This window comes from Calothrix sp. PCC 6303, from assembly GCF_000317435.1.
Classification (GTDB): domain Bacteria; phylum Cyanobacteriota; class Cyanobacteriia; order Cyanobacteriales; family Nostocaceae; genus PCC-6303.
The window spans coordinates 1-230,686 of the sequence record NC_019751.1 but is presented as its reverse complement, the minus strand read 5'-3'; the positions used below and the strand labels follow the sequence as shown (position 1 = coordinate 230,686).

Genomic DNA, 230,686 nt, shown 5'->3' with positions numbered 1-230,686 from the left:
TTTTGCTGCATCACTACGGGTGTACTCATCCACATCTTTTGATTGCAACAGTTGCACTAATGCGGCAATAGCTTTTGTACGGTCTGTCTGTTGTAATGCTAATATAGCTTCATTTAGATACTGAAAGTGTGTCCACTTCTGTTTTTTGATATTGAAATAACCAAAGCACCACTTGACAATTTGTGCTACTATTTGGTCTGCTTGAAAAGCATCCCTAAACTCGGCAATTCCTGCTGCGCCTAAAAAATAAGTGCGATATTCATAAAATCCTTTATCTATAGGATTTTTATTCCCATTACTACATCCATCTTTAAAATTAACTAAAGCATCAATAAACTCTTGCTTTTGCTGTTTAAGGTTTTCTTGGTTTTCTTCTTCTCGCCCTAACCAAAGTAATATTGTTTGCTTCCATTGCGGTTCAAAAATGCGATAAGTTCCTTGACTAGGATTTTTGGAAACATGATTAAGAAAGAAATGCCAGTCATCAATTGCTAAAGCAGCAAAGTATTCTTGAAATGAAGCATGAAAGAAAGCGTAAACAGGTTTTCTATTTGTATCCATTCCTACGCAGTTCAACCAGCCGCGATTTAGTGCCAATTTGAACAGCGAATTTTCATCATCAGCATCTCCCAAAAACTGACTGACAAAATCCTGCCGCAAGCGAAAACGGGTTGCTTCTTTATCTATTGCTGTTTTAGCCAATTCCCCTAGTTTGACATTGAGTTGCTGACGCTGCTGAGGTGTTGTAGCAAATTCGTTTGTTTTCCACTTGTAGAAGTCATCAACAAATTGCTGATAGAGTCCCGCTTGGGTATCGGGTAATTTACCATTTCCTGATTGCCAATTTAAGCACAGTAGTGTCAACCGCAAAGGATTTTTGACTAAATCCTGAATCCGTTCTTTACCTGGTTCTTTCAACGCACTGCATAACTGCTTCCCAGTTTCGGGAATTTCAATTTTATTGAACCATTTGTAAATAAATTTCTCTACATCTTTTGGATAAGAAAAATCTAAACTGCGATAAATATCAAAATCATCAAGTGCATTAATACTGCTATCCCACAGATTAACCCGACAAGTCAACACAATTCGCGCTGGAGAAATTAACCCGGCTTCACGAAATTGTCGGGCAATTTCTGTGAGAGGATTAGATGCCGACATTTCATCTAATCCATCTAGCAGCAGCCACACATTATTTTGCTTGAACAGATCAACAAAATCATCCTTGAGTTGCTTAGTGGCTTCAGCTTTACCTGTTTTCTCAGCGACTTGAGTTAACCAAGTCTCGAATAGATAAGATTTTAGTTCCTTCTCTCGCAAATCTGCTAAAGATACCCAAATCACAATCGACTGGTGAATCTCACGGGATACCCAATCAGCAATTTGCTGTAACAGTGTTGTTTTTCCTGCACCAGGTTCGCCAATAATGGCAATTCGTTTACCTTTACTTTTGGGTGTGTTCTGCTGTTTGAGAACTTCTTCAAGAAAAGCATCATGCTCAAACGTTTTGGTGATTTCTGTCTCTTTGTACAGTTGTGAACCCTGTTCTGGAGAAATATCACCTTGACGCTTGGATGTTTTTTTGCGCTCAATTAATCCCAGTGGTACGTAAACATCATCAACTTGTAGGGCAACCCCTTCAGTTGATGTCAGAGGATTTGTAGTCAGCTTTCGCCGTTCTGCCAGCATTTTACAGCAGACTTCACGCCAATCATTGGGAGTTAACTTTGTCCCATCCTCCCCTGGAGACGACTGTAGTCAGTTGTAAGTGTTGTTCTGTGTCCCAATGTCGATTTTTTGGGCAACCATTGCACCTTTTTCAGCTTTTATTTCTTCTGCTAACTTTGCAAAGTTGTTGATAACTGATGGCTGTGATTTGATTTCATCTGCTAATTTTTTAATTTCCTTCCCATTCTCAGATTGGTCATTGTTGACTGCTGCTTCGACTTCTAAAACAGCTTGAGCAATTTCTGAGTCTGCATCTGCTGCTGCTGTCAGTTCCAGCACTGCTTGACCATAATCCAAACGCTGCGGTTCATTTCCCTCAACAGCACTGGTGAGTAATGGTGATTTATTCTTTTGGCGGAGCTTTTCTATTAACTTACCACCTAGCGTCCATGTAGCATCGCCGAGATTTTCGCCGATTTTCTCCTGTGCTTTAGTCCAAAGTGTAGTTGCGATCGCAGTAGCAACAGTCGTCAGTGTTACAGTTACCATAAATTCAAAGTAGATATAGAAATATAGAAATTACCTTATGTATATCTACTTACAAGTATGACAGAAATTTTTATTAAGCAATCAAGTTTTGTAGATTGCGAGCCTGTGCAAGCCGGACGGCTAGTAAGATGGGGTTGCTAGAATGATAATCCTTGTTTGCAAGTTATTTGTCCCTTTTTCTGCGATCGCCTGCACCAAATCAACGGTTAGTTATATGCTTAGGATCTCTGGCTACTCAGCACGGGTTTCGCTCTATGTCGATGTAGCATTGAAATCTTGATTTCTCCTGTATCCTCCTTACCTAACTTTCCATGAACGCATCTCCAGCATCCCCTATGCAGTCTCTCAAGCGGGCTTTAGTTTACCTCAATGCTTACCGTTGGATGAGTTTGGGGGCTATTTTGAGCTTGTTAATGTTCATCGTGGCAAATGCCATCACCCCACAGTTATTTCGCTGGGGGATTGATGAAGGAATTGCCAAAAAGGATCTACAGGTAGTGTTTTTGGTAGGTGGATTGCTAGTTGCGATCGCATTCGGACGCGGATTATTTAGTTTCGGACAAAGTTTTTGGTCGGAAGCGGTTGCACAGGGGGTTGCATATAAGTTGCGAAATCAGTTATTTAGTAAGGTACAGTACCTCAGTTTTAGTTATCACGACCGCGCTCCCACTTCCCAGTTACTAACCCGTGTTACTAGTGATATTGAACAGATTCGCACGTTTGTGGGTGCGACTTTATTACAATTGCTCAGTTCGATAGTTACGCTACTCACTGTTTCCGTAATTCTATTGGTAATGAATTGGCGATTGGCTTTGATTGCTTTGACGGTGGTACCCTTAGCAATGGGTTTGATGTTTTGGTTTTTCTCAAAAACTGGGATGTTGTTTCGGGTAGCACGGCAGGTATTGGGGGAGTTAAATGGAGTTCTTAAAGAGAATTTAGCGGGGGTGCGGACAATTAAGGCTTATGTCCGCGAAGAGAGAGAAGTAAAAAGATATACAGAGAAAAATCAAGAGTTACTAGCCGCAAACTTAAAAACTGTCAAAGCAATTAGTGGGACTTTCCCAAATTTATTTCTACTGAGTAACTTGGTGGTGTTGGTGGTGGTGGGTTATGGGGGGAATGCTGTCATCAATCGGCAATTTTCCATTGGGGAGTTAGTAGCTTTCAATTCCTACTTAGCATTTATCTTACAACCAATACTCCAAATCGGTTTTGCAGCACCAATTATTGCCCAAGCTGCGGCTTCAGCAGCAAGGATGTATGAAGTAATTGATACTGAGGTGGAAATTAAGGATGCTAAAAACGCGGTTCCCTGGAATAATTGTCGGGGAAGAGTTACTTTTGAAAATGTCTCATTTCGGTATCCGGGAACTGAAAATTACGCTCTGAAAAATATCTGTTTTGAAGCCAAACCCAATGAATTGGTGGCAATTTTAGGAACAACAGGTGCAGGTAAAACCACGCTAGTGAATTTAATTCCACGTTTTTATGATGTGACAGATGGAGAAATTCGCATAGATGGCACAAATGTGAAAAACTTCACTTTGGAGAGTATGCGATCGCATATCGGTATCGTGTTCCAAGAATCAAGGCTTTTTAGTGGCACCATCCGCGATAACATTGCTTATGCGGTTCCTGATGCACCAATTGAGGATGTCATTAAGGTGGCAAAATTTGCCCGCATCCACGACTTTATCGCTGGTTTACCACAAGGTTACGAAAGTCTGGTGGGGGAAAGGGGTATCGGTTTATCAGGTGGACAAAAGCAACGGGTAGCAATTGCCAGGACTCTGTTAGCAGATTGCCGCATTTTAATTTTAGATGATAGTACCTCTGCTGTTGATGCTAAAACAGCCAGCGAAATCTATCAATCACTGGACAAATTAATGCATAGTCGCGCTTGTACGACTTTTGTAGTTGCCCAACGTATCAGTACCATCCGCAACGCTGATCGAATTTTACTATTAGATGGAGGAGAAATAGTTGCACAAGGAACCCACGAAGAATTGATGAAGAGTAGTTCACTTTATGGTTCTATTTTAGAATCTCAAATTAAATGAAAAATTAGGCTACTTCGTTAAATGTTAAATAATCGTTGGTCAAATGTTGGGTTACGACGCATTGGAGATTGTTAATTTAGTTTACAGATTGTTGTGCGTCTTCACCAACCTGCGAATCGATACAATTTTACTACAAATGGATGAAATTCCACTCTACTTCCCAATTTTTAAAGAACTCTGGTAAGTCAAACTCGCTTTGAAGCCAGTAATCATAGCCTTCAGAAAGAGGAGAGTTAAAACTCTTGCTTTTACTAATGTAAATGTAGTATCCGCCAGTATTTTTAGGATCATCTTGTACTAAAACATACCATCCCTCGTATTCTCCGCTTAAGACACATCCTAATTTTCCAATTGGAATCATACATTTTGATCAAGCTTGTAGCGACTGTCTGAATTGTCAAGTGCGATCGCACTTCTGTCGTAAGTGACTGGGAAACTCACAAATTTTCAACTACGCTTAGATATTAAGCGCGTAGTTTACCACCGTAGGTATCGCAACATTGAGACAGCTATCTTAAGCCACACCAAAATCTATCAACTGCCGCATTTTTGGAGTGTGAAAGCCAATCACAATATCATACTTTGGTACTCCCATCTCAACTAACTCGGTGGCAATATCAACTTCAGTTGTATTTTGCTGAATCCAAATTTTCTCATCTTTAATATCTAGGTGCATCATACAACCATAAATTCGCTTTTGATTATTCCAACCCACACTCAAAATTTGATAGCGATCGCGTTCGGTATCAAATATTTGCTCTACCTCAACTTCTCCATAACTTGGTTTATATTGAGAATATTTAGTTAATATTTGCTTGACATTTTCTCGATATTTCTCTAGTTTTTCCATGCGATAATCTCCTCCTTCTCGATATCATAAACAATAATTTTTAAGTTATTTTCACTTACAACTATTTGAGTAAAAGGTAGATTAAAAAAGTCATGATAAATTAGTGATGGAACCGCTAAATATAAAATTCTCTCTGGATCTTCTGTACGTAATGCCGTGCGATAATTAATAAACTGCCCTAGTGCCGTATGAAATTCAGAAATTTTGGAGGCACTGACAAAGTTTTTAATCTCAACAGCTATTTTCTCTGTACCTTTTTCTGCTGCCAAAAGTTTTTCAAGACCTAAGTCTATTTGAATATCAACCCCACCACAACGGATGCTTAATGGATCATCTGTAATCATCCACCCATCTTTTTCTAGCGCAGACCTAACTATGTTGTGAAAAAGATCGCGTGCCATATCTTAAACAAATTCTGCACCCATACTGTAATCTCATTGTACCGATAATATCTAGCAAATTGTTAGCGAAACCAATTTCAACACTGATAAGATGAATTATACCTACGATTTGACTGGAATTATCTCAGTCAAACTGAGACTAACGATTGCTTTGGTTAAACTGTATATTTATGGGGAGTTGATTTGAACAACTTGAGAACATCCTTTCTGAATACCTAATAAGGATTAGCTGGATTGAAATGCGGTGACTCCCCAATCGATCAAACCTCACACCCAACTGACTCCTATTCATGACTTTTGCACCACCATCCAAGACATTACAAAGATTCTTCCGCTATTTCTTTGTTTACAAAAAACAGGTTTTAAATGTCCTATTGCTGGTTACTCTCAGCGCTACCTGTTTAGCAACTCCACCTTTTTTAATTGGTTGGTCTATTGATAATCTCATTAAACCTGGTGATTGGCAGGGTTTGGTGAGAATGTTGACGATTTTGCTCGGAATCTACTTTATTGGTAATCAAATAATTAGAGTCCAAATCCGCCGGATTGGCTGGATTATGCAGAGTGTATTAGCGGCACTACGTCAAGATATTTTTACAAAAATTCAAATATTACCCCTTAGTTTCTTCAATCGGAGTCAATCGGGTGATTTGATGAGTCGGTTACTCAACGACGTAAATACAGTTGAACAAACCTTTGGGTTTTCGGTAGCGCAAAATGTGGGCAGTTTGTTTAGTTTAATCGGAATAGCGATCGCTATGTTGTCGATTAACTTGCAATTAGGTTTAGTTAGTAATTTTGTTGTCCCGTTGATGGTGTTTGCTACGGGTTTATTTTCCACTTGGGCAAGAACCAGATTTCGTGTCACCAGACAAACCATCGGTCAACTTTCCGCCCGATTGGAGGAAGATATTAATAGTGTGCGGGAAGCACAGGCTTTTAATCGGATTCAGCGCAACATCGAAAATTTTGATGTTATCAATGCTGCAAACCGCGATGCAAATGTCCAAGCAGTGGCAATTACAGCTGCGTTTATTCCCTCCATCGACTTTTTAAACACCTTGGGAACAGCAGGTGTCATGGCTTATGGGGGATATTTAGCAGTTACAGGTGCAGCAACAGTTGGTACAGTTACAGCATTTTTACTTTACGTCCAACAGTTCTTTCAACCCATCCAAGTTTTGAGTCAATTCTATACTCAAGTGCAATCAGCGATCGCTGGATTGGAAAGAATCTTTCTGCTACTGGATGAACCTGTAATTTTACAAGATGCTGCAAATGCGACAGAAATGCCATACATCAAAGGTGAGGTGAAATTTACTGATGTGGAATTCAGCTATGGTGAGGAACAGATAGCGCTTCAAAGCATCAACTTTACTGCTAAACCAGGACAAACAGTAGCATTAGTTGGGGAAACAGGTTCTGGGAAAAGCACAATAATTAACCTGATTTTACGCTTTTATGATGTTACCGCAGGCACAGTGGCAATTGACGGGATTGATGTTCGCAGCGTTACCCAGGCAAGTTTACGTCGTCAAATCGGTATCGTTCTTCAGGATACAGTGTTACTTAGCGGTACAGTTGCTGAGAATATCGCCTTTGGGAAGCCAGAGGCAACCCAAGCCGAAATTGAAGCCGCAGCCCAAGTTGCCAATGTTCATGAATTTATTATTAGCTTACCCCAAGGTTACGCCACAAAATTGGGAGAAACTGGAATTAGTCTCAGTCAAGGGCAACAGCAATTAATTAGTATTGCCAGAGCGATTTTAATTAATCCCCGCATCCTGATTTTAGATGAAGCTACCAGCAGCATTGATACCCGCACCGAAGCATTAGTTCAAGAGGCAATTTCTCGGTTATTAAAGGAACGTACTAGTTTTGTAATTGCCCATCGTCTTAGTACAATTACGAATGCAGATATACTACTAGTAATTCAAAAGGGAAGAATTATAGAGCGTGGAAGTCATGAAGAATTGATGAGTAAAAATGGTGTATATGCAAATTTACATGCTTTGCAGCTTGGCAAGTAGGTTATTTATTTTCTATTTGAGAATATTCCAACATGGATATTAAAAATAAGTAATGAGTAATAGATATCTCCGGGCAAAGATGTAGAGACGTAGTATTGCTAGGTCTCTACAAAGGTTCTGGATAACCCATAATTAATTTCTGGAGATGTCTAATGAGTAAGTTTTGTAACGGAGAGAAATTGGCGCTTTGATAAAAGGACTAAAAACTTTTTTGCACCGCTACCACAGCGAAATTACAGCAGTAGAAAATAGAGTGGCAAAAGTAGAGGCATAGTTTTAATACCTCTACGATTGAAAGAATTACTTCTGGCAAAGGAGATATAGTCTTAATTAGCTGATTTAAGCTACTAAACCGGATCTTAATGCTCTAACAGCAGCTTGAGTACGATCATCTGCACAAAGCTTATTGAGGATATTTCGGACGTGAGTTTTTACAGTCCCAACGGTGATATACAGCTTTTCAGCTATTTGCCCATTACTGCATCCAGCAACAATCAATTCTAAAATTTCTAATTCACGCTGAGTGAGTGGGTATGTTTCTAAAACTTGTTCATACTCACTATCGAGAGCTTCGATTTTTACTGTTTTGGGTTGGTTTGCAGTTTTTTCTTCAGGAATAGCTTGACGCATTTGCCGTAATACGACGTTTGCGATGGCAGGATCAATCCATGAGTTACCACCATGAGTGGCTTGAATCGCTTCGGCTAACTTATCAATACTTGTATCTTTCATGTAGTAGGAGTCAGCACCAGCCGCAAATGCAGCCAAAACCGTATCCTCACTTTGATTCATCGTCAACATTAAAATCTTTGTGTTGCTGTCACCTTGTTCTGCTTGAAACTGTTTAAATCTGCGTGTCAACTCAATCCCATCCATGTCAGGCAAACCGACATCTACTAGCGCAACGTCAGGTTTGGTAGTTTCTAGTAGCTTTAATCCCTTGATTGCGTTTGCAGCTTCACCAACAACTTTCAGAATATCACTGGACTGTAGAGCAGCTTTTAACCCCATCCGTGTCAAATCGTGATCTTCTATCAGGACAATACTTATTTCACTCATTGCTATACTCACTTTACCTCGATTGCATCTGTCTACAGCCAACTTCCACAGACGTTTTTTCTGTCAATATTAACCATAAGTGATAGTTTAGCAAGAAAACATCCATCAATGGAAGTAGCGGATTATGCCAATAGGAATATTTTTTAACTTTATTTTAACTCTATAAATATTACTTTGGACAGACAGTTACTTTAACGCTAAAAAGAAGACAATGGCGTATGTTAGAAATATAAATTAACTATATAAATTAGTTATGTAATTTCCTCGGAGGGACTGCTTTGTAATAATTGCCATTACTGTAAATGTTTTAGCTATATATATCTTATGACAACTATTCAATCCCAAAAGGGTAAGCTTTTTCTTTTTCTAAAGGACTGAATATTGTTGCTGGTGTGGCTAAAACATTGTGAGAACCGAGTAAAAACTCAAATTATGTGTTTGAGGTAAGAACCTTCATTCGGATTTTATAGTTTTCATGAAGAGGGAACATATTTATTTTAACAAAGTCACGGGCATACCTGAAGTCTTCAACAATTTCAGCCTGATAATCTTAAGAACTATAACTATTGACTGAAGGCTTACAAACACTTATCAATCTAGAATCGTGGTAATAAAAAATAAACATTTATTCTCCAGCTAGTTTTATCAACTTATGATAAGTTTATCTTATTCAGAGAATAACTAAGTTTAAATTCAACTTTAGCAAAATTACACAAAAAATCATGAACATAAAGTTAAAAGCTCTACCCAAAAAGTGAAAAGTAAAAGGGGGAACATTACAGGAGGAGGTATTTATAGTTGTGGAAGAACAATTGCGGATATTAGTCGTAGATGATGATGATGTAGATAGAATAGCAACGCGCCTTGCTTTGATCAAAACTGGCTTACCAATGCAGGTATTTGAAGTCTATGATTATCAAAGTGCATTAGCCGAACTTACCGCAGGTGCCGCAGCTGTTTCAAAGATGCCTTATGACTGTGTTTTTTTAGATTATCGTCTTCCAGATAGAGATGGTTTAGCTCTTGTCAGGCAGTTACGCAAGCTTGGAGTGAAAGTACCACTAATCGTTCTCACGAGTCAAGGGAACGAACGTATCGCGGTAGAATTAATGAAAGCTGGTGCTAGCGACTATCTTTCCAAGTCAAGAATTTCATCAGAAACACTAGCGCTGGTATTACGCAATGCAATTAGAGTTTATCGAGCCGAGATTCAAGCCGAGATGGCAACTCAAAGACTTCGTGAAACTAATGAATTATTAACTTTAAATAACCAAGAATTAGAAGCTCAACGTCAGCAAATTCAACAGCAAAACATTAAGTTGATTGAAGCTTCCCAACTCAAGAATAAGTTTCTCGCTACTATCTCCCATGAATTGAGAACACCGATGAGTTCAATCATCGGTTTTTCACAATTTCTGCTACGTCCGAAATATGGTGATTTAACTCCATCACAGCGGGACATGGTAAAGCGAATTCTAGATAATGGTAAACATTTACTGAATTTATTAAATGAAGTTTTAGATTTTTCTAAGCTGGAGTCTGGAGATTTTTACCTAAAACTACAAATTGTTAATTTGTCCTTGATAGTAAGTTCTGTTGTCGCTGAACTTTCTTCTTTAGCAGAAGCGAAAAAGCTGAAGTTAAAAGTTAGTGATTCCTTGCATAACTCCATGATCTATAATGATCCTTTGCGTACTCGACAAATATTGATGAATTTAATCTCAAATGCGATTAAATTTACCAATCAAGGGATTGTTCAGATTGAGCTAAGGGAAGTAGATACTAGTATGATTGCCATTACTGTCACAGATACGGGTATAGGCATCAAAGCAGAGGATCTTCCAAACATATTCGACGTTTTCCACCAAGTAGATCAAAGTACGACTCGTCCTTATTCCGGGACAGGTTTAGGTTTAGCTATTGTCAATTCCCTAGTTTCGATGATGGGAGGTACAATCACTGTGAATAGTGAGGTTAATAAAGGTTCTAGTTTTAGAGTTGAGTTTCCTAGACAAGCATCATCTACGAAAGAAGCAATTTCCAATTTTATGCTAGAAGAAAATCGTATACGGAATTTTAGAGATGTAAATCATAAGTCGAATTCTGACCCTTTTTTTAATTCGGAATATAAATATGGACGTAAAAGTTACGATAAGTACAAAAGAAAGTTAGATTCGAGTTGAATTGCAATCAACAAAATCTCGGCGGTGAAAAAATAATCGTCAAAAATTTGAAAAAAACTAGATTTTATTCTACTATTTGATAAATATATACACAAGTTCAAATTGTCTGATTGGTTTATTTATTAACTAATCACCGTCTGAGCGATTTAAATGTTTCCCATCATTGAATTGTGAGTCAGTTAGGAAAGTAGACCTTTTGTTATTAAGCGATCAAATATGTTGCCCATAAAAAATAATATTCCCATTGAGCGTATTCTCGCTGTAGACGATACACTAGATAACTTGGTTTTACTTCAGACACTTCTAGAGGTTGAAGGGTACAAGGTTGATATGGTTCCCGATGGTAAGGGAGCGATTGAATATGTAGAGAATTCTCCACCTGATTTGATTTTACTGGATGTAATGATGCCATTCATGGATGGCTATGACGTGACGCGTCACATTCGGAGTCATAAGGAATTTGATGATATTCCCATTTTGTTATTAACAGCTTTCCACGACGTAAGCGTTGTTGAAGGATTAGACGCGGGAGCCAATGATTTCATCCGTAAACCATTTGATCATGATGAGCTTCTAGCGCGAGTGCGATCGCTACTTCGATTAAAGCATAGTTTGGATGCCCAAAGGGAAATGGCAAGGGCAAGGGAAGACTTTGTTTCCCGTCTGACTCACGATTTGCGAACTCCCCTAGTTGCAGCAGATAGAATGTTGGCTCTTTTTAACCAAGAAGTATTTTGCCCAATTTCCGATGATATGAAGCAAGCAATTACTGCGATGAGTCGTAGCAATAATAATCTCTTGGAAATGGTGAATACTTTGCTTGAGGTTTCCCGCTTTGAAGCTGGTAGAAAGTCAATGAATTTTGCTGATTGCAACCTAATCGAGATTATTGATGAAGTTGTGCAAGAACTACAACTGCTAGCTGAAGAAAAAGATTTAATTATAACAGTAGATAATCAAATTAATTCAGATGATGAAAATGCTACTTGTGTATTAGGAGATCGATTAGAATTACGTCGTGTTATCGGTAATTTACTGGGTAATGCAATTAAATTCACCGATTCAGGCAACATTAATATTTGCGTTCAGGAAATACCTGAGACACAAGCAGGTAAGAAGCAAATATCTATCGAAATTGAAGATACAGGATATGGTATTGCTCCTGAAGATTTACCAGAATTATTTAAACGTTTTCGTCAAGGTAAAAATAAGCGCGCTGGTAGCGGTTTAGGATTACATCTATCTCAGCGCATTGTTGAAACCCATGGCGGTAAAATTGAAGCTTCTTCACAATTAGGTAAAGGTAGTAAGTTTAAAGTTATTCTTCCTAAACAATGAGAAAGTAATTAATACCAGTTGATGACAAGAATACGACAGATCGGTTAGTAAGAGGGTGTTTGAAAAGTCTCCTTCTGTGTCATGCTGAGGAAAGAAGCATCTCAGTACGTGGGTTCAAACCCAGATTATTCGTTCCGCAAGGCTCCACTCAGAACGACAATTGATACCTTCCAAAACTTTTCAAACATGCTCTAAGGGTTTAGCAGTGCTAAACCCCTAAATATTGTATATATGTTGCAATGATTTTTTGAGTTGGGACAAAAATGTATCAGCATCCCCAACTTTTTAAAAAGTTGGGGATGCTGTAGTGTTTCGGTTATAAAAAGTGGAATTTAGGGTAATAACAGTTCAGTTAATATTACCGTAGAGACGTAGCACTGCTACGTCTCCACAAGTTTTTTGGTTCTATTTTTATCGTCTTAGTTATTCAATGGGGCTTTTAATACCCCAGCTTGAATCATTAAAAAGGCAGTAGGCATTATCTCAGTGCCTTCTGATGTCATTTCTATTTTTTACCTGTCACTTTGTCCAAAACGTTTTTAACTTCATCTTTGACAGTTACAGCGGTTTTAGAATTTTCGGGACGCTTCATTTTATCTGCATCAGCGTCTCCTTGAACTTCGTTAATACCTTTATTAGCTCGTTCTTGGGTTTCTTCCAAATTTGGGGGTGCAGAACGAGAAACTTCATCAGTTAGTCGTTGTGTTTCTAAAAGTTGGGTGGTAGCTTCATTAGGTTTGCTTTGGTAGCTCTCAATTGCGAAGGCAGGGACGCTATTAGCAAAGATGAATGCAGCACAAATAGCTGTGAGAACTAAAGCGCGGACGGAACGTAATAGTGAAGAAAAATTAACTTTCATTTAGAGGCTCCTCTCAAAGTATGACAATTACAGAAATTTAGATTTCAAGATACAGGCTGAAAAAACTAAATCAAATCAGCTAGTAGATTGTTTGTAACAAAACCAAGCTAGAAATTGATAAATATTTCAGCCTGGTATTTGAATAATCATTGGGCGCAATCATAGTTTAAGAAGTGACTGTCGCGTCTAATAACTAGTTATATGAACTGAGTTATGAGGATAATCCGCTTGTGTCTTTCCCATGCGATGGCGCGAGTACTGAACTTATCAGTTTCCGCTGGTTTTCCAAATCCAATTCGATGCGTTACATATACATTTTTAATGGAAAAATAGCTGTAAGTGAATCAATCGTTAGACTGAATTGAATTAGAATTTGCTTCAGTCTTAGGGAGGATACTGTAAAAATCAAAAGTTAAAGCTTGGAACAATTTGAAATAATAATTGAGACTAAAGGTTTTGAGAATTGTTGGCTATATAACTAACTTGTTTAAGTCTTCTAACACTTGAGCCGCAGTCTGATAGCGATCGCTAAAATGATATAACACCATTTTATCTAAGATCTTTGCTAACTCTTCCCTAACCTCACAAGCATCTTGCCACTGTACAGAGCCTGTTTCCAAGTTGGTTTGAAATTCGTAGGCAGGGATTCCCGTCAGTGATTGAATGGCAATGATTCCCAAAGCATAAATATCACTGCACAACCGGGGATGTCCAGCTAATTGTTCTGGTGGTGCATAACCCCTAGTACCAATAACAATGGTTGCTAACTCTGTTTTTTCCAAGTTAGGTGGTTGCATAGTTTTTACAGCCCCAAAGTCAATTAGCACTAAGCGATTATTTTGAGAATTTCTAATAATATTAGTAGGTTTAATATCACGGTGAATTACACGGTGAGCATGAACAAAACTCAAAACTTCCAAAATATCTTTGAGTAAACTAACAACAAATTTCTGGTCTTTAATTTGATGATTTGGCGGTAGTTCTTCCGAGAGTAATTTACCTTGAATATATTCTTGGACTAAGTAAAACTCCTGTTCTTCTTCAAAATATGCCAATAAATCTGGAATTTGATGATGTTTACCTAAAACTTGTAAAATTTCAGCTTCAGTATCAAATAGTCTGCGGGCAACTTCCAAAAATCGTGGATCACGACGGGCTGGCATTAGCTGTTTAACTACACAATTTGGCTCGTTGGGGCGTTGAGTATCTTTTGCTAAATAAGTGCATCCAAAGCCACCTGAGCCTAAAACCCTGGTGATTTGATAACGTCCAGCCAAAAGGAAATCACCAGTTTGTTTTTCTGGAATATTAGCTGGGGGTAAAGGGTGGGAATGTATATCTTGAATACGGGTTTCTTGAAGCAAAGCACTGAGTTGAGCAATAGCTTCTTGCTGTTTTTCTACTTCGATAATAATTATTTTGGTTTGCTGTTGAGTGCGATAAGCTGTATAAGTGACGACACCAATACTAGACATTACTAAAGCGATGGCAGCGGGAAGAATTGGAATCCATCCCCCTTGAATGAACAAAATGTAGCCAATTCCCACCAACAGAATTACCGTAATACCTTCTAAAACAAGTATTAGGTAAGGATGACGACTACGGAGCGCCAAAACTCCACCAAGCAAAGCCCAAGCAAAAACCCAAAGATTTTCTCCCCAATTTTGCCAGTACCAAATTAAAGGTTTACCATCAAGAACAGTACTCAGAATTTGACTAACTACCTGTGCGTGAATATACAGAGGAGGTGTAACAATAGGTTGGCTTGGAGAATTGCTGTAGGGAGTATATATAGCCTTACTATCAGTTACACTTTCAGCAGTTACACCAATCATGACTAATTTATCTTTAACCCATTCTGGCTTAACCTGATTATTTAGAATTTGGCTGATGTTAACACGTCTTGCTAGTGCATCCGGACGACGGTAGTTAATTAATACCTGATAACCTCTGGCATCAAGTTTTTCATAGTTACCAGAATCAGATTTGAGGGGGGGAATAATGGTGTCACCAATTTTAAGTTGTTGATGTTGATTAAAACTGGAATAGATATTTTGTTGTTCCAAATAATTGAGAGCAGCCATAGCAGCGAAGGAATAGGAAGTATTGCACCTTGTATTGGCTTCCGGTTTAGCTGATAATAGACTGCGGCGGACAATGCGATCGCTATCATCAGAAATCAAGTCACTAAAGCCGATATTATTCTCTCCTAAGTTTTGCGGTGCTGGAATTTCTGGTGTACCCGTATTGCTCTCAGCAAGTCTGCATACACCAATAATTTTAGATTGTTCTTTTTCAGTTAAACCAGAACCCAAATTCTTTTGATTTGAACGATTGATATTTAAAGCAACGATACGGGGTTGATAAGATTGTAACTTTTGTAAAATCTGATTCACAGTTGCATCCGTCAGTGGGTACAGCTGTTTATTTACATCTTCTTGGGTGACTTCAACTAATAATAATCGTGGATCCGGTTCAGCATAACCTTCCCGTGATAAACGCATCATCCCATCGTACATCAGCAATTCCATCGGCTGTAACAATTGCAAACTTCTTACCCCAAGCACTAGTGCTGTTACACCTGCACTACTCAGCAAAACTGTTAATAATAAATTCTTGGGTGCGTTGTTTAGGGTATCACGATAAACGGGGGTGTTTCGAGAATCAGCATCCAGCAGAGGAGAACTTGGGGTCTGATATTTAACCAACGCAGCCCGAAGTTTTTGTATAATTCCAGTCATGACAGCGTTGTGGCATTTGCGCCAAGTGGTAGATGTTACAGAGAAGCTGTATTTTCATTTATTATTTCACGTCTCTGGATATTATGATGAAGTCTAACTGAATATTTACTAAATTTTACCAACTACTTAAAGCAGGACTTACGCAGATGTAGTGGAAACGGTTAGCTATTAGCTACAAGAGCCATAAGTAGACCCTAATAGCATTTTGAGAGGTTTATTTTCTAACCGTTCTCAGGATACTTTCCCTAACATTCAGCACTAATTACTGGTTCTACATCAGCATGTAAGAATAATCCGTATTCCAAGCCTTCCACCACAGCGTGATAGGAAGCATCGAGAATATTCGTAGAAACACTGACTGTTGTCCAACGTTGATGTCCGTTGCGCGACTCAACTAATACGCGAGTTTTAGCGGCTGTACCAGCATTTTCATTGAGAATCCGCACTTTGTAGTCAGATAATTCAAAGTCGCTAATTTGAGGGTAGAAGTTGCCTAGAGCCTTTCTGAGGGCAGCATCCAAGGCGGCGACAGGTCCATTGCCCTCGGCGACTTCGAGAATATCTTTACCATTTACGGCAATTTTCACCGTTGCTAAGGCATTGTTTGTTTCTTTACCCCTTGCCAATTCACAATGCACCTGAAAGCCTTTAATTTCAAAGAATTGCTGACGACTTCCCAAAGCTTCCCGCATCAATAGTTCAAAACTGGCTTCAGCAGCTTCAAATTGATAACCTTGGCTTTCTAATTCCTTGAGACGTTCTAAAATTTCTCTGGTAGCTGGGTTCTCTTTTTCCAGTTCAATGCCAAAAGTCCGGGCTTTTGCCAAAACATTACTGACACCTGCTTGTTCAGAAATCACAATTCGTCTGTGATTACCAATTTGTTGAGGTTGGATATGTTCGTAGGTGAGGGGATTTTTTTCCACTGCGGAAACATGCATTCCTCCCTTGTGGGCAAAAGCGGAACAACCAACAAAGGCTGCATGGTCGTCTGGTGCTAAGTTTACCACTTCACTGACAAAGCGACTAGTTTCTGTTAATTGGGCTAACTGATTTTCAGCGATGCAGTGATAACCCATTTTGATTTGAAAATTGGGGATGAGGGAACACAAATTGGCATTTCCACAACGTTCACCATATCCATTAATTGTACCTTGCACCATTTTCACCCCTGCCATGACTCCAGCGATCGCATTCGCCACCGCAGTATCACTATCATTATGGGTGTGGATGCCAATCTGGGTATTTGGGGGTAATTTTTGGATCACTTCACTGACAACCCGACTAACTTCATGGGGTAAAGTTCCGCCATTAGTGTCACACAAAACCACCCATTCTGCACCAGATGCGATCGCACTTTCCAAAGTTTGTATAGCATACTCAGGATTATGCTTATAACCATCAAACCAATGTTCGGCATCGTAAATAACTTTGCGTCCCTGAGTGCGAAGATACTCAATAGTATCGCGGATCATCTCCAAATTTTCTGTTAGAGTAGTTTTTAAACCCTCTGTAACATGCAAATCCCAAGATTTACCAACAATCGTTACCCAGTGAGTCGCGGCAGCTAAAAGCGATCGCATCATTGGATCAGTTGCCGCAGTTTGGTGAGGACGGCGGGTAAAACAAAATGCTACAATCTCAGCCTGTTTAAGTGGCTCTGCCTGCAATTGCCAAAAAAATTGTACATCCTTTGGATTAGCACCGGGCCAACCACCCTCAATAAATGGAATTCCCATCTGATCGAGTCTACGAGCAATACGTAATTTATCTTCAATAGATACCGATAAACCTTCACGCTGAGTACCATCACGCAAAGTAGTGTCGTATATCCAGAGTTGATTTGGTGAGTTTTCGATCATATAACAGAAGAAGCGTGCGAAAATTTTCTGAATGATGTGTAATTTTACTGGAAAAGTAGGACTAGTAACTTTTTAGATGCCTCAAGTAATAGCTCAAGGTCAAACAATCGAATGTTCCCCTAAAACTAATTTACGTTCCTGTTTGCTACGGAATGGAATTGAACTTTACAATGGCGGTGCTAAGGTAATTAACTGTCGTGGAATCGGGACTTGTGGCACTTGTGCTGTTTATATTGAAGGTGAGGTTAACCAGCCAAACTGGAAAGACAAAGCGCGACGCTCACTTCCTCCCCATTCTCCCACAAGAGAATTACGCCTAGCATGTCAAACACAGGTATTAGGCGATCTCAAAGTTACAAAATATGATGGATTTTGGGGACAAGGTTCTCAAGTCGTTTGGACACCTAAAGGTTAGATTAAGGAGATAATTATATGGGCAGATGGACACCTCTCATCCTCATGGCTGGAGGATTGGCGATATTATTAGGTACCGTTATTGGTACTTTGTTCCCAATGGGAGCACAACAAAATGCTAAAGCACCACAAACTGGGACGGAGAAAGTATCCGGTGTTTTACCAGCAAATATCAATGTCAACAATAGCACCGCCTCTAATTCCACCACAACCACCCAAACCAGTCGCGTTGCTCAAGGTGGCACAACAACCAACGGTGGCAACACTTCTGATACTAGCACTGACTCGAATACTAATATAGATCAGTCTTCGCAAGCTGCACCCGCATCTGGTTCTAACAATAACGGTGGCAATGCTCCAATTCGGGCTTTGTGGTAATCTAACTGGTGGATTAATTAATTTAATAATCTCCCATTCGGGATGGGAACAGGGAAAAGAGGAAATAACTAGCCTTAAAATTAGTTTTTAAAGCCCAATTCGTGACATTGCGCGAATGTGGCTGAACTAGTTTTCCCTGTTTCCTTTTATTTTAAAGGACGTAAAGCATGATTACTTTTTAAATTCAGAGGTTCAGATTCCCGTCTTCTTCCACATTAGGAATATCGAAAAGTTTTCATCTATTTTTTAAATATATCTCATCAAAGTAAAATCAGTATAAATGTTTAGCTAAGATGCGAAATTATTATAGACAGTCTTATTACTATGGAATATTACTGAATTAAGGGAAATAATTTATTTGGCTAACTAAAAATGTCTTAGAAAATTCACTAATAGTTTTTACAGTTCTAAGTAATGGGGAGCATCCCAGTTTCTAAAATACCCGCAGGCTATAAGCCTGGGGCTACACAAGCAAAGCCTGCCTAAGCGCATAGCGTGCGCGAAGCGCTTAGGCAGGCTTTGTTCGTATAGCGATACCCTTCTAGGGTATTGATTCAAAAAAGTGGGATGCTCCCTAAGTAATGTGCCTAAACAAAATTCAATATATGTAAATAAATGTAAAATCTGCGTCAGGTTTGTGTAGCTGTAGGCAACTCCATCTGACTTTTAACGACAATCAATTGGTGCATTACGGCAAATTCTCACTAACTCAAACCCCCCTCCAATTATTTCATAGCCGTAACACACCCTACAATTTAATCTTCTTAACAGAGTTTGGAATATTCCTAGCAACTTGCCCAGATAGTTTTAGGTTCTCTTTATGGATCTTCTACATAATGGCTGCTTGCGCTTTTTTCTGCGCGTATCTTGACAAAAAAGTGATAGTTTTGCTGCGTTTAGTACGTCTTTTAAATAACTATATTTTCAATACTGGAGTTTAACTTTATCAAAATAGGTAATTTTCTAACGAGTATCATAAATTAATTAAAAACACAAATAAATAGCTAATTTAGTGAGGTTTCAATCTATTTCTATTCAGTTATAGACAGTTTTTGCATCTCTTTTTTTACACAACATCTTTCATAAATCTTTCATAAATATTGATTAAAATGAACAATAGTACAAATAATAGTAACAGCCTAGATATTAATAAAGATTTGACATCAATCACAAATCAAAGTGGTTTATCAACATCCCTAAATACTGGAAAAAATATTTCCACAAGCCTATTTAATTTACTAAGTCAATCTAGTTCCCCAGCTATATCTAGCACAGGTGATGGACTTCGCGGTGAATATTATGATAATCAAGACTTTACCAATCTCAAATTAAGTCGCATTGATCAGACAGTAAATTTTGACTTTGGTCGCGGTTCACCAAATGCCTCAATTGGTGTAGATACATTTTCCATCCGATGGACAGGTAAAGTTGAAGCGAAGTATAACGAAACCTATACTTTTTACACAACTACCGATGATGGAGTTAGATTGTGGGTAAATGGACAGCAAGTTATCAATAATTTCCGTGACCAATCCACAACTGAAGTTAGTGGTAATATTACCCTCGAAGCAGGTAAAAAATACGATATTCGTCTAGATTATTACGAAAAAACAGGTAGGGCAGTTTCTAGATTAGCTTGGTCTAGTGCTTCTCAAATTAAGGAAATTATCCCCAAATCTCAACTTTATTCACCAGGTTCACCGACTGCAACTCTTCAAACTAGTGCAAACCCAACTACTGGTACTAATAATTATAATTTTCAAATTAATTACACTGATGATACTGCCGTTGATCTCACAAGCATAGATAGTAATGATATTAGAGTCACAAATAATAAAGGATTTAATCAGTTAGCAACTCTAGTTAGTGTTGAGAACAATCCAAATGGTACTCCCCTCACAGCTACCTATAGTATTAATGCTCCCGGTGGAGTTTGGGATATTAGTGATGCCAGTATTTACACCATTACTTTAGAAGCAAACCAAATTCGAGATGTTGATGGTAACTTTACTAGTGCAATTAATCTTGGTCAATTCAACTACAGCATTACTGGAACTGGTACAGGATTAAAAGGTGAATATTACGACAATAAAGACTTTACTAATTTAAAGTTGACTCGTACTGATGGGACGATTAATTTTGACTTTGGTAATGGTTCTCCAGATGCATCAATTGGTGCAGATACATTTTCAGCTAGATGGACAGGTTTTGTAGAAGCTAAATATAGCGAAAACTATACTTTCTACACGACATCAGACGATGGTGTTAGTTTGTGGATCAATAATCACCAAGTAATCAATCGCTTGGTTGATCAACCAGCAACTGAGTTTAGTAGTACCCCAATTACCTTACAAGCTGGTGAAAAATATGCGATTCGCTTAGATTATTTTGAGAATACAGGCAAAGCAGTTTCTAAACTGTCTTGGTCTAGTGCTTCTCAAGCTAAGGATATTATTTCTCAATCACAACTTTATATCACTAATGTAACAGGTTCAACCGATTCTATTGCTCCAACTGCATCTGTCAATGCTAGTAACTTAACCGTGGGGAATAGTAATAACTATACATTCACTGTCACCTACAGCGATAATACCGCTGTGAATGTGTCTAGCTTAGATAGTAGTGATATTCAAGTGACTAGTTCCAATGGATTTAGTCAACTTGCTACTTTAGTGAGTGTTGACACCAATACAAATGGTACTCCCCGTACTGCAACCTATAGAATCCATGCACCAGGAACAACATGGACTACAGCTAACAATGGTTCCTATAGTATTGCTTTACTAGCGAATCAAGTTGGAGATACTGCGGGGAATTTTGCAAGTGCAGGGACTCTAGGAAATTTTTCCATAAATATTCCCGAAATATCTGTACCTACTATCAGCTTAGGACAAGTTCCTTTACAGGTAAATGAAGCGAATGGTTCAGTTCAAGTCGAAATTATTCGCTACGGAAATGATCTGAGTGGAATATCTACAGTTGATTACATCACCACAGGTGAAACTGCTACTGAAGGTTTGGATTTTACTCAAATGAGTGGAACAGTAACTTTTGCAGCGGGAGAAACTAGTAAGTTTGTAAATATTCCCATACTTCAAGATTCATTAGTAGAACCTGGAGAGACTTTTACATTTGTGGTTGATCATTCAAGTGGTGCAACTTTGGGTTCTTACCGGACTGCTAGGATTACCATTGATGATGATGATCAGACAAACCTGACTTTTAGCGCTCCGACTGTGAATGAGAATACAGGGTTGGCAACGGTGATTGTGAGTAGAGGTTTAGCAACAAGTATAGCTAGTGTAAATTACACCACTGTAGCTGGAACAGCTTTGGTCAACTCAGATTTTCAAGCAACTAGTGGAACCCTAAATTTTGCTACTGGTGAAAGCAGTAAGACAATTACGATTCCAATTGTCAATGATGCGATTGGAGAAGCGAACGAAAGCTTCACAATCCAGTTTACTAATCCGGTGGGAGTAGGCTTAAATCTGCAAAATAGTACCGAAATCACGATTATTGATGATGACCCAGGTAGTTTTGTCCGGGAAACAGTAGTTAGTGGTTTAACAGCACCCACTACCTTTGATTGGATACCAGGTAGTAGTACTAACGGTTTGCTGATTGCTCAGAAAAATGGCGTTGTCCGGATGTTTGAAAATGGTACCTTGTTAACAACACCATTTATAGATATTTCTGACCAAGTTAACAATACACGCGATCGCGGTTTACTAGGAATGGCTATTCATCCTGATTTTTCTAAGTCAGGTGCAGATAAAAAGCCTTATGTTTACCTCTTATTTACCTACGATCCACCAGAAACAAAACTTAATCTTAACCCCAACACAACACTAGACGCTCCAGATCAACCAGGTAATCGTCCCTCACGCTTAATTCGAGTTGAAGCTGACCCCGCTACCAATTACACCACAGCTAAACCGGGAACTGAAGTTGTATTACTAGGTAAAAATAGTAACTGGGCTAATACCAGTCGTCCTGATGGCAACAGCACAAGCATGATTTTGAACAGCGATCGCAGTATCAATTATGCAGCAAACTTTGCACCGTCGGGAATTGTAAATTCTAGTGGTCAACTATTTGCAAATATGCAAGATTACTACAACAATCTTAGTCATCTTACAAATATTGAAGACTATCTCGCTACTGATAGTGAATCCCACTCAGTTGGTGACTTGGAATTTGGTACCGATGGCTCCTTGTTTGTTAGTGTTGGTGATGGTACTTCCTACAACGAAGTAGATCCACGCGCAATTAGGGTGCAAGACCTCAACAACCTTTCAGGGAAAATTCTCCGCATCGACCCGATTACAGGTGCAGGGTTGGCAGATAACCCCTTCTACGATGCTAGCAAGCCTGATAGCAACAAATCAAAAGTATACGACTACGGTTTACGCAACCCTTTCCGCTTTTCCATCAATGAAGCCACAAATATCCCCTACATTGGGGATGTTGGTTGGAAAACATGGGAAGAACTCAATGCAGGTAAAGGCAAAAACTTTGGCTGGCCCTATTTTGAAGGTGGCAATGGTGTAAGTATTCGGCAACCTCTGTATGATGATTTAGCCCCTGCACAGCAATTCTACGCCAGTGGGCAAGCAGTTACAGCACCTATTTATGCCTTTACACATGCTGGTGCTGACGCAATTGTTATGGGTGATTTCTACACAGGTAATACATTTCCTTCTATCTATAAAAATACATTGTTTATTGCTAATTACAGTAAGGGAACCGTAGATAACATCACCTTAGATAGTCAAGGTCAATTTGTCTCCATCAGACGTTTTGATACATTTAGTAATCCCAGAGCAAATACACCTGTACAGATTACCATGGGTGCTGATGGCAACTTATATTATGCAGATATTACAGCAGGTGCGATTTCTCGTTGGCGATCTGTGTAGGTAGGAATATTTGGTCATCGAAGGTAAGAAGATAGCGCTATTTTATAACCTCAGATTCCCGATTTTTTAGAGAAGTCGGGGATTTTCTTGGGTTTTTTTGTGTATGCGATCGCATAAGTCTAATTTTCGGCTCAATTCAGCAAGTGCGTAGTTCACCACCATAGGTATCGCACCACTACATCCATCTTACTAGTCTAAAGCTAGAATGCCGTCTTCAAGTATAATAGAGGGTATCTTAGTGCCTAATTTCGCTTTATGCAGGCAAATATGAGTTTAAAAGAATTAATTATCCAAGAAATTGAGCAGACTCCTGAGTTTCTCTTAGAAAAAGTGCTTAATTTTCTCCAGTTTATTAAAGTAAAACACATACACAGTAAACCACAAACTTTTGAAAACGAACGTAATAATAAGGGTTTCAGACATCGTAAATCAGTCAACAAACAGCATTGGTAATAGAGCGATCGCTTGAAGGTAACTAAGGGTACCATCTGAAATGGTTAATTTAACGTTGTTTTGTGATTTTTGTGATATCTCTGGTTTGAGCTAAAACGTTTATATGGTAAGACTTGTAAAAAACTTTTTGGTTTACTGATACAAGAAAAATCAGAAATAACACTATTGAGTGAGTCTTCCCTAGAAAAAGACTGGTTAAAACCAGATGAGGATGAAGCTTGGCAGGATTTGTAAAAGGAAACAACAATCCAGATATTAAGCCTCTCCTCGTACACGGGGCTACGGTGTACACACATCTCTGTTCAAAATCAAAACCGTCGTAGATCCCCCTAAATCCCCCTTAAAAAGGGGGACTTTGAGAGGTATTCTGCCCCCTTTTTCTTGGCGAAGCCGCTCTGAAAGAGCTAGGGGGTTGGGGGATCGAAAAGCCTGGTAGGCAACTCTAAAAGACTTGTGTGTACACCGTAGCCGCATCGGGGAGAGGTACCCTGTGGGAAGCCGCTTCGCGTCTATGGAGAGGGGTTCTATATTTAATTTTATCATTAACGAGGGCAGACATTAGCCTTATCAGGATGGCTAGCTAAATAATCTTTCAACCACACACATCCCTGCGCTAGTAAATTATCTAAATCCAAATTCCACAATTTGATAGTGTTGTCAGCACTTGCAGAAGCAAGGGTTTTGCCATCTGGGCTGTAAACCACGCTATTGACCACAGATTCATGCCCAGTCAGGGTGGAAATCACTTTTCCTGTGGCGACATTCCACAATTTTATGGTGTTGTCCCAACTTGCAGAAGCAAGGGTTTTGCCATCCGGGCTGTAAACCACGCTGTTGACCTCAGATTCATGCCCAGTCAGGGTGGAAATCACTTTTCCTGTGGCGACATTCCACAATTTTATGGTGTTGTCCCAACTTGCAGAAGCAAGGGTTTTGCCATCTGGGCTGTAAACCACGCTATTGACCACAGATTCATGCCCAGTCAGGGTGGAAATCACTTTTCCTGTGGCGACATTCCACAATTTTATGGTGTTGTCCCAACTTGCAGAAGCAAGGGTTTTGCCATCCGGGCTGTAAACCACGCTCCTGACCTCAGATTCATGCCCAGTCAGGGTAGAAATCACTTTTCCTGTGGCGACATTCCACAATTTTATGGTGTTGTCAGCACTTGCAGAAGCAAGGTTTTTGCCATCCGGGCTGTAAACCACGCTATTGACCTCAGATTTATGCCCAGTCAGGCTGGAAATCACTTTTCCTGTGGCGACATTCCACAATTTTATGGTGTTGTCCCAACTTGCAGAAGCAAGGGTTTTGCCATCCGGGCTGTAAACCACGCTCCTGACCTCAGATTCATGCCCAGTCAGGGTAGAAATCACTTTTCCTGTGGCGACATTCCACAATTTTATGGTGTTGTCAGCACTTGCAGAAGCAAGGTTTTTGCCATCCGGGCTGTAAACCACGCTCCTGACCTCAGATTCATGCCCAGTCAGGGTAGAAATCACTTTTCCTGTGGCGACATTCCACAATTTTATGGTGTTGTCAGCACTTGCAGAAGCAAGGGTTTTGCCATCTGGGCTGTAAACCACGCTCCTGACATCAGATTCATGCCCAGTCAGGGTAGAAATCACTTTTCCTGTGGCGACATTCCACAATTTTATGGTGTTGTCAGCACTTGCAGAAGCAAGGGTTTTGCCATCTGGGCTGTAAACCACGCTCCTGACATCAGATTCATGCCCAGTCAGGGTGGAAATCACTTTTCCTGTGGCGACATTCCACAATTTTATGGTCTTGTCCAAACTTGCAGTGATGTTGTCCCAACTTGCAGAAGCAAGGGTTTTGCCATCCGGGCTGTAAACCACGCTGATGACCGAAGATTTATGCCCAGTCAGGGTGGAAATCACTTTTCCTGTGGCGACATTCCACAATTTTATGGTCTTGTCATGACTTGCAGAAGCAAGGGTTTTGCCATCCCGGCTGAAAACCACGCTGTTGACATAAGATTTATGCCCAGTCAGGGTGGAAATCACTTTTCCTGTGGCGACATTCCACAATTTTATGGTCTTGTCATGACTTGCAGAAGCAAGGGTTTTGCCATCCCGGCTGAAAACCACGCTGTTGACATAAGATTTATGCCCAGTCAGGGTGGAAATCACTTTTCCTGTGGCGACATTCCACAATTTTATGGTGTTGTCACGACTTGCAGAAGCAAGGGTTTTGCCGTCCGGGCTGTAAACCACGCTCCTGACCTCAGATTCATGCCCAGTCAGGGTGGAAATCACTTTTCCTGTGGCGACATTCCACAATTTGATGGTCTTGTCATGACTTGCAGAAGCAAGGTTTTTGCCATCTGGGCTGTAAACCACGCTCCTGACATCAGATTCATGCCCCTCCAAGCTATTTTTCTCGCGAATGTTTAATAAAATCGTCTGTAAACTAAACATAGGACTATAGGCAGGATAATCAGCTAAAGATTTTTTATCTTTAACTAAACTTTTCAACTCCCTTCCAGCTTTCATCGCTAGCAGCAAATCATCAAGATTTCCTTTCTCAGAAACCCGCAATAAATTTATCCCATCTTGCTCTAATCGTGTAGCTGTGAGGGCATTTTGACGGGTACGTATAGATTCAACAGCAAAAACAAAAGCTAAAATTGCCCCCACAAAAGACACAACTAACACCACAGTCCCCAACTTCATTTGTCGCTGAGTTTTTTGTTGTACCTTGGCTAATCGCTGATTTGCGTTCCTCTCTTCTTCTAAAGCTAATTCTGCTTTTTGTTGTGCTTCCATCAAAATTTGATTTGCTTCCGTTTGTGCATCCAAAGCACTTTGTACTTTGCGCTTATCAAATTCCTGACTAGCAGCTAAAAACTGCTCATCCAAATGGCTCAAATTTTTGCCAATTCGCCACACTAGCGCATCCTGCAAAGCTTCTCCCCGCAACAAACGCGATTCATCTGCACCATTTGCCGCTACCCAAGCATTAAAAGCCTGAGAATAAGGACGCATTTTTGCTAGGATTTTGTCGCACCATTCTTGGTTAAATACTTCCGCGTAAATACGGTTATAAATTCTTAATTTTCCATCCCGCTTCACCACCAACCCCGTCAACCGCAGTTCCATTTGCTCGGAACTTTCATCTGCCTCTATTCCCCTCTGCTGGATAATTTGCTGACATAAACCCAATAATCTACCAGTACGCTGTTCTCCACTTTGCAGAATACGATCGCGTATCGTCCTTAAATGTTCTGGTTCATCCTGGCTTTCCCAATTTTTAATCACCCTTTCCCTAACCATATGCTCAATTACTCCCCTCTCCGCTTGCGGAGAGGGGTTGGGGGTGAGGTTCTTTAATTCCTGCAACAGCAACTTACAAACCTTCTGGGTCAAAAATGGCTGTCCCCCTGTCCAATCCAAAACAGCTTGGAGCAAAGCTTGGGGATTACCAATTTCTGCTAATCCTGGAGCGAGTGGTTGTGCTTCCGCAAACTCAAATCCTGCTAATGCGATCGCTCTCCCAATATTAAAGGGTGTACGGTATTTATCTTGAATTAAATCCGCAGGTGTGGAAACCCCTAACAAAGCAAAAGAAATGCGGTTGTATTTCGGGTTATCTGCTCGACGGTTATAAAATTCTCGAATTGCGGCAAAAAAGTCATCGGTGTTGAATTGCGATCGCAAGCTCAAAATACTGTCAATTTCATCGATAAAAATAATTACTTGCGTATTAATTGACTCTAAAACGATTTCGACTAAAAAGTTACTAAAACGCTGTGCATAAGGTAATAAGTGGTTTTCGTTCCACCAATCATCAATATCGAACTGGTATAAATTTAAGCCAGTTGCAATACTATCAATTACCCCCGCATACCATTGTTCAGGAGTCGCATCCACTACACTAATATCGATGGCAGCACAAGCAATTCCTTCTTGCTGCAATCGTTTCATTGTCTGTACTCGCAAACTCGATTTTCCCATCTGTCGGGAATTGAGAACATAGCAAAATTCCCCCGCTTTCAAGCTTGCATACAGTTCCTCGTCAGCTTGTCGCTTCACATAGGTTGGAGCATCGCTAGGTAAAGTACCCCCAACTTGATAGGAATAATTGGGAACAGGAGTTAAACTCATTAGTTAATCCCCAAGCGATCGCAAAAATACTGCCGATACAAATCGCATAATGGTGTGACTGTATTCCCCTTAAATTTCACTAATCCCATACTGCGGAGTTTAAATGCTTCCGTTGTTCCCACATCGACGGGAAGCTTTGCCACAACTACTTTTTTCACCGCAGCTAGTAAATTTGAATCTTGTCCTAGATTCAACAAATGTCTTCGTAGATGCTCGTTGTAGATTCCTTCCTCGGTTGGGGCAATTTGGATTAACTCTTCTAAATTCATCCTGTCACGGGCAATTTCATATAACGCAACCCTCACCAAGTAAGGATGTCCTCCTACCAGTTGCATTAATCTTTCAACTTGCTTATCTGTCCAATTAATTCCATGACGTTGTACCAGTTCTTCTACTTGTACCTGAGTTAATTCTGGTAGTTCGATTGGTAATCCCACATTAAAAGGAGATTGGTTGATATTTAGGGGAATATAAACCTCTTTAGAATGGACAATTACCAACCTCAGTTTTTGCCAAATCGGCTCATTTTTTGCCCGTTCGTGCCACGATCGCAACAAACCAAAAAAATCAGCCGCAAGTTCTGGATGCTTAAACACCTCATCCACTTCATCCAAAGCCAAAACGATACCATGCTGAATTTCTGGCAGTAAATACCGCTCGAAGTATTTAGTGGATTTACTCTTGCTACCTAAAACCCCTTGCCAAAAGTCATCCAATTTATCGGGCAAATTGAGTTCGTAAGAAATATTGCCGCAAAACCAGCGTAAAAATCCATCTATGCTCGTGAGAAACTCCGCATCAGCTTCTTGAAAATTCAAAGATGCTGTTTGAAAACCTTTTTGAGTCGCATGATTGAGAATCCGCGACATTAAAGAAGTTTTTCCCATTTGTCGCGGAGCTTTAACACGAATTAAGGAACCAGGTTTGAGTATTTCTTGATAACAATCAGTTTCTATCGGTAAACGTTCGATATAAAAAGAAGATTCGAGAGGAACTTGTCCTTCGGGATTTTCTAAAGGGTATATTAATGTGGGGATATTACCGTTTTCCAATGCTGGTTTGTCATTCTCGACAGGATTGCTGACAGCATTACCGTTGGAGTTTGAATTATTCGCAATAATCCGACTTTTTAGCCGACTTTTTAATACGGGGGTTGCAGACTCAGAGATACCTTCTAAATCGATCGCACTACAACCAAACTCATAAGCATCATCATAGTTGCGGTCTGCACCCAAAGCATCATAAAATCCTATTGCAAACTCGATTGCTGCCCTATCCCCAATTGCCTGATTCATCCCAATCACGCGATCGACATGTTGGAAAATTGCCTCTGCTTGAGTTTCGCTGTAACAAGCATTTAACAAAACACATTCAGTTTTTTCAAATAACCCAAATAGCCTTGCCAGCGAGTTTGTACTGACTAGCTGCATTTGTCCTGTAGCGTTTTCTAAGACTAAACCATCTTCCCCTGAACCATGTCCAGAAAAATGGACTATTTCCGGTTCGTAGTCTAAAAGGGCACGACGCAAATCATCGGGACGTACTGCCCACTTAGTAATAATTTCAAATTTATCTCGATTTTTAGCACGTTCCAATCCTGCCTGAATCTCCCGTACTTCTTCATCGAGACGCAGCTTTGATGTATTCGTTGGATTCGCTGATAGAATCAAGATTTTTTTCACGTTCCGCTCAACTTCGATACGTAGGATTGTGTGAGGTTGTTACCAGATTTATATGGGGTTTTTACATAGTTAATTATGCAGATGCAATCTTTACTTACACTTTTTGTTCAGTAAATTCCGGTAATAATTTGAAGTTATTTTAACCTGAGCGAGATACTCGCACTACATTCACTATGCAAAGTTTCCTCACAAAATCACACAGAGTCCAAAATCAAGCGCTAAGTATTGCCAGGTTTTAACCAGCTAAATAATTCTTGAATACTAAGATGAAAATCCCCCATAAACTCTGGAACTGGAATTAATTGTTGGGGTTCTTGGCAGAATATTGGTTGTTTTCCAGCAGGATAAACAAGAAGAGATTTCTCATCAGGATCAATTAACCAACCCATCTGACAACCTGCATTGAGACAATGCAAGATATTGTTGGTGACTTTGGTTTGATTTTGATCGGGTGAAAGAATTTCTATTGTCCAATCAGGATAGGATGTAAAGACATTGGCAATATCTCCGTTGTCATCTAGGGGGATGCGATTCCAAGTAAACACAGAAACATCAGGGATGATGGAACGTCCGCTAAATGTACAGCGCAATTCTGGAAGCGCTAAAGCAATAGACTGAGATTCGGCAACATTATTGATGACTGTTACAGACTCTCCTCGAAGTGTACTATGCTTTCCCTGTGGTATGGGTTTTTGAATTATTTCGCCGTTAATATATTCGCTAGGGGGTTTGGTTTCGGGAAGTTGAAGGAATTCATTTAGGGTTAACGATTTTAAAGAAACCTGTACCATAAATAAATACTTTGGGGGCTTAATTTGGGTTTTGAGAATGTGCCAATTGTTGGTGCGTGACAAAGATAGAGGTTCGTTTTTTAAGTTGAGGATTTTTTGTGGTGTCACGCACCCGACGAGATAATTATGCCGGATTTATGCCTTTGGTTTGAGATAGCGATCGCACCAGTTCACCATCTCCCATAATACGTGGTTTACTCCTTCTATTGAGCGATAACTGTGGTCTTCGCAGGGGAGAACACAATAACGAACAGTCGCACCTAAGCCTTTTAAAGCTTCATAGAGACGTTCGGTTTGCAGGGGATATGTACCGGGGTTACTGTCTTTTTCGCCGTGAATTAGTAGTAATGGTGATTGGATTTTTTCTAAGTGGGTAAATGGCGACATATTTATGTACGTGTCCATGGCTTCCCAAAAGTTCCTTTGTTCTCCTTGAAAGCCAAATGGTGTCAGGGTGCGGTTATATGCACCACTGCGAGCAATGCCCATTTTAAAGATGCTACTATGTGCTAATAGATTCACGGTGGTAAATGCTCCGTAGGAATGTCCACCTATTCCTAAACGTTGCGGATCGGCGATTCCCCGGTTAACGACATAATCTACTGCTGCTTGGGTTCCAGCAATTAATTGCTCGACGTAGGTATCATTTGGTTCTGTGTCTCCTTCCCCGACGATGGGGATGCTGGGACCTGATAACACTGCATATCCTTGGGTGAGTAAAAATAATATTGAGCTACCCATGGGACGACTAAAGGTGTTGGTAGCGGTTGTTACTTGTCCCGCAAATTCCCGATCTTTGAATTCTTCTGGATACACCCAAAACATCGTTGCTAAAGCACCATCGCGGTTTTGATCGTAACCTGGGGGCAGGTATAATGTGGCGGAAAGTTTCACCCCATCTGCTCGTTGATATTGGACGAGTTCTTTATGGATTCCGGCTAGTTGGGGGGCAGGATCTTGGTAGTTGGTGAGAAGTTTTTCTGGCTGATTCGGTGTTTTTAGGTAGTAGTTGGGTGGTTCTATTTGTGACTGACGGCGTGTGATTATGGTTTGGGCTTGGTCGTCTAAGAGTCTTACAACTGATTCAAAGTGTGGGTCTTGACATTGCCATAAACGTTGTTTTGACTGGGTTTCTAAATCAAGAGTATCAATGAACGGATAGATTCCTTGTGGTGAAGCACCTCGTCCACTTAAGTAAATACCCTTGCCATCGGCTGTAAAACGCAAAACATCACGCCCATAAATTCCTGGAGTTGAGAGGGGGACACCAGGATCTTGGTACTTATCTTCAAAACTGCGATCGCTTAAAAGCTGCGGGGGTATATTTGGTTGGGATGGGTTAATTTGCCAAATTCTTTGTTTGCGGGTGTCGTACCATTTTTCCCAGACAATTGCGATGTCTTCTGTTCCCCAAATGACATGTTGGAAACGGTATTCACTTTGCCAAATTTGTTCAGGGGGTGAAGTAAAAGGTGCATCCAAACAAAATAAAACATCATGGTGGGGTACTTTTTGAGTCGGATCACCTTCATCCAACGCTTCTAACCAGCATACAGTGGCAGCGCGATCGCTTCGCCAAACTACTCGCCTTCGTCCGGTTCTGACAGCATCAAATTTAATAGATATATTATCTGCAAGGGGTAAATCTGCCACTTGATACAGAGTTTTTCCACTACTATCGAGTATGTGGATTTGTTTTGGAAAAAAGGAAACTGGTAGTTGATAGGAAAACGGACGATGTATGGTAGTAAGTAAAATAAAATTACCATCAGGTGAAGCTTTAGCTTCATGAATCAAAGCAGATTCTAGTAAAGTTGTTCGCTGACCATCAAGAGTTATCTTTTCTAAAGTAGAAGTTAAATAATAGGTAAATAATTCTTCGTCGTGGGGAGTTTCCAACAAATTAGTATAGGTGCGGCTGGGTGTTTTTCGACCCAAATTTTCCTCCACCATGGGTTTAGTTGGAACAATGGGTTTTTTGGGAGCTTCCCCACGTTCAGGAAGAATAAGTTTACAAATTAACGTATCATTATTTAACCAACGCTGGGGACTTCCATAACTAGCATTGAGAATTGCTTCAGTGAGTTTTTTAGTGATACCTGTAGCAAGTTCCACAACCCATAATTCTAAACCTGTAGCTTGAGTCAAGGTGAAGGATAATTTTTCGCTATCAGGAGACCATTTCAAAAAACCAATTTTGGGATTACTTGGTAAACTTACCGGAATAACAGTATCTGAAATAACAGATTTAATTTTCAAATTGCGGTAAGGCTGATGACGTGCAGGAGCATTTGTTTGGGGATTTAGCAATAATCCAGCCAAAGGTACTTGTAATTCTGCCATTTCTCCAATTGGAGTTAGGGAAGGTTGTTCCAATTCCACTAACCATGATTGATTGGGAGAAACGATGACTGTCGGGGGTGGTGATGCATTCAGAATTTGAGCGATTGGTGCTGGTGGCAATTGCCAAGCTGCTTCCGGAGTTGATAAATCCATAAAATCAGTTACCAGTAATCAGTGAACAGTAATCAGTTATCAGCGAACAGTAATCAGTTATCAGCGAACAGTAATCAGTAATCAGCGAACAGTCATCATTCTCCCTACCCCTTGTCTCCCATCCTCCCCAGCTTCCCCAGCTTCCCCTGCCCCTTGCCCTCTGCCTATCTCATTTTTTTAACTGCTCTAGTGGTGACTCCTTTTTCATAATTTAGAGTATACATGCCTTGAGTATGTAGAACTCGATACCACACCCCTTGTTGGGTTCCGGTTGATAGCATTTTACTTACAGTTGCTTTCGCCATTTTAAATTCTTTAGCATCTAACCCGTCTCCATACAAATCACGTATAATTGCGTCAACATGCATGTGAGTCTCTGGGTGGCGGCGCATCAGAATCAATACTGCATTCAAGATAGAGTAGTCTCGATATTCGGGTAGCAACACTAATGCGCCAGGTTTTCGGGTTATGGCAAGTTTAGGAATATCAGAAACATCAACATCCCCAAAGACAGATGCTTTGGTAGTTGTTGATGGTGGTGATATCTCCTGATTTTGAGGAACTTGCCGCGTACTCTCCTGAAGCAGTGCTTGTGTAGAGGATAAATTAGATAATCGTCCTACAGATTGATACATCTGGTCTTCTTGGACATAACCTGATAATAGAGCTTCTAGGGTGTTAACTTGATTCTTAATCAAAGACAAACGACGCTCAATATCAGCGGCTTCTAAGATATAGCGATCGCGTTCTGTAATCAGTAACCTTAGAATCTCAGATGAATCAGTCATAGTAGTTACCAAATCCAAAGGAATAAACAAGTGGAAAGCAAGGAAATTTTTGTTAAGGCTCACGTTCGCGTGATTCGGCAGAAAGTGTATCGTTTTGTTTGCAAAGAATGCAATCTAGTGTCTGAGCGTATTTGTTTCCCATCACAACCACTATATTGTGAACGTTGCCGACCGCCAAAGCCCAAGGTAGAGAAACCATCAAATGAGGCAGTGGTGAAGGCACAAACAACCAAACGAAAACCCCCTACAAAGCAACGCGCTGCTGCTGCTAGAGCAAAAAAATGATTCCTGCCAAATGACATTGTGACTGAAAAACTAGCGTAAATGGTACAAATCTCACGATTTTTAGTTAGATTTAAGAGTTGACGAATCTACACCTGGTAAGTAGATTGGGTGCTAGGCTACATTGTGCCTAGCAATGCTTCTATTATGCTTTTTCACCACGAATTCAGGCTCTTCTTTTGTGAATGCGATAAAGCTAGTTTTGACTGTCCTCAACTAGCTGCGCTTCACTAACACTAAGTGCGATATTCCTAGTTTCAGCAGACTCAACCACCATTGAAAGCCTAATAAGCATATTTCTACTAAGCAAGACTAGACCAAAATTAGCACCTTAATTTGTGCTTATGTGGCAAATTTTACCGTCAGTGAGTTTTTAAAAAGGCTGTTCCACGCAACTTGTAGTTAATCACTGACAAAAGATAAAGATTTTACTTTAGCGTCGGTTATCCACTTTAATTAAGAGTTAGAAGTTTTTAACCTTAATTATGTCAATTAATTTTAGTCGTCGTCAATTTATTTGGTATAGTTCCACAGTTTTTGGTACTACTTTACTACTAAAAGCTTGTAGCAATAACCAAACATCAACACCTACAGATGCGGGTGGTGAAGCAAATTTCAAAATTGCGTTAGTACTGCCGGGAGCAATTACCGATAGAGCGTGGAATCAGTCTGGTTATGAAGGGATACAGTTAGCGAAGCAAGAATTAGGTGCAGAAACTGCTTTTGTCGAAAAAGTTTCTCAAGTTGATCAGACAGAGATATTAACAGATTTTGCCCGTAAGAAATATAATGTTGTATTTTCCCATGGTGGACAATTTGATGCCGCAATTGAACAAGTAGCACCCCAGTTCCCCAATACTTTTTTTATTGCAGTTAACGGTGCAATTCAAGGAAAGAATATTGCAGCTTTACGTATAGATCATTTGCAAGCAAGCTATTTATGTGGAATTATTGCTGCTTCCATGACAAAATCAAATAAATTAGCTTATATTGCCGGACAAGCATTTGCCGCAACACAAGAAGAATTAAAAGGTTTGGAATTGGGGGCAAAGTCAGTTAATCCAAATATCAAAGTTACTTCTACTTTTACAGGAGATTGGAATGACGCGGCTAAAGCAAAAGAAGCAACACTAGCCTTAATTTCTGCTGGAAATGATGTGATTTTTCAATGGTTAGATAATGCGTCACCTGCGGTCTTACAAACAGCTAGTGAAAAAGGTATTTATGCTTTTGGTAATACCAAAGATCAATTAGAGTTAGCTCCAAAAGCAGTATTAACTAGTGCGGTGAAACGGATGGAATTAGCAATAGCTTATATTGCTAAATTGGCTAAAAATAAGCAACTAAAAGGTGATATTTATAAAATTGGTTTAGAACAATCACATATTCTGAGTTTAGGTAAATTTGGAAATATGGTTTCGGCAGACATTCAGAAAAAGGTGCTAAATGTCAAACAAGAAATAGTAGATAAGAAAATCACAATTAATTAAAAACTATATTCATTCCCCAAATTATGATCACATTAAAACATACGCATTGGCTTATGATTCTACACATTTTTACCCACTGATATTGCGCTGTAAGATTCGTTCTCGCAAGGTAGTTTTACTACGAGCATAATTAGATCTAATTTTTAAAAATATGCCTTTCTTAGGGGTTTAGCAATGCTAAATCTCTACAGTTTTTAACATGGATGAGGTTTAATAAAATGACATATTTACGCTTAGAGGGAATCACAAAATCTTTCAAATCTTTCATCGCCAATGATAATATTAGCCTTGAGATCGCATCGGGAAGTATTCACGCCATCTTAGGAGAAAATGGTGCAGGTAAAACCACATTAATGAATATCATTAGCGGTCTTTATCAAGCTGATAGTGGTCAAATTTATTTAGATGATAAATCTGTAAATATCACATCTACTAATTCAGCTATCCAACTTGGCATTGGTACTATTTATCAACATTTTATGTTAGTTCCCCAGCTAAGTGTTACAGAGAATATTATTTTAGGAGTTGAGAGAAATTGGCGGTTAAATCTTAAACACAAACAACGAAAAGTAGCAGATTTGTCACAATATTATGGATTAGGTGTTAATCCAATCACAAAAGTTGGAGATTTACCAGTAGAAACACAACAAAGAGTAGAAATCCTCAAGGTTCTTTATCGCAGAGCAAAGTTATTGATTCTTGATGAACCAACGGCTGTTTTAACACCATTAGAAACAAAGTCTTTAATGCAAATTCTCCGTCAACTTGCAGTCGATGGAAAGACAATCATTTTTATTAGTCATAAGCTAGAAGAGGTAATGAATCTTTGTGATAGGGTGACGGTATTACGACAGGGAAAAGTCGTCGCAAATAGGAATATTCAAGAAACCACTTCCGATGAACTATCAGCATTAATGGTTGGGAGAGAAGTTTGTTTGCAGTTAAATAAATCTCCCGTACAACCAGGAAAAGTAGTTTTATCAGTGGAGAATTTACAAGTAGTTGATGATAGAGGTGTAACAGCGGTACAGAATATATCTTTTGAATTGCAGGAGGGAGAAATATTAGGCATCGCTGGGGTAGATGGAAATGGACAGCGAGAATTAGCAGATGCTTTAGCAGGATTGCAAAAAGTCAAGAAAGGGAAGATTAAATTTAGTCATAATACCTCAAATATAGGTTACATTCCCGAAGATAGACACAAAACAGGTTTGATATTGCAGTATGATATCGCCCAAAATTTGATTTTGAAAGCTTTTAAAAAATTACCGTATTCACATAATTTTTTATTACAAACCAAAGCAATTAAAAATCGCGCAACCTTTGCGATTGAAGAGTTTGATATTCGAGCAACGGGTTGTGATGTCAAGGTAAGTCAGTTATCGGGAGGTAATCAACAAAAAGTAGTTTTAGCTAGGGAATTAACTGACGAACCTGTATTAATTGTTGCTATGCAGCCGACGCGAGGTTTGGATGTGGGAGCAACCGAAACAGTACAGCAGAGATTATTAGCAGCAAGAAAACGGGGAGCGGCAATTATATATATTTCAACGGAATTACAAGAGGTCATGGCAATTAGCGATCGCATTGCAGTAATGTATCAAGGTGAGTTTGTCGGCTTGTTGGATGCGAACACAGCAACAATCGAGGAAGTTGGTTTGTTAATGGGGGGGAGGTTAACAAATAAGTAATGAGTAATGAGTAATGAGTCTGTTTTGGAAAGGTGAATTAGACCCCCCTATGTTGCTAAAAAAGTAAAAAGAATCCGCATGTTTTATTTGGTGGGAAGCGACCAGCATCTTCTCAATTTTTGATGACAGTGCGATGTTGTATCGCTTGTACCCGCAGGCATTGCATATACTTAATTCATGCAAACTAACTGTTATGAAACTGCTTCTGCTGATTGAGTTAAAAAGGATTTTAGAGCATCATGTTGTTGGGTAAAGGCTAGGTACTGGTGTGCCATTTCTGGGGTGAGAAATTCGATCATTAAACTGTTTTCTACCCAAAATTCCATCACATCAAAGATAGAATCGCGGTTACAACGCACAACACGCCATTCTTCACGAGAACCAATTTCTTCAATCTCAGCTTGACTTGTTGGAACGGAAATAGCAGCGTGTGTTGCTGTAAACCGAGAAGTATGGGGATTGTGGACAAAATGGCAAGAATCTAATGCAGTTCCAGGCAAGATTTCAGACCCTGAAGGGTAAACTTCAATCCCAGTGCCATACTCATCGAGTGCGACGACCATATAGCTTCCTGGATGGGGTGGGAAAGGGGCTGCTTGACCTTTGACAACTTCTGCTAGAACACTTGCAACATGTTGAGGGTTTTGGGCAGAAATAGAAATGTGGTGAATCATAATTACAGGACTTACTTCTATTAGGCTATGTTTAGTAATACAGAGCGATCGCTTATGCTTATGCAGTGAGGTAGCGGGTTTAGACTTGACAAATACCTGCACGGCAGTTGTAATGGCTTTTCTCAAGCCAAAATTCCCACATGATGTATGAGAATAACTAAACTTATTCAGCTACTCTCACTTGTTTCCCCCGTAAGGGACTTGCAATTAAATAATATACCGATATACCAATCAGACTTTACCGTTTTATACTCGATTCAGAGTTTTTATCTGGTACTTTATTTTGACGCTAGTCCCTAATTGCGATCGCGTCGTCGCATTGCAGTAATGTATCAAGGTGAGTTTGTCGGTTTGTTGGATGCGAACACAGCAACAGTCGAGGAAGTTGGTTTGTTAATGGGAGGAAGTGGAACAAGCAGGGAATAGGGTGATAAAAACTAATTTTATAACCACGATACACATTTTTATTACACTGTTGTAGTATAAAAGTATTGTATTGTTTAATACTGTTAATTATGCCTTTTGATATTTTCTCTAAACGTCAAAAAATCCTTCGAGGAGAAGTACCTGACATTTACCAATATGATAATATTCCTGACCCACTGAGGGTACAAATTGTTCATATTATGAATGATGCACTGGGAGACAATAAACATCCGAAAACTCAAAAAGATTACCAGTGGATTCATGAAACTTTATGTCGTGAATATGGCAAATTTTATCTTGTAAAATTGCCATTGTTGGAAAATGAAGAGTATTATGCTAAAGATCTAATCCAATTTCTACTATCTACTAGCAATACAGAAGAAGTTCTTGATGTTGTAGAATTAAGTTTTTTGGTGATCTATGTCTGTGATAGGCAAGGAGAAAAAACGTATTATGGTAAAATTACACCTGACGAAGCCCTAGAAGAGTTAAACGCTAGGTTTAAAGAACATGGAGTAGGTTATCAGTTTGAATCTGGAAAAATTATCAGAGTAGATTCCCAGATTATTCATAATAATGCAGTAAAGCCAGTTTTGCACTTACTTAACGATGAGAGGTTTAAGGGTGCAAATGAGGAATTTTTACAAGCACACGAACACTACAGACATAAGCGTTATAAAGAATGCCTCAATGACTGTCTCAAAGCCTTGGAAAGCACAATGAAAACTATTTGTGAACACCAAGGCTGGAAATATGAATCTACAGATACTGCCAAAAAATTGATTAGCATTTGCTTCCAAAATAATCTTATCCCTACTTACTTAGAAACCCAATTTTCGACACTCAGACAAAATCTTGAAAGTGGTATTTCTACTATTAGAAATAAACTGGGAGGGCATGGTCAAGGCTCCCAACAAATTACAGTACCAGAATATTTTGCATCTTACCAGCTTAATATGACCGCAAGTACAATTTTGTTTCTAGTGCAAGCTGAAAATTCACTGATTAATTAAAATTTGGATTCGGCAAATCCAAAATTCCCACATGATACATGACAATAACTAAACGCATTCAGCTACTCCCAATTATTTCCCCCATAATTGCGATCGCATCTGCTTTACTTGTAGGTGCAATTCTGATTTTAATCGCAGGTGCAAACCCGATTACAGCATATACAGCCCTGTTTCAGGAATCGCTTTTTGACTATTATGGTTTTGGTAATACCCTCAACAAAATGACTCCCCTATTATTTAGCAGTTTGGGAGTATTGGTAGCATTGCGAGCGGGACAATTTAATATTGGTGGGGAAGGGCAAATTTATCTGGGTGCTTTGGGAAGCGCTTTAGTTGGGTTATACATCAAAGGTTTACCAGCACTGATTCATATACCTTTAGGATTGTTGGTAGGATGTCTATTTGGTGCGGTTTGGGGTGGGATTCCTGGTTACTTAAAAGCGGTGCGGGGTGTCAATGAAGTAATTACAACCTTGTTGCTCAATTATATTGCGATAAATCTAGTTAGTTATTTGGTGCAGAACCCTTTGAAAGAAGTCAATGCACCTAGCCCCTATTCCCCATTGATTGCTAAATCAGCACAGTTACCGATTTTACCCGGAAGTTTAGCCCATGGAGGTATTTTCTTAGGAATAATCATAGCGGTAATTTTATGGATATTCTTGCAGCGAACTCCTTTCGGTTATCAAATTACTGCGGTGGGATTTAACCCAATTGCTTCTGCTTATGCTGGTATTTCCGTACAGCGAACTATTATCTTGGTAATGACTTTAGCGGGTGGATTAGCTGGATTGGCTGGTAGTTGTGAAGTTATGGGGTTGAAATATCGCTTATTTGAAGAAGTTTCACCCGGTTACGGCTTTGATGCGATCGCTATTGGGTTTCTCAGTCGTGGTAATGTTCTGGGTGTGGTGTTGACTTCTTTATTTTTTGCCGCTTTGCGGAGTGGTGCGAATGTCATCCAGCGTAGCGCAGGTGTTCCGGTAACTGTTGTGTTTGCGATTCAGGGGTTGACGATGTTGTTTATTGCTATTGCTTTGGCTTTGGAATCTAGATATTCCAACCCTCTTAGTTAGTACGTGAAGGCAGAAGTAAGTAGGCAGAAGGTGTTACCCTGAGCTTGTCGAAGGGCAGAAGGAATAAAGCCTATTTTAGAAGCTTTTTGTAACTTTAGAATGGTTGGTTCATTTCCGCCGTACTCTACTAGTGCGTAAGTTCTGATAATTTGTGATAACTTGCAACTCAAAACCGAAAAACATGAAACTTCGTAAACTTAATGTTATTTTGAGCGCTCTAGTATTAACAATACTGGGAAGTTCAATTTTTCTAAATTTTGTTCTTTATAACCAAGCCAAAAAATATTACCTCGAAGTCAACCAAGTACGTTTAGACCCTTTAGGATTGACATATCACCCCATCAATTCTTCAGAAGCAACGAATACCCGTTCTTTGCGTGTAGTTTTCTTCGGTGATTCCAGAGCATTCGGTTGGATATCTCCCAATGTGAAGGAATATGAGTTTATTAATCGGGGGATTTCGTCTCAAACTTCAGTTCAATCTCTTGAAAGATTTTCATCTCATGTTAGTTCCTTAAAACCCAATCTAGTAGTTATTCAAATTGGTATCAACGATTTAAAAAATGTTGCTTTATTTCCCGATCGTCGAGATACTATTATTAGAAACTGTAAAGCAAATATTCGGCGAATTGTAGAAGATTCAAAAAATCTTGGTGCAACTGTAATCGTGACGACTATTTTCCCGGTAGGTGAAGTCCCACTACAGCGTAAACCCTTTTGGTCGGATGATGTAGGTAAGGCAGTGAAAGAAGTAAATACCTACATCGCTACATTAGCTGATAACAAAACCATAGTGTTCGATACCTTTCCTATTCTTGCAGATAACCAGGGCATGGTGTTAGAAAAATATCGCTCTGACGAGTTGCATTTAAATCAACAGGGATATATGGCTATAAATAGTAAATTTGTAGAATTATTAAATGCGATCGCCCTAAAATAGACAAAATAACTTGCTAGGGATTTTTTTTAAGTTTTTTAAAAAGAGGGATGAAAAACTCTTTCAAAAGGCTGTTGACGATAACGTCGATAGATATCAAAGTCGCTATCTAAAGTAGCGATGGCACTAATATCTAACCGCTCGGAAATGGCAATTAGACTTAAATCGGCAAAATCTCCTGGCAAGTCTGCATATTGAGCATTTAGTTCTGCAATCCGAGTGAAATCTTGTGGTAATAGAGGTACACATTCGTAGAGTTCCTTTGCCAAATCCAACAAAAATTCATTTTGAGTCCGCCAATTAGAACTGAGTAACCACATAACTTCCGTAACACAGCTATGAGTAGTAATTAACCGACTGGTACAACTTTCTAAAAAGCGACAAACTTCCAGGTGATAATTGTCAGTAGCACTGTAATAAGCTGTTAAAATTCCACTGTCAATGAGGATAAGGGAATTATAAGTCATGAGTGCCGATGTTTGAGATAGTCAGCGATCGCTTGTTTCCGTGTCCTTCGTTCCGACAAATCAGGGGGTGCATCTTCTAAAAGATGCTGAGGATGTCCACCTCTTCTTTGAACAAACGTCCTATCTAAGTCGAGGGTTAACCATCGTTCCTTAATTAGCCGTTTAATCAAATCACTGCGGTTGATATCTCCTTCGTGACTGAGGATATCAGCCAATTGTTGCTCGGTTTCAGGATCTAATCTTACAGACAGCATTGTAATACTTGTATGACATATACAGTAATTATAGCCAATTGAGATTGCCGATTGCTCGAACATACAACTACTTCAGTTATTTTGATGAATGATAACCTAAGTTTTTTCACAGATTACCTAGCAGCTAGCATTCGTTTAGCGGTTCCCATTGCCTTTGCAGCTTTAGGTGGAATGTATTCCGAGCGCGGAGGAGTGTTAAATATAGCCTTGGAAGGAATGCTATTAACTGGTGCTTTTTCTAGTGCTGCCGCCACTTTTTATACAAATAATCCCTGGCTCGGAGTGATGGCTGCTGTAATTACTGGGGGTATGCTGGGGTTACTCCATGCTTACTTATGCGTGAGTTTGGGGGTTAATCAGTTGGTATCTGGATTGGCAATTAACTTGGTAGCATCTGGATTAACATCATTTTTGGCAAGGCTGGTATTCGCTGGTGGTAGCGCCCAAAAATTAGCGGCAATTGGAGCATTTAAAATTCCGGGACTCGCAAATATACCTGTGATTGGTGAGCTTTTCTTTCAGCAAGATGCTTTAGTATATTTACTGATATTATTAATTACTTTTAGTACATACTTTTTGTTTTATTCCAGCCCCGGCTTAACCTTACGTGCGGTGGGAGAATATCCACAAGCTGTTGAGACTACAGGAATTTCAGTCATGAAGGTACGTTATTTAGCAGTAATCACAAGTGGTTGTCTGGCAAGCTTGGGGGGAGCTTACTTGAGTTTAGTACAGATAAAATACTTTGCTGAAGGAATGACTGCGGGAAAAGGATTTATTGCGATCGCAGCTTTAATCTTTGGTAAATGGCACCCTTTAGGTTGTGGGTTGGCAAGTTTGTTATTTGGTGCTACCGAGGCTTTACAGTTACGAATTCAAGCTTTAGGAGTGAATATACCCTATCAATTTCTAATTATGCTGCCTTATGTAGTCGCATTGCTAGCTTTAGTTGGCTTGGTGAAAAAATCCGCACCCCCCGCAGCTTTGGGAATTGCCTACAATCGGGAAGATTAGAGTTGAGGGACTAGCACTGAAGAATTATCTCACCCTCTCCTAAAAGACTGAATTTGTGAGTATCTCTAGTTATAAACTTGAATCTAATCTGTTAGATTTTTGAAAGTTGGAATGATTTTCATGCCATAGCCCAGAGAGTAGTGGTACTATTAAGAACTGTTTCGCCTTGCCTCCCACATTTCAACCGCCGATATGTCAGAAACTCAGTTTGCTGCATCCTCGAACGGAAACCCCCCGAAGTTGACCCATGACAACTCTAATATGATTCGGATTAGGGGTGCTAGACAGCACAATCTGAAGAATGTTGATTTGGAAATTCCCAGGGACCAGTTAATTGTTTTTACTGGTGTTTCCGGTTCTGGTAAGTCCTCCCTTGCCTTTGATACGATTTTTGCCGAGGGACAACGTAGATACGTTGAATCTCTTAGTGCTTATGCACGACAGTTTTTAGGACAGTTAAATAAACCCGATGTGGAAGCAATCGAGGGTTTAAGTCCAGCGATTTCCATCGATCAAAAGTCTACTTCCCATAACCCGCGTTCAACCGTCGGTACAGTCACCGAAATTTATGATTACATGCGGTTGCTGTTTGGGCGGGCTGGTGAACCCCATTGTCCCATATGCGATCGCAATATCGCTCCGCAAACCATTGATGAAATGGTTGATCGAATTATGGAGTTGCCAGAACGGACTAAGTTTCAAATTCTCGCACCCGTAGTTAGAGGGAAAAAAGGTACCCACAAAAAGCTAGTTTCGGGTTTAGCTTCCCAAGGTTTTGTGCGGGTTCGCATTGATGGGGAAATTCGGGAGCTTTCGGATTCCATTGAACTAGATAAAAATATTACCCATACCATCGAAGTTGTTATCGATCGGTTGGTGAAAAAAGACGGACTTCAAGAGCGTTTGGTGGATTCTCTCTCTACATGCCTGAAGCTTTCGGAAGGTATAGCGGTAATACTTTATACGCCTGAAGCAGACAGGGAAGAGACAGAAGATCAGGAATTAGTATTTTCCGAAAACTTTGCCTGTCCCGAACATGGTGCAGTTATGGAAGAACTATCACCAAGGTTATTTTCCTTCAACTCCCCCTATGGTGCTTGTCCAAATTGTCATGGAATTGGGACATTAAAGCGGTTTTCTCCAGAGTTAGTTGTACCAAATCCAGAGGCTCCTGTCTACGCAGCGATCGCACCCTGGTCAGAAAAGGAAAATTCCTATTACTTAGAACTACTTTATAGTTTAGGACAAACCCACAACTTCGAGTTACAAACCCAGTGGAGTAAACTCACCGACGAACAGCGGGAAACTATTCTCAACGGAGAATCAAAGGAGACAAAACCCCAAGATGACGAGAAAGGGAAAAAAATTCCGATTTTTCGCGGTGTCCTCCCCATCTTACAGCGGCAGTATGAAGGTGGCTCTGAGTTAATTAAACAAAAATTAGAACAATATTTAGTAGATCAAGCTTGTCCAGTTTGTCATGGAAAGCGCCTAAAACCGGAAGCTTTAGCTGTAAAATTGGGCAAATACGGGATTTTGGACTTTACCAGTGTGTCAATTCGTGACGCTCAAGATCGAATTGAAACCCTAAAACTAAATCCCCGTCAAGCTCAAATTGCCGAGTTAGTTTTACGAGAAGTCAAAGCCAGATTAAAATTTCTCCTCGATGTTGGTTTAGATTACCTCAGTCTTGACCGTCCAGCAATGACCCTTTCCGGTGGTGAAGCACAACGCATCCGACTAGCAACACAAATTGGTTCCGGGTTAACAGGGGTATTGTATGTTTTAGATGAACCCAGCATCGGTTTACATCAACGGGATAACGGACGATTACTCAAAACCCTCACCCGACTCCGCGATTTGGGAAATACCCTAATTGTGGTGGAACATGATGAAGAAACCATCCGTGCTGCCGATTATGTGGTGGATATTGGTCCCGGTGCAGGGATGCATGGCGGAAATATTGTTTCCCAAGGCGATTTGGAGTCTTTATTAACAGCAGAGAACTCCCTTACAGGTGCATATTTATCAGGTAGAAGAGTCATCCAAACCCCAACCAAAAGACGGGAAGGAAATGGCTTAAGCTTAATGATTAAAAATGCTAATCGTAACAACCTCCAAAATATCAGTGTTGATATTCCTTTAGGCAGACTTGTAAGTGTGACAGGTGTATCTGGTTCTGGGAAGTCAACATTAATTAACGAATTACTTTATCCAGCACTACAACATCACATTACCAAAAGAGTTCCATTTCCCAAAGATATTGATGGCATTCAAGGACTCAATGCAATTGATAAAGCCATAGTTATCGATCAATCACCAATTGGACGGACACCTCGTTCTAATCCTGCCACATATACAGGTGTTTTTGATATTATTCGTGATGTTTTCTCCCAAACAATCGAAGCAAAAGCACGAGGTTATAAACCTGGACAATTCTCTTTTAATGTTAAGGGTGGACGTTGCGAAGCCTGTAGTGGTCAGGGTGTCAACGTCATCGAGATGAATTTTCTCCCTGATGTATATGTCCAATGCGAAGTTTGTAAAGGTGCCAGATATAATCGGGAAACCCTACAGGTAAAATACAAAGATAAATCAATTGCTGATGTCTTGAATATGACAGTTGAAGAAGCATTGGAATTTTTTACTAATATTCCTAAAGCTGTCGTCAAACTCCAAACATTATTGGATGTTGGTTTAGGATATATTCAACTTGGACAACCTGCAACAACTTTATCTGGTGGTGAAGCACAGCGGATTAAGTTAGCGACAGAATTATCCAGACGCGCAACTGGAAAAACACTCTATTTAATCGATGAACCAACTACAGGTTTATCGTTTTATGATGTCCATAAACTTTTGGATGTATTGCAAAGGTTGGTAGACAAAGGTAATTCTGTACTCCTAATTGAGCATAATTTAGATGTAATTCGTTGTTCCGATTGGATAGTAGATTTGGGACCAGAGGGAGGGGATAAAGGAGGAGAAATTATTGCCGTGGGAACACCCGAAGATGTGGCAAAAAATAAAAAATCCTACACCGGGAGTTATTTGAAGCAGGTGTTGAAACAATATCCAGCGGTTGTAGGGTAATTCAATACATCATATCCCCGACTTTTTGGAAAAGTCGGGGATTTCAACCCCACTAACCAGATGTCAAAAATTAGTCTTCGTCAACATAAGCAGGTTGTCGTCCTGAAACAATCATAAAACCGACAGAATCCAGGCGAATTAAAGGATTTTGAATTCCTTCAATAATGACTTTACTTAATTCTATTTCGTTATTAAGTTCCTGTTCTAGTGCTGCATGAGAACCTTGCCCTTGTTCCTTAAGTCGATTTAAACGTAAACGCAATTGTTCCAATCTTCTAGCTAACTTTTGTTCAGCGTAGGTACTACTTTTCTGACATAATTGACTAAAATCTGGCTGTTGAGTGATCAATTCTAAGGATCTTCGCCGTGCAATGGTGCAAATTTCCTGCCATTTGTTAGGTTCGACAAATTCATCAATAATCTGTAACCTATTTTTGGCTAAGTTGTAATCCTGAATTCTGTTTCCTTTGGATTTATAAGGAAGTTGGAGAATATTTAAAAGTTTTTCATCTTGAACAACTGGCATTGGTTCATACCTGGCATCAATGAATATACTTTTCACAAATGGAGGAAATAAACCATCTACACGTCTTTGCAAAATTTTGCTATTTGTAATCTTTTTTTGCTGATTGGTTATGTTTGTTTCCACAACATAATTAAATCTAAAGCCGTACCATTCTTCACCTTCTCCAGAATCCCAATTTTCATCGAATCGCCACATAGCATATGTTTTACCTCTATCATCCCAATTGATATAGGATAATAGTGAATCTAAAAGTTTTTCACCAATACGATAAAGTTTAAATTCTGGCTGCTGATTAGCGATACTACGATTAAATGTCCCAAAACCTTCTAAGGCATTAGCAAAGTTGTTTTTTAAATCATCAGTTGGAATTAATGTGCGTTCGGTAGCTTGATAACGCTTTGCACCTGATATATTGGGATTACTGATATGTTTAAAGTGCAACACTGAGCAAATCCAATCTTCGGTAACTTGCTGCATTTGTTGGTGGCGAGCGTCATAATCATCTAAACTTTGGAAATATTCGGTAGAACTACGATCTAGAACATCAATTTCATCAATGGCATTTTGTTCGCTAATTTTTATTTGCTCTTCGACAATTTCTTGCTTGATGAGTTCGACGCTTTCTAATAGTCCCGCTGCTCCTTTTCTAAATAGTATTTCAGCTAATTTAGGCAATTTTTCATCTACATAAAATTGCAAACTAGCGATTGATTGCTGGAAGATATTAAACCCTTCTTTCAAAAGGCTAAACCATGCATCATGAATACTATCAGGTAAATCAACACCAGCAAATATTGTAAATTCTACCTTTAATGGGCGACCAATTCTGTCTACTCTACCGATTCTTTGCTCTAGACGATTTGGCGACCAAGGTATGTCAAAATGAATTGTGTAGTCAACAAATTGTAAATTTAAACCTTCTTCTCCAGAAAAATCACATACTAAAACAAAGCAATTGGGGTCTTTTTTAAATCTGTTTAAGTTTTCTTCTACTTGAGAGCGAGTTTGTCCAGATTGATTAGCTGCAATTGCATCTTTCCCTAAGCAATCTGTTAATAAACGGATAATTTCAGTACAAGATTGTCTGAAACTAGTAAAGACAACAATTTTTGGTAAACTATCTCCGGGTATTGGTCTTTTGAGTCGTCTTTGTACCTCTAGTAATAGTTTGGGGATGTTTACTTTCAATGATTGTAGCTTCAAAGGTTCGCAGAGATGATGGAGTATAACTGTTTTGAGTAATTCTAGTCTGTCTCCATCTTCTGAAGGTTGTTGAATAACTTGCAGTAAACTTTGTAAAATCTCGTCTTCGTTGGTAAATTTTGGGGTTTGGGTAATGATGCTATTAGATTCGGCACCAAATTCTTGAACTAATACTGGGGAGGATATACCCGACAAACGTCCTTTAATTACCTGTTCTAAAATACCTAACCAAGTGCCAGAAGCGCGAAATAACAAGAGAAAAATCTGATGGTATTTTGCCTCATCAGGTGCTGCGCTGCGCCATTGTTCAATTATTTCATGGATGTCATAACTGCGCTCATCTAGATCATATTCGGCTTTGAGGGTAATTTTGCGGTCAAAAATTACATCTTCGACGGAAGCACGACGATTGCGAAGCATTCGACGGTGAAGTCTGTAGGTGTCGCTGATGTGGGTACGAATTGCCCTGACGGTTGTGATGAGATCACCAACTTTGGCTTCTATAATACCTTCTAAGCTAGCTGTTAATTCCAATAAATAATTATCTTCGGGAAAGAGATTGCGAAGTGTTTTGAGATTAGTTTTGAGGACGAGAGAATCTGCATCTTCTTTAAACGACAGCAGCACCCTACCAATATCTTGGCGTTTTAGTACCTTATCTCGAAAACTAGCTAAATCGTTGAGTTGATAGGTGCTGGGGTCAAGAAAATGCAGCATTGCCAGAAAATCTTGTTCGTGGTTGAGAACTGGAGTTGCCGAAAGTAGCAGTAAGCGATCGCATTTGTGTGCGAGACTCCTATAAGCCTCAAAAAGCTTCTGTTTTGCTGCATCTTTAGAGGTTCCCATTGCTGCAATATGGTGTGCTTCGTCCAAAATAAGTAAGCCAATTTTGACTTTTGGGTTAATCTTTTGAATATCCTCAACCGCAAGCACTGCTACCCTTTTGGGAAAATGGGAGATGTAAAACTTATTTTCTAGCTCAGTTTTCCATTGTGATAATAGATACTGGGGAACTATAACCACTGCATATCCTGAAGTTTCATCCAAAAGGTATTGACGTAGAATTGCCCCAGCTTCTATGGTTTTTCCTAAGCCAACTTCATCTGCTAGTAAATAACGTTGAATGGGGTCTTCCAATACACGTCGCACAACTTCGGCTTGGTGGGGAAAAAGTTTAACGTTGGCAGAAATTAATCCTGTCATCCCTCGACTTACTGCACGTTGTGAGATCAATGATTTGACTAAAGCGAATCGACGATCATGAAAATAGGGCGTTTCTTGCCCTTTCATTGCTAAAGTTTCAATTGGATCTGCTTGAGGTAGTCTACAACGAATGTAAATTTCCTTCTCGCTGACTAAGATGGTTTTTTTACTGGGTAAATCAATTTGATACCGACAAATATCCTCATCCCACTCATAGACTCTACCAATAATCCAAGTTTTAGAACTTTCTTGATAAAGATAGCATCGAGTCTGACGCTCTAGTTTAAACCGAGACAGCGAGTCTAAGGGTAAACTTCTTTCTATCCGCTGCCCAACTGAGCAAAAATACTCAACTGTTGCTAGGGCATCAGACAGATTAACTACCTTCCCTACACCCAAGTTATTATTTCGGGAAGATACCAATGAACCGAGTAATATCATACTTTAAACGTAACTCCCCAGGTTAGTGTCACCTTGCGATCGCAAGGTTTATTGTATCTATGTGCCATTTGCTTCCTTCAGGACGACTTCTCCAATAGAGAAACATCATTAGCGCGAAGTTCAGCGTAGTTTCAACCAAGGCAGCAGCACAAATCTTTAGTTTACTACTACCTTAGTGAAAATTGACTCGCAGATTAACTTATCGGCATGTATTTTCCAATTTGCTAATTTTTGCAGAAGCGAGTATGGGGAAACCGCTTACAGACTACGGGTGAAATTTTTTTATCGTGACTGCTTTCTGGCTTCATTCACCGGATGAAAAACAGCTTAGATCTACATCTGTGGCTAATAACCCATAAAAACCGGTGTTTCAGCACCTTGGCTTCTCCAATCTAGGACAAATTCCTCACAACTTCCTCACAATTTAGTTCTACTCTAAAGGACATAAGCTAAAAAAGCATTTAAGAGTGAGGATGATTTATGAAAGACAAACTACAAATCACCTTTCATAATGTTGATGCATCGCCAGCAGTGGAAGAAAAAATTAGCGAGAATGTGAATAAGCTAGAGCGGTTTTATGACCACATAATTAGCTGTAGAGTTACCGTTGATAATCCCCATCGCCATCAACGCAAAGGCAACCTTTATCATGTCAGAATCGATATTACTGTTCCTAATGGTGAATTAGTAGTCAATCGCAACCCACTAGATGAGCCAAATCATAGTGATGTTTATGTGGCAATTCGAGATGCATTTGAAGCTGCACGACGACAATTACAAGATTATGTCGGCTTACAACGTGATGAAGCTCGAAAAACTGTTGTAGTAATGCCAAAAATTTAACATCAGTCAGCAGAATATATCTAGGGCTCAAAAAGACGTAGAGACGTAGCATTGCTGCGTCTTTACAATAGTTTCAGATGTACATTAGAACTAGTCATTTTGACGTTATTCAAAGCTTTCCGTGAAGCCGATAATCTCGGTTTCTGAAGGGCTAAATACAAAGATTTTTCATATTCTAATACCAATTCAAATAATGATTGCAACACATCAAACAGTAGAGACGTAGCAGTGCCACGTCTCTACAAATATCTATCTGTCGAATTGTTTTTTCAAATTGGTATAACTGAAGAAAGCGGGTTTTGGTCGTTAGTCGGTACCCAGATGGAAATCAATTCCCAGTCTTGTTTTTTAATAGGTGTGTTACTAAACGTAAACCTAATTTTTGAGAAAAACTAATAAAAGTAAAGTTTGTTTTCTAATCTAATTTATCTTAATTTAACAGTGCTACTTTAATAGTAGAAGCAAATGAATAAAGCTTCCCTGGCAGATAAAACAGTCGATTGCATATAAGTTAGTTCCAATTTAAGGAGAAAGAAACTGTTAAATAATCTGTCTCGTAAACTAGCAGCAACACCCAACTCGAAAGCTTACATTTTCTCATAGTTGTAGTCCAGAGGGGGCTATGCAACTTATTATATTTTCACAGCCGGTGTGGAATTAATTGGTGCAACCCTAAGTGGCAGAATAAATGAGAGAAAATAGTTTAGCAAGTCGCAGCTTGGGTGTTGTTGTTTTTAAACTTATTGCAGCAGATAGAGAATTCAATAGGCAAAAATAAGCCGAAGTTATTGAAAACTAATTGGAAGGCACAGTCAACCGAAATATTCGTGCTTCCCCCTACTGCCTAAAATAGCTGTAAGCACATTTAAGAATTTAACAAAAAAAGCTTGACTACTTATACCCGATTAGTGGTAATCTAATCGTGGATGGAGATTTAAATCATTAGGGTGTTAATACGACCAACCCAGTTTACTTACTAGTAAAAGTTGGTAAAAAGCATTCGTCATTTGCTAGCAGCCTTTCGTCGAAACATTGCTGCTAGTCTTTGATAGATGCACAACAAAGCTCTTAAACAAACTTTTGTACAAATTCATACATCAAATCTACTCTACCTTTCCGCAACATCGCAGGGTCTAAACGTTCGGTGGTATTACAGGTTAACAAAATGACTAAACGTTGCTGTGACTGAATTCCCTTATCATCAATCACACTTTGATATAGGGTACCATCTAACAAACTCAAAATATGTTCAGTCTTATTATTATACTGCGCTACTTCCGAAGCTCGATTTTGCGCGAGGTTGTCAGCTTCATTGATGATGATGCAAATTCTCTCCAAATATGTGGGCGGAACAAAGTTAGCGATCGCGTCATGGTCTAAAATAAAGATCACATAGCCCAAAGGCATCAAAACTTCTTTTGCTACAGCTTGAGTCCACACGGTTTTTCCAGTTCCCGGTTCACCATGTACCAACACAGCTAATTGATGCTGATTCAAAATCGTTTGCTGTACTTCATCAGTAAAGCTTTGAATATCTTTCGGGAAACTGCGAATTTCAAATTGACTATGAACCTTACCCACACGGGTTTGATATCCACTTAGCATCACTGCCAAATCATAGGTAGCCTTATTAATTAATGGTGCCATATTCTTCGCCATTAAAGTATAGCTACGTCTACCGCGTTCATAAGGATCAATTTGCAGCCAAATATCTTCCTTAGACCAATAAGCGTACACCGTATTGATCACATCCAACCGTTCCCAACTCTTAAATTTTTCGGCAGGAAAATAGAAATCTCGCTCCGAATAATACTGAGTGATAATATCAGGACGACCTAAAATTTCTAAAGTCCGCAAAACAGTTATTTCCTGCAACCGATTTAAAACATAATCGATGGGAATATTATTACGGCTGACAAATTGGACAATTGGTGTTTCTGTACTCAAAACATCTTTATAACGATAGTCGGGTGACATCGGATCTGGTGTAATATAAGCCCAAAACTTTTCAAATTCACCTCTCGTATAGTCTGAAGTGACATTAATTAAATTTGCCCACCAAGAGTAATTAGTTCTACCTAAAGCATCAGCATAATAACTTGCTAAATTCATACTTTTTTGACTAAGTTCTCTGGCATCATTTTGCAGAACATGCCAAAAATATCCTATATCAAAATCCCGCTGTACAGGTCGCCAACCATTGGCTAAAAGGTTATTGCGGTTGTTGTTGGGGTTAGAATTATCGCCACTGTTGTAATAAGAGTAATCCATATATTTTAATTCGATTAAATTGCAAATGGTTGAAATTTTAGGGTGATACCTAAATGTTTCAAGTTAATTTATTCATTAATTTGAATTGGGTTAACTGTCGAATCAAATCCAATATATTCATCTCAATTTGTACTAAAGCTTCATTTGCAGCAGTTTTATCAATATCATGTACCAACCAATATTCAATTTTATCTGCCCATTGTGGGAATCTTTCCTGCATTAATGGTAGATGTTCTGATTTATCTAAGGCAATTATCCGAACTGAAGTTTTCAAGTCAATTAGCTGCAATTGCTGCGGTAAACGTTCGTCTTCACCCAAGACAATCCCCTTTCTCCTCAATGCAGCTACTGCGTAATGCGACATTTTCCCCACATTATTCGCACCCCTTTCTAAAGCCAAACCACGGGAATCTGCCAACCAATCCAAACCTTCTTGATTTGCTTGGTGGTTGAACAAATGTTCCGCGAAACGACTACGGTAGTAATTACCTGTACAGAGAAAAAGAATTTTTTCTTCTTGCATCACTTTGGAAAGATATAATTCTGAATGTCGAGTATATGCTGTAAATCTTAGTTATGCAATTCGGCACACAACTCCAAAACTTTCGATATTTGACTGCGATATTTAACTAAGTTTACCCATCTAATGCAATTCTGTGCCACCTTGACGTAGTAAATATCGATCACTAATAGATTTCAGGACAACTCGACCAATTTCCGGGTGTGTTCGCTCAATTGTAGGTTGAATTATCACTCCTTCCATCATACAACTAGGAAATAAAACACTGTCAATATTGTTGAATTTCTCTACTATATCCCAACTAAAAGCTCCTTGGTAAAGAATTGGCACAGTTGGCAGAGAATATTTTTGGCAAAAGTCAATAAAGCTATTGTAATTTAAAAATACCCCTTGGTGACGCACAGCAAACAATGCGAGTCCAATTTTCCCTTGACTCAAACCGTATTTAATATCTTGGACTCCATATATTTCTCCAAAAACTTGGGTTTCGGGTGGTAATTTTTGCAAAGACTCAGTTTCACGATAGGCACGAATGTAAACTAAGTTTTGGTTGATATCATTGTTTTTCCAAAAATAGTTATGACTACCGATTTTTACAGTTCCATCAGCTTCTACAAGAACTGTAAAGTTAGTTCCGTGAAGCTTCTCGCTGACAACAACTTCCTCTCCTGTAATTAATACGTCTCGATATCGCTTGATATTTTCGGGACTAGGAAATCTATATTGTCCGATATGACTTTCCATATCTCCACTCATCCCTTGGGGAATGGGATATTCATATTTCTTAACTCCGAAGTATTCGGTGTAGTCATCCCCAATTTTTCCGGAAAAATCTTCATCAACCGGTATTAGTAAACCCTCAGAAAAGATTCCTCGCAGTTTTGCTGCACGCAGTTTTTTAGAATAGTAGTTTCTAATTCCAAATGCATCAATATATTTTTCGGGAATGACACTATCTATAGGGAAATAAAAGGCAAAATCTCCCAGGTTAAAATTCCCTTTGACGGTGATTACTTGATATGCCATCCCATCAAACCTAATTATATCTAATCGATCAGCATTGGGATGGGGTTGAATATCAATTATTTTCACTACTTCTACTTTAAAAATACTCATAGATTTAATTTCTCATTTTAATTTTAAATTGATATTTTATGTTCTAAATAGCAGCGCAAATTTAGCCTGTTTAAGACTATAGATAAAGTTTTGGAATTGACAATATGGGATAAATAAATTGGATTTCCCCTGTCGAATCAAGATAGACGTGACATATCTCGTCTCTACATGTCTATATGTATGACAAAGGTGAATTAAAGGTAAAGAATTACATGTATCTTATCCTATATACTACATTTATACTACAAGATAATATTTACGTCAATAGATAAAAATAAAGGTGAGCATTGCCCACCTTGGAAGTAGTATTTAGAGCAATAGGGTTCAGTTAAGATTCTAATCACAATATTTTTGTCTGCTGTAGAGACGTAGCACTGGCACGTCTCTACAAAATTATTGTTTCTATCTGAACAGTATTGGTATTTAGAGAACTCAAAAATTAGGGTTTTAACTTAGCAGTTAGATAACCCTGATAACTATCGATTTAAGCCAAAGGACGGTAAACTCGGTAATTAATATTGGGGAAGATATTGTCCATTAATTCCACCTTTTCCAACCAACCGCTATCTATCTTACCTTGCTTGATATCTTCGTATAATTTATTGAAGCGCATGACATGCGATCGCGTTCTGCGTACAGCATAGGGTACCATTGTCCCAGTCCGCATAATAAACGCCCAATCTGAAGACTGCGCTAATAATATTTCCCTAGCAGCTTGATTCAAAGCTTTCCATTCCAACTCATCAGCGGGATCTCTCCGGGAAAGTTCAATCATGCGTTCGGCTGTTTTGTGCAAATGGGTGTAAACCCAAGCATTTGTTTCATTTAACCAATATTCGTGAAAACCCTTATATCCCCAACTTGATTGTGATGGGCGACACACTTGTTGTGTAGGTTCAGCTTTGAGATAATCGGCTAAGTGGGTCATTTCATAGGTTTGCTGATCGTACCAAGACTTGCGGAACAAGTAATCAATAAACCAAGGACCTTCATACCACCAATGTCCAAACAACTCTGCATCGTAGGGAGAAACAATAATTGGTGGACGTTGCATAATTCCACGTAAATGTTCTGTTTGGCGTTCGCGGTTATACATAAAGTTTTCCGCGTGTTCTGCCGTCTTTTCCTTTGCCCAGTAAGGATCATAAAGTTGCTTATCACCTAAGCCTAAACCACGTCCAGTGATTTTGTGATACTTGATTCCGATATTTTTTCGTTGACCATTGGGCATCACATAGGGCTTGATATACTCATATTCAGCTTCCCAACCCAAATCTTTATAAAATTCACGGTATTCAGCAGCACCAGGATAACCGACTTCCGAAGACCACACTTGTTGTGAGGACTCGTGATCGCGTCCAAATGCGGCGACACCAGTTTCTGTATAAATTGGCGCATAGGTACCAAAGCGAGGACGAGGACGTGCATACAAAATACCATGTCCATCCACCAAGAAATAGCGCAAGCCGACATCAGCTAGCATTCTTTCTAAGCCTTCGTAGTAGGCACATTCTGGCAACCAAATCCCTCTTGGTGCCATACCAAAATTTTCTTCGTAGCTTTCACAAGCTACTTTTAATTGCGCCCATACTGCTTCTGGGTACATGTTCATCAGCGGCAAGTAACCGTGTGTAGCCCCACAGGTGATAATTTCCAAGTTACCACTATCTTGGAAAGACTTGAAAGCTGTAACTAAATCACCTTTGTAACGTTCCCAAATTTCCCTGGCTTCTAAAAATTCCTTAGCGTAATGTTCCGCTAGATATTTGATGTGACCATTTTGGGCATTACGTTCGGCTTCTAGTTCTACTAGTTCTTCTAGCTTGGATAAATGTTCCTCATAGCGTTCTTGCAACAAGCGATCGCGTAACATCGACACCAAAGGAGGTGTCATACTCATCGTAATCTTAAAGTCAATTCCGTCCCGCTTTAACCCTTCAAATACTTTAATTAAAGGAATATAAGTTTCTGTAATTGCTTCATAGAGCCATTCTTCCTCCAACACGTAGTCACTTTCTGGGTGACGAACGAAGGGCAGGTGTGCGTGGAGAACGAGCGCAACATAGCCTAATGCCATAGTAGTTCCGGGGTGATAACTGATAATTGAGTTTTGGGGAACCAGTCTCAAAACCTAAACGCAAGGCATTTAGGGTGAAACTGGATTAAATTGGAGCTAAGTACAGTACATTCGCAAAAATCCAACACTCTAGAAGGGTGTCACTATAGGAACATAAACCCATAGCGATGTCCCAAAGGATAGACTGTTACTCAAAGAGAAGCCGCTGTCGCGTCTACCGCAGCCTATAAGGAAGGATTTTAGTCCACGGAAGTAGACTTTGCTTGTGTAGCTGAGGCAGTGCCCTGCGGGGGTTCCCCCAGTTGTAGCGACTGCCGTCCAAGCTTCTAGCCTGTGGGCATTTGAGAAAATTGGCGAAGGTATTGAAATTAAGAATATTTTAATTCTTTATCACAACAGTTAGAAACTTAAATATAAGTCTTTACGGATCTAGACCAGTATCACATAATCTTCTGTCCCTTCAACAAAAACACCGTGAGAAGATGAATCTCAGATTCACGTTCCCACGAGAAGCCCGTATGTTTTTGCTACTTCGGGGATAAGTTCTATTTTGAAGCTTCGGCTAATTGACATTTAGCACATAATCCGAAGAATTCCAATGTGTGGTAAAAAATTTTAAAATTATGTTTTGCTTGTAGTTGAATTTCCAAATCCTGTGCAGGACATTGATTTACAGGAATAGAAGTGCCGCACTGTAGACAGGTAAGGTGGTGTTTATCCTGCTTTGCTAGGCTATATAAAGCTTCACCATTAGCCAATGTCCTCACTTGGACTAAGCCTTCTAGTTTCAAACTTTCTAAAGAACGATATACCGTTGCTAAACCCATGTTTTGCTCACGGTTACGTAGCTCTACGTAAATATCCTGAGCAGATGTACTTTGTTTGAGAGTTTTTAGCAGGTTTAAAATCCTCTCTTGACTGCGAGTGCGTATGACTTTCATAGACTGTTTTGAGAGTGTGGCAATAATTCCAAGATATTATCCCGATTGATCCATAGCTTAACTCTAATAGGATCAGAATATTATTTTCGCCAGTGATCGCCGAAAGATATTAGGATCAGCTTAACAGTATTCAAAGAAAACCCGTGCGAACAAAGTATCGAGCCAAAATTTTTGTCACACTTCGTCCTTCGGTTCTAGACCCGGCAGGAACAGCGGTACAATCAGGATTAAAACAATTGGGCTACAACAACGTCGAACAAGTTCGGATTGGCAAATATATTGAGCTAAGTATTGTTTCTTCTGATGAAAGTACCGCGCGTAAAAATCTAGATGCGATTTGCGAGCAAATTTTGTCAAATCCGGTGATTGAAAATTATCGTTACGATTTAATTGAGGTGGAAACTCAGACAGGCATTTTTTAACAGGGAACAGGGAACAGTTATTAGTCGTGTCTAAGTGCCGCACTTCTTTTGAAGTGGTAAATTTAAGTTATCTTGCCAGATCCCCGCTGGTTATTGAGCAGTTCGGTAAGCATACGGGAACAAGGTGTATTGAAGGTAAGGTGCTTAAACTCTGATAACTGTTCACTGATAACTGATTTATTGAAAATTGAGTATCTAAGAAAAATAAAAATGAAATTTGGGGTTGTAGTTTTTCCTGGTTCTAATTGCGATCGTGATATGGCTTATGTCACACGAGATATATTAGGGCAGCCAACACGCATGGTTTGGCACCAAGATACTGATATTAGTGATTTGGATGTGATCATTCTGCCTGGTGGTTTTAGCTACGGTGACTATTTGCGCTGTGGTGCGATCGCGCGTTTCTCTCCAGTCATGCAGCAGGTGGTTGAACATGCCAATCAGGGTAAGTTTGTTCTCGGTATTTGTAATGGCTTTCAGGTTTTAACAGAGGCTGGTTTGTTACCAGGTGTATTAGTTAAAAATCGGGACTTGCATTTTATATGCGATCGCGTTCCCATCAAAGTTGAAAAAAATACTCTTCCTTGGACTCAAGCATACAATACTGCTGAAACCATCACTCTACCCATCGCCCATGGTGAAGGATGCTTCCACGCAGATGCAGCAGTCTTGGCAGAAATTGAAGCCAATTCCCAAGTCGTTTTCCGTTATACTGGTCAAAATCCGAACGGTTCATTAAATAATATTGCCGGAATTTGTAATCGCCAAGGAAATGTGCTGGGCATGATGCCTCACCCAGAACGTGCATCTGACCCAATTTTGGGTGGTACAGATGGTTTGAAAATGTTTACTGGGCTATTAGAAACAATGGCAGCAGTATAGATTATGACCTAAAAAAATATAGTTATCTGTCACTAGAATTGTGAATGTTTCTTCCAATTCTAGTGATCTACCACGCCAAATTTGAGCGGTTCGGAGATACCCGACTTCTTCAACAAGTTGACTATCTACACTTTCACTAAGCAAATTCACGGATCTCATTAGAACTGCTGCCCAGATATAACATGTATAATTCATCTTTTTGGAGTCAACAAAGATGAATAATTCTATTTAACTATATAGATATAAATGCAAGCTTATGCAATCTGCGCTGACACCACATGATTCTGCTTTACTAAATCAAATTTGCTCAGATGTATGTCAAGCAATTGTAACAATTCAAGAGCAGCAGCCAGAGTTATTACTTGAAAAATATAGATCAATTCCTTGGAATAGTCCTCGTCAACAATCGGGTTTAATTAAAAAATTAGTTGAATTACTAGGTTCTGAGTCAGAATGGAACATATTAGTTAGTAAGTTGCAACAATTTCTCAAAGCTTTATTTATCCACGAAGCACTTGACTCACAAATTTTAATCGAATTAGTAAATCGTATTTATTACCTGAACCCGGCTGAATCAAAAACAAATCGTCATCTCAATTCTAGTTTGGATATTAGTAATAATTATCCAGTTGGGTTCCAAGAATTAAAGAGTGATGAATCTACCCAAGAAATAAGCGAATCACCTCAAAAGCAAATTGAATCAGAACAAGCAGCTAATAATTCTCAAAATGATTCTGAATCTAGTAATTACCAACCTTTAGCCAATTCTAACAATAAATCCCCCATCGCAGTCTTATTGTTAGATGCAGAAAATATTATTTTAAACCCGGAAACGGAACGGTTTTTAGAAACTGTTTGCAATTTTCCTATCCAAGTTAAAGTTGCTTTTGCCAATTGGTATCGCAAGGGAAAACTAGATACTGAATTGCATATGCGTAATTATGATTTAATTCATGTCCCATCAGGCAAAGATAATGCTGATGGGAAAATGATTGCCTTTGGCTCGGCTATTCATGAGCGTTTTTTCCATGCAAGGGAAGTTTTAGTTTGTTCATCAGATAAAGTCATGACAAACCTTTGTAACCATCTTCAGCAAAATGGATTGATGGTTTATCATGTAACTAAAAAAGGAAATGTCATTACTATCAACAATAGTAAAACTAATCAATTAACAACACATTTAATGCTGCCAACACTTGAGCAATTCTTGAGCAACATTAAAGAAATTATTCGGGAAGAAGAAACCCGCGCAAATCATCAATGGGTACAGCTATCTAAAATATCTCAGGTGTTTAACAGCAAATACAATTTGGGTTTGAATAAAGTTTTATCACATCACTTACCAGGAAAAACAGTTAAAGATATTTTTATGAGTAAATCGGAATTTGTAGTTCATCAAATTCCCGAAGATAACGAAACATACGTGACTTTATTTAATGCACCCGGATTGAATAATTATATTCCTAAAAATAAGTGATTTCCTCGAATTTTGCCGATAATTTTACCGCTTGCACTTGATATTTCCGGAAAATATCCAGACGAAGATTTTAATCACACCCAATGAGCTACAGTAAAAAAATAACTCTCAATAGCCAGCAGGAAAATGTGCAAGGATGCTTCCTCTTTTTTGGGCTCGGTATAAAGCTTCATAATTAAGCTAATATACGGGAAGAAGTAAGCGTTATAGCCCTAAATTTACCAGGGTTAATTAGGTACATGTTTTCAGATAAGGAGTATAAATCCTATTAAATTTGTTTTATTTAATACTTGATTATCAAGATAACTTTTGCTACTTAATCTTAATTATTGTTGAAAAATTGTAGATCTTGCTGAGGAATGAGTCAAAAACTGTGCAAAAAAGGCAAAATTGACAGCAGGTTAAGTAGCGAGGCTGGATTTTCATCACTTATGAGAATTGAATATATTCACTTTTATGTGGAAGATGCTGAAGCTTGGTATTCTTGGTTTATTCACATCTTAGGCTTTGCCGAGGCAAATCAGGATGTCAATTGCTGCTATCCCTTAGGGAAGAATACCTTAGAAGCTTATACAAAGGTAGTCAAAAGCGGTTCTATCTGCTTTATATTATCTTCTCCTACTTCCTCTACAAGTCCGGTGGCTGAATTTTTGCGACATCACCCACCTGGTGTTGTAGATGTTGCCTTTGTAGTGGATGAGATTGAAGGGGTTATGAGTCGTACCAAAAATCAGCATACTCAACTTCTCCAACCTATCCAAGAGTGTTTATTTGAGGATGAGGTTATTAGATGGTGTAAAGTAGCTGCTTGGGGTTCTCTTTCCCATACTTTGATTGAAAGACAAATTGATCGAAATGAGGAAGAAATTAGTTCCAAGAATTCTGCTTATTTTTTGGGAATTGATCATGTGGTTCTCAATGTCCCTTTGGGTGGGTTGGAAAATGCTGTAGCTTGGTATAAAAATATCCTTGATTTTCACCCACAACAAGCTTTTAATATCCAAACTGAGCGTTCTGCATTACATAGTCAGGTGATGATTTCTCCTGGTGGTGCTGTGCAATTACCAATTAATGAACCAACAACCCCAAATTCCCAGATTCAAGAGTTTCTTAACTTGAATCGAGGTGCAGGTATTCAACATATTGCTTTAAATACTGCTAATCTTACCAATGCGATCGCACAACTGCGGCAGCGGGGTTTAGCCTTTCTCCCAGTTCCCGCAACCTATTACTCACAACTGAGTCAACGTAGCGGGTTTTCCCTTTCCCCAATTGAAATACAAGCAATTTCCCAACAGGAAATATTGGTAGATTGGAAACCTGAACTATCCGAATCAGTGCTTTTACAGATTTTCACTCAACCAATTTTTAGTCAACCAACATTTTTCTTTGAATTTATCGAACGTCGTCATCAAGCAAAAGGATTTGGTGAAGGTAATTTTCAAGCTTTGTTTGAAGCTATTGAACGTGAACAAGTAAAACGAGGTAGTTTAGGCTAGAAAGTCTGGCAAAATGATTAATTAATTGACTTATCCTCAATGCTAAGAATTATCACAGATTTTGACGGTCCAATTATGGACGTTTCCGAGCGTTACTACCAAGTTTATAAACTTTGCTTGCAAAAAATCAAATTTCCCCAGCAAAATATCCAGGAATTAGGTAAAAATGAGTTCTGGCAGATGAAACGCGATCGCATTTCGGAAACAAAGATTGCAATTGCGTCGGGCTTGGATGAACAACAAGCACAGGAGTTTTCTCTACTACGTAAGCAAACTGTCCACACTCAGCCCTATTTTGAGTATGATATCCCAGCAGTTGGGTCAGTAGAAGTATTGTTAAAAATCAAACAAGCTGACATAGATTTAGCAGTAATGACAATGCGTCGCGTCAGGGAATTAGATTTTGCTTTAGAAAGGTGTGATTTGGGCAAGTTCTTTCCCGAAAACCGCCGTTATTGCTTGGGAAATGACTACGTAAAAACCCGTGATATTGAAGATAAGCCGTTATTAATGCAACGGGCTTTGCAGGAGTTAACCCCAGCAACAGATACTTGGATGGTGGGAGATACAGAAGCTGATATTGCAGCAGCAAAAACCCATGGAATTAAGGTAATTGCTGTAGAATGTGGAATACGCGATCGCACTCAACTTGAAGTCTACTATCCTGACTTCATCGTTCCTAATTTTGAAGCTGCTGTCAACCTGATTTTAGACCAATAAAAGGCTTACTGGGAAGTAAAAAACCAGTTTTTTAGCCTCTCGAAATGATTATTTTCTTCCGAAAACAACTGTAGAGACGCAGCAACGCTACGTCTCTACAAGATACGAAAAACACAGGTAGTTTTTTACCCAGTAATTTTACCGACTTTACCTCAATTTCGCACCAACTAAACTAAAATCAATTTCAACCTTTACGATACGTCCCTTCTAGCGCAGAAAACTACTAATTAACCATAACAACACAAACGTCACCACGGTTGAAAACCGCTGTTCTGGCATTAAAGCAGGCAATGCAACATTTAGCGGGATCAAGCTAGCAATTACAGCACCAGCAACCAAACCCACTATCAAACCAATAAGTGTTAGTAAGACTGAGCGACCGAATTTACCTTCCTTACGATTAAGAAAGTAGATACTTACCACTACTCCCACAACCAAAGTTAGTTGTAAAACTTGATCACCACCGGCTTGGTAAAATACACCAATTGCACCCAAGCCTAGATACCAGAGAAACGGCAGCATTATATCTGCTGGATTGGGTTGATCTAGGAGTCGTTCTAACCATGCTGGAGAGGGATCACGTTTGGCTACATTTTCTTTTTTTTGCGGCTGGACTAAACGCTCTGGAAAACGGATTCGTTCGGGTACCTTGATTTTGCCTTCTTGGCGCATCCGCAAACGCTCCATCAAAATTGCGTCATAGGCAGCTTCGATTACTTCCGAATGCCGAGAATCGCCGCCACATTCCTCTAATAGGCGGTTGCGAATATCTTGAATTTCATCGAAGCTAGCGTCTTCTGACACCCCAAGTTTGTCGTAGGGATTCTGATCGCTCATGGGAATTTATAATTTTTGCCTCAGTTAGCAGCAGTTTATGAAGATTTTATAACAAATTTAGGATTTTATTTAGGATTTTATCTCGGTCGAAACTAATGCCTCGTTCGATTTAGCGCCCTAAGCCCTAATTGGATAGTAGCACGACTCAATTTTATCTAATTAGTGGTTCTAACTATAGTAACTTTAACATATCAACATAACTCCGTGTATCCCCTCATGGCGCTATTGCAGTTAGGGCTTTACTCTAGAATTTAAGTTAAAAGCAGTCGATAAAGTATTCTTTAGGAGAAAATATTACTGAAATTTCCCATTTAGCTACTTAACATATCTTAATTTTGATTTCTCTAAACCATTTCATAAATCCTGATGATCTTGATCCCGATTATTGGCTTTAAATAGAATTTGGCTAATTTACCTAGAAAATAGAAATAAATTAGTATCCTAGTTTACCATTAAGATACAGCTAAGAGAAATACACACATCTACCGGGAACTAAGCTAGCATTCTTCCAGAATATCCTACTATTTAGTGTTTTAGTGATTCATAATCCTGATTACACTAGTATTTGGAAAAATCAGGGAACCCGTGCTTTAGCCTTGTAGATTCTTATGACTCCCCCGGCAGAAACCGCATCTGATTAGATGCACAACTCTGCTTTGTAAATCCTATAAATTTTGTGTAAAGTGATGGTCATGGCTCCTGCCAAGATACTTGTAGTTGATGACGACCCTGCGGTTCGGAATTTAATCCAACGCTTTTTGAGCAAACAGAGCTATCAAGTAGAGGCGGCTGAAGATGGTAAAACTGCTTTAGCGCTATTTGAACAGTTCAACCCGGATTTAGTAATTCTGGATGTGAATTTGCCCGATGTCATCGGTTTTAATCTCTGTCAAGAGATGCAAAGTCGAAATGGGGTGTTTGTCCTGATGTTAACTAGCCGCGCTGACGAAGCCGATAAAATTCGTGGTTTTTCTAAAGGTGCTGACGACTATTTAACCAAACCATTTGGCTTGGGTGAGTTGGAAGTTCGCGTTGGGGCTATTTTGAAGCGTCAACGGGTTGTCACCACTGCCGAACAAAAGCGTTTGGTATTTGAAAAACTGATGATTGATCCAGTGCGGCGGGAGGTTAGCCTCAATAGTCAGCCTGTACTCCTAACAGCTTTAGAGTTTGATTTGCTACACTTTCTTGCAAGTCATCCAGGACGTGTTTGGCGACGAGCCGAACTAATTCAAGAGGTATGGGATTATGAATATGTTGGCGATCAGCGTGTAGTTGACGTTCACATTGGTCAAATCCGTAAAAAGATCGAAATCGATGCTAGTCAACCCGCGCTAATTCAAACTGTGCGAGGAGTTGGATACAAATTTGAGTGTCCTGCTCAAGTTCCACAGGCTGACAAAGCATAGGTTGGGTAGTGCAACTTTTACTCATCTGCATATTAAGTTATTGGGCTAAAAATGCAGACAAGTAAAATAGTATCATCTCAGTAATTCCCAGGGTTAGCCTGTTTTATTTTCATAAGTTTTGAGCTTTATTAATCTCTCTTTGATTGAAAATAGTCACAAGAATAGGGACACAACTACTGTTGTGTCCCTATTCCTGTTCTAAATCAGATTATTCGATTAACCACGTTTGGGGCTTTAATTCTCCTGCTTAACAACCGCAGCGCGGGGCGGTAGCTTTGTACGGGGAAGCTTCCCATACAAAAGTGCCTTGTCTAAATCCACGTCACAAAACAGACTTATTACTCATTACTCATTTTTTAAGGGACTTCCAGAAAATAAAATATCCTGTGGTTTAGGCACCCTTCGATGGTTCCTGAGCCTGTCGGAACGAAGTGTACCGGAGGTAAGGACTGAGCGCTCACGCCGAAGTCTTGCGCGAAAAGATTGGAATGCTCGGAGGTTTGACAGGACGGAAACCAACACAGTCGGCTTCTCTCAGTTGCACAATAATAGAAAATTAGATAATTATCTAATTTCAAGTCCCTAATTCCCAATACCAATATCTACTGTTCCCTATTCCCTAATTATTTTGAAATAGTGTTTCTAAGTAGACGCGAGCTGCACTGCGATCGCTCTCGCCATTTTGAAGCAAAAATAATGATAGTGCAGCCGTCAAAACTCTATTCTCGTCCCAATCTGGATGCTTCTCTAAGTAGTTACGAAGGGACTCGTGGAGGGATTCAGGAATTTCGGTAAAAATATTGACTGTTGCGTTCATGAGACTCTTCTCCATGGAAATCCACCAATGACTAAACCTTACTTCTCTTAACCAAGGATGAAATCGCTGAAATCATCCTTGCTGCAATCCGTCCATCTGCGGTAATAGGCAATGCTATTTTACACAGTCACTCAACGGACAAAATAAGCAAGCCGAATCATTGTGCAGCCAAGGGGGGTGGGTTTGTCAATGCTGCGAAATATTACGAAAATGTTTATAAAGAATAAATATTTACGAAACAATAAGGCTTCAGGGCTATTTTTTGTAACTTAACTTCATATAAACTCAGTCCATCACCTGAGCATTAATCACAAAATTAAATCCCCAAGCAATGCCTCAGCAGTAATAGAATCGTTAACTACCTGTGGAAAACCTGTGGAATCAGTGAGGAAAATTTAACCAAATGATAAGAATTACGAAAATAATTTTTTTTTCGTCAGGATAGTCAATATGTACTATAAGTTTATCATGCCTCTACAATATGGGACTCATATTTGATTTTGGAGGGGTCTTTGGCTGATTCTGATATGTACCCAGTCAACGACCTTAAAGTTTCCTTGGTGGACTCCTGGGGTGCCAGTGAATAACCCAAAACTTGGCTAACTGAGAATAGAAGTCCTCTTACAACAAACTTAACAAATTCAGTTTTGTATAAAAAAACTAAATCAGTCCAGTAAATATATCATTCGGGTTACTCCTGTTAATTTGTTAAGATTTTCACAACAAAGTGCATAACCATAGATAGTAACTATGTTGTGGAAGATTCTATTTTAGTGAAAATCTCAGGGTAAAATTCGGTTTAAATTTATATTTTTGTAGCATTTACTATATTCATCATTTTTTAAATTCTAATCAAGGTTGATCTGAATTAAATATTTTGTATCAGGCATATTTTCTGTCTTCAAAGATAGAATCCAAATTTAAGATGATTATATCTACCTCGAAAGTTGTTTAAAAAGTTTTTGATGCATGACTCAAAACTTTTTAAACATCCTCATAATATTAATTATTTTCTCTTTATTTTGATAAATTACGATGTCAGCAATTCAAATCAGAACTAACTTGCAATCATCTGCAAAAATTCATCCTCAAATTCGCCATTGTTTCGTGTTTTTAGAACTATTTGCGAAAGAAGGTGGAATCCAATCTTATATCAAAGATATTTTTAGAGCTTATCCAGAGGGAAGTACAGCCGATATATTTTTGTTGCGAGATGCGGAAGATTGTGAAAATCCCTATGCATCTGAGGGTTTGAAATTTCATTATTTTAAAACTCAATCTTTGGGATTTTCGCGGCTCAAAATGGCAATAGCCCTATTCAAATATCTATGGGTTCAACGACCAACACATGTATATTGTGGTCATGTAAATTTAGCCCCCTTAATTAGCTTATTATGTCAATCCTTGGGGATCCCCTATACGGTGATGACCTATGGTAAAGAAGTTTGGGAAAAATTATCGATACCGACAAAATTAAGTTTAGGAAAAGCACAGGCAATTTGGACAATTAGTCGTTATACCCGCGATATTGCTTGTGCTGTAAATAATTTGAATCCTGATCAAATTCAAATTTTGCCCTGTGCAGTGGATCATGAATATTTTACCCCTGGTGCAAAATCACCAGAATTATTAAAGCGTTATGGCTTAGATGATGCGAAAGTATTAGTAACTGTTGCTCGTTTATGGTCTGGTGATATATACAAAGGTGTAGATGTAACGATTCGGGCATTGCCACGAATTTTAAAAAATTTTCCTGAAGTTAAGTATTTGGTTGTGGGTCGTGGCGATGATCAGCCTAGATTAGCACGATTAGCTGAGGAGATGGGAGTAAGCGATCGCGTTATCTTTGCAGGCTTTGTCCCAACTGAAGAGTTAATCCAACATTACCGTTTAGCTGATGCCTATATTATGCCTTCACAAGAGGGTTTTGGAATTGTTTATTTAGAAGCAATGGCTTGTGGTATTCCTGTTCTTTCTGGGGATGCTGATGGCTCTGCTGATCCCCTCCAAGATGGTAAACTAGGGTGGCGTGTTCCCCATCGTGACCCGGAAGCTGTAAGTCAAGCTTGTATCGAAATTCTTACGGGCAAAGATCAACGATGTCACGGGGAATGGTTACGGGAACAAGCTATTAACTACTTCGGTTTTCCCGCTTTCCAAAATCGTTTACAACAACAGTTACTAGAGCACCAGTCCAGTAGAAGTAGTTGACAAGATACATAGTTTTTGCAGAGGCTAATTTATAGGAGAATAAGGAGAATAAGGTATGAGGAGTGCAAACTATGCGTCCATTAATATGGGAACCTCCAATCTCCCTGTCAAGCAAAGAAGAAAAAGTTGCGAAACGTATACGCAAAGCAAAGTTATTTGTATTTTTGCGGCAAATACGACACGAATTATTTGACCCAGACTTCCAAACGGAGTTAGCAAGGGTATTCAAGGACAGTAGTGTTGGTTTATCTCCAATACCACCAGCACAACTTGCACTTGCAGTAATTTTACAAGCATATACAGGGGTTTCAGATGACGAGGCAATAGAAGCGATTGAAATGGATAGGCGATGGCAGCTAGTTTTAGATTGTCTCGATTGTGAACAAGCTCCATTTGGCAAAGGGACACTAGTTAGATTTCGTGCGCTTTTGATGTCAAAGTCTCTTGACCAGAGGATTGTGGCGAAAACAGTTGAAATGGCACATTTTCATGAAGGTTACAATCCGAAGTCGTTAAAAGTAGCCTTAGATTCAAGCCCGTTATGGGGAGCGGCACGTGTGGAAGACACGTATAATTTGTTAGGTCATGCACTAAGGAAAGCATTATTCGTAATAGCTCAGAATTATGAACAGGACGATTCTGGTGTTACAGGCGTTACAGCGACTATCGGTGCAGAAATCATCACGGGAACGAGCCTGAAAGCTGCCTTAGATTTAGATTGGGATGACCCGGAAGCTCGTAATGTTGCACTATCTACAATATTGCAAACATTAGACTCAGTTGAGTCTTGGGTCAAACAAAAAACTGATTTGGATGAAAAAACAAGCACTCAAGTCAACAAGAGCATTGAAGATGCGAGGCAAATTGAATCACAAGATGTTGAGGAGAAATCTGATGGCTCCCCAAAGCTCCGTAAAGGTGTTGCTAAAGATAGACGCATTTCAATTGAGGATGAGGATATGCGTCATGGTCGTAAAAGTCGCAGCCAAAAAATTGATGGTTACAAACGTCATATTTTCAAAGACTTAGAATTGCAAATGGTAAGAGCTGTTGGTGTTACCAGAGCAAACGAACCAGAAGCATCTGTAACTATGGCAATTGAGTTCGACTTAAATGCCCAGAACGTAACAACTCTTGACATCAAAGAGCTACATATTGACCGTGCATATTTAGCTAGTCATTGGGTTAAACAACGCACACCTGATATGACTATTATTTGCAAGGCATGGAAAGTCCGCAACGGTAATTTTTTTGATAAAAATGCCTTTGTTCTGGATTGGGAAAATCATTTCATTCGCTGTCCCAATGGAGTTAGTTTACCCTTTAATGAGGGGACTGTTGTCCACTTCCCCAAACACGAATGTCAAACCTGTCCTTTACGCTCTCAATGTACAGAGAGTAAGCAAGGTCGCAGTATCTCTATTCACCCTGACGAGTCTCTACTTGTAGAGCTACGGGAACGTCAAACTACACAGAGTGGACGTGAGAAACTCCGCGAGCGCGTTAGTGTTGAGCATAGTTTAGCTCATATTGGTCAGTGGCAAGGAGATAAAGCTCGCTACATTGGCTTACGCAAAAACCTTTTTGACCTTCGACGTATGGCTGTTGTTCATAATCTCCACGTTCTTGCTCGTATGTTTGAAACTAATAATAAAGAAATTTCTAATTTTAATAATTCATACTCTGCCTGATTTGTCAATATCTTCTACTGGACTGGTGCTCTAGGAAAAGATAGCTAGGAGATGGGAAGCAGAATTCAGCGCGAGAATTCTGTTTCTCCATATCTGATTCAAGATTGATTGACTTTGAACAAAAATAGTTATCCTAAAATAAGCAAAGCAATCAGAATTTTCACGATGAACTTTAACAATCTGCAATTTTACATTTCAAATCTTCGCCCTTGGCTGACTCTGTTTATCATCGTTTGGCTGTTGGGGTCAGTGGGATTAAGTTGGTTGGTGAATTCTTTGTTGATTATAGTTGGGCTGTTATTTTTAGCCCCAGTTTTGGCGTTTGTGGGGTTTCGTTGGTGGTTACAACGAAATCTAATTACTGATAAGTGCCCAGCCTGTACATTTGAAATCACAGGCTTGAATAATACTAGCCTTCAATGTCCCAATTGTGGAGAACAGCTAACGGTGGAAAAAGGTCATTTTCACCGCATCACACCAGAGGGTACCATTGATATTACAGCCATTGAAGTACCAGCGCGATCGCTTGAAGAAAACTAAGCCTTTTTTTCTACTTTTTTTGTTGCGAAATTGAAAGGGTATAGTTATACTGTGCTTGAGATAATTCACCTATATAAAGTGAGTAATTTCCAGCTTGCCAAAAACCGGATATCTCCGGCTTCCCACCAGAGTAGTTATCTGCAAGTACACAAAAACGACCACCAGGTCCATCTATTAATAATGTGGGTTTTCCGGCACTTTCTACCGTCAACCGTAAGTAAGGTAATGCTTCTGTAACTTGCAATACTTGGCTAGGAGTTGTACTGATATTACCGCAATTACTTTTATTAGATCCACCTGATTTACCAGTTAAAGTGGTAGGGTCAGGTTTGAGGTTTTGACCAATTTTTACTTGTTGGGCATTAGCTAGATTAATATGGCTAAGGATTAAACTTATTGATGCCAATGTTATAGGGATGACTTTAAGTATTTGAGCTTTCATAATAATGATGTTTCCGGCTTTTTTAAGACGTATTTATACAGATATATTAAGTTGATTGACGGTGACAAATATCTTTAGTTCCGTTATTACACTAATAACTGTTAGAAAATTAACTTCTGAAAATGCTAAACCTCGTCTATCTTGAAAACTGTAGTTTTCCATCAAGATCTTGAGTAGGCATAGCCAGCCCTACGGGCTGATGCTAGTCTAGCCTACGTGAACGGCAACCCCTTTGGAGAACGACAAACCACTTCGCGTTTACTTTACGTTGCTGTTTGACACATTTAAATTGCTCAAAAAACTCCGGGTTTGATCACGGATGAGGTTTATTAGCATTTATTTATAGGTCTTGTAGCTAAAAGATCCCACTACATAGGTATGAAATCTAACTTATTCAACAGCCAAATATATAGAGTTGAGATTAGAGACTTCCAAATAAAAACATATCCCCAAATTTATTGTGGTGCAGGCATCTTCCCTGCTACTAATGGAAGAACAGGCAAGACTTTGGCGTGAGCGTTCAGTCCTTACCTCCGGTACACTTCGTTCCGACAGGCTCAGGAACCATCGAACGCTGCCTATGCCACAATATTGGATCATCTTTTTTGTGGAGTTCTCTTATTCTTCTATAAACTTCGCTTCTTAATTGCCTCCCCCCTTTCACTTATTCAATCAAAGCGATACATTTTGATGTAGATTTCAGTAGAATCACAGATAAAATCGATGACCTTGAAAATTTGGTTTTATCGATTATCTACTAGGTATAGAGGTACAGTCGCAATGAGTTTCTATTCCGAAGACAAACCACATCAATCAAAAAGCTTTGAGACAGGGGTTGATCCCTCTACTCCTATTTTAGAATCATCATCTGAATATAGGAAACATTTTCCCGGACAAATATCTCCAGAAAGTCTTAAGGAAGTTTCTTCTGACTTCGTAAATTTTAGTTGGTATTGGCGGAAAATTTTAATGTGGTTCGGTAACTTACCTATTAGAACAAAATTTGCTGTTGGGGGGTTAGGACTAATATTTGGTTACGCCATCGCTCAAGCTATGTTAAAACTAGTAGCTTCAATCATTAGTGTGGCATTATTACTCGTATTACTGTACCTTGGATACAAAATTTGGGTATCGGGTAGTGAAGAAAATTAGCAGTAGCTTATTTTAAACAAGCCCATGGGCAAAAATATAAAATTAAAGGATAAAGTCTCAGAATGAAAACCCCAATTGTTAGGAGAAATATTAGCCAATCTAACCATTCTCAGGAGTCAGGAAAACGCAATCCGCCATCTTTGACAACTCGACGCTTTGGTGCCTGGGCAACAGAAATTACACTGGTAGTTGTGAGCGGATTAATACCTTTTGGCATTGGGGTTTTTGTCAATCGCACTGACATGAACCGAGTCCCTCTTAATCCCTTAATGGGAACAGTGGAGAAAGTAGTGGCTCGTCCTTTAGCGTTACCTGTGAGTTACGGAACTCGGAATGTGGCATGGGTGACAAATATTTTATGGACAGTGGGAGCGATCGCACCTCTGACTTTATCCTGTTGGCAACTATATTTATTAGCTAAAACTGGTAGCACTTCCCCTAAAAGATGGTTTGGTGTGCGAGTTGTTTCTGAACAAGGGACACCACCGGGTTTATTGCCAGTTGTAGTTAGGGAAGGAGTTGGTCGTTGGGGTATTCCAGTTTCGGCAGCTTATATATTATGGCGCTACAGTCCTTTGTTTCCCAATTTGGGTGTGTTTTCGCTGGTATTAGGTGCCTTGATGGTGGGTGAAAGCTTGGGTTTCCCCCGCTGGAAAGGAAAACGAGCTTGGCATGATCGCCTCGCAGGAACCTATACAATTGATGCTAACAAGCCTTTTACACCACCCCGTCAACGTCAAGTTGGGGTGGAAGAATGGAATGAGGGGGATGAAGAAGCCGCTATTGAATCAGTGGTAATGTCTCCTGTGGCACCGGAAGAACCTCCGCAAGAGTCACGGTTATTGCTGTGGATGCGGCAAAATCCCAGTTCTACTTTATTTGCGATCGCATTATTAAGTATGGGGGCTGTTTTAGGGACATTAGTGGGAACCCAAGTTTATATCCAAACCCAAGAAAATCGTCGCACATCTGAGCAAGGTAATCAAAAACAGTTCCTCGAACTTGAACAGCGACTAAAATCCAGTTCAGCGACAACTGTCGAAGAACGTCAACGTACAATTATCGCATTAGGTACCCTGAATTATCCCCAAGCCACTCAATACTTAGTGAGTTTGCTAACTCAGGAAAGCAATCCCATTCTACTAAATACTATTCAGCAAGCATTAGTTAATGTGGGTACAAGTGCGATTGACGACTTAAAGCGTCAAAATCAACTCTTAGGTAGCACATTAGATACAGGCAATAGCAATTCCGGTAACAGCACCCAAACTTTACAGCAGCAATTACAACTAAATCAACGAGTAATTAATAAAATTCTCACTGTCAATAGCAATCAGATGAAAAAAGTTGACCTCAGACGTGTTCGTTTAGGTCAAACTATTGATGGGCAAAATACCTTTAGTTTATCCTTAGACCGAGTTGACTTGTGGGGTGTGAATTTTAAAGGGGCAAACCTCGATCAAGCCAGCTTTAAAAATAGCCGTTTCCGGGGACCTGGTGACGATGGATTGTGGGATACTTTCGATGATGCGATCGCTGATTTGAGTCAGGCACAATTAAAGCAAGCCAATTTTAGTGAAGCAAACCTCAGTCGTGTGCTTTTAAATAAAAGTGACTTGAGTCGTTCCACCTTAAATAAAGCTAATTTAGCTGGTTCTCGATTAATCGGAGCAAATCTCAGTAGTGCCCAAATGGTGGGAGCCGATCTCCGTAATGCTGTCCTCGAAAATGCCAGCTTAACAGGAGCCGATTTAGGAGAGGCAAAATTGAACGAAGCCGAGTTATATGGGGCACGATTGAATCGAGCGATCGCTATCGGTGCTCAACTCTCCTACGCCAATCTTACCAAAACCGATTGGCAAGCCGCAGACCTTTCAGGTTCCTATTTAGACCGAGTTAATCTTACCAACGCTAATCTCAGTACAGCCCGTCTGACAGGTGCTATTTTACGTTCAGCTAATCTCGAAGGTGCCAACCTGCGAAACGCCGACCTCACCCTCGCAGACTTCCAAGGTGCCAACGTTGCTAATGTTGATTTTCAAGGAGCAATTTTCTTCCCTGGTGGACAAGATCAAGCTAACCAATTCGTCCAAACACCCCAACTAGGTTCACAATCAGCCGTCGTCAAAGGTGTCGATTTTAGCCAATCCAAAAACTTAGATGCCAAACAGATAGCTTATATTTGTACACAAGGAGCCATTCACCCTCGTTGTCTTTAAAGTTGAGTTGATCTCTGTAAAATCCACCATCTTGTGAGGAGCATACTATGAAACATCTACAGTATTTAGGATCATTTTTACTCGCTAGTTCCATACTTGGTTTTTCCCAATTAAACCAATCAGCCCAAGCCCAAGTTGCCTACGGTAGCTATGTTGGTATCGGTCCCACCGTTGGATTAAGTGATGGTGTCCAAGTTGGTGGGGTTTTAGCTGCTCGATATAAACTGTTGGAAACCCCAATTTCTTTTCGCGCTCAAGCCCTAGTTGGTCAAAGCACAGCAGTTGTTCCCACAGTTTCCTACGATATCCCCATCAATTGGCAAACTGACGCTTATTTAGGGGCTGGAATAGTCTTAGCTGGGGGAGATGACCCTTCACCTGTTGGTAACAAAATTAGCTTCGCCCTACAACCAGGAGTCGATTACATGGTTCCCAATAGTAATACTGTGATTTTTGGTAATGCAATTATCGCTTTTGATGCCTATCGAGATGGTGGTGGCACTGCGCTATCTGTACAGGGTGGAGTTGGTTTAAGATTTTAACCAACTTTGCGGGTTTAAGTCCCCTGCCTCTACAGGCAGCGTGTTTTGTGTCGGAGTAAAATCTCGGTTCCCAGGAAAAGCCTGGGAACCAGTCGATGACACAAAAAGTCGAAATTACATCAAAGTCAACGTTTCAAATCCCGTGACTTTTGCCAATTACCCAACTTCGCCGAAAATACCGCCCTAAAGAGGATTCTTCCAACACCAAATAAATGGGTCTACCATGGGGGCAGGTGCGAGGGTTACGAGTATTTTGCCACTGATCGACTAAAGTTTGCATTTCTTCTAAACTCAAGACTGTGCCGTTGCGAATGGCAGTGCGGCAAGCAACTGCTACCTGTGCAGCTTGTAAGTCTCCCCCCAAACTTAATTCTAACAGCGCTTCTGTGCAATCATCCCGCTGTTGTAACATCGCTGGGATACTGCGAATTGCCCAAAGATTTTCACCAAAAGGTTCAATATCTAAACCAATTCGCTGAAGTTGTAATACTTGCGTTTCGGATAAGCGATACATCATTAATGGTGATTCTACGGTGGTTATTTGCCAATCATCGCAGATTTTTTCATATAAAACTCTCTCGTGGGCGATATGTTGTTCAATCAACCACAGACCTCCAGGATGTTCGGCAACTATATACATGTTATTAACTTGACCAACTACTTTTAAGTAGTTGGCACTGAGTTGTTCTGAGTTTGCAGTTGCTTCGGATTGATTTTCATCAGGTTGAATAGAGCGATTAAATTGGTAAGAACCTTCAGATTCAGCTACTTTGATGAGTTTACTAACGCGACTGGTGTGGATATCGTCGCTGACACTTTCGGGGTTGAGACGTAGGACTCTATCAATTGCTTGGGTAATTTGTTCTTGCCAATATTTGAGTTCGTGGAGATAAACTTCTGTTTTCGATGGGTTACGATTCCAGTTGATTTGTTCGGGGGGGACAAGTAAATGTAGGAGGCAAACCGGGAAGCGATCGCGTGGTAAGGTGCGATGGTATGCTGCCAAGATTGTATGTTCTAACTCCGGCAATTTTACCATTCTCCCATTTACTGCCAACCTCACCCAATCGGGACGATGACGGTGACATCTATCTGGTAATCCAGCAGCTAAATGTAGAGTAGGGAAACAAGTATCATCAGAATTGCTTAACTTAACCTCTAATTCCTGTAAATCGTGGTGACGAACTTGGGAAAGAAACTGAGGTAACAATCTCCCCATTGTTGTTGCTGGACTAATACTAAACCAAAGGCGTTCATTTTGCCAGACTTGCCAAGCCACTTGCGGGTGACACAGGGCAATTTGTTGAATTGTTGCTTGGATAGCTTTAACTTGTTGTGCGGGACTTGGCATCCCTTCTCTTCTGGCGGGAAAATTGGCAAATAAACCAGAGATAGTAACTACTGTACCAGGTGCGATCGCAGTTGCTTGGGAAGCTAATACTTCTCCCCCAACACCATAACTAACACACCATCCGCATATTTCCAAGTCAGCAGTACGACTCATGATTTCCACATCTGCTAACATTGTTAAACTATGTAGCGCTTCACCCCGAAACCCCAAACTGCGAATCCGCCACAAATCATCACAATTGCTAATTTTACTCGTACTGTGGGAAGTTGCCGCCCGCAATAAATTATCATAATTCATCCCACAACCATTATCTGCTACCCGCACCCGCCATTGTTCGGGTGACAAATAAACCACAATTCTAGTAGCACCCGCATCTAGGGAATTTTCCACCAGTTCCCGCACAACAGCAGCTAGCGAATCAATTACCTCCCCAGCGGCAATTAAATGAACAACTTCCTTTGGTAAAGATTGAATCGTCAAACCCATAATAGAACTGGGAGCAGGGGAGGTAGGGGGGCAGGGGAGATAGGGGAGATAGGGGAGGTGGGGAAGTAGGGGAGCAGGGGAGGTGGGGAAGTAGGGGAGATAGGGGCACTAGAACTGATAACTGATTTAAGTGCAGTGTGACAAGAAGTTTGTTATAAACATTGTTGTGCTGATCTACCTGGAAACATAAGTATATTATTTATCATCTCTATAGAGAAAAGAGGTACTTTCTTTTTGCAGAAAGTATAATTGCCCAGTGGCATTATCAATACTAAAACCAGCTTTAAATAAAGTGATGTTGACAACAGTTTTTTTCAAAATGCGCCTATTTAATGCCCTATGCACCACAGGTCTTTATCTCAGTGTTTTTACTGGGATACTTCATCAATCTGTTGTAGCTCAAGCACCCCCAACTCAAGAAAAACTCCCAGATCAAGCGCCATCGTCCACAATTATACCATCACAACAACCTCCATCTTTACCTCCTGATAGTTCTGAATTATCCCCCTCAAACATCAGTGGGGCAGTTTCACCACAATTTGGTCGCTATTTACTAGGACCGGGTGATGTAATTAATTTATCTATCCAACGTCCTCCCGGTGAGTACCGCTTAGGACCTGGTGATAGTGTGAGTGTTTTTGTTCAGCGTTTTCCGGATTTGGGTTTCCAAGCTCAAATTAATCCTGAAGGTAATATTACAGCCCCATTACTGGGAACTATACGTTTGCAGAATTTAACATTAGCTGAAGCACAGCAAAAAATTCGCAATGCTTTAAATCGTTATGTAGTAGAACCAACAGTGGTGGTATCACTATCAACGCTACGTCCAGATACATCCTTTCAAACATTGGTAGATCCAGAAGGGAATATTGCAGTACCGCAAATCGGTACTGTATCAGTTCAGGGCTTAACTCTTCAAGAAGCACAAGAAAAAATTCGCTTACAGTTGAGGAATATATTAGTTCAACCAATTGTCACGGCTTCCCTTGCCAGCCCTCGACAAGTACAAATAACAATTAGCGGAGAAGTGTTTAAACCGGGAATTTATTCTCTTAATCCATCAACTCCTAGGATCAATGATGCGCTTCTCTTGGCAGGTGGTTCTACTGTAATGGCAGATTTGCGACAGATACAGGTACGACGACGCTTACTTGATGGGACTTTAATGACTCAGAATATTGATCTGTATGCTGCTCTGCAAAATGGTGGCTCAGTTCCCAACTTGCGTCTGCAAGATGGTGACGCTGTGGTCTTAACACGACGAGAAGTTGGCAATGATGACAGCTATGATCGCACTTTAGTCGCACGTTCTTCTTTAGCAACCCCTGTAATTAAAGTACGTGTTCTCAACTATGTTGCAGGGGGTATAGTAGTACAATCGTTACCAAATGGTAGTAGTTTTGTAGATGTACTAGCGGGGGTTAGTGTAGCTAATTCTAACCTTCAGGATATAGCTTTGATCCGTTTTGACCCAGAGCGTGGTCGAGCTGTAACTCTGCGGCTAAATGCCAGAAAAGCATTATCAGGAGACATCTCCCAGAATGTGCCACTTCAAGATAATGATGTTATCGTGGTAGGTCGAAACCTACTTGGTAAGATTACTGGTTTGTTAACTACAGTCACCCGACCTTTTTACGACGTACGTACTTTCCTCAATTTCTTTGATACCCTTGGTGGTAGCGACAGTAATCAAAATAGGTAGATGTACAAAGGTAGGGAAAATCCAAATTTCTCTACTAACCAATTCATTCTGAATTCCGATATTTATTTTTACACCCTTATTATTCTGATACATGTGAATTATGGCTCCACCGATTGTTAAGCGTTATCTAATTGCTTTTGCAAAATATAAGTGGATTGGATTAGCTAGCTTCGCTCTAGTAGTAGCGGGGTCAACTATGGTGGCAGTGCAACCGGAACCACCACCAAGCTATTTAGGTGATGCAGCTTTAACTTATAGTGGTCCTCCCATTTCATTTTCAACTTTGGGTAGTGAAATTCAACAAAAAGGTCAGGCAATTAGCGAAGCAGATTTGCTAGCAGAGCCGATTATTGTTGCAGTTGCTAAAAAAATTAGACTCCAACCTCAACAGGTAGTTATACAGTTAAAAATCGATGTTCCTTCGGGTGCTGCTCCCGCACCTGGAGCAGCACCAACTTCATCGGTAATTGAATTAAAATTTGTAGATAGCGATAAAAAACGTGCTGCTGAAGCTTTAGAAACTTTCATGGAAGCGGCAATTCAATTTAGTAGCGATCGCAATACTGGACGACTCAAGTCAATTATCGGCAAAATTGATGAGCGTATACCCGTAGCTAAAAAGGAACTGGAAGCAGCCGAGAAAAAGCTAGAGCAGTACGACAGGGTGGAGCGTCCAGCAATCTTGGCAGCGGAGAATGGTAGCTTATTAAATGCAGTTACTTCCAGTCAAAATCAACAACGGCAAATCCAACAAACGTTGTCGGGAATCGATGCCCAAATTCGCAGTTTACAAAATAAATTAGGGTTGAATGTCGATGAAGCCTATGTTTCCTCTGCCTTAAGTGCTGACCCCATCATGGCTCAGTTGCGGAGTCAAATTTACCAAATTGAAGCGCAAATAGAGCCTCTAAAACGTGATTTGCGCCCAGAACACCCAACTATGATTCAATTCCAGCGGCAAAAAGATGCTGCTGAGAAGTTACTGTATGAAAGAGCAGCAGAGATTGCTAGTGGTGGAGGGAATACAGCCCCTTTACCCAGTTCTGTAAGTGGTGTGCGCGCACGTAGCAACCTCGATCCAGCCAGACAACAATTAGCAAACCAGTTGGTAGCACTACAAACCCAACGGGAAACATTGGCTCAACAATTTAGCAACCAAGTCAGGGAAGAGGCAAAATTAAGACAAGAGTATTCTGTTATCCCCAATAAACAATTAGAGCGATCGCGTTTGGAACAGAACATAGCTTTGAAGAAAGCAGTTTTTGATCAAATGCAACTCAAACTGACTGATGCAAAAACTGCTGAAGCGGAAACTGTCAGCAGTTTGGGCATTGCTAGACCACCCAGAATTACTGCTAGTATTAAGCCACCTAAAAGCGTACCCACAACTATTGGTGCAGGTGTATTCTTTGGTATGGTTGTTGGTGGTGGTGTAGTATTTTTACTGGGATCCCTCGAAGGTACCTTCAAAACCAAAGAGGATATTCAAAACAGCATGAAACAACGCGAAATTGCCATTTTGGGTGAATTTCCCCTCATGCCTGTGGATGATTTGGAAAAAGATATGATCCCGGTGTTACTTTCTCCAGAATCGCCCTATCTGGAATTTTACGAAAAATGCCGCAGTAATCTACGCAGAATTGGCGGTCGTAACTTTAAGGTAGTTTTAATCACTAGTACAGGTGCTGCGGAAGGAAAAACTACCTGTGCTTATAACCTGGGAATCGCTTCTGCCCGTGCTGGTAAACGTACTTTGGTCATCGAAACTGACTTGCGATCGCCTTCGCGCTGTAAGTCTTTAAATGTATCTATTAACCCAGATGCCACAATAGAACCTCTGCGTTACTACGGTAGCTTCAGTGAATGCATTCGCCTAGTCCCTGATATTGAAAATTTATACATCGTTCCTAGCGCCGGACCTGTTCGCCAATCTGCCGCTATCATCGAATCTAGCGAAATGCGACGCTTGTTAGAGGATGCTCGTGAACGCTTTGATTTGGTAATATTAGATGCCAACCCCCTTGGTTTGTCTAATGATGCCTTATTAATCCAACCCTATAGTGATGGGATAATTTTGGTCGCACGACCCAACTATACCCAAGAAAGCGTATTCGGTGAAGCTATTGATCAACTGGTTGAATCAGAACTGGGATTAATCGGAGGCATTATTAATGGTACTGATATTCTTGTTGCACCAACTGCAACCTTAGAATCGAAAATACCAGATGAGGAATTAGATCAAAAAGTTAAGGTGTAAGCACTCTGTATACAAATAACCCTGTTACCCCAAGAGAATTATCTTTGGGGTTTATTGCCTTGCTGTCTATATATCAATAATCTTCCTCAACTAAGTATAATTTAAAGTCATGATTCTCTGACTTTTGTAATTTCATCTCCGGATAAGCAAAGGCAATTTGGAACAAGTTAGAAGAGATCAATATTAAATAAATCACTCGAAATTTTGGCTTATCTATGCATTCTCGGTTATCTGAGTACTCTAATCAGCAAATCTTACAATTCTAAGAGTACTCCAAGTAAAAAAAATGCCCAGTTGTCATTGCGTCCGCGTAGGTCTCACGTAACCAATTGAAGCGTGGCAATCCCAAGATATTGTAGACCATGCGTATAGCCCAAAGGGCATTTAAGAAACGCGGAGCGTGTCCGCTACCCTGCGGGAACGCCAAGAGCGAACGGACTTATGCTACCCTGCGGGATGTAAGCAACGTCGTTCCTCCAACTTTTGGTTCGCAAGCTACGCAATGACAGATTTTGGATTATTTATTTGTTGGAACACTCTAATATCAGATCTTCATCTACTTCTCCGTATGACCGAGAAAAAGTTTACACAAATATTTTTTACTTTTACGTATGTTATTTACAGGAATAATGCTTGATTCACCGGGCTTCAAATACAGATTTGTGTACAGGGAATAACGTAGATCACGCGCTTGTTCGTAAATATCAATTAAAGTATTAGTGAAGTTTTGATAAACCACGATCAGCCTATTGGCAAAGTAAGTAAATATATAAAGTGGGCTAAATATATTCCCCTATTCCTCAAACTTTCCCAGATAAACAATCAAATCTACTTAGAAACATGTTACGCTTGAAGCCTTCGTCAATTAAAAACATACTTAAGAAGCACCAGGAGCTTATTTGGTATTGAAAAGCACTGTATTTCCCTGTATTTAGAACGCGAATGGTTTATGAAGATTTTCCGGTTCTTCAGGCAGTTTTATTGAGGTTGAGGATTTGTTGTAGTACAACCCTCACAGAACAATGTTTACAAAGTAATTATGATGCTTTTTGAAGCTAAATCCTTATATAATAAGTCTTTCAACTATTTTTAACCGGGTTTTCCATAAAAAGAGCCGAAGAGCCGATTTTCCGTTTCCAATTGATGAATAGTACCTCACCACAACATAAGTTTACTATTCATGAAATATTTACTGTCAACACTTTATCGACAGTTTTTTAGATTGTAGATAGATTATATTGAATCGAGATTTATGTACTTATAATTTCATCTCTTTACATCTAAAAAAATAATTTATTATTACTCTTGATGACAGAAAAATATTACTAATTATTTAATGCGTTATTTCATGTATATTATGTAATATAAACTCATATAAAAGAATTAATTATAAATTTTAATGTTAACTTCAAAAAATAGCTTGGAGTAAATATCGCCCTGCAACGGTGAAGTTTTCTTCCAGTTCTTGAATAGCTTTAAGTCGTAATTATTCTATTACTAGTTTTTCAGGACTAACTATTCTGATCCAATGCACTGCTCGTAAATAAAAATATAAATTTAATTCCTAAATATACAAAATTTACAACTTTGTATCTGCAATTACTAAACAATATTGATTCAAGAATTACAATAATTATGTTGCAAATTTTGAAATTAAGTTTCTACCAACAAAGTAGTTAAATCAAGAGTTATCAGCCAAAATTTCATAGATTGTATTTATTAAAAGTGTCAATAACAGCATTATATAGATACTCTCACAGGTAATTAGAGTAGCATCGGTGTCTTTACCAAAATATAATTGTTTATCTACTACAAGAGTGTTAAAATTTTTGAGGAAGTTTGCTTAATTAAACTGATTCCAGAATGCCTAAATGGGGGGTGTTACCCCTCAATTATCAACATCTGGAGGATAAAAACTCAAGCCGAATCACATCTAATGTAGACATGAGAAAAAGCGAATAAGTTAAATTCGTAAATATGCCAATTTGGCAGATGACATTTGTCGTAAAAAATAGTATAAATACTAATATAATGCTATGTATAAGACAAATAAAAGTTTTTATTTTTTGCCAAAGCTTTACTAGTTTTCTTAGCTGTTTTTTGGCGAAATTGGTAAAGGGTGAAACTGCTTCTTAATTTAGAGATGCAAAGCTAGGAGTGATTACATATTCTACAAGAGGACATAACTGCATTTACCAAAAACCAATCAGGCATTCAAGCAAAGCCGAACAAGGTTGATAGCAACAGTTAAATTTCCGAAAGGAGGTCTACTTATGGAAAAGATCATCAAGTCTAGTGCAGTTGAAACCTCACACCAAGATAAATATCCAGAAAATGATTGCCGACAGGATGCAGCGAGAACATGGCAGCAAAAATTTATCGAGTTTGAGATTTTAGTCAATCAAAGAAATAGCTTCATAACAACCGAATATTATCCCATAGCCAATATGCTATTCAAGCACATGAATAATTAAAGACTAAAAAAATTTCTCAAATTTTATCTAATCAGAGATAAATCTCACCTGATAATTAAGACAATAGTTGACTTTTAGTGAATAGTTTTAACAGTTCTATGAATCACGATAATTCTGGTATTAGTAGCAGTTTTGAAAAGAAAGCTAACCGCGAACAATTCGATCAAGTAGTCGAAGCAATTCTGGCAGGGAAGTATTCTTGGGCTTGTGTTTTGATGCTGCGTTTCTCCGGATATAATCCTCTGCATTACATTCCCTACAGAACTTATAATCGCTTACTTAAGGAAAACTCTACTTCCAAAAAATCAAATCAACAGCTACATGATGAAATAAATAAAATTAAAACAACATCAGATAAATCATCTGAAAACAGATTAGCAGCAGCTTGCTTGAACAAGATTAAAGATTTAGCATACATGGAAGTTGGTGGACAGAAAAAAAATAAATCTCGTAATAGCGGAACTTGGGAAGATTGGTTATCGACACAAATAGACGAATCTCAATCGAATGATTCTAATCTATCGGAAAAAACCTCTGGAAATAGCAGTTTGAGGCTTATGGACAAGTAGTAAAGCCTATATTGAGAGTTTATTAATTAAATACATCTAAGATATGTGATAGACAAAGGTTGAAGCTTAGTTCTATCAGTAGTGCCGCTTGCGATTTTTTTACTCAACCATGTCTGCAAGTCAAATTTATACAATTCTTTCTGAGAGAACTTGTAGATGTGATGGGTGTTAATGTGTTCCATCAAGTTGTTAACTAGCAATTTGATGGATTTTTTGTAGGCTATGATAAATATCACCGAATATGAAGACTGTGGGATAATTTCCATGAGTTAGCTTGACTAGACAAAGACTTGAGTAAAGGTAAGGACAGAACTTTCAGATATAGGGCTTAGGTAATCCTCGCTAGATAATAAGACTGTGATATTACTAGTGGGGCACAAGGCGAATTTCTAAGATAGTTAGGTAGTTTTTCTATGGGTCTTGATGGCTTGTCATTTATTTCAGTTAGTCTGTCATTTAATTATGATATCATAGTTAAAGGAAAATAAATCAATTAAATATTTGACTTTTAACTCGTATTCAATCTGTACTGTCGCATTTAGTTCTTTGCGGCAGCAAGTTTCGTGATCTTTTTGTAATTAAAGTGCCAACTTGGCAAACAATATCGCATTATTATTTATACATTAGATATATCAAATGCAAGTGAGTAAAGTGTTGGTTGTTCACGTTATTAATACTTAGGGAGGTAGGGAAATTTAAGCATCTGTTAAGTTCTGTGCTTAAATTGTGAAAAAACTAATGTACCAAAAGTTAGAGCTTGATGGAGTCTAGTACTCCTAAAAAATATACAAGTTAGATTGTTACTATTGATAGTTCTCTACCCCTTAGGATTTAAGCTAAAAGTAATTAGAACGCCTTCCATAAGCAGTATCTAATTTTCTCAAAGCTTTTCATTGCACAAGGTTCGGGCAAAGCTGAGTGCTTGAAATTGTTAGTCCTTCGATAATTATTTAATTAGGGGTATGTTCTAGAAGTATTTAGTTACAGCTTGGCAACTGAACTACTTACTGGTGCTAGAGGGGAAAAGAAAGTAACAATTAATTAGTTATCATATTTGGTGAAATCTACTATAATTTCGTTTATGTTTCAATTTTTATAATCCCACTCCTCCCAGTCGGATTATGTTATCTCTGGTTTGTCAATTGATAATACCGATTCAAATAATGTTTGCAACAGGTAATTATCTGGAGACGCGATATACCTAGTTTCTCCAGATTTATATGTCGCATTCTTTCTTCAAATTGGTGTAACTTAAAAATATAAATAAGACTGGAAACTTCTTCATGTTGAGGTTTCCAGTCTTTGTTTAATTAAGATAATTCGACAAGTTAAGTAAAAATCTTGGAGACTTTCAACCTAAAGGTCTCTATTGTCTCAAAACATCTTTAATTAATCGTCACATCGATGGTTGTAACTTGATTTTTCAATTGGGTTAGTGGCGGATTAATGGCAGTTTGACTACCTACAACTAATGTTACTAAGCTATCAGGTTTGAGGTATTTTTTGGCGACTCGTTGTACATCTTGAATAGTTGTGGCTTCAACTCCTCGACGATAGGTAAATAGGAAGTCTGGGGGATAACCATAATATTCGTACCGCATTAAGCGCGATAGGGTTTGAGCGGGATCTTGGAAGTTAAAGACAAAAGAATTGAGGGTTGATTCTTTGGCAAATGCTAGTTCTTTGGCGGTGATGGGTTCAGTTTGTAGACGTTTGATTTCAGTTTTGATGGATTTAATAAATTGAACAGTTGCATCAGAACGGGTTTGTCCACCAGCGATAAACATACCAGGATAATCATAGCGAGGACTCCAATAGCCGTATACTGAGTATGCCAATCCTTGACGCGATCGCACTTCGTTAAAAAGCCTTCCCCCAAAGCCATTTACTACATTATTTAGGACATCTAGTGCCGCATAATCGGGGTTCTTAAATTCTCCACCAATGTGTCCAATCAGAACATTACTTTGAGTTAGTTGTGGTTGATTGACAAAAAAGACTTTATCTGCATTAGCCTGTTTAACTTGGGGAAGTTGGGGTTTGATGGGTTTAAGGCTAGGTTTCCAATCCCCTAACTTACTTTGAATTAGGGTTTTGATTTTTGCTGAATTAAAGTCGCCAACTATACCGAGAATGATGTTATTCGGATAAAAATACTGTTGGTAAAACTGGACTAAATCGTCACGTTTAATTGGGGTGATAGTTTTGTATTCGGTGGTGCGGGAGTAGGGGTTGTCTTTGCCATAGATGAGTTTAGCAAATTCCCTCTGGGCTATGCTTTCAGGACTATCGTTACGGCGGGAAATATTACCGCGTTCTTGATTTTTGGCTAAATCTAGTTTTTCGGGGGCAAAAGCTGGTTGTCGCAACACCTCAGCAAAGAGATCAAATACCGTATCAATATCTTCGGTTAGGGATTCAAAACTAGCGCTACCCATAGATTCACCGATGTTGGTTTCTACAGATGCGGCACGTTGTTCTAATAAATTATTGAGTTGGTCAGGTGTATGCTTGGTAGTGCCACCACTTCGCATGACTTCACCAGTTAACTTTGCTAATCCTACCTTCGTTTGTGGCTCCAAGCGATCGCCTGTACGCACAATCGCGGTTCCAGTAATCAATGGTAGTTCATGTTCTTCCATCAAGTACACTACCATGCCGTTTTTCAAAGTTAGCCGCTCATATTTCGGCAGTTTGACTTCAGGTAATGGTGGCAGCTTTAATTCTGTGTAATGTTTAGCATTGTTGGTGACATCTGCAAATACTGGATTCAGGGTAGAAATTAATAAACTCAGGGTGAGTATTAATGTAGAGAGTAATTTTTTTAGATTCATATTTTGATTTTAGATTCAGCAAGCTAGTATATGGTAATTAAATATCCTCACGGGGGAAATTTGCCCAGACTTCTTGACGCATTTGGGTAATATCTGATTCCGAAACATTACTACCTCGCCACAATCCTCGCAATGACTTTCGTGGTTGCGATTGAAAATTTGTTAACTCATGTTCAATTTGGGGTGCAATTTGCTGTATCAGGCGTAATTTATCGAGCAATGAAAGCTGTTTGATTAACTCTAATACATCTTCAATAGTTACTGTTTGATCCATTATTCTTTCACTTCGACTCTTCTAGAAATTAGTAAAATAGTACGCAAGCGGTAAAATAAGAATACGTCGAAAAAGGCAGCGTCTATGGTAGCCCAGATCAAAGAAGCTCAAGCATCAACAGAACTGGTAATAACTTGGGAAGCATTGCCCGAAGATTTCAAGTTAGAGAACGAACCAGTGGATAATACAGGTCAACCACTTTTGGCTTCTGCTTTGAGCGAAAGTCTCGAAATTAGCGGTTTCATTCAACCTCAGATGCTAATCGCTGCAAATTTTGGTCTTTGTGCCACCCTAAATGGACAATTTGTGGCTAAAGCTCCCGATTGGCTTTATGTTCCCTCTGTTTTGGAGATTTTACCAGACCGTAAGAGCTATACGCCTAATTTGGAAGGTGATGTTCCAGCGCTAGTTATGGAATTTTTATCTGATCTTGATGGGGCAGAATATTCTTATCGGAGAACTTATCCACCTGGAAAATTGTTTTTCTATGAGCAAATTTTACGGATTCCTAATTACGTTATTTTTGCTCCAGATGGTGGTTTGTTAGAGTTTTATCAGTTGGAAAATGGACGCTATGAACTGACGCAACCTGATGAAAATGGTCGGAATTGGGTTTCCTCAATGGGTTTGTTTTTGGGAACATGGCAAGGGACAAAACAAGGTAGAACGGGGTATTGGTTGCGGTGGTGGGATGAAGCTGGTAATTTGTTGCCTTGGGGTACCGAACGTGTGGAACAGGAACGTCAGCGTGCTGAACAGGAACGTCAACGTGCTGAACAGGAACGTCAACAAAAAGAGCGGTTAATTGCCTATTTAAAATCCCAAGGTATTGATCCGGATAATTTGCCCATTTAGTTTAAATTCCCACTTCTTTGATCCCTGTTGCCAGTTAAGAGTTGCCCTTTCAAGGTGGTTAGCGTTACCACCTTAAAAGGGCTACCAGTTAAGAGTTGCTTCTTTAAACCTTCTTAGATAGTAATTTCCCAACTGTGCGATTTTCGGCAGTGAATGTTGCTTTTGAAACTCGTTGAATATCTTCAGGTGTCACTGCTGCGACTTGTTCGAGTTTGGCAAAGAGGTTTTTCCAGGAACCAGTTTTGACTTCATATTCTAATAACTGTTGTGCCATGCCCATATTAGAATCAAGCGATCGCACTAACTCAGCTTTGGCTTGAACTTTAACTCTTTGTAGTTCTTCTGGGGTGACAGTTTCTATTTGTAATTTATCGATTTCTTGCCGCAGTGCAGTGGCTACTGTATCCACTGATTTGCCAGGTGCAGTGAGTGCGTAAAATAACATCAGGTTCGGGTATTTATCACCGGGAAAACCACTAAAACCCTGTGCAGACAAAGCTAATTGCTTTTGTTCAACCAAAGATTTATACAATCTTGATGTTCTACCATCACTGAGAATTCGAGCAATAATATCGTAAACTGCATCATCAGGATGGGTAATTGCTGGACGATGATAACCTTCCAAATACCATGGTTGGGAAGGTAATTCCACAGTAATTTGACGGGTTTCGGTTTGTTTGGGTTCAACCGGGATTTTTGTTTGGGGTTTGGCTTTAGTTTGGAAGCGTCCAAAGTAGGTTTGCGCGAGTTGTTTCACTTGAACAGGATTCACATCCCCAACTACGGCAATGGTTAAATTATTGGGTGTGTAGTGGGTAGCGAAAAATTCCCTTAAATCTGCTGGTGTGAGGTTGCGAATATCTTGTTCATATCCAATTACCGGACGTTTGTAGGGATGAACCTGGTAAGCAACATCATTAAATTTCTCAATCATCAAACCGATGGGGGAATTATCCACCCTTAGACGACGTTCTTCTAAAATTACATCTTTTTCTTTATAAAACTCTCGAAATACTGGTTCTAAAAACCGTTCAGATTCTAACGACATCCACAGTTCTAATTTATTTGCAGGGAAACTATAGAAATATTTAGTTGCTTCAGTGGAGGTGCTCGCATTTAAACCAACTCCACCCGCTTGTTCGACAATTCTCCCAAGTTCATTCTGGTTAACCAATGCGGTTGCTTTAGCTTCAACTTGCTGAAATTCGGCTGTTAGGGAGGTGACTTTTTCCTGCTGGTTGGCAGCTTTTGCAGTTCTAATCTGATTATCCAACTCTTCTAAACGTTCTAACAGGGGTTTTTCTGCTTGGTAATCTTTGGTGGCAATGCGGGTTGTCCCTTTAAATGCCAAATGTTCGAGAAAGTGCGCTATTCCTGTTTTCCCTGATTCTTCATTTACACCACCCACATCAGCATAGGTGAGAAAAGAAACTACTGGGGCTTGATGACGTTCTAAAACTAGGAATTTCATCCCGTTATCGAGGCGAAATTCTGTGAGATTATTGACTACCTGTTGGAGATAGGGTTGGATTGAGCCTTGATTTTGGGTAGTTTTGGCTAGGGCATTTCCTGCTGGTAAACTCCACCATATCATTGCGAGTGTGAGTAGAGATGCAAATAACCTTTTCAATTGATTCATGTGGGAATTGGGAAAATTAGGGTGTCGGAATTGGAAATTAAAATACAAACTGAAACTCCGTCCATGTTGAAACCTGGAGTTATTTAAAAAATATTGTTTGAGAATTTACTGTGTAGTAGCAGATGAAGTTGGGTGTAACAGGACCCAACATTTTTAATTATTATCTCATTGATGTTGGGTTACGCTTTGCTCCAATCAACTTACAAAACTGCAAAAGTATAGTGGATTCTGAATTCTGTCTTTTGACTCCTTCTCATCTTTTTATTTTGTCATTAAGTGCCTGAAGTTGGGTTCCAGGATAATAGAACTGAAGAATTTTATCAGTTGCCCAACCTAATTTTGCCAAATTTTGAGCGCCAGTTTGACTTAAACCCACTCCATGTCCCATTCCACCCCCCACAAAAGCGTATCCCCAAGTACCGGGTTGACCTTTATTTACTGGTTGTAGGTAAAATAAGGTGCTAATAGGGGCATAAAATGCACTGCGAACTTCATCTTTACGTAAACTAAATTCGCCAATGTCAGTTGTGACATCTAATTTGAGAATCCGTCCACTCTCGCTACGTTCAGCTACCTTGAGTTCACGAACTTCTTTTAATTTAGCGTAGGGACTATTTTTTACTTTGAGAAACTTCTGTAAACCCTTGGCAATATCTTCGAGACTAGTTTCTCGTTTCCAACGGAATAACTGCCATCCTGAACCATTGAAACCATCTTTTTGATTAATAAAAGCTTGAAAATTGCTTTCATCTGCCAAACTTTTGTTAGATAAATTCCAAATGCCTTGAGCAGAATCAATAATTGGTCGTAAATAAGGACGGTCATCACCATACCATACATCCGTAAATGAAGCAGTTACACCACCCGTACTGGCTGAATATAGCGCGTCAACCAATTCATTTTTATATGTTAATACCCTTCCGCGCGTGGATGCGATCGCTTTATCGGTTGCGGGGGATATTCCTTTGAGTCCGTAATAAACTTGGCAGTGGGTGTCTGCACATAGCTCGTAATTATCTATAGCGAATCTCCGTAAATTCCGCAGGACATAGGTACGAGCCAATATTGCCTGTGCTTCTAGTGCGGCTACTGGGGAATTTGCACCGATTTCATAGGGTACGACTCCGCGTAAATAGGTTTCTAAGGGTACTTCATTAACTAAGCTGTACGTCCCATAAGCATTCGGTTGTAGCTCCAATCTACCAGGATAGAGGCGGGCTTTTTCTGAGTTAATTTGAATTTTGCTGTCTTTCTTTATACCTTCACTTACCAAAATCAAATTTTGATCGCTGGTAATTTCCAAATTACTCGGACTATAACGCACACCATTCACAACCCAACTTATCGTTGGTGACTGTTTAAGAATTTGGGTTTCAATTTGGGGTGCTGTCTTTCCCGCGCTTTTAAGCGATCGCATTAACAAACGACGCACTAATGGAGTACTATAGGTATCCCGCTTTGCCCAAACTTGCCACCTTTCAGGTTGGGCAATTTCCACTTCTATTCCCTGTTCTTTCCACTTCTTGGCGTTATCTTCGGCGGTTTCATAGGTACGGAAAGTCCCTAATACTAACCTTTCTTCCACTACAGCAGTTTGCAGTGGTTGCATAGTCACTTCCATTTTCACTGCTTGCTCAGTGACTATAGTTTTATCACCACTAGCTGTCTTAAAATTCAACCGTAGCCGATCGCCTTTTGTCGGTTGTAACTGTAACACTTCTTTCGGATTATCCCCAAACCGCTGGACAATTCCAATTCTTAACTCTACATCATCCTGTTTTTTACCCACTGATGGATCAGATGCACCCGTTAAACCTACTAAGCAAAATGTCGTGATTGTTGCGTAGCAAAATCTGCCAAAGGTAATTTGTTTACCCACATTTCTGATGGATGACGGCAAAACCTTCCCCAATCTCACCTGAGTCAGCGTAAATTTTTGCTCATTTTTCGTAGATTCTTCGTGATTAGTAGATTGCAACATTATAGTATTTATGTATTATATTTTGTACAAATAGACACATTCACTTATAAATAAAAACTCATCTTCAGGCAAAGGTTTATTCTCGTACATTTTTAGGGCAGATGGGAACTTTCTACAAGTTATAAACCTTCTAACCCTGAATAAATTAACAAACAAAATTATAAATATTTTGCTAAAATAAACTCATAACTACTATGACTTTTAGGAAATAAAGATTATGGTAAAAATCCAGGAAGTTCCTCTCAATCAAATTAAACGACCATTACCACGTCAAAATGACCCAAATAAAGTTCAAGCTTTGATGGAGTCGATTGCCACAATTGGACAGCAAGAACCCATTGATGTTTTGGAAGTAGAAGGACAATATTATGGATTTTCCGGCTGTCATCGTTATGAAGCTTGTCAGCGTTTAGGACAACAAACCATCCTGGCAAGAGTTCGCAAAGCTCCCCAAAGCGTGTTAAAAATGCATTTAGCGTGATTTACAACTTCAATTAATTGCTGTTTCAGTTAAAATATGAATAATTTGGGTCATAAACAACTTGCTTGTTGAGCTTTTACCCAATCGTAACTAAATAATATCTAAATATGGATTGGCATCTTTTAGGAATCAGCTTTATTACAGTCTTTTTATCAGAGTTGGGAGACAAAAGCCAGCTAGCAGCGATCGCGCTTTCCGGTCAAGGTAAGTCATCTCGTGCTGTATTTTTTGGTACAGCCGGGGCACTGTTGCTAACAAGCCTTTTAGGTGTATTGGCTGGAGGTGCAGTTTCTGAGTTTTTACCCACTCGGTTGCTCAAAGCGATCGCATGTGCGGGATTTGCGGTTCTGGCAATCCGCTTGTTGTTTTTCAACAACGAAGAAGCAGAATCTGTGGAATAAAAAGCCTCGTAGAGACGCGATACATCGCGTCTCTCTTGGTATTTTTGTATTTTTGTTTTTGTATTCTTAGTATCTGTTAGTTTTTGCTACACCAACCCAAAAGCACACCACCAGTCACCAATTTCATCACATCTAATACCCAGTAAGCACCGTGCAGCAAATTCATTGTTGCCGGAACTTCCACTGTCGCAGCAAACTGATTCAGATGAATTCCAATAGCAGACATTTGTGGAGTCAGCAAATAGGTATCAACCAACGCAATAGTTAACATTAAACCAGCTAAAAATATCGCTCCTCGGTACCAAGCTAATTGTCCATAGCTCATTGTCAAAATACCAGTTAGAACTAAACCAGCGCACAGCAATTCAACCCGATTAAAAACCCAAAAAATCAGATAACCAGCTGAGGCAAAACCATCTTGAGCCATCATCCCCGAAACATATAGACTAGGCATAATTACCCAATCTAAAATCAGACTAGCACTTAACCAAAATCCCAGTGCCAACATGGTGAAGTTCTGCCATGCTGGGCGTTTGATTTCCAAATTAGAAGTAATATTCATAATACATAATTGCCAAGCTTATATTGTTAGTGTGTAACCTAATCCTTGATCTTGACAACTAATATCAATCAACCTTTACATATCATCCGTAATGTTACAAAATTAGGGAAAAATTCTTACTTATTTTATCAATCCTTTAATTAATCTTGAGAAACTTTAAGTAAATCTACTAATAGAAGTTGTACAGTCTAATTATTCAAGACTGAATAAACAATAAAAATAATATCAGCATTCAGCCTCCAGTCTAGGCTCGCTGCCAATAAAAAAATATGGGAATTAGATTGTTGTTTGGTACAGCGCTGGCGACTATTATCGGTATCAGTGCATATGTAACAAAGTCTAGTCAAGCGGTACAACTACAGGATGGTACCGTTCATTTTATCCAACCACCCAGCTTGGTAGAGGCTGGAACCACACATAACAGTGTCAATGTCTGGGGTGCAACATACTACTTTACAATCAAACTTCCAGACAAAGCATCTGAACCTTTGCACAAAGTCGTCATTAATCAGCACGAAGGAGTAGATAATATTCGCTTCAACCTCAAAGAAAGTGTTGCTTTTGCAGGGACGCGTTCCCAAAAAGGTGAAAAATTTGCTTTGCAAAGTGTAATTAGCAACCGTCAAAAACAAACTACAACAATCACCTTTAATCCAGCAATCCCACCCGGAAAAACAGTGACAATTGGCTTAAAACCAGTGAGGAATCCCCACAACGAAGGTGTCTACCTATTTGGGGTAAGTGCATCTCCCCTAGGTGAAAAAACACAGAGTCAGTTTTTGGGTTTTGCTAGGTTGCATTTTTATTCTCCGGGTTTTTATAACTTAATTACGAATTGATAAATTTGAAAAATCCCCAATTTCTTGGTAAAGAAATCGGGGATTTAAAATTAAGTAAAACCTGGAAATTACATCAAACTATTTGACGGTAACTTTACCACCAGCTTCTTCGATGCGCTTCTTAGCGTCTTCAGCTTTTTCTTTACCAACAGCTTCAAATACAGCTTTTGGTGCAGCTTCTACCAAGTCTTTAGCTTCTTTCAAGCCTAAACCTGTCAATTCGCGGACAATCTTGAGGACAGCAATTTTCTTATCAGCAGGTACAGCATCAAGAATTGCGTCAAACTCGGTTTTTTCTTCTACAGCTTCAGCAGCTGCACCAGGTGCTGCCGCCATCATCATCATGCCACCAGCGGGTGCAGCTGCACTAACGCCGAATGCTTCTTCGATTTGTTTAACTAATTCAGATGCTTCAAGTAAAGTCAAACCTTTCAACTGTTCTAAAATGGTATCGGTTGCAGCGGACATTCTTCAAACTCCTTAATTTCTACTTTTAACTTTTGATTTTTGACTTTAGCTAGCACTTTCTTCGCTGCTATTGTCACTGCCATCGCTACTGCTGCTACCGTCTTTGTCAGCAACAGCTTGCAAAGCACGTCCCAAAGATGCGGGAACTTCGTTGATACCCACAGCAATCTTGGTAGTGACTGCATTGAGGGCACCAGCAATTTGTGCCATGAGTTGTTCTTTGGATGGTAAATCTCCCAAGACTTTGACATCTGCTTCTTTCAGCAGCTTGCCATCCATGACTCCACCACGAAGCTTGGTTTTATCTTTGGTAGCTTTTTGAAACTCTTGGTAGGCTTTGATTGCCGAAGAAAAATCTTCTTTAACCAGCAAGAAAGCATTAGAACCTTTGAGTAACTCTGTTAAAGGTTGCCATTGTTCTTGTTCTCGAATGGCAATACCCATAAAGGTATTTTTTGTGACCTTACACGTAGCTCCGCTCGGACGCAGTTTCCGCCGTAAGTCTTTCATTTCGGCAACAGTCAGACCTTGATAGTCAATGACTAGTGCTAAAGTTGTCTCACCCAAGCTTTCTTTGAGTTCGGCAACTATCGCCTTTTTATCCTCAACACTTCTACCCATCTTTGTCTCACCTCCTTAAAAGTTTGTTGATTTTTCAGCCGTTGAAGTTTTAAATAGCTAAAAACAATTAACCCTGGCTGTTTTAGGTTTAGCCAGGGTTTTACAAGTAATTTACACAGGATGCGTTATCGCATCCATAGTCAAAGGCTGTAGAATCAACCAATAATTTTTGTGTAAACCTCGGCAGGAGATTAAGCAATTAATGCACCTGCTGTCTCTGGCTTTTAATTTTTTCTTGTCAGGATGTTCTGAAAATCTCTGAGAATTTGAATCGGGATAGGCTAAACATTATATCTTTAACTTACTATTCAACACAAATTGCCCATAACTTCGGAAAATCATGCCTAATCAACAGTTTTCAAATCGCGCAAGGCATTGATATCCAAGCGAATAGATGGTCCCATCGTAGAGGAAATATACATTGTCCGCCAGTAGCGACCTTTGGCACCAGAAGGGCGGTTACGGTCAATGGTTTCTTGCAACGCCTTCAAGTTTACCAGTAAATCTTCTGGTGAAAATGAGACCTTACCAAACATAACATGGACGATACCTGTACGGTCGGCTCTAAATTCTAACTTACCTGCTTTGAATTCAGCGATCGCGCTTGCAATATCAAAGGTAACTGTACCACCTTTGGGTGAGGGCATCAAACCACGAGGACCAAGCATCTTACCAAGCTTTGCCACCTGTGGCATCACATCCGGTGTGGCAATCAACTTATCAAAGTCCATCATCCCTTTGGCGATATCATCAATTAATTCTTCCGAACCAACGATATCCGCACCAGCACTGGTTGCTTCCGCTACTTTCTCACCCCGTGTAATTACTGCCACTCTGACAATATTCCCAGTCCCTTTAGGCAATGCGACGGTTGTCCGTAATTGTTGATCTGTATATTTTGGGTCAATTCCCAGTCGGATATGAGCTTCGGCAGCTTCGGGGAATTTTGCAGTTGCGGTCTCTTTGAGTAAAGCTAATGCATCTAAAGGCGCATAGTCTCTATCTTCGACTTTTGCAACTAGTGCCTGCATTCGGCGTGATAATTTCTTGGTCATTTTTTACTCCTGGGGTGAATACGAAGCTTTGCTTCTCCCCCAATACAATTATTGGATTTGAGATTTGCACAAAAAAGTCAAAACTAATCAGCGATGGTGACACCCATATTCTTGGCTGTACCTTCGATAATCTTCATTGCTGCATCGATGTCGTTAGCATTGAGATCGGGTAGCTTAGTTTGAGCAATTTGCTGTAATTGTTCCCGGGTAATTTGCCCAACCTTTTTTTTGTTGGGTTCATTTGAACCAGCTTCAATTTTCGCTGCTTTCTTAATTAGAATCGATGCGGGGGGTGTTTTGAGGACGAATGTAAAACTCCGGTCTTCAAACACCGAAATCTCTACAGGAATTACCGTTCCAGCTTGGTCTGCTGTTTTAGCGTTGTATTCCTTACAAAACATCATGATATTCACACCATGCTGACCCAATGCTGGACCAACAGGCGGTGCGGGGTTGGCTTTTCCGGCATTTAAAGCCAACTTGATAACCGCGACAACTTTCTTCGCCATTTGATTTTAGCTCTGTTTCTGAACCTGATTGAATTCCAATTCTACTGGTGTGTCCCGTCCAAAAATTGAAAGTAGGGCTTTAAGTTTACTCCGTTCGGGGCTAACTTCGATCACCTCACCTTCAAAGTCCTTAAATGGACCGGAAAGCACAATGATCTTATCACCAGTTGCCATATCAATTTTGACAACTGCCTCTTGTTCGTCCGTCTGTTTGAAAATGCGTTCAACTTCAGAATGACTTAACGGTAGAGGTTTAACGTGTCCGCGACCTCTGCCTGTACCACGTCTTTGTTCTGCCCCCACAAAGTTGATGACATGGGATGTGTTTCGCACTACCTGCCAGACATCATCATCCATGATCATCCTCACCAGCACATATCCGGGAAATACTTTTTCCTCTGTGCTTTGGCGGCTACCATCTTTACGAATTTTAACCGCCGGAGTGTGGGGAATTTTGACATCAACTATTCTATCAGCCACGTCAAATGTTTGGATACGTTGCTCCAAAGTTGCTTTGACACGTTTTTCACAGCCAGAGGCTACTTGCACTGCATACCAGCGCGATTCTTTCAAAGCATTCAATACGCTTTGTAAATCTTCCTCTGACTGCAACCCTGAATTAAAATCTTCACCTGTTGCAGAATCCATCTGAACACCTATTGTGTTGCCTACCTAAAATAATCTATCCAATAGACCGATCAAAGAGGCAACGGTCTGGGTTTTGTTAAATATAACTGCCGCTGCCCAAATAAAGAATTTATCAACAAAAAAGATCAAAAATGCACTGAGGAACACCATCAACAATACAGCAGCCGATTCGCTGAATAACTGTTGACGACTGGGCCAGACTACTTTCTCGAATTCTTCCTTAGTACCTTGAATAAAGTTCCCCAAGCTGCTTCCAGGGGATGACTCTGGCATTTCGGCTTCATTTTTTTTGGACACGGTTGCTTATCCCCTCAAATTGTAAATACATTTTTGGTGCTAACTAAATGATATTATTTCTAGCTCGCCTTGCAACTGCATCGAAGGAAAATCACCAGATCCACACCTGAATCTTTTTTCTGAGTCTTAAGGGGACTCTGCTAAATAGATACTGTAGCAATAAACTAAACCCGAAACATCCGGGGTTGGCTGAAATGTTTTACAGCTTTGGCACGGAATTCCGGGTTTAATTGCTAGTACTAAGAGAGCGCGCCCTGGAGGACTTGAACCCCCGACATCAGGTTTTGGAGACCTGCGTTCTACCAACTGAACTAAGAGCGCACGAATGTGTTTAATTCAGTTATTGCGCTGAACTTTGACAATTATAGCGCAACTTGGTACTTTTTGGAAATTTTTTTTGTCGAGGATTGAGATTATCGGCAGGTGCGGCTTTTTCGGTAAGCTTTCTGCCATATTTTGGTTTTGGCGCTACAAAGGACGGTCGAAGCGCTGTTTGATTCTGGTTGCTTTGCCGACGCGATCGCGTAAGTAGAAAAGTTTAGCACGGCGAACTTTACCACGACGAATCACCTTAATACTATCGATACGGGGAGAATGGATCAAGAATACCCGTTCTACTCCTACACCTTGGAAAACCTTCCTCACGGTGATTGTTTGGTTAATTCCACCATGTCGTCTGGCGATAACGACACCTTCATAGGGCTGAATCCGAAATTTTTCACCTTCTTTGATTTTGACACCGACACGAATGGTGTCACCAACATAGATGTCGGGTAAATCGGTCTTAATTTGCTCCGCTTCAATTGAGCGGATAATTTCTTGGGCGTTCATATTTGCTTGCAAAACTCACGATCACTAATGATAAATCGACAATAGTTTTTAGTCTAGTTATTTTGCCAATCTTTGAAATTACCCCATTTTTTGGGAATGCTAATCAAAGGGTTCCCAACTTTATTAAATAAAACTAAACCTCGTCCATCATTGAAGGTGGAGTTTTGTCGTTGCGACTTCAGGTAGACGCGCTAGGGGCTTCACTCCCAAAGAGGCGCAAGCTACGAAGAGTGGCATAAGCCCGTAGGGCTGGCTACGCCTACCCACAATCTGAAGTTACAAACTACGGTTCTCAAAATAGACGAGGTTTAACTAAGCGAGTTCAGAATTTTTCTCCCGGCTTTCCTAGTATATTTTTCCCTGGGCACTGGAAAAAAATTAAGTTTATATAAAGTATCAGTTCTATCACTGTATCACTCAAAAGCTATTTGATTACTTCTGGCAAGTTTTAAGTCACTGTATAAGTGAACACACAATTTTGACTCACATCTCGAACTCTGTAAGTATATCTACTATTTTAACTTTCACTTATTGTCAAATTTAAACCTCTCACCTCATGCTCAAAAAAAAATCCAAAGCTAAAAAAACCAAAAAATCAAAATCAAAAAAGCAAGCTAAAGGTTCCGAACTTGACATCAAAGAACGTTTAGCGGAGAAACGCAAGGCTGCCCAAGCACGCAAGGAACTCACTAGCACTCTCTCCACAGCTATTGGAGGAGGGTTATTTTTAGGCATTATTTTGTTTGCAGTTGGCGGAATTAAAGCTGCATTACCAGGTGTCTTAGGCGTACTCATTATCGCCCTTTCCTACAAATACCCCCGTCAAGCTATATTTGCCTTTTTAATCTATGTTCCCTTTGGCGGCACAATTACCTACTACATTGGCAACAGTCCGATTCTCCAACTTGCTAAAGATGCCTTTTATGTCCCAGCCTTAATTGCACTTTGGCAAAGCTTGAAAAAGCAACGCTTACCCTTCCTGATTCCCCAAGGTCTAAAAAACCCACTGTACATCTTACTTGGCTGCTGTACTTTAACCCTTCTATTTGTCAACGGAGGACAGCAGTTTAGCCCTAGTTCTGCTTCAGCTTTCAAAGCAGCCGCCAAAGAACTTCCTCTGGGTATGGGTATCCTCGGACTCAAGGTACTTCTAGGATACGTACCCTTGATTAGTTGCATTTATTATTTGATTCGTTCTAAACGTGATTTTCTAATTATCACGCGAATGCAAGTCATTCTTATTCTCACCTGTTGTTTACTGGGAGTTCTCCAATACTTACTTTTGTTAGTTGGTATATGTAAAGGTACACAGGATGCTGTGGGTGCAGCCTTATTCAAAGCCACTCTAGAAGCTAGATGCTATTTTGGCGGTTCTTTGGTGTACAGTCCTTCCCAAGGCATGATTCGCTTACCAGGGACATTTGTGGCACCTTGGCAATGGGCTTGGTTTTTGATATCCAGTACATTTTTTACTTTTGCCACTGGTTTTGGTGATCCTTCGATACTTTGGCGAGGTGTTAGTTTACTCTCTATGGCATTGGTATTTGTTAACGCTGTTATTTCTGGACAACGAATTGCCCTAGCCCTTGTACCCACTTGCTTTGTTCTTTGCTTGATTCTCACAGGACAGTTGGCTAACCTTAAACGCTTTGTACCTCTACTCGGTGGGTTAGTTGTTATCCTAGGTGGTGCAATTGCCAGTAACCCCACTGTTATCGAAGAACGAACAGCCAGCTTTGTTAGTCGGTGGGAAGCTTCACCACCCTACGAATTTATTACCCAACAATTTGAGGAAGTATGGAAAAACGTGGACGGACCCCTCGGAGATGGTTTAGGAAGGGCTACTAATGCTGCCCGTGCCTTAGGGGAAACAAAATTAATTGAGACCTATTATCCCAAATTGCTACACGAAATTGGAATTTTGGGAATGTTGGCATTTCTGGGATTAGTAACAACACTGACATTTATTTGCTTTCGTACATATAGACGAATAAAAAACCGTAATTTTCGCAGTTACGGAGCTGCCATGTGGGTGTTTATATTGTTTATTAGTTACAACACTTATTACTACCCTCTGGATGTAGATCCAGTGGCTGTTTACTATTGGTTTGCTGCCGGAATTCTCTTGAAATTGCCAGAAATTGATAAATTAGAAAGACTAAAAGAAGAAGCAATTCAAGAAACTGAAGGTAAACAGGAGAAGAAAACATTCAGGGTCAAGACGAATAGTGCATGAAATAATGATTATTGAGCTAAGTAAGTCGGCATAAAAAAGCCTAATTATGTAATGGATTACAAACAAATTTTAACGCCAACTTGCTTGCATTTTTTTGACAGTGATTCTTAATTTATCAGATTAATATTAATTTATGATTTTACCATTTGTTTCAGTAATTGTTCCTACTTACGGTCGTGAAGAAGCATTGCGTGATAGTCTTGAAGATCTACTTCAGCAAGATTATCCTAATTATGAGATTTTAGTTGTAGATCAAACTCTCCAACATGAGCCAGAAACAGAAACGTATCTTCAAGCATTATCACAAACTAATAAAATTAAATTGTATCGTCTGAATTGGGCAAGCTTGCCTGGAGCAAGAAATTATGCAGTTCGCCGTTCCAGTGGTGAAATTATTGTTTTTACAGATGATGATGTTAAAGTTGAACCAGGATTTTTAAAAGCACATATTCAAACCTATATAGATATGCCAGAAGTTGGTGCAGTAGCAGGTAGGGTTTTTGACCGGATGAAAATGGATGATGCTGCACAAGGGAAGACTCAGGGAGATGCTAATTATAAAACTATTGAATATTTACCACCCCAAGCAATGGATCCAGGAATCGCTTGGTATTATATCGATTTAGTTCATACAATTAAACCCCAAGAAGTATTAACTACAAGGGGTTGCAATATGTCTTTCCGTCGTGAAATTTTTACAAAATATGGACTACATTTTGATGAGAGATTTCAAGGTAGTGCAGTGCGGGAAGAATCAGATTTTTGTTTGAGAATACGTCAAACTGGGTACAAAATTTGGTATCAACCTGAAGCACATTTAGTACATTTGGGTGAAGAAACAGGTGGTTGCCACGACATCAGCACACGTTCGACTAAATATCAACTTGCTTTCTATCATAATCACTTTTTAATGGGTTTAAAAAATCTGAATTTGAATCAAGCTTTACGTCTTTATGCACGGTTATTTGATTGTCATGTTTTAGGTCGTCCACCATGTCATAAAAGTGCTTCTCCAATTAAGGTTTTAACTAGAGGTGTTTTCTACACTTTAGGTTTTATTAATGCATTATTTAGTGTAGTTAAATCTCGCTGGAATGATGGTCAAGTTTATAGTCGTCTCGATGAACAAGTAAGTTAATTAATTTGGAGATGAATGACATTTTGGTAGAGACGTGAAGTATCTCGTCTCTCTCTTTATATTCAATCAAAATAACTGAACAGGATTATGAAAATATTAGTTGCAAGTCATACATATATTGTAGATTTAAATTGTGAAAAACTCCGGGCATTATCTAAGCTAGAATCCGATATTCAAGTTACAGTTGTAGTTCCCAAACTATGGAAACCTGGTGGAGTCCAAAACAAAATTATTGAAACAAAGTTCCTGGATGAAGGTAATTTTAGAATTGTTCCAGTTTCTAATTTTAGTCAAAATCACCAGGGACTTTTAACTTTTGGTGCTGATTTAATCCCAGTAATGCGAGATTTTTGTCCTGATATTATTCATGTAGAGCAGGGTGCAAAGGGGTTATCTTATAGCCAATTTATCACTTTGAATAAGTTTTTAGGCATTAAGGCAAAAAATACATTTTTTACTTGGTGGAATCTGCCCTATGAGTTGAAATTTCCAGCCTCTTTACTGGAAAAATATAACTTGAAGAATACTCACGGGGCAATTTCTGGAAACCAGGATGGAGCAGATATTCTGAGACAAAGAGGATATAATAAACCGATTAAAGTGATGCCTCAATTGGGTGTGGATGAGAAATTATTTGCCCCTCGTAAACAGCCGGAGTTGGCTGCAAAATATGGCATTAAAGAGCATGATTTTATTGTGGGTTTTGTCGGTAGATTTGTGAGGGAAAAGGGAATATTAACACTTTTAGATGCATTAACGACTTTAAAAGATAAGTCATGGAAGTGCTTATTGTTAGGACGTGGACAATTACAGTCGGAGTTGATGGATAAGGCTGCCCAAGCGGGAATTAAAGAGCGAATTATTTTGGTAGAAAGTGTACCACACGACCAAGTTTGTAATTATATCAATTTAATGAGTACTTTAGTATTGCCTTCGGAAACAACCTACAATTTTAAAACATTAACTGCGGTGGGTTGGAAAGAGCAATTTGGACATGTTTTGATTGAAGCAATGGCTTCTGGAGTTCCGGTAATTGGTTCAGATTCTGGTGAGATTCCTTATGTAATTCGTGACGCGGGTTTGATATTTCCTGAAGGAAAAGCAGAAGCACTTGCTAAATGTTTATCTGATTTGATGGATAACCCTAATTTGACTCATGATTTAGGACAATCTGGTTATATGAGGGCAATGTCGCAGTATACAAATATTGCGATGGCAAAACAACAATTAGAATTTTTCAGAGAGTTGTTATAGTCAAACGTCAATTAAGTATTAATTCGGGTGAGTTAGTAACTTCCGGGAAAATAAAATACTAATACTTGTTTGTAGGGGGTGTGACGCTACAAATACTAATCATGTCAGAATTACATTGTCATAGCGTCACACATCGATGATAGCTACGATTAGATTGGTACGTTTTTAAAAAGCAAGTCTCTTGAACTATGTCGGGTTAATGGTGCGTTACGCAAGGCTTTAACGCACCCTAGAATATTAATTAAATAAAGTAAATAATTAAATATAATATGAAAGTATTACAGATAGTTCCTTCGATTTCTCTGATTTATGGTGGTCCGAGTCAAATGGTTTTGGGGTTAGCGCCTGCTTTGGGAAAAGCAGGAGTCAAGGTGACTATTTTGACGACTGATAGTAATGGAGATAATGGACAAAAATCATTAGATGTTCCGTTGAATCAGCCAATTGTGAAAGACGGTTATGAAATAATTTATTTTCGTTGTTCACCATTTCGTCGTTACAAGTTTTCTCTGGATTTACTAAATTGGTTAAAAATTCATGCTCATGAATATGATTTAGCGCATATTCATGCTTTATTTTCCCCTGTTAGCAGTCTAGCAGCAAGGATTTGTCGTCAGCAAAAGTTACCTTATATTCTGCGACCTTTAGGAACTTTAGATCCGGCTGATTTGATAAAAAAAAGGCAATTAAAAAAACTATATGCTGCATTATTAGAACGTCCGAATTTAGCTGGTGCTGCTGCAATTCATTTTACTAGTGATCAAGAAGCTAAAATTTCTGAAAGATTTGGAGTATTTACGAAAGATTTGGTATTACCTTTGGGTGTTATCCCTTCAGAATATCTAGGTAATCAAAATTCGATTCGCAGTCAATATAATATTCCGCAAGATATCCCAATAGTGTTATTTATGTCGCGGATTGACCCGAAAAAGGGTTTGGATATTTTGATCCCCGCATTAGAAAATTTGTTGTTAGAGGGGTTAAAATTTCATTTTATCTTGGCTGGGACAAATCCCCAAGATCCAGGTTACGAAGAAAGTATTAGAAAACAAATCCAAAATTCTTCTTTAGGTACACATACAACCATTACTGGTTTTGTTACAGGTGAGTCAAAGTCAGCTTTGCTACAAGCTGCCGATATATTTGTATTACCTTCATACTACGAAAACTTTGGGATTGCGGTAGCTGAGGCGATGGTAGCAGGTAAACCCGTGATAATTTCGGATCAGGTGCATATTTGCCGCGAAGTTGAGGGAAGTGAATCGGGATGGGTGGGTAAAACTGAAGTAGAAACACAAACCCGGATGTTGCGAGAAGCATTGAAAGACCCCCAAGAATGTCAGCGTCGGGGTTTAAACGCTCAAAAATACGCTTTAGGGCATTATAGCTGGGACGCGATCGCACTCCAGCTAATCCAGGCTTATAGTCAACTTATTTCCTCAACTGTAAAGTTTTTCTAACTAAAGGCACTTCTTTTCAAACATAACTAGGTAATATCTACGTTCTCACGGTAAAGTAATATTTGTCTCTCTTTCAGCAGATTAGTTTCCCTGATACATACATGTTTCCTAGCTCACTGCAAATATTGGAAGCTAAATTTTGTATGCATCCGCTTAATTCCTATCGGAATACCGGATTTTATGGGATGATTTATTAGTGTAGACACATACGGCTCTAGAACTACAAGGTATTTCAACATGGCTCTCCGTTTAGGTGATACAGTACCAAACTTTACTCAAGCCTCCACCCATGGCGAGATTGACTTTCACAATTGGGCTGGTGATAGTTGGGTTGTATTGTTTTCGCACCCGGCTGATTTTACACCAGTTTGCACCACCGAATTAGGCACCGTTGCCAAACTCAAACCAGAATTCGATAAGCGCAACGTGAAAGCGATCGCACTCAGCGTTGATGATGTAGAATCCCATAATGGTTGGGTGGGTGACATCGAAGAAACCCAAGGAACTGCTCTCAATTATCCGATTTTGGCAGATCCTGACCGTAAGGTTTCCGAACTTTATGACATGATTCATCCCAATGCAGCGGCAACTGTAACAGTACGTTCAGTATTTGTTATAGACCCTAGCAAAAAATTACGTCTCAGCTTTACCTATCCTCCCAGCACTGGACGCAACTTTGACGAAATTCTCCGAGTCATTGATTCGTTGCAACTCACAGACGATTACAGCGTTGCTACCCCTGCTGACTGGAAAGATGGTGATGATTGTGTGATTGTTCCATCCCTGAAAGATCCTGAAGTTCTTAAGGAAAAATTTCCTAAAGGTTATCAAGAAGTTAAACCTTACTTACGGATGACTCCCCAACCAAATAAGTAGAAGATTCAGTATAAGTTCAATACCAAAGATTTATGCTGAAGTAGAATTTGGGTGGGTATTTTCCCACCCTTTTTATTGAATTCAGCAAAATCTTGAATCTAGCAAAATACAATGGGAAAATATTAGAGTCTTAGCAGATGCTTTTCTCCAAAAAGCGGCAGACTCAACAGTCAAAGGAGATAGTTATGTCATTTCCCCTCGTGTTGCAATTCCCATCTTCAATGCATGTAACTGATGATCAATTTTTTGAATTTTGTTTAGCAAATCCTGAATTGAGAATTGAACAAAATCAATTTGGAGATGTATATATCATGGCACCTACTGGTTCGGAAACCGGAAATCGAAATTTTAATATTGCTTTGCAAGTGGGGATTTGGGCAGAAAAAGATGGTACTGGTATTTGTTTTGATTCTAGTACTGGGTTTACACTTTCCACGGGTGCAAAACGTTCTCCTGATGTTTCTTGGATGCAATTAGAACGTTGGAATAGTTTAACAGCAGAACAGCGGGAAAAATTTGCCCCCATTTGTCCTGATTTTGTCATCGAATTACGATCTGCTTCTGATGATCTTCAAGTATTGAAGCATAAAATGGCTGAATATATGCGAGAACCAGGAATCAAACTTGGTTGGTTGATTGACAGAAAAAATCGCCAAGTTTATGTATATCGTCCAGGAGTGGAAGAGGAATGTTTAGATAATCCTGTGACAATTAATGGTGAATCTATTTTATTTGGGTTTAGCTTGGATTTAAGTAAAATTTGGTAATCAGCGAATTTGTGAAATTCTGAATTAAAGTAGTTGAAGTTATTTATATTAAAATGATTTTGTGATTTAGATAAAACTATAAGGAGAAGAAAAACATGGATATTAAGAATGGATTTATTGGGACAATTGGTAATACTCCCCTAATTAGATTAAACAGCTTTAGTGAACAAACAGGTTGTGAAATTTTAGGGAAAGCAGAATTTCTCAATCCTGGTGGTTCAGTTAAGGATCGTGCTGCACTATATATTATTCAAGATGCAGAAGCAAAAGGTTTGTTGAAGCCAGGGGGAACTGTAGTTGAAGGAACTGCGGGAAATACTGGTATTGGATTGGCACATATTTGTAATGCTAAGGGTTACAAATGCCTGATTATTATTCCTAATACTCAATCCCAGGAAAAAATTGATGCACTAGTAGCGTTGGGTGCGGAAGTTCGTCCAGTTCCCGCAGTCCCTTATAAAGATCCAAATAATTACGTGAAACTGTCGGGAAGAATTGCCTCGGAAATGGAAAACGCCATTTGGGCAAATCAATTTGATAATTTAGCGAATCGTCTTTCCCACTATGAAACCACCGGGAAAGAAATTTGGCAACAAACTGATGGAAAAGTTGATGGTTGGGTTGCATCCACTGGGACTGGTGGAACTTTTGCTGGAGTTTCTATGTTTTTGAAAGAACAAAATCCTCAAATTAAATGTGTTGTTGCTGACCCGATGGGTAGTGGATTATATAGTTATATAAAAACTGGGGAAATTAAATTAGAAGGTAGTTCCATTACTGAGGGAATTGGTAATAGTCGAATCACGGCAAATATGCAAGATGTCCCCACAGATGATGCAATGCAAATTGATGATCACGAAGCATTACAAGTGGTTTCTCAATTGTTAAAGAAGGACGGTTTATTGATGGGTGGTTCTACAGGAATTAATGTTGCTGGCGCTGTAAGATTAGCGAAGCAAATGGGACCAGGACATACTATTGTGACTATTTTATGCGATAGTGGTTCGCGTTATCAATCACGTCTTTATAATCCGGAGTGGTTAGCAAGTAAAGGTTTAAAATTAGGGGATTAGAGAGATATATTTTAGTTGAAAAATAAGTAAACTATTGAGGCTACTTGTTCAGTTTCTATGCAAATTGAAGGTTGACTGCGCTGAAGTTTGCGAAGTCTATCTAAAATTCGACTACAGGTTTAACGGTGAACAGTAATTAGTCAAAGAGTGATACGTTTATCAGTCTGGTTAAAGTTATCCACTATAACAAGTGATAGTTGAGATGAGATTATTTCGCCGACTAATTGTGATTATTTTGACATTTAGCTTTTGTCTTTTTCCTCTGGTTGCGGCTAGTGATGCTACTGAACTTCGGGAAATTCAGCAACGTGGCTATTTAACTGTAGCAGTGAAGGATAACATTTACCCTTTGGGTTTTCGTGATGCTGAGGGTAAACTCCAAGGTTTAGAAATTGATTTAGCTAAAAGGTTGGCTAAGGATCTATTGGGAGATTCCCAAGCTGTAAAATTGCGTGCTGTGAATAACCGCGATCGCATGGCTGAAGTATTGGATAATCGGGTGGATATTGCTATTGCCCGATTTACGGCAACGGCATCTCGCGCTCGGTTGGTTAATTTCAGTATTCCTTACTATTTAGATGGCACAGTATTAGTTACAAAAAATACTAGTGTAGATGATTTTGGAGATTTAAAAAAGCTGAAAGTAGGAGTTTTGAAGGGATCAAGTACAATATCTTATATTGAATATTTTATACCTAGTGCCGAATTAGTGGGCGTGGATTCCTATTTGACTGCACAGCAATCACTTGAGGAGAATAAAATTGATGCTTTCGCTGCTGATGCCACAGTTTTAAGTGGTTGGGTGCGGCAATATCCCCAATATCGGCTCCTAGAAACACGATTATCAACCGAACCATTGTGTGTAATAATTCCCAAAGGTTTGAAACACGACCCACTTCGACGGAAAATTGATCAAGCGATCGCACTTTACCTGGAACAAGGATGGCTGCAAGAAAGAATCAAATTTTGGGGATTGCCACCGTCTTCAATTTTGGAATCATGAATTGAGCTTGTTTTGCTAAACTACGAATACCCCCCCCATTACCCAACTGTAAACTTTCTTAAAAAATTCTCAGCCGAAAACTACCCATAATAAACCAAGAAGTGAAATTTAATTAAACCAATGGATAGCAAATTAGCAGTTATTTATCTTTCTGTAGTGGTAGTGATATTGGCGATTGCCGTTGTCAGTATATTTCAGCAGATATTTAAAACCCGTAAAGTCGAAAGTTCTTTTTCCCGGTTACAGAAGAAACTCAGCAAAGAAGCTGGTACCGCACAGGAGTATTATGAACTAGCTAGCATCTACTCTGAAAAGAAGATCTACACTCAAGCGATCGCGTTATTCCAAAAAGCCCTAAAAGCTGCCCAAGTTGAAGAGGAAGAAAATATTTCCCTGATTTACAATGGGCTTGGTTTTACCTATTTTGCTCAAGAACAGTATGATTTGGCAATCCGTCAATACAAAGAAGCCATCAAAGCCAACCCGAAGTATGTAGTGGGATACAATAATCTTGGTCATGCTTATGAACGTAAAAAGTTAACCACTCAAGCCTTAGAAATGTACGAAGAAGTACTGAAGTTGGAACCTAATAACACCACAGCTAAACGTCGCGCTGAATCCCTCCGTCGCCTAGTATCAGTATAAATAATCTAAATATTTTCCAAAAATTTACTTTAGCCCCCAACAGTTATTGCTGAGGGCTTTTTTTTAACTTTCGATAAGGCAGAAAATCCCTGATCTCATCATTTAGAAATTTTATGCGATCGCATTATTTCAAAAAGCCCTTAAAGCTGCCGAAGTTGAAAATGCGATCGCTTTATAAGTATTTTGATCCGAGTTTAGATAAAGTCTCACAAGCGTCCGAAAAAAGCTAATTCTAAACTGTAGATATAAAACGCCACTCAGCTTTCCAGAAAGTTTTTTGTATGCATACGCAATTATTCCAAAAATAATTAATTTTGGGGGAAATTAGCTCATGACTGACACAATTATCAACTCTGCTCAATATCCTGAAGTTACACAACAATTATCTGAGAATATTATTCTCACAACACTCGACGATCTTTACAACTGGGCAAAAATGTCCAGTTTGTACCCGATGATGTTTGGTACAGCTTGCTGCTTTATGGAATTTATGGCAGCCTATGCATCACGCTTTGATATGGAACGATATGGGATGATTCCCCGCGCAACTCCACGACAAGCAGATTTATTAATTACTGCTGGCACAATTACAATGAAATATGCGCCAAACTTGGTGCGACTTTATGAACAAATGGCAGAACCAAAGTATGTCATTGCTATGGGTGCTTGTACAATTACAGGTGGAATGTTTAGTGTAGATTCCCCCAGTGCTGTTAGAGGAGTCGATAAGTTAATTCCCGTTAATGTTTATATTCCCGGATGTCCTCCCAGACCAGAAGCTGTAATTGATGCAATTATTAAACTGCGAAATAAAATCGCTGATGAAAGCATCCAGGAAAGATATAAAACTCAGCAAACTCACCGTTATTACAGTATTGCCCACAAAATGAATGTGGTATCTCCAATCAATGATGGGAAATATTTGACTAAACCAGCAATGCAATCTCCATCTCAGGAATTAATAGAATTTACGGGATTGCCTTTACCTTTGATCAGACAATCCGAATTGGAACCTTCTACATAAATACACAATTATGCAGAGACGTAGTAGTACTACGTCTCTACAACTATGGTTTTCATCATCACATATGGTTGGTATATAGAAAACATTTGATGTGATGTTTTATTAAGGCTTAATCAAACTTGATTTTGTCATTTTTTCCCCTGATTTAGAAAGTGTAATCCGTTACAATATGCACTTGTATTAGATTGTACAACTATCTATGGGAATTCTAACCAAAAGATCTACCTTGCCTAGCTTGATATTCCATCAATGCACTTTCGCTAATTAGCCTACGTCCGTTAATTCGCTGTGAGTAAGCCTGTTCGCGTTGCATCAACATATACAAGCTGTTCTGGCTCACATTTAGATTTTGAGATGCTTCTGTTGGTGAAATACCTCGTAAAAGGGAACATCTTTTTCTGCGATTAATAATGTTGATACTTAAGGGTAGTCTTAGCATGTATAGAACCTAACTAATAACCATGAAAGTAAAAAATTGCCGAAAGGATTAGTTTTCGAGAATTTGCCTATTCAGGCTCAATACTTAATAATCTGAATATAACAAAATATAAATAAGCTGAAGTTAAATTAAATAATTTTGGTGCTGAAATTTTTATCAACTAATCCTGTGGAAAGTCGTGATAAAAATTACATATAGCTTTTTAGCCGGATTCAATGGTAGGCTTATTTCCGCTGTGTTGTGCTAGCTGGATGATGGGATATTTTTCGCACATTTTACCAGCCATTTAGTATTTAAAATGACTTAAGCTCACGAACTTACTATGGTTTGAAGTCCGGTTGACGAGAATCATAGTACTGGATGAGGAACACTTTTGATAAATTTACGCCAACGAAAATAAACTTGATAAGCTGAGATTCAAGAAGATATGGAGTAATCATGCTGACTTCTTCTGAAAATACCGTATCAGTAAGCCTAATTTCTGCTAAACTATGCAGCGCGGGCACTGGCTAAATCACGGATTAGCAGGACACGCGATCGCAAGTAAGCATTAAACCTATTTATTTGCTCGGAAGTGAATAAACCAGTGAATTCAATTTGCCGTGTCAGCTGTTGAATCAAATCGGCATCGTTGGATCCAAGTAGGATACTGGTTTGAGTGCCTTCCACCACAGACCACAAATGCCGTAGTTCTGAGGAATTTAGTGAGCTTGCTCGCGTTGTTGACATCGATTGCTTTGGACAATGCATAATTAGACCTTCGGTAATCTTAAGAGAATCTTAAGTTATTCAGATTTCCATTAGGGGAAAAAGTTACATATCTTGACTCATTAGATAAAGATCGAAGCAATTGAGGGAAGAATCAGGCAAGATATTAAGTTTTAAGCTGTAATTACTGGTTTTCAGGAAAACTTTGCTAACCAGCTTAGAAGCTTCTGACTACGTGGAGTGAGTAAAGTTCGACGATATGCGTCAGCTGCTTTTTTAATGGCTTCAGCTTGTGTAGGATAAGGATGAATTACAGAACTCAGCTTGCTTAAGCCAATTTTGTGAACAATCGCGGTGGTAATTTCAGAAATCATTTCCCCTGCGTGGCTTGCGACGATGGTAGCACCCAGAATTTGATCTGAGCCTTTGCTGTGAAGAATCTTGATAAAACCCTCTTCTTCTCCATCTGCGATCGCACGATCCACAATATTAAAAGGAATCTTGATGGTACTCACATTTAGACCTTCAGCTTGAGCTTCATATTCGTACATTCCTACATGTGCTACCTCCGGGTCGGTATAAGTCACCCAAGGTACAATCAGGTTACTCAAACGCTGACGTGATAAACCAAAAGGTGAGAATAATATATTTTTGATCGCAATCCTCGCCGCTGCGTCTGCCGTATGGGTGAATTTCCAATCCAGACAAACATCTCCTGCTGCATATATCCTGGGATTTGTGGTCTGCAAAAAGTCATCGACGATTACACCATCACGGGTATTGTATTCTACTCCTGCCACCTCTAAATTCAACCCTTCCACATTTGGTATACGTCCTGCACCAGCTAGGATTTCATCCACCACCACTGAACTATCTCGACCATTGCAAGTATAATAAATTCGCTTTCCTTCAAGCTCTTTTTCCACCCTAATTATCTGACAACTGCGCTGTAAGCGAATTCCTTCCCTCACAAAAACCTTTTGAATAATATCAATTGCATCCCCGTCTTCCCTGTTGAGTAAATGGGAACCACGATGAAAAATCACCACCTCACAACCCAAGCGTCTAAATGTTTGTGCTAACTCACAACCGATGGGACCACCACCAATTACTGCAAGTTTTTTAGGTTGTTGTGTCAACGAAAAGACTGTTTCATTTGTTAAATAACCAGTTTCCTCTAAACCGGGAATTTCTGGTTTAATTGCCCTAGCACCTGTAGCAATTACAGCTTTTTTAAACCGGAGATTTTTACCTCCAACTTCAACTGTATCAGCTTTGGAAAATCTGGCATTTCCCAGAAAAACATCTACTCCCAACTTTTGAAATCTTTCTACTGAATCGTTATGACTAATATTGGCACGTATTCTTCGCATCCGTTCCATCACGTAGGCAAAATCTACTTCGATATGTTGAGGTGTCATCACCCCAAATTCCCTTGCCTTTAAGATTTCTCCCACTACCCGTGCAGAACGGATCATACATTTTGAAGGGACGCAACCATAGTTTAAGCAGTCTCCACCCATGAGGTGTTTTTCTACCAAAGCTACCTTTAAACCGATTCCCAAACCCGCAGCACCCGCAGCAACAACTAAACCTGCTGTACCTGCACCAATTACTACCAAATCATAAGATTCAGCGGGTTTTGGATTTACCCAATTAGCTGGATGTACATAGGAAACAAGTTTCTGATTATGCTCATCCATCGGACGTAAGGAAACTTGATGAGATTCTGAATTAGCCATGTTGCGATTGGGGATGTTAATTTATTAGTTAAAATATAAATCTAAATAACTTATACTTCTTTCAATATATCGGGATTATATTTAAAAATCAGAACTGTTTTTGAAAAGACGTATTATGTAGCGCTCAAGACATTTCGATGGAACATCTCTACAGGGTTTTAGGTTTAACAAGTGTAATGCATTTACCTGAAATCTTCCCTAACTGATAACTGATAGCTGTTCACTGTTCACTGTTTACTGATTCTTCCAATGCTTTTTTAGCGATGCGAGTTACATAAATTGTTACAGTAATGGTAGCGACTAAGCCAATAATCCGAACCATCCATTGTAGAGTTGGATTTGCTGCTGGAGTCTTCGCACCAATCATCGCAATATCACCAGCAAGGGAACCAATATACACATATAAAATTGTCCCCGGTATCATCCCAACTGAACCCAAGATATAGTCTTTGAGAGAAACTTGTGTAACTCCAAAGGCATAATTTAATAAGTTAAATGGAAATATCGGAGACAATCGAGTTAAAAAGACAATTTTTAAACCTTCTTTCGCTACAGCAAAATCAACTGCTTTGAATTTAGGATACTTATTGATTTTTTGAGAAACCCAATCTCTGGAAAAATAACGTCCAATTAAAAATGCAAAAAGTGCTCCAAATGTCGCGGCAATGAAAACATAAATAGACCCCCAAAATACACCAAATAAAACTCCACCACCTAATGTAAGAATTGAACCTGGAATAAATAAGATTGTGGCTAAGTTATAGATCAGCATGAAAGCTGCTGGTCCCCAAAATCCTAGACTTTGCACCCAAATTAATGATTGTTGTAGAAGGGATTGAATATTCAATAATTTAGCGATAATAATTACAAATATTATTGCTAATGATAGCAGTATGAGGTTATTAATAGATGAAAATTTGTTTTTTTTCATATTTTTATACATGCTTACGTCGTCAGTGATAAAAATAAAACTCCACTTTTGATGATGAGTGAGGTTTAGATATCCACTTAATTCTGGATTTTGATGTCAGATTCAGTCACAAACTTGAATAACAAATTAAAATTTCCTGAATTTTTTACCACGATACCAGTGAACAATTTTTGTTGGTGACACACCAAGAAAGTAAGAAACCACTACAATCTGGTTAATTAAAGTTGTTTTGAATATACCTTTTTGTAACCATCGTCGTGGTGACGTAACAACTTTTACGGGTACTGTAGCTATTTTACTTACTTTTTTCAAGTTCCGAATCAACTCAAAGTCTTCCATAATAGGTAATTCAGGAAATCCACCGTTAGCTAGAAAAGCTTGCTTGGTGATAAAAATTGCTTGGTCTCCATAAGGCATTTGGAAAAAGCGCGATCGCATTTTCACTCCCCACTCGATTAAACGTAAACCCCAGCTAGATGCATCAATTCGTAATGTAAAGGCACCTGCAATAATTCCTGGTTTTTCTAGGGTTTCTCGCACCGCAACATCAAAACCACTTGAAAGCTGAGTATCTGCATGGAGAAACAGCAATATTTCCCCAGTTGCGATTTTAGCACCTGCATTCATCTGTACAGCACGACCGGGTGGAGATAAAAGGATCTGATTAATACCCAATTTATTCACAATATCAACAGTGCAATCTTGAGAACCACCATCAACGACTATAATCTCAAAATTTTTACCTAACTGAACACTTTCAATAGTTTTGATGATGTTTTCAGCTTCATTTAAAACTGGAATAATAACAGAAATTTGAGAATTAATAATATCTATAGTTCTACTCCTTCAAAACTACTATATATACAGCAGATATTAACTTTATGATGTACAAAAATACCCTACCCATGTTATCATTTTTCCTACCTTAAGCAAGGAACAGATTGCGAAAGAGTATAACTCATGTAGCAGCATAATTTGCTAGGGTTGCCTACGCCTACTCAAGATCTTTATGGGAAACTACAGTTCTCAAGATAGACGAGTTTTAACCTCAAATTCCAGCAGTAAAATTATTATCAAACTCTACGAATATTGATATGGAATTGAGACAATAAATGTAGTTCCTACTCCTTCGAGGCTAACAAATGTAATTTCTCCACCATGTAGTTCGACAGACTGTTTGACGATTGCTAAACCTAAGCCGTTTCCAGGAATATCACGGACATTTTTACCCCGATAAAATGATGTAAATAACTCTTCTTGATCTTGATCAGGAATTCCAATTCCTTCATCTTGAATCCGAAAAACTACTTCTTTTTCTAAACAAAACAAATCAAAATTAACTACTCCCCTCTCTTTAGAATACTTAATTGCATTGGTCAATAAATTATTCAAAATATGATAAAGTAGCTTTTTATCCCACAAAGGCAAATTTTCAGGAGAAAAATCATCTTTCGATTTAGATGGGCAAGATCCTTGCACTCTAAATTTAATGAAATTTTGATTATTTGTCGAATAGAGAATATTTCTAACTAATTCTTGGCAGAATATTTCAAGTTGAAGAGCCTGAGGCTCAAATTCTAGTTTGTTTAATTCTGACTTACCGATTAATAACACATCGCTTAAAAGCTGACTCATTTGCTGAACCGATTTTTGAATATAATCTATATATTCATTTCTTTTTGACTCTTCAATGTTTTCGTTATGATATTTTAGCAATTCAGCAGAAGCTAATATAGTGGTTAATGGGTTACGAAATTCGTGACTAACCATAGAAACAAAACGTGATTTTATATCATTTTTTTCTTTCTCATAAACAAGTTCTTTCTGCATCATATTTTCTGTTTGATGTAAATTTAAAGCAACTTCAATAGTTGTAATTAATTGTCTTTCATCAAAAGGTTTTAATATATAGCCAAACGGTTGAGTTATTTTCGCTTTTTCAAGAGTTTTTTGATCAGAAAAAGCTGTGAGATAAACAATTGGGATATGATATCTATTTGTGATTTCTTGAGCAGCTTCGATGCCGTTCATATCACCTTTTAACATTATATCCATGAGGATTAAATCTGGCTGTAAAATTCCTGCTTGCTCAATAGCGTCTTCTCCATAAGCTGAAATTCCAGGAATACAATAGCCAGAATTTTCTAAATAATGCTTAATATCACAGGCAATAATTCTTTCGTCTTCAATAATCAGGATTCTTTTTTTCACTTGTTGCTCCTAGTTATGCTCGACGAACATAATTGTAAATATTGTGCCAAACTTCGTATTGAAGGTAATAGAACCTTCTAGTTGTTCTACTAAATTCCAGACTAATTGTAAACCCATTGATTGACTCAAACGTATTTCACTGTCTTCAGAAACCCCGATACCGTTATCACTCACACTGATGGAATATTTATGATCATTAATTTTATTAAATTGAATGTGAATATTTCCTCCTGATTGCTCAACAAAAGCATGTTTAATTGAATTAGATACAAGTTCATTAATAATTAATCCACAAGGAATAGCGGTGTCAATTCGCAATAATATATTTTCAATATCTAATGTAATCTTAATGTCCTTAGACATTCCGTAGCAACGGCTAATATAATTCGTTAAATTAAAAACATAATTATAAAAGTCAATTCGCTCCAAATCATTTGATTGGTAGAGATTCTCATGAATCATTGCCATCGCTCTAATTCGGCTTTGACTATCACGAAATATTCCTAATGATTGTTTGTCTGGAATATGATTAGCTTGTAAACGTAGTAAACTAGAGATAATCTGTAAGTTGTTTTTGACTCGATGATGAATCTCTTTAAGTAACACCTCTTTCTCTCTTAAAGATCTTTTTAGTTTGTTTTCGTATTGTTTTTTTTCAGTGATATCAGTATTAGATCCAACAATCAAATATAATTTTTTGTCGTTATCTTTAAGTATGGTTCCACGAGCTAAAAACCAGAGAATTTCATCATCTTTATTAAATATTCTGTGTTCAATTTCGTATTGGGAAATTAGCCCTTCAATACAGTCATTAAATTTAGTTTTAACTAATTGAACATCATCTGGATGAATTAAATTAAGCCAACTCTTAAGATCATTCATTTTTGTGTCTTCTTGATACCCCAACATAATTTTTAAATGAGGATCAATATATATTTGGTCAGAATTAATATCCCATTCCCACGCTCCGACTTTTCCAGCATGAATTGCGCGTGCATATCGCTTCTCAATTAAACTGCGTTCAGTTATTTCCTGTCGTAAAATATGATTAATTTCATGTAACTCATGAGTTCTAATTTTCACTCTATCTTCTAAATCTTCCTTTGCCTTTTGCAAGGATATTTGTGAACATTTTTGTTCTGTAATTTCCCGAATAATTATTATAACTTGATGATGAATAGATGGAAAAAGCCTAGCTTCAAAATATTTAAATATTTCGGCTACAGTCATTGAATATTCTAGAGTAGTTGAAGAGTTACTCATACATGCATAATGAATCTTCTCTGAAAAAGTTTGAGCAACTTCCAAAGGCAAAACCTCTTCAAGATTTTTATGAAAAATAATCTCAGTTTTGTTCAAAAAAATATTATTTGTATTTCCCTGGTAACTGAGAATTTTCCCTTGAATATCGACTCTAATATAAACATCAGGAAAAGCCTGAAATATCTCTTGTAGCTCTGAATTAGTTTGTAATAAATGGGCTTCAGATGCAATGCGATCGCATATTCCCTGTTGGAGTTTTTTATTGGCGTTGATTAGCTCCCTAATATGGGGTTTTATAGATATTTCTAAATTATCTTTAATATTATTCAAGGATGATTGTAAGGATAAATTATATTGCTTTTCTAGTGAGATATCACCCTTAGCTATTTCTAAATAATAAGTTAGCTGATCAATAATATTTTCCAAAGTCAATATTTTGAACTTTTGATTACAATCCATGCATGGTATACATTTGAGTTGATGCTTCAGAATTAACTTTGATATTGCAAAAATATCTTTTTCCAATTGAATATCTTCACCAATGCCAGTCATTACACCGGAAATCAACAATTGAGATGGAGTCAATTTTATAGATGCTAAATTTATTAAATCTAAAATCTTATACTTTCCTAATAATTTAATCCCATCAATTATTAAAATGTCATCATAATAATTAGGTACGCTTGTATTTATTTTATTTTTTAAAAAAAAGTCAAGTATGTGTTTAATTGATCTATTTGGCTCTACTACAAGTAACAAGCGACCAACACAATCTTCTAAAAAGTGCATATTTTTCAACTCTGACGAAATGCTAGGTTATTAAAGACGTTGCCTTGTATTCAAGTAAAATATAACCTAGTTAATTTTTTCTAGCGAATGTGACCAAGTTCGTATTCACCAATAATTATTGTTTCCAGAATTACTATGCTTATCTCGTAAATATCTAAATTTGTGTGATTTGATTATTTATTTAGTATTAAAACAAATCAAACAAATCACAATTCAATAATTTTCAATTATAGCTACTAATAAAATAGATTAATTTAAGTATATTTGCATCATTATTAATACTTAATATGGATCTACTTACTCTGAATGATGCTAATTTTCAGGGAAGACTGGCAGTATAAGTGAGTCCAGGCAATAGCAAAACTCAGCTTTTGATGATGCTTGAGGTTTAATATTGCCGAGAACAAAATATTTATCAGACCCCTTCCCTTACTGAGTGTTAATCAGTAAATTGGGATATAGGAGATTTAAACAATATGTATTACAAGTAATGTCCAGCGATAATTTATCGGGTATCAATGTTTCAGATTTTGTGTCTATAGTGGGCGAAAATGCGGCTTTTACTTGGGATGATGCGGAAATAAGTAATCAAATTCATATCCAAAGAGGAATTATTACTGATAATTTACCCAATTGTGTAGTTTACCCACAAACCCAAAGGCAATTGGCTAGTACTATTAAACTTGCACATAGTAACCATTGGCGAGTTTTGGTTTGTGGAAGTGGTAGTAAACTGGATTGGGGTGGATTGTCAACAAAAGTAGACCTATTAATTAGCACAGAAAGATTAAATACATTAGTTGAACACGCTGTTGGTGACTTGACGGTTACAGTGGAAGCAGGAATGAAGTTTGCTCAATTGCAAGAATTAATTGCAGTAAGCAATCAATTTTTACCCATAGATCCTACAGTCCCAAATTCTGCAACAATTGGTGGAATTATTGCTACAGGTGATAATGGTTCACTGCGACAACGTTACGGTAGTGTGCGCGATCAGGTTTTAGGTATAACTTTTGTCCGTAGTGATGGGGAAATTACTAAAGCGGGGGGAAGAGTTGTTAAAAATGTTGCTGGATATGACTTGATGAAATTATTCACAGGTTCCTACGGAAGCTTAGGGATTATAACCCAGGCGACACTGCGATTGTATCCTAAGCAGGAAGCATCAGGAACAGTCGTATTAGTGGGAAACATGGATGCGATTGCATCATCAGCTAACGTACTGCGAGGTTCGGCTTTAACTCCTACCCAAGCTGATATAATTTCCACTCAGGTGGTGGCAAATTTGGGTTTAGGGAAAGGATTGGGTTTAATAGTGAGATTTCAAAGTATCCCTGAAAGCGTTACAGAACAGTCAAAACGACTTTTAGAAGTTGGGGAAAAATTGGGTTTGCAAGGTACAACTTACTCCCATGACGAGGGGAAACTATGGGGGAGATTGCAACAACAAATGCAACCAAACCAAAATGATACCCAAATTACCTGTAAAATTGGAGTATCACCCACCGCAGCGGTGGAAATATTGAGCCAGGTGGAGGTAGGTTTAGTACACATAGGTAGTGGATTGGGGATACTGCACCTCGAAAATAGTAGCAGAATAGAGAGTACGCGATCGCTCTGTGAGCAGAATGGTGGTTTTTTAACTATTCTCACCGCACCAATGGAAGTCAAAGAAAAATTTGACGTGTGGGGTTACAAAGGAAACGCATTAGGAATGATGCAGCGCATTAAGCGGCAATTCGATCCTACAAATATCTTAAATCCCGGCAAATTCGTCGGAGGAATCTAAGCATGTAGAAACTTATTAATGAGTAGTTTCAGATTTAGTTTCTACTTTATTCGCTTCGTTTATTTTTTATCTGTTTCTCTTCTCCTAGCATTTACCCCCAAATTCCCCTATGCAAACCTCCGAAAATCCACTTCAAGAAACTGCAAATATTAAAAATCTTCCAGGATTTGATCCCATTAATCCACCTGATCCTAAACTAATCGATAGTTGCGTACATTGTGGATTTTGCCTCTCAACATGTCCTAGTTACCGCGTACTTGGAAAAGAAATGGATTCCCCTAGAGGTAGAATCTATTTAATGGATGCAATTAATGAAGGTGAAATTGCATTAAATACAGCAACAGTTGAACACTTTGATTCCTGCTTAGGTTGCCTTGCTTGTGTCACCACTTGCCCATCAGGTGTACAATACGACAAACTAATTTCAGCTACCCGTCACCAAGTAGAAAGAAACTATTCCCGAAGTTGGATTGATAACTTAGTTCGCAAACTTATATTTTCCCTCTTTCCCTACCCAAATTTATTACGTATCTTCCTCATACCCCTATTTATCTATCAAAAACTCGGCATCCAGAAACTAATTAGAGCTACAGGTTTACTCAAACTTATATCACCTCGCCTAGCAGCGATGGATTCAATTTTACCAGAAGTTACCCTCAAAACCTTTCAAAATAACCTACCTACAATTATCCCCAGTCAAACCGAGAAAAAATATCGAGTTGGTGTGATTTTAGGATGCGTCCAAAGATTATTTTTCTCCCCAGTTAATGAAGCAACCGTGAGAGTTTTGACAGCAAATGGTTGTGAAGTTGTAATTCCCAAAAGCCAAGGTTGTTGTGCTGCACTTCCCGAACACCAAGGGCAAACCGAACAAGCAAAAGCTTTAGCAAGGCAAATGATTGATAGCTTTGCTGATACTGAAGTCGATTATATAATCATCAACGCCGCAGGTTGTGGTCATACCCTCAAAGAGTATCATCACATCTTAGAAAATGATCCTGAATATGCCCAAAAAGCCAAAGATTTTGTTGCCAAAGTTAGAGATGCACAGGAATTTTTGGCAGATGTAGGTTTAACCAGCAAATTATCACCAATTAGCAACAAACTGTTGACAATGGTGTATCAAGATGCATGTCATTTATTGCATGGTCAAAAAATCAGTGTTCAACCTCGGCAGTTATTAAGACAAATACCCGAAGTCACCATTAAAGAACCCCTAGATGCGGCATTATGCTGTGGTAGTGCAGGAGTTTATAACATGTTGCAGCCCGAAGTTGCCGAAGAATTAGGTCAACAAAAAGTCACCAATTTATTAAATACGGGCGCAGAATTAATTGCATCACCAAACCCTGGTTGTGCATTGCAAATTAACAAACATTTGCAACTTCAAGGTAAGAGTATTTCTGTAATGCATCCCATGGAATTGTTAGATTTGGCAATCAGGGGAGAAAAATTGAAACTTTGAGTCTTTTACAAGACATGTAGCCTCCAACCTTGAGGTTTAGTGCTGGCTTGTCATCTGATGTCTTTAGTTTTATATGACTTACGCAATCACTACGCAGTTACGTCATTGCGTAGCTTGCGTCTTCGTAAGGAAGCAATCTCAAAGTCTTGTTTTCTTGTTACTATTGCCTAAGTCCTGTTTTAGAAGATTGGGAAAAATATATAATAGACTTATCGCTTTATCGAAAATCGGTGTCGGGAATCCTTGTATGAATCTGGGTTAAAAAGTCCAAAAATCCGATTAGGCGACAAAATAAACCTCGTCCATCATAGAAAGTGGAGTTTTGTCATTGCGTAGCTTGCGTCTTCGCAAGGAATGAATCTCACAATCTGGAGTTACAAACTACGGTTTTCAAAATAGACAAGGTTTATAATAACTTCCCAACTTTTGTAAAAAACTGATGAATCAAAAGCTTAAACCCGATTGGGCTGGTCAAGACTACCTTTCTAAGTTTGTGAATCTCCTCATCCAAACTAAACCTCTCTACAACCTGATGAAACAGCAGGCTCGGCAAGTTATCATCAAAACAGCTGAGAAAAATGGTGTACCTTGGCGCAAAAACTACGAACATCTGGCTTTATCAGGGGCAAAACAGCAACTAGCAACAATCACTAACCCCAGTATCCAATATCCCGATTACTATCAAGTTCCCTTCCATGCCTACAGTGAGGGCAATTTGTGCTGGAAAGCTGCATTTGAAGCACCCAGTGCAACCTACTCCATGGCTTTAAGGGTTTGGAAAAATGAACCCCTAACTTGGGAGGCAGCACATAACCGTCTACGGGGTAGTTTCCACGATATGTTGGCACTACACGCACCGCAAACAGTCAGGGATATCCTAGATATTGGTTGTTCGGTGGGTATCTCGACTTTAACCCTACACCGCTACTATCAACAAAGCCAAAATCATCCTGTGCGGACAGTTGGTCTGGATTTATCACCCTACATGTTAGCAGTTGCCAAAATCCTGGATACCAATGCAGAGATATCCCAATGGTTACATGCTAAAGCTGAAAATACCGGATTAGCCGATAATTCGTTTGATTTAGTCACCTTACAATTTGTCACCCACGAACTTCCTCACCAAGCATCTGTTGAGATTTTCCAAGAAGCCCTGCGTGTACTGCGTCCTGGTGGTTATCTTGCCTTGGTAGATAATAATCCCAAATCCCCCGTAATCCAGAATTTGCCACCAGTTCTATTTACTTTAATGAAAAGTACTGAACCTTGGAGTGATGAATATTATACGTTTGATATAGAGGAATCACTTGATAAAATTGGTTTTGAAAAGCCTAAGACTTTTGCTAGTGACCCTCGTCACCGTACTATTATTGCTAGGAAAAAATAATGTCTATTTTTCTGTTAGTGAAATAACCCATAGCCTCATTAATGGCTATTTAAACATCCTAACAAAGCTTGTTTAAATCCTGCTGCACTTTTGAAATAAATTTCTGGCTTTTCTACCAAAGCTAAATCAATCACTTTTGCAAGTTGTTGGGGAATATTCGCATCACGTTGATGAATGGGTACGGGGTCATTTTGTAAAACTGCTAAAAACGGATCACCAGAAGTGAAATTACGTGGAAAAGTTCCGGTAAGCATATAGTATAAACACGCCGCAGTAGCCCATACATCAACCTCTGGTTGAACATATTTATAATTAAGCAATTGCTGACGACACATTAAAACTGGAGTACCAGCTTGAGTCCCTGTCAAAGTTTGACCGCTTAATCCAGCTAAATCAAAAGATTTAGCTAAACCATAATCACCCATTTTTGCGGTGATTTTACCATCAATATAACCCAAGAAGATATTACTAGGTTTTAAATCGCGGTGAACTAAACCCTTGCCTTTACCAAATCCACCATTACCGAGTTTAACATTGGGGATTTCGGCATTGTGAGCATATTCTAAACCATCTAAAACTTGGAGAATAATTGGTACAGCAATATCAATAGATAGTCTTCCTCCTTGTTTTTGCATCATATCAGCAACAGTTCCACCTGCACAATATTCCATTGTGAAAAAGAACACATTCTCAGAGTATCCATAATCGATTAATTTCACGACATTTTGATGCCGCAAGATTTTGGTATTTTCTGTTTCTCTCATAAACATTTGTACCGCCCAATCATTAGCAGCAACAGCAGGTAACATGACTTTTAAAGCGACAAAATTACCTGTTTGATGATGTTGGACTAGATAAACCTCACCGAAGCCACCTTTTCCTAATAATTTAATTATCTCATAACCACGAATTGCCAATAAATTCTTGTCGCCACGTTTCGCTAAACCTAACAAGTTTTTGATATATTCTAATAAATTAGGTGCTTGAGTAACCTGCTCTTGATTTTGCTGATGAATATTAATTGTCGATGGGTAAAAATTAGGAATATTAAGTGATTTTAAGTCTAATTTAATGCTGGCGACTTCAATACTAACTACAAATACAGTATTACTGAGTTTAATTTCGTCTCCATCTTTTAAATCGTATTCCGGAAATTGAACTTTTGCAGCTTCTTCTGGTGTTTGATTCTCTTCCCGTTGTCCAATTTTCTTGTCATTAACAAAAGTACCATTTCTACTACCAAAATCTCGTATCCGAATTGCTGGAGGGTTGATATCTAACAGACAGTGATAGCGAGATATTGTACTATGTTCTTCATCATTGGGTAACTGAGGATTGCAATCTTTTGACCTACCAATAATACAAGTTGTGCGAGAGTCAAATGTATATTGTCTTCCGGATAATTTGCCTTCGATAATTGTGAGGGTTACTTTGGTAGGCATTTGCGATCGCATCCTTGGCTTATTTATAACAAATCTCTAAATGAGAACTACAGTTTTTACAATATCAATCAATACAAACTTTTGTTTTCGCACCAGAATTAGATTGTTTAGTCTTCACCACAATTTCAACATCGCAACCTAAAGTATTTAAAAAACGAAAGAGTCTTGCTGTTGAGAAACCCGATAATTTACCTTTCAGGAGAGCAGAAATCTTAGGTTGGTCGATTCCCAAAAGTTGTGCGGCTTCTCCTTGGTTCATATTTTGTTGGGCGATTAATTTACTAATTTTACGTGCTAATTCCGCTTTAATAAGTAATTCATCTGGGTTAGCTAAACCCAAATCAGCAAATACATTTCCACTACTTTTTTGAACATTTATTTCTTCAGTCATAATTATTTTCGTTTTATTTATTATTATAGTTTTGTGAGTAGTGTTCTTTCGCTCGCTTTAATCTTGCTTCGATTAGTTCAATATCTTGTTTTGGTGTAGAAATACCCAGAACTTACGCATTGACAAAATAGACAAAAAGTGTGGTAGGGAAAATCAGGAAAAAATGGGTGATAGGTGACTGGAAAGACGGATAATTTATGTCATCTAGTATTTAGGGTTCGGACTATCAGAGCAACTACCAAGGTATCTACGGCAAAGTGTGATCTCAACACTTACACTCTGTTTTTACTGGCAGAATCAAAGTATCCAGGCTGTACGCGTTTGGCAGATATCATGGAAGATTTATCTCATGATAGTGTCAATAGATTTTTGCTACGTGAGCGATATGAGCCAAGGGATTTATTTGATGAAGTCAAACCATATATAAACTTAGTAGGTGGTACATTAAGTGGAGACGATACGGTAATTGACAAGCCTCATAGTAACGTGAATTTAACAGAACTAATTGGTTATGTCTATTCGGGAAGACATCACCGCACAGTTAAAGGAATTCAGTTAATTACCTTGTATTATACAGATTTATCGTTGAAGTCTGTACCAATCAATTATCGTATTTATAACAAACAAGAAGGTAAGACAAAAAATGATTATTTACGAGATATGATTACTGAGGTTATAGATTGGGGCTTGCAGCCTCAATCTATAACTACTGACGCTTGGTATTCCAGTAACAAGAACCTGAAGTTCTTTAAAAACAAGGAATTAGAGTTTTTGACTGGTATAGCAAAAAACCGTCGATGTTCAGTTGATGGTAAAAATTTTACCCAAGTCCAAAATTTAGAAATCCCCGAAAGTGGTTTAGTAGTGTATCTCAAAAAGTTTGGGCAAGTGAAAGTATTTCGGAGAAGTTTTAAAAACGAAACTTCCAGATATTACATTATGTTTGTACCTGACAAAGATGGACTATTCCTAATTTCTATAGCAGAATTTCAAGAATTACATTCAATTCATTGGGGAATTGAATGTTACCACAGAGCTATCAAGCAAGTGTGTGGAATTGACCTCTTTATGGTGAGGACATCTGAGGCAATTAAAACTCACTTTTTTAGTGCTATCCGAGCCTTTACACAACTAGAATTAATGCGAACCGAAGAGTTAATTGAAAACTGGTATGAAGTACAGAGAAATTTGTCTCTTCAGGTGGCTCGTGATTTCATTCTAGAAAATCTTGAACGCAAAATGGGGTTGAAAGCATATAGCCAGACATCTGTCAATGCGTAAGTCCTGATACCATGTTTTGATTTTTTCTGAAAAACGTGTAAAACGTAAATGACATCTGCTATTTTTACTGTATATACTGCTCTGTAAGTATTAGTATCAAAATCTTCCACAATTTCTAACACTCCAGCACCCTTAAAACCTTTGAGTGGTTTTGCTGAATCATGTTTTTCACCACATTGTGCTAAGTACAAAGCATAGCCCATTACTTGCTGTACTTCTTCGGGAAACTCTTTTAAGTCATCAAGTGAGCTTCCAATCCATTCCACTGGTTTCAATAAATCACCCATACTATCAATATGCTAGTTTTGGCATATTTTGTCAATGATATGTGATTTTGTTGTTTTTGGATAGTCGCTACAATACTAAGGAAAAGTCCTCCCGACCCCACAAACAATACGAAAACCAATAATGAAGTTGAAACTGTCGCACGCATGGCTGTAGCCACGGTACGCAGAACGGCAGAGTTCAGGATTGACGTACCAGGAACCACCGCGCAGACACTTGGAATGATTATTATTACCAATTAACCAAACTCGACCATCTGATGGTGCTGAATTGTAGTTGTCGTGCCAATCATCCTCACACCATTCATATACATTTCCATGCATGTCGTATAAACCGAAAGCATTGGCAGGAAATTGTCCTACTTCTGTTGTTTTCTGTCTATATTCTCCTTCTGGTGCATTGCCGTAAGTATAATTGCCATAGTAATTTGCCAAATCCGTTGCAATTGTCTCACCAAAGTGGAATGGGGTAGTGGTTCCAGCACGACAAGCATATTCCCATTCGGCTTCGCTAGGTAAGCGATAGTTTCGGCTGTAACTTTGACAATGCTGAGATAATCTGGCACAAAACTCGATCGCTTGATTCCAAGATATTTGCTCAACTGATCGATTACCACCTTTGAAGTGTGCAGGATCAGGATCTAAATTAATTTTTACTTGGGGAAAATTAGCCACTGCTGCCCATTGTTTCTGGGTAATGGTATATTTCCCCATGAAAAAGGGCTGTATAGTTACTTTGTGTTGTGGACTTTCACAATCCGATCGTTTTGCTTCATTTTCTGGTGAACCCATGATAAAAGTACCACCAGGGATGTACACCATTTCCAGCTTTACACCCCCACCTAAATCCTCTGTGAAAAATTCTGCTTCTGCGGGATAGCGGGTAATTTTGAGATTTCGATTTATGTTGGCATATTCAAATTGAAATTTTTGTAGAGGAATTGGAGAATTCGCACTACCCAGCATTACCAATTTTAACCATTCTCGAACCGTCTGCGGTCTATCTTGTGCTTCCAATGCCATTCCTTTGATAATCGCATCATTTACGCGATCGCTAATACTGGAATTAAACTGTTTTGGAGGTGGCAGGGGAATACCTTGTTTGCGAAAATTAGCTGGAAAAGGAACTTCTGTAGTCAATAAACTATATAACGTCGCAGCTAAAGCATAAACATCAGTCGCAGCAGTAAAACGTCCTTGCCTTTCATACTGCTCTATTGGTGCATAACCTTGTGTTTTAGAATTGGTCATGCTGAGGGTTTGACCAATGGTAAACTCACGGGCAAGTCCAAAGTCAATCAATACAGCTTCTTTTTCGGCTGCTTGTTTCCCCTGACGCAAAATAATATTATTGGGCTTGACATCCCGGTGTAAAAAGCCTTGTTGATGGACATATTCTAAAGCTTCTCCCACTTGGTTGATATACCGTAGGGCTTCATCTTCTGATAATTGCCCGTGCTTATCAACATAAATCCCTAAATCATCCCCTTGAATATATTCCATCACCATTCCCCACAATCCTGCTTCCTGGATGACTTCATAGACTTTAACTATGTGGGGATGCTGACAACCTCGTAACCGTAATGCTTCGTTGACGAATTGTTCTTGCTTGTTTGCGAAGTCACCTTGACTTTGGTTGATGGGGTTGAGGGTTTTAATGGCGAATAATTTATTTGTTTTCGGTTCTAATACGCTGTAGGTGACACCAAATCCACCACCACCAAGAACTTTTTGCACGATGAATCTGCCGTTTTTGAGGGTTTGTCCGGTTGTCCACAGTTGCATAGATGTGTGTGGTGATGCTTGAGGGTATATCGGGAATTATAGGTGATATTTTGACAATAATGCCTAGATTATTGAAGTCGCAAACTTTGCGATAAATTATACCGATTGAAAAAATCATTGCAACATAGAGAATGAATCTGTAGGGGGGTTTAGCAGTGCTAAACCCCTACCAAGCAATCTGTCGTATTGTTTTTCCAAATTGGGATTAGATTTTTGATCTAGATTTGTATTATGTTTGGGTAGGAATGCGATCGCATTCCAAGATTTATCGGCTTTTTTTCAAATAAGCGATCGCATTCAAGGATTTATGCACATTGCTAAACCCCTATAGGGTATTTAGGGAAAGACGTAATTATAGAGAGACGCGATATATCGCGTCTCTACAATATTTTTCATCGACCATTCAAAAAGCCGGGTATCTATTCTAATATTCTACTTTACTCAGCCCCTTCAATTGGCGCAAAACCTTGACGTTGGATATTTTCTGTGATTGTTTTTGGTTCCAAAAATTGTAGTAGGTAGTCGGGACCTCCAGCTTTAGAGCCAACTCCCGATAGTTTGAAACCACCGAAGGGTTGACGGGATACAATTGCCCCGGTAATTGTGCGGTTAATGTACAGGTTGCCCACTTCAAATTCTGCCTGTGCTTGTTGGATGTGGGAGGGGGTGCGGGAATATAATCCACCTGTTAAAGCGTAGTTTGTGCTGTTGGCAATTTCCAAAGCTTCCTGGAAGTTCTTCGCTTTGATGACGGCAACCACAGGACCGAAAATTTCCTGCTGGGCAATAATTCCATCTGCGGGGACATCCCTAAATATGACGGGTCCAACATAGTAGCCGTTTTCGGGTGCAGGCATTTCCAAAGCGATTTTTGCTTCTGCTTTCCCTTTTTCGATATATTCGCGGATGCGGGATTGGGATTTACCATCAATGACGGGTCCAACTTGGGTACTAGGTGACTCGGCAAAGCCGATATTTAGGGATTTTGTGGCTTCTACAAATCGTTCTACGAAGGTTTCATATACCGATTCCACCACAATGACGCGGGAACATGCAGAACATTTTTGTCCGCTGTAACCAAATGCTGATTGTACTGTACCCAATACTGCTTGGTCTAAATCGGCACTTTCATCGACGATGATGCCGTTTTTCCCACCCATCTCGGCAATAACCCGTTTCATGTGTTTCTGACCAGGTTTCAAGATGGCGGCATCTGCGTAAATCTTACAGCCGACTTCTTGAGAACCAGTAAAAGCAATCACATGAGTTTCGGGATGATTAACTAAGTAAGAACCAACTACCGAACCTCTACCAGGAACATATTGGAATACACCTTGGGGAATCCCCGCTGCTACCAAAATTTCCGTTAGTTTTGCCGCAATTACTGAGGATGTTTCCGCTGGTTTGAGGAGGGTGGAGTTACCAGTCACCAATCCTGCCACTACCATCCCACATGCGATCGCATAAGGGAAATTCCACGGTGAAATCACCACTACTATGCCGCGAGGTTGATAGGTGTAACGGTTGGTTTCTCCGGCAATGTCATAATTGTAACCTTCGTCTAATCGCTCCATTTCATCGGCGTAGTAGCGACAAAAGTCGATAGCTTCAGAAACTTCACCATCAGCCTCCCGCACGGGTTTACCGACCTCCAGGACTATCCAGGCGCAAAGTTCAGCACGGCGTTGTTCCATGATTTCGGCGGCTTTCCGTAACACCCCGGCACGTTCTCTCACGGGTGTTTTTCGCCACTTTAAAAAGGCAGTTTTTGCGGCTTTCATGGCTGTTTCCGCTTGTTCGACGGAAATTTGTCCAATTTTGCCGATCACTTCGCTGAAGTTGGAGGGGTTCACTGAGTCGATAATTTCGGCGGTTTCCACGTATTCCCCATTAATTAGGGGAAGATAGGTTTTACCAAGTTGCTGACGTACCTGTTTAAATGCATCTCCTGACTCTTGACGTTTTGCTGCTTCGGCAAAGTCGGTATCTACCGCACCAGGGAAACCTGTTGTGGAAGGGTGATATGTGGAATCTCCTTGGGGGTTTGGTGCTGCAAGCAGTTCCTCAATTGGACGATTTTCCAAATTTTGCCGTAAAAAGGAACTATTGGCGGTATTTTCCAACAAACGGCGAATCAGATAAGCCATCCCCGGTAATAAATCCCCGTAAGGACAATATACCCGCACCCGATAACCTTTACTTACCAAGGCTTTCGCTAACTTATCCCCCATCCCGTAGAGAACCTGCATCTCAAAACTCCGACGAGGAACAGCCAAAGTTTCCGCGATTGCGATCGCATGTGCTTGGGATCTAACATTATGACTACCGATGGCAGCATATATATATTGATGATTTTCTAATAATAGTTGGGTAATGGTCTCAAAGTTGGCATCAGTGGCAACCTTATCGTTGTAAACAGGTTGACTCCAATGTTTTTGCTGTGCTTTGATGGTTTCTTGATCCCAATATGCACCTTTTACCAAGCGGATAGAAATGGGATTGCCGCGTTTTTTTGCCCAATCGATTAAATCCCGTGCATCTTTTGCACTATCACGCAGATAAGCTTGTACAGTCATCCCAATATCGGTACGCTGAATAAATTCATCCTCCAACAGGATTTTTTTCAGGATACTAAAAGTTAAATCCTTATAGGCATATTGTTCCATATCAAAATGGACAGCAGCACCCAACTCCTTCGCACGGCGTAGTAGAATACGAATGCGATCGCTGACTTTGATTTCGCTCCCAATTGCGTCCAAAGGATCAAACTGGGAATAAAATGCCGTCAGTTTTACGGAAACCTGAACCTTGGGTATCGGCTGTCCATCTGCCTCATCAATTAATGATACTGTAGACCAGTTTTTTGCAGCCTCACTCAACTGCTGCATCAAGTCTATATAACGATCTAAATAAGATTGGGCTTCAGTTTCTGTAATTACAGCCTCACCTAGTAAATCTACGGTGAAAGCCATTTTATCCTTCCGCAACCGTTCAATTGTCTTTAATACCTGCTTAATATTTTCCCCGGAAATATATTTGTGTGCTAGAGTTTCTGTGGCTGTGGATACTGTAGTTGCGGCAACCTGTCCTGGTACCGAATCAGGACTTGCAAAATTTAGCATCCCCTTCAAAGCAGCAGGCAACTCCACCGACTCATCCCCCAGATATTCCTGAAGATGTGCGGCAATTTCCGGTTTACTGCGTAGTGCAGGCAAAGCATCAATAAACCTAAATAGCTGAACACGCAAACCAGGATTACTCATTGCCCAATCTAGCAATTTATCATCCAAGCGCATCTGATCGCGTAAATTCGCCAAAAATGAGCGATTGTCCTGGGTAGCTGCAAGAAGTTGTTTAGCTATCTCCTGGGTTTTGGCTTCGTAAGTGTTGATTTTTGCTTCTAATACCACTGGTAGCGAACTCCTTGTTTGAGCAAAGATTTGACAAATTAAAAAAAATACGGAAGTATAATTTCTGTACTCTTTCTTTATAACTCACATTCTAGTTTTCAACTTGAATTATAAAGAAATTGCAGGTAAGAAAAAATCAAAAATTAGTCTTAAATATTGAATTTTTGAAAAATACGTTATAGCCTTGCAACATCGAAGAAAAGGGATGGCTTAAATTATCGTTTTCAATAACTTGAGGTTTTACTTTCTTTGTCTTTTCTAAAGCTATACTCACAAGGCTATAGGCACTCTCAAACAAACTAGATTTTTAAGCGTAAGTGCAAGCTACAACAATAAAAATAAAACCAGATTCCCATCATCATTATCTATTTACTCCTAAAGCCAATTCTAAATTAACTCACCTGAGCAACAAAACATCAGATTTTAATTAAAAATTACAATATATCAACCGAAAACTAAGATGTTAAACATACTTCCCAAACAAATTCATTCAATGTATACCCGCGACGGGATAAAACTTGATGCGGATGTATATGTTCCCGATGCCAAAGGAAAATTTCCAGTATTACTAATGCGTCAACCTTACGGCAGAGAAATTGCATCAACAGTAGTTTATGCACATCCTACTTGGTATGCAGCCCAAGGCTACATCGTAGTGATTCAAGATGTTCGGGGACGAGGCACTTCACAAGGAGAATTTAAGTTATTTGCTAATGAAATTCAAGACGGAGAAGATACAGTAAATTGGGCTGCAAATTTACCTTATAGTAATGGCAAAGTTGGGATGTATGGCTTTTCCTACCAAGGAATGACACAATTATATGCAGCAGCCGCAAAACCACCAGCTTTAAAAGCAATTTGTCCGGCTATGATTGGTTATGATTTATATAGTGATTGGGCATATGAAGGTGGAGGATTTTGCTTACAAACTAACTTGGCTTGGGCTTTACAGTTAGCAACAGAAACCGCCCAACTAAAGCATGATCAACAAACTTATCAACAACTAGCTACAGCAGCCAGAAATTTACCTTTGTCTGATGCTATTCCTAACTATCCAAAGATATTGAAAGATTGCGCTTTAGAATCTTTTTATCATGATTGGGTGACACTTCCCCAAAGTGATACTTATTGGCAACAATTATCGCCCAAAAATTATCTTCAAGATGTAGACTTACCAATGTTTCATATTGGTGGGTGGTTTGATACCTATCTGCGGGGAACTTTAAATTTATATAAAGCGATCGCGTTCCGCAGCAAACACAGACAACAATTAGTTATTGGACCCTGGGCACATATTCCTTGGGGTAGGAAAGTGGGTGCTATAGACTTCGGACTCAATGCCATCAGCCCAATTGATCAAATGCAAATAGCCTGGTTTGACGAATATCTCAAAGATGGCAAAACCAACTTACCAGATTTCCCCCCTATTTGGTTATTTGAGATGGGGAGTAACCTTTGGCAAGGTTACGAGAAATTAGAAAATAAAACTCACAAAAAGCTATTTTTGTCAAGCACCGGATTAGCAAATATCCAGGAAGACAACGGTGTCATCAGTAGCGTACTCCCAAATAATTATTCCTGTGATGTCATTGTCCATGATCCTTGGCGACCAGTACCAAGTTTAGGAGGACACGCAGGAATCCCCGCTGGAGTATTTGAGCGATCGCATCTTGATTCCCGCTCTGATATTTTGACATATACCACCCCACCACTCACGGAAGACTTACATTTATTAGGTGAAGTTGTAGTGGAAGTTTATTGCGATGCTGATAAACCCAGCTTTGATTTATCAGCAATACTTAGTGAAGTCCATAGCGATGGTAGAGTTTACAATCTGACACAGGGTTATTTAAATTGTGAAAACGGCTTAAATCGAACCCTCAGACGCATTCAGCTACAAACAACATGTGCAAAAATTAGTCAGGGTAACTCCTTAAGATTAAGCCTTAGCGCCGCCTGTTTTCCTGCTTATGCCATGAATTCGGGAACTGGAATAGAAATTAGCAAAGCCAAAGCCATCGACTCGCAAATCATCACCATCACAGTACATTGCGGAGGTGAATATCCCTCTCAAATTCATTTGCCTTCAGAATTTTAGAACAGAAAGACACCTAAAGTCGCCACCAAGTCTTCTGAACATAGGCAAGAATTGCAAACGCGATCGCTAAACTAAATAATAGCCAAATAATTCCCCCCGGTAATGCTGTCAAGATTCCCAGCTTAAAACCACGGAATATCCAAACAGCAATAGCTACACCCAAAAATGTACCAAATGCTTGGGTTAATCTCCGGTTTAATTTAGAAGATTGAGACATCCAAATTCCTTGCTTGATAAAATTGATATTAGCGATCGTGACATACTCCCACACTTGCAGCAAGTTGTAAGTGTGGGCTTCTCAGCGACTCCCGGTATCCCGTCGGACATTGACTGAGCTTTATTTTAAGTCCACGAGAGAGTCATCTCCGCAGACTATGAATTTCTGATCTTGTACCTACAAATTTTACTGCACTGGATGAGTGCTGGCTTGATCGCAATAAATGGAGGCAGAAGGCGGGTTTTTGGAGGAAGGTTGAACACGAAAGCAAAAACTTTTTCCCTTAAAAGGGGAGGCTTGTAGCATGTTGGCTTTGGTCAATAATTATAAAGAAAGCATAAAGTATTATTTTTATCCGGAAAATTATTATTTTTTACGATCATCATCGTCATTTTCATCTAATCATTGATAAATATATCCATGTAAATCCTATTTAAGCAAGTATTCAGGATGCATCAGAGAAAACCACTACTTAGTTAAATAAATGTTCGGAATATGTCATTTTGCCTAGTTAATTGCACTGAAGTGATCATGAAGTAATTAAAAAGACATATTTTGAGTAAAATTTTGGGAATAATGACGCAAGTGAACCAAATTTCCGGACAATTTATATATACTACTGGAACTAGAATCAGTAGGACGAAATCAAGCAAATCAGCTTTCAGTTTTAACCACTATAGTGGATATGTTGAGGAGTAACTGAAAAAATTATGTCAGCATTTTATACATCAAACTCGACAAGTACAAACTTAGGAATGGATTGGAGTCAGGAACAGCAAAATCGGATCATGCAAGGTGAGATTATAGTGGAAGTGCGATCGCACACAGCATGGGGTGGTGCAGTTACAGCTTGGATGTATGTACCGTTGAAGCGATCGCATGTTTGGCAACAACTCACCGACTACCCACGTTGGGTACAATACTTCCCCGATGTCACCAAAAGCGAAGTTTTACAGCGTGGAGAAGTCAAACGTCTATACCAAGCAGCACAAAAAGCCTTCCTACTTTTCAGCGCTCAAGTTGAAATTTATCTCAACGTCGTCGAAGAAATTGGTCAAAAAATCCAATTCCGTCTCGAGAAAGGTCACTTTCACGATTTTACTGCCAATTTAGAACTGCAAGACTGTGAAAATGGCACCATCGTTAAGTATGCCGTTCAAGCAACCCCCATGATCCCCGTCCCATCATTTTTTATTCAGCAAGCAATGAACTTTGAATTGCCAGCCAATATGCGTAAAATGCGACAGGTGCTTTGTAAAGGTCTTTAATCGTCATGTCACAACCAAATAACATCTTAGATTTTTGGTTTGGTAGTCCCACTCAACCGGAATACGGGAAACCTCAAAGATTTTGGTTTAACAAACAACCAGAATTCGACAACGAACTCCGTACCCGGTTCCAGCAAGATTATGAACAAGCAGCAGCAGGCAACCTTGAAGACTGGAAAAATAACTCAGAAGCCTGTTTAGCTCTAATCTTGCTCCTAGATCAATTTCCCCGCAACATGTTTCGCAACACACCACAAGCATTTGCAACCGATCCTAAAGCAGTTGTCACAGCCGAAACAGCTATTTCCAAGGGGTACGATCAACAATTGCTAACTGTGCAACGCTGGTTTATTTATTTACCATTTGAACACAGTGAAAACATTCAACATCAAGAAAAAGCTGTAAAACTATTCCAACAGCTAAGTAATGATACTGAAAGTCAAAGTACGATAGATTATGCTATTCGTCATCTGGAAATTATTCAACGCTTTGGGCGTTTTCCCCATCGCAACGAAATTTTAGGAAGAATTTCGACCAGTGAAGAAAAAGAATTTTTAAAACAACCCGGAACATCTTTGTGAACTACCTACACTGACTTGGAGTACCAAGTACAGTGTCGGCTTCTGTAATCACGGGGGAATGCCCAAACCTAGACTTTCGTCCAAGTTTAGGACTGACTTCCCCTCCTACAGCAGAGACGGCTGAACCTTCCGCCTTTATCATTCTGATGCCTTCGGCTCTAATATTTATGGCTGCATTTCCATCTCTATCATGATGAGTGCCACAATGAGGACAAGTCCACTCCCTCACCTCTAAAGGCATCTCACTTACTTGATAGAAACAATTAGAGCAGAGTTTAGAACTGGGAAACCATCTATCAATTTCAACCAACTTTCCACCCTTGCGTTCTAGCTTATAGGCTAAAAAGTTGGTAAATGTTCCCCACCCTGCATCAGATATTGATTTCGCCAATTTGTGATTACGTACCATGCCTTTGACATGAAGATTCTCTACTATGACAGCTTGGCTATCGCTGACCAACTTATAACTAAGTTTATGTAGAAAATCCTGCCTGGAGTTACTAACCCGTTCGTACACTTTGGCAACAACTTTTCTATATCTATTTCTCGAGTTACTCCCTTTTTGTTTACGGGCTAACTTTTTTTGTTTACGCTTGAGGTTCTTTTCGTACTTGGCAAGGTGTTTAGGGTTATCGTATTTGGATATCTTTTCACCATCGGTTACAACAGCGAAATGTTTCAACCCTAGATCAATCCCATATATTTTACCTTCTGAAATAACTGGATTCCCGCCATCTATTTCAGTCAAGATAGAGGCAAGGTATTTGCCAGAAGGCGTTTTGCTAACAGTTACAGTCTTTATTTTCCCCTCAATTAGCCGATGTATTTTGGCTTTGATTATTCCAATGTTGCCTGGAAGTTTGATATTACCATCGACAATTTTGACGTTCTGAGGATACTGAACAGACTGTTTTCCGTGCCGAGATTTGAACTTAGGGAATCCAGCACGTTTCTCAAAGAAGTTTTTGTATGCGGTGGTTAGATTCAGTGTTGTAGCTTGTAAAACTTGGCTATAACAATCAGCCAACCAAATAGTATCTTCTGCTTTTTTGAGGGTCGGGAGAAATGCGTTGAGTGCTGCACGAGTAAGCCCTTTCCCTGTTTCTTTATAAGTCTCAATTGACTTATTTAGGGCATAATTCCACCACCAACGAGCGCAGCCAAAAGCTTGAGCTAATTGAATTTGCTGTTCTTGTGACGGATATAAACGAACTTGTACTACCTTATGTGACACTCAACATCACCTCCTTGGTATATCTATCTTACCATGATATGTATTTTCTGATAACCGATGGAAATCAAATAATTGTTGATTCGTCATACATCTAATATTTCTCTTTGCTATGCAAAAAATCAATATTAGATGCAATCCTTATCAACCGCCTTATATCCCGCCACTGATTCTGGGTACAGAATTCAGATGGGGGACTTACGGCGTAATAGTTAAATTTTTTCAATCATCAAATCGGATTCACATACCACATATCTCTCCCTATATACTGCTGATTATCAGCATCCTTGAAATTACAGAATCACTTTACTCGCTTCAACAATATCTGTATAACTAATCTCATCCAATGACTTATGGATTTTACACTGTTTAACAGGATTGGTCATAATAGCAATTACTGTTTCTAGTGGAGGACACCCAGCTTCTGTACAATGTAATTGACTAATTGAGATAGGTATATCTGAATTTATCTCCAATATTTGATAAATCCAATTTTTTACTTCTTCAGTCTTCGCTGGATTTGACTTCGTTTTACTACGAGAAAATAAATTCATTTTTTCGTTAGATATGAATGAACTAATTGCAGAAATTAAAAAGAATTCTTACTCTCAATTACTTGTTGCATTTTCTGCTGTAACTCAGCCAGATTGATTGTTCCCAAATCACCAGCCATTCTGCTTCTAACGCTCAGAGTTTGGGTTTCAATTTCTTTCTTGCCAATTACAGCAACAACCGGGATTTTTTCTAATTCGGCTGTACGAATTATTTTTCCTAAACGATCTCCACTTTGGTCAATTTCTGCTCGAAAACCAGCTTGTTTCAAAGTATTGACTACTGACAAAGCATAATCTCGCGCTTCCTCACTCACAGGTAATAATCGCACTTGTACTGGTGCTAACCACAAAGGAAAATCACCTGCATAATTTTCAATTAAAATCCCAAAAAAGCGTTCTAAAGAGCCAAAAATCGCCCGGTGAATCATAATTGGTCGTTTTCTGATGCCATCAGCCGCAACGTACTCCAGATCAAAGCGCTCAGGTAAGTTAAAATCTACCTGAATGGTGGAACATTGCCACAAGCGACCAATTGCATCTTTGATTTTAATATCAATTTTTGGACCATAAAAAGCACCACCACCTTCATCGACAATATAATTCCAGCCTTTAGTATTTAATGCCTCAATTAAAGCATCTGTTGCTAATTCCCAAACTTCATCTTCTCCCACTGATTTTTCTGGACGAGTTGAAAGATTAACCTCATAATCCTTAAATCCAAAATCAGATAAAATCTGCTGTATCAGATTTAAAACCCTCAAAATTTCATCAGATATTTGATCGGGCAAACAAAAAACGTGAGCATCATCTTGGGTAAAGCCTCGCACTCTCATCAACCCATGCAATGCCCCCGAACGTTCATAGCGGTAAACTGTTCCTAATTCTGCCCAACGCAAAGGTAATTCTCGGTAAGAATGAAGTTCATCTTTATAAGTCAAAACATGAAATGGACAGTTCATGGGCTTGATTTGATAAGCCTGATTTTCGACTTCCATAGAGTCAAACATACTCTCTTTATAGAAATCAAAATGTCCAGATGTTTTCCATAAATCTAGATTGGCTACATGAGGAGTGTAAAGTAATTCATAGCCTGATTCTAGATGGGCTTTGCGCCAGTAATCTTCGATAATATAGCGAATTTTAGCCCCCCGTGGATGCCAAAACACTAAACCACCACCAGCAGAATCTTGAATACTAAAAAGTTTTAATTCCTGCCCTAATTTACGATGGTCACGTTTTAAGGCTTCTTCTTTTTGCTTGAGGTATGTTTGTAATTGTTCTGGAGTTTCCCAAGCAGTTCCATAGATGCGTTGCAGCATGGGTTTAGTCTCATCACCACGCCAATAAGCACCAGCAATACTTTCTAATGCAAAAGCATCTGGATTAACTTCACCTGTAAAATTGACATGGGGACCAGCGCACAAATCCCACCAGTAAATTTTGGGAGGAATAATCACAGGTTCTAACAAAGAGGGTTCTATTTGAACATCAGTATTTGTTAATTTGCCAACATCAGGACTGCCAATAAAGTAGCGGGTGATGACTTCTACTTCAGGAATGCTGTCGAGAATTTCTAATTTATAAGGTTCTCCCAACGCGATAATCTCGGCTTTAATTTCTTCTCTATTTACTACTTCCTGAATAATTGGCAAGTTAGCTTTAATAATTCGCCGCATTTCCTTGGTAATTTTGGGCAAATTATCGGGGGTAAAGCTAACAGCACTATCAAAATCGTAGAAAAAACCTGCTTCCGTTACCGGACCTATCGCAACTTTTGTCCCCGGATACAGCTTTTGCACTGCCATCGCCATAATATGGGCGCAGGTGTGGCGAATTCGTTGCAATTTGTCGTTATCCTGTTGGTTCAAGCTTTGGTTGGACTGGTTTAAGAAACTGACCATGTTATTAAAGAATGGGAATCGTTTTCATGATAGCGTCAAAATAGTTATTTAGATCCACTTTGGGTGAAATGCAACGCCACCCGTGCTAAAGCCCACCCTCCCCAAAGCGCCTACGGTGTACACACAAGTATTGAATTCCCTAGATTTTCTATAATCCCACGCCCGCCAACGGTTGAAACCGCCGTCTAATAGCTAAGGGACTTCCAGAAAATAAACTATTCCATTGGAAATAATGATAATCATTTTAAAGGGGGATGAAGGGGCTGCCGACGGCAGCCCCTTCATCCCCCTTTTGTAGTAATTTGAATAATGACTGAGTTTTTGAGTGTAGCAACTGGTGACTATAGTATTAACTGATTCTCTGAAAAAGTTGTTCATTGAAACTGCATCTCAATTAAAAGGTGCAGAAAAGCGTAGATTTATGGCTTCGACAGTTCAAAGCTTAGGTTTAGGAGGGCAAAGACTTGCACAATCAGAATTAGGATGGAATCGAGACACAATTCGCAAAGGAACAAGAGAATTAAAAAGCGGTATTACTTGTGTTGATAACATGAGTGGCAAAGGACGTTACAAAGCAGAAGAACATCTGCCAAATCTTTTAGAAGATATCAAAAAAATAGTTGACTTCTATAGTCAAACCGATCCGAGTTTTAAAAGTCAAAGACTATATACTAGACTCAGTGCAGCCGAAGTTAGAAAGCAATTAATCGAAAAGTCTGGTTATAGTGATGAAAAGTTACATACATCAGAAACAATTCGAGTCAAATTAAATAATTTAGGTTATAAGCTCAGAAGGGTAAAGAAAGTTCAGCCTCAAAAAAAATCCCACAAACTGATGCAATCTTTGAGCAATTAGATGTAGTAAATAAAGATGCAGATGAAGATAAGAGTGTTTTACGTCTAAGCATGGACGGAAAAGCCTGTGTTAAGATCGGCTCATTTGACCGAGGGGGTAAAAGCCGGGATGGGGTGAAAGCATCAGACCATGATTATAATCCGAAAACAACTGTAACTCCTTATGGAATATTTCTTCCAGAGCTTGACGAGTTATTTTTGTACTTTACAGAATCGAAAAGTTACAAGTGATTTTATCGTTGATATTCTAGAAGATTTTTGGTCTTGTGAAAAGCATCGTTTTTCTGAAGTTAAAACACTACTTCTGAATCAAGATAATGGTCCGCAGAATAGTTCGCGGCGTACCCAATTTATGAAACGTATAGTAGAGTTTGCTCACAAACATCAAGTAAATATACGTTTAGCTTATTATCCTCCCTATCATAGTAAATACAATCCAATAGAAAGGACATGGGCAGTACTAGAAAATCATTGGAATGGGAGTATTTTAGATGAACTAGAAACGGCTTTAAATTTTGCTAGCACTATGAAATGGAACGGGAAACATCCAGTCGTTAAGCTAGTACACGAAACTTATGAGAATGGGGTAAAGCTTACAAAAAAAGCTATGGCTCAAATCGAAAAACAGATTGAGCGGCTAACCGATTCTAATCATGAAGTTTTCCCAAATTTAGGTAATTGGTTTATTGATATTTGTTGTAGTAAAACAAACGTGATTTCATTTTAATAGCAACATTTATTTAGCGGCAAAATATCCCTTATTTACACTGTTTAACTTCAAATAACAAGTGTATAGACTCTTATGCATAAATGAGGGGGAGAAAAGGGCTTGCCGACGGCAAACCCTTTTCTCCCCCTCAAAATGATTATCATTCTTTAAATCAACCTGTCTTTTCCTTTTTTTGGAATAATTTATTCTTTGGAAGTCCCTTAAAGTATTGCGCCGGGGAATTAGCCCCTCCAATTTTGTTAAATAATTATCCAATTTTCTGTTGTGGAATAAGTATCCCTACCTTTGATTTCGGGCAAGATATCCAAACCAGAGGATATTTTATTTTCTGGAAGTCCCTAAGGTTCGATTCCTTGATCTATCCAAACGTCAATTGCTGCTTTCACCTCTGATTCTGTTGCAGCAGACCATTCTTTTTCGTTAATAGTTGTTTGAAATACCGCTCTTTTTCCATGACCAACTTTTTCGATTGGATGTCCGCGATATAGGCTATTTTTAGGTTTAACCATTGTTAAATTATAAATCCGATGGGTGTATTAGTTAATTTGGTGGTAATTCTAGGGGGATTTTTCCTAATAATCCTTTGCGGAAATCGGTGAGAATTTGTCTTGCTGCACGTTCAACATCTCCGTTGTAGCGGAATTCTGCTAAAGCGTGTAAATATACGTCTCCTGTGTAGTCGGTGGTTTCAAATTCATAACGTGTTTGTAGAGGGTTTGGAGGTAGTAATTCTGTGGCTACAGCTTCAAAGTAAGTTAGTGTATCAATAAATGCAGAGGCAACTAGTTGATTGTCGTAGGAAGCATCCCCAATATCGTCGCAAATAGCTAGTTTTAAGGCAGCTTCTTGATCTTCTAACTTTAGGGGGATGACTCCGGGAGCATCTAGTAGTTCAATTTGATCAGAGATTCTCACCCAACGAAGCGATCGCGTAACTCCAGGACGGTTTGCACTTTCAACTACTCGTTTTTTTAATAAGCGATTGATTAAGGCTGATTTGCCAACGTTGGGAAAGCCAATTACCACCGCACGCACGGGACGAGATAACATTCCTCGGTTGTGACGACGTTGGTTAAGTTCTACACCAGCAGCTTGGGCAGCTTTACCGAGAGCGTCTATTCCATTCCCTTGTTGAGAATTGGTAAAATATGGTGTTTCTCCTTGACTTTTGAACCAATCTATCCATACATTACGAATTGCTGGTGTCACCATATCTACTTTGTTAATGACTAAAACTCGTTTTTTAGTTCCAATCCACTCGTTGAGTTGGGGGTGTTGTGTAGCTAGGGGAATTCTTGCATCTCGTACTTCCAAAACCACATCTACAAGCTTTAACTGTTCTTTGAGTTTCCTTTCAGCTTTGGCGATATGACCGGGGTACCATTGGATGGTGTTTAATTTATAGTTACGTGTAAAGCCCATGTTTATTTTAATTAATTTTAACTTAGTTATTTGAGATTATCTGTTCGTGTAAGATGATTCGGTTTCCATCAGGATCAAAAGCATAAATTTCCCTACCGTGGGAAGCAATGGTGATTGGTTGGGCTATGGTACAGTCCAATTTTTCCAGGTATGCGATCGCATTCTCTAAATTTTCCACTTCTAAGCACAAACTCATCTTACTGTGATTTGAGTTGGAGAATTCAAGTTCATGGTCAGATTTAGGTTTAAAAATTCCCAACTTCACACCAGGAAGCTGAAACTCTGTGTAAATATTGGGAATATATTTTTTCGGTGCTTGTCCCAAAATCTCTGTGTAGAAGCTGGTTAATTTTGCAATCTTCACAGATGCAAATACAACAAATGCATCACTATAATTTAACGCCACAATATAATACCAATTCAAATATTAATACATCCAACCTACAAAAAAAAACACATATTTGACAAGCACAGGCACAATTTTATCCTTCTTCTATCTATTCATCCATTTCTTTGAGTGTTGCCAAAGCTGAAGGAGACAAACGACTTAGATAACGAAATATCCAATATTTGAAAATAGTATTTAAAATCACTGGAAATGTGGCAATAAAGAAGAAAATCACGCTTTGATTTGCAGGTAAACCCAAATGCTTGGCAAAACTATCTAATAATACTTCCCATCCATGAGGTGAATGGAAACCAACAAAAATATCTGTGAATAGGATAATTAAAAATGCTTTGGCGCTATCACTTAATGTATAGACAATTTCATCCATAAAGTCCTTGACAAATTGTATTGCCCTGCGGTTAGTTGCAATTACCACGGCAAATGCTACTAATGACATTACATCAGCAAAAACGTTACTAATTGCACTATTACTTTGAAGTAAAAAATTTTGATAAATTTCACCAGCTTTTTCTTTAACTTTGGTTTCAATTTCTACTGATGAAAGTTTTGGCGATACTTTAAGTAAGTTTTTAAACTGCAAATCTTTCTCAAAAATACTTAGTTCTTTCAACGCGGTTTCTTCCATTTCCTGGTTGAGAAAAACTCGAATATAGTCTCCACCTCTAGATTCTTTAATAACGAAATTAAGTAATAATTGTTTTGATAATTGCTGTGTTAACAAAGGAACAATTACAACAACTAGTAAGAACTTAATTGCTATTCTAGTCCTATTTTGAGAAACACGATATTTATTAACAAATTTTACCTCTGCATCTTGAGAAAAATCTTCCCTAACTCTATTAATAGTTCTGCCCAATGATTTAGGGATAACTCCTGTTTTGCTAAATGTCGATTCTGATGAATTATTCCCAGATTTTTTTTGGTTTTTATACTCTGATTTTAAGGGGTTTGATATATTATTATTTTCGTCATCAATGTTGTACTTACTAGTGATTTCATCAATAAATTTTAATTTTCCTAAGACTTCGGCATCACCAACCTTAGATAAATAACGACTAGCATTAAACTCTGCAAGTCTAATTCTGATAGTTAGCAGACTACGATTGCGGCAGGTAATCCAATAAGACATAATATTTGGAGAGTACTTTTCTATATTGGCAGATATTTTTTGATTATTGAAATGAGCAATTTCTATCTTTTCAATATTTTTTGCGGCTTCATAAGCATCTGTTAAAGCGCGTTCAGGAGTTTTCAGAAATCGCAGGTAGCTACTACTCCACAAATTGGCTATTTTTTCGGAAAATGGTTGAGGTTTCTGGTTTTTGGCAGAAGATTTAAAAATTGACATAGGAACTATCTTTATTTACTGTTAAGTCTAACAAGTAAATATTGAATTTGTGACTATAAAAAAATAAAATAAATCAGTACAGGAAAAAATCAAATAGTAGCCCTATAGTAGCCCTATAGATATGATGTCTTTCTAAATCTGCGTGTTATTGAAGCTATGAAAAATCCCTCTTAGCAAACCAAAATATTCAAAAAAACTAATTCTTTTCCTGAAAAGTACAAATTTTAGCAACCTGAACAATTCTACATACCAATTCCTATAGCTTTGACAATATTCATATACAAAGGAATTCCCACAATGATATTAAAGGGAAAAGTTAATGCTAAAGCCATTGATACATACAAACTGGGGTTTGCTTCCGGAACTGTAATCCTCATTGCAGCAGGAACTGCTATATAGGAAGCACTAGCGCACAAAACAGCGAATAATAGAGCATTTCCCTGGGGAATACCAATAACTTTAGCGATAATTATCCCGACAATTGCATTAGCAACAGGCATAAGTATGGAGAATATAATTAGAAAGGAACCTGTATTACCCAAATCTTTGATGCGACGTGCTGCAACCATCCCCATATCTAATAAGAAAAAGGATAAGACTCCGTAAAAAATACCTTGAGTAAAGGGTTGTAATTTTTCCCAACCTTTTTCACCGGTTAAAATTCCAATAATCACACTACCAATTAATAAAAAAACTGAACCATTCAAAAATGCTTCCTTTAATACTTCTTGCCAAAATCCAGTTTGATTTTCTGTTTCTTCAGTTTTATTGCGGTTAAATATTTTAATTAATAAAATTCCCATAATAATCGCAGGGGATTCCATCAAGGCTAATGCTGCTACCATATAGCCATTAGTGTTGATATTTAAAACCTTTAAAAATGATTGAGCAGTAATAAAAGTCACGGCACTAGTAGAACCATAGGTTGCAGCAATTGCGGCTGCATTATAGGTATCAAGCTTAATTTTGAGAATAAAGAATGAATAAATAGGGATTCCACAAGCCATAACTACAGCGGCGAATAGTGTTATTAATACCTCCTGACTAATGCCACTCTCACCTAATTCATAACCACCTTTAAATCCAATTGCTAAAAGTAAATAGAGGGAGAATAATTTTGGTAATGGTGCCGGGATTTCTAAGTCTGATTTGACAAATATAGCTAACATCCCCAGAAAGAAAAACAACACTGGTGGATTAAGAATGTTGGATAGGATAAGGCTGGAATTCACTCGGAATACTCCTGAGATATTATGTAGATGAGAAAAGGAAAATTTTACCTGTAAAAATATTGGGTGATGCTATACTTAACTGGGATTAACTGAAAATGACTAATGTATACCACAAATCTTGATAAAATATGATGAAGGTTTGTCGGTCATACGACATCTTTGGAGAATCAAGTTAATCATAATTATGGTAATTATGTTACAGCCGTCTGGTAATAGTTTTATGCAAAAACAGAAAGATTAATAACTATGACAAAACTTAGTTTATGCATGATTGTTAAGGATGAAGAAAGTCGGCTGGCTAAATGTCTTAACAGTGCGAAAAATCTGATTGATGAAATTATCATAGTGGATACGGGTTCTGAAGATAAAACTATCGAAATTGCTCAAAGTTTTGGGGCAAGAGTAGAAAGTTATGGATGGAATCATGATTTTAGTGTGGCAAGGAATGAAGCGCTGAAATATGCGACAGGTGACTGGATTTTAGTTTTGGATGCAGATGAAGTTTTATCACCAAAAATCATCCCACATATTCAAGAAGTGATGAAGATGGATGATTACATATTAATTAATTTACTGCGTCAAGAAATTGGCGCTCATCAATCACCATATTCATTAGTTTCTAGGCTGTTTCGGAGACATCCGGAAATTAGTTTTACACGTCCATATCATGCGATTGTAGATGATAGTATTAGTGAGATTTTACACAAAGAACCTTATTGGCAAATTGGTCATTTAACAGAGGTGGGTATTTTACATGATGGATACCAAAAGGACATAATTAATCAACAAGATAAATTTGCTAAGGCTCAAGTAGCAATGGAGAATTTTATCGCCAATAATCATCATGATCCTTATGTTTGTAGTAAGTTGGGAGCATTATATATTGAGTCGGGTAGAGTGAATGATGGAATTCAATTACTGTTGCGAGGAATTGCATCAAAACAGGCAAATTCTGATTTAATGTATGAGTTACATTATCATTTGGGAATTGGCTATACTCATGCTCAAAATATTAAGCAAGCTTTGATTCATTATCAAGCGGCAACTAAACTAGTTGTTTTCCCGATGCTGAAATTGGGAGCGTATAATAACCTAGGTAGCTTATTTAAAGAAGCTGGTGATCTGAAAAATGCGAAAATGGCGTACAGTATGACAATTCGTATTGATCCTAATTTTGCTGCTGGTCATTATAATTTAGGATTAGTACTCAAAGCCATGGGTTTGTTTGTGGATGCGATCGCATCTTACCAGAAAGCCATACAATTGAACCCTAACTACGCCGATGCATACCAAAATCTCGGTGTAGCTTGGTTAAAAATTGGCAATGTGAAGGCAGCTTTACCAGCATTTAATAAAGCTATCTCTCTTCACGAAACCCATAACCCTAACGAAGCTGTCAGGTTACGTCAGGGTTTGCAGGAAATGGGATTTTTGAAATAGGGAATAGGGAACAGTAGATAGCAAACAGGGAATAGGGAACAGGGAACAGGTAAAGATCAAATTTTGGATTTGACAAACTTCTCTAACCTATCCATGCCTTTTTCAATTGTTTCCATATCAGTAGCATAGGACAAACGAATGTTATCATCGGCACCAAAGGCGATACCGGGAATAACTGCGACTTTTTCCGATTCTAGTAAAGCGTTGGAAAAATCCAGCGATGTTAATCCTGTTTTCGTGATATCTGGAAACAAGTAAAATGCACCATCCGGTTGAAGGCAACTCAAACCGGGAATAGTGTTGATGCGGTTAAACATGACTTCCCGACGCTTGGCAAAAGCTTGTCGCATTTCCTCGACGCAATCTTGGGAACCCGATAACGCTTCTACAGCACCATATTGGGCAAAAGTACAAACATTTGATGTGCTGTGACTTTGAATCGTAATGGTTGCCTTAATTAATTCTAATGGTCCGGCTAAATAGCCAATCCGCCAACCCGTCATTGAGTAACCCTTGGCAAAACCATTACTAATAATGGTGCGGCGGAAAATTTCCTCATTCAACGAACCGATGCTGATATGCTTTGTACCGTCGTAAAGAATCTTTTCGTAAATTTCGTCAGAAACTACTAAAATATCCTTTTCAACGATGATTTTAGCTAGTTCTAGCATCTCATCGGGGGTATATACCATCCCTGTAGGATTGGATGGCGAATTGAGGATAAATAACTTGGTTTTTGGAGTAATTGCTTGTCGCAACTGTTCTGGTGTAATTTTATATCCAGTTGCAGCAGTTGTCTGGACAATTACAGACTTACCACCCGCCAGTGTCACCATCTCTGGATAGCTCAACCAGTAGGGTGCAGGGATAATTACCTCGTCCCCAGCTTCAATCAACGCAAGTATGAGATTAAACAAAGAATGCTTACCGCCATTGGTGACGATAACATTTTCGGCTTTGTAATCTAGATTATTTTCGGTTTTGAGCTTGTGCGCGATCGCATTTCGTAACAAAGGCTCACCAGAAGCGGGACCATATTTAGTCTTGCCTTCTGCCAAAGCCTTCTCTGCCGCAGCTTTAATGTGGTTTGGGGTATCAAAATCCGGTTCCCCCGCGCTAAAGCTACAAACATCAATTCCTTCTGCCTTCATTGCCTTAGCTTTCGCTGCGATGGCTAAGGTAATAGAAGGCGCTACCTGACTAACACGTTCCGCCAGCTTCATCTTCACTTTTATTTGGCATATTTCTCCACTTTCCCAGCATATCGCAAGCGGGAGAACAATTGAGATTTAACTTTCCACTTCTAAATCCGTTACATCTGATGCTGCGATCATTGAACCTATATCTAAACGGCTTAATTTTAGTAAACCCCAGAAACACATACTACAAAAGCAATATAATATAAATTTATATGAATTGGTTATATGAATTGGAGTTCTGCATTACCAACCTTCTTGATTACCCTCAGAGAAGGTGTAGAAGCCGCTTTAGTTGTGGGTATTGTCTTTGCATATCTTCAGCAAGCTGAACAGCAAAAATTGCATCGATGGGTATATCTAGGAATCATGACTGCGACTTTAGCTAGTTTTGCCGTCGGTTTAGTCCTAAATATGGGAATCCAGGGTTTACAAACATCTGATTTGCTGTATGCACCAGTTTTCAAACAACTGTTTGAAGTTGGATTAGGTGTAATTGCCATTAGTATGCTCAGTTGGATGCTGATTTGGATGACACAACAAGCCAAATTCCTGAAATCTGAAATCCAAAGTTCTGTTAAAAATGCTTTGGGGGATGATAATCGAGCAGCTTGGGGAATTTTTAGCCTGATTTTTATTGCTGTGTTTCGGGAAGGTTTGGAAACAGCTATATTTATCATCGCTAAGTTTCAAACAGGTTGGACACCTGTATTTGGGGCAATCGCTGGATTAAGTATGGCTGTTTTAGTGGGGATGCTGCTGTTTAAATGGAGTATCCGCATCAATTTGAGTCAGTTTTTCCAAACGATGGGTATACTGCTGCTGTTAATTGTTTCTGGATTAGTGATTTCGGTTTTCCGTCATTTGGATGCAGCTGCGATCGCATATAGCCACATTAGTCCTAATTTCCTTTGCCCAACACAAACCACTTCCTGTATTCTGGGTACTCAAATTTGGGATTTATCAACCATTTTACCAGATCGTCAGTTTCCCGGTATCTTACTCAAAACTTTATTTGGTTATACCCAAAAACTCTACTTAGTTCAAGCAATCGGGTATATTGTTTTTTGGATAATTGTTGGTGGTTTATATTTCCGTAGTCTTGAACAACCTGCACAATTAAAGTCAACAAATAAAGCAAAGATTAATCCTAGCTAAGTAGGCTTTGAAGAATCAATTCTGCTAATTCGCAAAACCCTTCACCCTCGGTTGCTTTAGTAATATACACAGGTCGATGCTGTAAACTTTCTAAATATTCCGAGATATTTGCCACACCCACCGACAACGGAAAATAACTAGCATCAAATAAACTTTCATCATTAGGGCTATCACCCACAGTCACAACTTGATTTACTGTGTATTGGGGAAAATATTTCTCTAAAACCCGCGCTAAACCTATGGCTTTATCTTGCCCTTGGGGTTTGATGTGACACTGTACAGTACTATAAGTCAAACCCCAACCCATTTCTTCACACATATTTTTGAGAATAACTAAATCATCTCGATGTAACCCAGCAACATCAAAAGTCCAATCAGTTACGCGGAAGCGGTTATCAGTAGACTCACGGATTTGGGGAAATTTGGTTTGGAGTTGGGAAAAAGCTATTTGTAACTGGTGGCGATGTTCGGTAATATTCGCAATTGAAGTTAATGCTAATCCATTCTCAAAAGAACCATGGTAATATAGTCCGCCATTTTCAGCTATAGCCCCCACCACACCGAGATAGTTTACAATGCCGCTGACCCATCCAGCACTCCTACCAGTCACAATTAAGACTTCTATCCCCTGAAGCTTTAAAATATTAAAAGTCTCTAAAAGCCTACTGCTAAACTTCCCTCTAGTGGTAAGCGTTCCATCCATATCAGTTGCAATCAGACGAATTTTACTCAAATTGAGCATAGTAACTAGGTGGGTGTTGAAAATTGTAATTCTTAGTTAGTAAGGAAATAGCGAAATTAGAAAACTCGGTTTTAGCTTTGATTTCCCGTATTTCATGTTGGAATATTACCCACAAGTCTCAATACAACACTAAAATTAGAAAATTAAAGTTAAGACGAAGAGATAAAAGGGAACAATAAATACGGAGGGGTGCATCCAAGTTTATAGATTCTTTAACATAGCTTTGTGCTGATTCAGGTTTGTACTAGCAGTATTCACTAGGACATACATCCAGCAATTCCGCATTCTGGCTTTGTTAGCTATGTTACAGTTATGTTTTTAAAATTCAGACCTTATCTAGAAAAATTCATACATACGTTAAATTATGAAAGCAATTATGGTAGTGGGAACAACATCCCACGCAGGAAAATCACTCTTAACTACAGCTATTTGTCGCATTTTATCACGACGTGGTTGGCGGGTGGCTCCTTTTAAGGGTCAAAATATGGCTTTGAATTCCTACGTCACTCCCACTGGTGGTGAAATTGGTTACGCACAAGCTGTACAAGCATGGGCTGCCGGAGTGGTACCCTGGGTAGAAATGAACCCAATTTTGCTCAAACCCCAAGGTGACATGACATCCCAAGTCATTATGAAGGGTAAACCTATTGGCAGAGTTAACGCCAATGAATATTATGAGCAATATTTTGATTTGGGCTGGCGCTCCATTGAAGAATCTTTACAACACCTGCAAACCGAATTTGACTTACTAGTTTGTGAAGGTGCTGGAAGTCCTGCGGAAATTAACCTTAAACACCGCGACTTAACAAACATGCGGATAGCAAAACATCTCAATGCTGCAACTATTTTGGTAGTTGACATCGAACGAGGTGGTGCTTTTGCTCACGTAGTAGGGACTTTAGAATTATTAGATCCCGATGAACGCGCTCTGATTAAAGGTATTGTCATTAACAAGTTCCGAGGACAAATATCAATTCTGGAACCTGGCTTGAAATGGTTAGAAGAACGTACAGGAATTCCTGTTTTAGGTGTTATTCCTTACATGGAACAGGTTTTTCCTGCGGAAGATTCCCTAGATTTGCTCGAACGTAAACCAGATAAACAAAACAGTGATTTGAATATTGCTGTGGTTCGTTTGCCTCGAATTTCCAACTTTACTGATTTTGATCCCCTAGAATCTGAACCCACTGTATCAGTTAAATATCTCAGCCCTAAACAAGATTTAGGACATCCGGATGCAGTAATTCTTCCCGGTACCAAAACCACCATTCCCGATTTGATGTTACTGCAAAAAAGCGGCATGGCAGAAGCAATTCAACATTATGCAGCATCTGGTGGTACAGTTTTAGGAATCTGTGGTGGCTATCAAATGTTAGGACAAATGATTGCCGATCCTGAAGGTATTGAAGGACAAGCGGGTAGGTATCAAGGATTGAACCTATTACCCATCAAAACTGTGATTACTGGGCAAAAAATCGCCCGTCAACGTCAAGTTACTTCCCATTTTCCCCAAATGGGTTTACCTGTAACTGGCTTTGAAATTCACCAAGGAAGATCCCGAATCGAAATCCAAGGCACAGATAACCAAGCTTTCCAAGCATTGTTTGATGATATTAATTTAGGTTTAGTTGATAATTGTCAATCTGTTTGGGGAACCTATTTACACGGTATATTTGATAATGGTCCTTGGCGTAGAGCTTGGTTAAATCGTTTACGTCAGCAACGTGGTTTAAAATCCTTGCCTACTGGTGTTTCAAACTACCGTGAACAACGGGAAAATCTCTTAGATTCTTTAGCAGTTGAAGTGGAGAAACATCTTGATTTAACCGCATTTTTGGGTTAAGGAAGATGGAGACGTTCGGTGGAACGTCTCCCCGTATTTTTAAGTTGTAATGGGGCAACGAAGCAATCTCAAAGTTTTGTTTTACCCTAACGATTGCCCAAAGCTTGCCATAGTTAATTTCCCAAATTCCCTAATTATTATGTCTGTTAGCATTCGTTTTCTGCCTGATAACATCACAGTTGAAGCCGAAGTTGGAGAATCCCTACTAGATGTTGCTGATAAAGTAGGTGTGTTTATTCCAACAGGTTGTTTGATGGGTTCTTGTCATGCTTGCACTGTAGAAATTGTCGGTGGTGACGTGATTCGCGCTTGTATTAGTCCTGTACCACCTGCAAGTGAAGAACTGGTAATTCAACTATTTAGTGATCCGAGTTGGGATTAGTGTTGACACAAAGACTAGCCTACAGGAATGCGCGCCGTAGGATACCCGCAGGGCTACAGCGCGAACATTGGTTGTGCTATCGAAATTAAGCTAAAGCTGAGGCTTGAGGTTTTGCGAAAATCATTCTTCCAGCGGAAGTTTGCAATGCACTGGTGACAATGACACGAACTTCACCACCAACGTAACCACTACCTTCTTCCACCACCACCATTGTGCCATCGTCGAGATACCCGATGCCTTGGCTGGGTTCTTTGCCTTCTTTCAGCACTTTGATATCGATATTATCGCCTGGAAGATAACTAGGGCGAACAGCGTTGACTAAATCGTTGACATTTAATACTGGGACTTTTTGTACACTTGCCACCTTCGACAAGTTGTAATCGTTGGTGAGGAGAGTACCATTAATTTCTTGGGCAAACCTGACTAACTTCGCATCTACAGTAGAGATGTCGTCATAATCGGCTTGATTAATCACAATGCGATCGCTATATTGTTCTTTCATCCGATTTAGGATTTCTAAACCGCGTCTTCCTCTGACTCGTTTTTGATCCTTTGTGGCATCAGCAACTTGCTGTAATTCTTGTAGTACAAATTGAGGGACAATAATTTGACCTTCCAAAAATCCTGTTTCTAGAAGAGTTTCAATCCGACCATCAATAATACAACTCGTATCCAAAACCTTAGTATTTGCTGGCTTTAGTGTACCTTCCACCAACATCGATTCAACGGTACTAGGGTTAATTAAGCGTAACAATCCACGACCATGGGTATCAGCTAAATTCATCCCTGTGTATGCCAAAACAATACTACCAACAACGGCAACCAGGGGTTTAATAAAGCTAAAATCTACAGGTATGGGCAGTAAAAACAAAGGTGCAAGCATCAAGTTTGCCACCAGCAATCCAATCACCAAGCCGATAGCGCGGGTGAGGATGACTTCAAATGGTAAATCTCGAAACTTTGCTTCAAGACGACGGTAGCCAGTTTGAAGTCTAAAGCCGACTGCACCACCAAGGATAGCAGCGAACACAGCTATTACAAACCGTAAAGCTTCTAAGTTCGATACCCGACTTAAAGTACCTTCTGGTAGTAAATCGGTGCTATAAAAGCCTACCCCCGCTGCTGCCAGGATGAATGAAAAAATAATAATGGCATCAAGCATGGTTTTTATTTTCCTGCAAGTGGATTTCTAGGATGTTGAGTAATTTCTATATCATCTACAAGATAAACTCATGAATATTCGGTCGAGATTTCGACTATTTCTATATGCAAACATTATAACGAAAGAGTTATATGCTTTATCTTCTCATGTCAATTTATCAATACCCAATGAGGAACCTATTTGTTTTCATTATTTGTAATCCTTCGCAATCTAAATCAATATAGCTGTGGACAATTTGGAAAATAATGATTCAAGAGATTTTCATCAATGAGGTTCCGACTTCAGCTTACCTACATATTCCATTTTGTCGGCGACGCTGTTTTTACTGTGATTTTCCGGTTTCGGTGGTTGGGGACAACAAGCGCGGTGAGACATCAGGTGCTATCTCTCGCTATGTTGAGGTACTGTGCCAAGAAATTACCATCACACCGAATTTTGGTAAACCCTTAGAAACTATTTTCTTTGGAGGTGGCACTCCTTCGCTGTTATCTGCAAGCCAGTTACAACAAATTATAGATATATTAAATCAATATTTTGGCATCTCTCCAAGTGCGGAAATCTCTATGGAGATGGATCCAGGTACCTTTGATTTACAACACCTGGAAAGCTACCATCAATCAGGGGTTAATCGAGTTAGTTGTGGCGTACAAGCATTCCAAGAAACCCTACTTCAAGTGAGTGGGCGATCGCATAACCTCACCGATACCTATTCTGCCATTGAATTGATCCGGCAAGTCAATATCCCCAATTTCAGCCTAGATTTAATATCTGGTTTGCCTAACCAAACCTTAGAAATGTGGCAACAATCCCTAGAAGAGGCAATTTCCCTCACACCCAACCACATCTCCATCTACGACCTTACCATCGAACCTGGTACAGCCTTCGGCAGATATTTCCAACCTGGAGATAAACCATTACCCAGCGACGAAACCACCGTGCATATGTATCGCATGGCACAGAAAGTTTTAACCCATGCTGGATATGAACATTATGAAATCTCCAACTATGCTAAACCGGGGTATCAGTGCCGCCATAATCGAGTTTACTGGGAAAACCGCCCTTATTACGCCTTTGGTATGGGTGCAGCTAGCTATATTCAAGGAAAAAGGTTCACCCGTCCCCGCCAAACTCAAACATACTACGATTGGGTGACAGCAGGTGCAGTTATTAACTGTGAAGTAACACCACCAGATGAAGTTTTTTTAGACACATTAATGGTGGGGTTGCGATTAGCTGAAGGTTTAGATTTAACAAATCTTCAGGATAAATTTGGGATCAAAAAAATCGAAGAAACCCTTAAAATTTTACAACCTTACATGCAGAAAGATTGGATAATAATTCAAGACAACAAATTAAAATTAACCGACCCCGAAGGCTTTCTATTTTCTAACGTTATATTGTCTCAACTCTTTGCATATCTTTAAAAAAAACAGGTAGGGTGTGTTAGACGCATGAATAAACGTGAACTTTAAAGAAAAATCTCAATGCGTCGTAACGCACCATTTAATATTTACGCTACTCAAACCCTTATATAAACCTTGTCTATTTTGACGACTGTAGTTTGAAGTCAAGATTATGGGTAGGCGTAGCCAGCCCTACGGGCTTATGCTAGTCTGCGACAAGCCGCTGACGCGTCTACCTTGCGTCGCAATGACAAAACTCCACTTTTAATGATAGATGAGGTTTAGCATTAATATCAAAGTAGCTTCACGAGGAGACGCATAAAGAAACATCAACTTTGAAGAACAATCTAAATACGTCATCACGCACCGATAAACTTATGTATTAACTTGAGTCAAAGCTTGCCTGTAGGTTTACGTTAATGATATATCTATAAAACTGCGTATTTCCCATCTCTACAGTTTAGCTGATGAACAGAATACAATTTATTTTTTCGAGTCTTTTTTTATACATTTTCTTAGTATTTAAAATTACACCAGTTAAAGCACAAATAACTCCCGATACTACCCTTGGAAACGAATCTTCACAAATCAATTACAACGCCGTAATCAACGGTTTGAATGCAGACCAAATTAATGGTGGTGCAACCAGAGGAAGCAATCTTTTTCACAGTTTTAGCGAATTTAATATCAAAGATGGACAAAGGGTTTATTTTGCTAATCCATCGGGAGTATTAAATATTTTAACGCGAGTCACTGGTAAAGATGCGTCAAGTATTTTCGGGACATTAGGTGTAGATGGGAATGCAAATTTATTTTTGATGAATCCCAATGGCATCTTGTTTGGTAAAAATGCTCAATTAGATATTCAAGGTTCATTTCTGGGAACAACGGCAAACAGCATTACTTTCCCTGGTGGGGCAGAATTTAGTGCCAACAATCCCCAAGCAGTGCCGTTATTAACTATCAATTTACCAATTGGTTTGCAGTTTGGTTCCCAACCTGGAAATATTACTAGTCAAGCTGTGATTCGGGATTCACAAGGAAATCTTGCTAGTGGTTTGCTAGTTGGTGGTGGCACCCTAGCATTTATGGGTGGTGAAATTACCTTAGATGATAGTTTGTTGTTTGCCCAAAATGGACAAGTAAAATTGGGGGCAATCAGTGGAGATACAACCGTTGGGCTAAATGTTAACGGTTCATTGCTGGATTTTAAATTTCCAGAAAATTTCGGACGCGCACCCATCAACTTAACGAATGCAAATATCTTTGTTACAGATGAAAATGGTGCAATTGAATTATTTGGTGGAAAAATTGGGCTAAATAATTCTATTCTTTTCAGTGACAGTAACGGTAGCGGCTCAATCATTATTGATGCAACTCTACTTAATTTAGATAACGGTACTAGAATATTCAGCGCTACTTCTGGTACAGCGAAAGGTGGTGATATTCAAATTCAAGCCAGTGGTGCAGTAAATTTTGCTAACAGTAGTAGGATTTTATCTATCAGCGATGCTTCAGCCACAGTTCCAGGCGGTGACGTTACTATCAACGCGGAAAAAATCACAGTTACCGGAGATGGAAATACCCAAAATAGTAGTAGTATTGGTGCGTTTACTTATAGTGAAGGTAATGGGGGAAATATCACCCTCAATGCCAAAGACTCTATTCATATCAACGGTGGCTTGATATCTGCCAGTACTGATAGTACAGGCAAGGGAGGGGACTTGACCGTGAGAGCTACAAATGATGTCAATATTGCCAATAACGCTTCTTTCGGATTACTTACTACTGGTTCTGGTTCAACAGGCAATATTCAAATTGAAACAGGTACTTTACGGCTTCAAAACAATTTGTTAGGGGGAGGAGTGACGGCACTTGCATCTGGTAGTGGAAGTGTTGGTTCTATTTCTATTCAAGCTCGAAATGCAGTTGAAGTGACTCAAAGTAATATATCTACAAGTCTGGTTATACCACTGGGAAGTCCAACTCAAGCAACAGCAGGGGATATAACCATCCAAACCCAACGACTCAATCTCAAAGATGGGGGTTCGGTGAACACGAATACTTTTAGTAGTGCAAATGCAGCTAACATTTCGATCAAAGCTAGCGAGTATATAGAAATTAGCGGTTTCCTTAGCGAGATATCAAGTAGTACAAGGTTCGGTTCTGGAAACGGAGGTAATGTAACGATTGAAACACCTCGATTTACTGCCACTCAAGGAGGAGGTGTGAGTACCACATCCCTTGAAAGCAGGGGTAATGCTGGGAATATTACCATTCGTGCCAAAGATGTAGAATTAGATGGTTCTGTTTTCGTACCCAAAGAACAGTTTTTAGCTAGAATAAATCAAATTGGTGCAGCGGAATTTTTGTTTGATCCTCTTTCACAAGAAATTCTTGCCAGGTTTGGGGGTCTTGATTATGAGAGTAGCTTGTCTTCAGATCTAATTAGAGGGAATGCAGATGTCGGGGGCGGTACAATAACTATTGATACTGAACGCTTGCGCTTGAGTAATGGTGGAAAAATCTCAACCTCAGTATTGGCAGGAGGACAGGGACGAGGCGGTAATTTGGTAGTTCGTGCCACTGATTCTATTGATATTACTGGAGTTGGGACAGAACGCCTAGATGGTTCATTGACACCATCAGGCTTATTTGCAGAATTGCAAACTGGCGGAATTGGTTCTGGGGGCAGCATTGATGTGACAACAAGACGCTTAAACCTCAGTAATGGGGGAGCAATTTCTGCCAGTACATTTGGTGAAGGAAATGCAGGAAATATTAGGATTAATGCCAGAAGTATTGATTTGCGTGGAAATAGCAAAATCGCCACTCAGGTTGACAATAAAGCTAAGGGCAACGCAGGCAACATCAATATCACAACTCAACTATTAAATGTTCAAGAAGAGTCACAGATTTCATCAGCAACCCAAGGAAGTGGAAATGCGGGTAATTTAACTGTACAAGCTGATAACATTATCCTGACTGGTTCAGATAGTAAGTTTGCAACTGGTTTCCTATCCTCAGTTGATGAAGGGGCTAATGGTAATGGTGGTGGTATAGATATTACAAGTAATCGCTTGACTGTACGTAAGAGTGCTGAAATTGTCTCCAGCAGTCTCGGCACGGGTGACGCTGGAAATATTGGGATTAATGCGAATTTTGTGGAAATTCTGGATAAAGGCAGTGCGATCGCTTCTTCAACGAATGCAGGCAATGGTGGTGACATCAAACTCAATATCGCTGATATATTACTATTACGTCGTGGTGCTTTCATTTCCACTACCGCAGGGAGAAACCAAGCTGGTGGTGATGGCGGTAATATCAATCTCATCTCTAAATTTATCGTTGCTGTACCTCAAGAAAATAGCGATATCCTAGCTAATGCTTTTACAGGAAGAGGTGGAAATATCAATATCCAAACCCAAGCCATTTTTGGGATTGAACCCCGTCCTCAAACCACAAATCAAAGCGATATTACCGCAAGTTCAGAACTTGGTGTACAGGGGCAAATTTCTATCCAAAAACCTGATGCTGATCCCAGTCGAGGGTTAATCCAGCTACCTGGAGGATTCAAAGATAAGAGCGATGAAATAGATCAACTGTGCGGTAGAAACAGAATACCTTTAGGCAGCTTTATTGTCACTGGTAAAGACGGTAGCATACCCTCCAATCCGGTTGTAAATCCGATGCAGGGTGAGGTTGATTTAAGCTTACCTGCCACCCTAGATGAAAGTAATTCTACTGAGAGAGTGGATAAACTTCCAGATAGTTTAATGGTGCAACATCCACCACAGAATAGGATCGTCGAAGCTCAAGCCCTAATGAGAGGTGCTGACGGCACATTATACTTGGTGGCACAAGCGCCAAACGCCATACCAAATTCTCGTCCTGCGGTGTCTGCTTGCACTGGTGTTGGCAGGAGGTAGCTAGGAAATTGTCTTTTTCTAATAGATATCTGCTGAAACAGAACTAGAGACATAGCAATGCTACGTCTCTAGAAATACCAATTTAACAATACAGTTTACAAGCTTATTTCTGCACATTTACCATCATTAGAGATTAAACAATGAACAAAACAAAATTATTATTAACAAGTCTATTGTTATGGAATTTCACATTACTTAGGAACATCCCTGTAAATGCACAAATTACACCTGATAGCAGTCTAGGAAATGAATCTTCACAAATTAATTCTAACGCCGTAATCAACGGTTTGAATGCAGAGCAAATCAATGGTGGTGCAAGACGGGGAATTAATCTTTTTCATAGTTTTAGCGAATTTAATATAAAAGATGGGCAGAGGGTTTATTTTGCTAATCCATCTGGAGTATTCAATATCTTAACGCGAGTAACTGGTAAAGATGCGTCGAATATTTTCGGGACATTAGGTATAGATGGGAATGCAAATTTATTTTTGATGAATCCCAATGGTATCTTGTTTGGTAAAAATGCCAGTTTGGATATGCGGGGTTCATTTGTTGGGACAACAGCTAACGACTTACAGTTTAGTGATGGAAAATTTTTTAGTGCTAGTTCTAATCAAGAAACACCATTATTAAGTATTAGCGTACCAATTGGTTTGCAGTTTGGAGGAAACCAAGGAAATATTACCAACCAATCTCAATCTCTTAATTTGCAGCCAAGTCAAAGCTTACTATTAGTTGGGAAAGAGGTAAATCTGGATGCCGCGAAAATCCAGCTTACTGATGGTTTAGTAGAGTTGGTAGGAGTGAAAGGAACAGGAAATATAGGACTTAGCGATACCTACGGTGGTGAACTAGGCATTCGAACTATTTTCCCTTCTAATCTGGAAAAAGGTACTGTCTCCTTGGTAAATGGCTCCGAAATTAACGTTACTGGTCAGGGTATAGGAAGTATATTAATTAACTCTAGCAATTTTGAGATGCTTGGAGGCAGTAAACTAATTGCAGGTATTGGCGAGAATTTGACAGCAACGAGCCAAAAGCCAGGAGATGTTAACATCCAAGCCACAAATAAAGTCAATCTTGTAGAAGGAAGTTTAATCGCTAATCATGCAAACTTTGGCAGTAATGGGAATACAGGTGATATTAACATTAATACCAATTTTCTAGAAGTAGTTGGTGGCAGAGTCAGTACGCGAACTTTAGGAACAGGAAAGGCAGGTAATATTAATATCAAATCTGGAGAAGTATATGTTAACAATCCGGCTTATAAGTTGCCGGGAAATAATAGCCTTCAAGAAGATAAACCAGCATTAGATGCTAGTAATTACAAAAATGATGCTCCAGATAGAAAAGGTCGAGGCTTAGGAGCTAGCGGTAATGTTTCAATTGTTGCTGATAGGAATATAACTTTAATTGGACAAGGTAAAGACGAAGAAAATAAGGTTATCTCAACTTATAGTGGACTCGGAGGAAAAGGAGGGGGAAATATTTCTCTAAATGCAGGCGGTTCTGTATATTTATCTAATGCCTATGTTGGTAGTCCAAGTTTTAATGGAGCAAGAGCAGACATCTCAATATTTGGCAACGAATCAGTATCAATTCTTGACAATAGTCGCCTCAGAAGCGGAACTAATGCTCAAAGAGCAGGAGACATTACAATCAAATCTTCTGGATTAGTTTCATTAAAGAATAGTTTCATTGATTCTAGTGTCGGTGGTAAAAATTCTCAAGCTGGCAATATTAGTATTCAAGGTGGTGATATTTATATTAGCCAACTGTTAAACAAACCAGGGAAAGCAGCACTTAATACTATTAGCAGTTCCGAAGGATATTCTGGAAATGTGTCAGTGGTCGCTCAAGGTGATATTACTTTAATCGGTAATAATCTTGATACCGATAACTTAGTAATTTCGACTTTTGCTAATATTAGAGCACTTCAAGGAGGAGATATATCTTTGAAAGCTAATTCGATTAGTCTGACAAATGCTTATCTCAAATCTGGAAGTGAGAGAGGAAATGGTGGGAATATTTCATTATTAGGTGATAGTTCGGTATCAGTATCAGATAATAGCTCTTTGTTATCGGGTACTAATGCTGGAAAAGCTGGAAATATTAATATTCAATCATCCGGAGATATTCTAATTAAGCAAAGTTTGCTACTTTCAGGTGTCGGTGGTCGAAAAGATACCCCGAATGCTACTGGTGGTGACATTAATCTTAATGGACGCTCTATTTTAATCACAAATGGTTCTGAGATTACAGCTAGAGCTTCTAGGGAAGCTACTAAGGAATTACCTGGTGGAACTTCTGGCAACATTCTAGTTAATGCCACAAAAAAATTTACAATCTCAGGTAAAGCTCAATATCCATTTCCTAGAAATACTCGACCAGTTAAAACTATTTACAGTGCTTTGTTAACAGGTAGTGGTCCGACTGCCAATGGTGCTGGTGGAACTATCACTATCAATGCTCCTCAAGTAGAAATATCGAATGGAGGAATTTTAAGAGCAGAAAGTCAAAGTTCCTTTTCAGGGGGAGATATAACTGTTAACGCTGAGACAATTGATATTAATAGTGGTGGGAAAATTTTGACTAGTGCTTTAGGAAGTGGGAATGCTGGTAATACGATTCTCAATGGCACCAAGCGTATTGCCATTTCAGGTAATAATCCAGAAATTTCTGATATTTTCAAACTGGTTGCATCTGAAGGTGAAGCTGAAGCTAATATTAAATTTGGCATTAATAATTCAATTAGTGGTGTATTTGCTGGCACCTCTAAAACTTCTACAGGTAGAGGAGGAGATTTAGGAATTAGAACACCAAATTTAGCGATCAAAGATGGTGCAATTATCTCAGTCAGTAGCGAAGGTTTTGGGGCTGCTGGTAATATCAACATTAAATCTAGCTCTACATCTCTCGACAATCAAGCTTCCATCACTGCCAACACTCGCCGTAATTCTAATAATAATCGAGAGCAAGCAATAATCAATTTCAATACTGATGCCTTAATCCTCCGTCGTAATAGCAATATAACTACTAACGCCGAAGGTGCAAACGTCATTGGTGGTAACATCAACATCAATGCTGGGGTTATCGCTGCTTTTGAAAATAGTGATATCAGCGCTAATTCCAGTGATTTTAGAGGTGGTAGAGTCGCAATTAATGTTGAAGGAATATTTGGCACCCAAGCCCGTAATTTTTTAACTCCACAAAGCGACATTACTGCTACAGGTGCAAACCCCTCTCTAAATGGAAGTACAGAAATAAATCTTCCTGATGTAGATCCTAGTGGGGGGTTAATTCAACTACCAGAAAGGCTTAAAGATCAAAGCGATCAAATCGATCAACTGTGTGGTAGAGGTAGGAAACCCTTAGGTAACTTTATTGTCACTGGTAAAGACGGTAGCATACCCTCCAATCCGGTTGTAAATCCGATGCAGGGTGAGCTTGATTTAAGCTTACCTGCTACCTTGGATGAAACTAATTTTACTGAAAGTGTGGATCAGCTTCCAGATAGTTTAATGGTACAAAATCCACCAGTAAATAGGATTGTGGAGGCTCAAGCCCTAATGAGAAGTGCTGACGGCACATTATACTTGGTGGCACAAGCGCCAAACGCCATACCAAATTCTCGTCCTGCGGTGTCTGCTTGCGGCAGTGTTGGTAGTAAATAGTAGTCAGATGCCAATAAGCGATCGCATGTCCGTCTGAAGTATTGAAATCCCCGACTTCTTTAAAAAGTCGGGGATTTATAAATCTAGATTACTGCCAAACATAAATTAGCAGAAACAAAACAATCCAAATCACATCTACAAAGTGCCAAAACAGTGAAGTTGAATTCACACCAAAGTGACCTGAATCATAATTGCCAGGAATAAATGAGCGAATTAAGATCATTAATTGCAACAGTAACCCAGTTAAAACATGTAACCCGTGGAAACCAGTTAATAAATAAAATAATCCGCCAAAAACACCTGTAGTAAAACCAAATTCTAAACCACTCCACTCTACCGCTTGACCGTAGAGAAAGTAACTACCCATTGCCATTGTAGTTAGCAAAAAGAGGCGGAAACCCCATAGGTTATGCTTTTGTAGCGCACGTTCAGCAAAATAAATTACAAAGCTACTGGAAACTAAAACCACTGAATTAATCGCAGGTTCTCTAATTTCCAAACCAGAAACACCAGGGGGTAGCCAATTTGCTGATGTTAACTTGCAAACTGCATATGCTGCAAAGAAACTGATGAAAATTACACTTTCAGATAATAAAAAAACGACAAAACCGTACATTTTATTACCTTCTTCATCATGGGTATGCTCACCCGCATGATGTGCTAACTCATGAGAATTAATTGAACTATCCATGATTTTTAATTAGGGAATGGGGAAAATATCAGATAAGGCAGATGAGATCCCCAACTTTTTCAAGAAGTCGGGGATATGAGGTGAAAATCTCAGATTTAATGCTCGTTATTCAATTCGCAATGTAATCCACTAGCTACTAGAGGTTCATTCGTTCCGTAACCGTAGGGTGCTGAAATAACAATGGGAATTTCCTCAAAGTTCTCAACTGGTGGTGGTGAAGAAACTATCCACTCTAAACCAATTGCTCTCCAAGGGTTATCTGGGGCTTTTTCACCGTTTGCCCAAGAACTGATAATATTCAAGATGAAAGGTAGCGTAGACATGCCTAACAAAAAGCCGCCTAAGCTAGCAACCACATTCCAAAAGGTAAAATCTGGGTCGTAGGAAGCAGCACGACGCAACATCCCATGTAATCCTAATGGGTGCATCGGTAAAAAGTTGATATTAGTACCAATGAATGCCAACCAGAAGTGTAATTTACCTAAACCTTCATAGTACATTTTCCCGGTCATTTTCGGGAACCAGTGGTACATAGCGGCAAACATGCCCATTGTCACGGTTCCATAGAGTACATAATGGAAGTGACCAACTACAAAATAAGTATTATTTACATGGATATCAATGGGTACTGAAGAAAGCATGATACCCGTGATACCAGCAAACACAAACATCACCAAACCGCCTGTTGCAAATAGCATTGGCGTGTTGAAGCGGAGTTTACCACCCCAAATTGTGGCTACCCAGGCAAATACTTTGATTCCTGTGGGGACAGACACACACATGGTGGAAATCATAAACACAACCCGCATCCAATTAGCTGTTCCACTGGCGTACATGTGATGAACCCAAACTAGGGCGCTAACCCCGGCAATTAAGAGGGAAGAGATGGCGACGACTTTGTAACCAAATAATGGTTTGCGGGAGTAAACTGGGAATATTTCTGAGAAAATCCCGAAAATTGGCAGAATAATTACATAAACTGCGGGGTGGGAGTAGAACCAGAATAAATGCTGGAACAAAACTGGATTTCCACCATTTTCAGGGTTGAAGAATGCTGTCCCCACCGAAAGATCAAACAGCAGCATCACAGCACCTGCTGTTAATGCGGGTAATCCAAATAGCTGAATAATTTGGGCGCTGAATACAGCCCAAACAAATAGGGGCATCCGGAAAAAAGTCATTCCTGGTGCGCGCATCTTGACGATGGTGGTGACAAAGTTCACGGCACCCATAATAGAGGAGACACCGGAAACTGCCACTGCTAGCAACCAAACAAATTCACCATTGAGGAGTAATCCGGAAGGGTTTTGTAAACTAGCGGGAGGATATGACCACCAGCCTGTTTGAGCCGGACCACTAGGTAGTAGGAAGCTGCCCATGAGTAGCGCCCCAGCTACGGGTACCATCCAGAAGGCAACGGCATTCAGGCGGGGGAATGCCATATCTCGTGCGCCAATCATGAGGGGAACTAGATAGTTCGCTAATCCTACGAGTGAGGGGAATGTCCAACCAAATAGCATGACTGTTCCGTGCATGGTGAACATGACGTTATACACGGTACGGTCTACTAAATCGGCTTCGGGGGTGATCAGTTCTCCGCGCATAATCATGGCGAAGATACCACCGACGAGGAGGAATATGAATGAGGTGACGAGGTACTGGATACCGATGACTTTGTGGTCGGTGCTGAAGGTAAAGTAGGTTTTCCAGGTTGTGGGTGGCATCTGGTGATGTGTATCAATCACGACGCTGGAATTAATGGTTTCTGTGTTTTCCATGGTTAATAATTAATTTTAACGCAGAGGAACGCCGAGTTAAGCGCAGAGGTGCGCGGAGAGAATAAAGAGAGGGAAAAAGAGAGAAGAGGGAGGGGACTATCCTGGGTAGTTGACCATTTGAGGTGGTGCAGGTACTACTGTGGGGTATCCGTTTTTGAAGGTTTTTTGTGATTCTTTGGTGTATTCTGCTGCTGCTTGGTTGGGGGCTGGGGATGGTTTTTGATCAGCGGCTTTGACTAACCAGGTTTTGTAGTCTTCGAGAGATTCGACGACGACGTTTGCTGTCATGGCTGCAAAGTAGGTGCCGCTGAATTGGGAGTCGGTGAGGTTATATTTACCTTCTCGGATGGGGGTAAATTCAAAGTCGATGGTGTGTTTGGGAATGATGTCTTGTTTGAGTCGAAAGGCTGGGATGTAGAATCCGTGAAGAACGTCTGCTGATTCTAGTGCCAGATGAACGCGCTGATTGACTGGAAGATGAAGTTCGGTACTGGTGACTGATTTGTAGGGATATTGGAATACCCAAGCCCATTGTTTGGCGATGACTTTGATGGGTTCGTCGCTGTCGATTTGGGGTTCGGTGGGTTTGCTACTCCAGTCCCAAGGTGCTGCGGATGCTGGTTCTATTGCTTGGGGCATGTGCAGGTGAACCATTTCCATTGGTCCGCGAATCGACATCTTGTCGTAAACTTGATAGCTGTAGGTAGCAATCCAGACTACTAAGAGGATGGGAATTGCTGTCCAGACAACTTCCAGGGTAATGTTTCCTTCGATTGGAGGTCCATCACTGGTATCATCAATGGCGGCGCGGTGAAAGATAATGGAGTATGTTAGGGTTCCTGTGACTCCCAAGAAGATGAAGGTACCAAGAACGACGAGAAAACTAAATAGTTCGTCGATGAGATGGGATTCGGCGGCGGCTTGAGGGGGGAACCACGAATATGCCTGTTGTCCCATCCACAGGCTGATGGCAAGTAACGCGATCGCACTTACGATCAAAGCTAGGAAGTTCCAGATTTTCATAGGATAAATTCGGTGATTCTTTATTTCAATAACATGTTGGGGTTTTCACCTAGTCGCAATAGGGAGTCTGCTGTGTTATGTACTCCAAATTCGGCGGCTAATTGTGCTCCTAAGGTTCCATGGAGATACATGATAAACATGATGGCAAAGCCTGCGACTAAGTAGCTCCACTGAACTTGTCTGTCTTCTTGTTTACGCCAAAGAAAACGTTGGAAGCCTCTCCAAACTGTCATCCCCACAATTAGGGAAAATAACAAAACTCCACCAACTCCATGCCATAACATGGTTTCCATTGCCTTGAATCCCCAAGCGCTGGTGATGTCAGGAGATGGTTCAGCTAGCATAATTTCGTAGAAACCTGCGGCAACGGTAAAGCAGGTGATGATGGAGGAGGCTAGCATGTTATACCAACCTACATCAAAGAAGTTTTCCCGTTCAGCAGGAAGTGCTAAGAATTTGAAGATTGGTTTTTGGAGGGGGAATAATACACCCACAAAATCAAAGGTAATCCCAATGATGAATAAGCCCAAAGTGAGGTGAACTAAGTTGGGATGGATGGGAATATTGTAGGGTAGACCATTTGCACCCAAACTCGCCCTTAATTGTTCGATTAGTTCTGAGTTCATCGTAAAATTCCCTCCTTCACTGCTTCAACTACTGGTACTGTATGTAATCCATATACCCAAACCAGTTGATCTCCTAGGTATACTTGCACAATTACAACTGTTGCTAATAACAGGTTTAAAGCTAAATAGGGAATTGGGAGTGTGTCAGGGGTGCGTAAACGAATTACATAACGCCAACCTGTAACTGCTGCTATTAATCCTGATAATGACCAACCAATAAATGTATGCATGTTTAATACTGGTTGCACCACATCGTAGGGCTTGGCTAAACCAGCTTCAAATTGACCAAAAATAATGGCGACGAAGATGGAAACTGTTGCTAGTACCATGTTCCACCAACTAACTTCAAATAACCGGGAGTTTTTGGTAAAGGAACCAATTACATCACAGACAAAACCAAATAACACCATCGCAATTACGAAGTGAACTACGATTGGATGAACCGTATCTGGATACGGCAAATTATGCTCGTTTAACGGTGGCAGATAATTTAACATTGTGTTCTCCTACATATATCTCCTGAAATCAAAGCCAAAAATTCTCGCCCTTAGAATTATCAAAATATGTATTCAGCAGATACTTTGATGATGCAGCTATTTAGTTTTTTTTAATGTTTATATTGCTACTAAAAAATATAAAAGTCTTTGACTAATGAGATAATAAAATAACTATTTTTTTTGCTAAAATAGGTATTGTTAATCAGAAACAAATTGGCGATTCAAGTAAATATAATTGGATGCAAAATCTAAATAGACTAGTTGAACAAGGGAAAAATTTATAGAATGCGATCGCAAAGCGAACTGGAGATTTATCGCAAATTTTGACAAAACTCCACTTTTGATCACAATACCTTCGCCATTTTAGGAGAAATAAAGCTTTCAGCTTTCAGGGTAAATTAAGGGCTTTTGTTTTTTCGGCAAAACTAAAAGCTGTATAAACATGGAGCGGATTTTCCCGTAGAGGGTTTTATTTAGGGCTTGCTGTTCCCGTAGCGCAGCGTTAGCTGTAAAAGTATTCTAGTGGGGGTAGGGAACTCTTAACAGTTTTATCCTTATTTTTCCGTTTTTCTATACTCCAATAAACCTGTATACAAGTTTTTTAAACCTCAAACCCTTATTTCCTTGCACTTTCCCAGGATAAAAATCTCGAAAGTATTGAGAAATAAGTATTTTTATAGTTATTCAGCAAGCCCTATTTATGTTCTTTAGCCCATAAGGGTTTTCAGCTTTTGCCTTCGGCTGAAAATAAAACCCTTATTTTTTCAGGAATCCTATGATTTTGCACGTTTTTTGTGATACTTCGTTTTGGCGAAGGTACTGCATCATGGACGAGGTTTAATAGATATATTTTTATATCTAATTTTTAGTCCGAGAATAATAAAATTAAAAATTAATGTAACCCCGTTAGCCGCAATAATTGCAATATCCTGACGTAAAATACCATAAATCAACCACAGAAAAATACCACTAATAAATGTAATTAACATCACAAATGACACATCTTTAGCCGATCTTGTTTGCCATGTTTTGATCATTTGCGGAACAAAAGAGATTGTCGTTAATCCACCCGCAATTAATCCTAATATTGTCAAATCCATTATTCGTATTTTCTCCCACAAGGATTTGATTGTAAACGATAATTATTATTGTGTGTCAATTTATATACCGCTCGCAAAAATCTGGACATAGCTGACATTTACTTTTCTTGCAATATCATGCTTCCGTTGGCATTCACAATACGTGACACTGACCATGATTTCTCAACAAATGATCGCACAAAACTAATGCCACCATTGCCTCTACCATGGGTACAGCACGGGGTAAAACACAAGGATCATGCCTACCTTTACCTGCTAGGAGTGTCTCTTCCCCTTCTTTGGTGACAGTTTTCTGTTCTTTACGGATAGTTGCAGTAGGCTTAAATGCTACACGGATGATGATATTTTCCCCATTGGAAATACCACCTTGAATACCTCCAGAACGGTTAGTGACGGTGCGAATTTCGCCAGTTTCATCAGTATAAAATTCATCATTATGTTCAAATCCTGTCAGGGTGGTTCCCGCAAAACCAGAACCAATTTCAAAACCTTTACTAGCAGGAAGGGACATGACACCCTTGGCAATATCTGCTTCTAACTTATCAAAAACCGGTTCACCCAAACCTTTGGGAACGTTCCTCGCAACACATTCCACTACACCACCGATGGAATTACCATCTCGTCCAATTTTCTCAATTAATTCGATCATTTTCTCGGCAAAATTGGCATCAGGACAGCGGACAATATTGCTTTCTACTTGTTCTAAAGTCACAGTGTCAGAATCAATTACAGCTTCTAAATCCTTGATGCGCTTGACATAGCCGATAATTTCTACACCAGCAACTTGACGCAGAATCTTTTTAGCGATCGCACTGCCTGCAACACGCCCTATTGTCTCACGCGCTGACGACCGACCGCCACCTTGCCAATTACGAAATCCATATTTAGCATCGTATGTCGCATCTGCATGGGATGGACGATATTTTTCTGACATCTCGTTGTAATCTTGCGATCGCATATCCTGATTACGCACCAAAATTGATATCGGTGTACCCAGTGTTTTGCCCTCAAAGACTCCAGAGAGGATTTCGCACTTATCCGCTTCTTTTCTCGGTGTGGTTATTTTACTTTGTCCTGGTCGCCGCCTATCTAATTCAACTTGGATTTCTTCGGGAGTAATTTCTAAACGTGGTGGACAACCATCAATGACAACCCCCACTCCACCCCCGTGAGACTCGCCAAATGTTGTGATGCGAAACAGATGCCCAAATGTATTACCCATGATCGCCAAAAGAAGTACCAAGATCTTATATTCTATCTTGCCCGTGATAACTTTCGTGATCCTCGTCTATTTCTATTCCCTATTAAATAGCAAAAAAGCCCAAGCTTTTACGCTTGAGCCTTTTTAAAGTACCTCTAAGATACTAAATCAAGTTAGACTAATCTAGATTAGTAACGGTTGCGGAAATTTCCGCCACGGTTGCCACCAAAAGATCCTCTATCTTCTTTGGGTTTAGCCTTATTAACTTTAAGGTCACGTCCCATCCATTCAGCTCCATCAAGAGCTTCAATGGCAGCAGCTTCTTCTGCTTCTGTACCCATTTCTACGAAACCGAAGCCACGTAAACGACCAGTTTCCCGATCGGTAGGAAGTTGAACGCGTTTTACAGTACCATACTCTGCAAACACAGCATTCAAGCTTTCCTCTGTAACTTCATAAGAAAGATTGCCTACGTAAACTGACATAATTTGTCTCCGAAACCATAAGTGTGTAGAGATTTAGATTTCGGGTAAAGTCTGTGCATACCAAAAGGAAGTAAACCTGTCAATAATAAAAACAAACGCTGCTCGCCGAATTAACTCTCCATGCACATGCTAACACAAAATCTCAATTAGAACAGAAAAGTTAAAATTCGCTTGACAAAAAGTTACAGATGGTTTTTTCTTTGGCGAAAATTTAATTAAACTTCCTCTACTCCGAAGATTCTAGCCTTCCATCAAGCTACTTAGCTAAGTTTGAGACGGATAAGGGCAAGCTTTTGGAAGCCAAGTTTTTCGTTAAAATATTTGAGTGAATAATCAAAATTCAAACCAAAATCAATGAGCGATCAGATTACATGGACTCCCGAAGCCGAAGCAAAACTCAAAGATATACCTTTTTTCGTCCGTCCTTTTGCTCGGAAAAAAATTGAAACTTACGCTCAGGAGAATAATTTCTTGCCAATTACTGTGGAGATTTATGAACAAGCTAAGAAACAGTTCAACCAAAAACACGAATAACTACTGCATGAAGGCAGAAGTAAGTAGACGCGGTAGGCACGGAGTGACTTCTGTAAGTGCGGATTCTGTTAGTAGGCAGAGAGCACCGCGTTGCGGGGGTTCCCCCCCCGTTGTAGCGACTGCGGAGAGGCAGAAAGAATAAAGTCGATAAAACAGGCTTTTCGCTTATTGTAAATGGTTGTTTTATTTACGCCGTGCTGTACTAGTGCTCAAGAACAGGTTATCAATTTCCACCGCTAAATACAGAACAACTGAATTTTCACGGAGTTTCTTCTACCGTCAATCCTATTTCCTGCCCATAAGATAATTCCAGGGTGTGACCATCCGGATCTTTTAAAAAAGCCCAATATCCAATAGGATATCCAGAATCTTGTTGTTTTTGCAGCAAAACACCTTCCTGTTGTGCTTTTTCACAAAGATGATCCATAAATTCACGACTTTTACAACCAACTCCCAAATGTGCTAAAGGAGATAGAACAGTCTGCACTAAAGGTGTTTCAATCAGAACAATCACGAAAGGACGAGTTTTGTCACACAACCATACCACATCTATACCTGTCTTGATGTCACTACGACGATGAATAGCCTGCATCCCAGCATAGGTAGCATAAAATTTTATACTTCTTTCAATATTTGAAACTGGAAGCGCTATGTGAGTCAGCCCAATATCTACCATTGCAGCTCATCCCTTAGAGATAATTTATAAACTAAACCTTAAATTTTTAGGGTGCGTTAAAGCAACGCGTAACAACCATTATCATACGGTGGGTTACGGCTATATATCATTGGTTCACATACCTAAATCATTAAACAGATGTAACACATTCTACTTAATCTTAATATTTACTCTTTAAATAGGTTCTAAGTCGGCAGAAATAAACAGAACTATAGCGTTTGTCCTTTGGATGAACTACAAATAAGGGCAAACAACCCTACTGGGAAATGGAGTAGCAAGGTATGGATCTATGGTATCTTCCACCACGAATTGCATTTAACTCAACTGAGAACCGCGATATTCTCTAAGTACTGAACTAGCCTCTAAATAGATGAAAATACTGACATTTAATGCAGGTTCTAGCACCTACAAAAGCTGTTTATATGAAATCACAGAGGGAATTCCCCAAGAAGCACCAGCACCAATTTGGGAAGCCAAAGTAGATTGGAGTCATCACCAAGGAACAGCGGAAATTCAGGTAAAAACTGCTACAGGTGGAAACTTAGAAGAACAAATATCAGCAGATTCCCATTCGGCAATTATTACTCATTTACTCGACACCCTTTGTCAAGGTTCCACCCAAGTCATCCAGGAACTTGGAGAAATTGATGTAGTTGGACATCGTGTTGTCCATGGTGGCAGGAAGTACTCTGAAAGCATAAAAATTACGGCAGAAGTGAAGAATGCGATCGCGCATCTTTCTAACATCGCTCCAGTCCATAACCCAGTGAATTTAGAAGGCATTGAAGTGATGGAACAGCACTTAGATGTCCCCCAAATCGCCGTCTTTGATACTGCTTTTCATAGTCATATACCCGATGCTGCCGCAATTTATCCCGGTGCTTACGAATGGATTCAACAGGACATTCGTCGTTATGGTTTTCATGGTATCAGTTATCAATATTGCACCCAGCGCGCAGCACAGATTCTTGACCAAGATATCAACTCCCTACGTATTATTACTTGCCATCTTGGTAATGGTTGTTCACTAGTCGCTATCAAAAATGGTCGCAGTATCGACACCACAATGGGATTCACACCCCTTGATGGCTTAATGATGGGCAGCCGCTCTGGGGCAATAGATCCAGGTATTCTCATCCATTTACTACGTCAAGGAAATTACACCGTTGAAGAACTCGATCACTTACTCAATCGAGACTCAGGCTTAAAGGGAATTTCCGGCATATCTGGAGACATGCGTCAAATCTATCACGAGATCGCACAAGGCAACAACCGGGCAAAACTCGCATTTGATATTTACATTCATCGTCTAAAATCCTGTATCGGTTCCATGATTGCCAGCTTAGGAGGATTAGATGTGTTAATTTTTACTGGTGGAGTTGGGGAAAATTCCGCAGAAGTCCGTTCGCAAGTTAGTGATGCTTTCAGCTTTTTAGGAGTAGAAATAGATCGTCAAAAAAATCAACAAAAACCTGTAGATATTAATATTTCTATGCCTACTTCAAAAGTACGACTTTTGGTAATTCACACTCAAGAAGATTGGCAAATTGCCTGTGAATGTTGGCAATGTCTAAACTAACATCTTTGGTACAATACCTTCGCCAAAACTGAGTATCACAAAAACCGTGCAAAATCATCGGATTCCTGAAAAAATAAGGGTTTTATTTTCAGCCGACGGCAAAAGCTTAAAACCCTTATGGGCTAAAGAACATAAATCAAACCCTCTATGGGAAAATCCGCACCATGTTTATACAGCTTTTAGTTTTGCCAAAAAAACAGAAATCCTTAATTTACCGTGGAAGCTGAAAGCTTTATTTATCGTAAAATGGCGAAGGTATTGTTGGTAATGAGAAGGTTAATGCTTACTAAATTGGTAAAAGCAATCTCATCATCAGATAATGAAAATGGAAACTTCCAGATATGATGGCAAAAGTGATAATTTACAATAAATTATAGATGTTCATGAAAGAGAAGGCAAAATTACGTGTCCTGTGTGCGATTCTGAATTACTAGTTATTATTGGTAGCCAAGATAAAGAATTAATGGAAAAGCATCAACGAAGTAGTGGTATATATTGTTTAACTAACCCAAAACACATGAACAGAGTATTTATTATGTCAGATATAATGGCTGAATTTAGAAGCAGGTTTGGACTTGAATAATGATTGATTCGTCGGTTGGGTTGAGGCGCACTAAAAACCTTAATATTTAACACAAATATTGTAGCAACTTAACCCAATATTCTCAGATTGAAAGCTTTTAAAATCCATTTTGTTACTGGTTTCATTTAGATATTTTCCAGTTGAAATAATTACTTTTTTTTGATCTCACATGTTGGGTTCCGTAAAGTCTACACCCAACCTAAGCTTAGGAACGTGGATTAAATAAAGCGCAAAAGGTGTGCATCCCAGTTTTTATTATTTTTCAGAATAAATAGAGTTAGACAATATATATAGTGGATACTGTAGGGGCAAACAACCGTTTTCCCTAATTTATATTGCTCAATCGAAATTGTATGTTATTAAATTTGTCTTCCTGACTATTTATTAGCCTGCGGGAAACCGATTTGCGTCTATGTACGCGTGGCGTGCGTTAGAATCTTTGGTAATGAAAAGGTTAACATTTGGTCAAGATTAAGATTGAGATTTAAAAATATATAAATACAGGACTCATAATAAATTAGACTTTCTTTGTAGTTAGAATGGCAAAGTCATGTTTCAACCTTTAGAAACCATAATCATCTTCCAGAAGCAAGCAGAACCTCAAGTATTTGCAGCAAATCAAATTATCTTTGAGGAAGGACAGCCAGGGGATTTAATGTACGGTGTATTGGAAGGAGAAGTTGATATATCTGTGAATGGTAAAGTTGCTGAGACAATTCAATCTGGAGATATTTTTGGTTCTGGAGTACTAGTTGGCATTCAGAATCGGACATATACAGCAACAGCGAAAACCGACTGTAAACTTGCTTTCTTAGATGAAAAACGATTTTTGTTTGCCGTTCAAGAAACACCAACCTTTGCACTACAAGTGATGCGAAGCTACTCCCAACGCTTGAGTCGCTTAGAACATCAAAGATAAAAAGCAGTTTGATCTCAAGTTGTCATTGATATTATTGTTTAAAATGTAGAGACGTGATGCGTCGCGTCTCACCAATATTTAGTTTTGCCCCAATAAACATCTTCATAAATTAATCATATGTTATCCAAAATCCCCCCTGAGAGAGATGTTCTGCTGGGACATCTGGATTTGTATTAAATATCAAAAGAAGTAACCTGCTATAGATAGTTTTTGTGTGATGGTTTTTAATTATTTATTAATAATTATGGCAGCAAACACAGAATCCTCAAAATTTCCTCACATTTGTCCTGTAATATCAAAATCGAAATCCCACCAGAATAAATTCAACCTCGAATTGATACACAATTGATCTACCATTTAGCGATAAACTATGACAACCACCAGTCAGATGGTCACAGATTCTCCACTCACAGCAGAAGAACTACGTAAGATTAACGCTTACTGGCGTGCTGCTAACTATCTTTCGGTTGGACAAATTTACCTACTAGATAATCCCCTCCTCCAAGAACCGCTCAAACTTGAACAGATTAAACCCCGACTACTCGGTCACTGGGGAACCACACCCGGTTTAAACTTTATCTACGTCCATCTCAACCGCATCATCAAAAAGCATGACCAAAGTATCATTTATATCGCAGGTCCTGGTCATGGGGGTCCCGGATTAGTTGCCAATACTTACCTTGAGGGAACTTACAGCGAATACTACCCAAATATTTCCCAAGATAAAGAGGGGATCAAAAAACTCTTCAAACAATTTTCCTTCCCAGGTGGTATCCCCAGTCACGTCGCACCCGAAACCCCTGGTTCAATTCACGAAGGTGGGGAACTCGGTTACGCATTATCTCACGCCTACGGAGCCGCATTTGATAACCCCGACCAAATAATTGCTTGCGTCGTTGGTGACGGGGAAGCAGAAACAGGACCTCTAGCAGCAAGTTGGCACTCAAATAAGTTCCTTAACCCTGTACATGATGGGGCTGTTTTGCCAATTCTCCACCTCAATGGGTATAAAATTGCTAACCCAACTGTACTGGCACGTATCAGCCACGAAGAACTGGAAAGTTTGTTTATAGGTTATGGTTACAAACCTTACTTTGTAGAAGGTTCCGACCCAGAAACCATGCACCAACTAATGGCGGCAACATTAGATACAGTAATTGAGGAAATTAAGGGCATTCAACGGGAAGCTAGGGTGCATGGTTTCACAGAACGTCCGCGAATGCCGATGATTATTTTGAGAAGTCCCAAAGGTTGGACTGGACCAAAAGAAGTTGATGGCAAAAAGACGGAAGGTTCTTGGCGTAGTCACCAAGTTCCCTTTGGAGAGTTAGCAAGTAAGCCAGAACATATCAAACTTCTATCGGCATGGATGAAGAGTTATAAACCCGAAGAACTCTTCGACCCTAACGGCAAATTAATGCCGGAACTTGCAGAACTTGCACCCAAGGGACAATTCCGCATGGGAGATAACCCCCATACCAATGGTGGCATCCTCCTCAAAGATTTGAAAATGCCCAACTTCCAAGATTATGCCATTGCCGTTCCCAAACCTGGAACAGTGGAAGTAGAATCAACCCGCGTCATGGGTAAGTTTCTTCGGGATGTGATGAAACTAAACCTAGAGAATCGTAACTTTAGGTTATTTGGTCCCGATGAAACTGCTTCCAATCGTCTAGGTGATGTTTTAGATGTAACCGATAAGACTTGGGGCGCACAAATAATACCTGAAGATGACCATTTAGGAATCGATGGTCGAGTGATGGAAATTTTGAGCGAACATACCTGTGAAGGTTGGTTAGAGGGATATTTATTAACAGGTCGTCACGGTTTTCTTTCCTGCTATGAGGCATTTATCCACGTCATTGATTCGATGTTTAACCAACATGCCAAATGGTTAACGACAACTAAGGATATACCTTGGCGCAGACCAATTGCTTCCCTCAACTATTTGTTAACCTCACATGTCTGGCGACAAGATCATAACGGCTTTTCCCACCAAGATCCAGGTTTCATCGACCATGTAGTCAACAAAAAAGCAGAGATAATTCGAGTCTATTTACCACCTGATGCAAATACGTTACTATCTGTCACCGATCATTGTTTGCGAAGTCGTCATTATGTCAACGTGATTGTGGCTGGGAAACAACCTGAATTACAGTATTTAGATATGGATGCTGCCATTAAACACTGTTCCAAAGGTCTTGGTATTTGGGAGTGGGCAAGCAATGATAAAGGTAGCGAACCTGATGTTGTGATGGCTTGTGCGGGGGATGTTCCCACCTTAGAAACCTTGGCAGCAGTTGATTTCATGCGCCAGCACTTACCAGAACTAAAGGTACGAGTGGTAAATGTGGTTGACTTGATGAAACTGCAAACACCAACAGAACACCCGCATGGTTTATCTGATAAAGACTTTGATGTGATTTTCACCACCGATAAACCAATTATTTTTGCATATCATGGATACCCTTGGTTAATTCATCGCCTAACTTATCGTCGGACAAATCATCACAATCTGCATGTACGTGGATATAAAGAGGAGGGAACAACGACTACACCTTTTGATATGGCAGTCTTGAACGATTTAGACCGTTTCCACCTAGTTATGGATGTCATCGACCGTGTACCCAAATTGGGGGCTTCAGTTGCCTATGTGAAGCAAATGCTGCAGGATAAGTTAATTGAGCATCGGCAGTATGTAACTCAGCATGGGGAAGATATGCCAGAAATTCTTGATTGGATATGGAAGCATTAGATATCGACTCACAACAGTATTTGGAAAAAAGCCCATAAATCCTGTAATGCGATCGCTTATTTGAAAAAACCCCATAAATCCTGTAATGCGATCGCTTACAGCAATTGCAAATTCAAAAATTTAGGATGAGTTAGTGGTTGGAGAAATGCCTAAATCAGAGAGCATGAAGTCAATCAAATGCTGCCAAGGGACTTGCAATTAAATAATATACCGATATAGCAATCAGACTTTACCGTTTTATGATGGATTCACAGTTTTCATCTGGTACTTTATTTTGACGCTAGTCCCCAACTGTAAAACAACAAATACTTCGTGAGGCTAAGGATATCTTGAAAATGACTTTAAGTGATTAATAACGTAGTTAGGAACGTGGATTAAATAAAGTGCAAAAGTAGGGTGTGTAAGCGCAGCGTAACGCACCATTTCATGTTATTAAATTGTCGTTCCTTAGTATACAAAACACAAAATTAGTTATTTTATCAAGTAAATTTTTATATACAACTAAAAAGGCAGCGGGATAAATCCGACACTGCCTCAAAATTCAATATTTGACTCAAGAGGAAGCCGAGGTTTTGTGCCCCGACTTTTCTTTGTATCATCTTGTCATCGTTAAAGTACGACGCTTAGTTACCAACTGGTAAGACTCGATAATATCGCCTTCAACCCAATCGTTGAATTTATCGATACCAACACCACATTCATAACCAGCGTTGACTTCCCGTGAATCTTCGCGCATCCGCTTCAAGGAATCAAGGACACCTTCGTAGATTACCTTACCATTCCGCTGTACACGAACCTTACAGTTACGAACTAACTTACCATTTTGAACATAGCAACCAGCTACTGCACCGCGTCCCACAGGGAATACGGCACGAACTTCGGTGGTTCCCAAAGGTTCTTCTACCAATTCCGGCTCTAGTAAACCTTCCAACGCTGCTTGGATGTCTTCTAGGAGTTTGTAAATGATGTTGTACTCACGAACATCAACTCCAGCCTCATCGGCAGCTTGACGCGCACCACTAGCAAGGGTGGTGTTAAAACCGATGATCACCGCACCACTGGCAGATGCCAAGTCGATATCAGTTTCGGTAATTTCACCTGCTGATGAAAGCAACATCCGAATTTGAACTTCGTTTTGAGGAATTTGCTTGAGGGCACCCACAATTGCTTCCACTGAACCCTGAACATCGCCTTTCAAGATCAAGTTGAGTTCTTTCAACTCGCCTTCTTGAGCTTGAGCAGAAATACTGGTGAGGGTGACGCGTCCTTGCATCAAACGTGACTGACGAATCTTATCAGCACGCTGACTAGCGATCGCTCTAGCTTCTTTCTCAACTAAGAAGACGCTAAACTCATCACCAGCAGCAGGGACATCACTTAGACCTAATACTTCAACAGCAAAGGAAGGAGAAGCAATATCTACACGCTCACTTCGGTCGTTCACCATTGCTCGAACTTTACCAAACACGGAGCCAGCTACCAAAATATCGCCAACTCGCAGGGTTCCATTTTGGATGAGTAAGGTTGCAACCGCACCTTTTGCTTTATCCAAATGGGCTTCAATCACTGTTCCCTTCGCCGGACGATTTGGATTTGCAGATAATTCTCCAATTTCTGCTACTAGCAAAATCATTTCCAACAAAGTATCAAGATTTTCACCCTTGATGGCACTCACAGGTACCATAATGGTGTCGCCACCCCATTCTTCAGGTGTTAAGTTGTACTGAGTCAGTTCCTGCTTAACTCGGTCAGGTTGTGCTGCTTCTTTATCAACTTTGTTGATGGCAACAATAATTGGTACTTCGGCAGCTTGAGCATGTCGAATTGCCTCAATGGTTTGTGGACGTACACCGTCGTCTGCCGCAACAACCAAGATGGCAATGTCTGTAACCCTTGCTCCTCTAGCGCGCATTGCTGTAAATGCTTCGTGACCAGGAGTATCCAGGAACACAACTTGTTGTTCCTTGCCGTTGTGTTCCACATCAACATGATAAGCACCAATGTGTTGTGTGATTCCACCAGCTTCCCCTGCTGCCACTTTTGTCTTGCGGATGGAGTCCAGTAGGGTTGTTTTACCGTGGTCAACGTGACCCATGATGGTTACAACTGGTGGACGACGTTGGAGGTTATCCAAATCGTCTAATTCCAGCATTTCATTTTTAATCGCTTCGGAAACAGGTTCAAGAACCTCAACCTCAACTTCCAACTCGGTAGCAATCAACTGAATTGTGGAGATATCTAAATTTTGGGTAATGCTAACTGCCATACCCTTGATAAAGAGAATTCTCACAATTTCAGTATCCGCAACAACCAAGACATCTGCTAATTCTTGGACTGTCATCGGACCATAGACAACAATTTTCTCTGGGCGATCGCGCTTCTGTTCTGGTTCGCGGCGACGATTTTGATTTTGTTCCTTATTGCTAGCAGCTGCGGCTTTTCTTGTACGAACTGCCTGTGTTGTTACTGCTGCTATCGGCTGACTAGCTTTTGTAGCAGATTTTGGTTTTGGCGGACGAACTATGGCGTTACTAACTTGAAGTGCTGCTAGTGACTCGGCATCCTCATCATCTAGCAAATCATCATCATCAAAGTCATCTTCCACAATTGGCTTGACTCGCTTGCCCTTGGGAGCAAGTTTACCAAGCTTCTCTTTTTCGTCGATTTCTTCTTCCTGCCACTTCTTCGCACCGGCTTTGGCAAGACGTGGCGGAGTTGGACGCTTGAGTTCAATAACGTCTGTGGGAATATCTGAGCGATCGTCATCATTAGCAGCAGCGCCAGGTATGTTTCGACTTGTTCCTGGTGGCATGGGTCGAGGTGGTGTAGCGATCGCTGAAACTGGCGATTCCCCAGAACGAAGGGGTCTGCTAGGTCTTTGATTGTCACCAGATGACGGTCGGCTCGGCTTTTGATCTGAGCGAACGGGTGCGCTAGGACGACTTGGCTTAGATGAAGGAGATTGTGGCATTTCAGAGCCACCGCGATTCACCTTCGGTTTAACCACGTGTTCGCGCTCTTCACGTCCTTCATTTGAACTTTTTTCACGACGCAAAACTGGCTTTTCGGTTGGAGCCGCATCAGAGGCAACATTAGCAACATTGCCAATATTTGTACTTGTACTGCTGTCTGGCTCTGCTGGTCTAGTGGGTGGGGCAACCAGTTGAGGTTTAGGAGTCTTATCAGGTCTGGGTCTAGGAACTTTCTCAGTTTTTTCACCAACAGTTTTTTCTACTTGTTGGCTGCGGGCGGGATTTTTATCCACATTTACTGATACTGGTTCCGATGCTGTTTCGGACTGATTGCGGGGTACGGGTCGAGTAGGTGGTGCCGACGGCTTCATGGATGAAACTTCTGGAGCTAAAGGTCGGGGTGGAGGTGGATTCAGGGAATTAGCCTCAGAGGAAGAAAATTGGTTTGCATTAGTACCTGACGCATCTGCGCCATTGGTACTGGAGTTACTAAGTAGTTTGGGTTTGCGAATTTCTATAATCTGTTGTTTGTTTGCTACTGGTGGTCGGTTGCGGGAGCCTGCTTGCTGTAAATTTTGTTTTTGACTACTGCCACTTTCTTGCCTTGAGCTGACGTTTGTCACTGCCTGTTTTTCGGCTTGAGACCGGATACGTTCTGCTTCGGATTCAGTGATCGTACTACTATGACTTTTGACCGCGATATTGAGCTGGTCGCAAATTGCTAATAGCTCTTTGTTATCCAAATTCAATTCCTTTGATAATTCGTAAATTCTAACTTTGCCGTTGGTCATCCACTCTTCCCCTTTTGTTTACAGTTTTAGCGGATGGCTGCCAGATGAAGGAGACATCTCCATCCTTCGATTACTGTGTTTAGGTTGCCGCTATGGGTTTTGCCGGTGCCTCCAGTTAGGAAAGAGAGATGTTTCGGTTTAACACTGGCATCTCCACCTAGGATGATGGTCGATGCTTTTTGGTGCGTGGGCGCTACCAATTTGCTTATTTTTGTTTGTATTTTCTTGCTTTGCTGACTCTAAGTCTTCCACAATCAAACTCAGTACAAGTTCTAAGTGTGCTTGCTGATGATGCTTTCGCCTCAAACTTCACAAACTCATAATTTAATATTGTGCCATTAAATACTGGTGTTGGTGTAATTGAATTACCCACACCACCATACAAAATGGTTGTTTTCTCCATCTAATCTTTACATAAGTACAAAGAGCGCGATGGAAGTATGAGTTGTTTGACTATTGTCGCAATTATTTTGTTCTCCTGTTAGCAAAGTAAAATAATTCAGGTTATATCTAACAATTGGGGTTGAGATTGTGACTCTGCTAGGCGCTGCCACAATTCTTGGTACAGAGCTTCTGGCACTGTTGCATGTAGCGATCGCCCTAATCGGTTTTTCTTCTGAGCCGCAGTTAAACAACTCTGATTTTGGCAAATGTAAGCAGAACGCCCCATGCCTTGATCTAATTGTACCTGCCCAGATGGAAATACGCGGACAATCCGCCAAAACTCATGCTTTAAACCCACTTTGCGGCAGCTATTACAGCGCCGATAGTTTGGCTTCATTTGTTTATTAGATAGATTGAATTAGCGCTTGATTTGTTAAAAAATTATATCTTTGACTTTACTTACTTATCGTTATCAGTGTCAAAGATAGCATTATCTGCCGACTCTTGTTGATTTTTGTCTGCAAATTCTTCTGATTCTTCAAATTTTGGTGATGTTTCTGATGCTATTGTAAACTCTTCATCTTCTTCAAACTCTTCATCTTCTTCAAATTCCTCATCCTCTGCTGCCATGTCTACAGCATGTTGGATGCGGGCAGCTGCAAATTTAGCATCTTCCCCTTCATAATCGTATTTAGCTTTATCTTTGATATCGATTTTCCAACCAGTCAATCGCGCAGCCAAGCGGACGTTTTGCCCTTCTTTCCCGATTGCTAAACTGAGTTGGTCTTCTGCAACTAAGACGTGGGTTTGGCGAGTTTCTGGATCCATGAGTCTGACATCATCAACTCGTGCCGGACTAAGGGCATTAGCAATGTAGGTTGCGGGATCTGGCGACCAGCGAATCACATCAATTTTTTCGCCGCGAAGTTCGTTGACTACAACTTGGATCCGTGATCCTCTAGCACCTATACATGCACCCACAGGATCAACGTCACGATCTAGTGTATCTACCGCTATTTTAGTCCTGGGTCCAACATAACGGGAGGGCGGGTTTGCCTCCCTGGCAACGGCAACAATCCGTACTACTTCATCTTCTATTTCTGGTACTTCATTGGCAAATAAGTAAACCACTAAGCCAGCATCGGCACGGGATACTAGTAACTGTGGTCCACGCTGCTGCCCTTGAGAAACTTTCTTCAGGTAAACTTTGAATGTTGCATTTGCTCGATAGTTATCATTGGGCAACTGCTCACGTTTAGGTAATTCGGCTTCAACTTCTGTTTGCCCAAAACCACTGCTGACAGCCAAAATGATTGATTGCCGTTCAAATCTCAACACTCTTGCTTGCAAGACAGTGGTTTCCAAATCTTGGAATTCTTCTTGTACCATTTGGCGCTGTTGATCCCGTAGTTTCTGCGCCAGTACTTGCTTGGTTTGCATAGCAGCCATGCGACCAAATTCTTTTTTGTCAGGGGTGACATCTAAGACGACTTCTTGTCCTAGTTGTGCTTCTTCTCCCCCCATTTCCTGAACTTCCTTCAGGGCAATTTCGTGATCTGAGTTGATTACTTCTTCAACTATGGTTTTGGTGGCAACAACTCGAAACCCTTCATCATCAATGTCAAGTTGAACATCAAAATTGTTGAAATATTCGTCTTCAAATTGTTTATGTTCCAAATTTTGGGCACGACGAAACCGCTCATAACCTTTGAGCAATGCCTCACGAATCGCTGACTGTACAGCTAAACGTGGTAAGTTTCGTTCACGGCTGATAGTTTCGATTAACTCTTTTAATCCATCTAAATTCACCATTGACATACGCAGTCTCCCTTAAATTTTCTTCTGTACAAAGCCACATATTGAATAAAGCAATTGAGCAAATACTTATTTTGCTACTTTGATTTGTAAAATTTGTGACAAATAAATTTAGTTATTTTTGATTGTTCACTGTTCAGATTTTTGGTGGTTAATTGTTGGATGACAACGACTAATCCCTTTTGCTTTTGGGATAATGCTGGCAAGTTGGTTAGCAGTATCTAGCAATCAAGATCAAAACAAGCAATATCAACGGATATAGCTGCTGCAATCGAAGTATCAAGTGAGGTAATTTTTTCCAGTTGCACCTATAGTTTCGACAGATTCTGGAAAAAATCACTAAAAATAACTAATTACCAATCACTAACAGCTAATCGTTGATTTAGCGGCGCTCATCTAATTGCACCTTGGTGATTTGGTCACGGGGAATTTCTACCACGCGTCCTTTTTGGTTTAGGTAAATTTTTATGTCATCCCGACGAATTAATTGACCAACCCAGTCTTGCTGTCCTTCGTAGGCAGGGGAAGTGCTGATAATAACAGGGAATCCTTTAAAAGAGGTAAATTCCCTATCGGTGGTCAACTGTCGTGAAATTCCGGGACTGGAAATTTCTAATATGTAGGCATCTGGAATAATTTCCGCAACATCTAAGGAGACTTCTAATGCACGACTCATCTTTTCACAATCATCCAAACCTGTGTCGGCTTGTGGGTTACGGATATCTACCCGCAATACAGGTGGACGTTGGTTAGTATGAAAAACCGCGCCAACGACTTCAAATCCCAGTTCTGCTGCTACTGGTGTTGCTATTTCGATAATTTGTGGGACTAACGGATGAGCCATGCGATAAATTCCAACAAAAAAAGTGGGCTGTCACCCACTTCCTGCGATAAAGGATATCTTCCAAGAAGTTTTGTGACGAACCGGATCGGTTCGCCTCTCTTTATTGAGTTTAGCGCATTTTTTTCAGGTGGAGCAGTAAGAGGGAAACAATTAAATCAGTGGACAGTGAACAGTGAACAGTTATCTGCTATGGGAATCCGGTTTGACTTCTATCAGACTTGGGTAATCCTAACGAGAAAAGTCAACTTTGAGATTGCTTTGTGAGGAATGTGGAGGCTAGTTATTGGGTGAGTTTTGTTTTATTTGATTTCCCAAAGCAAGAGGGGTGTACGGGGATCAATTCTTGCTACCGAAAAACTTTGGTGGTGTGAGGGTTTTTGCGTCTGTTTGGGTACGAATCTGACGGCTTTGTTCGAGAATTTGCTCAATATCTTCCTGAGATAAGCGTTGAACGTAGTTAATTTTGACTTCTTCTAAGAAGTCGGATAGTAGATCTTGGACTTCGGATACAACATGTTTTTTCTGAATTTCTCCACCTAAAGTATCGATGAAACGCTGTATAAGTTGACGTGAGAGTTTTCCGGATACAGGATCTTCGACACTGCTGATGATGGCTTTGTAAAGGTTGTTGGCAATTTCAGTGGCAATTTTTTCACTGAGTTGGGTTTGGATTTGCTCCAGTCCGGGAAGATGCGGCAAGTTGCGGTAGATGGGTGTTTGGTTGAGGGCGCTATCTATAGTGTGTCGTAAAATGGCGGTGATTTCAGGTTGAATTTGGGGTAATACTTGATAGAGAATCGCTTGAGTAAATATTGTGGTGATGGCTTCAACTTCATTAACGTTGTTTATGTCTATGTAGGGTCGATTAGTTTCTGGTTGCATTAACCATCGTGTTAATTCACCACGTTGAATTGAGCCTTGTAGTTGGTTAATTATGCGGATGACAACGATCTCGGTAATTTCTTCGGCAAAGTTGGCAACTATGCCCTGATGTAGTTGTTTGCGGATTGGCTGAAGGTTGATCAGATGGGCTTTATCTAAACGAATTAAAACTGGAATGATACGTAACCAGCGCATAAATGGGATGAATAGGAATAAATCATACCAGCGCCACAATATGGATTCTAGGTAGCTATATTCTGGGTTACGGCGTTTAATAAAATAGATGCGTCCGAGAAATTCGGTAATAAATATGACCAAAAATGGACAATCTATTAGCCAAAACTTATCGATAAACTCACCATTTTCACCAATTTGACGGTAGTATGTAGTGGCGATGGCGGGTTTGATTTGTTGGTTGAAATAGTTGATCTCTTGGTTCCAACCTCTTTGGGAAAGGTATGATTGACTCCAAAAAGTGGCAAAGGCTGCTTTTGCTGATTTTTTGTTAGTAGAATTAGCTTCTGATTTACTAATGCGATCGCGTATGCGATTTTTTACCTTCTCTAACGTTCCACTTTTACCTACGGCAGCAAAGGGATTACTCTCAATCATCTCATTGCTCAGGCGGCGTATTTCCTCTAACTTGGTTGCTACCTGGGACGATTGTAAACCTGTTTCAGCAACCTGTTCTTCTAACTGCTGCACTGTGTTTAAATAGGTAACTACATCACGATGAGGTTCAATACCTTTAATAGGGTCATATAACTGGGTTAGTTGAGGTAATTTTTTGAAGTAAAAATCTCTCCATACTATATAACTAGTATCAAATAAAACTAATAATAAATTGGTTGTGGCGATGAGGGCAATAAGTCTTTCAAACCATATTTTACTAAACTTTCCAGATTTAGTAGCTATCATAGATTGTCTCCAAAAATATAAGATTCATAGTATAAATAGTTAAATTTAATTTTCCACATACTGGTAAAGACTAATGCCAATGATAAATATTGTTAAATTGTTTAAATTTAAATTAATGTTATCAAAGTAGGCAAAAATCATGAATAATCAAATAAAAATGGCGTTAAAAAAACTCTGAATTAATTAACGTCAATATCAAAATAATGTCATCAAGAGGAGCCATTTCAATATGTGGTGTGGATTTACTAGATCTGGAGTTAATTTTGCTACTGCTTGTTTACTTGCAGTGGGCGTTGTTACTTATAACATATCTGATACAACTGCTCAAAATAGTAATGTTAATCCCGTTCGTCAAAGGAATTATACAAATCAAGAATTTCGTAGTGTATTACGGGGACTTGGTTACAAAATTAAGGTATCTGGCGATCCACTAACTGATACAGAAGCTAAAGCAGCAGTTAAAGAATTTCAAACTGGGTATAGATTAAAACCAGTTGATGGGATTGCTGGTCCCCAAACTCAAAATTATGCTGCTGGTATAGTCCGGATTTTGAATGCGAATCTGAATGTGGTGATGAAACCAAAGTCTCCTTTACCTCGTAGCAGGTTCTATGGCGAACAAACTGAGGCAATGATTAAGGAATTTCAAAAGAAATTTCAGTTGTCGGAGACGGGAATTGCTGATTTGGCTGTGCGACAAAAGCTAGATCAAGAAGCTAAAGTTATTCTTGGTGCTACTCCGGCAGTGCCGTCAACTAAGCCTTCACCATCCACAAAGCCTTCGAGAACCACTAAGCCTAAAGTTAAACCAACTCCAGCAGTAACGCCAACTCCTGTCACCACAATTACACCCGCACCGGAAGCCAGTCCCACGGCAACACCGTCTCCAGAAGAGACTTCAACTCCAGAAGCGGCTCCAACAGCAACACCAACTCCAACTTCAACTCCAACAAAACCAGCGGCTAAGTAGGAAAGTTTGAAAATGGCTGTTAGCTGCAATAGAAGCTTAGGGTATACAAACATCTGTACAAAATCATAGATGTTGAAGTTAAGGGATTAAGCGATCGCACAAACTCTCAAACTCTCAAACTATAAAGGGGTGAATAGATTCTTCACCCCTTTTATCATTGTATTTCTATCAAAATCAAACAGTTCTGTAAGTACTACCGCTCTAATTCTTCCATAGGTCTACCTTTCGGAGCGGGCATCATTGGACGGTTATCATAGGGCATGGGAATATACTGAACACTAGGTCTACCACCTTGGGGTTGAGGATATAAGTCCATTAATCCGTAAATTGAAAGGGGAAGCCCGACAGTGATGGGTAATCCCATTTCTGATGCTTCTTCAACGGTAATTGGGTAGTCGTGGGTAACACGTCCAGTAGTTAAAGCATCAATAATACTTTCGATGTTTTCCGGCTGTACTTTCTGTCTAGGAACATCGTCTTTTAATAAGGTACGGACAAAGCGCTGCACTTGTTGAATTGCTTTGCGGGAAATATCAGCCATAATTAGCGTTTGATCGTCAATTTCGCTGATGGGTTTATCTTCCACTACTTTAACTAAGCTAGCAGCGGGAAAATTGCCTAATTGGGGATCAACTGGACCAAGTACAGCATTAGCATCCATAATAATTTCGTCAGATGCTAATGCCAGCATCGTACCGCCACTCATGGCGTAGTGGGGGACATAAACAGTCACTTTTGAAGGGTGACGAATTAATGCCCTAGCAATTTGTTCAGTAGCAAGTACCAAACCACCAGGTGTGTGAAGAATTAAGTCGATGGGAACGTCAGGGGGTGTAAGGCGAATTGCCCGCAAAATTTGTTCCGAGTCCTCAATCGTGATGTAGCGCGAGATGGGAATACCTAATAGACTGATGGACTCTTGGCGGTGAATAAGTAGAATTACTCGGCTTTTACGTTCCTGTTGAAATTGTTGAAGAGCACGTAAGCGGCGATATTCGACTTGGCGACGCTGCCATATAGGTTGAACGGAAGAAAGTAGAAGGAAAATCCAGAAGATGTCACCAATACCAAAGCCCATAGTGATTTAGTTGTGAAAATAATGATTGCCGTAATTGATTTTGGCAATTTTTGGGTAATTACATTTCTATCTAAGGGGTGAATAGGGGAGAGGAAAAAGGGACGACAGAAACCCGGTTTGTTCAGTCAGAAGAAGAAAGATTATTGTATTTAACCCGCAGAAACTAGGTTTCCCTGGTGTACGAGAGATTGTGAAAAACGATTTATTAGCCCACGGAGGTGGGCTTTGTACCTATAGCCCTAGGCTTCAGCCCTACGGTGTACACACAAGTCAAAATAAACTGAATACTGCTTGAGGTCATCGGGAGGCAGCGGTTGCAGGAGAAGGATTTTTCGACCTCGGACGTTTCTTTAGTTTCCGCAGCCTTAAAAAGAAATTTTACTCCGATTAAAAGTAAACTAGTTGAGAAAGTTTTGGGTAATTATAAACGGTGAATAATCCTATACTTGTTCACGCCGAACAAATTGAGGCAGCCGCATTTGGAGACAAACGGCTGCAAAAAAGGGGGCTGCATTGTACTGGGCAATGCAGCAGCACCAATCTGTCAACATTCGACAAATAAGTACAAATAGGGCTGAACAAGTAGGATATTACCGTTTTTTGGAGAATTCGAGCGTGACAGTATCTGAACTCATACGCAGCATCTCGGATGATTGCTCGAAGCAAGTCGAAGGTAAGCATGTGTTAGCCGTAAGTGATAGTAGCGAAGTCAACTTACAATCTCATGCAGGCAGGTTAAAACTTGAAGGGCTAGGTGTTGTCGGCAACAACACAGATGTGGGATTTTTTATTCATCCAACACTAGTATTAGACGCAGAAAATGGCTTTCCGCTAGGATTAAGCACGGTACAACTTTGGAGTCGAGCTATTGATCATGCCTCAAAGCAAGAACGCAATTATCAAAAGTTACCAATCGAGGATAAAGAATCTTATAAGTGGTTAGCATCGGCACAACAAAGCGAACGATGTTTAAAGTGCGGTGACGCGATAATGGTAACTCACATCGGAGATCGAGAAAGCGATATATTTGAGGAATTTGCGACTGTCGCCAATCCATATAATCATATATTGGTCAGGTCTCGCCAAGACCGTAGATTATTTGGAAAGCCTGAATCATTTTATAGTTACTTAAATAAACAACCATGTGAGGGTACTTATACTGTTGATGTACCTGCCGAACCACGTATAGGTCGAATCGCAAGGGAAGCATTTTTAATCGTTCGCCGTGCAATGGTGAAAATTCAACGTCCAGATAAATTGAATGTCCGTGATTATCCAGAAAGCGTGACACTGTAGGCAGTCGAAGCTCTTGAAATCAATCCACCTGCGGGACAAGAACCGATTCACTGGCGATTATTAACAACTCACCGTGTGGTTTGCTTAGAACAAGCATTACAAGTTATTCAGTGGTACAGATGGCGCTGGCGGATTGAACAACTGTTTGCCACCCTCAAAACTGCTGGATTAAATATTGAAGCAACACAATTAGAATCAGTTGCTGCCATTCAACGATTAACTGTATTGGCATTATCACTTGCCGTGAGAATTCTGCAATTGATTATTGGACGAGATAATCCTCAATTACCCGCCAAACTAGCTTTTTGTGAGCAACAACAACAGTGCTTGTCTACTATTGCACCAACTTTAGAGGGCAAAACCCAAAAACAAAAAAATCCTTATCCTCCCAATTCTTTGCCTTGGGCAACTTGGATTATTGCTCGACTTGGTGGTTGGTCTGGTTACAGTTCTCAGAAACCTCCTGGAATTACTACTTTGGCTCGCGGACTTTACCAGTTTGAATCCACCTTTTTCGGCTGGAAACTTGCTCTGGGTCTACTTGTGTGTACACCGTAGGGCTTCAGCCTGAGGGCTTAGGTGATTTATAGGAATGATTTTACCAATTAGAAGGGCATACGGTTGTCTGCCCTACCATGTCATGGTAGCGCATATATCAATAATGATAGCCAGTATTATATACTACGAGGTGGTTCATGGTACTTTATTCCTGGTAGCTGCCGTTCTGCACACCGTTTTATTGATAGTAAAGCAGAACGCGTGTTAATTTACTACGATCTGGGTTTTCGTCTTGTTTGTGGAGTTAACAGAACTTCTGCTTAAATAATGACGTTGAATCCCAAATGCTGATGCGTGATGAAATAGAACCTATATATCCCATATTAAAAATTACGCGATTGTCACAATGGGAAGGTTGGTGCGTGACACCAAAAGCCTTATTTTTCGTTTTAAATTTATCTAAGTGTCACACACCCTACGAGAAAACACGTGCCAGTTGCGTAAGTACTAAAATTATGATGTTGAATCCCAAATGCTTGATGAAATAGAACCTATATCTATATGTCATCAAATCTGCTGGATTTCCCAAATTTTAATGGTTTCGTCATCACTAGCACTAACTAAAGTTTTGCCATCGGGACTGAATGCGATCGCGCGAATGTAATTACAATGTCCTGTAAGGGTGGCGATTTCTTTACCTGTGTTGGTTTGCCACAGTTTGATGGTGTGATCCCAACTGGCACTAGCGAGGATTTGTCCGTTTGGGGTAAAGCTGATGGAAGAAACGCTGTCGGTGTGGTTTTTGTAGGTACGAATTAATTTCCCTGTGGTAGCGTGCCACAATTTGATTGTGCGATCGCTGCTGGCGCTGGCAAGGGTTTTTCCGTTAGGATGAAAAATGACGCTGTTGACGAAAAATGAGTGACTTTTGAGGGTTATTATTTCTTTACCTGTACTCACTTCCCAGATTTTAATGGTGTTGTCGGCACTACCACTGACGAGATATTGCCCATCTGGACTAAAGTTGACAGATAGCACAGAGTCTGTATGGCTTGCTAATGTCTGAATTTCTTTGCCTGTGGTTGTTTTCCAGAGTTTAATTGTGCAGTCATTACTACTGCTAGCGAGTAATAAGCCGTTGGGATGGAAAGCAACGCTGTTAACCCAGTTTTCATGACCCGTCAGTGTGTGACTGTTTTTACCTGTTGTTTCCCAAAGTTTGATGGTGCGATCGTAGCTGGCACTGGCGAGAATATTTTGTTTAGGGCTAAAGCAGATATCCCATACAGAATCTGAATGACCAGAAAACCAACGTCCTAGACGACGGTGAATTTTTCCTGTACGTGTTTCCCACATTTTGATTGTATTATCGCTGCTGCCACTGGCAAGATATTGCCCGTCTGGAGTGAATGCGATCGCATAAACCATTCCCCCATGCCTTTTAATGGTATGTACGCATTGCCAACTTTGGGGTGCTGTGGTGTTTGCTTGAAAGGTGGTGGTTTGGGTGGAGGAAGTTAATGGTTTTATTGTTCTCCCAGAGGGATTTAAATTCCCTGTTCCCTGTTCCCTGTTCCCTGTTCCCTGTTCCCTGTTCCCTTTTAACCGTATTCGGGTTAAGTTTTCAGTTTTGTCAAAAGTAAACAGATTTAACCAGTCCTGAACTGACTGGGGACGATATTGCGATCGCATTGCCATTCCCTGAAGGATTGCTTGGTTTGTGCGATCGCTAATGTTGGGATTTAGTTGTTTTGGTGGTTGTAAATCAACATTTTGAATACGTTCTTCGGCACTTGTGGGTACTACTCCGGTTAGGAGAGTATATAAAGTAGCCGCTAATCCGTAAACATCAATATATTCACCCCTAGGTGCTTCCAGTTGATACTGTTCTGGAGGGGCAAATCCCGGTGTTCGATATACTGTATGTCGTTGAATAATGTCGGGTATAAATTCTCTAGCAATGCCAAAGTCGATTAATACAGCTTCCTGCTTCCCCATACGAAGCATAATATTACGGGGTTTGATATCCCGATGCAGCAAGCCTTTAGAATGCATCACCATCAATGCATCGCCAATTTGACGGATGTATAGTAGTGCTTCGGCTTCTTTAAGTATACCTGAGCGTTTTAAGCGATCGCCTAAATCTTCCCCCTGAATGAACTCCATCACCATACAGGGCAGATTTCCCTCATCAAAGATATTTTCGATTTTCACAATATGGGGATGTTGGCAAACCGCTAACCGCACCGCTTCATGGCGAAAATCTTGCCGTAATTTCTCTTGACGCGATTTCCAAACTCGGTTGTTGAGGACTTCTTGCCTAAGGGTTTTAATTACCCTTGGCTGATTCAAGGTATTTCTTGCCAAATAAGTTATACCTACCCCTCCTTCCCCTAGCTTGGCTTCAATTATGTAGCGACCTCCAAACAAAGGCTTTCCAGGATTCCATACCATTATGAACTCACCTGCAATATCAGTAAATATTGGTAAGTAGCAATATATTTATTTTCAAATATATAGATGATAAATTGGAAATTAAGTCAGAATACTCGCTTTGCAATCAGCAAGCTATATTCACTAACCAGACGGAATTAATTCTTTTGAAATACCAGCATGAAAGCTCAAGATATCCCACGATTCCCTTTACGCCAAACCCCTAAATTTATTGTGGCACTTTGTTGACAGATAATTTAGTTACGCAATGTCATATTTATCCATACACCAAGTTAACTAAGTGAATAATTAAGAAGAGTTACGTTTTACTGCTTTTTCTGCAAATATAATGAAAACAATTCCGTAAATAAGTTATTCGGTTTTGTAGCTAACTAAGATCCTGTCGAAAATCAGATACGATTGGATTGTTTCAGATGCAACTGGGTAAAGATATATGTTAAAAAATCTGCGTTTGAGACAAAAATTTACAATTTTGTTGCTAGTCATTTTAGTATTTGGATTGGGATTGAGCGGATTTGCCTTATCTTCCCTATTAAGGCATAATGCCAAAAATGATATTGCTGCAACTGGAATCATGCTTATGGATACCATGACTTCAGTTCGCAAATATACCAGTACTCAAGTAAATCCAGAACTAATTGCTCAGTTAGATACTAAATTTTTGCCACAAAGTGTTCCTGGTTATTCTGCAAGGGAAGTTTTTGAAATCTTGCGAAATAAAAAACCTGAATATAAGGAATCTTTTTATAAGGAAGCAACCCTTAATCCCACGAATTTACGTGATAAAGCAGATCCCTTTGAAACAACTATTGTAGAAAAATTTAGAAAAGATAAGACATTGAAGGAAGATAGCGGCTTCCGCTCAACTTCTGGAGGTGATATATTTTACGTTGCTCGTCCCCTTGCTGTTACCGAAGCTAGCTGTTTGGAATGTCACAGCACACCGGAGGCAGCACCAAAGAGTATGCTTGACAGATATGGTACGGCGAATGGATTTAATTGGCAGTTAAATGAAATAGTTGGCGCTCAAATCATCTCAGTTCCCGCTAGTCAGGTGATAAATAAGGCAAATCAGTCTTCTTTAGTAATTTTGGGGATTGTTTCGGCGATTTTTGTTTTAGTAATTTTCTTGGTGAATGTCTTTTTAAATTACCAAGTAATTGTCCCCCTCAAAAAAATCACCCGTGTTGCTGAGGAAGTCAGTACAGGACATATGGAAGTTGAATTTGAACAGCTAACTAATGATGAAATTGGCAACCTAGCGAAAGCATTTAAACGGATGCAATATAGCTTAGAAATGGCAATGAAGCGGTTGAAACGCACAAGTACTTGAAAATCTCAAGCAAAATTAACTTTTCGTCACCCGATTTTGAGGAAGTCAAAGGAAGTCATGTCGTTCCACGGCAGGCTCTCTTTGACAATCGGGTCTTTTTTATACATTATTTAGGGTATTGTTAAAATTCAGTTAATTGTCAACGTAAAAATTTATATCGAACTCCATGACAGACATAATCCTAGATGTTCGTAATTTACAAGTTGAGTTTTCAGGGGACGGCAAAAGTACCAAAGCTGTAGATGGCATCTCATTTCAACTGCGTCGAGGTGAAACCATCGGGATTGTGGGGGAATCAGGAAGTGGTAAATCAGTCACATCCTTAGCTGTCATGGGTTTGGTGCAAAGTCCAGGAAAAATCAGTGGTGGGGAAATTTTATTTAGTCCTCAACCCAATGCTAAACCGATAGATTTGGTACAATCATCACCTCAAGAAATGCAGTTATATCGAGGTGGAGATATAGCGATGATTTTTCAAGAACCCATGACTTCCCTAAATCCTGTATTTACCATTGGGTTCCAACTTACCGAAGCTATTTTAAGACATCAAAACATCTCCAAAGCCGAAGCAAAGCAAAAAGCGATCGCAGGACTGCAAGAAGTTAAGCTTTTACCTAGTGATGAGGTATTGCGGGAACAGTATTTAGAAACGGCAAAGCAAACAGGTACATCTGTAACACCCCACGATTTAACAGAATTAGTCAACCAGCATAAAAATAATATCCTCGAACGCTATCCCCATCAACTTTCAGGGGGGCAGTTGCAACGGGTAATGATTGCTATGGCAATTTCTTGTAACCCTTTGCTGTTGATTGCCGATGAACCCACTACTGCTTTGGATGTGACAGTGCAAGCAACAATTATTGAGTTGCTGCGAGAATTACAAGTGCGTCGGCAAATGGCGTTAATTTTTATTACCCATGACTTGGGCTTAATTTCCGAGATTGCCGACCAAGTAGCGGTAATGTATAAAGGAAAAATTGTTGAATCTGGCGACTCTGGACAAATTTTCTCTGCTCCTGAGCATCCTTATACTAAAGGTTTAGTAGCTTGCCGTCCATCACTAAATAGTAGACCCCAAAAATTACTCACCGTTTCCGATTATATGAGTACGAGGGAAACAGAAACGGGAGAAATTCTAATTCAAGCCAAAACCCCTAATACACCTATAGAAATTAGTCGGGAAGATATAATTCACCGATTATCAAATTTAGAAAAGCAACAGCCTTTACTCCAAGTGCGGAATTTAAAGGTGGGTTTTCCTGTGAAAGGGGTATTTGGTGCCACCAAGCGGCACCACATGGCGGTGGATAATGTCAACTTTGAAGTGAAATTAGGGGAAACATTAGGATTGGTGGGTGAATCTGGGTGCGGTAAAACCACCTTGGGCAGAACCTTACTCAGGTTAATTGAACCCATGAGTGGGGAGATTCTGTTTGAAGGTAGAGATATTACCGATTTAAAAGGTAAAGAATTACAGACATTGCGACGACAAATGCAAATCGTCTTTCAAAATCCTTTTAGTGCTTTAGATCCCCGCATGAAAGTAGGGGATGCTGTCATGGAACCCTTGTTAATTCACTCCATAGGTAAAACCTTAAAAGAGCGTCGAGAACGGGCTGCATATCTCTTAGAGAGGGTGGGATTGAGTGCAGATGCGATGGGTAGGTATCCCCATCAATTTTCGGGAGGACAGCGACAACGGGTATGTATTGCCCGTGCTTTGGCATTAAATCCCAAATTTATTATTTGTGATGAATCGGTTTCTGCCTTGGATGTGTCAGTTCAAGCCCAAGTTTTGAACCTGTTAAAAGAATTACAGAGCGAATTTGGTTTAACATATATCTTTATTTCCCATGATTTAAGCGTCGTTAAGTTCATGAGCGATCGCATACTCGTTATGAACCGGGGAAAAATCGTCGAACAGGGAACAGCAGAAGATATTTATTTACGTCCCCAGCAAGAATATACCCAAAAACTCATTGCTTCCATTCCCACGGGTAGCGCTGAACGGGTGAAACAGCGGCAGAGGACGTAAACCAATAGGCGAGGAAAAGGGGCAGGGGGCAGGGAGCAAGGGGGAAAACTGGAACGGGAGCTTGCACTGCAAAGGCATGTTACACTCTGCTCTACGCAAGGCGAAATAGCTCAGTCCCCCCGCTTCTTGTTCCTTTTCCCCCTGCCTCTTCAATCAAAGTCCTTGTTCTGGTTTGAGTTTTCTGCCGCATCTTTTGCAAAATTGGGCATCAATATCATGAAATACCAAACCACAACCTAAGCAAATTGTTTCAACTTGATTAGCTGTTTTTACCAATCGTCTAATTAAATCTCCAACTTGCCAAGGAATTAAGGCAATTCCAGTTAATATCATTAATACTGTTAAAAACCGTCCGAATTCGGAAATAGGAGTTACATCTCCGAAACCCACAGTTGTCATTGTGACGATGGAGAAGTAAAATGCATCTAAAAATGTGGCAAACACATCTGGATTAACAGGATGCTCCACTTGATAAATTAAACCAGAGTAAACAAATATAATTGCAAAGAGCGTAAATAAAATTCTGGCGAAAATACTTCCATCTTCAGTGCTAACACCAAGTAGATATTTACGATCAATAAATCGTAGCAATCTTAAAATTCTAAACCATCGCAGTAAACGAATAAAACTAATATCTGCTATGCCGAATAAAAATGGCAAAATCGCCATTAAGTCAATAATTGAGTAGAAGCTAAACAAATATTTGACTTTATTTTCTGCACTCCATAAACGCAACCCATATTCGATTGTAAAAATTACAACGATGAATTTATCTAATAGCTGTAAGTAGAGATGAAGTGTTTCAGGAATATTGTACGTTTCTAATACAAAAATTCCTGACGACAGCAAAACTAATCCAGCGATAGTTAAGCTTACAACTTTACCTGCTGGTGTTTCTAAGTCCTTTAAGTAAAAATCTGTTCGTTCTCGACTGAGTAACATATCTACTTTGCTGATTAGTTAGTAATAATGATAGGAATAAAGCTAGAATTGATATTGCTCATGTTATAACTTAAAATTAATTTTGTGTCATATACAGTTAATCTGTAAACAAAATAGTAAAAGTGCAAGTATATTTATTATTAATGGATTAAAAATTGATAATGGATGACCATAATTTTATGCGTGTTGCCTTAGAAGCAGCAAAAAAAGGAGATGCTCCATACGGTGCAGTCTTGGTTAAAGATGGAGAAGTGTTTGCCATAGCACATAATACAGTTAAACAAGATCACGATCCTTCGGCACATGCTGAAATTAATGTTATCCGTAAATTGACTGCTAAGTTAAAAAATCCATCTTTAGAGGGATATACTATCTATACCACTGGTGAGCCATGCCCGATGTGTGCAACAGCTTGTATATGGGCAGGAATATCCGAAATTATTTACGGTGCTTCGATTATAGATCTTGTTGAGGTGAATCAATCGCAGATTGATATATCCTGCGAAGAGGTGATTGCCAAAAGTTTTAGAAATATCCGTGTAACAAGGGGAGTTTTACGGGAGGAATGTTTAAGCTTATTTAAAAAGGGGTAATAAATTTTACTGATTATTGCCAATTCCCCACTCTTTTGCAAAGATTGCAGCTTGAGTGCGATCGCGTAAGTTCAAACGGTTTAATATATTCGTAACGTGATTTTTAACTGTTCCTTCAGAAATATACAGTTGCTGCGCTATTTCCCTGTTATTCGCACCGTTAGCAATCAGATGTAAAACTTCAGTTTCCCGTGGTGTAAGTTCAGCCAACACAGTTGGTGGTGTTTGTGTGGATACAGGATTTGTAGGGGGAAATTGCGTCAAAATCTTTTTGATAATCCCAGGTCCTAACTGAGTATACCCCTTGTGAACAGCGCGAATAGCTACGGCTAGCTCCTCTGATGGTGTATCTTTGAGCAAATAACCCATTGCCCCATTTTTTAAAGCTGAGGTTACATAGTTCTCGTCATCAAATGTAGTTAAAAATAAGACTTTAACTTGATGATATTGGCTTTGAATTTCTAGCGCTGCGGCAACACCGTCCATAATTGGCATTCTAATATCCATTAATACCACTTCAGGAGTTAGTTCTGCCACCAACTTAATTGCTTCTTTGCCATTTTCAGCTTCCCCAACTACTTCTAAATCTGGTTCTAGTTCTAATAATGTCCGTAAACCTTGACGGATTAAATGTTGATCATCAACTATTAAAACTTTAATCATACTTCCCCAAAGGAATTATCACTGTAATCATACAACCTTGACCGGGAGATGTTTCTATCTCCAAATTACCACCTAAAGCCATCGCGCGATCGCACATACTCTGCAACCCAAACCCTGTAGTATTTTGTCCAGGATTAAAGCCAACACCATTATCTTGTATTTGTAAATGCAATTTTCTCCGTGAGGTAAATAATTCTAATCTAATTTCACTGGCTTTTGCATATTTACAAATATTAGTTAAAGATTCTTGAATAATCCGATAGATGGGAATATTAATATCATTTGTCAAAGGTTCTTCTAAACTGATTGTATATAGTGGAGCTACATCTGTAGAATGTTTCACATCATTTAAAAGTGCAATTATCGCTTTTTCAAATGATTCTTCTTGCCAAGGTTGAATATTATGCGATACTCCATAGGAATCTTTATAAGAACGGATAGCTGAAACCGAATCTCTGACTTCTTGAAGTGCTGTAGAACCAAGTCCTTTGGCACGGGTTAAGAATTCTTTAGCTTTATTTGGATTAGATTGCCAAAGTTTTAAACCTGTTTCTAATTGCAAGTTCAAAGCAGTTAAGGAATGTCCTAATGAGTCATGAATTTCTCTAGCGATGCGATTCCTCTCTTCTAAAGTGGCTTGATTTTCTATTTTCAGAGCATACTCTCTGAGTTTTTTATTGGCAACTGCTAATTCTTCTTTACTTTTGCGTTCTGATAAAACAGTATTCATTAAAAGTAAAATAAAAACTAATGTTATACAAAATAAAATTGCTATATTAAAACCGAAAAAACGAAACTTTTCCCTATATATTGGTGCTAAAGGAGCTAAACGTGCAGGTGAATTATTCATCCTATTTGTTAAAGTATAGATAAATAATCCAAAAGATAAACTAGTAACAACTAGTCTTCCTGATAACTCAAAAATTAGACAACTACGGATGACTAAGATCAAAAATATCACAGGAAAAAGACCAAATGCTTTCACCCAATAATAATTGATGATAATAATTAAGATGATTTGAGCCGCTGTATAAAAGATTTTCTGAATTTCATTTGCCATCGGCAATTTTAAACCCATGATGGCAAAAATTATAAATAGAAAAATTGTTAATTCTGGATGACTTTCATCCTGATGACGTGATGGCAGTAATGAAGTTAAAGCCGTAATGGCTAGTAAAATCCATTCTAAATAAATTAGAAAGCGAAAAGGATGATTAGAGAATGTAATATGACGATTCATTATTGCTTTGGTTCCAAAATAAATATTTATTTCCTATAATTAGCATATTTATAGTTGTTTTCTAAATAATTTAAAGCTGAATCATGACTAAAGTCATATTCGTAATAATGACTTTTTCTCTATATACGTTCAGCTTAGTGGTTTATATGATGGTGTTATCGAAGCGAAAACTTGAACAACTCTAAAAAACGATTATGAATCTCAAAGCTTTATCACTTGCCGCTGGTCTTGTTGCCCTAACTTTAACTAGTACTTCCTTTACAGCAAATGCTCAAAATGATGTGAATGCACCGCATCTTCAAGGGCAAATGCAGAGTAAAGAGTGGAAAAAAGGTGCTAAATTTGAAAAACTCGGATTGACAGAAGCACAGCGCAATCAAATATCTGAAATTAATAAACAGGGTCGTTCGGAAATTATTAATAATGTTCTTACTTCCGAACAACGCGCTCAATTAGAAAGTTTAAATCCATCTGATAAAAAAGGTAGAGGGTTCAAACAACTGAATTTAACTGATGCCCAAAAGAACCAAATCAAGCAAATTATGGAGTCCAAGAAACAGCAGATAAATGGTATTTTGACACCCGAACAAAGACAAAAATTAGAAGAGATGAAACAAAATAGACGTAGTAATCGTCGTCCATCTGCAAATCAGACATCTAATTCCTAATTTTAAACCGCTTTTTCATGTCTCAATAGCTCCTTTAACACCCAGGTGAACAAAAATTGTTCACCTTTTTTCTACAATATTAGGCTACGATCACATCAACTTTAACAATTAAATTGTTGAGATAAATCTTCATCTGTACCATAAAAACAGAGAATATATCTTGCTATAAATAGATTTTTTCCTGATATTTGATTGGATTTCGCTATATTTGCCCTTAAAATCATTAGATTATATGAACTTAGACAAAATCCATAATTTCTCTGACATAGGTTTGTCTTCAGAGTTTCTATAATAGTGAGAACTAACCAGAAAATTTACAATGAACTACAAAAAACTTCCCTTGCTTGCTAGTGCTATTGCATTGACTTTAATCGCTTTACCCCACAATGCTAACGCTAAAACTCCCTCCACATCTACACAACAACTAGCGCAAGCACAACCACCAAGTATCAAGCTATCAGCTAAACAACAACAGGATATTGAAAAAATCCGCACAAAAGTACGTACCCAAGTCAAAAACGTGATGACGAAGCAGCAGATTCAGCAAATTGAAGCTGCAATGAAAGCAGGGCAGAATCCTAGAGACGCTTTTGCTAATGTCAAGTTCACTCAACAACAGCAACAAAGCCTTCGTCAAATTATGATTTCCTCCCAAAAGGAGATGGAAGGTGTTCTGACTGCTGAACAGAAGAAACAATTACAAGAGTATCGTCGGAGTCAACAACCTAAATAATAGAACAAACTAGTACAGGTCGGCAGAAGGTAAGAAAATCTATAAATAGGGTTTACCTGTATCAGAAATGATCAAAGTACCATTAGAAGAATATCTAGCTGGACTTGTAGTTATTTTTCGTGTTTGATAGTGGTATCTTGGCAATTTTAGATTTTAGATTCGATATGTAATCTAAAATCTAGAATTGATGATCATATTTACTAGTCACTATGTCTCCAGAATTCAAGGTCGGAAGTAAAGTTCGGATTGTTACTTTGCCCCAATATGTGAAAACAGCCGATTCTGTACCCATGTTACGTCCTCCCGACGTTGTGCAAGTTGGGGAAATTGGTGTGGTACTCGACCGTCGTCCAGGTGGTTACTGGAGTGTAAAATTTAGTCGTGGTGTATTTTTGATGGAAAGTCAATATATTGAGTCGGCTGAATCTGCGAACAGTTAACAGCACACAGTTATCATGGTTTATCCTGGTTAGCGATCGCAATTTCATCTGTACACTGATAAACAGATGTTATTTCGGTCTGTATCAATGATTTCTCGTCGCAATTTTATTCATATTTTCCTCGTGCTTGTTTTAACTTGCCTAGGATACTTCAACTCTACTCCCACAGCACAAGCTTTGGGTGGTAAATTACCTGAAATTAACCAACCAGCACCAGATTTTTCATTGCCTACCAACACTGGAGATGGAAAAATATCCCTCTCTGATTTGCGAGGAAAATGGGTAGTTGTTTACTTTTATCCCAAAGATTTTACCTCCGGCTGCACCATAGAAGCAAGGCGTTTTCAGCAGGACTTACCTAAATATTTGGAAAAAAATGCCCAAATCATCGGAATTAGCGCTGACGATGTGGACTCACATGCTGAGTTTTGTGATTCTGAAGGATTAAAATTTCCCCTTTTAGCTGATACTCAAGGTGAAGTTAGCAAAGCTTACGGTTCATGGATGAGCTTTATTTCTAGCCGCCATAGTTTTATTATTGATCCTGAAGGCATTCTGCGGGAGACTTTTGTCAAAGTTAATCCCAATATTCACAGTCAAGAAGTCTTTGCCCGGTTACAGGAGTTACAGCAAAAGGTATAACTGTTTTTAATTCCGGCTTTTAGTTTTCTTACAACGCAAAATCAGAACCCCAAAACTGACTACCACCAGTAAAACTATGGCAGATTGGTTTGCCCAGTTGAAACGGGATGAACCCAGGTAATGGGAACCAATTAAGATGGTGTGGATAACTGCGAAAATCAAAGCAGGAACACTCAAAAGGTGAATTTTTCGCCAATTTTCACCCAGCACTTTTTGGAATCTATCAAAACTTGTAAAAGCTGCGGGAGTTATCAATAGCAAGGCAATGACTCCCGCAATCATTCCCTGTTGGAAATTCGGAGGCAAAAATGCCAAAGCTGAGAAATTCCACTGTAGGGAATGTTCTATCATGTGAGAAGTGTGGGTAACTGCTAATAAATAAGCCCCAACTCCCAAAGCACGACGGCAAGATAGGGGAAAATCCCACCAAGGGCTAATAGGACGGGCAATTAATGCCAATATTAAACAAAGTAAAGCTGCATGTCCTGTATAATCTGTCATGGTGTCGCCAGTTCGCAGCAAAGTAATTATACCGATGAGTAACGTCACCCAACCACTAAGACGGAATAATTGACTACGCTGATCTTGACTCACCATGGAGATGGAAATTCCTACACCTGCCATCATTGGTAATGTTCCCATCCCAAATGCTAACATTGTGACTGCACCCATCTGAAAGTTACCGGTTTCCACTGCTTTAATTTGGGCTACGTATAAAAAGCCACATGGCATGAATCCCCAAGTCATTCCCAATAAGATGGGTGTCCACTGCTGTTTCTGCATCGCTAATTTTGTCATTCTCCCACTGAGGTGATTGTGGAGTTTACTCTGTAGGAGAGGTTGCAGTAGGGGAATTTGAGGTAGTAAATCGGGTTTGATATGTCCAATGCCAAACCAAATTAACATTAAGCCTGTAATCACTGATATTGTTTGGCGTAATTCACTACCTATTCCGGCAATTTGCCCACTTTGAAACAAGATTGAACCTACACCACCGATAGCTGCACCAACTGCTGTGTAGCTAAATATTCGCCCTAGATTAAGTAATGTATGGAATTTTACCTGATGCCAAAAAGTTGGAGATTTTTGTTGATTCGATAGGGAAAAAGCAACGGTTAATGGACTACACATCCCCAGGCAGTGACCAAAACTACCTAAAAATCCTAAGGTAAAAATCAGCCACAAGTCTAACATAGGTCTGGAATCAGAAGGGGAATATAGATGAATATCGAGTGAATGTCGAGAAAGCAGACTTTAGGTGACTACACATAAATACCAAAACATTATCTAGACGTTCAGCCGAAATGTCTCTACGTCTGGTCTATTTACCTGAAAATTGTTCATCTTAATTACTTACTGATAATTAACTCGTCACTTCTGTATTCTTACACTATATTAGGAATAAATCTCTTTAAGAACGATGGAATTGTAACTCAGGAATTATGTCAAACCTGATAAATGTTTACTGATTATTCTGGGAACTTTACGCAAAGTTTTTGATTCTGTCAAATGACGACTTGTCGAACTTGCTTGGAAAAATGATGAAAAAGTGGTTTTGGCTAGTACTATTGATTTTCGTAGCTTTGGGAGTCGTGGGTGTTAAGACTTTCTTTGTGAAAACTCCAGCATCGGTGATTGACACAATTAAAGTTGATGATTCTTTACCCATTGTTCCAAATCCTGCCAAAACTGATGATACTTTGCGGGTTTCGGCTGATAGGTTATTTAGTCATATTCAAAAGCTTGATTTTGAGCGCTATAGTGATGGAGAGCGATCGCGTACTCGAAACTATATCACTAATGAACTGAAAAAAAATGGCTGGAAACCACAGCTACAAAGGTTTTCTGAAGGTGTAAATGTTTTTGCCCAACGTCAGGGAACTAACAAGGCAGCAGGAGCGATTCTTGTAGCCGCCCACTATGATACAGTTATGCGATCGCCTGGTGCTGATGATAATGGTAGTGGAGTTTCTGTCGCGTTGGAATTAGCCAGAATTTTCGCTTCCCATCCCACACCTCGCACTCTCCAATTAGCTTTTTTTGACAAGGAAGAAGCTGGACTTTTGGGAAGTCGCGCATTTGTAGCCAAATCTGGAAAACTTCAGGGCTTGGAAGGTGCTATTGTAATGGATATGGTGGGTTATGCTTGCTATACAGAAGGATGCCAAAAGTATCCCGCTGCTTTACCTGTAACTCCCCCCAATAAACTTGGTAATTTTCTGGTTGTCATAGGTGATACTGAGCATTTACCTTTACTCAATGCCTTTTCTCACCCTGTAGATACTGATACTTATTTGCCTTCAGTATTACCTTTACCCATACCGATGAAAGGCTTACTGGCACCCGATACCCTCCGTAGTGATCATGCTCCATTCTGGTATCAAGGAATCGGTGCAGTGTTAGTTACAGATACCGCAAATCTCCGTACACCCCATTACCATCAACCAAGTGATAAACCTGCATCTATAGATAGGAAGTTTTTCACGGGTGCGGCACAAATTATTGTTAATACAACCCAAGATTTATTGGAAAACACTACTAGTTTGAATACATCAGATATTCAGCAATTCTAAATTTAAGAATTGACAAGGGATTGAACGGCATGAGTCAAAATATGGGGAAAATAAATTTGACCCAAAGTCGCAAATAGATGAGCAAATGATAGAAATATTGGGATTTGCAGATCTTCTTGGATATTTACAGGCAGCCGTAGGCAAAATGGAAGATCCACGAAAGGATAGTCCAAACAAACAATACAGTATTAAGGACGCAGTACTGAGCGCGTTTGGTGCATTTTTCATGCAGTGTGAATCATTTTTGGAGTATCAAAGACAACTAAATAGTCGAAAAGGGCGAGATAATACTCAAACTCTATTTAAAGTATCTAAAATTCCCACTGATAATCAGATTCGTAATATTATTGACCCAATCAAAGTGGTGACACTATTTGAAGTATTCGAGCATATTTACCGGATATTAAAAACCAAAGGATACTTAAAACCATTTGAAGTTCTGGGTGGACAATTATTAGTTAGCTTAGATGGAACCGAGTATTTTTCATCCAAATCAATCCACTGCGACCAATGTTCGCACCGTACTCATAAAAACGGAACAGTAACTTACTTTCACAGCGCTATTCTTCCAGTAATTGTTGCACCTGGACAAAAGCATGTAATCAGCCTCGACCCAGAATTTATAACGCCCCAAGACGGTCATGAAAAACAAGACAGCGAGGTGGCGGCAGCAAAACGCTGGATTCATAGACACGTAGACTTTTTTGATGATGCTAAAGTTACCCTGTTAGGTGATGACCTTTATAGTCGGCAACCAATGTGTGAATTGCTCATTAATCAAGGCTTTCACTATATTTTTACCTGTTTACCTGAATCTCATATTACCTTATATGATTGGTTGGAATATCTGAATGCTAATGGGGAAATCAGCCATCTTACCATTAGGAAGCGTCATGGTCGTAAATGGCATTTCTACAATTACCGATGGGCTAATAACATTCCTCTACGGGATGCTCAACCTGCTTTGTTAACTAATTGGTTTGAACTGACCATTACTTGCGACCAGCAGAACATATTCCAAAACGCTTGGGTTTGCAATCGCTGCATCACTAACGATAATGTCATCGAACTTGCTGATTCTGGTCGTGCTCGATGGAAAACGGAGAACGAGAATCATAACGTACTCAAAACTAAAGGCTACCACCTTGAACATAACTTCGGACATGGTAAACAACATTTAGCTTCCTTTTTGCTGACCTTAAATCTGTTGGCTTTTTTGTTTCACACGGTCTTGCATCTAGTTGACCTATTCTACCAACAGATTCGCTCCCTGTTAGGAACGCGCAAACGTTTCTTTAATGATTTGCGTACCTTGACTACTTACTTTATTTTTAACTCGTGGCGGCATCTGATTTCTTTTATGCTAGATGAATTTGACCCCATCTGTCCAGCCAATTCCTCTTAGAGAGCTAAATTTAGAATTGCTGTCAGATATTGAAGGGGCTTGACTTTTTGAACTATTTATGATTCAAGTTATTCAATTGGCTCAAATTTCAGATTTCCCTCAGTATTGCGCTTAACTTGGAACAGCACAGATAGCCCTGGTACGGGAATGCGATCGCGCTCTTGAAATTTTACTATTGCTGTGGCACCTTGGGCAACAAAGTTAGGATTTTTTAGGGTTTCATAGACATTCAAGCGGGTGAGTGGTTTTCCTTGCTTGGAAAGTTGCTGCAAAGCTGTAACTAGGGTTTCCATCGCATCATAGGTAGAAATTGTCCGCCAACTCACATCAGTTGTTCCCCAAAATTCTTGAGATTTTTTTTCAAACAGTTTAAAGTTTTCGTTAGATTTATTCTTGGCAGATTTTAAATTCACGTAGACAGGAACTACCATCCCTTCAGATGCTTCTCCTGTTTCATTTAAAACAACCTGACTATAAACGGTATCTCCACCAATTAATTGAAGATTTAGCTGATTATTTCGATTAGCATTTATAACTGCCCAAACTTCACCTTCCGCAGGTGTGGCTAACATCAAAACCTGTGATTTATTCGACTTAGCTAATGCGATACATTGCCTTGGTTGTTTCTCTTTTAAGTTACATTCGATGATATCTGTTGCTTGCACACCTTTGTTTTTCATTCGCATGATAAATTCTTCCTTCAAGGAAATGGAAAATTTATCTCTCGAATTAAACACAACTAAAACCCTTTGTAAATTTAATTTATCCCGCACATAACCAGCTAATTTTTCTGCTGTGAAGCGATCATTGGGAACTACTCTAAAAACATAGTCATTCAAATTAATGGCATGTTTAACTTGGATATTTTGGGTTTTTCTCACAGCACTGCTACTAGGAGAAATCAGAGGAACACGATTATCTTGATATTTGGTATTTCCCAAAACATTACCAGAAATTAAGGTAATATCAGATGTATAATGACCAATAGCACCAATAATATTAATTCTCGATTCTTCTTCCCCAGGAATATTATTCTCGATGATATGTTGAGCCATTCTCTTAGTAATCTCTGAATTCTCATCATCTTTACCCAGAATTACCTCAACCAATTGTCCCTTAATTCCCTGATTACTGTTAATTTTATCTTGAGCTTGAGCAATTCCCCTTAACATTTCCATTGTTACGCTGTCATTTTCAACTTTACCGCTAGTAGTAGCAAGAAAAAGCGTCAAAGGGTTTCCAGCTAAGTTAGCTTTTGCGTTGTTAAGGAAAATGATTGTTTCGGGATCTCCAGAACATTCAGATTTACTATTATTTTTACGAGTGTCCGCAAATAGTTTGATTGCTTCTTGGAATTTTTTCTCGGCAATTTGGTATTTTTTCTGTTGAAAGGCTTCCATCCCTGCGGCTTTAGCTTGATAACCTGGTTGACATTGGGGAACAGTTGAAACCTGCGTTGTGATACTTTCCTCTCCCCGACTAAAATAATTCACAGCTAAAGGCTCAATTATTGGGGTTGGTGGTGGGAAAATGGTACTATATAACCAATAGAGACAGAGTGCGATCGCGCCTATGATCCCCCCACCTCCTAAAGCCAGTAACCAAATCGGCAAATTACCATAACTAGTTTTAGAAGGGATTAAACCTGCCATCTTCAAAGCTTTAATCACATCATCGGCTGATTGGTAACGATTTTTGGCATTGGCTGCTAACATCTTGTTTAAAATTCTTGTTAGCGCTGGTTTAACTTTGACTCGATTTTGCCAAGAATTCAAATCATAAGGAATGCCTAAAGTTTTCGGATTTTCACCTGTTAGTAAATTCACACAAGTTGCAGCCAAAGAATACAAATCAGAGGAAAAAGAAACTCTTGTTCCAGCTTCCTGTTCGGGTGGTGAAAAACCACGAGTAACAATTATATTTTCAGTTTTATCTGCCTGATTTTCCACCTTTTGAATTACTTGTTTAACAGCACCAAAGTCAATCAAATAGAGTTTTTTAGTTTGTTGGTGTCTAATAATGTTATTCGGCTTGATATCACGATGGATAATTATTTTTTTGTGATGACTATGAATAAACTTGAGGATGTCTAAAATTTCTAATAAAACTTGGGCAACTTCAGCCTCATTAAAAAAACTGACTCCTGCGTCTTTTCGTTTTTGTAATTCTTGACTTAAATCATCACCTTCGATATATTCCTGTACTAAATAAAATAGTTTTTGTTGTTCTTCTAAAGGTACTTGATTTGAATTTGGTATATATTGGGGAATCGATAACTCAAAAAAAGCATAGAGTTGGGGAATCTGAGGATGCTTTAATTCTTCTAGAACTTCTGCTTCTTTTCTAAAAAGATTTTCTACTAACTTGATTTCATCTTGGGACAATGAAGTGCGAGGATATAACTGTTTAACAATCCGTCGTTTCTTCTCGCCTAATATTTCACCTGGTGCATTCAAATCTAAAACGATAAACGTCCTACCAAAACCACCACTACCCAATTCCTGTAATGGTAAATATTGATTTTTTAAAATCAACGGCATTCCGCATGTAGAACAATATCGCTGAGGTGTACTTCCATGCGTCAAATATTTTTCGTCAATATCATTTATATGTGGTTCATCACCACATGGACGGGTGCAATATACTCGCATTGGTTGTCCTGGTATATGAATATTATAATTGCTTCACAGCTATTAGCTGGCGCAGAAAATCAGACGCATATAAAATATTAAGTAATCTTTAAACAGGCATGAGTGAAATTAAACTTTATCTCAATTTAAAAATATCAGAAACTTATGAGCCATAATATCACGACTTAGTGAGTATAAATGATTGATCGCTCGATATATTGATAATGATAATCATGAAATTACAAAAAATCTGCCTTGCTGCTTCCGTATTGATGATTGCAGCCACTTCTGTTTACATTGTCCCAGTAAATGTAGTCGCCCAACCTAGTACCCCCGTAAAACCAGTCCCCAAACCCACTAATTCACCAAAACCAGTTCCTAAACCTCTCCCGCCCATCAAAGCAAACCCAGTTTTTCAAGCTGTAGTACCGCAAATTAGAAAAGTTACGAAGATTCCAGTTTTACTTCCCAAAGAAATCCCCACTTCAGAGGGAGAAAGTCAATTGTACGCAACTGTACAAGGAGCTACTGCTCAAAAGTATCAAGTTATACTAGGTTATGTTCCCGATTGTAATGGTGGAACTGCTTGTAGATATGGTGAAGTTAGTGGAGAGGCGGTAAGAAATCAAACTCCTCGATTGACAGGAAAGGCAATATTTTTACGGAAAGGTGTAACTGGCTATTTTAGCCCTTCTAGATGCGGGGCAAATTGTTCCGATGCAATTGTTATGTGGCGACAAAAGGGTATTCAGTATAGTGTAGGTATAAAGGCTGCACAGCAAGTTGATTTAGTGAAAGTAGCAAACTCTTTTGTTGTACCTTAAATTTCCCTTGCTGCCACTCCTTTGAAAGATGATAGGACTTAGGCAACTGGCACATTTTTTTCGTAGGGTGTGTGACACTTAGAACCCACATTCCGCACCCTTAACTGTCACAATCTGTTATTACGTAAATTGATTAATGAAAAAGGAGTAAAAAGTTACATTTTTCTTAAAAAAGACAGATTTTGAACAGAAAATTTATCAAATGATTCTCAATAAGTATCAACAAATACAAGAGTGGTTTGGTGGCAAATTTTCATAATCAAATTTTATTCCGATAGTTCTAATACATCATTAGAAATTATAAAGAATGGAAAATAAAGTTCAAAAGTAGCTGTTTGTTGATTGCAGAAAGGTTCAATTAAACAAGGGATTTGGGCAATTTTCCCCAGTATACCAAGTGTTTCCGGGTTCACAGTGGTTGTGGGGATGGTGAAAACCAAATATCTACAAAATGCAGTTCTCCGGAAACTTCAAAGTTGGAATTGACTTCTCCAGGGGGAGATAAAAATTCTTCAAAAAATTGTTTAAAAAATTGGTGTAATGGTGTACGACTCATATCAAACTTATAATCAGAGTTAAAGTTGTGATATTACGCTCTACGACTAACTTGCATTCTCGGTTGTTGTAAAATTGTTTGATATAGTGCTTCTAACTGAGATACGTTGTCTTTGAGTGTGTATTTTTCTAAGATTCTTTGTCTAGCTTTTTGCCCTAAGACGGTTGTAAGTTCAGGGTGATCCTGGAATAATGGTAGCAAAGTTCGTAATTGCGATCGCGTACTCTTTGTACTCAAGACTACGCCTGCACCTTTCTCTAAAACTTCGCCATCAGCACCCACGTCTGTAGCTAAACATGCCAAACCACTAGACATTGCTTCTAATAAAGATAGTGATAGTCCTTCCACCAGTGATGGTAAAATAAACACATCTGCCCCCCGTAATATTTCAATCCGGCGAGCTTCATCAGCAATAAATCCTAACCAAATAATATTGTATTCTTCACCATAAAATGACTCTAAGGAAGACTTCAATGGTCCATCACCAACTATAAGTAGTTTACTACCCGGATCCATTGGTGCTTGCCTCCAAGCCCTCAATAAAGCTTCTACATTCTTCTCGGCGGCAATTCTACCTTGATAAACAAATAAGCGTTCAGCTTTAAATTCAGCTTTAAGTTGAGAACTTCCTGGGGAATATTTATCTGCATCAACCCCATTGGGAATAACAGCAATATTCGCTTCTGGTACACCTAAACGCGCTAAAAGTTCCCGTTGGATTTGCGAAAACACAATCACGCTGTTGTAGTGCCCCAAAAACGGTGCATAAAGCTGATAAGCTAACAGTTGCGTTCCTGAAACTAGTTTCGCACCTTTACCCGCGAAAGGTGTGTGAAAAGTGGCAATCAATGGTAAGTTTAATTCTTCACAAATTTCGGGCAGAAAAAAATCTAGTGGAGATAATGTTAGGGAAGCATGTACAACGTCAGGTTGAATTTGCCGTAACGAATCGGTTAAAACTTTAGTCGCTTTGAAAGTCGGGATTGTATAAACTTGGGACTTATAAATAAAAGGTAGGGATACTTCCCGGCAATTTGGCCAATTTTCAGGATCGGTGTCTTCTTGCGCGAAGTGTAAAAAACTAACTTGGTGTCCCCGGTCTAACAATGCATTGGTGATTTCTCGACTGTAGGTAACGTTACCGCAAAAGGGTGACTTTTTTCCAATCCAAGCTATACGCATTATTTATTTATGTCGAAAAAGCGAGTTGATTTTGATGGAATTTTATTTGGCGATGCTGCAACTACTGCAAGCATAAACTATCACCAAATTACAATTAAACTAATATAAATTAACTTTTCTGAATTTAGCGCATTTACCTACTGTTTTTGTCAATTTTTTAGCTGTTGTTTTAGATGTGTAAAGAGCATTTAGTACTACATCACACATGCCAAAATCACAATCGGAATTTTTGAGCAACGAGTGTAACTCAATTTATTTGAAAACAGTTTAGCATGAAAGCACAAGCTTTTAATCAGCGTGAGTTCCTGCTAATTTAGTTAAATATTGTATTGAGTAAGTAGTTATTCCCCGCTACCATACCAGGTAAATGCACCTCCGAGGAAAACTATCATTGATAGGGCAAAAAAGACTATTCTTAATCCCAAGAAGGCTTCAGCGATACCAGCTAGAGCCAGGGGCAGAGATAGGGCAATATTAATCACGTTATTTTGTAATCCGAAGACTTTCCCACGCATTTCAGCGGGGGTTTCGGTTTGGATTGCGGTTTGGGTAGGGATACCGATTAATGCCCCAAATATACCAACTAAGGTGATTAAACCTAACACTATGAATAACTGTTGAGTGAAGATAGCAAGTCCTGCCAAAGATACAGCCATTCCCAAGCATCCATATAAACTTAGTTGTCTATGGGAGAAACGCTGACCAAACTGACCTATGATTATAGCCCCTAGTGCGATACCAACACCACCTGCTGCCAGGAGAAAGCCAAATTGTTGGGGTTTTAGGTTGGGAATAATTTCAGCCATTCTCACAGCTAAGACTGTTAAAGCTGCAAATACTGAAAACAGGAGAACTAATTGGATTAAAGAATTACGGATTTGTTTATTGGTTTTGAGGTAGCCAAATCCGTCTTTTAAATCAGCAAAAACGTGAGGCTTTTCTAGGGTTGCGTCTTGGGGTTTTTCCTTAGTAATTAAACATAGCAGAATTAATCCTGCGATCGCATAACTGCCTCCCACCACTAATTCCTTACCTAATCCATCCATACCACCAAAGTTTGACCAGATTTGATCTGCTGCTGCTAACAATGGTTCTCCCACTGCAAACCCAACTATTACTGATGCCATCATGGTGGTGGTATACAGCGAATTTGCTGATAGTAAATCTTTTTCTGGAACTACCAACGGAATAGCTGCTTGTTCTGCGGGGGCAAAGAACTGTGTCAGTGTCGAAACTAAAAAGGTGACTCCCAAAATAATCAAAAATCCCACCGGCAGCACCCCCACTGGCTGCCAATCGTGGGTAAACCACAGTAATGGGGGGATAGCTAGAACCAAAATTCCTCGAAAAATATTAGTCGATACTAACACGGTTTTTTTCGACCAACGATCGACAAAAACCCCTGCCAAAGAACCAAATAATACTGCTGGAATTGTAAATGCCATCATCAATGCTGACACCCAGCCACCAATACTACTTTCACCAGTTTGAAACTGGGTGTTAATCAGAGCAATCATCAATACTAAATAGACTTTATCAGCTAATTGACAAAAAACTTGTCCGCCCCAAAGTGCTAAAAAGTTGGAATTTTTTAAAACTGGTAAAAATCCCTGTTTTTCAGTTTCTTCTGAGTTTAATACTAGTTGTAAATTTGGTATTTTATTATCATTCTCGCCTTTAAAAGCATTCGATTTGTCATCTTGATGATGAGAATCTTCAGATAATAAATTTTCTGTTGATGCTTTTTCTGACGGATTATTGATATCTTTATTCCTGACAGAATCAGAAGTTATATTATTGTCTTGGGAAATATCTTTTGCTGACATTTCCTGATTGAATGGAGAAGAAGGAACCGCACTCAAATAATTATTTTTGGGTGGTGTTACTCGGTTAGATTTTGTAATGTGACTAGGTAATGGCGATAGGATTTTTCGATCCAAATCAGATGGTTGCATCATAATGGGCAGCAAAATAAGAATCAATTAGGGCAGCAGAGCGAATTGAGCGACCAAAATGGTACTGTGCATATTGGCGCAATATTTTTTCTATAGATATCCAATTACTATTATTAGCGATATCCAGCACAAGAGTATCTGTTTGTGATAGTTGCTGAAGTAGTAACAGTTCCCCAGCCTTGAGACGTTTAGTTAAAGGTGGTAATTCTTGTTGATGAAAAATAGTTTCCCAGGAAGTTGGTAGCAATTCCATCGTGGTTGTAATTTTCGAGTCATCTTCCCTTGCCTGCTGTACTTTAATTGCTTCTAATTTCGCTTCTTCCCATGCTTTAATACTAACTGTTCCACCTGCGCTAATACTAAATCCTACCCGCCAGTTGGGGTCTTGAAAATTTATTATTAGTGGTTTTTGTGTCAAACAACAGGTTTGGACTTGCGGTGTAAAACCAGCTAGGGTTAAAAATTGAAACATAGCTTGCACTAGCAAGGCTAAAATCGTCACAGAATCGTTACTGGGTGAATCTTCCAACCGAGTCAGATGTTCGTTTAATAATTCGTAAAGTTCTTCTTGGGGTAGTTCACTGATAGCTTCACACAAAACTATCTCAGCTAAATACTGACTGGCAACTAACTTTAGTAAGTTTTTTGCCAATCCTGGGTAAGATTTTATAGTTTGTGCCTGAGTAATTTTGTCTAGAGTTTTTCCCTTGGCAATTAATAGCTCATTAACGACAAACATCGCACTACGTCCACCTAGACTGGAATTATGCTTCCTAGAACCGGGTGCGATCGCTTTCAGCAAACCAAATTCTTTAGTTAAAATTGTCACCAATCTATCCGATTCGCCGAATACCGTAGCCTTGAGATTAATTCCCGTGGCTTTGTAAGTTTTACTCATTTAATTATCAGCCATTAGCCATCAGTCTAAACAAAGTCAATCAAGCTTTTGATAAATCTTCCCTACTCCTGTTGCTTGGGATTACTACGCTGACGTAGTAAAGCAACACCATTAGAAGTTCCTAAGCGAGTTGCACCTGCCACTATTAAGTCTAGAGCTTGTTCAACTGTACGAATACCCCCTGAAGCCTTAATTCCTACCCTATCTTTGGCTAGTTCTTTGAGAAGTCGAACATCATCAACCGTTGCACCCCCATTCCACCCCGTACTAGTTTTGAGAAATTGCGCTCCTGCATCCATCGCAATTTCCGCCGCTAATCGCTTCTCAGTATCTGTTAATAGGGTTGTTTCTAATATAACCTTAACCGGTTGTCCTGTTTCCGCACAAATCTCAGCAATTTCGCGGTGCATTTTTTCCGTTTCGCCTGATTTCAACCAACCTAAATTGATTACCAGATCTAATTCTTTAGCGCCGTTTTCTACTGCTTCCTGTGCTTCATATAGCTTTGTTGCCGTAGTCACTGCACCAGTGGGGAAACCGATGACAGTACATACCTTTGGGTTTTTGCCATGAAGGAATTCTGCTGCTTGCTGTACATAAGTAGGATTTATACAAACTGCTGCAAAACCAAATCTATCGGCTTCTTCGCACCATTGCTGAACCTGTTGCAGGGTAGCAGTGGGTATCAGCAGCGAATGATCGATAAATGGAGCGATATCAATATCCGCATGATCTATTGCCATCGCATTACTCTAGCACTAATTGATTTAAATATCTTATCAAAACTTAAGACTATTTTAATAAATATCAGTTATGTATCTTGATGATTTGCTTCAAAGATGACATTTCACAAAATTGTAGAGACGTTATATGTAACGTCTCTACGGAGGTTTTCTGTTCAAATGAAAGGTAATAAGTAGTTCAACAAAATTAATTACACAAGATTAAGGCATGAAACCCTTATCCAAACTAGATCCTTGTGTGTAAATAATTCTGCACGATTACTTACCCTGATTTTTTGGACAAATGAAGCAGACTATTGAATTTCTATCTAGCTTTAGGCAGGAGTATGATCAAGAGTGATTTCAGTTTCCGGTAACAAGCGTTTTACTCCTTGCTGAATAAAACCTTGTAAGTAGGATATTTGCTGATTTTGTTGGAAGACATTTTGCAGGGTTTGACGGAGTTTATCCAGATTCAAAGCATTACCCGTATCGATGGCAATTTCCTGTGCTTGGAAATATTCTACCAAAGCTAAACCAGCAATTCTCGTTAGGTATGCTGCACTTACACCTTGGATGACACCACCAACTGCAAAGGTGACAGCATTACTTTTTAAAACTATACCGATTGCCTTGGTGGAAAGTTCCACCAAACCCAATTTCAGCATCAATCCACCCATTTCTGCGGCTACGGTTTTTGCCTGTTCTAAAGAAAACTTCTGCTGATAGATATTGCCTAAATCCATTACCATTTGGGCATTTATAGCTGCTGTCGCTAAAAGATCCAATGCTGGTACAGGATTGGCGAAGGCAGCAGCAGCAGCTATCCACTGATATTGTTCAGTTATAGGGGTTGCACGTTCCTTTCTGAGGGTATTGAGGCTATTTTTGGCTTCAAACTTCAACAATCTGGCTTTCCTAACTGTTGTTGCCCAAACTAACTGTTGTCCTTGTTGTGTTAAAACATCAAGCAAGTGTTGCTGAAGTTTTTCAGTATCAGGTGCTGGTTGTTCTAAGTATTCTTGAAAGGAACCGTCATCGCTATGTTGACGAACTTTAATAGGAAGTGGTGCTGCTGATGTGGTAATCACATTTCCTGACATCCGCTGTTGCAATGACAGGAAAATGCTGGTACGTTCGTCTGGTGAATATTGGTCTTGTTTATTAAAAACCAGTGTGGTGCGATGATTATTGGTTTTTAGCTGTTGGAGAAATTGATATTCGCTGCTGGTGATGTCACCGTTAACGAGAAACAGTACATAATCGTTGGAGGCGAATATCCCCTTGAGGTTAGTAGCATCTTGAATAAATAATGGGGCTGTTTCCTCAAAGCTAACTGCTTGGTTTATTCCTGGTTGCCAATTTGCGGCAAGGGTTTGAATTAGTGTGGTTTTACCTGTAGATTTGCCACCTGTGACAGCTAATTTTATTTCGTTTCTGTCAATTTCGGTTTCTAAATTACTAACTTGTTGGCGTAAGTTAGTTAATAGGGGGTGATTTTCGGCTTCGTTGGCTAAACAATTCACCACAACTTCAGCTTGAGAAATCTCCGATACTACAGTAGCGCGATCGCGTGGTAAATTCTCTACTGATTCTATGGTAGTTGGTACGCGGTTCTGCTTAAGGAACCACAAACCTCCACCAACTATAATTAAACTTAATAAACTTACTTCACCGACTTGGACAAGTGAGTCTTGCAAGCTACTAAATAGCCACAACACAAAGGACAGTCCCAGTCCTCCCACTAATATTGGTCGCTGCAACTTCACAACTATGATTCTCCATACGCTGGGATGATTTTCTTCCAGGATAGATCGAAACTTCAATGGTTACGGTTTCATCTGGTATTTTAAAGTATATTTTGGGTGGATCGAAAAACTTGTTAGAGGGTTTCAATTGGTTGAAGAAGCTTTATATCATGGCGGATGTGGCGGCTCTCCTCCGTCATTAACAATAATCCACAACCTATCCAGCCTACATTTATCCTAACAGCAAAACTCCACTACCATTTCAGTAGTGGAGTTTTGATTTTTATTTGGTGGCGGGAAGTGGATTTGAACCACTGACCTTCGGGTTATGAGCCCGACGAGCTACCAGGCTGCTCTATCCCGCGTCGTTTCGCGTCTTCAATTAATATAACCCAAAACTCAAAGTTTGGCAACTACAAAAACGATAATTCACCAATTACTTCTAAACGTGTGTATTTTCCTAGGTTCATAAACTTTTCGGATAGGGCTTCGGCAACGCTGGGAGTGATCCATCCTAATCGTTGGAGTAAGTGAATTGCAACGGCGTATTTTGCTCGTTTTGCCCCATCCATAACTTTGATCGCCAGTCCCATGCCTTCCCCGATGCGACTGAGACATTGAACACCTTCAGCCCCAGATTTGCTGACAATTTCGCCGGGAGTTAGGCGCATTAATTCCGTATCAAATTCCCCATCTCCAGCTACCATGGTGGAGTGGTGAGTCATAGCGCGGATAATGCGTTCCATATCCAAGCTGTTCCCTGATGCCAATTGAGCATACAAATCAGCCATTTGTCCTAGCTGCATCAAGTATGTGGGAACACCACAGTCATCATGAACAGCGATAAACTCGGCTGCTGGCATCCGCAGAAGTTCAGCAACTTTTGTTAAAATCAATTGCTGAACTGGGTGTTTTCGATCCAGATAGGTAGCTAGGGGAAAATTACGTTGTTGACAAACTGCCAGCATTCCCGCGTGTTTTCCGGAACAGTTATACTCCAGATTGCTACTTTTTCCTTGGGGAACCGGGCATTTGAGGGCTGTGGGGTCGATATCAGCCCGCCACAGCACATTAAACACTTGTCTAACTTGGTCGATTGTACCTTTATGGGAACTGGTAATAATTGCTAGGTCACGATCGCTTAAATTATAGCGTTCTAGAGTACCTGTAGTTGTGACAGCCAATGCTTGGAATGGTTTGAGTGCGGAACGGACAAATGTGGCAGTTTCTGCATTTCCCGCAACTGATAATATTCTTCCTCGATTGTCAGAAACTACAGCCTCAACAGTATGCTTAGATTCGATAATACCTTCGCGCAGCAGTCTAACTTCTATTGCAGCGGCTTGAGTTCGTTTCTTCATTTTTGATGATAAATTTTTTAGTCTTACCCCTGGGTATGGAAATTGTTGGAATTAGGATTTCCCAGCAATTTTGCGATTTTAATGATTTCGATTGTTATGGGAAGTTTTTTATTTTTATAAAGTTTGCCAGATGATTGTACCAGCAACGTATAGAGCCGCCAAGCCCAAAAAAGTGAGTTGCAGGCGGCGTAATATTGGTTGAAGTTGGTAAGAAACAATTAAGCGATCGCGTGTTAACACTTCTTGGGGTTTTTTCCAGGTTTGTCCATCGTACCACCCGGATTCCTCATAAAACACCACTGGACTCATTAAGCGATCGCGTACATAAATCCAGCCCAAATATAAACGCACTAAAATCAAAACCACCCCAATACTAGCCCCAGCCATCCCACTTAAGACAAACTCTGTCAAATATTTGTGAGGGGGAAAACTTGCAGCAGCAACGGGAATCGCAAAAAAACCCGTAATCCCGAAAATCCAGGCGATTTTCGTGATGTAATCCCACAAGCTAGCGGCACAATCACGAAATAGCCAAGCTGACTTTAACTGCTCATATTCATTTACAGGCTGTTGTTCGGTAGGAACTGGGCAATGGGAAACCGACGATTCCATCATATTGGCTGACTCCCATCATGGGGGGGCGAAAACTCAATTCGCTCTCCATGACCCCAAAAGGCTTCTAAATTGTAGAATTCCCGTTCTTTAGTCATCATCACATGAACAATCACATCACCATAATCATGGAGAATCCAGTTACCGTCAGCTTTACCTTCGCTACGTAAAGGACGACGGTGTAAATCTTCTTCAATTTTATCTTCTACTGAATCAGCGATCGCTCGTACTTGTACCCGCGAGTAACCAGTCATGACAACAAAATAATCAGCCAGGTACGATACTTCCGAAATCTTCAAAAGACAAATGTCAGCAGCTTTGCGTTCAGATCCAGCTAAGGCTGCACTCAAGGCTAGTTGAGCGCTACTGTCATTGTCATCGATTGATATGTTGTTGACTGTGTTATTTGTCACTGCAACGGATTGTGAGGGAAAATTTACTGGGAAGTTATCGGACATTAAGAATTAAGCCACCTGAATTTTTTGACAAAGATTAAAATCAAAATAATAATCAATTGAATCCTAACTGCGCCCTAGTTGCGTAATTAGTTTTTTTTGCATACTAGCAAAAAAAGTGATATTTATGGGCTAGATTTAACAATAGTTGGTTTTGACTTCCATTTTTGTGTAAACCAATTGCGCGTATTCACTACCCGTCGATGGGGTAAAATGAGGGTTTGCAACCAAGCCTTCAAGATGTAGTTACAACTAAAAGCCATCGCCTGATGTCAACTTTCCTGGGTAAGTTGCCAAAAATGTTTTAATTTTGGAATATCACCTCGTCCTGGTTCCAAAGTGTCTGTCTTCAAAAATATTTGGCAGGTAAAACCATCGCAAATCTTTTGCTACCAACAAGATTATACATCCAAGTAAGCTCATTCCTGGCTTCCCTAGAGTATGATTTGCAATTGCCTCTAATATTTCGGAATCTGTAACTCCAAAAGTAATAGGTGCTGCAATTACCCATACATCAGCATGAAGCAGACGGGGGTTGATCTGCGTAACTTGATCAATACCCCATCTGCTTCTACCATTTTCAGGAGTTGCTGGTGCGGAAAAACTATTTGGTTAAATCATGCGTCAAAGCAGATGTAGTAACCTGTTGTGGATTAACATTGTTAACACAACCCAGGTGAACCGCCATTTGCTCAACTCTCAGAATATACTGAATCCTAGCAGTTGAGACATTTGCGGTTAACCAAGCTAGGAATTTTTCGCCCATAGTGGGAATCTAGGTAATACCAATTGAAATAATGATTGCAACACATGCAACGGTAGAGACGTAGCACTGCTACGTCTCTACAAATATGTATCTGTCGCGTTGTTTTTTCAAATCGGTATAAGTTATTGGTTATTGGCTTTAGCAGGAATTAGGCAAAACTTTTGACAATAATGTCTATATCTTAATCTAAATTTTAACTTAAAAATGGTAGCTGTGAATTTTCCCTGTATTCGTCACCTCAGCCTGCATTCCCACCAAATAACCATAAAATTAGGGCTTAGTTACCACCTTTGATTCTCTAATTTCAGCATCATTAACCGTATAAAATACGGGTTCATAAGCAGGTGCCACAGTTAATGGGTGACGCACCATATTTGGTGTCGGCTTGGAAATATTCCGTTTAACCACAGCATTAAATAATGATTCATACTGATTCAAAGCATTATCAAAGGAATAATTTTCCACCGCAAATTTTCGGCTGTTATAACCTAGGGAATTTACCTGTTCGGGATTTTGATACAATTCCAAAATTGCTGCTGCTAAAGCTTCCGCATCCTCTGGTGGTACAACCACACCACCTTGACTATTACGAATAGCCCTTGCTGCTGTCCCATTATCGGGTACCGAAGCCACCAAAGCCCGACCACTAGCTAAAAGTACCTGAATTTTCGAGGGCATGTTGAACGAAATAACATTTTTCTTCTGCACCACCAAGCCAACATCAGCAGCGGCTAACATTTCCGGTAATTTTTCCCGTGGTTGGAAAGGTAGCAACAACACATTATCGGCACCATTGTCCTGACATTCTTGTTGTAAACGCTGTAAACCACTAGCTTCACCCACAATTACAAAAGTAATATCGGGAATGTGACGTAATTTACTAGCAGCTTTGACAACTGTCTCTAACCCTTGAGTCAAGGCAATATTACCGGAATACTGCACCACGAATTTACCTTGTAAATTGTGCGTCTCTCTAAAAGCATTTCCCTCTTTAGGCATTGGACGAATAAAATTAACATCAACCCAGTTGGGAATTTGTACCATTTTGCTTGCCTTGACACCTTTCTTCAGAAGGTTATCCACAAAACCATCAGCAATCACACTAATTTTGGTAGCAGTTCGGTAAGAAAACTTCTCTAAAGCTGTAAATACCTTAATTAGGAATTTACTCTTGATCAATCCCACATGGATTGCCGCATCAGGTAAAATATCTTGTAAATTTAGCACCACAGGACAACCAAAGATACCACCCAAAGCAGCAGCCGGAACACAACCTGGTAACGATGGTGATGTTGTTAAAATTACATCTGGTCTCCAACCGAGCAAAGCAGGTAAAAAGCTAGTGACAACAAAACTAGCATCCAGCATTACCCGGTCTAATAAATTTGGTTGCGGACGAATCCAAACGAAACTGCGGCGAATTTGCACACCATTTTTCTCTTCCTCAACAAACATCTTACCCCGATATGCTTCATAGATTTCTCGTTGGGGGTAATTTGGCATTGCTGTCACAACACGCACTTCATGACCACGTTTTACGAGTCCTTCAGCTAATTCCGTCATCAACGGGGCAATTCCAATTGGTTCGGGATAGTAGTTGTAGGAGTAAATTAAAATTCGCATAATAGTATCTTTTTGAATAGCTGTGACTTGTGGATTAAAAGATTTTTAAAGAAGCGATGTTACTTCTTAAAGTTTTTTGTGCGGTTAAACACCTGTAATCATAATTTTCTCTCCTGAATGAAATAATGTCTGTTGTTTTTCGTTGAAGATTGAATGAAATTTGATCAAGGTACATTCTGTAGGTGATGCTATTTTTGTTACACGTTTTTTTTCAGTAAAATGTTTTATTTGCGGGATACTTCTCAGTAGAATCTCTATAGCTAAATCTTGAATATATTTAGATTTAGTAATTATCGAGGCTCAAAAAAGAAAAATTATGAGAATTTCCATCCCTATTTAGCGGCTAGAAGAGCGTTTTAACAATATGTTCAGGTCTTTTAAAGTATCCCTTCATCGAACTGTTGAACTTACTAGTAGTGTTGGATCTTAAATTTGATGTTTTTAGGTAATCAACGATGATCAAAATCCCCCCAACTTGCTTCAAAAGAACAAAGAAGAGGGGATTTTAATTAAGATTCCAAGTTATTTAACCTGATATTACGTATAAATATCTTTTAGACTGCACCGCTTTTACGATCAAACAAAATGGTGATTGTTTTCAAAATCAGCTTCAAATCGTATATTAAGCTCCAGTTTTTCTGATATTGCAAATCCAAACGGATTACATCTTCAAAGCTACGGATTGTCGATCTGCCATTGACTTGCCATTCACCAGTCATACCTGGTTTAACATCCAAACGTTGCCATTCAGGTACTTCGTAACTACCGACCTCGTTAGGTGTGGGGGGACGAGTCCCCACTAAACTCATTTCACCTTTGAGAACGTTCCAAAATTGTGGTAGTTCATCTAGGCTAGTTCGTCGTAAAAACCGACCAACCTTTGTGACTCGCGGATCATTATCAATCTTGAAAAATGCCCCTTGAACTTGGTTTTGTTTTTCCAATTCTGCTTTTTTGGCTTCTGCATCAACACACATTGAGCGAAACTTCCAAATCTTAAACTGTTTTCCCATCCAGCCACAGCGAATCTGAGCAAAGAAAACGGGACCGGGATCGTTAATTTGAATTGCTAAGGCAATGGGAATCAACAAAATCCCCGTAATCACCAAACCAACCAATGCTCCAACAATATCGATAAAGCGTTTCATCCAAGACTTGATGGAAGGATGGGTGGTTGGTAATTGTTCTTCTAATTCGACGTTAGAGAGCAATGCAGTTGCTTCATTCGTTTCAATTGGAAAAACTTGATCAAGTCCTGTCAGATTTAATACTGCCATAACTTGAGGTGTGACGTTACGTAACATCATCTCAATGCCTTTTTCTTGGGTGAGTTTAAAATTACTCACCAAAGCACCTAAACCGCTGCTATCCATGAATGTTGTCTGATCAAAGGCAACAATGATTCGCTTGAGTACAGCGTTTGCTTTCATTAAATCTTGACAGATTTGCTTAAAGGCTACAGCCTCAAGTACGCTCAACCTGTGAGGTACCTGCACTATTGCCGAGTCATTCACATATGTGACTGGAAAATCTGCCTCTGCGGGTTGGCTAGTCATGAAACCTTGCACTTTCGTTGCTTTATAAATGTATTTTGCCCAAAATTATTGTTCCTAGCGAATATCCTAAGTATTTAGATTTTTAGATCTAATTAAAAATAAACACTAGTCAAGTGTGATGAAAAGAAAGTTCTTTAACAAGGATTCACAATAGAAAAAGAAATCAAAATTTGCCTTCGCTATATACTCCTTGAAAAACACATCCCTGTTGCCATCTCACATGATACAAGAAACGATTGATACACCCACCGCACGCCTGATTGAGGTCTTTTCTGCCATCCAAGGAGAAGGACTGAATGTGGGAACGCGTCAAATTTTTGTTCGTTTTGCTTTGTGTGACTTGCGTTGTCACTTTTGTGACAGCGCTCACACTTGGAATGCACCTGTTACTTGTCAGATTGAGCGTTCTCCCGGATTGCGAGATTTTGAAACTCATACTAATCCAGTTCCCTTACCTATATTAGTCGAATGGGTCGAGCGGCAAAATATACCTGGTTTACACGATAGCATTAGTATCACTGGTGGAGAACCACTACTTCATGCCCCATTTTTAGCCCAGTTTCTACCTAAACTCCGCTCGGTGACAGGTTTACCTATATACCTGGAGACTGGCGGGCATCGCCCAGAAAAATTAGCTAAGATTCTCCCATACCTTGATTTAGTTGGTATGGATTTTAAACTTCCTAGCACTAGTGGAGAAAGCCGTTGGCAAGAACATCATGCATTTCTCAAGCTCTGTGCTGAATCGCACCAGGAAGTGTTTATCAAGATAATTATTTCTAAAAATACGGAACCCTCTGAGTTGAAACAGGCGGCGGAATTGGTGGCTGGGGTAAACTCTACAATTCCAGTGTTTTTACAGCCTGTGACACCGTTGGGGACGAATGCACAGTTAACTGAGTTACCTGTACTTGCCCCAACTCCATACCAAGTTTTGAGTTGGCAGGCGATGATGAAGGAATTTATCAAAGATGTGCGTGTGATTCCACAAACACACAAATTTATTGATCAGCTATGAAATTTGTTGTTCGTTGACTCCCTAGTGTCCATCTCATAGTTTTACCAAACCAAAGGCTGATAATTTATGACCTTATGATGAAGCGAAACCTAAGTTTGTCAAAGATTTGATAGACTTTACTTTGGAGATAGCAACGTTTAAATTTTCCTTAACCTTTAAGTTTTAATCTACAGGAATGTACTGATAAAATTCCTGTAGAACATTAAAAAAAGATACGAGTTTTCTGTACGAAGTGTGGGTGTCTAGGGGTGTGGAAAGAAGATACGAAAAAGAAGCGATATTTCTAGGGAATATCGCTTCTCAACTAAATCTATAACAAAATCATTGTATAAATTTAATACATATCATTATCATTGTTTTCCTTTGATTTTCCACGTACTTTGTTCGCACTACGTTTCAGCGCCGACAATCGGGCTTCATACTTAGAGCGCTGACGTTTACCTGGTGTAGTTTCAATAAGGGTTTTCAAAGCACTACCGAGACTTTTGTAGGCATTGGGGAGAGTGTAACCGAATCTTTGGGCGAGTGCGATCGCTTTCTCATCCGCTTCGATTAATTCTCTGGCTACTTTATCACCACTGTTCTTTTGATATAGTCGCCAACCCGACACCCCACACAGTGCCATCGCCAAAATTAACAATAATCCATCCTGTACCCACAATTCACCAACCGCACCGCCCAAACCAATTGCCAGTGCAGCCATTTCCCAACCATCTTTGGGAATCGTGTCGTTTTGAATGCGGGCAACTTCATGCCAAAAAAGCAGATTCCGTTGATCAATTGCAAGGTTATCCCATTTCACCAAGTCAATCTGAACTTCTACTTGGTCTTTACCAATTTCTTCACAACGAATCAAGGAAGGATTGACATCAGTCGTACCTTCAACTGTGACCCAACTCTGCAATTCTGGCGGTAGTAAGCCCTTTAACCGCCGTAGTTCACTCATTTCCGCTTTGGCAGAGGAGGTTGCATAGGATGCCATAAATCCAGCCCCAGAAAATATTCAGTATATTAAGGGTATCACCTTGAAGTATAGCTATTTATTTAACGCTTCGGCTCAATCGCTAGGAAATCTTCCCCGCTTTTTTCTCGCTTCCATCGCTTTTTCTAGTAAGTCTAGCAAACCAGGCGCTTCTTCCTGAATGCTTAACAATAGTCTTTCCCCAAGTTCTACATTCCCTTGATCTTCACCTGTTTCCATTACATGTTGCAAGCGCGGCATTGCCACACCATCCACCAATTGAATTAAACCAGTTAAGCAACGGTTAAACTGTTTCTCAGTTAAAACCGAATCTTCTAAGGGAAACTCAATTATGGCACGAATTTCTCCATCAGATGGGTCATACTCCCACTGCAACATTTTGGTTTCCCAAGAAATTGCCAACATAGTTTGTAAGATTGCAGCTTTATGCGGATGTTCGTCTACTCCAGCCAAAACTTGGGGTGCGAATAAACGGAAAAATCGTCCATCTTCATCAAGTTGTACAACTATCAAAAAATCTTCGATGTTCTCAGCTTCAACTCCTGTAACTATCCGTTCATCTTCTTTTTCAACCTGGTATTCCCAGCCAAGATTATCTAAAAACTTGGCAATTTCATCTACATTTGTTGCCATAAAACCTCATAACCACCAGATACTTGAGCTATTCTCAACCAGACCTAGTTTAACTTGTTGAGGGTTATAAAGGAGAATTAGTAGCTGAATAATTTTTTGTAAATCATTTGCCAGGTTATTGACTGTCAGCAGCCGATAATCTGACTATTAATTAGTAACTGCTAAGGAGATATAATATGCAAGTTAAAATTTTCACCGATTATATATGTCTTTTCAAAGTGATGACTACACTATTGCTAAAAATGATCTTCTTGAGAAGATAAAATTGCAAGAGATTAATTTACCATTAAAAAACTCAGCTTGCAGTTCCCAATTATTTCTCCATCCCCAACCTACAAATAAAGTCTGTATTTTCTTCCATGGATTCACCGCAGCACCCTATCAATTTAAACCATTAGCAGAGGTTTTATTCAATTGTGGTTACAATGTTTTAATTCCTTTATTACCAGGTCACGGTATCGCTGGAAATTGGAATAGCCGCAATCCTCCTCCTTTGCCAACTCAGCCAGAACCATATCAAGATTTTGCTCATCGTTGGTTACAGATTGCTCAGAATTTTGGCGATCAAGTTATTATTGGTGGATTATCTGGTGGAGGAGCTTTAGCTGCATGGTTAGCATTAGAATATGCTCAGGAAATTCACAAAGTTTTATTATTTTCACCTTATTTAAGTAGTAGTAATAATATTCTAGATTTATTCGTACAAATATTACCATTTTATATAAGCTGGGGTCATCGGAATAATTCTCCCAACTTTGGTTATCAGGGGTTTAGAATGCCAGGTTTGGAGGTTTTTGCAGATCTTGGTCAATATGTTTTAAAGCAAGCACAAAATCGCAAGTTACCGTCAATGTTTATTATTTCCAGTGAAAGCGATAAATCCATAGATAGTAAAGAGTTAGTATCTTTGTTTGAATCAAGCTTGATGTATCAACAGAAGTCATGGTTTTTCTATTTTGATAAGTTTTTTCAGGTTCCCCACACGATGATGACTAAAGCTGAAGGTAATCGATATCAGGATTTATTAATTACGATTGTGAAAGCTTATATCGAAAGTGATGTTAGTTGGCGTGATTTACTCAGAATTGGTGATTTGATATTGGAAGGCAAAAGATTTGAAGTTGCTATCAAGGAGTTGAAGCTATTAAATAGGGTTTCTCCAGATTTAGCGGTTTTATTAGCTGTTATTAATAAGGAAGTTCTGGTTTAAGAAAATTGGAGGGTTTAATTCTCCGAAAGTCTCAATAAATTGTAAGTGAGTGGTGAGTAGTCAGTAGCGAGTGGGGGAAAACCGCTTAGAGGATGTTTTAAAAGTGGTATTTTGTACCTTTTATGACATCATGAGCTGACGTATACCAAGGCGGATGAAAATAGAAGGTGAATGTATCTATTTTGATAGCCATCGAACTTTTATTTTCAAGTCAGATAAGCAATAATAAACACAACTTCTTGAAAAATATTTTTAAAGGGAAAGTCACCCCAAATGTTTGTGCTTACCCCTATTCGCTACTGACTACTCACTCCCCACAAGCACAATTTTCAACAGTGATCTACTTAATTAATTTGCTGTACTTTCCTGATAAATAATTTCTTGGAATTGAATAATATCTTTTTGTGGATCGGCTAAACCAACTTTGACTAGCAATTGCTCACCTAAAGTTGCTTCCCGCTTGAAGAACATTGGTAATTGTACACCCAAATCTTCGAGGAGAATTAAGGCTAAACCGCTGTCTTCTCGCAGCCACATCAGGACTGTTACTTGCCATATTTTATCAGGATGACGGCGCAGGTACTCTAATGACCAATATCGATTGGTTTGACGTTCTACCATTGTCACTTCCTGAGCAGTCCCAATTACAGTCATCATTACATCCCGAAGTTGATCGGCGGAAAAAGGTAGTTGTTCTCCCCGCAGATGTGCCTTAATTTGGAAGTGGGTGAGCAAATCGCTGTAACGTCGAATTGGGGAGGTCGCTTGGGTGTATGTATCTAAGCCTAAACCTGAGTGACGCACGGGAGTAATGCTCATTTCGCTCTTAGGCATACAACGCCGCATAGCGCAAGCCCTAACAAAGCCAGGGGGCAACAGCATTAATTCCTGTTCGGGTGGTAGTTCTGGTTGTGGCTGACCCCGGAATGGTAGAGGAATACCATGTTCTTTACCATAGCGGGCGGCGACTTCGCCAGCCACGATCATCATTTCTGCTACTAACTGCCGAGAGTGAGAATCATCCATCAGATCAATGCTGATTTCGTCATCTTTGACTTTAATCATTGCTTCGGGCATGTTGATACTGATGGCACCTTGAGTGTATCTCCATTTGCGACGCTTCTGCGCCCATTTAGCGATCGCTTCTATTTCTGGTTCCGCTTCCACACCCAAATCCAGCATTTCATCGACATCTTCATAGGTGAGGCGATATGTCGGTTTAACTAAGCTGGTGTGGATGCTGTATTCTGAGACAGCCCCATCATCGTCTAAAATTACGGCAAAACTTAAGGCATAGCATATTTGTCCTTGTAACAGGCTCATAGGTCCTGTTGCCAAGAGTTCCGGGAACATTGGTACCATTCCCGTTGGTAAGTAAACTGTACTGCCGCGTTTGCGTGCTTCTAGGTCTAAATCACCTTCTGGAATCAACCAACGAGTCGGATCGGCTATGTGAACCCACAAGCGATCGCGTCCATCACTTAAGCGTTCCCAACTCAGCCCATCATCAATTTCTGTGGTACTCTCATCGTCAATTGTATAAACCTTGAGGTGTGTCAGGTCTAAACGATCCCGATCTCGATCGGGTGGATGTGATTCCAAAGACTGCTGCGCCACTTCTATCACCTTAGTAGGAAACTGTACCGGGATTGCGGAACGACGCAAAAATAAGTTTTCGTTAACACTCCACAAACCTAAATCCACTAAGAGTTGAAATGCACCCTGGGGAGTTGCTGGTCGTCCCAGCATATTCATGGTTTCTAAGACTGTAGCAGGTGGGGGATACGCACGGGATACCTGGTCATAGTTAACACCCGGTTTACCTACATCTGCCAGTAAGGTTGCATACTTTTCTAAGGCTTCGAGGCGATGGCGATCATGACGTTCCCATTCCACTGCTTCGCCTTTTAACGCGGCTGCAACTCGCAGTAAAAATTCTTGCTGTCCTTTTGCCTTCAGGGCTTCCACTTCTAGCTGATGCTTTCGTTCTGCTACCTGTGCAGCGGTTCGCGGTTCGTAAACATCTTTCTTCTGCTTGAAGTAGATTTTGTCATCCGACAACAAACAATGTGCGGCATAGCATAGAGGTGGTTTTGTTTCCGAAAACAGCAGATTTGCTAATTCTTTGGGGTTTACAGTGTCCCCATCTTCAACTAATAATTCCCAAGCCACTTCCAGACTCGATGGATCGGCGATATAGGGCTGTATTTCTGCTAAAAAACCAGGGATTTGCGATGATAGGTAAGTCTGTCCTGTGACGGCGTAAGTCACCTGTTGAGGCATTAGACTGTGGGCTTGCCCCCGTTCATCAATTACAAACCAACGGGTTTTACCGTCGGGACGGTCTACTATTCCCAAACGGCGATCGCTTCCCACCCGAAATTCTACTAATGTCCCCTTCTCCACAAGCTTCGCACTATACTAGTAAATATTTTACACTCAGACTTCGCTCAGTTTCGGCTTTGTCAAGTTTCGACTTCGCGCAGTTTTGGCTTCCCTCAGTTTTAACATCAAGCGGAGCCGATATGTTAACAACTTACTCCAACAGTTAGAGTTAGGAGTTAGGAGTTCGATTCATTACCATAAAGGAAAATTATCGCTCTACTCCTACGAGGAAGCAAGCTACACTCTTAACTCATTACTCTTAACTAATTCTTAGCCTTCAGCGTTGATAAATGGCAACAGAGCCATAATCCGCGCACGTTTGATTGCTAAAGTCAATACTCTTTGTTGCTGGGTGGTTAATCCAGTAATCCGACGTGGCAAAACTTTACCCCGTTCGGTAATGAACTTACGTAGCAAGTCCACATCTTTGTAATCGATTGGATCTCCTGGCTTAATTGGCGAAAGCCGACGACGATAGTAACTCATTCCTACTTAATTTCCTTGTGAACAGTATGTTTATTACAGTGAGTACAGAACTTTTTCAGTTCTAAACGGTTGGTGGTGTTACGACGGTTTTTCATACTTGTATACCGCGAAACACCGGGAGAACGTTTATCTGGATTGGTGCGACATTCGGTGCATTCTAATGTCACCACAATTCGCACGCCTTTACTTTTAGCCATAATCTTACAAACACCAAAGCCTGAAGAGAATTAACACAAATCCCTATTTTTGCATATTCCGACGCAAACTACCAACTATTCTTTTGATTTTGATATCAAGAGAATAGCCACGACGCGACGAAACTACCATCGTATCAGCATAACGATCGTGCAATGCTTGCCGCAGCATGGTATCGCTAAAAGCAGCAGCACAATCGATTGCTAGGGGAATTACTAGCAGTATAGCAGCCGGATTTTGGATAATGTTATTTAGGGCAGTTGATGCTAAAACTGCCCCAAAACCAATAATAGCCTCTCGTTTGCCTAACATTAATAAATCTGGAATCCTTCCCCGCTCAAATTCCAGCACTTTCATGTCCAAAGCCCATTTTCCTAGACTTTGCCCTTGATTGTTGTAAGGTACAATTACTCGCAAAATTGACCACAGGAAAATAAATATAAATATTTGGAGAAACTGGATACCAACACTACCGTTACCAAAAAAAGAACTAGCAAGCCAAGCACCGAAAAAATCAATTGTCCATGCAGCAGCGCGTCTGGGAAAATCGACTCTGGGGTATTGTTTTGGGGGAATACGTTCGATTGACATAGGGAGTAGGGGAGTGAAGGAATGGGGGAGGGAGGAGTGGAGGAGTGGGGGAGTGCTAAACCTATCTGTGGGAGTTATGTATTAATTTAATAAAACCTTCTGTTGCCTGTTCCCCATTCCCTGTTGCCTGTCATATCACCAATGAATTTAATTTGTATAGCTACTTATCAGTAATTTCGTGAAACTTTAGAAACAATATGCTTTCAGTTCAAGAAGCCGAAACCATTATTTTTAATTTAGTCCAAGTTCTAGATCCTCGAAAAGATGTAGAAAAGGTTGATATCTCATCCGCATTAGGGCGCATTTTGGCAGAACCTGTTATTGGTAATTTAGATTTTCCCCATTGGGATAATTCGGCAATGGATGGTTATGCGGTGCGATGGGAAGATGTGGAACAGGCAAGAGACGATAAACCAGTTGATTTAGAAATTATTGGCGAAATTCCCGCTGGATATCCACCCAAATTAAGATTACAACCAGGGGAAGCAGCAAGAATTTTTACGGGTGCAGTTATGCCTGATGATGCTGACACAGTGGTGATGCAGGAGGTGACACGACGGGAGGAAAACCGGGTTTGGATTCAAGCGGCACCATCTAAATGTCAAGCTTTTGTGAGGAAGCAAGGGGCTTATTATCAAGCAGGGCAAGAATTATTACCAGCCGGAATTGTGATTCAAGGGACTGAAATAGCAATACTGGCAGCATTGCAAGTTAAAAGCATCAGTGTTTACCGAAAGCTTAAAGTAGCTATTTTTTCTACAGGTGATGAATTAGTAACAGTAGGGCAGACTTTACAACCTGGACAAATAGTTGATTCTAACCAGAATGCGATCGCATCATTGCTCAAACAGCTAGGAGTTGAGGTTGTAATATTGGGAATTGTACCCGATCAAGCAGGAGATTTAGAGGTAGCGGTGAAAAATGCGATTTCCTCAGATATAGTTATCTCTTCTGGTGGTGTATCGGTGGGAGAATACGACTATGTTGAGGACGTTTTGACATCATTGGGTGCTAAAGTCCACGTTGAATCTGTGGCAATGAAACCAGGTAAACCCCTTACCGTTGCTACTTTGAAAAATCTTCAAAATCAACAAGTTCTCTATTTTGGTTTGCCAGGAAATCCTGTCTCAGCTTTGGTGACATTTTGGCGATTTGTCCAACCTATGATTAAAAAGCTTTCTGGACTCAGTGATGGTTGGCAACCTATTTTTATCAAAGCCAAAGCGCGGCAAGAATTGCGCTGTGATGGTAAACGTGAAAGTTATGTTTGGGGCAAATTACGTTTAGTTGATGGTTTTTATGAGTTTGATGTTGCTGGTGGTAGTCAAGTTTCAGGAAATCTAATTAATCTTGCCCAAACCAACGGTTTAGCTGTATTGAATTGCGGACAAACGCTGATTTCACCAGGGGAATTGCTCAAAGTTTTGCTAGTTCAGAATATTTGTTAGATAAAATGGGACTCTTGATGATGTAAATTTATGTTAAGTAGTGCAAAGTATGTGCTAAGTCTCCAGTGTTACCTGTTTAAGTACGGTTGATCATGTTTATGCGATCGCGTAACTTCTGTAATGTCTGTGCCAGCGCTTGATCGGTTTTTTGCAGTTGAGTAATTTTGTCACAACTATAGATCACAGTGGTATGGTCTTTCCCGCCAAATTCTTCCCCAATTCTCGGTAAACTCAAATCAGTGTGCTGACGCATCAGATACATTCCAATTTGTCTTGCCCAACTGATTTCTCGACGACGGGAATTACTTTTTAAATCATCTAAAGATATATTAAAAACATTACTAATAATTGAGAGGATTGTTTCTGGGGTTGTGGCTACTTTTTCCTGACGCGGTTGTAGAATCGGACTAATACTATCAACTGTCATTGGTAAACCCCAAATTGAAGTGTGGGCTAATACCCGAATTAATGCACCTTCTAACTCTCGAATATTAGAAGTATAACTAGAGGCAATATACTCAATCACATTTTTTGGTAAACGAATATTTTCATACTCAGCTTTGTTTTGCAAAATTGCCATCCGCGTTTCTAAATCAGGGGTTTGGATATCAGCAATTAAACCCATTGAAAACCGTGAACAAAGACGTTCTGATAAACGACTAATTTGATTTGGTGGTCTATCTGATGCCAAAACTACTTGTTTTCCCGATTCATGCAAAGTATTAAATGTATGGAAAAACTCTTCTTGAGTATATTCTTTATCTTCAATAAACTGAATATCATCAATTAATAAAACATCAGCTTCTCGATAATGTTCTCGAAAATTTTGCATTTTATCTTGACGAATTGCTGTAATCAAATCATTGGTGAATTGCTCGGTCGATACATAAAATATCTTTGATTTTGGATCAATTTCCAGACGATAATGACCAATTGCTTGCATGAGGTGAGTTTTTCCTAAACCGACACCACCACACAAAAATAAAGGATTAAATTCCTTACCAGGTGATTCGGCAACTGCCAATGCTGCGGCATGTGCCATTCGATTATTGGCACCCACAACAAAGCGAGAAAATACATATTTTAGATTTAAATTAGTTTTTATTTTTGGTTCTTGATGGATTTTTAGTGAATAATCTAATAATTCTGGTAAATGCTGTATATCTTTTTCCTGATTAACTTGAATTTCATCACCTTGGGCAACGGTTAAATAAATATCAACTGGATGTCCAATGATATCTTGCACTGCATTGGCAATGATTTTTAGGTAATATTTTTGTAACCAGTTTTTGGCAAACGGGTTTGGAGTCCGAATCACCAAACAATTATTCTCTAGTTGTTCGGGAGTAGCTGTTTTAATCCAAGTTTCAAAAGTAGGTCGTGATAGTTCTATTTGCAGTCTTTCTAATACCTGAGACCAGAGGCTATCTAGAGAAATTTCCATAACTCATATAATA

183 protein-coding genes, 2 tRNA genes, 2 pseudogenes and 1 other annotated feature (1 of these 188 cut by a window edge) are annotated in these 230,686 nt (G+C 39.4%); of the genes and pseudogenes, 81 read left to right on the top strand and 106 right to left on the bottom strand.

The genetic code is table 11. From position 1 onward, the window contains the following. Both CAL6303_RS00920 and CAL6303_RS00915 read right to left on the bottom strand, forming a co-directional pair. Positions 1–1,689, bottom strand: the 5' portion of a protein-coding gene (locus CAL6303_RS00920; protein ID WP_015195957.1) for an NACHT domain-containing protein. It extends 204 nt beyond the left edge of the window; 1,689 of the gene's 1,893 nt are visible here — the first part of the coding sequence; the start codon lies at positions 1,687–1,689; the stop codon falls past the left edge of the window. Between the two features lie 69 nt (positions 1,690–1,758). Next, positions 1,759–2,217 carry a hypothetical protein gene (locus CAL6303_RS00915; protein ID WP_015195956.1) on the bottom strand — a complete coding sequence of 153 codons (459 nt, stop codon included), beginning with the start codon at positions 2,215–2,217 and terminating at the stop codon, positions 1,759–1,761. A gap of 311 nt (positions 2,218–2,528) precedes the next feature. On the opposite strand from CAL6303_RS00915, the gene CAL6303_RS00910 reads away from it, so the two are divergent. Further along, a complete protein-coding gene (locus tag CAL6303_RS00910) occupies positions 2,529–4,280 on the top strand; it encodes an ABC transporter ATP-binding protein (protein ID WP_015195955.1) in 1,752 nt (583 codons plus the stop codon). A gap of 130 nt (positions 4,281–4,410) precedes the next feature. On the opposite strand, the gene CAL6303_RS00905 is transcribed toward CAL6303_RS00910, so the two are convergent. The 3 genes from CAL6303_RS00905 to CAL6303_RS00895 form a co-directional block, all read right to left on the bottom strand. Next, positions 4,411–4,641 (bottom strand): hypothetical protein, encoded by a 231-nt coding sequence (locus tag CAL6303_RS00905; RefSeq protein ID WP_015195953.1) that lies wholly within the window; start codon positions 4,639–4,641, stop codon positions 4,411–4,413. A 153-nt stretch (positions 4,642–4,794) separates the two neighbouring features. After that, positions 4,795–5,130: a XisI protein gene (locus CAL6303_RS00900; protein WP_015195952.1), complete on the bottom strand. Its 336-nt coding sequence runs from the start codon at positions 5,128–5,130 to the stop codon at positions 4,795–4,797. Then, complete coding sequence (locus CAL6303_RS00895) at positions 5,118–5,531, bottom strand: XisH family protein (RefSeq protein ID WP_015195951.1); 414 nt, start codon at positions 5,529–5,531, stop codon at positions 5,118–5,120. Before CAL6303_RS00895 ends, CAL6303_RS00900 begins: the two co-directional genes overlap by 13 nt. A 290-nt stretch (positions 5,532–5,821) precedes the next feature. Between CAL6303_RS00895 and CAL6303_RS00890 the strand changes: the two genes are divergently transcribed. Then, positions 5,822–7,561: an ABC transporter ATP-binding protein gene (locus tag CAL6303_RS00890; RefSeq protein WP_015195950.1), complete on the top strand. Its 1,740-nt coding sequence runs from the start codon at positions 5,822–5,824 to the stop codon at positions 7,559–7,561. Positions 7,562–7,900: 339 nt separating this feature from the next. Here the strand turns inward: CAL6303_RS00890 and CAL6303_RS00885 are convergent, their stop codons facing one another. Further along, positions 7,901–8,620 carry a response regulator gene (locus CAL6303_RS00885; RefSeq protein ID WP_015195949.1) on the bottom strand — a complete coding sequence of 240 codons (720 nt, stop codon included), beginning with the start codon at positions 8,618–8,620 and terminating at the stop codon, positions 7,901–7,903. Between the two features lie 800 nt (positions 8,621–9,420). On the opposite strand from CAL6303_RS00885, the gene CAL6303_RS00880 reads away from it, so the two are divergent. Together CAL6303_RS00880 and CAL6303_RS00875 are read left to right on the top strand one after the other, a co-directional pair. Continuing rightward, positions 9,421–10,803: a hybrid sensor histidine kinase/response regulator gene (locus CAL6303_RS00880; protein ID WP_015195948.1), complete on the top strand. Its 1,383-nt coding sequence runs from the start codon at positions 9,421–9,423 to the stop codon at positions 10,801–10,803. Between the two features lie 216 nt (positions 10,804–11,019). Further along, on the top strand, positions 11,020–12,141 hold the full coding sequence (locus CAL6303_RS00875; RefSeq protein WP_015195947.1) for a hybrid sensor histidine kinase/response regulator: 1,122 nt from the start codon (positions 11,020–11,022) through the stop codon (positions 12,139–12,141). Between the two features lie 505 nt (positions 12,142–12,646). Here the strand turns inward: CAL6303_RS00875 and CAL6303_RS00870 are convergent. From CAL6303_RS00870 to cimA, 3 genes are all read right to left on the bottom strand, one after another. Further along, a complete protein-coding gene (locus tag CAL6303_RS00870) occupies positions 12,647–13,000 on the bottom strand; it encodes a hypothetical protein (RefSeq protein ID WP_015195946.1) in 354 nt (117 codons plus the stop codon). A 470-nt stretch (positions 13,001–13,470) separates the two neighbouring features. Continuing rightward, complete coding sequence (locus tag CAL6303_RS00865) at positions 13,471–15,741, bottom strand: CHASE2 domain-containing serine/threonine-protein kinase (RefSeq protein ID WP_015195945.1); 2,271 nt, start codon at positions 15,739–15,741, stop codon at positions 13,471–13,473. Between the two features lie 245 nt (positions 15,742–15,986). Beyond that, the gene (gene cimA, locus CAL6303_RS00860) at positions 15,987–17,603 is read right to left on the bottom strand and encodes a citramalate synthase (protein ID WP_015195944.1); all 1,617 of its coding nucleotides are present in this window, start codon (positions 17,601–17,603) and stop codon (positions 15,987–15,989) included. Positions 17,604–17,679: 76 nt separating this feature from the next. Between cimA and CAL6303_RS00855 the strand changes: the two genes are divergently transcribed. The 3 genes from CAL6303_RS00855 (at position 17,680) to CAL6303_RS28280 (ending at position 23,317) form a co-directional block, all read left to right on the top strand. Further along, the gene (locus CAL6303_RS00855; protein WP_015195943.1) at positions 17,680–18,018 is read left to right on the top strand and encodes a 2Fe-2S iron-sulfur cluster-binding protein; all 339 of its coding nucleotides are present in this window, start codon (positions 17,680–17,682) and stop codon (positions 18,016–18,018) included. 17 nt (positions 18,019–18,035) lie between these two features. Then, positions 18,036–18,395, top strand: a complete 360-nt coding sequence (locus tag CAL6303_RS00850) for a hypothetical protein (RefSeq protein WP_015195942.1) — start codon at positions 18,036–18,038, stop codon at positions 18,393–18,395. Positions 18,396–19,504: 1,109 nt separating this feature from the next. Next, positions 19,505–23,317, top strand: a complete 3,813-nt coding sequence (locus CAL6303_RS28280; RefSeq protein ID WP_015195941.1) for a PA14 domain-containing protein — start codon at positions 19,505–19,507, stop codon at positions 23,315–23,317. A gap of 995 nt (positions 23,318–24,312) precedes the next feature. Here the strand turns inward: CAL6303_RS28280 and CAL6303_RS00835 are convergent. The 5 genes from CAL6303_RS00835 to CAL6303_RS00815 all read right to left on the bottom strand — a co-directional run bounded on the left by CAL6303_RS00835 (position 24,313) and on the right by CAL6303_RS00815 (position 33,654). Next, positions 24,313–27,897, bottom strand: a complete 3,585-nt coding sequence (locus CAL6303_RS00835) for an AAA-like domain-containing protein (protein ID WP_015195939.1) — start codon at positions 27,895–27,897, stop codon at positions 24,313–24,315. After that, positions 27,897–29,579, bottom strand: coding sequence for an AAA-like domain-containing protein (locus CAL6303_RS00830; protein WP_015195938.1), 1,683 nt, complete (start codon positions 29,577–29,579; stop codon positions 27,897–27,899). The genes CAL6303_RS00835 and CAL6303_RS00830 overlap by 1 nt, the downstream gene beginning before the upstream one ends. A 218-nt stretch (positions 29,580–29,797) precedes the next feature. Continuing rightward, the gene (locus CAL6303_RS00825) at positions 29,798–30,370 is read right to left on the bottom strand and encodes a Uma2 family endonuclease (protein ID WP_041740060.1); all 573 of its coding nucleotides are present in this window, start codon (positions 30,368–30,370) and stop codon (positions 29,798–29,800) included. Between the two features lie 135 nt (positions 30,371–30,505). After that, the gene (locus CAL6303_RS00820) at positions 30,506–32,866 is read right to left on the bottom strand and encodes an alpha/beta hydrolase family protein (RefSeq protein WP_015195936.1); all 2,361 of its coding nucleotides are present in this window, start codon (positions 32,864–32,866) and stop codon (positions 30,506–30,508) included. A gap of 164 nt (positions 32,867–33,030) precedes the next feature. Next, complete coding sequence (locus CAL6303_RS00815; RefSeq protein ID WP_015195935.1) at positions 33,031–33,654, bottom strand: hypothetical protein; 624 nt, start codon at positions 33,652–33,654, stop codon at positions 33,031–33,033. Between the two features lie 30 nt (positions 33,655–33,684). Here CAL6303_RS00815 and CAL6303_RS00810 point away from each other — a divergent pair, with 30 nt between their 5' ends. The 3 genes from CAL6303_RS00810 (at position 33,685) to CAL6303_RS00800 (ending at position 37,117) form a co-directional block, all read left to right on the top strand. Further along, positions 33,685–33,939, top strand: coding sequence for a hypothetical protein (locus CAL6303_RS00810; RefSeq protein WP_015195934.1), 255 nt, complete (start codon positions 33,685–33,687; stop codon positions 33,937–33,939). 482 nt (positions 33,940–34,421) lie between these two features. Beyond that, positions 34,422–35,426: a BMP family protein gene (locus CAL6303_RS00805; protein ID WP_015195933.1), complete on the top strand. Its 1,005-nt coding sequence runs from the start codon at positions 34,422–34,424 to the stop codon at positions 35,424–35,426. 218 nt (positions 35,427–35,644) lie between these two features. After that, on the top strand, positions 35,645–37,117 hold the full coding sequence (locus CAL6303_RS00800; RefSeq protein WP_015195932.1) for an ABC transporter ATP-binding protein: 1,473 nt from the start codon (positions 35,645–35,647) through the stop codon (positions 37,115–37,117). Positions 37,118–37,308: 191 nt separating this feature from the next. Here CAL6303_RS00800 and CAL6303_RS00795 read toward each other — a convergent pair whose 3' ends face one another. After that, on the bottom strand, positions 37,309–37,791 hold the full coding sequence (locus CAL6303_RS00795) for a hypothetical protein (protein ID WP_015195931.1): 483 nt from the start codon (positions 37,789–37,791) through the stop codon (positions 37,309–37,311). A 300-nt stretch (positions 37,792–38,091) separates the two neighbouring features. On the opposite strand from CAL6303_RS00795, the gene CAL6303_RS31350 reads away from it, so the two are divergent. The 4 genes from CAL6303_RS31350 (at position 38,092) to CAL6303_RS00780 (ending at position 41,246) form a co-directional block, all read left to right on the top strand. Continuing rightward, on the top strand, positions 38,092–38,217 hold the full coding sequence (locus CAL6303_RS31350) for a hypothetical protein (RefSeq protein WP_255348442.1): 126 nt from the start codon (positions 38,092–38,094) through the stop codon (positions 38,215–38,217). Positions 38,218–38,306: 89 nt separating this feature from the next. Next, a complete protein-coding gene (locus CAL6303_RS00790) occupies positions 38,307–39,230 on the top strand; it encodes an STM4504/CBY_0614 family protein (RefSeq protein WP_015195930.1) in 924 nt (307 codons plus the stop codon). A gap of 38 nt (positions 39,231–39,268) precedes the next feature. Continuing rightward, complete coding sequence (locus tag CAL6303_RS00785) at positions 39,269–40,306, top strand: ABC transporter permease (RefSeq protein ID WP_015195929.1); 1,038 nt, start codon at positions 39,269–39,271, stop codon at positions 40,304–40,306. A gap of 181 nt (positions 40,307–40,487) precedes the next feature. Continuing rightward, a complete protein-coding gene (locus CAL6303_RS00780) occupies positions 40,488–41,246 on the top strand; it encodes an SGNH/GDSL hydrolase family protein (protein WP_015195928.1) in 759 nt (252 codons plus the stop codon). A 35-nt stretch (positions 41,247–41,281) separates the two neighbouring features. On the opposite strand, the gene CAL6303_RS00775 is transcribed toward CAL6303_RS00780, so the two are convergent. Together CAL6303_RS00775 and CAL6303_RS00770 are read right to left on the bottom strand one after the other, a co-directional pair. After that, positions 41,282–41,710, bottom strand: a complete 429-nt coding sequence (locus CAL6303_RS00775) for a type II toxin-antitoxin system VapC family toxin (RefSeq protein ID WP_015195927.1) — start codon at positions 41,708–41,710, stop codon at positions 41,282–41,284. Beyond that, positions 41,707–41,964, bottom strand: coding sequence for a hypothetical protein (locus CAL6303_RS00770; RefSeq protein WP_041738899.1), 258 nt, complete (start codon positions 41,962–41,964; stop codon positions 41,707–41,709). Before CAL6303_RS00770 ends, CAL6303_RS00775 begins: the two co-directional genes overlap by 4 nt. 84 nt (positions 41,965–42,048) lie before the next feature. On the opposite strand from CAL6303_RS00770, the gene CAL6303_RS00765 reads away from it, so the two are divergent. Together CAL6303_RS00765 and uvrA are read left to right on the top strand one after the other, a co-directional pair. After that, positions 42,049–42,978 (top strand): ABC transporter permease, encoded by a 930-nt coding sequence (locus CAL6303_RS00765; protein WP_015195925.1) that lies wholly within the window; start codon positions 42,049–42,051, stop codon positions 42,976–42,978. Between the two features lie 192 nt (positions 42,979–43,170). Beyond that, the gene (uvrA, locus tag CAL6303_RS00760; RefSeq protein WP_015195924.1) at positions 43,171–46,071 is read left to right on the top strand and encodes an excinuclease ABC subunit UvrA; all 2,901 of its coding nucleotides are present in this window, start codon (positions 43,171–43,173) and stop codon (positions 46,069–46,071) included. 70 nt (positions 46,072–46,141) lie between these two features. Here the strand turns inward: uvrA and dpdE are convergent, their stop codons facing one another. Next, entirely contained in the window at positions 46,142–49,444 is a 3,303-nt protein-coding gene (gene dpdE, locus CAL6303_RS00755; protein ID WP_015195923.1) for a protein DpdE, read from the bottom strand. Positions 49,445–49,924: 480 nt separating this feature from the next. On the opposite strand from dpdE, the gene hpf reads away from it, so the two are divergent. Next, positions 49,925–50,287 (top strand): ribosome hibernation-promoting factor, HPF/YfiA family, encoded by a 363-nt coding sequence (gene hpf, locus CAL6303_RS00750; RefSeq protein ID WP_015195922.1) that lies wholly within the window; start codon positions 49,925–49,927, stop codon positions 50,285–50,287. 1,068 nt (positions 50,288–51,355) lie between these two features. Here the strand turns inward: hpf and CAL6303_RS00745 are convergent. The 5 genes from CAL6303_RS00745 to CAL6303_RS00725 form a co-directional block, all read right to left on the bottom strand. Further along, positions 51,356–52,558, bottom strand: a complete 1,203-nt coding sequence (locus CAL6303_RS00745) for an AAA family ATPase (RefSeq protein WP_015195921.1) — start codon at positions 52,556–52,558, stop codon at positions 51,356–51,358. Between the two features lie 58 nt (positions 52,559–52,616). Then, positions 52,617–53,081 carry a low molecular weight phosphatase family protein gene (locus CAL6303_RS00740; RefSeq protein WP_015195920.1) on the bottom strand — a complete coding sequence of 155 codons (465 nt, stop codon included), beginning with the start codon at positions 53,079–53,081 and terminating at the stop codon, positions 52,617–52,619. Between the two features lie 120 nt (positions 53,082–53,201). Then, positions 53,202–54,194: an RNA ligase family protein gene (locus tag CAL6303_RS00735; RefSeq protein ID WP_015195919.1), complete on the bottom strand. Its 993-nt coding sequence runs from the start codon at positions 54,192–54,194 to the stop codon at positions 53,202–53,204. Positions 54,195–54,678: 484 nt separating this feature from the next. Then, entirely contained in the window at positions 54,679–56,271 is a 1,593-nt protein-coding gene (locus CAL6303_RS00730; protein WP_015195918.1) for a glycoside hydrolase family 57 protein, read from the bottom strand. Positions 56,272–56,816: 545 nt separating this feature from the next. Continuing rightward, positions 56,817–57,212, bottom strand: a complete 396-nt coding sequence (locus CAL6303_RS00725) for a Fur family transcriptional regulator (RefSeq protein WP_015195917.1) — start codon at positions 57,210–57,212, stop codon at positions 56,817–56,819. Positions 57,213–57,355: 143 nt separating this feature from the next. Here CAL6303_RS00725 and purS point away from each other — a divergent pair, with 143 nt between their 5' ends. The 5 genes from purS to CAL6303_RS00700 all read left to right on the top strand — a co-directional run bounded on the left by purS (position 57,356) and on the right by CAL6303_RS00700 (position 62,212). Beyond that, positions 57,356–57,634 carry a phosphoribosylformylglycinamidine synthase subunit PurS gene (purS, locus tag CAL6303_RS00720; RefSeq protein ID WP_015195916.1) on the top strand — a complete coding sequence of 93 codons (279 nt, stop codon included), beginning with the start codon at positions 57,356–57,358 and terminating at the stop codon, positions 57,632–57,634. Between the two features lie 210 nt (positions 57,635–57,844). Then, positions 57,845–58,516, top strand: a complete 672-nt coding sequence (gene purQ, locus CAL6303_RS00715) for a phosphoribosylformylglycinamidine synthase subunit PurQ (RefSeq protein WP_015195915.1) — start codon at positions 57,845–57,847, stop codon at positions 58,514–58,516. Positions 58,517–58,772: 256 nt separating this feature from the next. Beyond that, complete coding sequence (locus CAL6303_RS00710; protein WP_015195913.1) at positions 58,773–59,993, top strand: NYN domain-containing protein; 1,221 nt, start codon at positions 58,773–58,775, stop codon at positions 59,991–59,993. 431 nt (positions 59,994–60,424) lie between these two features. Beyond that, on the top strand, positions 60,425–61,492 hold the full coding sequence (hppD, locus tag CAL6303_RS00705; protein WP_041738895.1) for a 4-hydroxyphenylpyruvate dioxygenase: 1,068 nt from the start codon (positions 60,425–60,427) through the stop codon (positions 61,490–61,492). Between the two features lie 39 nt (positions 61,493–61,531). After that, positions 61,532–62,212 carry an HAD family hydrolase gene (locus CAL6303_RS00700; RefSeq protein WP_015195911.1) on the top strand — a complete coding sequence of 227 codons (681 nt, stop codon included), beginning with the start codon at positions 61,532–61,534 and terminating at the stop codon, positions 62,210–62,212. A 207-nt stretch (positions 62,213–62,419) separates the two neighbouring features. On the opposite strand, the gene CAL6303_RS00695 is transcribed toward CAL6303_RS00700, so the two are convergent. Continuing rightward, complete coding sequence (locus CAL6303_RS00695) at positions 62,420–63,049, bottom strand: CPP1-like family protein (protein WP_015195910.1); 630 nt, start codon at positions 63,047–63,049, stop codon at positions 62,420–62,422. Positions 63,050–63,741: 692 nt separating this feature from the next. Here CAL6303_RS00695 and CAL6303_RS00690 point away from each other — a divergent pair. Further along, a complete protein-coding gene (locus tag CAL6303_RS00690) occupies positions 63,742–64,458 on the top strand; it encodes a response regulator transcription factor (protein WP_015195909.1) in 717 nt (238 codons plus the stop codon). A 619-nt stretch (positions 64,459–65,077) separates the two neighbouring features. On the opposite strand, the gene CAL6303_RS00685 is transcribed toward CAL6303_RS00690, so the two are convergent. Next, the gene (locus CAL6303_RS00685; protein ID WP_015195908.1) at positions 65,078–65,275 is read right to left on the bottom strand and encodes a DUF2811 domain-containing protein; all 198 of its coding nucleotides are present in this window, start codon (positions 65,273–65,275) and stop codon (positions 65,078–65,080) included. A 1,035-nt stretch (positions 65,276–66,310) separates the two neighbouring features. Between CAL6303_RS00685 and CAL6303_RS00680 the strand changes: the two genes are divergently transcribed. From CAL6303_RS00680 to CAL6303_RS00670, 3 genes are all read left to right on the top strand, one after another. After that, positions 66,311–67,486 carry a glycosyltransferase family 4 protein gene (locus CAL6303_RS00680; protein ID WP_015195907.1) on the top strand — a complete coding sequence of 392 codons (1,176 nt, stop codon included), beginning with the start codon at positions 66,311–66,313 and terminating at the stop codon, positions 67,484–67,486. 71 nt (positions 67,487–67,557) lie between these two features. Beyond that, positions 67,558–69,177 carry an IS1182 family transposase gene (locus tag CAL6303_RS00675; protein WP_015195906.1) on the top strand — a complete coding sequence of 540 codons (1,620 nt, stop codon included), beginning with the start codon at positions 67,558–67,560 and terminating at the stop codon, positions 69,175–69,177. A gap of 165 nt (positions 69,178–69,342) precedes the next feature. Then, positions 69,343–69,717 carry a hypothetical protein gene (locus CAL6303_RS00670; protein ID WP_015195905.1) on the top strand — a complete coding sequence of 125 codons (375 nt, stop codon included), beginning with the start codon at positions 69,343–69,345 and terminating at the stop codon, positions 69,715–69,717. 10 nt (positions 69,718–69,727) lie between these two features. On the opposite strand, the gene CAL6303_RS00665 is transcribed toward CAL6303_RS00670, so the two are convergent. After that, entirely contained in the window at positions 69,728–70,159 is a 432-nt protein-coding gene (locus CAL6303_RS00665) for a hypothetical protein (RefSeq protein ID WP_015195904.1), read from the bottom strand. 780 nt (positions 70,160–70,939) lie between these two features. Between CAL6303_RS00665 and CAL6303_RS28275 the strand changes: the two genes are divergently transcribed. From CAL6303_RS28275 to CAL6303_RS00650, 3 genes are all read left to right on the top strand, one after another. Further along, positions 70,940–71,311 (top strand): hypothetical protein, encoded by a 372-nt coding sequence (locus CAL6303_RS28275; protein WP_015195903.1) that lies wholly within the window; start codon positions 70,940–70,942, stop codon positions 71,309–71,311. 62 nt (positions 71,312–71,373) lie between these two features. Beyond that, positions 71,374–73,530, top strand: a complete 2,157-nt coding sequence (locus tag CAL6303_RS00655) for a pentapeptide repeat-containing protein (RefSeq protein ID WP_015195902.1) — start codon at positions 71,374–71,376, stop codon at positions 73,528–73,530. Positions 73,531–73,577: 47 nt separating this feature from the next. Further along, positions 73,578–74,072, top strand: coding sequence for a hypothetical protein (locus tag CAL6303_RS00650; protein ID WP_015195901.1), 495 nt, complete (start codon positions 73,578–73,580; stop codon positions 74,070–74,072). Between the two features lie 133 nt (positions 74,073–74,205). Here the strand turns inward: CAL6303_RS00650 and mutL are convergent, their stop codons facing one another. Further along, positions 74,206–75,909 carry a DNA mismatch repair endonuclease MutL gene (gene mutL, locus CAL6303_RS00645; protein ID WP_015195900.1) on the bottom strand — a complete coding sequence of 568 codons (1,704 nt, stop codon included), beginning with the start codon at positions 75,907–75,909 and terminating at the stop codon, positions 74,206–74,208. A 295-nt stretch (positions 75,910–76,204) separates the two neighbouring features. Here mutL and CAL6303_RS00640 point away from each other — a divergent pair, with 295 nt between their 5' ends. The 4 genes from CAL6303_RS00640 to CAL6303_RS00625 all read left to right on the top strand — a co-directional run bounded on the left by CAL6303_RS00640 (position 76,205) and on the right by CAL6303_RS00625 (position 82,911). After that, on the top strand, positions 76,205–77,611 hold the full coding sequence (locus CAL6303_RS00640) for a polysaccharide biosynthesis/export family protein (protein ID WP_015195899.1): 1,407 nt from the start codon (positions 76,205–76,207) through the stop codon (positions 77,609–77,611). A 100-nt stretch (positions 77,612–77,711) separates the two neighbouring features. Further along, the gene (locus CAL6303_RS00635) at positions 77,712–79,868 is read left to right on the top strand and encodes a GumC family protein (RefSeq protein WP_015195898.1); all 2,157 of its coding nucleotides are present in this window, start codon (positions 77,712–77,714) and stop codon (positions 79,866–79,868) included. Positions 79,869–82,141: 2,273 nt separating this feature from the next. Next, positions 82,142–82,342 carry a hypothetical protein gene (locus CAL6303_RS00630; protein ID WP_015195897.1) on the top strand — a complete coding sequence of 67 codons (201 nt, stop codon included), beginning with the start codon at positions 82,142–82,144 and terminating at the stop codon, positions 82,340–82,342. Between the two features lie 98 nt (positions 82,343–82,440). Next, positions 82,441–82,911, top strand: coding sequence for a HetP family heterocyst commitment protein (locus CAL6303_RS00625; RefSeq protein WP_015195896.1), 471 nt, complete (start codon positions 82,441–82,443; stop codon positions 82,909–82,911). Positions 82,912–84,296: 1,385 nt separating this feature from the next. On the opposite strand, the gene CAL6303_RS00620 is transcribed toward CAL6303_RS00625, so the two are convergent. Then, positions 84,297–85,745 carry a M16 family metallopeptidase gene (locus CAL6303_RS00620; RefSeq protein WP_015195895.1) on the bottom strand — a complete coding sequence of 483 codons (1,449 nt, stop codon included), beginning with the start codon at positions 85,743–85,745 and terminating at the stop codon, positions 84,297–84,299. 37 nt (positions 85,746–85,782) lie between these two features. Next, on the bottom strand, positions 85,783–86,019 hold the full coding sequence (locus tag CAL6303_RS00615) for a hypothetical protein (RefSeq protein WP_015195894.1): 237 nt from the start codon (positions 86,017–86,019) through the stop codon (positions 85,783–85,785). A gap of 84 nt (positions 86,020–86,103) precedes the next feature. On the opposite strand from CAL6303_RS00615, the gene CAL6303_RS00610 reads away from it, so the two are divergent. Then, positions 86,104–86,874, top strand: a complete 771-nt coding sequence (locus CAL6303_RS00610) for a Uma2 family endonuclease (RefSeq protein WP_015195893.1) — start codon at positions 86,104–86,106, stop codon at positions 86,872–86,874. A gap of 103 nt (positions 86,875–86,977) precedes the next feature. Here the strand turns inward: CAL6303_RS00610 and CAL6303_RS00605 are convergent, their stop codons facing one another. Both CAL6303_RS00605 and CAL6303_RS00600 read right to left on the bottom strand, forming a co-directional pair. Then, positions 86,978–88,513: a M16 family metallopeptidase gene (locus CAL6303_RS00605; RefSeq protein ID WP_015195892.1), complete on the bottom strand. Its 1,536-nt coding sequence runs from the start codon at positions 88,511–88,513 to the stop codon at positions 86,978–86,980. A 253-nt stretch (positions 88,514–88,766) separates the two neighbouring features. Next, positions 88,767–90,494: a SpoIID/LytB domain-containing protein gene (locus CAL6303_RS00600; protein WP_015195891.1), complete on the bottom strand. Its 1,728-nt coding sequence runs from the start codon at positions 90,492–90,494 to the stop codon at positions 88,767–88,769. Between the two features lie 217 nt (positions 90,495–90,711). Here CAL6303_RS00600 and CAL6303_RS00595 point away from each other — a divergent pair, with 217 nt between their 5' ends. Together CAL6303_RS00595 and CAL6303_RS00590 are read left to right on the top strand one after the other, a co-directional pair. After that, positions 90,712–90,975, top strand: a complete 264-nt coding sequence (locus CAL6303_RS00595) for a ParB N-terminal domain-containing protein (protein ID WP_015195890.1) — start codon at positions 90,712–90,714, stop codon at positions 90,973–90,975. A gap of 107 nt (positions 90,976–91,082) precedes the next feature. Beyond that, the gene (locus CAL6303_RS00590; RefSeq protein ID WP_015195889.1) at positions 91,083–91,376 is read left to right on the top strand and encodes a TMEM165/GDT1 family protein; all 294 of its coding nucleotides are present in this window, start codon (positions 91,083–91,085) and stop codon (positions 91,374–91,376) included. Positions 91,377–91,452: 76 nt separating this feature from the next. On the opposite strand, the gene CAL6303_RS00585 is transcribed toward CAL6303_RS00590, so the two are convergent. After that, positions 91,453–91,938 (bottom strand): hypothetical protein, encoded by a 486-nt coding sequence (locus CAL6303_RS00585; RefSeq protein ID WP_015195888.1) that lies wholly within the window; start codon positions 91,936–91,938, stop codon positions 91,453–91,455. Positions 91,939–92,207: 269 nt separating this feature from the next. Here CAL6303_RS00585 and CAL6303_RS00580 point away from each other — a divergent pair, with 269 nt between their 5' ends. Beyond that, positions 92,208–92,777, top strand: a complete 570-nt coding sequence (locus CAL6303_RS00580; protein WP_015195887.1) for a DUF2808 domain-containing protein — start codon at positions 92,208–92,210, stop codon at positions 92,775–92,777. A gap of 78 nt (positions 92,778–92,855) precedes the next feature. Here CAL6303_RS00580 and rplL read toward each other — a convergent pair whose 3' ends face one another. The 8 genes from rplL to rplS all read right to left on the bottom strand — a co-directional run bounded on the left by rplL (position 92,856) and on the right by rplS (position 97,206). Next, entirely contained in the window at positions 92,856–93,245 is a 390-nt protein-coding gene (gene rplL, locus CAL6303_RS00575; RefSeq protein ID WP_015195886.1) for a 50S ribosomal protein L7/L12, read from the bottom strand. A gap of 45 nt (positions 93,246–93,290) precedes the next feature. After that, positions 93,291–93,866: a 50S ribosomal protein L10 gene (gene rplJ / locus CAL6303_RS00570; protein WP_015195885.1), complete on the bottom strand. Its 576-nt coding sequence runs from the start codon at positions 93,864–93,866 to the stop codon at positions 93,291–93,293. Between the two features lie 55 nt (positions 93,867–93,921). Then, positions 93,922–94,105, bottom strand: a sequence feature (ribosomal protein L10 leader region). 105 nt (positions 94,106–94,210) lie between these two features. Further along, positions 94,211–94,921, bottom strand: coding sequence for a 50S ribosomal protein L1 (gene rplA / locus CAL6303_RS00565; RefSeq protein WP_015195884.1), 711 nt, complete (start codon positions 94,919–94,921; stop codon positions 94,211–94,213). A gap of 83 nt (positions 94,922–95,004) precedes the next feature. Continuing rightward, positions 95,005–95,430 (bottom strand): 50S ribosomal protein L11, encoded by a 426-nt coding sequence (gene rplK / locus CAL6303_RS00560; protein ID WP_015195883.1) that lies wholly within the window; start codon positions 95,428–95,430, stop codon positions 95,005–95,007. A gap of 6 nt (positions 95,431–95,436) precedes the next feature. Further along, complete coding sequence (gene nusG, locus CAL6303_RS00555) at positions 95,437–96,078, bottom strand: transcription termination/antitermination protein NusG (RefSeq protein WP_015195882.1); 642 nt, start codon at positions 96,076–96,078, stop codon at positions 95,437–95,439. Between the two features lie 24 nt (positions 96,079–96,102). Beyond that, positions 96,103–96,375, bottom strand: a complete 273-nt coding sequence (secE, locus tag CAL6303_RS00550) for a preprotein translocase subunit SecE (RefSeq protein WP_015195881.1) — start codon at positions 96,373–96,375, stop codon at positions 96,103–96,105. A 248-nt stretch (positions 96,376–96,623) separates the two neighbouring features. Beyond that, a tRNA-Trp gene (locus CAL6303_RS00545) sits at positions 96,624–96,696 on the bottom strand. Between the two features lie 147 nt (positions 96,697–96,843). Continuing rightward, a complete protein-coding gene (gene rplS, locus CAL6303_RS00540) occupies positions 96,844–97,206 on the bottom strand; it encodes a 50S ribosomal protein L19 (protein ID WP_015195880.1) in 363 nt (120 codons plus the stop codon). A 556-nt stretch (positions 97,207–97,762) separates the two neighbouring features. On the opposite strand from rplS, the gene hpsL reads away from it, so the two are divergent. The 10 genes from hpsL (at position 97,763) to nuoB (ending at position 108,682) form a co-directional block, all read left to right on the top strand. Next, positions 97,763–99,442 (top strand): hormogonium polysaccharide biosynthesis protein HpsL, encoded by a 1,680-nt coding sequence (hpsL, locus tag CAL6303_RS00535; RefSeq protein ID WP_015195879.1) that lies wholly within the window; start codon positions 97,763–97,765, stop codon positions 99,440–99,442. A 133-nt stretch (positions 99,443–99,575) separates the two neighbouring features. After that, positions 99,576–100,580 (top strand): hormogonium polysaccharide biosynthesis glycosyltransferase HpsN, encoded by a 1,005-nt coding sequence (gene hpsN, locus CAL6303_RS00530; protein WP_015195878.1) that lies wholly within the window; start codon positions 99,576–99,578, stop codon positions 100,578–100,580. Positions 100,581–100,667: 87 nt separating this feature from the next. Further along, the gene (gene hpsO / locus CAL6303_RS00525) at positions 100,668–101,834 is read left to right on the top strand and encodes a hormogonium polysaccharide biosynthesis glycosyltransferase HpsO (RefSeq protein ID WP_015195877.1); all 1,167 of its coding nucleotides are present in this window, start codon (positions 100,668–100,670) and stop codon (positions 101,832–101,834) included. A gap of 269 nt (positions 101,835–102,103) precedes the next feature. Continuing rightward, a complete protein-coding gene (hpsP, locus tag CAL6303_RS00520; RefSeq protein WP_015195876.1) occupies positions 102,104–103,294 on the top strand; it encodes a hormogonium polysaccharide biosynthesis glycosyltransferase HpsP in 1,191 nt (396 codons plus the stop codon). Between the two features lie 237 nt (positions 103,295–103,531). After that, positions 103,532–104,170, top strand: coding sequence for a peroxiredoxin (locus tag CAL6303_RS00515; protein WP_015195875.1), 639 nt, complete (start codon positions 103,532–103,534; stop codon positions 104,168–104,170). Between the two features lie 185 nt (positions 104,171–104,355). Then, positions 104,356–104,937 carry a Uma2 family endonuclease gene (locus CAL6303_RS00510; RefSeq protein ID WP_015195874.1) on the top strand — a complete coding sequence of 194 codons (582 nt, stop codon included), beginning with the start codon at positions 104,356–104,358 and terminating at the stop codon, positions 104,935–104,937. Positions 104,938–105,032: 95 nt separating this feature from the next. Next, a complete protein-coding gene (locus CAL6303_RS00505) occupies positions 105,033–106,010 on the top strand; it encodes a cysteine synthase A (RefSeq protein ID WP_015195873.1) in 978 nt (325 codons plus the stop codon). Positions 106,011–106,212: 202 nt separating this feature from the next. Next, entirely contained in the window at positions 106,213–107,013 is an 801-nt protein-coding gene (locus CAL6303_RS00500; RefSeq protein WP_015195872.1) for a transporter substrate-binding domain-containing protein, read from the top strand. Between the two features lie 120 nt (positions 107,014–107,133). Next, positions 107,134–107,658 (top strand): tetratricopeptide repeat protein, encoded by a 525-nt coding sequence (locus CAL6303_RS00495; RefSeq protein ID WP_015195871.1) that lies wholly within the window; start codon positions 107,134–107,136, stop codon positions 107,656–107,658. A gap of 331 nt (positions 107,659–107,989) precedes the next feature. Next, positions 107,990–108,682, top strand: coding sequence for an NADH-quinone oxidoreductase subunit NuoB (gene nuoB, locus CAL6303_RS00490; protein ID WP_015195870.1), 693 nt, complete (start codon positions 107,990–107,992; stop codon positions 108,680–108,682). A gap of 208 nt (positions 108,683–108,890) precedes the next feature. On the opposite strand, the gene CAL6303_RS29695 is transcribed toward nuoB, so the two are convergent. The 7 genes from CAL6303_RS29695 to CAL6303_RS00460 all read right to left on the bottom strand — a co-directional run bounded on the left by CAL6303_RS29695 (position 108,891) and on the right by CAL6303_RS00460 (position 116,765). Next, a complete protein-coding gene (locus tag CAL6303_RS29695) occupies positions 108,891–109,121 on the bottom strand; it encodes a DNA-binding protein (protein WP_015195869.1) in 231 nt (76 codons plus the stop codon). A 489-nt stretch (positions 109,122–109,610) separates the two neighbouring features. Next, complete coding sequence (locus CAL6303_RS00485; RefSeq protein WP_041738887.1) at positions 109,611–109,850, bottom strand: hypothetical protein; 240 nt, start codon at positions 109,848–109,850, stop codon at positions 109,611–109,613. 173 nt (positions 109,851–110,023) lie between these two features. Continuing rightward, positions 110,024–111,571 (bottom strand): mercuric reductase, encoded by a 1,548-nt coding sequence (locus CAL6303_RS00480; RefSeq protein WP_015195867.1) that lies wholly within the window; start codon positions 111,569–111,571, stop codon positions 110,024–110,026. A 220-nt stretch (positions 111,572–111,791) separates the two neighbouring features. Next, on the bottom strand, positions 111,792–112,502 hold the full coding sequence (locus CAL6303_RS00475; protein ID WP_238993750.1) for a TVP38/TMEM64 family protein: 711 nt from the start codon (positions 112,500–112,502) through the stop codon (positions 111,792–111,794). A gap of 126 nt (positions 112,503–112,628) precedes the next feature. Continuing rightward, positions 112,629–113,336 carry a TIGR04283 family arsenosugar biosynthesis glycosyltransferase gene (locus tag CAL6303_RS00470; RefSeq protein ID WP_015195865.1) on the bottom strand — a complete coding sequence of 236 codons (708 nt, stop codon included), beginning with the start codon at positions 113,334–113,336 and terminating at the stop codon, positions 112,629–112,631. Between the two features lie 246 nt (positions 113,337–113,582). Next, positions 113,583–114,713, bottom strand: a complete 1,131-nt coding sequence (locus CAL6303_RS00465) for an ATP-binding protein (protein ID WP_015195864.1) — start codon at positions 114,711–114,713, stop codon at positions 113,583–113,585. A gap of 9 nt (positions 114,714–114,722) precedes the next feature. Further along, on the bottom strand, positions 114,723–116,765 hold the full coding sequence (locus tag CAL6303_RS00460; RefSeq protein ID WP_015195863.1) for a histidine kinase dimerization/phosphoacceptor domain -containing protein: 2,043 nt from the start codon (positions 116,763–116,765) through the stop codon (positions 114,723–114,725). Between the two features lie 490 nt (positions 116,766–117,255). On the opposite strand from CAL6303_RS00460, the gene CAL6303_RS00455 reads away from it, so the two are divergent. The 3 genes from CAL6303_RS00455 (at position 117,256) to CAL6303_RS00445 (ending at position 121,406) form a co-directional block, all read left to right on the top strand. Further along, positions 117,256–118,554, top strand: a complete 1,299-nt coding sequence (locus tag CAL6303_RS00455; protein ID WP_015195862.1) for an FAD-binding oxidoreductase — start codon at positions 117,256–117,258, stop codon at positions 118,552–118,554. 109 nt (positions 118,555–118,663) lie between these two features. Continuing rightward, positions 118,664–120,019, top strand: coding sequence for a (Fe-S)-binding protein (locus CAL6303_RS00450; RefSeq protein ID WP_015195861.1), 1,356 nt, complete (start codon positions 118,664–118,666; stop codon positions 120,017–120,019). A 439-nt stretch (positions 120,020–120,458) separates the two neighbouring features. After that, positions 120,459–121,406 carry a class I SAM-dependent methyltransferase gene (locus CAL6303_RS00445; RefSeq protein ID WP_015195860.1) on the top strand — a complete coding sequence of 316 codons (948 nt, stop codon included), beginning with the start codon at positions 120,459–120,461 and terminating at the stop codon, positions 121,404–121,406. Positions 121,407–121,444: 38 nt separating this feature from the next. Here CAL6303_RS00445 and CAL6303_RS00440 read toward each other — a convergent pair whose 3' ends face one another. After that, positions 121,445–122,848 (bottom strand): protein kinase domain-containing protein, encoded by a 1,404-nt coding sequence (locus tag CAL6303_RS00440; protein ID WP_015195859.1) that lies wholly within the window; start codon positions 122,846–122,848, stop codon positions 121,445–121,447. Between the two features lie 64 nt (positions 122,849–122,912). Continuing rightward, a complete protein-coding gene (locus tag CAL6303_RS00435; protein WP_015195858.1) occupies positions 122,913–123,239 on the bottom strand; it encodes a helix-turn-helix domain-containing protein in 327 nt (108 codons plus the stop codon). A 225-nt stretch (positions 123,240–123,464) separates the two neighbouring features. Between CAL6303_RS00435 and CAL6303_RS00430 the strand changes: the two genes are divergently transcribed. Continuing rightward, positions 123,465–124,520, top strand: a complete 1,056-nt coding sequence (locus CAL6303_RS00430) for a transposase (protein WP_041740054.1) — start codon at positions 123,465–123,467, stop codon at positions 124,518–124,520. Here CAL6303_RS00430 and CAL6303_RS00425 read toward each other — a convergent pair. From CAL6303_RS00425 to pruA, 3 genes are all read right to left on the bottom strand, one after another. Further along, on the bottom strand, positions 124,436–124,807 hold the full coding sequence (locus CAL6303_RS00425; protein ID WP_015195856.1) for a type II toxin-antitoxin system RelE/ParE family toxin: 372 nt from the start codon (positions 124,805–124,807) through the stop codon (positions 124,436–124,438). The genes CAL6303_RS00430 and CAL6303_RS00425 overlap by 85 nt on opposite strands. Positions 124,808–124,882: 75 nt before the next feature. Next, entirely contained in the window at positions 124,883–126,589 is a 1,707-nt protein-coding gene (locus CAL6303_RS00420; RefSeq protein WP_015195855.1) for a bifunctional serine/threonine-protein kinase/formylglycine-generating enzyme family protein, read from the bottom strand. A gap of 437 nt (positions 126,590–127,026) precedes the next feature. Further along, on the bottom strand, positions 127,027–129,999 hold the full coding sequence (gene pruA, locus CAL6303_RS00415) for an L-glutamate gamma-semialdehyde dehydrogenase (RefSeq protein WP_015195854.1): 2,973 nt from the start codon (positions 129,997–129,999) through the stop codon (positions 127,027–127,029). Between the two features lie 460 nt (positions 130,000–130,459). Here pruA and CAL6303_RS00410 point away from each other — a divergent pair, with 460 nt between their 5' ends. Further along, entirely contained in the window at positions 130,460–132,097 is a 1,638-nt protein-coding gene (locus tag CAL6303_RS00410; RefSeq protein WP_015195853.1) for a CocE/NonD family hydrolase, read from the top strand. Positions 132,098–132,110: 13 nt separating this feature from the next. Here CAL6303_RS00410 and CAL6303_RS00405 read toward each other — a convergent pair whose 3' ends face one another. Beyond that, complete coding sequence (locus CAL6303_RS00405) at positions 132,111–132,314, bottom strand: hypothetical protein (protein WP_015195852.1); 204 nt, start codon at positions 132,312–132,314, stop codon at positions 132,111–132,113. Between the two features lie 710 nt (positions 132,315–133,024). On the opposite strand from CAL6303_RS00405, the gene CAL6303_RS00400 reads away from it, so the two are divergent. Both CAL6303_RS00400 and CAL6303_RS00395 read left to right on the top strand, forming a co-directional pair. Continuing rightward, complete coding sequence (locus CAL6303_RS00400) at positions 133,025–133,582, top strand: SRPBCC family protein (RefSeq protein WP_015195851.1); 558 nt, start codon at positions 133,025–133,027, stop codon at positions 133,580–133,582. A gap of 5 nt (positions 133,583–133,587) precedes the next feature. Beyond that, entirely contained in the window at positions 133,588–134,163 is a 576-nt protein-coding gene (locus CAL6303_RS00395; RefSeq protein WP_015195850.1) for a DUF924 family protein, read from the top strand. Between the two features lies 1 nt (position 134,164). On the opposite strand, the gene CAL6303_RS00390 is transcribed toward CAL6303_RS00395, so the two are convergent. The 3 genes from CAL6303_RS00390 to thrS all read right to left on the bottom strand — a co-directional run bounded on the left by CAL6303_RS00390 (position 134,165) and on the right by thrS (position 137,849). Beyond that, positions 134,165–135,397, bottom strand: coding sequence for an RNA-guided endonuclease InsQ/TnpB family protein (locus tag CAL6303_RS00390; protein WP_015195849.1), 1,233 nt, complete (start codon positions 135,395–135,397; stop codon positions 134,165–134,167). A gap of 290 nt (positions 135,398–135,687) precedes the next feature. Further along, positions 135,688–135,948: a hypothetical protein gene (locus tag CAL6303_RS00385; RefSeq protein WP_015195848.1), complete on the bottom strand. Its 261-nt coding sequence runs from the start codon at positions 135,946–135,948 to the stop codon at positions 135,688–135,690. A 35-nt stretch (positions 135,949–135,983) separates the two neighbouring features. Beyond that, complete coding sequence (gene thrS, locus CAL6303_RS00380; RefSeq protein ID WP_015195847.1) at positions 135,984–137,849, bottom strand: threonine--tRNA ligase; 1,866 nt, start codon at positions 137,847–137,849, stop codon at positions 135,984–135,986. Positions 137,850–138,192: 343 nt separating this feature from the next. On the opposite strand from thrS, the pseudogene CAL6303_RS31670 reads away from it, so the two are divergent. After that, positions 138,193–139,431: pseudogene (locus CAL6303_RS31670) on the top strand (ISAzo13 family transposase). A gap of 341 nt (positions 139,432–139,772) precedes the next feature. Here CAL6303_RS31670 and CAL6303_RS30605 read toward each other — a convergent pair. The 5 genes from CAL6303_RS30605 to CAL6303_RS00350 all read right to left on the bottom strand — a co-directional run bounded on the left by CAL6303_RS30605 (position 139,773) and on the right by CAL6303_RS00350 (position 143,845). Further along, positions 139,773–139,943, bottom strand: coding sequence for a hypothetical protein (locus CAL6303_RS30605; RefSeq protein ID WP_015195846.1), 171 nt, complete (start codon positions 139,941–139,943; stop codon positions 139,773–139,775). Between the two features lie 31 nt (positions 139,944–139,974). Continuing rightward, positions 139,975–140,856, bottom strand: a complete 882-nt coding sequence (gene ylqF / locus CAL6303_RS00365) for a ribosome biogenesis GTPase YlqF (protein ID WP_015195845.1) — start codon at positions 140,854–140,856, stop codon at positions 139,975–139,977. 22 nt (positions 140,857–140,878) lie between these two features. Beyond that, positions 140,879–141,262: a VOC family protein gene (locus CAL6303_RS00360; protein WP_015195844.1), complete on the bottom strand. Its 384-nt coding sequence runs from the start codon at positions 141,260–141,262 to the stop codon at positions 140,879–140,881. Between the two features lie 91 nt (positions 141,263–141,353). Then, positions 141,354–142,613 carry an envelope membrane protein gene (locus tag CAL6303_RS00355; protein WP_015195843.1) on the bottom strand — a complete coding sequence of 420 codons (1,260 nt, stop codon included), beginning with the start codon at positions 142,611–142,613 and terminating at the stop codon, positions 141,354–141,356. Positions 142,614–142,855: 242 nt separating this feature from the next. Beyond that, a complete protein-coding gene (locus CAL6303_RS00350) occupies positions 142,856–143,845 on the bottom strand; it encodes a sodium-dependent bicarbonate transport family permease (protein ID WP_015195842.1) in 990 nt (329 codons plus the stop codon). Positions 143,846–144,112: 267 nt separating this feature from the next. Between CAL6303_RS00350 and CAL6303_RS00345 the strand changes: the two genes are divergently transcribed. Beyond that, complete coding sequence (locus CAL6303_RS00345) at positions 144,113–145,285, top strand: glycosyltransferase (RefSeq protein WP_015195841.1); 1,173 nt, start codon at positions 144,113–144,115, stop codon at positions 145,283–145,285. Between the two features lie 56 nt (positions 145,286–145,341). On the opposite strand, the gene CAL6303_RS00340 is transcribed toward CAL6303_RS00345, so the two are convergent. Beyond that, a complete protein-coding gene (locus CAL6303_RS00340) occupies positions 145,342–146,508 on the bottom strand; it encodes a pyridoxal phosphate-dependent aminotransferase (RefSeq protein ID WP_015195840.1) in 1,167 nt (388 codons plus the stop codon). Between the two features lie 201 nt (positions 146,509–146,709). Here CAL6303_RS00340 and CAL6303_RS00335 point away from each other — a divergent pair, with 201 nt between their 5' ends. Further along, entirely contained in the window at positions 146,710–147,639 is a 930-nt protein-coding gene (locus tag CAL6303_RS00335; protein ID WP_015195838.1) for an FTR1 family iron permease, read from the top strand. Here the strand turns inward: CAL6303_RS00335 and CAL6303_RS00330 are convergent. Beyond that, positions 147,632–148,381, bottom strand: a complete 750-nt coding sequence (locus CAL6303_RS00330) for an HAD-IIB family hydrolase (protein WP_015195837.1) — start codon at positions 148,379–148,381, stop codon at positions 147,632–147,634. The two genes, CAL6303_RS00335 and CAL6303_RS00330, sit on opposite strands and share 8 nt — an antisense overlap. Positions 148,382–148,745: 364 nt before the next feature. Here CAL6303_RS00330 and cobQ point away from each other — a divergent pair, with 364 nt between their 5' ends. Next, the gene (gene cobQ / locus CAL6303_RS00325; RefSeq protein ID WP_015195836.1) at positions 148,746–150,224 is read left to right on the top strand and encodes a cobyric acid synthase CobQ; all 1,479 of its coding nucleotides are present in this window, start codon (positions 148,746–148,748) and stop codon (positions 150,222–150,224) included. 139 nt (positions 150,225–150,363) lie between these two features. Next, positions 150,364–150,606, top strand: coding sequence for a 2Fe-2S iron-sulfur cluster-binding protein (locus CAL6303_RS00320; RefSeq protein WP_015195835.1), 243 nt, complete (start codon positions 150,364–150,366; stop codon positions 150,604–150,606). Between the two features lie 85 nt (positions 150,607–150,691). Here the strand turns inward: CAL6303_RS00320 and CAL6303_RS00315 are convergent, their stop codons facing one another. Continuing rightward, a complete protein-coding gene (locus CAL6303_RS00315) occupies positions 150,692–151,768 on the bottom strand; it encodes a PIN/TRAM domain-containing protein (RefSeq protein ID WP_015195834.1) in 1,077 nt (358 codons plus the stop codon). A gap of 245 nt (positions 151,769–152,013) precedes the next feature. On the opposite strand from CAL6303_RS00315, the gene hemW reads away from it, so the two are divergent. The 3 genes from hemW to CAL6303_RS28795 all read left to right on the top strand — a co-directional run bounded on the left by hemW (position 152,014) and on the right by CAL6303_RS28795 (position 160,774). After that, positions 152,014–153,192 carry a radical SAM family heme chaperone HemW gene (gene hemW, locus CAL6303_RS00310; RefSeq protein ID WP_015195833.1) on the top strand — a complete coding sequence of 393 codons (1,179 nt, stop codon included), beginning with the start codon at positions 152,014–152,016 and terminating at the stop codon, positions 153,190–153,192. A gap of 446 nt (positions 153,193–153,638) precedes the next feature. Then, positions 153,639–157,100 (top strand): filamentous hemagglutinin N-terminal domain-containing protein, encoded by a 3,462-nt coding sequence (locus CAL6303_RS00305; RefSeq protein WP_015195832.1) that lies wholly within the window; start codon positions 153,639–153,641, stop codon positions 157,098–157,100. A 140-nt stretch (positions 157,101–157,240) separates the two neighbouring features. Beyond that, positions 157,241–160,774, top strand: a complete 3,534-nt coding sequence (locus tag CAL6303_RS28795) for a filamentous hemagglutinin N-terminal domain-containing protein (RefSeq protein ID WP_015195831.1) — start codon at positions 157,241–157,243, stop codon at positions 160,772–160,774. A gap of 88 nt (positions 160,775–160,862) precedes the next feature. Here the strand turns inward: CAL6303_RS28795 and CAL6303_RS00295 are convergent, their stop codons facing one another. From CAL6303_RS00295 to CAL6303_RS00260, 8 genes are all read right to left on the bottom strand, one after another. Next, positions 160,863–161,465 (bottom strand): cytochrome c oxidase subunit 3, encoded by a 603-nt coding sequence (locus tag CAL6303_RS00295; protein ID WP_015195830.1) that lies wholly within the window; start codon positions 161,463–161,465, stop codon positions 160,863–160,865. A 95-nt stretch (positions 161,466–161,560) separates the two neighbouring features. Next, positions 161,561–163,243: a cytochrome c oxidase subunit I gene (gene ctaD, locus CAL6303_RS00290; RefSeq protein WP_015195829.1), complete on the bottom strand. Its 1,683-nt coding sequence runs from the start codon at positions 163,241–163,243 to the stop codon at positions 161,561–161,563. Between the two features lie 96 nt (positions 163,244–163,339). After that, positions 163,340–164,266, bottom strand: coding sequence for a cytochrome c oxidase subunit II (locus tag CAL6303_RS00285; protein ID WP_015195828.1), 927 nt, complete (start codon positions 164,264–164,266; stop codon positions 163,340–163,342). A 20-nt stretch (positions 164,267–164,286) separates the two neighbouring features. Next, complete coding sequence (locus CAL6303_RS00280) at positions 164,287–164,892, bottom strand: DUF2231 domain-containing protein (protein ID WP_015195827.1); 606 nt, start codon at positions 164,890–164,892, stop codon at positions 164,287–164,289. Beyond that, positions 164,889–165,389, bottom strand: coding sequence for a DUF2231 domain-containing protein (locus tag CAL6303_RS00275; protein ID WP_015195826.1), 501 nt, complete (start codon positions 165,387–165,389; stop codon positions 164,889–164,891). The genes CAL6303_RS00280 and CAL6303_RS00275 overlap by 4 nt, the downstream gene beginning before the upstream one ends. A gap of 824 nt (positions 165,390–166,213) precedes the next feature. Then, the gene (locus CAL6303_RS00270) at positions 166,214–166,489 is read right to left on the bottom strand and encodes a SemiSWEET transporter (RefSeq protein WP_015195825.1); all 276 of its coding nucleotides are present in this window, start codon (positions 166,487–166,489) and stop codon (positions 166,214–166,216) included. Positions 166,490–166,622: 133 nt separating this feature from the next. Next, entirely contained in the window at positions 166,623–167,711 is a 1,089-nt protein-coding gene (aroC, locus tag CAL6303_RS00265; protein ID WP_015195824.1) for a chorismate synthase, read from the bottom strand. Positions 167,712–167,878: 167 nt separating this feature from the next. Continuing rightward, positions 167,879–168,175, bottom strand: coding sequence for an RNA recognition motif domain-containing protein (locus CAL6303_RS00260; protein ID WP_015195823.1), 297 nt, complete (start codon positions 168,173–168,175; stop codon positions 167,879–167,881). 354 nt (positions 168,176–168,529) lie between these two features. Between CAL6303_RS00260 and CAL6303_RS00255 the strand changes: the two genes are divergently transcribed. Continuing rightward, positions 168,530–168,709: a PCP reductase family protein gene (locus CAL6303_RS00255; RefSeq protein WP_015195822.1), complete on the top strand. Its 180-nt coding sequence runs from the start codon at positions 168,530–168,532 to the stop codon at positions 168,707–168,709. Between the two features lie 259 nt (positions 168,710–168,968). On the opposite strand, the gene CAL6303_RS00250 is transcribed toward CAL6303_RS00255, so the two are convergent. Beyond that, positions 168,969–169,385 (bottom strand): VOC family protein, encoded by a 417-nt coding sequence (locus tag CAL6303_RS00250; RefSeq protein WP_015195821.1) that lies wholly within the window; start codon positions 169,383–169,385, stop codon positions 168,969–168,971. A 370-nt stretch (positions 169,386–169,755) separates the two neighbouring features. Here CAL6303_RS00250 and CAL6303_RS00245 point away from each other — a divergent pair, with 370 nt between their 5' ends. The 3 genes from CAL6303_RS00245 (at position 169,756) to CAL6303_RS00235 (ending at position 175,221) form a co-directional block, all read left to right on the top strand. Then, positions 169,756–170,964, top strand: a complete 1,209-nt coding sequence (locus CAL6303_RS00245) for an acetate/propionate family kinase (protein WP_015195820.1) — start codon at positions 169,756–169,758, stop codon at positions 170,962–170,964. 1,133 nt (positions 170,965–172,097) lie between these two features. Beyond that, positions 172,098–172,466, top strand: coding sequence for a Crp/Fnr family transcriptional regulator (locus CAL6303_RS00240; RefSeq protein ID WP_015195819.1), 369 nt, complete (start codon positions 172,098–172,100; stop codon positions 172,464–172,466). Between the two features lie 370 nt (positions 172,467–172,836). Continuing rightward, positions 172,837–175,221 carry a phosphoketolase gene (locus CAL6303_RS00235; RefSeq protein WP_015195818.1) on the top strand — a complete coding sequence of 795 codons (2,385 nt, stop codon included), beginning with the start codon at positions 172,837–172,839 and terminating at the stop codon, positions 175,219–175,221. A gap of 595 nt (positions 175,222–175,816) precedes the next feature. Here the strand turns inward: CAL6303_RS00235 and infB are convergent. From infB to CAL6303_RS00205, 6 genes are all read right to left on the bottom strand, one after another. Continuing rightward, a complete protein-coding gene (gene infB / locus CAL6303_RS00230) occupies positions 175,817–178,984 on the bottom strand; it encodes a translation initiation factor IF-2 (protein WP_015195817.1) in 3,168 nt (1,055 codons plus the stop codon). Positions 178,985–179,189: 205 nt separating this feature from the next. Then, positions 179,190–179,387: a hypothetical protein gene (locus CAL6303_RS30130; protein WP_015195816.1), complete on the bottom strand. Its 198-nt coding sequence runs from the start codon at positions 179,385–179,387 to the stop codon at positions 179,190–179,192. A 96-nt stretch (positions 179,388–179,483) separates the two neighbouring features. Beyond that, entirely contained in the window at positions 179,484–179,765 is a 282-nt protein-coding gene (locus tag CAL6303_RS00220; protein WP_015195815.1) for a YlxR family protein, read from the bottom strand. A 62-nt stretch (positions 179,766–179,827) separates the two neighbouring features. After that, on the bottom strand, positions 179,828–181,186 hold the full coding sequence (gene nusA / locus CAL6303_RS00215; protein ID WP_015195814.1) for a transcription termination factor NusA: 1,359 nt from the start codon (positions 181,184–181,186) through the stop codon (positions 179,828–179,830). Between the two features lie 379 nt (positions 181,187–181,565). Next, entirely contained in the window at positions 181,566–182,027 is a 462-nt protein-coding gene (gene rimP, locus CAL6303_RS00210) for a ribosome maturation factor RimP (RefSeq protein ID WP_015195813.1), read from the bottom strand. Positions 182,028–182,363: 336 nt separating this feature from the next. Beyond that, positions 182,364–183,827 (bottom strand): hypothetical protein, encoded by a 1,464-nt coding sequence (locus CAL6303_RS00205; RefSeq protein WP_015195812.1) that lies wholly within the window; start codon positions 183,825–183,827, stop codon positions 182,364–182,366. Between the two features lie 229 nt (positions 183,828–184,056). Between CAL6303_RS00205 and CAL6303_RS00200 the strand changes: the two genes are divergently transcribed. Beyond that, positions 184,057–184,797, top strand: a complete 741-nt coding sequence (locus tag CAL6303_RS00200) for a peptidoglycan-binding protein (protein WP_015195811.1) — start codon at positions 184,057–184,059, stop codon at positions 184,795–184,797. Positions 184,798–184,990: 193 nt separating this feature from the next. Here the strand turns inward: CAL6303_RS00200 and CAL6303_RS00195 are convergent, their stop codons facing one another. After that, complete coding sequence (locus CAL6303_RS00195) at positions 184,991–185,875, bottom strand: SDH family Clp fold serine proteinase (protein WP_015195810.1); 885 nt, start codon at positions 185,873–185,875, stop codon at positions 184,991–184,993. Between the two features lie 525 nt (positions 185,876–186,400). Here CAL6303_RS00195 and CAL6303_RS00190 point away from each other — a divergent pair. After that, positions 186,401–187,729: pseudogene (locus tag CAL6303_RS00190) on the top strand (IS4 family transposase). Between the two features lie 507 nt (positions 187,730–188,236). Here CAL6303_RS00190 and CAL6303_RS00185 read toward each other — a convergent pair. Continuing rightward, a complete protein-coding gene (locus CAL6303_RS00185; protein WP_015195808.1) occupies positions 188,237–190,123 on the bottom strand; it encodes a serine/threonine-protein kinase in 1,887 nt (628 codons plus the stop codon). A gap of 433 nt (positions 190,124–190,556) precedes the next feature. Between CAL6303_RS00185 and CAL6303_RS00180 the strand changes: the two genes are divergently transcribed. Both CAL6303_RS00180 and CAL6303_RS00175 read left to right on the top strand, forming a co-directional pair. Beyond that, positions 190,557–191,456 carry a c-type heme family protein gene (locus tag CAL6303_RS00180; RefSeq protein WP_015195807.1) on the top strand — a complete coding sequence of 300 codons (900 nt, stop codon included), beginning with the start codon at positions 190,557–190,559 and terminating at the stop codon, positions 191,454–191,456. A gap of 166 nt (positions 191,457–191,622) precedes the next feature. Beyond that, positions 191,623–193,494: an ABC transporter ATP-binding protein gene (locus CAL6303_RS00175; protein WP_015195806.1), complete on the top strand. Its 1,872-nt coding sequence runs from the start codon at positions 191,623–191,625 to the stop codon at positions 193,492–193,494. A gap of 153 nt (positions 193,495–193,647) precedes the next feature. Here CAL6303_RS00175 and CAL6303_RS00170 read toward each other — a convergent pair whose 3' ends face one another. Beyond that, positions 193,648–194,436: an ion transporter gene (locus CAL6303_RS00170; RefSeq protein WP_015195805.1), complete on the bottom strand. Its 789-nt coding sequence runs from the start codon at positions 194,434–194,436 to the stop codon at positions 193,648–193,650. A gap of 161 nt (positions 194,437–194,597) precedes the next feature. Here CAL6303_RS00170 and CAL6303_RS00165 point away from each other — a divergent pair, with 161 nt between their 5' ends. Next, positions 194,598–195,029: a nucleoside deaminase gene (locus tag CAL6303_RS00165; protein WP_015195804.1), complete on the top strand. Its 432-nt coding sequence runs from the start codon at positions 194,598–194,600 to the stop codon at positions 195,027–195,029. A 6-nt stretch (positions 195,030–195,035) separates the two neighbouring features. On the opposite strand, the gene CAL6303_RS00160 is transcribed toward CAL6303_RS00165, so the two are convergent. Both CAL6303_RS00160 and CAL6303_RS00155 read right to left on the bottom strand, forming a co-directional pair. After that, positions 195,036–195,692 (bottom strand): response regulator transcription factor, encoded by a 657-nt coding sequence (locus tag CAL6303_RS00160; protein ID WP_015195803.1) that lies wholly within the window; start codon positions 195,690–195,692, stop codon positions 195,036–195,038. Then, positions 195,685–196,932 (bottom strand): sensor histidine kinase, encoded by a 1,248-nt coding sequence (locus CAL6303_RS00155; protein WP_015195802.1) that lies wholly within the window; start codon positions 196,930–196,932, stop codon positions 195,685–195,687. Before CAL6303_RS00155 ends, CAL6303_RS00160 begins: the two co-directional genes overlap by 8 nt. 194 nt (positions 196,933–197,126) lie before the next feature. On the opposite strand from CAL6303_RS00155, the gene CAL6303_RS00150 reads away from it, so the two are divergent. The 4 genes from CAL6303_RS00150 to CAL6303_RS00135 all read left to right on the top strand — a co-directional run bounded on the left by CAL6303_RS00150 (position 197,127) and on the right by CAL6303_RS00135 (position 199,415). Then, on the top strand, positions 197,127–197,600 hold the full coding sequence (locus CAL6303_RS00150) for a Spy/CpxP family protein refolding chaperone (RefSeq protein WP_015195801.1): 474 nt from the start codon (positions 197,127–197,129) through the stop codon (positions 197,598–197,600). A gap of 319 nt (positions 197,601–197,919) precedes the next feature. Beyond that, a complete protein-coding gene (locus CAL6303_RS00145; protein WP_015195800.1) occupies positions 197,920–198,333 on the top strand; it encodes a Spy/CpxP family protein refolding chaperone in 414 nt (137 codons plus the stop codon). A 209-nt stretch (positions 198,334–198,542) separates the two neighbouring features. Next, positions 198,543–198,773, top strand: coding sequence for a regulatory protein SipA (gene sipA, locus CAL6303_RS00140; RefSeq protein WP_015195799.1), 231 nt, complete (start codon positions 198,543–198,545; stop codon positions 198,771–198,773). Positions 198,774–198,860: 87 nt separating this feature from the next. Beyond that, positions 198,861–199,415 (top strand): peroxiredoxin, encoded by a 555-nt coding sequence (locus CAL6303_RS00135; RefSeq protein ID WP_015195798.1) that lies wholly within the window; start codon positions 198,861–198,863, stop codon positions 199,413–199,415. Between the two features lie 6 nt (positions 199,416–199,421). Here the strand turns inward: CAL6303_RS00135 and CAL6303_RS00130 are convergent, their stop codons facing one another. Further along, positions 199,422–200,609, bottom strand: coding sequence for a sulfite exporter TauE/SafE family protein (locus CAL6303_RS00130; RefSeq protein ID WP_015195797.1), 1,188 nt, complete (start codon positions 200,607–200,609; stop codon positions 199,422–199,424). Positions 200,610–200,956: 347 nt separating this feature from the next. On the opposite strand from CAL6303_RS00130, the gene CAL6303_RS00125 reads away from it, so the two are divergent. Both CAL6303_RS00125 and CAL6303_RS00120 read left to right on the top strand, forming a co-directional pair. Next, the gene (locus tag CAL6303_RS00125) at positions 200,957–201,988 is read left to right on the top strand and encodes a M20/M25/M40 family metallo-hydrolase (protein ID WP_015195796.1); all 1,032 of its coding nucleotides are present in this window, start codon (positions 200,957–200,959) and stop codon (positions 201,986–201,988) included. 85 nt (positions 201,989–202,073) lie between these two features. Then, complete coding sequence (locus CAL6303_RS00120) at positions 202,074–203,393, top strand: ISNCY family transposase (protein ID WP_015195795.1); 1,320 nt, start codon at positions 202,074–202,076, stop codon at positions 203,391–203,393. Positions 203,394–203,461: 68 nt separating this feature from the next. On the opposite strand, the gene CAL6303_RS28270 is transcribed toward CAL6303_RS00120, so the two are convergent. Next, complete coding sequence (locus tag CAL6303_RS28270) at positions 203,462–206,044, bottom strand: bifunctional serine/threonine-protein kinase/ABC transporter substrate-binding protein (RefSeq protein WP_015195794.1); 2,583 nt, start codon at positions 206,042–206,044, stop codon at positions 203,462–203,464. 212 nt (positions 206,045–206,256) lie between these two features. Between CAL6303_RS28270 and CAL6303_RS00110 the strand changes: the two genes are divergently transcribed. Next, positions 206,257–206,847 carry a hypothetical protein gene (locus CAL6303_RS00110; protein ID WP_015195793.1) on the top strand — a complete coding sequence of 197 codons (591 nt, stop codon included), beginning with the start codon at positions 206,257–206,259 and terminating at the stop codon, positions 206,845–206,847. A gap of 409 nt (positions 206,848–207,256) precedes the next feature. Here CAL6303_RS00110 and CAL6303_RS30125 read toward each other — a convergent pair whose 3' ends face one another. The 13 genes from CAL6303_RS30125 to CAL6303_RS00050 all read right to left on the bottom strand — a co-directional run bounded on the left by CAL6303_RS30125 (position 207,257) and on the right by CAL6303_RS00050 (position 220,281). After that, positions 207,257–207,403 (bottom strand): hypothetical protein, encoded by a 147-nt coding sequence (locus CAL6303_RS30125; RefSeq protein ID WP_015195792.1) that lies wholly within the window; start codon positions 207,401–207,403, stop codon positions 207,257–207,259. Between the two features lie 33 nt (positions 207,404–207,436). Beyond that, on the bottom strand, positions 207,437–208,585 hold the full coding sequence (locus CAL6303_RS00105) for a glycosyltransferase family 4 protein (RefSeq protein ID WP_015195791.1): 1,149 nt from the start codon (positions 208,583–208,585) through the stop codon (positions 207,437–207,439). Positions 208,586–208,926: 341 nt separating this feature from the next. Continuing rightward, the gene (locus tag CAL6303_RS00100; RefSeq protein ID WP_015195790.1) at positions 208,927–210,543 is read right to left on the bottom strand and encodes an MFS transporter; all 1,617 of its coding nucleotides are present in this window, start codon (positions 210,541–210,543) and stop codon (positions 208,927–208,929) included. After that, a complete protein-coding gene (recO, locus tag CAL6303_RS00095; protein WP_015195789.1) occupies positions 210,527–211,438 on the bottom strand; it encodes a DNA repair protein RecO in 912 nt (303 codons plus the stop codon). Before recO ends, CAL6303_RS00100 begins: the two co-directional genes overlap by 17 nt. A 62-nt stretch (positions 211,439–211,500) precedes the next feature. Further along, entirely contained in the window at positions 211,501–212,181 is a 681-nt protein-coding gene (deoC, locus tag CAL6303_RS00090) for a deoxyribose-phosphate aldolase (RefSeq protein ID WP_015195788.1), read from the bottom strand. Positions 212,182–212,495: 314 nt separating this feature from the next. Next, on the bottom strand, positions 212,496–213,935 hold the full coding sequence (locus tag CAL6303_RS00085; RefSeq protein ID WP_041740040.1) for a YcjF family protein: 1,440 nt from the start codon (positions 213,933–213,935) through the stop codon (positions 212,496–212,498). Between the two features lie 261 nt (positions 213,936–214,196). Beyond that, positions 214,197–214,273 (bottom strand) — tRNA-Met (locus CAL6303_RS00080). 48 nt (positions 214,274–214,321) lie between these two features. Further along, positions 214,322–215,269, bottom strand: a complete 948-nt coding sequence (locus tag CAL6303_RS00075) for an asparaginase (protein WP_015195786.1) — start codon at positions 215,267–215,269, stop codon at positions 214,322–214,324. Positions 215,270–215,383: 114 nt separating this feature from the next. Beyond that, a complete protein-coding gene (locus CAL6303_RS00070) occupies positions 215,384–215,884 on the bottom strand; it encodes a CGLD27 family protein (protein WP_015195785.1) in 501 nt (166 codons plus the stop codon). Continuing rightward, the gene (gene rsfS, locus CAL6303_RS00065) at positions 215,881–216,339 is read right to left on the bottom strand and encodes a ribosome silencing factor (RefSeq protein WP_015195784.1); all 459 of its coding nucleotides are present in this window, start codon (positions 216,337–216,339) and stop codon (positions 215,881–215,883) included. The genes CAL6303_RS00070 and rsfS overlap by 4 nt, the downstream gene beginning before the upstream one ends. 601 nt (positions 216,340–216,940) lie before the next feature. Further along, positions 216,941–217,102, bottom strand: a complete 162-nt coding sequence (locus CAL6303_RS30120) for a hypothetical protein (protein ID WP_158333116.1) — start codon at positions 217,100–217,102, stop codon at positions 216,941–216,943. Positions 217,103–217,372: 270 nt separating this feature from the next. Continuing rightward, positions 217,373–218,725: a glycosyltransferase family 4 protein gene (locus CAL6303_RS00055; RefSeq protein ID WP_015195783.1), complete on the bottom strand. Its 1,353-nt coding sequence runs from the start codon at positions 218,723–218,725 to the stop codon at positions 217,373–217,375. Positions 218,726–219,279: 554 nt separating this feature from the next. Next, a complete protein-coding gene (locus tag CAL6303_RS00050) occupies positions 219,280–220,281 on the bottom strand; it encodes an anti-sigma factor antagonist (RefSeq protein ID WP_015195782.1) in 1,002 nt (333 codons plus the stop codon). 220 nt (positions 220,282–220,501) lie between these two features. Between CAL6303_RS00050 and CAL6303_RS00045 the strand changes: the two genes are divergently transcribed. Beyond that, positions 220,502–221,299, top strand: a complete 798-nt coding sequence (locus CAL6303_RS00045) for a 7-carboxy-7-deazaguanine synthase QueE (protein WP_015195781.1) — start codon at positions 220,502–220,504, stop codon at positions 221,297–221,299. Between the two features lie 334 nt (positions 221,300–221,633). Here CAL6303_RS00045 and CAL6303_RS00040 read toward each other — a convergent pair whose 3' ends face one another. Together CAL6303_RS00040 and CAL6303_RS00035 are read right to left on the bottom strand one after the other, a co-directional pair. Next, positions 221,634–222,281 carry a DUF3318 domain-containing protein gene (locus CAL6303_RS00040; protein ID WP_015195780.1) on the bottom strand — a complete coding sequence of 216 codons (648 nt, stop codon included), beginning with the start codon at positions 222,279–222,281 and terminating at the stop codon, positions 221,634–221,636. A gap of 75 nt (positions 222,282–222,356) precedes the next feature. Continuing rightward, on the bottom strand, positions 222,357–222,914 hold the full coding sequence (locus CAL6303_RS00035) for a hypothetical protein (protein ID WP_015195779.1): 558 nt from the start codon (positions 222,912–222,914) through the stop codon (positions 222,357–222,359). Positions 222,915–223,119: 205 nt separating this feature from the next. Here CAL6303_RS00035 and CAL6303_RS00030 point away from each other — a divergent pair, with 205 nt between their 5' ends. Beyond that, positions 223,120–224,124 (top strand): alpha/beta hydrolase, encoded by a 1,005-nt coding sequence (locus CAL6303_RS00030; RefSeq protein WP_015195778.1) that lies wholly within the window; start codon positions 223,120–223,122, stop codon positions 224,122–224,124. Between the two features lie 348 nt (positions 224,125–224,472). On the opposite strand, the gene CAL6303_RS00025 is transcribed toward CAL6303_RS00030, so the two are convergent. The 4 genes from CAL6303_RS00025 to CAL6303_RS00015 all read right to left on the bottom strand — a co-directional run bounded on the left by CAL6303_RS00025 (position 224,473) and on the right by CAL6303_RS00015 (position 227,781). Next, positions 224,473–226,530, bottom strand: a complete 2,058-nt coding sequence (locus CAL6303_RS00025; RefSeq protein WP_015195777.1) for a ribonuclease catalytic domain-containing protein — start codon at positions 226,528–226,530, stop codon at positions 224,473–224,475. A gap of 249 nt (positions 226,531–226,779) precedes the next feature. Next, the gene (gene rpsR, locus CAL6303_RS00020) at positions 226,780–226,995 is read right to left on the bottom strand and encodes a 30S ribosomal protein S18 (RefSeq protein ID WP_015195776.1); all 216 of its coding nucleotides are present in this window, start codon (positions 226,993–226,995) and stop codon (positions 226,780–226,782) included. A gap of 2 nt (positions 226,996–226,997) precedes the next feature. Beyond that, on the bottom strand, positions 226,998–227,192 hold the full coding sequence (gene rpmG / locus CAL6303_RS28875) for a 50S ribosomal protein L33 (protein WP_015195775.1): 195 nt from the start codon (positions 227,190–227,192) through the stop codon (positions 226,998–227,000). Positions 227,193–227,235: 43 nt separating this feature from the next. Next, positions 227,236–227,781 carry an RDD family protein gene (locus tag CAL6303_RS00015; RefSeq protein ID WP_015195774.1) on the bottom strand — a complete coding sequence of 182 codons (546 nt, stop codon included), beginning with the start codon at positions 227,779–227,781 and terminating at the stop codon, positions 227,236–227,238. 197 nt (positions 227,782–227,978) lie between these two features. Between CAL6303_RS00015 and glp the strand changes: the two genes are divergently transcribed. Then, positions 227,979–229,229 carry a gephyrin-like molybdotransferase Glp gene (gene glp, locus CAL6303_RS00010; protein WP_015195773.1) on the top strand — a complete coding sequence of 417 codons (1,251 nt, stop codon included), beginning with the start codon at positions 227,979–227,981 and terminating at the stop codon, positions 229,227–229,229. Positions 229,230–229,305: 76 nt separating this feature from the next. On the opposite strand, the gene dnaA is transcribed toward glp, so the two are convergent. Next, positions 229,306–230,673: a chromosomal replication initiator protein DnaA gene (gene dnaA / locus CAL6303_RS00005; protein WP_015195772.1), complete on the bottom strand. Its 1,368-nt coding sequence runs from the start codon at positions 230,671–230,673 to the stop codon at positions 229,306–229,308. Between the last annotated feature and the right edge of the window lie 13 nt (positions 230,674–230,686).

What these genes read in the sequence shown, in the direction of transcription:
- CAL6303_RS00915 (WP_015195956.1), bottom strand. Translation starts at nt 2,217, where the DNA reads ATGGTAACTGTAACACTGACGACTGTTGCTACTGCGATCGCAACTACA.
- CAL6303_RS00910 (WP_015195955.1), top strand. Translation starts at nt 2,529, where the DNA reads ATGAACGCATCTCCAGCATCCCCTATGCAGTCTCTCAAGCGGGCTTTA.
- CAL6303_RS00905 (WP_015195953.1), bottom strand. Translation starts at nt 4,641, where the DNA reads ATGATTCCAATTGGAAAATTAGGATGTGTCTTAAGCGGAGAATACGAG.
- CAL6303_RS00900 (WP_015195952.1), bottom strand. Translation starts at nt 5,130, where the DNA reads ATGGAAAAACTAGAGAAATATCGAGAAAATGTCAAGCAAATATTAACT.
- CAL6303_RS00895 (WP_015195951.1), bottom strand. Translation starts at nt 5,531, where the DNA reads ATGGCACGCGATCTTTTTCACAACATAGTTAGGTCTGCGCTAGAAAAA.
- CAL6303_RS00890 (WP_015195950.1), top strand. Translation starts at nt 5,822, where the DNA reads ATGACTTTTGCACCACCATCCAAGACATTACAAAGATTCTTCCGCTAT.
- CAL6303_RS00885 (WP_015195949.1), bottom strand. Translation starts at nt 8,620, where the DNA reads ATGAGTGAAATAAGTATTGTCCTGATAGAAGATCACGATTTGACACGG.
- CAL6303_RS00875 (WP_015195947.1), top strand. Translation starts at nt 11,020, where the DNA reads ATGTTGCCCATAAAAAATAATATTCCCATTGAGCGTATTCTCGCTGTA.
- CAL6303_RS00870 (WP_015195946.1), bottom strand. Translation starts at nt 13,000, where the DNA reads ATGAAAGTTAATTTTTCTTCACTATTACGTTCCGTCCGCGCTTTAGTT.
- CAL6303_RS00865 (WP_015195945.1), bottom strand. Translation starts at nt 15,741, where the DNA reads ATGACTGGAATTATACAAAAACTTCGGGCTGCGTTGGTTAAATATCAG.
- cimA (WP_015195944.1), bottom strand. Translation starts at nt 17,603, where the DNA reads ATGATCGAAAACTCACCAAATCAACTCTGGATATACGACACTACTTTG.
- CAL6303_RS00855 (WP_015195943.1), top strand. Translation starts at nt 17,680, where the DNA reads ATGCCTCAAGTAATAGCTCAAGGTCAAACAATCGAATGTTCCCCTAAA.
- CAL6303_RS00850 (WP_015195942.1), top strand. Translation starts at nt 18,036, where the DNA reads ATGGGCAGATGGACACCTCTCATCCTCATGGCTGGAGGATTGGCGATA.
- CAL6303_RS28280 (WP_015195941.1), top strand. Translation starts at nt 19,505, where the DNA reads ATGAACAATAGTACAAATAATAGTAACAGCCTAGATATTAATAAAGAT.
- CAL6303_RS00835 (WP_015195939.1), bottom strand. Translation starts at nt 27,897, where the DNA reads ATGAGTTTAACTCCTGTTCCCAATTATTCCTATCAAGTTGGGGGTACT.
- CAL6303_RS00825 (WP_041740060.1), bottom strand. Translation starts at nt 30,370, where the DNA reads ATGGTACAGGTTTCTTTAAAATCGTTAACCCTAAATGAATTCCTTCAA.
- CAL6303_RS00820 (WP_015195936.1), bottom strand. Translation starts at nt 32,866, where the DNA reads ATGGATTTATCAACTCCGGAAGCAGCTTGGCAATTGCCACCAGCACCA.
- CAL6303_RS00815 (WP_015195935.1), bottom strand. Translation starts at nt 33,654, where the DNA reads ATGACTGATTCATCTGAGATTCTAAGGTTACTGATTACAGAACGCGAT.
- CAL6303_RS00805 (WP_015195933.1), top strand. Translation starts at nt 34,422, where the DNA reads ATGTCAATTAATTTTAGTCGTCGTCAATTTATTTGGTATAGTTCCACA.
- CAL6303_RS00800 (WP_015195932.1), top strand. Translation starts at nt 35,645, where the DNA reads ATGACATATTTACGCTTAGAGGGAATCACAAAATCTTTCAAATCTTTC.
- CAL6303_RS00795 (WP_015195931.1), bottom strand. Translation starts at nt 37,791, where the DNA reads ATGATTCACCACATTTCTATTTCTGCCCAAAACCCTCAACATGTTGCA.
- CAL6303_RS00790 (WP_015195930.1), top strand. Translation starts at nt 38,307, where the DNA reads ATGCCTTTTGATATTTTCTCTAAACGTCAAAAAATCCTTCGAGGAGAA.
- CAL6303_RS00785 (WP_015195929.1), top strand. Translation starts at nt 39,269, where the DNA reads ATGACAATAACTAAACGCATTCAGCTACTCCCAATTATTTCCCCCATA.
- CAL6303_RS00780 (WP_015195928.1), top strand. Translation starts at nt 40,488, where the DNA reads ATGAAACTTCGTAAACTTAATGTTATTTTGAGCGCTCTAGTATTAACA.
- CAL6303_RS00775 (WP_015195927.1), bottom strand. Translation starts at nt 41,710, where the DNA reads ATGACTTATAATTCCCTTATCCTCATTGACAGTGGAATTTTAACAGCT.
- CAL6303_RS00770 (WP_041738899.1), bottom strand. Translation starts at nt 41,964, where the DNA reads ATGCTGTCTGTAAGATTAGATCCTGAAACCGAGCAACAATTGGCTGAT.
- CAL6303_RS00765 (WP_015195925.1), top strand. Translation starts at nt 42,049, where the DNA reads ATGAATGATAACCTAAGTTTTTTCACAGATTACCTAGCAGCTAGCATT.
- uvrA (WP_015195924.1), top strand. Translation starts at nt 43,171, where the DNA reads ATGTCAGAAACTCAGTTTGCTGCATCCTCGAACGGAAACCCCCCGAAG.
- dpdE (WP_015195923.1), bottom strand. Translation starts at nt 49,444, where the DNA reads ATGATATTACTCGGTTCATTGGTATCTTCCCGAAATAATAACTTGGGT.
- hpf (WP_015195922.1), top strand. Translation starts at nt 49,925, where the DNA reads ATGAAAGACAAACTACAAATCACCTTTCATAATGTTGATGCATCGCCA.
- CAL6303_RS00745 (WP_015195921.1), bottom strand. Translation starts at nt 52,558, where the DNA reads ATGGATTACTCTTATTACAACAGTGGCGATAATTCTAACCCCAACAAC.
- CAL6303_RS00740 (WP_015195920.1), bottom strand. Translation starts at nt 53,081, where the DNA reads ATGCAAGAAGAAAAAATTCTTTTTCTCTGTACAGGTAATTACTACCGT.
- CAL6303_RS00735 (WP_015195919.1), bottom strand. Translation starts at nt 54,194, where the DNA reads ATGAGTATTTTTAAAGTAGAAGTAGTGAAAATAATTGATATTCAACCC.
- CAL6303_RS00730 (WP_015195918.1), bottom strand. Translation starts at nt 56,271, where the DNA reads ATGGCATTAGGCTATGTTGCGCTCGTTCTCCACGCACACCTGCCCTTC.
- CAL6303_RS00725 (WP_015195917.1), bottom strand. Translation starts at nt 57,212, where the DNA reads ATGAAAGTCATACGCACTCGCAGTCAAGAGAGGATTTTAAACCTGCTA.
- purQ (WP_015195915.1), top strand. Translation starts at nt 57,845, where the DNA reads ATGAAATTTGGGGTTGTAGTTTTTCCTGGTTCTAATTGCGATCGTGAT.
- CAL6303_RS00710 (WP_015195913.1), top strand. Translation starts at nt 58,773, where the DNA reads ATGCAATCTGCGCTGACACCACATGATTCTGCTTTACTAAATCAAATT.
- hppD (WP_041738895.1), top strand. Translation starts at nt 60,425, where the DNA reads ATGAGAATTGAATATATTCACTTTTATGTGGAAGATGCTGAAGCTTGG.
- CAL6303_RS00700 (WP_015195911.1), top strand. Translation starts at nt 61,532, where the DNA reads ATGCTAAGAATTATCACAGATTTTGACGGTCCAATTATGGACGTTTCC.
- CAL6303_RS00695 (WP_015195910.1), bottom strand. Translation starts at nt 63,049, where the DNA reads ATGAGCGATCAGAATCCCTACGACAAACTTGGGGTGTCAGAAGACGCT.
- CAL6303_RS00690 (WP_015195909.1), top strand. Translation starts at nt 63,742, where the DNA reads ATGGCTCCTGCCAAGATACTTGTAGTTGATGACGACCCTGCGGTTCGG.
- CAL6303_RS00685 (WP_015195908.1), bottom strand. Translation starts at nt 65,275, where the DNA reads ATGAACGCAACAGTCAATATTTTTACCGAAATTCCTGAATCCCTCCAC.
- CAL6303_RS00680 (WP_015195907.1), top strand. Translation starts at nt 66,311, where the DNA reads ATGTCAGCAATTCAAATCAGAACTAACTTGCAATCATCTGCAAAAATT.
- CAL6303_RS00675 (WP_015195906.1), top strand. Translation starts at nt 67,558, where the DNA reads ATGCGTCCATTAATATGGGAACCTCCAATCTCCCTGTCAAGCAAAGAA.
- CAL6303_RS00670 (WP_015195905.1), top strand. Translation starts at nt 69,343, where the DNA reads ATGAACTTTAACAATCTGCAATTTTACATTTCAAATCTTCGCCCTTGG.
- CAL6303_RS00665 (WP_015195904.1), bottom strand. Translation starts at nt 70,159, where the DNA reads ATGAAAGCTCAAATACTTAAAGTCATCCCTATAACATTGGCATCAATA.
- CAL6303_RS28275 (WP_015195903.1), top strand. Translation starts at nt 70,940, where the DNA reads ATGAGTTTCTATTCCGAAGACAAACCACATCAATCAAAAAGCTTTGAG.
- CAL6303_RS00655 (WP_015195902.1), top strand. Translation starts at nt 71,374, where the DNA reads ATGAAAACCCCAATTGTTAGGAGAAATATTAGCCAATCTAACCATTCT.
- CAL6303_RS00650 (WP_015195901.1), top strand. Translation starts at nt 73,578, where the DNA reads ATGAAACATCTACAGTATTTAGGATCATTTTTACTCGCTAGTTCCATA.
- mutL (WP_015195900.1), bottom strand. Translation starts at nt 75,909, where the DNA reads ATGGGTTTGACGATTCAATCTTTACCAAAGGAAGTTGTTCATTTAATT.
- CAL6303_RS00640 (WP_015195899.1), top strand. Translation starts at nt 76,205, where the DNA reads ATGTTGACAACAGTTTTTTTCAAAATGCGCCTATTTAATGCCCTATGC.
- CAL6303_RS00635 (WP_015195898.1), top strand. Translation starts at nt 77,712, where the DNA reads ATGGCTCCACCGATTGTTAAGCGTTATCTAATTGCTTTTGCAAAATAT.
- CAL6303_RS00630 (WP_015195897.1), top strand. Translation starts at nt 82,142, where the DNA reads ATGGAAAAGATCATCAAGTCTAGTGCAGTTGAAACCTCACACCAAGAT.
- CAL6303_RS00625 (WP_015195896.1), top strand. Translation starts at nt 82,441, where the DNA reads ATGAATCACGATAATTCTGGTATTAGTAGCAGTTTTGAAAAGAAAGCT.
- CAL6303_RS00620 (WP_015195895.1), bottom strand. Translation starts at nt 85,745, where the DNA reads ATGAATCTAAAAAAATTACTCTCTACATTAATACTCACCCTGAGTTTA.
- CAL6303_RS00615 (WP_015195894.1), bottom strand. Translation starts at nt 86,019, where the DNA reads ATGGATCAAACAGTAACTATTGAAGATGTATTAGAGTTAATCAAACAG.
- CAL6303_RS00610 (WP_015195893.1), top strand. Translation starts at nt 86,104, where the DNA reads ATGGTAGCCCAGATCAAAGAAGCTCAAGCATCAACAGAACTGGTAATA.
- CAL6303_RS00605 (WP_015195892.1), bottom strand. Translation starts at nt 88,513, where the DNA reads ATGAATCAATTGAAAAGGTTATTTGCATCTCTACTCACACTCGCAATG.
- CAL6303_RS00600 (WP_015195891.1), bottom strand. Translation starts at nt 90,494, where the DNA reads ATGTTGCAATCTACTAATCACGAAGAATCTACGAAAAATGAGCAAAAA.
- CAL6303_RS00595 (WP_015195890.1), top strand. Translation starts at nt 90,712, where the DNA reads ATGGTAAAAATCCAGGAAGTTCCTCTCAATCAAATTAAACGACCATTA.
- CAL6303_RS00590 (WP_015195889.1), top strand. Translation starts at nt 91,083, where the DNA reads ATGGATTGGCATCTTTTAGGAATCAGCTTTATTACAGTCTTTTTATCA.
- CAL6303_RS00585 (WP_015195888.1), bottom strand. Translation starts at nt 91,938, where the DNA reads ATGAATATTACTTCTAATTTGGAAATCAAACGCCCAGCATGGCAGAAC.
- CAL6303_RS00580 (WP_015195887.1), top strand. Translation starts at nt 92,208, where the DNA reads ATGGGAATTAGATTGTTGTTTGGTACAGCGCTGGCGACTATTATCGGT.
- rplL (WP_015195886.1), bottom strand. Translation starts at nt 93,245, where the DNA reads ATGTCCGCTGCAACCGATACCATTTTAGAACAGTTGAAAGGTTTGACT.
- rplJ (WP_015195885.1), bottom strand. Translation starts at nt 93,866, where the DNA reads ATGGGTAGAAGTGTTGAGGATAAAAAGGCGATAGTTGCCGAACTCAAA.
- rplA (WP_015195884.1), bottom strand. Translation starts at nt 94,921, where the DNA reads ATGACCAAGAAATTATCACGCCGAATGCAGGCACTAGTTGCAAAAGTC.
- rplK (WP_015195883.1), bottom strand. Translation starts at nt 95,430, where the DNA reads ATGGCGAAGAAAGTTGTCGCGGTTATCAAGTTGGCTTTAAATGCCGGA.
- nusG (WP_015195882.1), bottom strand. Translation starts at nt 96,078, where the DNA reads ATGGATTCTGCAACAGGTGAAGATTTTAATTCAGGGTTGCAGTCAGAG.
- rplS (WP_015195880.1), bottom strand. Translation starts at nt 97,206, where the DNA reads ATGAACGCCCAAGAAATTATCCGCTCAATTGAAGCGGAGCAAATTAAG.
- hpsL (WP_015195879.1), top strand. Translation starts at nt 97,763, where the DNA reads ATGCTCAAAAAAAAATCCAAAGCTAAAAAAACCAAAAAATCAAAATCA.
- hpsN (WP_015195878.1), top strand. Translation starts at nt 99,576, where the DNA reads ATGATTTTACCATTTGTTTCAGTAATTGTTCCTACTTACGGTCGTGAA.
- hpsO (WP_015195877.1), top strand. Translation starts at nt 100,668, where the DNA reads ATGAAAATATTAGTTGCAAGTCATACATATATTGTAGATTTAAATTGT.
- hpsP (WP_015195876.1), top strand. Translation starts at nt 102,104, where the DNA reads ATGAAAGTATTACAGATAGTTCCTTCGATTTCTCTGATTTATGGTGGT.
- CAL6303_RS00515 (WP_015195875.1), top strand. Translation starts at nt 103,532, where the DNA reads ATGGCTCTCCGTTTAGGTGATACAGTACCAAACTTTACTCAAGCCTCC.
- CAL6303_RS00510 (WP_015195874.1), top strand. Translation starts at nt 104,356, where the DNA reads ATGTCATTTCCCCTCGTGTTGCAATTCCCATCTTCAATGCATGTAACT.
- CAL6303_RS00505 (WP_015195873.1), top strand. Translation starts at nt 105,033, where the DNA reads ATGGATATTAAGAATGGATTTATTGGGACAATTGGTAATACTCCCCTA.
- CAL6303_RS00500 (WP_015195872.1), top strand. Translation starts at nt 106,213, where the DNA reads ATGAGATTATTTCGCCGACTAATTGTGATTATTTTGACATTTAGCTTT.
- CAL6303_RS00495 (WP_015195871.1), top strand. Translation starts at nt 107,134, where the DNA reads ATGGATAGCAAATTAGCAGTTATTTATCTTTCTGTAGTGGTAGTGATA.
- nuoB (WP_015195870.1), top strand. Translation starts at nt 107,990, where the DNA reads ATGACTGACACAATTATCAACTCTGCTCAATATCCTGAAGTTACACAA.
- CAL6303_RS29695 (WP_015195869.1), bottom strand. Translation starts at nt 109,121, where the DNA reads ATGCTAAGACTACCCTTAAGTATCAACATTATTAATCGCAGAAAAAGA.
- CAL6303_RS00485 (WP_041738887.1), bottom strand. Translation starts at nt 109,850, where the DNA reads ATGTCAACAACGCGAGCAAGCTCACTAAATTCCTCAGAACTACGGCAT.
- CAL6303_RS00480 (WP_015195867.1), bottom strand. Translation starts at nt 111,571, where the DNA reads ATGGCTAATTCAGAATCTCATCAAGTTTCCTTACGTCCGATGGATGAG.
- CAL6303_RS00475 (WP_238993750.1), bottom strand. Translation starts at nt 112,502, where the DNA reads ATGAAAAAAAACAAATTTTCATCTATTAATAACCTCATACTGCTATCA.
- CAL6303_RS00460 (WP_015195863.1), bottom strand. Translation starts at nt 116,765, where the DNA reads ATGCACTTTTTAGAAGATTGTGTTGGTCGCTTGTTACTTGTAGTAGAG.
- CAL6303_RS00455 (WP_015195862.1), top strand. Translation starts at nt 117,256, where the DNA reads ATGTCCAGCGATAATTTATCGGGTATCAATGTTTCAGATTTTGTGTCT.
- CAL6303_RS00450 (WP_015195861.1), top strand. Translation starts at nt 118,664, where the DNA reads ATGCAAACCTCCGAAAATCCACTTCAAGAAACTGCAAATATTAAAAAT.
- CAL6303_RS00445 (WP_015195860.1), top strand. Translation starts at nt 120,459, where the DNA reads ATGAATCAAAAGCTTAAACCCGATTGGGCTGGTCAAGACTACCTTTCT.
- CAL6303_RS00440 (WP_015195859.1), bottom strand. Translation starts at nt 122,848, where the DNA reads ATGCCTACCAAAGTAACCCTCACAATTATCGAAGGCAAATTATCCGGA.
- CAL6303_RS00435 (WP_015195858.1), bottom strand. Translation starts at nt 123,239, where the DNA reads ATGACTGAAGAAATAAATGTTCAAAAAAGTAGTGGAAATGTATTTGCT.
- CAL6303_RS00425 (WP_015195856.1), bottom strand. Translation starts at nt 124,807, where the DNA reads ATGGGTGATTTATTGAAACCAGTGGAATGGATTGGAAGCTCACTTGAT.
- CAL6303_RS00420 (WP_015195855.1), bottom strand. Translation starts at nt 126,589, where the DNA reads ATGCAACTGTGGACAACCGGACAAACCCTCAAAAACGGCAGATTCATC.
- CAL6303_RS00410 (WP_015195853.1), top strand. Translation starts at nt 130,460, where the DNA reads ATGTTAAACATACTTCCCAAACAAATTCATTCAATGTATACCCGCGAC.
- CAL6303_RS00405 (WP_015195852.1), bottom strand. Translation starts at nt 132,314, where the DNA reads ATGTCTCAATCTTCTAAATTAAACCGGAGATTAACCCAAGCATTTGGT.
- CAL6303_RS00400 (WP_015195851.1), top strand. Translation starts at nt 133,025, where the DNA reads ATGTCAGCATTTTATACATCAAACTCGACAAGTACAAACTTAGGAATG.
- CAL6303_RS00395 (WP_015195850.1), top strand. Translation starts at nt 133,588, where the DNA reads ATGTCACAACCAAATAACATCTTAGATTTTTGGTTTGGTAGTCCCACT.
- CAL6303_RS00385 (WP_015195848.1), bottom strand. Translation starts at nt 135,948, where the DNA reads ATGAATTTATTTTCTCGTAGTAAAACGAAGTCAAATCCAGCGAAGACT.
- thrS (WP_015195847.1), bottom strand. Translation starts at nt 137,849, where the DNA reads ATGGTCAGTTTCTTAAACCAGTCCAACCAAAGCTTGAACCAACAGGAT.
- CAL6303_RS30605 (WP_015195846.1), bottom strand. Translation starts at nt 139,943, where the DNA reads ATGGTTAAACCTAAAAATAGCCTATATCGCGGACATCCAATCGAAAAA.
- ylqF (WP_015195845.1), bottom strand. Translation starts at nt 140,856, where the DNA reads ATGGGCTTTACACGTAACTATAAATTAAACACCATCCAATGGTACCCC.
- CAL6303_RS00355 (WP_015195843.1), bottom strand. Translation starts at nt 142,613, where the DNA reads ATGTCAATTTTTAAATCTTCTGCCAAAAACCAGAAACCTCAACCATTT.
- CAL6303_RS00345 (WP_015195841.1), top strand. Translation starts at nt 144,113, where the DNA reads ATGATTGTTAAGGATGAAGAAAGTCGGCTGGCTAAATGTCTTAACAGT.
- CAL6303_RS00340 (WP_015195840.1), bottom strand. Translation starts at nt 146,508, where the DNA reads ATGAAGCTGGCGGAACGTGTTAGTCAGGTAGCGCCTTCTATTACCTTA.
- CAL6303_RS00335 (WP_015195838.1), top strand. Translation starts at nt 146,710, where the DNA reads ATGAATTGGAGTTCTGCATTACCAACCTTCTTGATTACCCTCAGAGAA.
- CAL6303_RS00330 (WP_015195837.1), bottom strand. Translation starts at nt 148,381, where the DNA reads ATGCTCAATTTGAGTAAAATTCGTCTGATTGCAACTGATATGGATGGA.
- cobQ (WP_015195836.1), top strand. Translation starts at nt 148,746, where the DNA reads ATGAAAGCAATTATGGTAGTGGGAACAACATCCCACGCAGGAAAATCA.
- CAL6303_RS00320 (WP_015195835.1), top strand. Translation starts at nt 150,364, where the DNA reads ATGTCTGTTAGCATTCGTTTTCTGCCTGATAACATCACAGTTGAAGCC.
- CAL6303_RS00315 (WP_015195834.1), bottom strand. Translation starts at nt 151,768, where the DNA reads ATGCTTGATGCCATTATTATTTTTTCATTCATCCTGGCAGCAGCGGGG.
- hemW (WP_015195833.1), top strand. Translation starts at nt 152,014, where the DNA reads ATGATTCAAGAGATTTTCATCAATGAGGTTCCGACTTCAGCTTACCTA.
- CAL6303_RS00305 (WP_015195832.1), top strand. Translation starts at nt 153,639, where the DNA reads ATGAACAGAATACAATTTATTTTTTCGAGTCTTTTTTTATACATTTTC.
- CAL6303_RS28795 (WP_015195831.1), top strand. Translation starts at nt 157,241, where the DNA reads ATGAACAAAACAAAATTATTATTAACAAGTCTATTGTTATGGAATTTC.
- CAL6303_RS00295 (WP_015195830.1), bottom strand. Translation starts at nt 161,465, where the DNA reads ATGGATAGTTCAATTAATTCTCATGAGTTAGCACATCATGCGGGTGAG.
- ctaD (WP_015195829.1), bottom strand. Translation starts at nt 163,243, where the DNA reads ATGGAAAACACAGAAACCATTAATTCCAGCGTCGTGATTGATACACAT.
- CAL6303_RS00285 (WP_015195828.1), bottom strand. Translation starts at nt 164,266, where the DNA reads ATGAAAATCTGGAACTTCCTAGCTTTGATCGTAAGTGCGATCGCGTTA.
- CAL6303_RS00280 (WP_015195827.1), bottom strand. Translation starts at nt 164,892, where the DNA reads ATGAACTCAGAACTAATCGAACAATTAAGGGCGAGTTTGGGTGCAAAT.
- CAL6303_RS00275 (WP_015195826.1), bottom strand. Translation starts at nt 165,389, where the DNA reads ATGTTAAATTATCTGCCACCGTTAAACGAGCATAATTTGCCGTATCCA.
- CAL6303_RS00270 (WP_015195825.1), bottom strand. Translation starts at nt 166,489, where the DNA reads ATGGATTTGACAATATTAGGATTAATTGCGGGTGGATTAACGACAATC.
- aroC (WP_015195824.1), bottom strand. Translation starts at nt 167,711, where the DNA reads ATGGGTAATACATTTGGGCATCTGTTTCGCATCACAACATTTGGCGAG.
- CAL6303_RS00260 (WP_015195823.1), bottom strand. Translation starts at nt 168,175, where the DNA reads ATGTCAGTTTACGTAGGCAATCTTTCTTATGAAGTTACAGAGGAAAGC.
- CAL6303_RS00255 (WP_015195822.1), top strand. Translation starts at nt 168,530, where the DNA reads ATGAGCGATCAGATTACATGGACTCCCGAAGCCGAAGCAAAACTCAAA.
- CAL6303_RS00250 (WP_015195821.1), bottom strand. Translation starts at nt 169,385, where the DNA reads ATGGTAGATATTGGGCTGACTCACATAGCGCTTCCAGTTTCAAATATT.
- CAL6303_RS00245 (WP_015195820.1), top strand. Translation starts at nt 169,756, where the DNA reads ATGAAAATACTGACATTTAATGCAGGTTCTAGCACCTACAAAAGCTGT.
- CAL6303_RS00240 (WP_015195819.1), top strand. Translation starts at nt 172,098, where the DNA reads ATGTTTCAACCTTTAGAAACCATAATCATCTTCCAGAAGCAAGCAGAA.
- CAL6303_RS00235 (WP_015195818.1), top strand. Translation starts at nt 172,837, where the DNA reads ATGACAACCACCAGTCAGATGGTCACAGATTCTCCACTCACAGCAGAA.
- infB (WP_015195817.1), bottom strand. Translation starts at nt 178,984, where the DNA reads ATGACCAACGGCAAAGTTAGAATTTACGAATTATCAAAGGAATTGAAT.
- CAL6303_RS30130 (WP_015195816.1), bottom strand. Translation starts at nt 179,387, where the DNA reads ATGGAGAAAACAACCATTTTGTATGGTGGTGTGGGTAATTCAATTACA.
- CAL6303_RS00220 (WP_015195815.1), bottom strand. Translation starts at nt 179,765, where the DNA reads ATGAAGCCAAACTATCGGCGCTGTAATAGCTGCCGCAAAGTGGGTTTA.
- nusA (WP_015195814.1), bottom strand. Translation starts at nt 181,186, where the DNA reads ATGTCAATGGTGAATTTAGATGGATTAAAAGAGTTAATCGAAACTATC.
- rimP (WP_015195813.1), bottom strand. Translation starts at nt 182,027, where the DNA reads ATGGCTCATCCGTTAGTCCCACAAATTATCGAAATAGCAACACCAGTA.
- CAL6303_RS00205 (WP_015195812.1), bottom strand. Translation starts at nt 183,827, where the DNA reads ATGATAGCTACTAAATCTGGAAAGTTTAGTAAAATATGGTTTGAAAGA.
- CAL6303_RS00200 (WP_015195811.1), top strand. Translation starts at nt 184,057, where the DNA reads ATGTGGTGTGGATTTACTAGATCTGGAGTTAATTTTGCTACTGCTTGT.
- CAL6303_RS00195 (WP_015195810.1), bottom strand. Translation starts at nt 185,875, where the DNA reads ATGGGCTTTGGTATTGGTGACATCTTCTGGATTTTCCTTCTACTTTCT.
- CAL6303_RS00185 (WP_015195808.1), bottom strand. Translation starts at nt 190,123, where the DNA reads ATGGTATGGAATCCTGGAAAGCCTTTGTTTGGAGGTCGCTACATAATT.
- CAL6303_RS00180 (WP_015195807.1), top strand. Translation starts at nt 190,557, where the DNA reads ATGTTAAAAAATCTGCGTTTGAGACAAAAATTTACAATTTTGTTGCTA.
- CAL6303_RS00175 (WP_015195806.1), top strand. Translation starts at nt 191,623, where the DNA reads ATGACAGACATAATCCTAGATGTTCGTAATTTACAAGTTGAGTTTTCA.
- CAL6303_RS00170 (WP_015195805.1), bottom strand. Translation starts at nt 194,436, where the DNA reads ATGTTACTCAGTCGAGAACGAACAGATTTTTACTTAAAGGACTTAGAA.
- CAL6303_RS00165 (WP_015195804.1), top strand. Translation starts at nt 194,598, where the DNA reads ATGGATGACCATAATTTTATGCGTGTTGCCTTAGAAGCAGCAAAAAAA.
- CAL6303_RS00160 (WP_015195803.1), bottom strand. Translation starts at nt 195,692, where the DNA reads ATGATTAAAGTTTTAATAGTTGATGATCAACATTTAATCCGTCAAGGT.
- CAL6303_RS00155 (WP_015195802.1), bottom strand. Translation starts at nt 196,932, where the DNA reads ATGAATCGTCATATTACATTCTCTAATCATCCTTTTCGCTTTCTAATT.
- CAL6303_RS00150 (WP_015195801.1), top strand. Translation starts at nt 197,127, where the DNA reads ATGAATCTCAAAGCTTTATCACTTGCCGCTGGTCTTGTTGCCCTAACT.
- CAL6303_RS00145 (WP_015195800.1), top strand. Translation starts at nt 197,920, where the DNA reads ATGAACTACAAAAAACTTCCCTTGCTTGCTAGTGCTATTGCATTGACT.
- sipA (WP_015195799.1), top strand. Translation starts at nt 198,543, where the DNA reads ATGTCTCCAGAATTCAAGGTCGGAAGTAAAGTTCGGATTGTTACTTTG.
- CAL6303_RS00135 (WP_015195798.1), top strand. Translation starts at nt 198,861, where the DNA reads ATGATTTCTCGTCGCAATTTTATTCATATTTTCCTCGTGCTTGTTTTA.
- CAL6303_RS00130 (WP_015195797.1), bottom strand. Translation starts at nt 200,609, where the DNA reads ATGTTAGACTTGTGGCTGATTTTTACCTTAGGATTTTTAGGTAGTTTT.
- CAL6303_RS00125 (WP_015195796.1), top strand. Translation starts at nt 200,957, where the DNA reads ATGAAAAAGTGGTTTTGGCTAGTACTATTGATTTTCGTAGCTTTGGGA.
- CAL6303_RS00120 (WP_015195795.1), top strand. Translation starts at nt 202,074, where the DNA reads ATGATAGAAATATTGGGATTTGCAGATCTTCTTGGATATTTACAGGCA.
- CAL6303_RS28270 (WP_015195794.1), bottom strand. Translation starts at nt 206,044, where the DNA reads ATGCGAGTATATTGCACCCGTCCATGTGGTGATGAACCACATATAAAT.
- CAL6303_RS00110 (WP_015195793.1), top strand. Translation starts at nt 206,257, where the DNA reads ATGAAATTACAAAAAATCTGCCTTGCTGCTTCCGTATTGATGATTGCA.
- CAL6303_RS30125 (WP_015195792.1), bottom strand. Translation starts at nt 207,403, where the DNA reads ATGAGTCGTACACCATTACACCAATTTTTTAAACAATTTTTTGAAGAA.
- CAL6303_RS00105 (WP_015195791.1), bottom strand. Translation starts at nt 208,585, where the DNA reads ATGCGTATAGCTTGGATTGGAAAAAAGTCACCCTTTTGCGGTAACGTT.
- CAL6303_RS00100 (WP_015195790.1), bottom strand. Translation starts at nt 210,543, where the DNA reads ATGATGCAACCATCTGATTTGGATCGAAAAATCCTATCGCCATTACCT.
- recO (WP_015195789.1), bottom strand. Translation starts at nt 211,438, where the DNA reads ATGAGTAAAACTTACAAAGCCACGGGAATTAATCTCAAGGCTACGGTA.
- deoC (WP_015195788.1), bottom strand. Translation starts at nt 212,181, where the DNA reads ATGGCAATAGATCATGCGGATATTGATATCGCTCCATTTATCGATCAT.
- CAL6303_RS00075 (WP_015195786.1), bottom strand. Translation starts at nt 215,269, where the DNA reads ATGAAGAAACGAACTCAAGCCGCTGCAATAGAAGTTAGACTGCTGCGC.
- CAL6303_RS00070 (WP_015195785.1), bottom strand. Translation starts at nt 215,884, where the DNA reads ATGATGGAATCGTCGGTTTCCCATTGCCCAGTTCCTACCGAACAACAG.
- rsfS (WP_015195784.1), bottom strand. Translation starts at nt 216,339, where the DNA reads ATGTCCGATAACTTCCCAGTAAATTTTCCCTCACAATCCGTTGCAGTG.
- CAL6303_RS30120 (WP_158333116.1), bottom strand. Translation starts at nt 217,102, where the DNA reads ATGGGCGAAAAATTCCTAGCTTGGTTAACCGCAAATGTCTCAACTGCT.
- CAL6303_RS00055 (WP_015195783.1), bottom strand. Translation starts at nt 218,725, where the DNA reads ATGCGAATTTTAATTTACTCCTACAACTACTATCCCGAACCAATTGGA.
- CAL6303_RS00050 (WP_015195782.1), bottom strand. Translation starts at nt 220,281, where the DNA reads ATGACTAGCCAACCCGCAGAGGCAGATTTTCCAGTCACATATGTGAAT.
- CAL6303_RS00045 (WP_015195781.1), top strand. Translation starts at nt 220,502, where the DNA reads ATGATACAAGAAACGATTGATACACCCACCGCACGCCTGATTGAGGTC.
- CAL6303_RS00040 (WP_015195780.1), bottom strand. Translation starts at nt 222,281, where the DNA reads ATGGCATCCTATGCAACCTCCTCTGCCAAAGCGGAAATGAGTGAACTA.
- CAL6303_RS00035 (WP_015195779.1), bottom strand. Translation starts at nt 222,914, where the DNA reads ATGGCAACAAATGTAGATGAAATTGCCAAGTTTTTAGATAATCTTGGC.
- CAL6303_RS00030 (WP_015195778.1), top strand. Translation starts at nt 223,120, where the DNA reads ATGTCTTTTCAAAGTGATGACTACACTATTGCTAAAAATGATCTTCTT.
- rpsR (WP_015195776.1), bottom strand. Translation starts at nt 226,995, where the DNA reads ATGAGTTACTATCGTCGTCGGCTTTCGCCAATTAAGCCAGGAGATCCA.
- rpmG (WP_015195775.1), bottom strand. Translation starts at nt 227,192, where the DNA reads ATGGCTAAAAGTAAAGGCGTGCGAATTGTGGTGACATTAGAATGCACC.
- CAL6303_RS00015 (WP_015195774.1), bottom strand. Translation starts at nt 227,781, where the DNA reads ATGTCAATCGAACGTATTCCCCCAAAACAATACCCCAGAGTCGATTTT.
- glp (WP_015195773.1), top strand. Translation starts at nt 227,979, where the DNA reads ATGCTTTCAGTTCAAGAAGCCGAAACCATTATTTTTAATTTAGTCCAA.
- dnaA (WP_015195772.1), bottom strand. Translation starts at nt 230,673, where the DNA reads ATGGAAATTTCTCTAGATAGCCTCTGGTCTCAGGTATTAGAAAGACTG.